General features: G+C 32.4%; 169 protein-coding genes, 1 other RNA gene, 68 pseudogenes and 3 riboswitches (2 of these 241 cut by a window edge). Of the genes and pseudogenes, 188 read left to right on the top strand and 50 right to left on the bottom strand.

Annotation, left to right across the window (positions count from 1 at the left end):
- The 12 genes and pseudogenes from yqeH to holA all read left to right on the top strand — a co-directional run.
- Window positions 1–1,018 carry the 3' portion of a ribosome biogenesis GTPase YqeH gene (yqeH, locus tag ABLV95_RS05830; protein ID WP_427704329.1) on the top strand. It extends 83 nt beyond the left edge of the window, so 1,018 of the gene's 1,101 nt are visible here — the last part of the coding sequence; the start codon falls outside the window, past its left edge; it ends in the stop codon at window positions 1,016–1,018.
- Between the two features lie 12 nt (window positions 1,019–1,030).
- Window positions 1,031–1,828, top strand: a complete 798-nt coding sequence (aroE, locus tag ABLV95_RS05825; RefSeq protein WP_427704331.1) for a shikimate dehydrogenase — start codon at window positions 1,031–1,033, stop codon at window positions 1,826–1,828.
- A gap of 12 nt (window positions 1,829–1,840) precedes the next feature.
- Window positions 1,841–2,131 (top strand): ribosome assembly RNA-binding protein YhbY, encoded by a 291-nt coding sequence (gene yhbY / locus ABLV95_RS05820; protein ID WP_002507455.1) that lies wholly within the window; start codon window positions 1,841–1,843, stop codon window positions 2,129–2,131.
- Window positions 2,131–2,703: a nicotinate (nicotinamide) nucleotide adenylyltransferase gene (gene nadD / locus ABLV95_RS05815; RefSeq protein WP_460872689.1), complete on the top strand. Its 573-nt coding sequence runs from the start codon at window positions 2,131–2,133 to the stop codon at window positions 2,701–2,703. Before yhbY ends, nadD begins: the two co-directional genes overlap by 1 nt.
- The gene (yqeK, locus tag ABLV95_RS05810; RefSeq protein WP_460872688.1) at window positions 2,693–3,277 is read left to right on the top strand and encodes a bis(5'-nucleosyl)-tetraphosphatase (symmetrical) YqeK; all 585 of its coding nucleotides are present in this window, start codon (window positions 2,693–2,695) and stop codon (window positions 3,275–3,277) included. The genes nadD and yqeK overlap by 11 nt, the downstream gene beginning before the upstream one ends.
- Window positions 3,278–3,631, top strand: coding sequence for a ribosome silencing factor (rsfS, locus tag ABLV95_RS05805; protein WP_046465467.1), 354 nt, complete (start codon window positions 3,278–3,280; stop codon window positions 3,629–3,631).
- A 2-nt stretch (window positions 3,632–3,633) separates the two neighbouring features.
- Entirely contained in the window at window positions 3,634–4,350 is a 717-nt protein-coding gene (locus ABLV95_RS05800; RefSeq protein WP_285323275.1) for a class I SAM-dependent DNA methyltransferase, read from the top strand.
- Between the two features lie 50 nt (window positions 4,351–4,400).
- A complete protein-coding gene (locus ABLV95_RS05795) occupies window positions 4,401–4,529 on the top strand; it encodes a hypothetical protein (RefSeq protein ID WP_460876607.1) in 129 nt (42 codons plus the stop codon).
- A 73-nt stretch (window positions 4,530–4,602) separates the two neighbouring features.
- Window positions 4,603–5,121, top strand: a complete 519-nt coding sequence (locus ABLV95_RS05790; RefSeq protein ID WP_460876605.1) for a helix-hairpin-helix domain-containing protein — start codon at window positions 4,603–4,605, stop codon at window positions 5,119–5,121.
- Window positions 5,122–5,206: 85 nt separating this feature from the next.
- The gene (locus tag ABLV95_RS05785; RefSeq protein ID WP_285323272.1) at window positions 5,207–5,668 is read left to right on the top strand and encodes a ComE operon protein 2; all 462 of its coding nucleotides are present in this window, start codon (window positions 5,207–5,209) and stop codon (window positions 5,666–5,668) included.
- Between the two features lie 246 nt (window positions 5,669–5,914).
- Window positions 5,915–7,882: a DNA internalization-related competence protein ComEC/Rec2 gene (locus ABLV95_RS05780; protein WP_460876603.1), complete on the top strand. Its 1,968-nt coding sequence runs from the start codon at window positions 5,915–5,917 to the stop codon at window positions 7,880–7,882.
- 72 nt (window positions 7,883–7,954) lie between these two features.
- Window positions 7,955–8,928 (top strand): annotated as a pseudogene (gene holA, locus ABLV95_RS05775) (DNA polymerase III subunit delta).
- 165 nt (window positions 8,929–9,093) lie between these two features.
- On the opposite strand, the gene rpsT reads toward holA, so the two are convergent.
- Window positions 9,094–9,345, bottom strand: a complete 252-nt coding sequence (gene rpsT, locus ABLV95_RS05770) for a 30S ribosomal protein S20 (protein WP_002507464.1) — start codon at window positions 9,343–9,345, stop codon at window positions 9,094–9,096.
- Window positions 9,346–9,666: 321 nt separating this feature from the next.
- Here rpsT and lepA point away from each other — a divergent pair.
- The 18 genes and pseudogenes from lepA to recO all read left to right on the top strand — a co-directional run bounded on the left by lepA (window position 9,667) and on the right by recO (window position 26,626).
- Window positions 9,667–11,491, top strand: a pseudogene (gene lepA, locus ABLV95_RS05765) (translation elongation factor 4).
- A 98-nt stretch (window positions 11,492–11,589) separates the two neighbouring features.
- Window positions 11,590–12,715 (top strand): annotated as a pseudogene (gene hemW / locus ABLV95_RS05760) (radical SAM family heme chaperone HemW).
- 99 nt (window positions 12,716–12,814) lie between these two features.
- The gene (hrcA, locus tag ABLV95_RS05755; RefSeq protein ID WP_046465460.1) at window positions 12,815–13,795 is read left to right on the top strand and encodes a heat-inducible transcriptional repressor HrcA; all 981 of its coding nucleotides are present in this window, start codon (window positions 12,815–12,817) and stop codon (window positions 13,793–13,795) included.
- 26 nt (window positions 13,796–13,821) lie between these two features.
- Window positions 13,822–14,436 (top strand): nucleotide exchange factor GrpE, encoded by a 615-nt coding sequence (gene grpE / locus ABLV95_RS05750; RefSeq protein WP_046465459.1) that lies wholly within the window; start codon window positions 13,822–13,824, stop codon window positions 14,434–14,436.
- Between the two features lie 55 nt (window positions 14,437–14,491).
- Window positions 14,492–16,337, top strand: a pseudogene (gene dnaK, locus ABLV95_RS05745) (molecular chaperone DnaK).
- 146 nt (window positions 16,338–16,483) lie between these two features.
- A pseudogene (gene dnaJ, locus ABLV95_RS05740) lies at window positions 16,484–17,621 on the top strand (molecular chaperone DnaJ).
- A 3-nt stretch (window positions 17,622–17,624) separates the two neighbouring features.
- A complete protein-coding gene (prmA, locus tag ABLV95_RS05735) occupies window positions 17,625–18,563 on the top strand; it encodes a 50S ribosomal protein L11 methyltransferase (RefSeq protein WP_460876601.1) in 939 nt (312 codons plus the stop codon).
- 2 nt (window positions 18,564–18,565) lie between these two features.
- Window positions 18,566–19,319: pseudogene (locus ABLV95_RS05730) on the top strand (16S rRNA (uracil(1498)-N(3))-methyltransferase).
- Window positions 19,320–19,506: 187 nt separating this feature from the next.
- The gene (gene rpsU / locus ABLV95_RS05725; protein ID WP_460876599.1) at window positions 19,507–19,677 is read left to right on the top strand and encodes a 30S ribosomal protein S21; all 171 of its coding nucleotides are present in this window, start codon (window positions 19,507–19,509) and stop codon (window positions 19,675–19,677) included.
- 243 nt (window positions 19,678–19,920) lie between these two features.
- Window positions 19,921–20,631 carry an NfeD family protein gene (locus tag ABLV95_RS05720; protein ID WP_285323259.1) on the top strand — a complete coding sequence of 237 codons (711 nt, stop codon included), beginning with the start codon at window positions 19,921–19,923 and terminating at the stop codon, window positions 20,629–20,631.
- A gap of 12 nt (window positions 20,632–20,643) precedes the next feature.
- Window positions 20,644–21,629, top strand: a pseudogene (gene floA, locus ABLV95_RS05715) (flotillin-like protein FloA).
- A 14-nt stretch (window positions 21,630–21,643) separates the two neighbouring features.
- Window positions 21,644–22,315 carry a hypothetical protein gene (locus ABLV95_RS05710; protein WP_427704345.1) on the top strand — a complete coding sequence of 224 codons (672 nt, stop codon included), beginning with the start codon at window positions 21,644–21,646 and terminating at the stop codon, window positions 22,313–22,315.
- A gap of 353 nt (window positions 22,316–22,668) precedes the next feature.
- Entirely contained in the window at window positions 22,669–23,616 is a 948-nt protein-coding gene (locus tag ABLV95_RS05705) for a PhoH family protein (protein ID WP_460876597.1), read from the top strand.
- Window positions 23,617–24,078: an rRNA maturation RNase YbeY gene (gene ybeY / locus ABLV95_RS05700; RefSeq protein ID WP_046465450.1), complete on the top strand. Its 462-nt coding sequence runs from the start codon at window positions 23,617–23,619 to the stop codon at window positions 24,076–24,078.
- Between the two features lie 8 nt (window positions 24,079–24,086).
- Window positions 24,087–24,422 (top strand): diacylglycerol kinase family protein, encoded by a 336-nt coding sequence (locus tag ABLV95_RS05695; protein WP_069815488.1) that lies wholly within the window; start codon window positions 24,087–24,089, stop codon window positions 24,420–24,422.
- A gap of 119 nt (window positions 24,423–24,541) precedes the next feature.
- Window positions 24,542–24,947: pseudogene (gene cdd / locus ABLV95_RS05690) on the top strand (cytidine deaminase).
- Window positions 24,947–25,846, top strand: a complete 900-nt coding sequence (gene era / locus ABLV95_RS05685; protein WP_002507481.1) for a GTPase Era — start codon at window positions 24,947–24,949, stop codon at window positions 25,844–25,846. The pseudogene cdd and the gene era overlap by 1 nt, the downstream one beginning before the upstream one ends.
- 21 nt (window positions 25,847–25,867) lie before the next feature.
- A complete protein-coding gene (gene recO, locus ABLV95_RS05680; protein WP_427704346.1) occupies window positions 25,868–26,626 on the top strand; it encodes a DNA repair protein RecO in 759 nt (252 codons plus the stop codon).
- Between the two features lie 402 nt (window positions 26,627–27,028).
- On the opposite strand, the gene ABLV95_RS05675 is transcribed toward recO, so the two are convergent.
- Window positions 27,029–28,420: a glycine--tRNA ligase gene (locus tag ABLV95_RS05675; RefSeq protein WP_046465446.1), complete on the bottom strand. Its 1,392-nt coding sequence runs from the start codon at window positions 28,418–28,420 to the stop codon at window positions 27,029–27,031.
- Between the two features lie 346 nt (window positions 28,421–28,766).
- Here ABLV95_RS05675 and ABLV95_RS05670 point away from each other — a divergent pair, with 346 nt between their 5' ends.
- The 32 genes and pseudogenes from ABLV95_RS05670 (at window position 28,767) to gcvPB (ending at window position 57,285) form a co-directional block, all read left to right on the top strand.
- Window positions 28,767–29,390: a helix-turn-helix transcriptional regulator gene (locus ABLV95_RS05670; protein WP_460872882.1), complete on the top strand. Its 624-nt coding sequence runs from the start codon at window positions 28,767–28,769 to the stop codon at window positions 29,388–29,390.
- Between the two features lie 14 nt (window positions 29,391–29,404).
- Window positions 29,405–30,230: pseudogene (locus tag ABLV95_RS05665) on the top strand (pyruvate, water dikinase regulatory protein).
- A 43-nt stretch (window positions 30,231–30,273) separates the two neighbouring features.
- A pseudogene (gene dnaG / locus ABLV95_RS05660) lies at window positions 30,274–32,058 on the top strand (DNA primase).
- A 137-nt stretch (window positions 32,059–32,195) separates the two neighbouring features.
- Window positions 32,196–33,303, top strand: a pseudogene (gene rpoD / locus ABLV95_RS05655) (RNA polymerase sigma factor RpoD).
- A 67-nt stretch (window positions 33,304–33,370) separates the two neighbouring features.
- A pseudogene (locus ABLV95_RS05650) lies at window positions 33,371–34,049 on the top strand (tRNA (adenine(22)-N(1))-methyltransferase).
- Window positions 34,050–35,154, top strand: a pseudogene (locus ABLV95_RS05645) (Nif3-like dinuclear metal center hexameric protein).
- Between the two features lie 156 nt (window positions 35,155–35,310).
- On the top strand, window positions 35,311–36,651 hold the full coding sequence (locus ABLV95_RS05640; RefSeq protein ID WP_460872682.1) for a DEAD/DEAH box helicase: 1,341 nt from the start codon (window positions 35,311–35,313) through the stop codon (window positions 36,649–36,651).
- 9 nt (window positions 36,652–36,660) lie between these two features.
- A complete protein-coding gene (locus tag ABLV95_RS05635) occupies window positions 36,661–37,551 on the top strand; it encodes a deoxyribonuclease IV (RefSeq protein WP_046465439.1) in 891 nt (296 codons plus the stop codon).
- A 120-nt stretch (window positions 37,552–37,671) separates the two neighbouring features.
- A pseudogene (locus tag ABLV95_RS05630) lies at window positions 37,672–38,448 on the top strand (metal ABC transporter ATP-binding protein).
- Window positions 38,445–39,305 (top strand): metal ABC transporter permease, encoded by an 861-nt coding sequence (locus tag ABLV95_RS05625; protein ID WP_460872681.1) that lies wholly within the window; start codon window positions 38,445–38,447, stop codon window positions 39,303–39,305. Before ABLV95_RS05630 ends, ABLV95_RS05625 begins: the two are co-directional and overlap by 4 nt.
- A complete protein-coding gene (locus ABLV95_RS05620) occupies window positions 39,295–39,708 on the top strand; it encodes a Fur family transcriptional regulator (protein WP_427704353.1) in 414 nt (137 codons plus the stop codon). The genes ABLV95_RS05625 and ABLV95_RS05620 overlap by 11 nt, the downstream gene beginning before the upstream one ends.
- A 456-nt stretch (window positions 39,709–40,164) precedes the next feature.
- Window positions 40,165–40,762 (top strand): annotated as a pseudogene (locus tag ABLV95_RS05615) (superoxide dismutase).
- Window positions 40,763–40,888: 126 nt separating this feature from the next.
- Window positions 40,889–42,940: a peptidoglycan D,D-transpeptidase FtsI family protein gene (locus tag ABLV95_RS05610; protein ID WP_460876593.1), complete on the top strand. Its 2,052-nt coding sequence runs from the start codon at window positions 40,889–40,891 to the stop codon at window positions 42,938–42,940.
- A 130-nt stretch (window positions 42,941–43,070) separates the two neighbouring features.
- Window positions 43,071–43,220: a 50S ribosomal protein L33 gene (gene rpmG / locus ABLV95_RS05605; protein ID WP_002483181.1), complete on the top strand. Its 150-nt coding sequence runs from the start codon at window positions 43,071–43,073 to the stop codon at window positions 43,218–43,220.
- 148 nt (window positions 43,221–43,368) lie between these two features.
- The gene (locus ABLV95_RS05600; RefSeq protein ID WP_069815510.1) at window positions 43,369–43,908 is read left to right on the top strand and encodes a 5-formyltetrahydrofolate cyclo-ligase; all 540 of its coding nucleotides are present in this window, start codon (window positions 43,369–43,371) and stop codon (window positions 43,906–43,908) included.
- Between the two features lie 14 nt (window positions 43,909–43,922).
- Window positions 43,923–45,382: pseudogene (locus ABLV95_RS05595) on the top strand (rhomboid family intramembrane serine protease).
- Window positions 45,366–45,566: a YqgQ family protein gene (locus ABLV95_RS05590; protein ID WP_069815514.1), complete on the top strand. Its 201-nt coding sequence runs from the start codon at window positions 45,366–45,368 to the stop codon at window positions 45,564–45,566. Before ABLV95_RS05595 ends, ABLV95_RS05590 begins: the two are co-directional and overlap by 17 nt.
- 721 nt (window positions 45,567–46,287) lie before the next feature.
- Window positions 46,288–46,470, top strand: a complete 183-nt coding sequence (locus ABLV95_RS05585; protein WP_460876591.1) for a CsbD family protein — start codon at window positions 46,288–46,290, stop codon at window positions 46,468–46,470.
- Between the two features lie 510 nt (window positions 46,471–46,980).
- Window positions 46,981–47,969: pseudogene (locus ABLV95_RS05580) on the top strand (glucokinase).
- Window positions 47,969–48,292: an MTH1187 family thiamine-binding protein gene (locus tag ABLV95_RS05575; RefSeq protein WP_046465429.1), complete on the top strand. Its 324-nt coding sequence runs from the start codon at window positions 47,969–47,971 to the stop codon at window positions 48,290–48,292. The pseudogene ABLV95_RS05580 and the gene ABLV95_RS05575 overlap by 1 nt, the downstream one beginning before the upstream one ends.
- A gap of 1 nt (window position 48,293) precedes the next feature.
- Complete coding sequence (locus ABLV95_RS05570; RefSeq protein WP_046465428.1) at window positions 48,294–48,917, top strand: MBL fold metallo-hydrolase; 624 nt, start codon at window positions 48,294–48,296, stop codon at window positions 48,915–48,917.
- Between the two features lie 100 nt (window positions 48,918–49,017).
- Window positions 49,018–49,992, top strand: coding sequence for a competence type IV pilus ATPase ComGA (gene comGA / locus ABLV95_RS05565; RefSeq protein WP_460876589.1), 975 nt, complete (start codon window positions 49,018–49,020; stop codon window positions 49,990–49,992).
- Window positions 49,964–50,569 carry a hypothetical protein gene (locus ABLV95_RS05560; RefSeq protein WP_460876587.1) on the top strand — a complete coding sequence of 202 codons (606 nt, stop codon included), beginning with the start codon at window positions 49,964–49,966 and terminating at the stop codon, window positions 50,567–50,569. The genes comGA and ABLV95_RS05560 overlap by 29 nt, the downstream gene beginning before the upstream one ends.
- A 100-nt stretch (window positions 50,570–50,669) precedes the next feature.
- Window positions 50,670–51,032, top strand: coding sequence for a type II secretion system F family protein (locus ABLV95_RS05555; RefSeq protein WP_460872679.1), 363 nt, complete (start codon window positions 50,670–50,672; stop codon window positions 51,030–51,032).
- Between the two features lie 24 nt (window positions 51,033–51,056).
- Window positions 51,057–51,374 carry a competence type IV pilus major pilin ComGC gene (gene comGC, locus ABLV95_RS05550; RefSeq protein WP_427704361.1) on the top strand — a complete coding sequence of 106 codons (318 nt, stop codon included), beginning with the start codon at window positions 51,057–51,059 and terminating at the stop codon, window positions 51,372–51,374.
- A complete protein-coding gene (gene comGD / locus ABLV95_RS05545; RefSeq protein WP_427704362.1) occupies window positions 51,352–51,798 on the top strand; it encodes a competence type IV pilus minor pilin ComGD in 447 nt (148 codons plus the stop codon). The genes comGC and comGD overlap by 23 nt, the downstream gene beginning before the upstream one ends.
- Window positions 51,785–52,084: a hypothetical protein gene (locus ABLV95_RS05540; protein ID WP_427704363.1), complete on the top strand. Its 300-nt coding sequence runs from the start codon at window positions 51,785–51,787 to the stop codon at window positions 52,082–52,084. The genes comGD and ABLV95_RS05540 overlap by 14 nt, the downstream gene beginning before the upstream one ends.
- Entirely contained in the window at window positions 52,056–52,499 is a 444-nt protein-coding gene (gene comGF / locus ABLV95_RS05535) for a competence type IV pilus minor pilin ComGF (RefSeq protein WP_427704365.1), read from the top strand. Before ABLV95_RS05540 ends, comGF begins: the two co-directional genes overlap by 29 nt.
- A 164-nt stretch (window positions 52,500–52,663) precedes the next feature.
- A complete protein-coding gene (locus ABLV95_RS05530) occupies window positions 52,664–53,179 on the top strand; it encodes a shikimate kinase (protein WP_427704366.1) in 516 nt (171 codons plus the stop codon).
- A riboswitch (glycine riboswitch) is annotated at window positions 53,176–53,282 on the top strand. Its footprint overlaps the gene before it by 4 nt.
- 74 nt (window positions 53,283–53,356) lie before the next feature.
- Window positions 53,357–54,448, top strand: a complete 1,092-nt coding sequence (gcvT, locus tag ABLV95_RS05525; protein WP_460876585.1) for a glycine cleavage system aminomethyltransferase GcvT — start codon at window positions 53,357–53,359, stop codon at window positions 54,446–54,448.
- A gap of 17 nt (window positions 54,449–54,465) precedes the next feature.
- A pseudogene (gene gcvPA / locus ABLV95_RS05520) lies at window positions 54,466–55,819 on the top strand (aminomethyl-transferring glycine dehydrogenase subunit GcvPA).
- Window positions 55,806–57,285, top strand: a pseudogene (gene gcvPB / locus ABLV95_RS05515) (aminomethyl-transferring glycine dehydrogenase subunit GcvPB). Before gcvPA ends, gcvPB begins: the two co-directional pseudogenes overlap by 14 nt.
- A 326-nt stretch (window positions 57,286–57,611) precedes the next feature.
- Here gcvPB and ABLV95_RS05510 read toward each other — a convergent pair.
- Window positions 57,612–58,000 (bottom strand): annotated as a pseudogene (locus tag ABLV95_RS05510) (rhodanese-like domain-containing protein).
- 171 nt (window positions 58,001–58,171) lie between these two features.
- Between ABLV95_RS05510 and ABLV95_RS05505 the strand changes: the two are divergent.
- Entirely contained in the window at window positions 58,172–59,002 is an 831-nt protein-coding gene (locus ABLV95_RS05505; protein ID WP_427704374.1) for a lipoate--protein ligase family protein, read from the top strand.
- Window positions 59,003–59,124: 122 nt separating this feature from the next.
- On the opposite strand, the gene ABLV95_RS05500 is transcribed toward ABLV95_RS05505, so the two are convergent.
- Both ABLV95_RS05500 and ABLV95_RS05495 read right to left on the bottom strand, forming a co-directional pair.
- Window positions 59,125–59,343 carry an SA1362 family protein gene (locus ABLV95_RS05500; RefSeq protein ID WP_460876583.1) on the bottom strand — a complete coding sequence of 73 codons (219 nt, stop codon included), beginning with the start codon at window positions 59,341–59,343 and terminating at the stop codon, window positions 59,125–59,127.
- Between the two features lie 23 nt (window positions 59,344–59,366).
- Window positions 59,367–59,954, bottom strand: a complete 588-nt coding sequence (locus ABLV95_RS05495) for a hypothetical protein (protein WP_427704375.1) — start codon at window positions 59,952–59,954, stop codon at window positions 59,367–59,369.
- 103 nt (window positions 59,955–60,057) lie between these two features.
- On the opposite strand from ABLV95_RS05495, the pseudogene ABLV95_RS05490 reads away from it, so the two are divergent.
- From ABLV95_RS05490 to ABLV95_RS05400, 19 genes and pseudogenes are all read left to right on the top strand, one after another.
- A pseudogene (locus ABLV95_RS05490) lies at window positions 60,058–61,115 on the top strand (M24 family metallopeptidase).
- A gap of 28 nt (window positions 61,116–61,143) precedes the next feature.
- Window positions 61,144–61,701, top strand: coding sequence for an elongation factor P (gene efp, locus ABLV95_RS05485; protein WP_002507518.1), 558 nt, complete (start codon window positions 61,144–61,146; stop codon window positions 61,699–61,701).
- A 357-nt stretch (window positions 61,702–62,058) separates the two neighbouring features.
- Window positions 62,059–62,532, top strand: a complete 474-nt coding sequence (gene accB / locus ABLV95_RS05480) for an acetyl-CoA carboxylase biotin carboxyl carrier protein (protein WP_046465413.1) — start codon at window positions 62,059–62,061, stop codon at window positions 62,530–62,532.
- Window positions 62,532–63,891, top strand: a pseudogene (accC, locus tag ABLV95_RS05475) (acetyl-CoA carboxylase biotin carboxylase subunit). The gene accB and the pseudogene accC overlap by 1 nt, the downstream one beginning before the upstream one ends.
- Window positions 63,892–63,903: 12 nt before the next feature.
- A complete protein-coding gene (locus ABLV95_RS05470) occupies window positions 63,904–64,266 on the top strand; it encodes an Asp23/Gls24 family envelope stress response protein (RefSeq protein WP_046465411.1) in 363 nt (120 codons plus the stop codon).
- A gap of 123 nt (window positions 64,267–64,389) precedes the next feature.
- Complete coding sequence (gene nusB / locus ABLV95_RS05465; protein WP_427704378.1) at window positions 64,390–64,776, top strand: transcription antitermination factor NusB; 387 nt, start codon at window positions 64,390–64,392, stop codon at window positions 64,774–64,776.
- A gap of 14 nt (window positions 64,777–64,790) precedes the next feature.
- A complete protein-coding gene (xseA, locus tag ABLV95_RS05460) occupies window positions 64,791–66,128 on the top strand; it encodes an exodeoxyribonuclease VII large subunit (protein WP_460876581.1) in 1,338 nt (445 codons plus the stop codon).
- A complete protein-coding gene (locus ABLV95_RS05455; protein ID WP_046465408.1) occupies window positions 66,121–66,357 on the top strand; it encodes an exodeoxyribonuclease VII small subunit in 237 nt (78 codons plus the stop codon). The genes xseA and ABLV95_RS05455 overlap by 8 nt, the downstream gene beginning before the upstream one ends.
- Complete coding sequence (locus tag ABLV95_RS05450; RefSeq protein WP_427704382.1) at window positions 66,347–67,228, top strand: polyprenyl synthetase family protein; 882 nt, start codon at window positions 66,347–66,349, stop codon at window positions 67,226–67,228. The genes ABLV95_RS05455 and ABLV95_RS05450 overlap by 11 nt, the downstream gene beginning before the upstream one ends.
- Before the next feature lie 341 nt (window positions 67,229–67,569).
- Window positions 67,570–68,022, top strand: a complete 453-nt coding sequence (gene ahrC, locus ABLV95_RS05445; protein WP_002507526.1) for a transcriptional regulator AhrC/ArgR — start codon at window positions 67,570–67,572, stop codon at window positions 68,020–68,022.
- Window positions 68,023–68,043: 21 nt separating this feature from the next.
- Window positions 68,044–69,725: pseudogene (recN, locus tag ABLV95_RS05440) on the top strand (DNA repair protein RecN).
- 52 nt (window positions 69,726–69,777) lie between these two features.
- Window positions 69,778–70,674: a phosphate acyltransferase gene (locus ABLV95_RS05435; protein WP_460872674.1), complete on the top strand. Its 897-nt coding sequence runs from the start codon at window positions 69,778–69,780 to the stop codon at window positions 70,672–70,674.
- 263 nt (window positions 70,675–70,937) lie between these two features.
- Entirely contained in the window at window positions 70,938–71,999 is a 1,062-nt protein-coding gene (buk, locus tag ABLV95_RS05430; protein ID WP_460876578.1) for a butyrate kinase, read from the top strand.
- A 10-nt stretch (window positions 72,000–72,009) separates the two neighbouring features.
- Window positions 72,010–73,431 (top strand): dihydrolipoyl dehydrogenase, encoded by a 1,422-nt coding sequence (lpdA, locus tag ABLV95_RS05425; protein ID WP_460876576.1) that lies wholly within the window; start codon window positions 72,010–72,012, stop codon window positions 73,429–73,431.
- A 15-nt stretch (window positions 73,432–73,446) separates the two neighbouring features.
- Window positions 73,447–74,446 (top strand): annotated as a pseudogene (locus ABLV95_RS05420) (thiamine pyrophosphate-dependent dehydrogenase E1 component subunit alpha).
- A pseudogene (locus ABLV95_RS05415) lies at window positions 74,439–75,423 on the top strand (alpha-ketoacid dehydrogenase subunit beta). The pseudogenes ABLV95_RS05420 and ABLV95_RS05415 overlap by 8 nt, the downstream one beginning before the upstream one ends.
- 12 nt (window positions 75,424–75,435) lie before the next feature.
- Entirely contained in the window at window positions 75,436–76,704 is a 1,269-nt protein-coding gene (locus ABLV95_RS05410; RefSeq protein WP_460876574.1) for a dihydrolipoamide acetyltransferase family protein, read from the top strand.
- A gap of 238 nt (window positions 76,705–76,942) precedes the next feature.
- Window positions 76,943–77,380 (top strand): BrxA/BrxB family bacilliredoxin, encoded by a 438-nt coding sequence (locus ABLV95_RS05405; RefSeq protein WP_460876572.1) that lies wholly within the window; start codon window positions 76,943–76,945, stop codon window positions 77,378–77,380.
- Window positions 77,381–77,392: 12 nt separating this feature from the next.
- The gene (locus ABLV95_RS05400; RefSeq protein ID WP_427704389.1) at window positions 77,393–78,385 is read left to right on the top strand and encodes an aromatic acid exporter family protein; all 993 of its coding nucleotides are present in this window, start codon (window positions 77,393–77,395) and stop codon (window positions 78,383–78,385) included.
- A gap of 157 nt (window positions 78,386–78,542) precedes the next feature.
- On the opposite strand, the gene prli42 is transcribed toward ABLV95_RS05400, so the two are convergent.
- Window positions 78,543–78,641 (bottom strand): stressosome-associated protein Prli42, encoded by a 99-nt coding sequence (prli42, locus tag ABLV95_RS05395; protein WP_155398016.1) that lies wholly within the window; start codon window positions 78,639–78,641, stop codon window positions 78,543–78,545.
- Window positions 78,642–78,860: 219 nt separating this feature from the next.
- Between prli42 and ABLV95_RS05390 the strand changes: the two genes are divergently transcribed.
- The 4 genes and pseudogenes from ABLV95_RS05390 (at window position 78,861) to ABLV95_RS05375 (ending at window position 84,447) form a co-directional block, all read left to right on the top strand.
- On the top strand, window positions 78,861–79,997 hold the full coding sequence (locus tag ABLV95_RS05390) for a M20/M25/M40 family metallo-hydrolase (protein ID WP_460872672.1): 1,137 nt from the start codon (window positions 78,861–78,863) through the stop codon (window positions 79,995–79,997).
- A 68-nt stretch (window positions 79,998–80,065) separates the two neighbouring features.
- Window positions 80,066–81,476: pseudogene (gene gndA / locus ABLV95_RS05385) on the top strand (NADP-dependent phosphogluconate dehydrogenase).
- 303 nt (window positions 81,477–81,779) lie between these two features.
- The gene (locus ABLV95_RS05380) at window positions 81,780–82,796 is read left to right on the top strand and encodes a LacI family DNA-binding transcriptional regulator (RefSeq protein ID WP_460876570.1); all 1,017 of its coding nucleotides are present in this window, start codon (window positions 81,780–81,782) and stop codon (window positions 82,794–82,796) included.
- A gap of 1 nt (window position 82,797) precedes the next feature.
- Complete coding sequence (locus ABLV95_RS05375) at window positions 82,798–84,447, top strand: glycoside hydrolase family 13 protein (protein WP_460872669.1); 1,650 nt, start codon at window positions 82,798–82,800, stop codon at window positions 84,445–84,447.
- Window positions 84,448–84,526: 79 nt separating this feature from the next.
- Here the strand turns inward: ABLV95_RS05375 and ABLV95_RS05370 are convergent.
- Both ABLV95_RS05370 and zwf read right to left on the bottom strand, forming a co-directional pair.
- Window positions 84,527–85,400, bottom strand: a pseudogene (locus tag ABLV95_RS05370) (effector binding domain-containing protein).
- Window positions 85,401–85,690: 290 nt separating this feature from the next.
- Window positions 85,691–87,175 carry a glucose-6-phosphate dehydrogenase gene (gene zwf, locus ABLV95_RS05365; RefSeq protein ID WP_460876568.1) on the bottom strand — a complete coding sequence of 495 codons (1,485 nt, stop codon included), beginning with the start codon at window positions 87,173–87,175 and terminating at the stop codon, window positions 85,691–85,693.
- A gap of 150 nt (window positions 87,176–87,325) precedes the next feature.
- On the opposite strand from zwf, the gene rnz reads away from it, so the two are divergent.
- The gene (gene rnz, locus ABLV95_RS05360) at window positions 87,326–88,246 is read left to right on the top strand and encodes a ribonuclease Z (RefSeq protein ID WP_427704397.1); all 921 of its coding nucleotides are present in this window, start codon (window positions 87,326–87,328) and stop codon (window positions 88,244–88,246) included.
- 283 nt (window positions 88,247–88,529) lie between these two features.
- Here the strand turns inward: rnz and proC are convergent.
- Window positions 88,530–89,346, bottom strand: a pseudogene (proC, locus tag ABLV95_RS05355) (pyrroline-5-carboxylate reductase).
- A gap of 142 nt (window positions 89,347–89,488) precedes the next feature.
- On the opposite strand from proC, the gene ABLV95_RS05350 reads away from it, so the two are divergent.
- Entirely contained in the window at window positions 89,489–90,247 is a 759-nt protein-coding gene (locus ABLV95_RS05350; protein WP_427704398.1) for an SDR family NAD(P)-dependent oxidoreductase, read from the top strand.
- A 140-nt stretch (window positions 90,248–90,387) separates the two neighbouring features.
- On the opposite strand, the gene ABLV95_RS05345 is transcribed toward ABLV95_RS05350, so the two are convergent.
- Complete coding sequence (locus tag ABLV95_RS05345; protein ID WP_460872668.1) at window positions 90,388–91,302, bottom strand: aldo/keto reductase; 915 nt, start codon at window positions 91,300–91,302, stop codon at window positions 90,388–90,390.
- Between the two features lie 218 nt (window positions 91,303–91,520).
- Between ABLV95_RS05345 and ABLV95_RS05340 the strand changes: the two genes are divergently transcribed.
- The 3 genes and pseudogenes from ABLV95_RS05340 (at window position 91,521) to xerD (ending at window position 93,547) form a co-directional block, all read left to right on the top strand.
- Window positions 91,521–92,063: an NUDIX hydrolase gene (locus tag ABLV95_RS05340; RefSeq protein ID WP_427704401.1), complete on the top strand. Its 543-nt coding sequence runs from the start codon at window positions 91,521–91,523 to the stop codon at window positions 92,061–92,063.
- 105 nt (window positions 92,064–92,168) lie between these two features.
- Window positions 92,169–92,617: pseudogene (locus ABLV95_RS05335) on the top strand (Fur family transcriptional regulator).
- Window positions 92,618–92,658: 41 nt separating this feature from the next.
- Window positions 92,659–93,547, top strand: a pseudogene (xerD, locus tag ABLV95_RS05330) (site-specific tyrosine recombinase XerD).
- A 93-nt stretch (window positions 93,548–93,640) separates the two neighbouring features.
- Here the strand turns inward: xerD and ABLV95_RS05325 are convergent.
- Window positions 93,641–94,147, bottom strand: a complete 507-nt coding sequence (locus ABLV95_RS05325) for a DUF309 domain-containing protein (RefSeq protein WP_460872667.1) — start codon at window positions 94,145–94,147, stop codon at window positions 93,641–93,643.
- A gap of 93 nt (window positions 94,148–94,240) precedes the next feature.
- Here ABLV95_RS05325 and ABLV95_RS05320 point away from each other — a divergent pair, with 93 nt between their 5' ends.
- From ABLV95_RS05320 to ABLV95_RS05295, 6 genes and pseudogenes are all read left to right on the top strand, one after another.
- Window positions 94,241–94,975 (top strand): segregation and condensation protein A, encoded by a 735-nt coding sequence (locus tag ABLV95_RS05320; protein WP_046465384.1) that lies wholly within the window; start codon window positions 94,241–94,243, stop codon window positions 94,973–94,975.
- The gene (gene scpB, locus ABLV95_RS05315; RefSeq protein ID WP_460872881.1) at window positions 94,965–95,507 is read left to right on the top strand and encodes an SMC-Scp complex subunit ScpB; all 543 of its coding nucleotides are present in this window, start codon (window positions 94,965–94,967) and stop codon (window positions 95,505–95,507) included. Before ABLV95_RS05320 ends, scpB begins: the two co-directional genes overlap by 11 nt.
- A pseudogene (locus tag ABLV95_RS05310) lies at window positions 95,500–96,238 on the top strand (pseudouridine synthase). Before scpB ends, ABLV95_RS05310 begins: the two are co-directional and overlap by 8 nt.
- 133 nt (window positions 96,239–96,371) lie before the next feature.
- Complete coding sequence (locus tag ABLV95_RS05305) at window positions 96,372–97,097, top strand: response regulator transcription factor (RefSeq protein WP_002507553.1); 726 nt, start codon at window positions 96,372–96,374, stop codon at window positions 97,095–97,097.
- Window positions 97,081–98,857, top strand: a pseudogene (locus ABLV95_RS05300) (ATP-binding protein). Before ABLV95_RS05305 ends, ABLV95_RS05300 begins: the two are co-directional and overlap by 17 nt.
- A 234-nt stretch (window positions 98,858–99,091) precedes the next feature.
- A riboswitch (FMN riboswitch) is annotated at window positions 99,092–99,227 on the top strand.
- A gap of 65 nt (window positions 99,228–99,292) precedes the next feature.
- Window positions 99,293–99,839 (top strand): annotated as a pseudogene (locus tag ABLV95_RS05295) (ECF transporter S component).
- Between the two features lie 248 nt (window positions 99,840–100,087).
- On the opposite strand, the gene ABLV95_RS05290 reads toward ABLV95_RS05295, so the two are convergent.
- Window positions 100,088–100,336 carry a ferredoxin gene (locus ABLV95_RS05290; protein ID WP_002507556.1) on the bottom strand — a complete coding sequence of 83 codons (249 nt, stop codon included), beginning with the start codon at window positions 100,334–100,336 and terminating at the stop codon, window positions 100,088–100,090.
- Window positions 100,337–100,445: 109 nt separating this feature from the next.
- Here ABLV95_RS05290 and ABLV95_RS05285 point away from each other — a divergent pair, with 109 nt between their 5' ends.
- From ABLV95_RS05285 to ypdA, 4 genes and pseudogenes are all read left to right on the top strand, one after another.
- Window positions 100,446–101,411, top strand: a complete 966-nt coding sequence (locus ABLV95_RS05285; RefSeq protein ID WP_046465381.1) for a helix-turn-helix domain-containing protein — start codon at window positions 100,446–100,448, stop codon at window positions 101,409–101,411.
- Window positions 101,398–102,779 (top strand): annotated as a pseudogene (locus tag ABLV95_RS05280) (RecQ family ATP-dependent DNA helicase). Before ABLV95_RS05285 ends, ABLV95_RS05280 begins: the two are co-directional and overlap by 14 nt.
- A gap of 148 nt (window positions 102,780–102,927) precedes the next feature.
- Window positions 102,928–104,746, top strand: a pseudogene (ebpS, locus tag ABLV95_RS05275) (elastin-binding protein EbpS).
- A gap of 194 nt (window positions 104,747–104,940) precedes the next feature.
- Window positions 104,941–105,927, top strand: a complete 987-nt coding sequence (ypdA, locus tag ABLV95_RS05270; protein WP_460876566.1) for a bacillithiol disulfide reductase YpdA — start codon at window positions 104,941–104,943, stop codon at window positions 105,925–105,927.
- Window positions 105,928–106,117: 190 nt separating this feature from the next.
- Here the strand turns inward: ypdA and ABLV95_RS05265 are convergent, their stop codons facing one another.
- Entirely contained in the window at window positions 106,118–107,092 is a 975-nt protein-coding gene (locus tag ABLV95_RS05265) for an asparaginase (protein WP_427704405.1), read from the bottom strand.
- A 78-nt stretch (window positions 107,093–107,170) separates the two neighbouring features.
- Between ABLV95_RS05265 and cmk the strand changes: the two are divergent.
- The 25 genes and pseudogenes from cmk to ABLV95_RS05140 all read left to right on the top strand — a co-directional run bounded on the left by cmk (window position 107,171) and on the right by ABLV95_RS05140 (window position 132,542).
- Window positions 107,171–107,831, top strand: a pseudogene (gene cmk / locus ABLV95_RS05260) ((d)CMP kinase).
- A gap of 308 nt (window positions 107,832–108,139) precedes the next feature.
- Window positions 108,140–109,322, top strand: a pseudogene (gene rpsA, locus ABLV95_RS05255) (30S ribosomal protein S1).
- Window positions 109,323–109,512: 190 nt separating this feature from the next.
- Window positions 109,513–110,824 (top strand): annotated as a pseudogene (gene der / locus ABLV95_RS05250) (ribosome biogenesis GTPase Der).
- Between the two features lie 18 nt (window positions 110,825–110,842).
- A complete protein-coding gene (locus ABLV95_RS05245; RefSeq protein WP_460876564.1) occupies window positions 110,843–111,874 on the top strand; it encodes an NAD(P)H-dependent glycerol-3-phosphate dehydrogenase in 1,032 nt (343 codons plus the stop codon).
- A 134-nt stretch (window positions 111,875–112,008) separates the two neighbouring features.
- Window positions 112,009–112,282 (top strand): annotated as a pseudogene (locus ABLV95_RS05240) (HU family DNA-binding protein).
- A 331-nt stretch (window positions 112,283–112,613) separates the two neighbouring features.
- Entirely contained in the window at window positions 112,614–113,183 is a 570-nt protein-coding gene (locus ABLV95_RS05235) for a heptaprenyl pyrophosphate synthase subunit A (RefSeq protein ID WP_285323195.1), read from the top strand.
- Window positions 113,184–113,189: 6 nt separating this feature from the next.
- Complete coding sequence (locus ABLV95_RS05230) at window positions 113,190–113,891, top strand: demethylmenaquinone methyltransferase (RefSeq protein ID WP_460876562.1); 702 nt, start codon at window positions 113,190–113,192, stop codon at window positions 113,889–113,891.
- 26 nt (window positions 113,892–113,917) lie between these two features.
- Window positions 113,918–114,869 (top strand): annotated as a pseudogene (locus ABLV95_RS05225) (polyprenyl synthetase family protein).
- Window positions 114,870–115,009: 140 nt separating this feature from the next.
- A complete protein-coding gene (ndk, locus tag ABLV95_RS05220; protein ID WP_069815587.1) occupies window positions 115,010–115,459 on the top strand; it encodes a nucleoside-diphosphate kinase in 450 nt (149 codons plus the stop codon).
- Window positions 115,460–115,889: 430 nt separating this feature from the next.
- Window positions 115,890–117,056 carry a chorismate synthase gene (aroC, locus tag ABLV95_RS05215; RefSeq protein ID WP_460872661.1) on the top strand — a complete coding sequence of 389 codons (1,167 nt, stop codon included), beginning with the start codon at window positions 115,890–115,892 and terminating at the stop codon, window positions 117,054–117,056.
- Window positions 117,057–117,094: 38 nt separating this feature from the next.
- On the top strand, window positions 117,095–118,162 hold the full coding sequence (gene aroB / locus ABLV95_RS05210) for a 3-dehydroquinate synthase (protein ID WP_460876561.1): 1,068 nt from the start codon (window positions 117,095–117,097) through the stop codon (window positions 118,160–118,162).
- Window positions 118,163–118,171: 9 nt separating this feature from the next.
- Complete coding sequence (gene aroA / locus ABLV95_RS05205; RefSeq protein ID WP_427704414.1) at window positions 118,172–119,470, top strand: 3-phosphoshikimate 1-carboxyvinyltransferase; 1,299 nt, start codon at window positions 118,172–118,174, stop codon at window positions 119,468–119,470.
- Window positions 119,471–119,474: 4 nt separating this feature from the next.
- On the top strand, window positions 119,475–120,722 hold the full coding sequence (locus ABLV95_RS05200; protein ID WP_046465367.1) for a tetratricopeptide repeat protein: 1,248 nt from the start codon (window positions 119,475–119,477) through the stop codon (window positions 120,720–120,722).
- 18 nt (window positions 120,723–120,740) lie between these two features.
- On the top strand, window positions 120,741–121,301 hold the full coding sequence (locus ABLV95_RS05195) for a YpiB family protein (RefSeq protein ID WP_427704415.1): 561 nt from the start codon (window positions 120,741–120,743) through the stop codon (window positions 121,299–121,301).
- A gap of 4 nt (window positions 121,302–121,305) precedes the next feature.
- A pseudogene (locus ABLV95_RS05190) lies at window positions 121,306–121,907 on the top strand (DUF1405 domain-containing protein).
- 37 nt (window positions 121,908–121,944) lie between these two features.
- Window positions 121,945–122,641: pseudogene (locus ABLV95_RS05185) on the top strand (zinc metallopeptidase).
- A 374-nt stretch (window positions 122,642–123,015) separates the two neighbouring features.
- Complete coding sequence (locus tag ABLV95_RS05180; RefSeq protein ID WP_285323470.1) at window positions 123,016–123,333, top strand: nucleotide pyrophosphohydrolase; 318 nt, start codon at window positions 123,016–123,018, stop codon at window positions 123,331–123,333.
- A gap of 32 nt (window positions 123,334–123,365) precedes the next feature.
- Window positions 123,366–124,514 (top strand): N-acetyl-alpha-D-glucosaminyl L-malate synthase BshA, encoded by a 1,149-nt coding sequence (gene bshA, locus ABLV95_RS05175; protein ID WP_460872660.1) that lies wholly within the window; start codon window positions 123,366–123,368, stop codon window positions 124,512–124,514.
- Entirely contained in the window at window positions 124,507–125,712 is a 1,206-nt protein-coding gene (locus ABLV95_RS05170; RefSeq protein ID WP_460876560.1) for a CCA tRNA nucleotidyltransferase, read from the top strand. The genes bshA and ABLV95_RS05170 overlap by 8 nt, the downstream gene beginning before the upstream one ends.
- Window positions 125,699–126,670 (top strand): biotin--[acetyl-CoA-carboxylase] ligase, encoded by a 972-nt coding sequence (locus tag ABLV95_RS05165; protein WP_460872659.1) that lies wholly within the window; start codon window positions 125,699–125,701, stop codon window positions 126,668–126,670. The genes ABLV95_RS05170 and ABLV95_RS05165 overlap by 14 nt, the downstream gene beginning before the upstream one ends.
- A gap of 23 nt (window positions 126,671–126,693) precedes the next feature.
- Window positions 126,694–129,398 (top strand): annotated as a pseudogene (locus tag ABLV95_RS05160) (helicase C-terminal domain-containing protein).
- A gap of 93 nt (window positions 129,399–129,491) precedes the next feature.
- Entirely contained in the window at window positions 129,492–130,784 is a 1,293-nt protein-coding gene (asnS, locus tag ABLV95_RS05155) for an asparagine--tRNA ligase (protein ID WP_427704419.1), read from the top strand.
- A gap of 88 nt (window positions 130,785–130,872) precedes the next feature.
- Window positions 130,873–131,558 (top strand): annotated as a pseudogene (locus tag ABLV95_RS05150) (DnaD domain-containing protein).
- Window positions 131,548–132,207: an endonuclease III gene (gene nth, locus ABLV95_RS05145; RefSeq protein ID WP_427704420.1), complete on the top strand. Its 660-nt coding sequence runs from the start codon at window positions 131,548–131,550 to the stop codon at window positions 132,205–132,207. Before ABLV95_RS05150 ends, nth begins: the two are co-directional and overlap by 11 nt.
- 5 nt (window positions 132,208–132,212) lie before the next feature.
- A complete protein-coding gene (locus tag ABLV95_RS05140; RefSeq protein ID WP_427704421.1) occupies window positions 132,213–132,542 on the top strand; it encodes a YpoC family protein in 330 nt (109 codons plus the stop codon).
- Window positions 132,543–132,705: 163 nt separating this feature from the next.
- Here ABLV95_RS05140 and ABLV95_RS05135 read toward each other — a convergent pair.
- Both ABLV95_RS05135 and recU read right to left on the bottom strand, forming a co-directional pair.
- A pseudogene (locus ABLV95_RS05135) lies at window positions 132,706–134,952 on the bottom strand (transglycosylase domain-containing protein).
- Window positions 134,949–135,575 (bottom strand): Holliday junction resolvase RecU, encoded by a 627-nt coding sequence (gene recU, locus ABLV95_RS05130; protein WP_285323178.1) that lies wholly within the window; start codon window positions 135,573–135,575, stop codon window positions 134,949–134,951. The pseudogene ABLV95_RS05135 and the gene recU overlap by 4 nt, the downstream one beginning before the upstream one ends.
- 249 nt (window positions 135,576–135,824) lie before the next feature.
- On the opposite strand from recU, the gene ABLV95_RS05125 reads away from it, so the two are divergent.
- The 9 genes and pseudogenes from ABLV95_RS05125 (at window position 135,825) to ABLV95_RS05085 (ending at window position 145,498) form a co-directional block, all read left to right on the top strand.
- On the top strand, window positions 135,825–136,163 hold the full coding sequence (locus ABLV95_RS05125) for a DUF1798 family protein (RefSeq protein ID WP_046465352.1): 339 nt from the start codon (window positions 135,825–135,827) through the stop codon (window positions 136,161–136,163).
- On the top strand, window positions 136,160–136,726 hold the full coding sequence (locus tag ABLV95_RS05120) for an SLOG family protein (RefSeq protein WP_021339200.1): 567 nt from the start codon (window positions 136,160–136,162) through the stop codon (window positions 136,724–136,726). Before ABLV95_RS05125 ends, ABLV95_RS05120 begins: the two co-directional genes overlap by 4 nt.
- A gap of 11 nt (window positions 136,727–136,737) precedes the next feature.
- Window positions 136,738–137,100 carry a DivIVA domain-containing protein gene (locus tag ABLV95_RS05115; protein ID WP_427704424.1) on the top strand — a complete coding sequence of 121 codons (363 nt, stop codon included), beginning with the start codon at window positions 136,738–136,740 and terminating at the stop codon, window positions 137,098–137,100.
- Between the two features lie 137 nt (window positions 137,101–137,237).
- Window positions 137,238–137,613: RNase P RNA component class B (rnpB, locus tag ABLV95_RS05110), an RNA gene on the top strand.
- 171 nt (window positions 137,614–137,784) lie between these two features.
- Window positions 137,785–138,919, top strand: a pseudogene (locus tag ABLV95_RS05105) (THUMP domain-containing class I SAM-dependent RNA methyltransferase).
- 38 nt (window positions 138,920–138,957) lie between these two features.
- Window positions 138,958–139,866: pseudogene (rarD, locus tag ABLV95_RS05100) on the top strand (EamA family transporter RarD).
- A 311-nt stretch (window positions 139,867–140,177) separates the two neighbouring features.
- Window positions 140,178–140,815: pseudogene (locus ABLV95_RS05095) on the top strand (SDR family oxidoreductase).
- 340 nt (window positions 140,816–141,155) lie between these two features.
- Complete coding sequence (locus tag ABLV95_RS05090; protein WP_460876559.1) at window positions 141,156–144,596, top strand: dynamin family protein; 3,441 nt, start codon at window positions 141,156–141,158, stop codon at window positions 144,594–144,596.
- A 20-nt stretch (window positions 144,597–144,616) separates the two neighbouring features.
- Window positions 144,617–145,498, top strand: a complete 882-nt coding sequence (locus tag ABLV95_RS05085) for a 5'-3' exonuclease (protein ID WP_046465346.1) — start codon at window positions 144,617–144,619, stop codon at window positions 145,496–145,498.
- 61 nt (window positions 145,499–145,559) lie between these two features.
- On the opposite strand, the gene ABLV95_RS05080 is transcribed toward ABLV95_RS05085, so the two are convergent.
- A complete protein-coding gene (locus ABLV95_RS05080) occupies window positions 145,560–145,967 on the bottom strand; it encodes a ribonuclease HI family protein (RefSeq protein ID WP_427704429.1) in 408 nt (135 codons plus the stop codon).
- A gap of 176 nt (window positions 145,968–146,143) precedes the next feature.
- Between ABLV95_RS05080 and ABLV95_RS05075 the strand changes: the two genes are divergently transcribed.
- Window positions 146,144–146,716, top strand: coding sequence for an RBBP9/YdeN family alpha/beta hydrolase (locus ABLV95_RS05075; RefSeq protein ID WP_460872880.1), 573 nt, complete (start codon window positions 146,144–146,146; stop codon window positions 146,714–146,716).
- Between the two features lie 17 nt (window positions 146,717–146,733).
- Here the strand turns inward: ABLV95_RS05075 and ABLV95_RS05070 are convergent, their stop codons facing one another.
- Window positions 146,734–147,438 (bottom strand): queuosine precursor transporter, encoded by a 705-nt coding sequence (locus tag ABLV95_RS05070; RefSeq protein WP_427704431.1) that lies wholly within the window; start codon window positions 147,436–147,438, stop codon window positions 146,734–146,736.
- 240 nt (window positions 147,439–147,678) lie between these two features.
- On the opposite strand from ABLV95_RS05070, the gene ABLV95_RS05065 reads away from it, so the two are divergent.
- The 24 genes and pseudogenes from ABLV95_RS05065 (at window position 147,679) to sucB (ending at window position 166,733) form a co-directional block, all read left to right on the top strand.
- Window positions 147,679–147,873 (top strand): zinc-finger domain-containing protein, encoded by a 195-nt coding sequence (locus tag ABLV95_RS05065; RefSeq protein ID WP_046465342.1) that lies wholly within the window; start codon window positions 147,679–147,681, stop codon window positions 147,871–147,873.
- Between the two features lie 12 nt (window positions 147,874–147,885).
- On the top strand, window positions 147,886–148,143 hold the full coding sequence (locus ABLV95_RS05060; protein ID WP_002507599.1) for a NifU N-terminal domain-containing protein: 258 nt from the start codon (window positions 147,886–147,888) through the stop codon (window positions 148,141–148,143).
- A gap of 21 nt (window positions 148,144–148,164) precedes the next feature.
- Window positions 148,165–149,282, top strand: a pseudogene (locus ABLV95_RS05055) (conserved virulence factor C family protein).
- A gap of 46 nt (window positions 149,283–149,328) precedes the next feature.
- Window positions 149,329–149,764, top strand: a pseudogene (brxA, locus tag ABLV95_RS05050) (bacilliredoxin BrxA).
- 284 nt (window positions 149,765–150,048) lie between these two features.
- Window positions 150,049–151,006 (top strand): annotated as a pseudogene (locus tag ABLV95_RS05045) (thymidylate synthase).
- Between the two features lie 89 nt (window positions 151,007–151,095).
- Complete coding sequence (locus tag ABLV95_RS05040; RefSeq protein ID WP_069815623.1) at window positions 151,096–151,581, top strand: dihydrofolate reductase; 486 nt, start codon at window positions 151,096–151,098, stop codon at window positions 151,579–151,581.
- 9 nt (window positions 151,582–151,590) lie between these two features.
- A complete protein-coding gene (locus ABLV95_RS05035) occupies window positions 151,591–152,430 on the top strand; it encodes a DegV family protein (protein ID WP_460872652.1) in 840 nt (279 codons plus the stop codon).
- A gap of 134 nt (window positions 152,431–152,564) precedes the next feature.
- Window positions 152,565–153,092, top strand: coding sequence for a peptide-methionine (S)-S-oxide reductase MsrA (msrA, locus tag ABLV95_RS05030; RefSeq protein WP_460872651.1), 528 nt, complete (start codon window positions 152,565–152,567; stop codon window positions 153,090–153,092).
- A pseudogene (gene msrB / locus ABLV95_RS05025) lies at window positions 153,085–153,514 on the top strand (peptide-methionine (R)-S-oxide reductase MsrB). Before msrA ends, msrB begins: the two are co-directional and overlap by 8 nt.
- Before the next feature lie 14 nt (window positions 153,515–153,528).
- The gene (locus ABLV95_RS05020; RefSeq protein WP_046465335.1) at window positions 153,529–154,029 is read left to right on the top strand and encodes a PTS sugar transporter subunit IIA; all 501 of its coding nucleotides are present in this window, start codon (window positions 153,529–153,531) and stop codon (window positions 154,027–154,029) included.
- The gene (locus ABLV95_RS05015; RefSeq protein ID WP_046465334.1) at window positions 154,029–154,250 is read left to right on the top strand and encodes a YozE family protein; all 222 of its coding nucleotides are present in this window, start codon (window positions 154,029–154,031) and stop codon (window positions 154,248–154,250) included. The genes ABLV95_RS05020 and ABLV95_RS05015 overlap by 1 nt, the downstream gene beginning before the upstream one ends.
- A 154-nt stretch (window positions 154,251–154,404) precedes the next feature.
- Window positions 154,405–155,884 (top strand): annotated as a pseudogene (locus ABLV95_RS05010) (S41 family peptidase).
- A gap of 21 nt (window positions 155,885–155,905) precedes the next feature.
- Window positions 155,906–156,415: a GNAT family N-acetyltransferase gene (locus ABLV95_RS05005; protein WP_460876558.1), complete on the top strand. Its 510-nt coding sequence runs from the start codon at window positions 155,906–155,908 to the stop codon at window positions 156,413–156,415.
- A gap of 10 nt (window positions 156,416–156,425) precedes the next feature.
- Window positions 156,426–157,499 carry an undecaprenyldiphospho-muramoylpentapeptide beta-N-acetylglucosaminyltransferase gene (locus tag ABLV95_RS05000; RefSeq protein WP_460876557.1) on the top strand — a complete coding sequence of 358 codons (1,074 nt, stop codon included), beginning with the start codon at window positions 156,426–156,428 and terminating at the stop codon, window positions 157,497–157,499.
- A gap of 16 nt (window positions 157,500–157,515) precedes the next feature.
- Window positions 157,516–158,131, top strand: a pseudogene (locus ABLV95_RS04995) (phosphatase PAP2 family protein).
- 110 nt (window positions 158,132–158,241) lie between these two features.
- Window positions 158,242–159,830 (top strand): IS3 family transposase gene (locus ABLV95_RS04990; protein ID WP_460876556.1). Its coding sequence is split into 2 segments (ribosomal slippage): window positions 158,242–158,943 and window positions 158,946–159,830, totalling 1,587 coding nucleotides; the frame shifts between segments, so codons are not numbered across the junction.
- A 606-nt stretch (window positions 159,831–160,436) separates the two neighbouring features.
- Complete coding sequence (locus tag ABLV95_RS04985) at window positions 160,437–161,099, top strand: response regulator transcription factor (RefSeq protein ID WP_069815636.1); 663 nt, start codon at window positions 160,437–160,439, stop codon at window positions 161,097–161,099.
- A pseudogene (locus ABLV95_RS04980) lies at window positions 161,096–162,450 on the top strand (ATP-binding protein). The gene ABLV95_RS04985 and the pseudogene ABLV95_RS04980 overlap by 4 nt, the downstream one beginning before the upstream one ends.
- Before the next feature lie 198 nt (window positions 162,451–162,648).
- On the top strand, window positions 162,649–163,047 hold the full coding sequence (locus ABLV95_RS04975) for a 2-oxoglutarate dehydrogenase E1 subunit family protein (RefSeq protein WP_460876555.1): 399 nt from the start codon (window positions 162,649–162,651) through the stop codon (window positions 163,045–163,047).
- A 25-nt stretch (window positions 163,048–163,072) separates the two neighbouring features.
- Window positions 163,073–164,200, top strand: a complete 1,128-nt coding sequence (locus tag ABLV95_RS04970) for a thiamine pyrophosphate-dependent enzyme (RefSeq protein ID WP_460876554.1) — start codon at window positions 163,073–163,075, stop codon at window positions 164,198–164,200.
- Window positions 164,166–164,651, top strand: coding sequence for a hypothetical protein (locus ABLV95_RS04965; RefSeq protein ID WP_460876553.1), 486 nt, complete (start codon window positions 164,166–164,168; stop codon window positions 164,649–164,651). The genes ABLV95_RS04970 and ABLV95_RS04965 overlap by 35 nt, the downstream gene beginning before the upstream one ends.
- Window positions 164,539–164,947 (top strand): annotated as a pseudogene (locus tag ABLV95_RS04960) (hypothetical protein); the annotation flags it as partial. The gene ABLV95_RS04965 and the pseudogene ABLV95_RS04960, both read left to right, overlap by 113 nt.
- Before the next feature lie 18 nt (window positions 164,948–164,965).
- Entirely contained in the window at window positions 164,966–165,454 is a 489-nt protein-coding gene (locus tag ABLV95_RS04955) for a hypothetical protein (protein WP_460876740.1), read from the top strand.
- A 13-nt stretch (window positions 165,455–165,467) separates the two neighbouring features.
- Window positions 165,468–166,733 (top strand): dihydrolipoyllysine-residue succinyltransferase, encoded by a 1,266-nt coding sequence (gene sucB, locus ABLV95_RS04950; protein WP_460876552.1) that lies wholly within the window; start codon window positions 165,468–165,470, stop codon window positions 166,731–166,733.
- 549 nt (window positions 166,734–167,282) lie between these two features.
- Here the strand turns inward: sucB and ABLV95_RS04945 are convergent.
- Window positions 167,283–167,831, bottom strand: a complete 549-nt coding sequence (locus tag ABLV95_RS04945) for a helix-turn-helix domain-containing protein (protein WP_427704446.1) — start codon at window positions 167,829–167,831, stop codon at window positions 167,283–167,285.
- A 515-nt stretch (window positions 167,832–168,346) separates the two neighbouring features.
- Window positions 168,347–169,222 carry an AraC family transcriptional regulator gene (locus ABLV95_RS04940; protein ID WP_046465324.1) on the bottom strand — a complete coding sequence of 292 codons (876 nt, stop codon included), beginning with the start codon at window positions 169,220–169,222 and terminating at the stop codon, window positions 168,347–168,349.
- A gap of 120 nt (window positions 169,223–169,342) precedes the next feature.
- Here ABLV95_RS04940 and ABLV95_RS04935 point away from each other — a divergent pair, with 120 nt between their 5' ends.
- The 8 genes and pseudogenes from ABLV95_RS04935 (at window position 169,343) to ABLV95_RS04900 (ending at window position 175,290) form a co-directional block, all read left to right on the top strand.
- The gene (locus tag ABLV95_RS04935) at window positions 169,343–169,900 is read left to right on the top strand and encodes a sugar phosphate isomerase/epimerase family protein (protein WP_460872646.1); all 558 of its coding nucleotides are present in this window, start codon (window positions 169,343–169,345) and stop codon (window positions 169,898–169,900) included.
- Window positions 169,860–170,210 carry a hypothetical protein gene (locus tag ABLV95_RS04930; RefSeq protein WP_460876551.1) on the top strand — a complete coding sequence of 117 codons (351 nt, stop codon included), beginning with the start codon at window positions 169,860–169,862 and terminating at the stop codon, window positions 170,208–170,210. The genes ABLV95_RS04935 and ABLV95_RS04930 overlap by 41 nt, the downstream gene beginning before the upstream one ends.
- 123 nt (window positions 170,211–170,333) lie before the next feature.
- The gene (locus tag ABLV95_RS04925; protein WP_427704449.1) at window positions 170,334–171,221 is read left to right on the top strand and encodes a sugar phosphate isomerase/epimerase family protein; all 888 of its coding nucleotides are present in this window, start codon (window positions 170,334–170,336) and stop codon (window positions 171,219–171,221) included.
- A pseudogene (locus ABLV95_RS04920) lies at window positions 171,221–172,364 on the top strand (Gfo/Idh/MocA family protein). The gene ABLV95_RS04925 and the pseudogene ABLV95_RS04920 overlap by 1 nt, the downstream one beginning before the upstream one ends.
- A 38-nt stretch (window positions 172,365–172,402) precedes the next feature.
- Window positions 172,403–173,410, top strand: a complete 1,008-nt coding sequence (locus ABLV95_RS04915) for a Gfo/Idh/MocA family protein (RefSeq protein WP_460876548.1) — start codon at window positions 172,403–172,405, stop codon at window positions 173,408–173,410.
- Window positions 173,411–173,874: 464 nt separating this feature from the next.
- Window positions 173,875–174,436, top strand: a pseudogene (locus ABLV95_RS04910) (dihydrofolate reductase family protein).
- Window positions 174,437–174,467: 31 nt separating this feature from the next.
- Window positions 174,468–174,938 (top strand): ATP-binding cassette domain-containing protein, encoded by a 471-nt coding sequence (locus tag ABLV95_RS04905; RefSeq protein ID WP_460876546.1) that lies wholly within the window; start codon window positions 174,468–174,470, stop codon window positions 174,936–174,938.
- Window positions 174,892–175,290, top strand: coding sequence for a hypothetical protein (locus tag ABLV95_RS04900; RefSeq protein ID WP_460876544.1), 399 nt, complete (start codon window positions 174,892–174,894; stop codon window positions 175,288–175,290). The genes ABLV95_RS04905 and ABLV95_RS04900 overlap by 47 nt, the downstream gene beginning before the upstream one ends.
- 971 nt (window positions 175,291–176,261) lie before the next feature.
- On the opposite strand, the gene ABLV95_RS04895 is transcribed toward ABLV95_RS04900, so the two are convergent.
- Entirely contained in the window at window positions 176,262–176,462 is a 201-nt protein-coding gene (locus ABLV95_RS04895) for a hypothetical protein (RefSeq protein ID WP_002507627.1), read from the bottom strand.
- 206 nt (window positions 176,463–176,668) lie between these two features.
- Here ABLV95_RS04895 and ABLV95_RS04890 point away from each other — a divergent pair, with 206 nt between their 5' ends.
- The 6 genes and pseudogenes from ABLV95_RS04890 (at window position 176,669) to ABLV95_RS04865 (ending at window position 184,231) form a co-directional block, all read left to right on the top strand.
- Window positions 176,669–177,481 (top strand): VOC family protein, encoded by an 813-nt coding sequence (locus ABLV95_RS04890; protein WP_427704457.1) that lies wholly within the window; start codon window positions 176,669–176,671, stop codon window positions 177,479–177,481.
- A gap of 18 nt (window positions 177,482–177,499) precedes the next feature.
- Window positions 177,500–177,703 carry a DUF6501 family protein gene (locus ABLV95_RS04885; protein WP_002507630.1) on the top strand — a complete coding sequence of 68 codons (204 nt, stop codon included), beginning with the start codon at window positions 177,500–177,502 and terminating at the stop codon, window positions 177,701–177,703.
- Window positions 177,704–177,893: 190 nt separating this feature from the next.
- Window positions 177,894–178,686 (top strand): annotated as a pseudogene (locus tag ABLV95_RS04880) (ATP-binding protein).
- 12 nt (window positions 178,687–178,698) lie between these two features.
- Complete coding sequence (locus tag ABLV95_RS04875; RefSeq protein ID WP_427704460.1) at window positions 178,699–180,588, top strand: vWA domain-containing protein; 1,890 nt, start codon at window positions 178,699–178,701, stop codon at window positions 180,586–180,588.
- Between the two features lie 124 nt (window positions 180,589–180,712).
- A pseudogene (brnQ3, locus tag ABLV95_RS04870) lies at window positions 180,713–182,057 on the top strand (branched-chain amino acid-like transporter carrier protein BrnQ3).
- Window positions 182,058–182,699: 642 nt separating this feature from the next.
- Window positions 182,700–184,231 (top strand): annotated as a pseudogene (locus tag ABLV95_RS04865) (BCCT family transporter).
- 510 nt (window positions 184,232–184,741) lie between these two features.
- Here the strand turns inward: ABLV95_RS04865 and ABLV95_RS04860 are convergent.
- Genes ABLV95_RS04860 through ABLV95_RS04850 form a run of 3 tightly spaced genes read right to left on the bottom strand, consistent with a single transcriptional unit; the run spans window position 184,742 to window position 186,807 of the window.
- The gene (locus tag ABLV95_RS04860) at window positions 184,742–185,875 is read right to left on the bottom strand and encodes a toxic anion resistance protein (RefSeq protein WP_460872640.1); all 1,134 of its coding nucleotides are present in this window, start codon (window positions 185,873–185,875) and stop codon (window positions 184,742–184,744) included.
- A 28-nt stretch (window positions 185,876–185,903) separates the two neighbouring features.
- A complete protein-coding gene (locus tag ABLV95_RS04855) occupies window positions 185,904–186,524 on the bottom strand; it encodes a 5-bromo-4-chloroindolyl phosphate hydrolysis family protein (RefSeq protein WP_046465313.1) in 621 nt (206 codons plus the stop codon).
- Between the two features lie 13 nt (window positions 186,525–186,537).
- A complete protein-coding gene (locus ABLV95_RS04850) occupies window positions 186,538–186,807 on the bottom strand; it encodes an acylphosphatase (RefSeq protein WP_046465312.1) in 270 nt (89 codons plus the stop codon).
- 349 nt (window positions 186,808–187,156) lie between these two features.
- Here ABLV95_RS04850 and msaA point away from each other — a divergent pair, with 349 nt between their 5' ends.
- Window positions 187,157–187,465 carry a regulatory protein MsaA gene (gene msaA, locus ABLV95_RS04845; protein WP_002507638.1) on the top strand — a complete coding sequence of 103 codons (309 nt, stop codon included), beginning with the start codon at window positions 187,157–187,159 and terminating at the stop codon, window positions 187,463–187,465.
- A 182-nt stretch (window positions 187,466–187,647) separates the two neighbouring features.
- Window positions 187,648–187,848 (top strand): cold shock protein CspA, encoded by a 201-nt coding sequence (gene cspA, locus ABLV95_RS04840; protein ID WP_002507639.1) that lies wholly within the window; start codon window positions 187,648–187,650, stop codon window positions 187,846–187,848.
- A gap of 421 nt (window positions 187,849–188,269) precedes the next feature.
- On the opposite strand, the gene lysA is transcribed toward cspA, so the two are convergent.
- From lysA to ABLV95_RS04790, 10 genes and pseudogenes are all read right to left on the bottom strand, one after another.
- Window positions 188,270–189,535 carry a diaminopimelate decarboxylase gene (gene lysA / locus ABLV95_RS04835; RefSeq protein WP_460876540.1) on the bottom strand — a complete coding sequence of 422 codons (1,266 nt, stop codon included), beginning with the start codon at window positions 189,533–189,535 and terminating at the stop codon, window positions 188,270–188,272.
- Between the two features lie 3 nt (window positions 189,536–189,538).
- On the bottom strand, window positions 189,539–190,612 hold the full coding sequence (locus ABLV95_RS04830) for an alanine racemase (RefSeq protein WP_427704465.1): 1,074 nt from the start codon (window positions 190,610–190,612) through the stop codon (window positions 189,539–189,541).
- Complete coding sequence (locus tag ABLV95_RS04825; protein WP_460876538.1) at window positions 190,609–191,766, bottom strand: M20 metallopeptidase family protein; 1,158 nt, start codon at window positions 191,764–191,766, stop codon at window positions 190,609–190,611. Before ABLV95_RS04825 ends, ABLV95_RS04830 begins: the two co-directional genes overlap by 4 nt.
- A gap of 299 nt (window positions 191,767–192,065) precedes the next feature.
- The gene (dapD, locus tag ABLV95_RS04820; RefSeq protein ID WP_460876536.1) at window positions 192,066–192,785 is read right to left on the bottom strand and encodes a 2,3,4,5-tetrahydropyridine-2,6-dicarboxylate N-acetyltransferase; all 720 of its coding nucleotides are present in this window, start codon (window positions 192,783–192,785) and stop codon (window positions 192,066–192,068) included.
- Between the two features lie 22 nt (window positions 192,786–192,807).
- Window positions 192,808–193,530, bottom strand: a complete 723-nt coding sequence (gene dapB, locus ABLV95_RS04815; protein ID WP_460876533.1) for a 4-hydroxy-tetrahydrodipicolinate reductase — start codon at window positions 193,528–193,530, stop codon at window positions 192,808–192,810.
- A complete protein-coding gene (gene dapA, locus ABLV95_RS04810; protein WP_460876531.1) occupies window positions 193,527–194,414 on the bottom strand; it encodes a 4-hydroxy-tetrahydrodipicolinate synthase in 888 nt (295 codons plus the stop codon). Before dapA ends, dapB begins: the two co-directional genes overlap by 4 nt.
- A 1-nt stretch (window position 194,415) precedes the next feature.
- A pseudogene (locus tag ABLV95_RS04805) lies at window positions 194,416–195,406 on the bottom strand (aspartate-semialdehyde dehydrogenase).
- Window positions 195,407–195,461: 55 nt separating this feature from the next.
- A complete protein-coding gene (locus tag ABLV95_RS04800; RefSeq protein ID WP_460876528.1) occupies window positions 195,462–196,661 on the bottom strand; it encodes an aspartate kinase in 1,200 nt (399 codons plus the stop codon).
- An 86-nt stretch (window positions 196,662–196,747) separates the two neighbouring features.
- Window positions 196,748–196,926, bottom strand: a riboswitch (Lysine riboswitch).
- Between the two features lie 181 nt (window positions 196,927–197,107).
- Window positions 197,108–197,938: an aldo/keto reductase gene (locus tag ABLV95_RS04795; RefSeq protein WP_460876526.1), complete on the bottom strand. Its 831-nt coding sequence runs from the start codon at window positions 197,936–197,938 to the stop codon at window positions 197,108–197,110.
- A gap of 245 nt (window positions 197,939–198,183) precedes the next feature.
- Entirely contained in the window at window positions 198,184–199,785 is a 1,602-nt protein-coding gene (locus ABLV95_RS04790; protein WP_069815671.1) for an ABC-F family ATP-binding cassette domain-containing protein, read from the bottom strand.
- Between the two features lie 157 nt (window positions 199,786–199,942).
- On the opposite strand from ABLV95_RS04790, the gene ABLV95_RS04785 reads away from it, so the two are divergent.
- The 6 genes and pseudogenes from ABLV95_RS04785 to phoU all read left to right on the top strand — a co-directional run bounded on the left by ABLV95_RS04785 (window position 199,943) and on the right by phoU (window position 205,818).
- A complete protein-coding gene (locus ABLV95_RS04785; RefSeq protein WP_046465301.1) occupies window positions 199,943–200,842 on the top strand; it encodes a CvfB family protein in 900 nt (299 codons plus the stop codon).
- Window positions 200,843–201,238: 396 nt separating this feature from the next.
- Entirely contained in the window at window positions 201,239–202,189 is a 951-nt protein-coding gene (locus ABLV95_RS04780; RefSeq protein ID WP_046465300.1) for a PstS family phosphate ABC transporter substrate-binding protein, read from the top strand.
- 145 nt (window positions 202,190–202,334) lie between these two features.
- On the top strand, window positions 202,335–203,264 hold the full coding sequence (pstC, locus tag ABLV95_RS04775; protein ID WP_046465299.1) for a phosphate ABC transporter permease subunit PstC: 930 nt from the start codon (window positions 202,335–202,337) through the stop codon (window positions 203,262–203,264).
- Between the two features lies 1 nt (window position 203,265).
- Window positions 203,266–204,178: pseudogene (pstA, locus tag ABLV95_RS04770) on the top strand (phosphate ABC transporter permease PstA).
- 103 nt (window positions 204,179–204,281) lie between these two features.
- Window positions 204,282–205,164 (top strand): annotated as a pseudogene (pstB, locus tag ABLV95_RS04765) (phosphate ABC transporter ATP-binding protein PstB).
- 3 nt (window positions 205,165–205,167) lie between these two features.
- Window positions 205,168–205,818 carry a phosphate signaling complex protein PhoU gene (gene phoU / locus ABLV95_RS04760; RefSeq protein WP_460876521.1) on the top strand — a complete coding sequence of 217 codons (651 nt, stop codon included), beginning with the start codon at window positions 205,168–205,170 and terminating at the stop codon, window positions 205,816–205,818.
- 113 nt (window positions 205,819–205,931) lie between these two features.
- Here the strand turns inward: phoU and pepF are convergent, their stop codons facing one another.
- Window positions 205,932–207,740, bottom strand: coding sequence for an oligoendopeptidase F (pepF, locus tag ABLV95_RS04755; protein ID WP_460876519.1), 1,809 nt, complete (start codon window positions 207,738–207,740; stop codon window positions 205,932–205,934).
- A 251-nt stretch (window positions 207,741–207,991) separates the two neighbouring features.
- On the opposite strand from pepF, the pseudogene ABLV95_RS04750 reads away from it, so the two are divergent.
- Window positions 207,992–208,340: pseudogene (locus tag ABLV95_RS04750) on the top strand (hypothetical protein).
- 320 nt (window positions 208,341–208,660) lie between these two features.
- Here the strand turns inward: ABLV95_RS04750 and ABLV95_RS04745 are convergent.
- Entirely contained in the window at window positions 208,661–208,990 is a 330-nt protein-coding gene (locus ABLV95_RS04745) for a hypothetical protein (protein WP_427704478.1), read from the bottom strand.
- A 15-nt stretch (window positions 208,991–209,005) separates the two neighbouring features.
- Window positions 209,006–210,124, bottom strand: a complete 1,119-nt coding sequence (locus ABLV95_RS04740; RefSeq protein WP_460876515.1) for a hypothetical protein — start codon at window positions 210,122–210,124, stop codon at window positions 209,006–209,008.
- Window positions 210,125–211,557: 1,433 nt separating this feature from the next.
- Here ABLV95_RS04740 and ABLV95_RS04735 point away from each other — a divergent pair.
- Entirely contained in the window at window positions 211,558–212,079 is a 522-nt protein-coding gene (locus ABLV95_RS04735; RefSeq protein ID WP_460872633.1) for a DUF308 domain-containing protein, read from the top strand.
- Window positions 212,080–212,437: 358 nt separating this feature from the next.
- Here ABLV95_RS04735 and ABLV95_RS04730 read toward each other — a convergent pair.
- The 11 genes and pseudogenes from ABLV95_RS04730 to ABLV95_RS04680 all read right to left on the bottom strand — a co-directional run bounded on the left by ABLV95_RS04730 (window position 212,438) and on the right by ABLV95_RS04680 (window position 223,135).
- Window positions 212,438–213,689, bottom strand: a pseudogene (locus ABLV95_RS04730) (aminoacyltransferase).
- Between the two features lie 30 nt (window positions 213,690–213,719).
- Window positions 213,720–214,983, bottom strand: a pseudogene (locus ABLV95_RS04725) (aminoacyltransferase).
- 295 nt (window positions 214,984–215,278) lie between these two features.
- Window positions 215,279–215,938, bottom strand: coding sequence for a type 1 glutamine amidotransferase domain-containing protein (locus ABLV95_RS04720; protein ID WP_069832130.1), 660 nt, complete (start codon window positions 215,936–215,938; stop codon window positions 215,279–215,281).
- A gap of 132 nt (window positions 215,939–216,070) precedes the next feature.
- On the bottom strand, window positions 216,071–216,808 hold the full coding sequence (trpA, locus tag ABLV95_RS04715; protein ID WP_427704485.1) for a tryptophan synthase subunit alpha: 738 nt from the start codon (window positions 216,806–216,808) through the stop codon (window positions 216,071–216,073).
- Window positions 216,801–218,015, bottom strand: a complete 1,215-nt coding sequence (gene trpB, locus ABLV95_RS04710) for a tryptophan synthase subunit beta (protein ID WP_427704486.1) — start codon at window positions 218,013–218,015, stop codon at window positions 216,801–216,803. Before trpB ends, trpA begins: the two co-directional genes overlap by 8 nt.
- The gene (locus ABLV95_RS04705) at window positions 218,012–218,647 is read right to left on the bottom strand and encodes a phosphoribosylanthranilate isomerase (protein WP_427704488.1); all 636 of its coding nucleotides are present in this window, start codon (window positions 218,645–218,647) and stop codon (window positions 218,012–218,014) included. Before ABLV95_RS04705 ends, trpB begins: the two co-directional genes overlap by 4 nt.
- Window positions 218,644–219,427: pseudogene (trpC, locus tag ABLV95_RS04700) on the bottom strand (indole-3-glycerol phosphate synthase TrpC). The gene ABLV95_RS04705 and the pseudogene trpC overlap by 4 nt, the downstream one beginning before the upstream one ends.
- Complete coding sequence (gene trpD, locus ABLV95_RS04695; protein WP_460876513.1) at window positions 219,411–220,427, bottom strand: anthranilate phosphoribosyltransferase; 1,017 nt, start codon at window positions 220,425–220,427, stop codon at window positions 219,411–219,413. Before trpD ends, trpC begins: the two are co-directional and overlap by 17 nt.
- On the bottom strand, window positions 220,396–220,992 hold the full coding sequence (locus ABLV95_RS04690) for an anthranilate synthase component II (RefSeq protein ID WP_427704492.1): 597 nt from the start codon (window positions 220,990–220,992) through the stop codon (window positions 220,396–220,398). Before ABLV95_RS04690 ends, trpD begins: the two co-directional genes overlap by 32 nt.
- The gene (locus ABLV95_RS04685) at window positions 220,989–222,395 is read right to left on the bottom strand and encodes an anthranilate synthase component I (protein ID WP_427704493.1); all 1,407 of its coding nucleotides are present in this window, start codon (window positions 222,393–222,395) and stop codon (window positions 220,989–220,991) included. The genes ABLV95_RS04690 and ABLV95_RS04685 overlap by 4 nt, the downstream gene beginning before the upstream one ends.
- 530 nt (window positions 222,396–222,925) lie before the next feature.
- Window positions 222,926–223,135, bottom strand: a complete 210-nt coding sequence (locus ABLV95_RS04680) for a hypothetical protein (RefSeq protein ID WP_427704495.1) — start codon at window positions 223,133–223,135, stop codon at window positions 222,926–222,928.
- A gap of 239 nt (window positions 223,136–223,374) precedes the next feature.
- Between ABLV95_RS04680 and ABLV95_RS04675 the strand changes: the two genes are divergently transcribed.
- Window positions 223,375–223,470: a type I toxin-antitoxin system Fst family toxin gene (locus tag ABLV95_RS04675; protein WP_002512389.1), complete on the top strand. Its 96-nt coding sequence runs from the start codon at window positions 223,375–223,377 to the stop codon at window positions 223,468–223,470.
- Window positions 223,471–224,194: 724 nt separating this feature from the next.
- Window positions 224,195–225,382 (top strand): MFS transporter, encoded by a 1,188-nt coding sequence (locus ABLV95_RS04670; RefSeq protein ID WP_460876511.1) that lies wholly within the window; start codon window positions 224,195–224,197, stop codon window positions 225,380–225,382.
- 81 nt (window positions 225,383–225,463) lie between these two features.
- On the opposite strand, the gene ABLV95_RS04665 is transcribed toward ABLV95_RS04670, so the two are convergent.
- Together ABLV95_RS04665 and ABLV95_RS04660 are read right to left on the bottom strand one after the other, a co-directional pair.
- Window positions 225,464–226,501, bottom strand: coding sequence for a M42 family metallopeptidase (locus tag ABLV95_RS04665; RefSeq protein WP_460876508.1), 1,038 nt, complete (start codon window positions 226,499–226,501; stop codon window positions 225,464–225,466).
- 129 nt (window positions 226,502–226,630) lie between these two features.
- Window positions 226,631–227,569, bottom strand: a complete 939-nt coding sequence (locus ABLV95_RS04660; RefSeq protein WP_427707805.1) for a D-2-hydroxyacid dehydrogenase — start codon at window positions 227,567–227,569, stop codon at window positions 226,631–226,633.
- A gap of 231 nt (window positions 227,570–227,800) precedes the next feature.
- Between ABLV95_RS04660 and ABLV95_RS04655 the strand changes: the two genes are divergently transcribed.
- A complete protein-coding gene (locus ABLV95_RS04655; RefSeq protein WP_460876505.1) occupies window positions 227,801–228,892 on the top strand; it encodes a prephenate dehydrogenase in 1,092 nt (363 codons plus the stop codon).
- 234 nt (window positions 228,893–229,126) lie between these two features.
- Here the strand turns inward: ABLV95_RS04655 and ABLV95_RS04650 are convergent, their stop codons facing one another.
- Window positions 229,127–230,389: a Y-family DNA polymerase gene (locus ABLV95_RS04650; protein WP_427704501.1), complete on the bottom strand. Its 1,263-nt coding sequence runs from the start codon at window positions 230,387–230,389 to the stop codon at window positions 229,127–229,129.
- Between the two features lie 150 nt (window positions 230,390–230,539).
- On the opposite strand from ABLV95_RS04650, the gene ABLV95_RS04645 reads away from it, so the two are divergent.
- Window positions 230,540–230,686 carry the 5' portion of a 2-hydroxymuconate tautomerase gene (locus ABLV95_RS04645; RefSeq protein ID WP_002507674.1) on the top strand. 39 nt of this gene lie beyond the right edge of the window, so the window shows 147 of its 186 coding nt (coding positions 1–147); the start codon lies at window positions 230,540–230,542; its stop codon lies off the right edge, out of view.

Below are 230,686 nucleotides of genomic sequence, written 5' to 3'. Positions count from 1 at the left end.
TAATTTACATCGTGAAGATGTCATATGTAAAAGATGCTTTAGACTAAAAAATTACAATGAAGTTCAAGATGTTGGTTTAGATAGTGAAGACTTTTTAAATTTGTTGAATGGTTTAGCAGATGAAAAAGGGATTGTAGTAAATGTTGTAGATGTCTTTGATTTTGAAGGGTCTTTCATTAATGCAATCAAACGTATCGTGGGTAATAAAAAAATCATTTTAGTAGCCAATAAGTTAGATTTATTGCCTAAACAGATTAATAAACGCCGTGTTAAAGAATGGCTGAAGAAAACAGCTAGAAAATATGGTTTGGAAACTGAAGATGTTGTATTGATATCTGCAGAAAAAAATGAAGGTATAGATGATTTGTTAGCATCTATTAACACATTACGTAATAACGATAATGTTTATATTGTAGGAACTACAAATGTTGGTAAATCTACGCTTATAAATAAATTGATCGAACGCAGTGTTGGTGAAAAAGATGTCGTTACTACTTCTAGATTCCCAGGCACAACGCTAGACATGATTGACATACCGTTAGATGATACATCATTTATGTTTGATACTCCAGGCGTGATTCAAGCACATCAAATGACACATGTGGTAACGGAGGATGAGCTTAAAACGATTATGCCTAAAAAAGAAGTTAAACAGCGCGTATATCAATTGAATGAAGGTCAAACTTTATTCTTTGGTGGAATAGCGCGTATTGACTATGTTAGTGGTGGCAGACGTTCGTTAGTGTGTCATTTTTCAAACGAACTCAATATCCATAGAACTAAAACTGAAAATGCCAATGAATTGTGGAAAAATCAGTTAGGTGCACTATTGTCACCACCTCATAACCCTGATAATTTTGATTTACAAAATGTTAAAGCAGTACGATTAGAAACAGGTAAAGAGAAGCGAGATGTGATGATTTCAGGATTAGGTTTTATCACGATTGATGAAGGTGCCAAAGTTATAGTTCGAGTACCGAAAAATGTAGATGTTGTATTAAGAAATTCAATAATGTAAGGTGTGTTTAATATGAAATACGCAGTAATAGGCAATCCTATAGATCATTCTTTGTCACCCGTTATGCATAACGCTAACTTTGAGACTTTAAATGATGATTCAACATATGAAGCGATTAATATTCCTGAAGCACATTTTCATCTTATTAAAGAAATCATAGAAGACAAAGCGCTTTCTGGATTTAATGTTACAATACCTCATAAAGAACGTATTCTACCTTATTTAGATGAAATTGATGACCAATCTAAAACGGTTGGTGCTGTTAATACAGTGAAAATTGAAGGCGGAAAATGGATAGGCTACAATACAGATGGCATAGGCTATGTTACAGGTCTTAAACAGGCTTATCCGGATTTACAAAATGCTTATATACTCATTTTAGGTGCAGGCGGTGCCAGTAAAGGTATTGCAAATGAACTGAATAAACACGTTCGACCTAAATTAACCGTTGCTAACAGAACTATGAGTCGCTTTGATAACTGGGATTTGGATATAAATAAGATTAATTTATCAGACGCAGAAAAGTCATTATCTGAATTCGACATTATTATTAATACTACACCTGCAGGTATGAATAAAAACAAAGATGTAGCTATAAGTCTCGATCAATTAGATTCACATACATTAGTAAGTGATATTGTTTATATTCCTTTTAAAACACCGATTTTAGAAATAGCAGAAGAAAAAGGCAATCCTATACACAATGGATTGGACATGTTTGTTTACCAAGGCGCAGAAAGTTTTGAGATTTGGACCGAACAAACACCAGACATTCAAGTAATGAAAGAAGCAGTACTAAAACATTTATAAAAGGAGCATATTATGCTAACAGGTAAACAAAAAAGATTTTTAAGAAGTAAAGCAAATAACGTAGATCCAACTTTCCAAATTGGGAAATCAGGTATTAATGATAATATGGTTAGTCAAATTAACGATATTTTAGAAAACAGAGAATTAATTAAAGTACATGTTTTACAAAATAACTATGAAGATAAAAATGATTTAGCACAAAGTTTAAGTGATGCGACAAGAAGTGATGTAGTACAAGTAATCGGGTCTATGATTGTATTGTACAAAGAATCTCAAGACAACAAACAAATTCAATTACCATAATGACTGAATCAATTGTATTATATGGTGGGCAGTTTAACCCGATTCATACAGCTCACATGGTTGTTGCAAGTGAAGTGAATAACGTAATAAAACCTGAGAAGTTCTATTTTATACCGAGCTATATGTCTCCATTAAAAGAGCATAATGATTTTTTAGACGCACAGTATAGAATAGATATGATTCAGTGTGCGATTAATGAACTTGGATTTGGAACAATTTTTCTTGATGAAATTGAACGTAAAGGGCAAAGCTACACTTATGATACAGTAGAGCATATTTTAAAGCAAGATCCTCGATCTAAGCTATACTTTGTTATAGGTACTGACCAATACAATCAACTTGAAAAGTGGTATAAAATTGATGAGTTAAAGTCATTAATTACTTTTGTAATTGTTAACAGAGATAAATCAGCTCAAGAAGTAGAGCCTGGTATGTTAGCAATCAATATACCGCGTATTGATATTAGTTCAACATTAATCAGAGATAGAATTAAAAACGATGAAAATATTCAAGTTTTAGTTCCTCCTAGTGTAGAACAATATATCCGAGAGGAAGGATTATATGAAAATTGATCAAGCAGTTACTTTAGTTAAAGATAAATTACCTGAGAAAAGGTTTAACCATTCATTGAGAGTTGCTGAAACAGCTGTGAAATTAGCAGAAATCTATGATGGCGACAAAGATAAGGCTGAACTTGCGGGTATACTACATGATTACTGTAAATATGATGATTTAGGATCAATGTATCAAATTGTTACACAGAATGAATTAGATAGTAATTTACTGAGTTATGGCTCTGAAATTTTACATGGCCCAGTAGCAACTATAATAATGAATCAACAGTTTAATGTCACTGATGAAGAAGTCTTGCTAGCGATTAAAAACCATACAACTGGACGCGCTCAAATGACGAAAACTGAGAAATTAATATTCATAGCTGATTATATAGAACCAGGTCGTCAGACCCCAGGCGTTGAAGAAATTAGAGATTTAGCATACAATCAAGGTAGCTTAGATAAAACCATTTATGAAATTTCTAAGCGAACAGTTTTATACTTAATTAATAAAGATATTAATGTTTATGATGCCACGATTGCATGCTTGAATTATTACAATTACAGTGACGAAAGAGTAAAGGATGATTAAATGAATTCAGATCAATTATTAAACATTGCTGTCGAAGCAACAGAGAATAAAAAAGCAGAAGATATTATTTCTTTAAAAATGAAAGGCATTAGTGACATGACTGATTATTTTGTAGTTTGTCATGGTAATAACGAAAAACAAGTCCAAGCTATAGCACGTTCGGTAAAAGATGCAGCAGGTGAAGCTGATATCGAAGTAAAACGAATGGAAGGTTTTAATGATGCCAGATGGGTCCTTATTGATCTATCTAATGTAGTGGTACACGTATTCCATAAAGATGAACGTGATTACTATAATATTGAGAAATTATATCGTGATGCACCTCTTGAGAGTTATAGACAGGTTGTTTATTAATTATGGTGCAATATGAAGAAATGAGCTTGTTCTATGATCAATTAACATTAGATCAACCCTATGAATCATGGTTAGAAATTGTAAACCAATTTGCAGAAAATAGGACGTCTATATTAGATATTGGTTGTGGTACAGGAAGTTTAACATCATTGCTAACAGACTTTGACCAAATCACAGGTATGGATTTGAGTGTTGATATGCTTTCGATAGCAACTCAGAAATCTAACAAAGTGAATTGGATAGAAGGTGATATGACTGAATTTGAGTTGAATCAGAAATTTGATGTAATTACGATTTTCTGTGATTCATTAAATTATTTACCTGAAAAAGATCATGTTTTCACCACATTTAGTCATGTTTTTAACCATTTAGAAACAGATGGTGTATTTATGTTTGATGTTCATACACCTTTTAAAATGAATACATTATTTAATAACCAAAGTTATATCGATGAATCTGAAAAAGTTTTTCTTGGTTGGGAAGCTGTGCAAGGCGAGGAACCACTGAGTGTTTGGCATGATATGTCATTCTTTATTAAACAAGATGATAATCAATATGCAAGGTTCGATGAATCACACTATCAACGGACTTATACAGAAGCAGATTATATGGAAATGCTTAATAATGTAGGGTTTAGCCAAATCACTACGTTTGTCGATTTTGATATTAAGAATAATAGCAATGAAGGGCATCGACTGTTTTTCATTGTCAAAAAATAAAAGTAAAATCACTCCTTTATACGTGTATAGTATAAAGGAGTGATTTTTTCTTGTTAGATCAGTGGAACAATATAAAAGAAATCATTTGTAAGTACAAAGCAGTTGCTATAGCAATTTTAATTTTCGTGGTCATTTTAATCACTTGGTTGCTCGCAAAGTACTTTTACAAACGAAGATAATCATAATATAGTAAATTCGAATGATGAAATTACCACAGCTACACAAACACAACTAGAGTCCAATGCAAAGCATATGAAAAATAGTAATGAACAACCAAAGCAAATTAAAACAGAAGACATTTTTGTGGACGTCAAAGGTGCAGTGAAGCATCCTGATATTTATAAAATGAAATCTTCTGATAGAATTAAACAACTTTTAGATCGAGCAATCGTGACTGATGATGCTGATTTGTCAAAAATAAATTTAGCTGAAAAGTTAGTAGATCAAAAGTTGATTTATATACCAAAGAAAGAGGAAACGATAAATTCAAATCAACAAATGACTGAAAATATTAATAATAGTATTAATAGAAGCACAAACTCAAACTCAACAAAAGTCATTGACAATAGCACTAATAAAGAAAAAATAAATATTAACAGTGCTACAGAAGAGGAACTGTTAACAGTTCCAGGCATAGGTCCTTCAAAAGCTAAATCTATTATAGAATATAGAGAACAAAATGGTGCTTTTGAATCTATCGAACAATTAACAGAAGTTAAAGGCATTGGAGCAAAAACGCTTGAAAAATTAGGCTCATATTTTACAATATAGATTTTTTATTGCAATATAACTCAATACAAATTAACCTATAGTTACTTATAAAATAAATATTTACTATTAATGGAGGTATAACATCATGGATCGCATTAAATGGGAAGAATACTTTATGGCTCAAAGTCATTTATTGGCGTTACGTTCCACTTGTCAACGATTATCTGTTGGCGCAACAATTGTTAAAGATAATAGAATCATCGCAGGTGGGTACAATGGCTCAGTTTCAGGAGAAGTTCATTGTATAGATGAGGATTGTTTATTAGAGGATGGCCATTGTATACGTACAATTCATGCTGAAATGAATGCATTACTACAATGTGCCAAACAAGGGGTGTCAACAGAGGGAGCAACGATATATGTCACACATTTTCCTTGCTTAAATTGTACGAAATCCATTATCCAAGCTGGTATTCAAACAATTTATTACGCTGAAGACTATCACAACCATTCATATGCGTTAAAGCTTTTACACCAATCAGGTATCGATTATAAAAAAATACCATTTAATCAAGAACATGTAGCACAATACCTTACCAATAAATAATCACTGATTTACTATGCAATTGCTTATTTAGTCGGTCTACTATGGCTACATGTTAAATTATTATCGATATTTTTATGTGGTATCTTAATTTTTTTAGTGATACGCAAAAGGTTAAAGTGGTTTCAAATTTTATTTGTTTTAATCATACCATTCATTAGTTATATGATGTTTCAGAGTAATTTCGTAAGTGAGAATAAAGCACGTGCAGTGTACTTAAATCAAAATATTGAAGTAGATGCACAATTTGTGACAAAACCTATTCTGAAACATCAAAAGCTACATGGTAAAGCTAAAATAAATAATAAAAAATATAACTATTACTTTTTTGTTAATAAAAACATTAACAGTTATAAATACATACAGCTCTATCAAAAGACATGTCATATGAAAGCAATATTTAAACCATTAAATCAGTCCCCATATAGCCCCGTTTCACTTTTTATTAATACAATTGACTTCGAAAGTTGTAAACTAAATAATTCGAGATATCACGCTATCTTAGATAAGCATAAACAATATATTTTCGAACGTTTAAGTCACACCAATATCAAGTATCCGGAGAAAGTTATTGCATTAATTAGTGGAGATACCTCGAAAATTGATAATAATGAATTAGATAAATTCAAAGAAATTGGTATCTATCATTTATTAGCAGTAAGTGGCACACATATTGCGACAATTATAGGTATTTTAATATACGTATTAAATATTTTTAAGTGTCCGTTAGCCTACATCAAAATGGTATTGTTTATCTTTTTACCGATATATGCTCTTTATACTGATTTAGCTCCTAGTGCTGTGAGATCAATTTTAGCAGCCTTAATAATCATTTTAATTCCTAAAACTATTATAAAGAATTCAATGAACATTCTCGCACTTTTATTTATAATATTAACAATTATATATCCTGCTTATGCCTATAATATAGGCTTCCAATTTTCTTTTTTAATTACATTCTTCATACTTTTTTCATTACCCTTAATAGCTCAATCCTCACCGATAAAATCGCTTCTAATTATTACTATAATAGCTCAGTTAGGTTCATTTATGATTAGTGCTATTAATTTTAACCAGATTCAATGGCTTGGTTTTTTAGCGAATCTTATTTTTGTTCCTTTTTACACCATTATACTATTTCCGTTAGTAATTTTATTTTTTATTATAAGCCATTTTCCATTTGAAATAACGCCTTTAACTTATTTACTTAATTTAATTTTAAAGCTACATGATTTTATTTTGGAAATGTTTATTTATTTAAGTTCATACAGATGGTATGTACCAGAGTTAAATGGCTTACATATCACTTTAGGATTTGCGCTCTTATTTGCGTGTTTAATATTATTTGCACATAAATTTTATAGTTTATTTATTTGTTCATTTGTTTTATTGTATATAGTCGTTACCGTATTGCCATTATCTAATGATTATAAATTGACAATGCTTGATGTTGGTCAGGGAGATGCCATTTTATTTGAGACAAATAGGCAAGAGAGTTTATTGATTGATACGGGGGGCAAGTTATTACAAGAAGGAGAGTCAAGCCAACATAATATATCAAAATTTCATATACTACCGACTTTGAAAAAACAGGGTATTAAGAAAATAGATTATTTAATTGTTACTCATCCACATATAGATCATATGGGAGAACTTAATTTTTTGATTGAAAAATATCCTATAAAAAATATAATAATTAATAAAAGTAGTTACCAATTGAAAGAACTGAAATCATTAGTTAATATATGCAAAAGTTTTAACATAAAGCTATTAGACTTTAAATCAATACAAAGTTTTTCACTTAACAAAGCGAAAATTAAATTATTAGATGCCACAATTACAACATCAAATGATTTAAATGAACAATCAATTATTACATTAATTGAATATGATAAATTCAAGATTTTACTTATGGGAGATGCTTCAAAAAATAACGAGCAGTTATTGTTAAATAAGTATCACATTGAAAATATTGATATCTTAAAAGTAGGACACCATGGTAGTAAAACGAGTTCTAGTGCATCTTTTATAAATACACTTCACCCGAAAATAAGTTTAATTTCTGTTGGTCAAAATAATAGATATAAATTACCCAATGAAGAAATAGTGGAACGCTTAAAAAATACTAATTCTCAAGTTTTACAAACAAATGAAAACGGAGAAATTTCTATTACATTAAATTCGAATTTTGGGCTTAGTACTAATCTAAATCAATGATTTTATGTAGAGAGATAAAGCACTGCATGATATAATGATTAAATGTGTAATAGTGATGAAAGGGTGCTACATATGAGCAATAATATAATTACAATATACGGAGAAGTGCCTGAATTAATTGAAAAAAAATCTACAGAAGTAATAGAGAAATATTTAGATACTCCAAAAGATGATTTCAATTTTGTTAAATACAACCTATATGAAAGCGATTTAGCTCCAATTATAGAAGAAGCTTTAACGATGCCATTTTTCTCAGATAAAAAAGCAGTATTAGTACAAAATGCATATGTATTCACTGGTGAAAAAGCGCCTAAAGATGTAAATCATAATATAGAGCAACTCATGGAATTTATAGAAAAATATGATGGCGAGAGTATGATTGTATTCGAAGTTTATCATTCTAAACTTGATGAGCGAAAAAAATTAGTAAAGACTCTGAAGAAGCATGCTCAATTGAAAAAATTGAACAAATGTCTGAAGATGAAATTAAAAATTGGGTTAAAAATGAATTACATGGAAATTATAAAGATATAAAACAAGATGCTTTAGATTTATTTATAGAATTAACAGGTATTAATTTCAATATAGTAAAGCAAGAAATTGAAAAATTGATTCTTTTTCTAGGAGATAGACCAACGATAAACAAACAAGATGTCCAACAAATTGTAAACAGGAGTCTTGAACAGAATGTGTTTTTACTGACAGAATACATCCAAAAAAATAATAAGGCTAAAGCAATACGATTAGTAAAAGATTTGATTGCAATGAAGGAAGAACCTATTAAATTATTAGCACTTATTACGAGTAATTATCGTTTATTTTATCAAAGTAAAATATTGAGTCAAAAGGGTTATAGTGGACAACAAATTGCAAAAACAATAAGTGTACATCCTTATAGAGTGAAACTAGCATTGAATCAGGCAAGACATTATCAATTGGAAAGTTTATTGAATATTATTGATAATTGTGCGGAGACAGACTATAAATTAAAATCTTCTTATATGGATAAACATTTAATATTGGAATTATTTATTCTATCACTTTAATTATAAATGTTTGCGCTAATATTATTTAAAAGTTAATACAAGTTTGAAAACCCATAATAATACAAAAAAAGCCTGAAACCACAGTGGCTCAGACTTCTTTGTTATTCGTATATTCATTTGTTTACGCAAATAAAAAAAGTTCAAGCCTTGGCTTGAACTTTTTTATTATTTAGCAGCTGTCATAAGTGAAGATTTGATACGATCAGCTTTGTTTGAGTGGATTAAGTTGCGTTGAGCAGCTTTATCTACTTTTTTCAAAGCGAAGTTTACTAAGTCAGCTTTGTTGTCAGCATTTGATTCAATTGCTGTGTGTGCTCTTTTAACTGCTGTACGCATTTCATTTTTTTGTGAAATGTTACGCTCTTCAGCAGTACGGTTTGTATTAACACGTTTAATTGCAGATTTGATGTTTGGCATGTGTGTCACCTCCTAATAATGATTTCGCTATCAAAATGAATTTGATTACAACAAGAAATATTTTATCAAAACGAGCGCCTTTCTGCAATCATTTATTTATCGCGGGCGCATAGAATCGATGAAAATGGTACAATACTATTTGGAAAAGAAGAACATTCACTCTATAATGCAAAGTAGAATACAATATCAAGTATATCAATTATTTACGGAAAATAGTAAAAAATCGTAGTAAGTTTGCAATTACCTACTAAAAACGTTATTATATCAAAGAATGTCATACATATTTACGGGCTAGAATTATGAAAGTGAGAAGGATAATACATGGATAAACAAGACCGTTTCAATAAACGCGAAAATATTAGGAACTTTTCAATTATCGCACATATAGACCATGGTAAATCTACGTTAGCTGATAGGATTTTAGAAAACACGAAATCAGTTGAATCGAGAGATATGCACGCACAATTGCTAGATTCCATGGATTTAGAACAAGAACGTGGTATAACAATTAAATTAAATGCTGTTCGCTTAAAGTATGAAGCTAAAGATGGTGAAATATACACATTCCACCTTATTGACACACCTGGACACGTAGATTTTACATACGAAGTGTCTAGATCATTAGCCGCTTGTGAAGGAGCAATCTTAGTAGTTGATGCGGCGCAAGGGATTGAGGCACAAACTTTAGCTAACGTTTACTTAGCTCTAGATAACGAATTGGAGCTACTGCCTGTAATTAACAAGATAGATTTACCTGCAGCAGAGCCAGAACGTGTGAAGCAGGAATTAGAAGATGTCATCGGTATCGATAAAGAGGATGTTGTGCTAGCAAGTGCAAAATCTAATATTGGTATAGAAGATATACTCGAAAAAATTGTTGAAGTTGTTCCTCCGCCGCAAGGCGACCCTGAAGCACCGTTGAAAGCACTTATCTTTGATTCTGAGTATGATCCTTATAGAGGCGTTATTTCATCTATAAGAGTTGTGGAAGGTACGGTTAAACCTGGAGACCGCATTAAAATGATGGCTACAGGTAAGGATTTCGAAGTTACTGAAGTTGGTATTAATACGCCAAAACAATTAGCTGTAGAAGAACTTACTGTCGGTGATGTAGGATACATTATAGCTAGTATAAAAAATGTTGACGACTCACGTGTTGGTGATACAATCACGCATGTAAGACGTCCTGCTGAACAAGCACTACAAGGTTATAAAAAAATGAACCCGATGGTATTCTGTGGTTTATTCCCTATAGATAACAAAGACTACAACGACTTGCGTGATGCATTAGAAAAATTACAATTAAATGATGCCTCATTAGAATTCGAACCTGAATCATCACAAGCATTAGGCTTTGGTTATCGTACCGGTTTCTTAGGTATGCTTCATATGGAAATTATTCAAGAACGTATCGAACGTGAATTCGGTATTGCACTTATTGCAACAGCACCGTCAGTAATCTATCAATGTATTATGAAAACAGGTGAAGAAGTTACTGTTGATAATCCAGCCAATATGCCTGAAAGAGATAAAATTGATACGATCTACGAACCATTTGTTAGAGCTACTATGATGGTACCTAATGATTATGTTGGTGCTGTAATGGAATTATGTCAGCGTAAACGTGGACAATTTGTAAATATGGAGTACATGGATGATATTCGTGTAAATATTATTTATGAAATTCCATTATCAGAAGTGGTTTTTGATTTCTTCGATCAACTTAAATCGAATACAAAAGGTTATGCTTCTTTTGATTATGAATTTATTGATAATAAAGAAAGTGACTTAGTAAAAATGGACATATTGCTAAATGGCGAAAAAGTAGATGCTTTAAGCTTTATAGTACATAAAGAATTCGCATATGATCGTGGTAAAATGTTAGTTGAAAAATTAAAAACACTTATTCCAAGACAACAATTTGAGGTTCCTGTTCAAGCGAGCAGTTGGCCAAAAGATTGTTGCGCGTACAAATATTAAATCGATGGGTAAAAATGTATTGTCTAAATGTTACGGCGGAGATATTAGCCGTAAGAAAAAATTATTAGAAAAACAAAAAGCCGGAAAAGCTAAAATGAAATCTGTAGGTAACGTTGAGATTCCTCAAGATGCATTCCTAGCAGTTCTTAAGATGGATGAAGATTAATATAAATTAAACATTGGGGCCTTAAATCCATTCGATTTATGCCCCAGTTTTTTGTTGTGTGCTCACATCTTCAAAAAATGAAAGTAGGTGAACGCAATATGGAAGTGAAAAGTGCTTATATCCATATTCCTTTTTGCGTGAGGATTTGTACGTATTGTGATTTCAACAAGTACTTTATACAAAACCAACCAGTTGATACGTATTTAGATTGTTTAATCACTGAAATGCAACAAAGTGAAATAAGAAAATTAGAAACAGTTTTTGTTGGCGGCGGTACGCCCACAGCACTTGATTATCAACAACTCGAAAAATTATTAGTAGCTATTACAGATACTTTTGAAATAAAAGGCGAATTTAGCTTTGAAGCAAATCCCGATGAATTAACAATTGAAAAAGTTCAATTACTTAAAAATTACGGTGTCAATAGGTTGTCTATGGGTGTTCAAACATTTAAACCAGAATTATTAGACATACTTGGTAGAACACACAAAACAGAAGATATTTATCAATCTGTTGCTAATGCTCGTCAAGTTGGCATTCCATCTATTAGTTTAGATTTAATGTATCATTTGCCAAACCAGACTCTAGAAGATTTTCAAGATAGTCTAGAAAAGGCTTTGTCGATGGATATTGATCATATATCCAGTTATGGTTTGATATTAGAACCCAAAACAAAATTTTATAATATGTATAGAAAAGGACAATTGAAAGTTCCTAATGAAGATATTGGTGAAGAAATGTACGAATATCTATTAGAAAGAATGGAACAATCAGAGATGCATCAATATGAAATATCCAATTTCGGTAAAGTTGGACATGAATCCGAACACAATAAAGTGTATTGGAAAAATGAAGGCTATTATGGCTTTGGTGCTTGGTGCAAGTGGTTATGTAAATGGAGAGCGTTATAATAATGTAAATCCAGTAAACCATTACATTAAAAAAGTACAAAACAATGAACGACCCGTATTAGATTCAACATTTCCTACTGAAACAGAACAAATGGAAGAAGAAATGTTTTTAGGATTACGGATGAATATAGGTGTGGATAAAGACAAATTTTCACAGAAATTTGGAAAAACCTTAGAAGAAGTCTATGGTCAAACTATAGAAGACTTAATTCAACGTGAACTTTTAATTGATCAAAATGGACATATCACGATGACTGAACGTGGAAAAGTGATTGGGAATATTGTCTTTGAAGCATTTTTATTAAATGTATAAATAAATTTAAAATTGAATGCTTTAACATTGACTTACTTTGACCAATTTGATAAATTATAATTAGCACTTGGAACAAAAGAGTGCTAATGAGGTGAAAACATGATTAGCGATAGACAATTGAGCATACTTAATGCAATTGTTGAAGATTATGTTGATTTAGGTCATCCAATTGGTTCAAAAACACTGATTGAACGACACAAATTGAATTTTAGTCCTGCAACTATTCGAAACGAGATGAAGCATCTCGAAGATCTTGAATTGATTGAGAAGACACATACTTCATCAGGGCGATCACCATCACAGTCAGGCATCAGATATTATGTGAATCAATTATTGCAACAAACATCTCATCAACAGCAAACAAAAATTCAACGTTTGAGTGATTTACTAGTTGATAATCATTATGACATTTCCTCAGCATTGAGCGAATTTGCAAATGAACTTTCAATTGCATCTCAATATACAACGTTGGTAATGCGTCCAAATCACAAAAAAGATATAATTAATAACATTCATTTGATTCGAGCAAATGCCTATTTGGTTATAATGGTAGTCGTGTTCACATCCGGTCATGTAGAACATCTGCATTTAGCATCCGAAGTTCCGTTATCTAATGACGAACTGACAAAAATTTCGAATTTTGTTACTGCTAAATATGATGAATGGAATCATCATCGTTTTGAAAATGAGTTAGATGCTTTTGTTAATTCTGAATTAGAGAAGCATTTTATCAAAGATATGCTAAGTACAATCGAGATTCATTTTGATAATCAAAGTAATGGCATTTTTATGGGCGGAAAGGTTAAACTAATTGATGCGTTGAATGAAACGAACGTGTCATCGATTCAACCTATTTTGCAATATATAGAATCGAATAAAATCACGCAATTACTTGATGATATGTCCAATTCGACAATTAACGTCAAAATTGGACATGAAATAGAATCAAGTTTGAGTGGTATTTCTATCGTCACAAGTCAGTATCACATTGACGATAGATTAAAAGGCCAAATTGCGGTTATCGGACCAACAGCAATGAATTATCAGAACGTAATACGATTACTAAATACGATTTGGTAATTAAGTATTGTATTGGAGGGCGGAAAATGACAGAAAAAAATGAATCAGTATTTGATCAAGAAGCAAATGAAGATGTAACTGATAACGAGCAAAATACATCTTCTGTTAATACTGATGAAACTACAGAAGCATCACAAGATAATCTGCAGGAGGATGATTCACAAGAAACTACAGAAAATGTAGATCCTAAAGATGAAGAAATTCAACAATTAAAACAAGATGTTCAAGAAAATGAAGAAAAGTATTTAAGATTATACGCAGAGTTTGAAAATTATAAGCGTAGAATCCAAAAAGAAAATCAAACAATGAAAGCATATAAAGCGCAAGATGTACTTAATGATATTCTACCAACAATAGATAACATTGAGCGTGCGTTACAAATTGAAGGCGAAAATGAACAATTCCAATCACTTAAAAAAGGTGTGGAAATGATTCATGAAAGTTTAATTAATGCATTAAAAGAAAATGGTTTAGAATTAATTGAAACAGAAGGTCATCAATTTGACCCGAACATTCATCAAGCTGTAGTTCAAGATGACAATCCTGATTTTGAATCAGGCGAAATCACTCAAGAGCTACAAAAAGGTTATAAACTAAAAGAACGTGTATTAAGACCTTCAATGGTTAAAGTAAATCAATAGGTTTTAGTATTGATGAAAACACCAATTTATATAAACAAACAGGAGGAAATTATTTATGAGTAAAGTAATAGGTATTGACTTAGGTACAACAAATTCATGTGTTTCAATTTTAGAAGGCGATGAGCCAAAAGTAATCCAAAACCCTGAAGGTGCAAGAACTACACCATCAGTAGTTGCATTTAAAAATGATGAAACTCAAGTAGGTGAAGTTGCTAAACGTCAAGCAATCACAAACCCTAATACAATTCAATCAATTAAACGTCATATGGGTACGAATTACAAAGTTGATGTTGAAGGTAAATCATACACACCTCAAGAAATCTCAGCAATGGTATTACAAAACCTTAAAGGTACAGCTGAAGATTACCTTGGTGAAAAAGTAGAAAAAGCAGTTATTACTGTTCCTGCATATTTCAACGACAGTGAACGTCAAGCAACTAAAGATGCTGGTAAAATCGCTGGTTTAGAAGTAGAACGTATTATTAACGAACCAACTGCAACAGCTTTAGCATATGGTTTAGACAAAACAGAAAAAGAAGAAAAAGTATTAGTTTTTGACTTAGGTGGCGGTACTTTTGACGTTTCAATCCTTGAATTAGGTGACGGCGTATTCGAAGTACTTTCTACTGCAGGTGACAACAAACTAGGCGGAGATGACTTTGATGAAGTAATCATTAACTATTTAGTTTCTGAATTCAAAAAAGAAAACGGCGTAGATTTATCAAAAGATAAAATGGCTTTACAACGTCTTAAAGACGCTGCTGAAAAAGCTAAAAAAGATTTATCTGGCGTTTCTCAAACTCAAATTTCACTACCATTTATTTCAGCTGGAGAAAATGGCCCATTACACTTAGAAATTAATTTAACTCGTGCTAAATTTGAAGAATTAGCTGACGATTTAATCAGAAGAACAATGGTACCAACTCGCCAAGCAATGAGCGATGCAGGCTTATCAAGTTCAGAAATTGATGAAGTTATCTTAGTTGGTGGTTCAACAAGAATCCCAGCAGTTCAAGAAGCTGTTAAAAAAGAAGTAGGTAAAGAACCTAATAAAGGCGTTAACCCTGATGAAGTTGTTGCTATGGGTGCGGCGATTCAAGGTGGCGTAATCACTGGTGATGTTAAAGACGTAGTATTATTAGACGTTACACCATTATCATTAGGTATTGAAATCATGGGCGGACGTATGAATACACTTATCGAAAGAAATACGACAATCCCAACATCTAAATCACAAGTCTACTCAACAGCAGCAGACAACCAACCAGCAGTTGATATTCACGTGTTACAAGGTGAACGTCCAATGGCATCAGACAATAAAACACTTGGTAGATTCCAATTAACTGACATTCCAGCAGCTCCACGTGGCGTACCTCAAATCGAAGTTACTTTCGACATCGATAAAAATGGTATTGTAAACGTTACTGCTAAGGACTTGGGAACAAATAAAGAGCAAAATATCACAATCCAATCTAGCTCTTCACTATCAGATGATGAAATCGATCGTATGGTTAAAGACGCTGAAGAAAATGCTGACGCTGACCAAAAACGTCGCGAAGAAAGTGATACAAGAAACGAAGCAGACAGCTTAGTATTCCAAGTTGAAAAAACGATCACTGATTTAGGTGAAAACATCAGCGAAGAAGATAAACAAAATGCTGAAGATAAGAAAGAAGCATTAAAATCAGCACTTGAAGGCGAAGATATTGAAGATATCAAAGCTAAAAAAGAAGAGTTAGAAAAAGTAGTTCAAGACTTATCAACAAAAGTATATGAACAAGTCTGCTCAAGCTCAACAACAAGCACAAGGTGAAGAAGCAAATGCTTCTCAAGATAGTGATGTTGAAGATGCTGATTTCAAAGAAGTAAAAGATGAGGACAACCAAGACAACCAAAAATAAGTATAGTCATTGACTAATTAATTGTTATTAATAGAAAAATATGACACAATTGCTTAGCCAAATTAAGTCAAAGTCAATTGAACATTGGCTTTGACTTTTTCCTTTTTTAAAAATGATTTAATAAAACAGTAAAAGGAGAGATATTAGTGGCCAAAAAAGATTATTATGAAGTCTTAGGTGTCAGCAAAGGCGCTTCTAAAGATGAAATTAAAAAGGCTTATCGTAAATTATCAAAGAAGTATCACCCGGATATTAATCAAGAAGAAGGTTCTGATGAGAAGTTTAAAGAAATCTCTGAAGCCTATGAAACATTAAGCGATGAAAATAAACGCGCAAATTATGACCAATTTGGACATGATGGTCCTCAAGGTGGCTTTGGCGGCCAAGGATTCGGTGGCCAAGACTTTAGTGGATTTGGTGGCGGTGGTTTCGAAGATATATTCAGTTCATTCTTTGGTGGCGGCCGTCAACAACGTGATCCTAACGCCCCAAGAAAAGGCGATGACTTACAATATACAATGACAGTTACGTTTGATGAAGCTGTTTTCGGTAGTGAAAAAGAAATTTCAATCCGTAAAGATGTGTCTTGTCACACTTGTGATGGTGCGGGCGCTAAGCCAGGTACTAAAAAGAAAACTTGCGAATACTGTAGTGGTGCTTGGACATGTGTCTGTAGAACAAAATACAATACTTGGCAGAGTTAGAACTGAAAAAGTTTGTCCAGTATGTAGTGGTTCTGGACAAGAGTTTGAAGAACCATGTCCAACATGTAAGGGCAAAGGTACTGAGAACAAAAATGTTAAAATCAGTGTCACAATACCTGAAGGTGTAGATAATGAACAACAAATTAGATTAGCAGGTGAAGGTGCTCCTGGAGAAAATGGCGGACCTCAAGGTGATTTGTATATTGTATTTAGAGTTAAACCTTCAGAAAAATTTGAAAGAGATGGCGATGATATTTATTATTCACTTGATATCAGTATCGCTCAAGCATCACTAGGTGACGAGGTTAAAGTGCCGACGCTTAACAGCAGCGTGATGTTAACAATTCCAGCAGGTACGCAAACTGGAAAACAATTCCGTCTAAAAGAAAAAGGAATTAAGAATGTTCATGGCTACGGCTATGGCGACTTATTTATCAATATAAATGTCGTAACACCAAGTAAAATGAGTGATCGACAAAAAGAATTATTAAGAGAATTTGCCGAAATTGATGGCGAAGAAATTTCTGAACAAGCATCAAATTTTAGAGACAAAGCTAAAAGATTCTTTAAAGGAGATTAGAATATGAATTGGACCGAGATATCAATCATTGCTAATCATGAAGTAACGCCTATAATTACTAATATATTGGAAAATTTTGGTTCAAATGGTGTTGTTATAGAGGACTCTCATGACTTAAATCACGACTTTGAGGATAAATATGGCGAGCTATATGCGCTTAATGCTAATGATTACCCTAAACAAGGGGTCAGGCTAAAAGCGTATTTCAATGAACTGAAATATACTGAAACGTTTAGAAAAGCGCTTTTAAATGAAATTTCGCAAGTTGAATCTCTAGATAACTCTATTTTTAACTACGAAGAACAAATGCTTCAAGAACAAGATTGGGAAAATGAATGGAAAAATTATTTTCATCCATTTCGTGCATCAAAACAATTTACGATAGTCCCTAGTTGGGAAACATATCAAAAAGAAGATGATAGTGAGTTGTGCATAGAATTGGATCCAGGTATGGCATTCGGTACAGGCGATCATCCTACAACGAGCATGTGTTTAAAAGCAATTGAAACTTATGTGAAGCCGAATGATTCAGTTATAGATGTTGGTACAGGTTCAGGAATATTAAGTATTGTCGCACATCTTTTAGGTGTTAAACGTATTAAAGCATTAGACGTTGATGAAATGGCAGTGAAAGTTGCTAAAGAAAATTTCATGAAAAATAATTGTGCTAAGGCAATTGAAGCTGTTCCTGGTAATTTACTAACAGAAGAAACTGAAAAATTTGATGTTGTTGTCGCCAATATTTTAGCTCATATTATTGAAGAAATGATCGAAGATGCTTATAACGTTTTAAATAAAGATGGTTATTTTATAACTTCTGGTATTATAGAAGAAAAACATGAATCTATTATAAATCATATGAAGCGTAGTGGTTTTGAAATTGTTTCTATTAATCACGATAACAGTTGGGTTTGTATCGTTGGACAGAAAGTGAGCGAATAACGATGCAAAGATACTTTATTGACCAAAACGCTGATGTAAATCAGCGTTTTTTCATTACTGATAAAGGTGACATACACCATATATCCAATGTGATGCGTCATCAGACTGGCGATAAAATAATTATTACATTTGTGGATCAGAACGTATATAAGTGTCAGATTATCGATATAGCTACTGAAGGTATTGAACTTTCGTTAGTAGAAAAAATTGATATTGATACTGAATTACCTCAACATATTACGATTTGTAGTGGTTTAATTAAAGCTGATAAATATGAATGGATGCTCCAAAAATCGACAGAATTAGGTGCTAATCATTTCATAGCTGCTGGTATGAAACGTTCAGTGGTTAAATTAAATGATAGTAAGATTGTTAAAAAATTAGAGCGCCGGCAAAAGATTATTAAAGAAGCAACTGAGCAAAGCTACCGTTTAGCTATACCGTCCATAACTTATGAACCAAGTTTAAAAGTAGTTTATAATCATATCGATGAATACGATTATGTACTCATCGCTTATGAAGATGCTTGCTAAAACAGGTGAAACGCACAATTTTAAGTCTGTAGTTCGTGAAATGAAATCTGGTGCTCGTGTGTTAGTTATATTTGGGCCAGAAGGTGGCTTATCAGAAGAAGAAGTAGCATTATTCGATGGTAAGGCGTATCAAATTGGTCTAGGTCCTAGAATTTTAAGAGCAGAAACTGCACCACTTTACGTATTAAGTGCTGTAAGTTTTGAAAAAGATTTATTAGATTAATGTTAAAATAATCATGTGTTAAGTAATACAATGTATACATTTTAGTACAAATTTTTGCTTTAAATTAAAAAATTGTAAATTTTACTAATTGACCGCTTTAATCAGATATATTATACTGATTAATACATGGTCATAACCATGAAATGATAATAAAGTTTCGTTGATATTTGGAGGGAGGGAAATACACATGTCTAAAACAACAGTTAAGAGTAATGAATCACTTGAAGATGCGTTACGTCGTTTCAAACGTACAGTTTCTAAAAGCGGTACAATTCAAGAAGTTCGTAAGCGTGAATATTACGAAAAACCTAGTGTTAAACGTAAGAAAAAATCAGAAGTCGCGCGTAAACGTAAATAGTATTTACTAACGGTAGCTTGCACGTAAACGAATATTCTAATAATTAATTGTGTCGTTGACTCCCTCAACACCAACATTAATTATAAATAGTAATAGTCTTAGTTGTTCAACAACTAAGACTATTATTTTTTTATATATTCAGGTTCATGATTTGAAAAAATTAATATAATTAACATTTATGCTATAAACGCTATAATCATACATTCATTTCATGTATAATCAAGTTGAGAGCGAGGTGATAGAGTGATTCCTTCGAGTAGTATACATACAATATTTTCAGTCAACTTTGTTGAACAAGGAAATTGGATTGATAATGTTGCAAGCGTTATCGTCAGTCCGTTTGGAGCTTTAATTTTAACTTGTATTATCTTCCTAGGATTTTTATATCAATTATACTCTAATAAGATAAATATTGTGGGTATCGTTGCCACATTAGCCTTATTGATACTCTTTTTAGGGTTTTTTGTAAAAGGCGATGTCAACTTGTATTCAATCATCTTATTTGGAATCGGTGTCATATTGGTAATAATAGAACTTTTTGTTGTTGGTGCGATTATCGGAATTATCGGTATGGGGCTAATAATTTTTAGTATTATTACTTTAGGTGACAATTTAATTTATATGATTGCTAGTGTAGTTGTAGCATTGATATTATCAATCATAGAGTGGGTGGTACTAGTGAAAATTTTCAAACGTAAGATACCGTTTTTAGATAAAGTAGTTTTGAAGGATTCTACAAATGCAGAGGCAGGCTACACTTCACATGAAGATCGCTCTCATTTAGTTGGGCTTACTGCTACTACATTAACAGATTTAAGACCAGCAGGAATCATTACACTCAACAATGAACGTATCGACGCAGTTTCTGATGGATCATTTATTTTGCGAAATAAAGCAGTAACCATTTTAGAAGTAGAAGGTACGAGAGTTGTTGTTAGAGAAAACGAATCATAAAGGAGAGAAAGTATGATCGGATTAGTTGTTATCGTCGTCATAGTAGTAATAGCTTTATTATTACTATTTTCATTTGTTCCAGTCGGATTATGGATTTCAGCAATAGCCGCAGGCGTTAAAGTAGGTATTGGAACATTAGTTGGTATGAGACTTCGTAGAGTTTCACCACGAAAAGTTATTTCACCATTAATTAAGGCACACAAAGCTGGTTTGAATTTAACAACAAACCAACTTGAATCACATTACTTAGCAGGAGGAAACGTTGACCGTGTTGTTGATGCTAACATTGCGAGCACAAAGAGCCGACATCAACTTACCATTTGAACGTGGAGCGGCTATTGATTTAGCTGGCCGTGATGTATTAGAGGCTGTTCAAATGTCAGTTAACCCAAAAGTAATAGAAACACCATTTATCGCAGGTGTAGCGATGAACGGTATCGAAGTAAAAGCTAAAGCGCGTATTACTGTTCGTGCTAACATCGCTCGTTTAGTAGGTGGTGCTCGGTGAAGAAACAATTATTGCACGTGTCGGTGAAGGTATCGTATCAACAATTGGTTCTAGTGAGCACCATACACAAGTTTTAGAAAACCCAGACAATATTTCTAAAACAGTACTTAGTAAAGGTTTAGATTCTGGTACAGCATTTGAAATCTTATCAATCGATATTGCTGACGTTGATATCAGCAAAAACATTGGTGCAGACTTACAAACTGAACAAGCACTTGCTGACAAAAACATTGCACAAGCTAAAGCAGAAGAACGTAGAGCAATGGCTGTAGCTCAAGAGCAAGAAATGAAAGCTAAAGTTCAAGAAATGCGTTCTAAAGTTGTTGAAGCAGAAGCAGAAGTACCACTTGCTATGGCAGAAGCGTTACGTTCTGGCAACTTAGGCGTTAAGGATTATTATAACCTTAAAAATGTTGAAGCTGATACTGGCATGAGAAACTCAATCAACGAACGTACGAACCCAAAAGATGATGAATCACCGGAAAATTAATTAGGGGTGATTAAATGAATATAGCTATTATTATCTTTGTAATATCTGTGATTGTTACAATAGTCAGCGCTATTAGCGATAATAGCCATAAAGATAGAAAAAACCAAAAACCACCAATAAATAATCAACCTAATCGAAATGATCAGCCACCTAAAAGAGGCGGTTTCCTTGATGAAATTGGTAAAGCATTCAAAGAAATCGAACAACAAATGAATGAAGGACCAACGAGGAAAGATATTGAACAACAACCGCAAAAGCGTGCAGAACCCGCAAGACCAGTTGAAACTAGAGCTGAAAAAATGGAAACGCCAAATCCTCAACAAACGACTCGAACAATGCGTACAGACAACGAGACTGAAGCAGAAAAGTTAAAACGTTCGCAAGAGCAAAAAGAGGATAAACTGCAAAAAGAACTTGAAGCAGATTTAATGGGCGAATTACAAGATGTGCGTACAGAAATTGATCGTGAAAACGAGAAAAAACTGAAGAGAACTGAAAGAAGAGCACGTGCTATTATTTCAGATAAATATTTATCTGAGAGAACAAAACGTTTCCGTTTAAAACAGTTAATGGATGCACAGGCAATTCAGAGTCCAGTTACTAATGAAAAATATAGGTTTGCAGAAGATGAAGTTGTAAATGGTATTATTTGGTCGGAAATATTAGAAAAACCCAAAAGATTATAGCGCAGTATAGTCTATAAATTAAACGCCTTATGGAGTCGATATATAATGACTTTGTAAGGCGTTTTTGTGTATTTGCAATAATTTCAATGAAAAAATAACCATAATAAATTAAACTAATAGCTCACGACTAATAAGAATGTAAACATCATGTAAAATTTGATAAATGAGCCTCTATTTAATACTCTTTGAAATAATATATAGTTAATTCGTGATATAATGATGGTGTAATCATCATTATATGATTGAATTGTTAAATGCTTAAAATAATTTAATGAACGATAATAATTTTTGTAAGTTAAAATCTAATAGGATAAAATAAGATGAAACGAATATATTTGTAAAGGAGCACCTATATGCCTGGAATTATTCAAATAGATGACATCAATGAAGCTCAAGCGCTCATTGGTAATAACGATGAACACCTTAAATTAATTGAGGAAGGGTTTGATGTCATTGTACATGCTCGAGGTCAAGAAATCTCTGTAAAAGGAGAGCAAGTAGAGCATGTTAAAAAAGCAGAATCAGTACTCATTAACCTTTTGAAAGTCATTCAACAAGGTATTTCAATCTCTTCAAAAGATGTTGAAGCGGCAGTGAAAATGGCAAATAATGGTACGATTCAATACTTATTAGATTTATATGAAGAAGAAATAACTAAAGATGCATACGGAAAGACCATCCGTGCAAAAACCATGGGTCAACGTATGTATGTAAATGCTATGTATCATAATGATTTAGTGTTTGGTGTAGGACCAGTTGGTACAGGAAAAACCTTCTTAGCGGTTGTGTACGCTGCGAAACAGTTAAGAAAAGGAAATGTTAAACGAATTGTGCTAACAAGACCTGCAGTGGAAGCAGGAGAGTCACTAGGCTTCTTGCCAGGAGATCTAAAGGAAAAGGTTGATCCATACTTAAGACCTCTGTATGACGGTTTAAATACTGTTTTAGGAAGAGAACAAACGGCGCGCTTTATAGAAAGAGGCATCATAGAAATTGCGCCCCTAGCTTATATGCGCGGTAGAACATTAGATGATGCTTTTGTTATTTTAGATGAGGCACAAAATACAACACAAGCACAAATGAAAATGTTCTTAACTCGACTAGGTTTTGATTCGAAAATGGTAGTTACTGGAGACCAAACTCAAGTAGACTTACCTAAAGGAGTTAAAAGTGGTCTAAAAGAAGCAGTTAAAAAATTAAAAGAAGTTAAAGGCTTAAGCGTACATTATCTTGATCAAAGTGATGTTGTACGTCACCCATTAGTAAGTAAAATTATTGACCGTTACGAAGGAGAAGAGTAAATGTTTACAATAGACTTTAGTGATCACACTGAAATAGTTAAAAGTGAATGGTTAACTCAGATTGATAAACTCCTCACTTTTGCAAAAGAGCAAGAACAAATTGATAGCGATGCCGAGTTATCTGTAACTTTTGTAGATAAAACCGAAATTCAAGAAATTAATAAAATGTATCGTGATAAAGATAAAGTAACAGATGTTATCTCATTTGCTTTAGAAGAAGATGAACCAGAAATTATTGGACTTGATATGCCAAGAGTATTAGGCGACATTATTATTTGTACTGACGTAGCTCAGGAACAAGCCGATTCTTACGGTCATTCTTTTGAAAGAGAATTAGGCTTTCTTGCACTCCATGGTTTCTTACATCTATTAGGTTATGATCATATAGATGAAGAGGACGAAAAAGAAATGTTTGGGCGACAAGATCAAATTCTAAATGCTTATGGTTTAACAAGAGATTAGAGGTAGACATGAAACGTTTTAAATACGCTTTTCAAGGTATGTTAGTACTATTAAATAAAGACAGCAAATTTTTAATGCATCTTTTATTAGGGCTTGCCACTGTTATTTGTGGTATTGCTTTTGGTATTAGTCAATTAGAATGGCTTTTTATTATTATAGCGATAGGTGTTGTACTTGCTTTCGAAGCTATCAATACAGCAGTAGAATATGTGGTTGATTTAGTTACAGGTGATTATCATATATTAGCAAAAAAGGCTAAAGATATCGCCGCTTTTAGTGTTGTGTTAGCTTCTATTACTGCACTTGCTATTGGTCTCGTTGTTTTTTTACCATATGTGTTCTAAATTGTAGTGCAATTTTATAGAATTTGTTTATACTTAAAGAACAGAGTAATTAAACATTAAATCGATAATTAAGTGGATTTTTTTAATAACCCTTAATATTGAATAGGAGCGTGTTAGCTATGGCTTATCAATCACACTATTTTACAGAAGTAAGAAATGCTCAAGCCAATTCATATTCACCATATAGTAATTTTAAAGTTGGTGCATATTTAAGAACGAAAGACGGTAAAGTTTATCATGGAGCAAATGTTGAAAACGCAAGCATACTCAATGGCAATTTGTGCAGAGAGATCAAGTTTGGTTGCTGCAATATCAGATGGTTATAGACCAGGTGATTTTGAATCAATTACAGTTACTGTTGATGCAGATGCGCCATCTTCACCATGTGGTGAATGTCGTCAGGTGTTAAAAGAATTATGCGATGACGATATGCCAGTATATATGACTAATCATAAAGGCGATATGATAGAATCAACCGTAAATGACTTATTACCATTAGGATTTTCTGGAAAGGATTTAAATTAATGACAGGACATAAATCAGGATTTATATCAATTATAGGTAGACCCAATGTTGGGAAATCTACGTTTGTTAACCGTGTGATCGGACATAAGATAGCTATTATGTCTGATAAAGCACAAACTACAAGAAACAAAATTCAAGGCGTTATGACACAAGAAGATGCTCAAATCATTTTCTTAGATACACCTGGTATTCATAAACCGAAACATAAATTAGGCGACTACATGATGCGCGTCGCTACAAACACGTTATCTGAAATAGATGCTATTATGTTCATGGTAAATGTAAATGAAGATATAGGTCGTGGTGATGAGTATATTATGGATATGCTTAAAACGATTAAAACACCTGTCTTTTTAGTATTAAATAAAATTGATTTAGTACACCCAGATGAACTTATGCCAAGAATTGAAAAATACAAAAAATATATGGATTTCACTGAAATTGTACCAATTTCAGCACTGGAAGGCTTAAATGTAGATCATTTTATAAATGTAATAAAATCTTATCTACCAGAAGGACCTAAGTACTATCCAGATGATCAAATCTCTGATCATCCAGAACAATTTGTTGTAGGCGAGTTAATTCGTGAAAAGATTTTACATTTAACAAGTGAAGAAATCCCTCATGCCATTGGTGTAAACGTAGATCGCATGGTTAAAGAAGATGAAGACAGAGTTCGAATTGAAGCAACAATATTTGTTGAACGAGATTCACAAAAAGGTATTGTTATTGGTAAAGGCGGTAAAAAACTTAAAGAAGTTGGTAAACGTGCACGCCAAGATATCGAAATGTTACTAGGATCTAAAGTTTATTTAGAACTTTGGGTAAAAGTCCAAAAAGATTGGCGAAATAAAGTTAACTTCATCCGTCAAATGGGTTATTTAGAAGATCGAGATTAATTTGGGAGTCGGTGAGCTAATGTGTTAATCAAACAAAAAGGTATTATTATTAAAACGGTTGATTATGGCGAATCCGATAAAATTATCACAATTTTAAATGAGCATGGTGCAAAAGTACCACTAATGGTGCGAAGAGCTAAAAAAAGCAAAAGTGGTTTACAAGCTAATACACAGTTATTTGTGTATGGCTTATTTATTTATTCTAAATGGAAGGGTATGGGAACACTGAGTTCTGTCGATGTAATAGACCAAAATTACAACCTTCGTTTAGATATTTATGAAAGTAGCTTTGCCAGTTTAAGTGCAGAAACAATTGACCGCTCGATTGAAAGTGATGAAATTTCTCAATATAGCTATGATTTATTACATTTTGTATTGTCGAAAATTAAAGATGGTGTATCTGCCCAACTCATGTCAGTCATTGTTTTATTAAAATGTATGACAAAATTTGGCTTCAATGCAATTTTTGACAAGTGTGTAGTTACTGATAGTAATGATCAATCTCGTTTAATTGGTTATAGTTTTAAATTTGATGGTGCTATTTCTGCGAATGTGCGACATCAAGATCCACATGCACTCATTTTAATGAATAAAACACTTTATCTATTGGATATATTGCAAAAATTGCCGATTAGTCAAATGAGTTCTTTGAGTATTCATGATGATGTAGTAGATGAAATGTCAGAGTTAATGATTATGCTCTATAGCGAATATGCAGGTATGTTTTTTAAAAGTCAAAAGTTAATTAACCAACTACATAGATTAGATAGTAATCTGTAATTATCTATGTACGAGAAGAACGTAAATTTAAAAAAGAGTACACCTTGAAAATAAATTTCAAGGTGTACTCTTTTTATATTAATAATATATGTTTTCAGCTGTTTGAATAGATGAAAAATGATGGAGTCAGCCGACAAAATTAAATTGTTGTAGCAAGATTTCGTCATGAGCCCGACTTGGCAAAGTAGCTTGGAAATTTGAATACAAGTGCTGAAGCTTTTCCATAGGAACCAATTCTCTTCATAAATGAAGTTGTAGTTCTTTAAGATCTAGATATAAGCACATCTTCAATTCATTCAACCACTGCCAATATAAAAATTGAGGCTGAGACATGTATTATGTCTCAGCCTCATCACGTTATTAGCAATCTGCTAAATCACAGCTGTGTATTTTATTTAAAAATTAGAATTTTACTTTTTCAGTTAAGAAAGCTTCTAATTCTGAAATTGGCATACGTACTTGTTCCATTGAATCACGGTCACGTACTGTAACTTGTTGATCTTCTAATGAATCAAAGTCAAAAGTAATACAGTAAGGTGTGCCGATTTCATCTTGACGACGGTAGCGTTTACCAATAGATTGTGATTCATCGAAATCTATTGCAAAGTTAGCGCTTAGCTCTTCAAATATTTTGATAGCGTCGCCAGATAATTTTTTGCTTAATGGTAAGATAGCGGCTTTATATGGTGCTAGAGCAGGGTGGAAGTGTAATACAGTTCTAGAATCTTTACTTCCTTCAACGCCTTCCTCACTATATGCATCACATAAGAAAGCTAATGTAACACGATCAGCACCTAATGAAGGTTCGATACAATATGGAATATATTTTTCGCCTGATTCTTGATCGTGATATTGGAAATCTTCACCTGAATGTTCACTGTGTTGTTTCAAGTCGAAGTCTGTACGACTTGCGATTCCCCATAATTCACCCCAACCGAATGGGAAACGATATTCAATATCTGTTGTAGCATTAGAATAGTGAGATAATTCATCAGCGTCATGATCACGTAAACGTGTAGCTTCTTCGCTTAAATTTAAGTCTTTTAACCATTGACTTGCAAATGTTTTCCAGTAGTTATACCATTCAATTTCTTCACCAGGCTTACAGAAGAATTCTAATTCCATTTGTTCGAATTCACGTGTTCTGAATATGAAGTTACCAGGTGTAATTTCGTTACGGAATGATTTACCAACTTGACCAATACCAAATGGTAATTTTTTACGCATTGTACGTTGTACATTTTTATAGTTTACGAAAATACCTTGTGCAGTTTCTGGACGTAAGAAAATTTCATTTGTTGAACTTTCAGTTACGCCTTGGAACGTTTTAAACATTAAGTTGAATTGACGAATATCAGTCCAATTGGCTGTACCACTTACAGAACAAACAATACCTTCTTCATCGATAATACGTTTCATTTCGTCGAAACTTAAGCCATCAGCTACAAAGTTTTCATCACCTTTAACATTTGCCATATGATCTTCGATAATTTTGTCAGCACGATAACGAATCTTGCTGTCTTTGTTATCGATCATAGGATCGTTAAAGTTACCTAAGTGACCTGAAGCTTCCCAAGTTTTTGGGTTCATTAAAATAGCCGCATCAATACCAACGTTATATGGTGATTGAGTGATGAATTTTTGCCACCAAGCTTTTTTAATATTATTTTTTAATTCTACTCCTAGTGGACCGTAATCCCATGTATTTGATAAACCACCATAAATATCACTACCAGGGAATACAAAACCTCTATGTTTTGCTAATGAGACAATTGTTTCCATATCTTTTGTCATAAAAAACACTCCTTTTTAACATAAAAACGCCCCAAGACAAAGAAAAAGCCAAAAAAACTTAATCATTGTCTTGGGACGAGTTAATCATTTTTAATCACATATAAAATATACATGTTTATTTAAATTATTCTTGATAACCCGCGGTTCCACCCAACTTAGTGTGTACACTCGCTTTTATCTATCATTTAATTGTGGCCAATGAGTCTTGTTAGGCTTTCACTGTCCCCAACTCGCTTTAATTTTAATATTAATGTATTGTGCGTTTATTAGCAAGTAATTATATGTATTTGTAGCAATTAAAAATTCCATGTATAATTAAGAAGAATGAGTGAAGGGGTGAAGTACAATAGAACTAAGTAAAAGACAACAGCAAATAGTTGAAATTGTCAAAAACAACGGTCCTATAACTGGTGAGCATATAGCAGAAAGACTTAGTTTGACACGTGCAACATTAAGACCTGACTTAGCCATTTTAACAATGTCCGGTATTTTAGAAGCTAGACCACGTGTAGGTTATTATTATTCTGGTAAGCCAAAGAATAAATTACTAGCTGATCAATTAAAACAATATATAGTGAAAGATTATGCATCGCATCCTGTTGTGGTTAAAAATGAGATGTCAGTTTATGATGCAATATGTACAATATTTTTAGAAGATGTCAGTACGTTATTCGTAATCAATAGTAATGGAGATTTTATTGGTGTTTGTTCGCGTAAGGATTTACTACGAGCATCTATGATTGGTGAAGATATACACACAATGCCTGTAAATATTATTATGACACGCATGCCGAACTTAAGCTTTATTCTTGAAGATGAAAGAGTCGTTTTTGCGACCAATTTAATGATTGAAAAAGAAATTGATTCACTACCCATCGTAATCAAAAAAGAAAATGGCAAATATGAAGTCAAAGGACGTATATCAAAAACTACAATTACAAAAATCTTTGTATCATTATTAAACGAATAGGTGGTATTTAACTTATGGAAAATATAAAAATTATAGTCGCATCGGACTCGGTAGGAGAAACAGCTGAGCTTGTGGCAAGAGCATGTATTTCACAATTTAATCCAAATCAATGCGATAGTGAAATTAATAGATATCCGTATATTGAAACTTTAGAAAATGTAGATGAAGTTATCCAAGTAGCTAAAGATACAGAAGCTATTGTTGTCTATACACTAGTTAAACCTGAAATAAGAAAATATATGGAATCAAAAATCAAAGAGGATGCAATCAAATCCGTAGATATTATGGGTCCGCTCATGAATATCCTCTTAGACAAAATTGATGAACAGCCTTATTTTGAACCAGGGCTAGTACATCAATTAGATGAGGCATATTTCAAAAAAATTGATGCAATTGAATTTGCTGTAAAATACGATGATGGCAAAGATCCTAAGGGACTAACAAAAGCAGATATCGTGCTATTAGGAATCTCTAGAACTTCAAAAACCCCACTATCACAATATCTTGCACACAAAAGTTACAAGGTGATGAATATACCTATTGTCCCAGAAGTAACACCACCGGATGATTTGTTTAACGTTGATCCATCAAAATGCATTGCTTTAAAAATAAGTGAAGAAAAACTAAACCGTATTCGTAAAGAACGTTTAAAACAACTCGGTTTAGGTGACAGTGCAAGATATGCGACTGAGCAAGCGTATTGAAGAAGAATTAAATTACTTTCATGAACTCGTGGATAAGATAGGTTGTCCAGTTATTGATGTTTCTGATAAAGCGATAGAAGAAACTGCAAATGATATTATTAGCATTATTGAGCAAAATAGTTTCAAAAACCAATGAAAAAAGCTATAATATTGTAATTAATGTCTAATAGGTGATTAAGTTGCGAATAGAACAATCAACAATAAATGAAATAAAAGATAAGACTGACATACTCGACTTAGTAAGCGAGTATGTCAAATTAGAAAAAAAGGGACGCAATTATATTGGTTTGTGTCCTTTTCATGATGAAAAAACACCGTCATTTACAGTGTCAGAAGACAAACAAATTTGTCATTGCTTTGGTTGTAAAAAAGGTGGCAATGTTTTTCAATTTACTCAAGAAATAAAAGATATTTCTTTTACAGAAGCAGTAAAAGAATTAGGTGAACGTGTGAATATTGAAGTTGAAACTGACCAAAGTGCTTCAGGGCAAGATGATAAACATCAGGTTGCATCAGAAGATTTACAAATGATTGAAATGCATGAACTGATGCAAGAATATTATCACTATGCATTGAAGAAAACAGTAGAAGGTGAAGCAGACTTTAACTTATTTAAAAGAACGTGGATTTACAGATGCATTAATTGATGCAAGAAAAATTGGCTATGCACCAAAGAATTCTCACTTTTGTCATGATTTTTTACAAAAAAAGGTTACGACATTCAATTAGCCTATGAAGCGGGTTTATTGTCTAGAAATGAAGAGAATTTTAGTTATTATGATCGCTTTCGAGATCGAGTTATGTTTCCACTGATGAACGCTCAAGGTAGAACAGTGGGTTATTCCGGTAGAACATATACGAATCAAGAGCCAAAGTATCTTAATAGTCCTGAAACGCCCATCTTCCAGAAACGAAGGTTGTTATACAATGTTGATAAGGCGCGAAAATCGATACGCAAAAATGATGAAATTATCTTATTAGAAGGATTTATGGATGTCATTAAAGTTGACCAAGCCGGAATCAAACAAGTCGTTGCTAGCATGGGTACACAAATTTCACAAGAACATATTGCTTTCATTAAGAAACTCACATCTAATGTAACGTTAATGTTTGATGGTGACTTTGCAGGTAGTGAAGCAACATTGAAATCAGGTCAAGCGTTATTGGAACAAGGATTTAATGTATTTGTGGTACAACTTCCAAAAGATATGGATCCAGATGAATATATTGGAAAACACGGCGCCGATGCATTTAACTATTATGTAGAACATGAAAAGAAATCATATATTTTATATAAAGTGCATATACATCAAGATGAAATAGACAATAATGATTTATCATATGAAAGATATTTAAAAGAGATAACAAATGATATATCACTCATGAAGTCATCAATACTTCGTAAAAAGATATTGCAAGAAGTATCGGAATTGTTTAAAGTTAGCTTGGATAGTCTAAATAATGAAGTAGGACACCAACAAGATTATTATCAACCTCAAGCTTACCAATTACCAACAGTCCCACAATTTAATAACTTAAACAAAAACGAAAAAGCAGAACGTGCTTTATTGAAACATTTTATGAATGATAAAGACACTTTCTTGAATTATCACAAATTACTTCAAGTAGAAGACTTTACAAATGAGTATTTTAAGCGTATATTTAATGTTTTACACCAGTTTTACTCTGAGCATGATACATTTAATATTAGTGACGTTTTACAGTACATTGATTCCAATGAAATCAAGGAAGCATTTATATCATTAGATAACTATATGATAAATGAAGAACCATTTGAATATGAAATTGATGACTATGTAAATACACTAACATCTAATAGAAATGAAGAAACGATAGAATCGCTTAATCATAAGCTACGGGAGGCTTCGAGGTTAGGTGATTTAGAATTGCAAAAATATTATTTAGAAAAAATTGTAAATCATAATAAAAATAGGATGAATTAATTCAATAATGAATGTATGTGTATATTAATAGGATTAACAGCCTGTATACTAGAATGTTATTTTAATTCAGTTTTATAAATTTTGACTATAAAATATTTTGGTATCAAGTTGATATTATATATTCGGGAGGCCTTTTCATGTCTGGAAATAAAGTTAAAGTTAAAAAACAAACCATCGACCCATCTCTAACTTTAGAAGATGTAAAAAAACAATTGATTGAAAAAGGTAAAAAGCAAGGACACTTGAGTCATGAAGAAATTGCTGAAAAAATGCAAAACTTCGAAATGGATTCTGATCAAATGGACGAACTTTTTGACCAATTAACAGATAACGACATAAGTTTAGTTAATGAAAAAGATAGTTCAGACAAAGATTCAAAATTAAATCCAAATGATTTAAGTGCACCTCCAGGTGTGAAAATAAATGATCCAGTCCGTATGTATTTAAAAGAAATCGGACGCGTAAATTTATTAAACGCACAAGAAGAAGTTGAATTGGCTAAAAGAATTGAAAAAGGCGATGAAATTGCTAAATCACGTTTAGCTGAAGCGAATTTACGTCTTGTAGTCAGTATAGCCAAAAGATACGTAGGACGCGGTATGCTGTTCCTTGACCTGATACAAGAAGGTAATATGGGACTTATTAAAGCCGTGGAAAAATTCGATTTCAATAAAGGTTTCAAATTCTCCACATATGCAACGTGGTGGATACGTCAAGCTATCACGCGTGCGATTGCTGACCAAGCACGTACGATTCGTATACCTGTTCACATGGTTGAAACAATTAATAAATTAATCCGTGTACAAAGACAATTATTACAAGATTTAGGCCGTGATCCAAGCACCAGAAGAAATTGGTGAAGAAATGGATTTACCACCTGAAAAAGTAAGAGAAATACTGAAAATAGCTCAAGAGCCAGTTTCTTTAGAAACACCAATTGGTGAAGAAGATGATAGTCATTTAGGCGACTTCATAGAAGACCAAGAAGCCCAAAGCCCTTCAGATCATGCGGCTTATGAGTTGTTAAAAGAACAGTTAGAAGATGTATTAGATACACTAACTGACCGTGAAGAAAATGTATTACGCTTACGTTTTGGATTAGATGACGGTAGAACTCGTACATTAGAAGAAGTTGGTAAAGTGTTTGGTGTAACTAGAGAACGAATTCGTCAAATCGAAGCTAAGGCACTTAGAAAATTAAGACACCCAAGCAGAAGTAAACGTCTAAAAGACTTTATGGACTAACTTTTTAGCTCTTTTGTACAATGATGTACAAAAGAGCTTTTTACATATACATAGAGGAGAACTTTTTATGATTCCATTAAATCAAAGATTAAAAAAAGTAAGTACTTATATACAAGGCGATTGTCTAGCGGACATCGGTTCGGACCATGCATATTTACCAATTTTTGCAATTGAAAACAACTTAACGCAAAAGGCAATTGCCGGTGAAGTGATCAAAGGACCGTTTGAAGCATCGAAGCGCAATGTCATTGAACAACAACTACATTCTTTTATTGACGTTAGACTCGGTGACGGTTTATCTGTCATACAAAAGAGTGACGATATTTCATCGATTACGATTTGTGGTATGGGCGGGCCTTTAATTGCTAAAATACTAGATGAAGGTTCTGAAAAATTAACAAATCAACCGAGATTGATTTTGCAAAGCAACATCCAATCTAGTGCCATACGAAAACAACTTGTGAAGATGAATTACAGTATTATAGCTGAGGATATATTAGAAGAAAAAGGTCATATATATGAAATTATTGTTGCAGATTATTTAGAAAGTGTTGAACCTTTATCATCACAAGCATTAAAATTTGGCCCTGAATTATTGAAAAATAAAAACAATTTGTTTTTCAAAAAATGGGAACGCGAACGAGATGCATTATATAAAATACAACAGAATTTAAATCCACAACAAGCACGCCGAACGCTTAAATGAAATCAATAATGAAATTAATTTAATCAATGAGGTGATATAAATGAACGTTGAACAATTTCTTCACATTATTAATCAGCATGTACCATTGAATACGGCAGAATCATGGGATAACGTAGGCTTACTTATTGGTGATACATCTTCTACAGTTACAGGGGTTCTGACTGCGCTTGACTGTACTGATGATGTAGTTGAGGAAGCAATGACGAATCAATGTAATACAATAGTTTGTCATCACCCGCTAATATTTAAAGGGGTTAAAAACATTACACAGCAAGATGGCTATGGAGCTATCATAAGGAAGTTAATTCAAAATAATATTAACCTTATCGCCTTGCATACAAATTTAGACGTTTATCCAAAAGGTGTTAATGCGATGCTCGGCTAATAAAATCGAATTACACAATCAACATATTCTAAATCCAGAAACAATTCCATATTTTAAAGTCCAAGTGTTTATTCCAAAAGTAAATTTAGAAACTTTCAAAAAACGTCTGAGTGAAGCAGGTTTAGCACAAGAAGGCGAATATGAATATTGCTTCTTTGAAAGCCCTGGTAACGGACAATTTAAACCTGTAGGTCATGCAAATCCACATATTGGTGAATTAGGATCTGTGGAACATGTTGAAGAGTATAAATTAGAATTTATGATTGAAGCCAATCAACGCGTTTTAGCACAACAATTAATCACACAACATCATCCATATGAAACACCCGTTTATGATTTTATAAAAATGGAAAAAGAAGCAAATTATGGTTTAGGTATGATCGGTGAACTTAAAGCATCTATGTCAGCAGAATCATTTGTGAAGCACGTTAAAACACAATTGCAAATGCCTAGTGTCCGATTTACTGGTGACAAAAACGCACAGATCAAAACAGTTGCTGTTATTGGTGGTTCTGGTATTGGTTTTGAGTATACTGCAGCTAAAAAAGGTGCAGATATATTTGTGACTGGAGATATTAAACATCATGATGCTTTAGACGCTAAAATTGCAGGTGTTAATTTATTAGATATTAACCATTATAGTGAATATGTGATGAAAGATGGATTGCGTCAACTTTTAATAACATGGTTAAACGACGAAGAATTTAATTTTAATATAAACGCATCCCAATTAAATACAGATCCATTTGAATATATATAATACGTGAATGACTCGAATTTACTTATGACAGGTAGGTTCGAGTTATTATTATGTACAATGAATGAATAACATATGCAATATGATTAAATAATTTAGTTCAAAATTATAAGCTAATGCTTTATAATAGATAAGATGAAGATTTAAGGAGGCCAAGACATGGCGAATCACCCATTTGAGAAATTTAATTTAGAACCAAGTCTATTAGACGCTGTGAAGGATTTGAATTTTACTCAACCAACTGAAATACAAAGTAGAGTAATACCAAAAATAATGAAACAGGTAAATTTAATAGGTCAATCACAGACTGGTACAGGAAAATCACATGCATTTTTATTACCATTAATGAATTCAATCAATACAGAATATAAAGAACCACAAGCAATTATCGTAGCCCCTACAAGAGAGCTAGCACAACAATTATTTGATGTAGCTAGTCACTTAGCCAAATTTAAAAATGAAGTCTCTGTAAAGCTATTTATTGGTGGTACAGATATAGAAAAAGACCGTAATCGAGCAAAAAACCAACCACAACTTATTATTGGTACACCAACACGTATAAATGATTTAGCTAAAAATGGGGATTTACATGTTCATTTAGCTTCTTATTTGGTTATTGATGAAGCAGATTTAATGATTGATTTAGGTTTAATTGAAGAAGTAGATTATGTGGCTACAAGATTAGATGAAAATGCGCATATTGCAGTTTTCAGTGCCACTATACCAAAATCACTGCACCCATTTTTAAACAAATACCTAGAAAATCCCGAGTATGTCGAAATCGAAAATACTCAGAAAAATAAAAAGAATATAGAATTCTATTTAATTCCAACAAAAGGTGAAGCGAAAGTTGAAAAAACTTTAAAGCTAATTGATATTTTAAATCCTTATCTATGTATTATTTTTTGTAATAGTCGTGATAGTGCGGACGAATTAGCAAAACAATTAGTCGCGTCTGGTTTGAAATTAGGTATGATTCACGGTGGATTAACACCGAGAGAACGTAAACAACAAATGAAACGTGTTAGAAACTTAGAATTCCAATTTGTTATTGCGAGTGACTTAGCTTCACGTGGTATAGACATTGACGGCGTGAGCCATGTAATTAACTTTGATGTACCAAGAGATATTGATTTCTTTACTCACCGTGTTGGACGTACTGGACGTGGCCAATATAAAGGTGTCGCAATTACATTATACAGCCCAGATGAAGAAGAAAATGTTACTTTGATTGAACAACGTGGCTATGAATTTGAAAATGTTGACATCAAAGATGGTGAATTAAAAGCAGTAAAAGCCCATAATACCCGTCGAAAACGCAGAAATAAAGATGATCACTTAACAAACGAATTAAAACATAAAGTAAAAAGTAATAAGAAAAAAGTTAAACCTGGTTATAAAAAGAAATTCAAACGTGATTTAGATGATTTAAAACTTAAAGAACGTAAACAATTTAGTAAACAACAAAGTCGACAACAGAGGAAAAATAAAAAAGGATAGGTGACTACTATGTTATTGGGATCTCATGTATCTATGAATGGTAAAAAAATGTTAGAAGGTTCAGCAGAAGAAGCACATAAATTGGGCGAATCAACTTTTATGATTTACACAGGTGCGCCTCAAAATACTAGAAGAAAACCCATCGAAGAATTAAATATTGAAAAAGGGCATGAAATTATGGAGCAACATGGTCTTTCAAATATTGTTGTTCATGCACCATATATTATTAATATAGCTAATACTATAAAACCACATGTTTTTGACTTAGGTGTGGAATTCTTACAAAGTGAAATTGAACGTACACAAGCGCTAGGTGCAAAAGATATCGTACTTCACCCTGGATCACATGTAGGTGAAGGCGCTGATGTAGGTATTAAAAAAATCATTGAAGGCCTTAACGAAGTGCTAACTAATGACAATAATGTAAGAATTGCTTTGGAAACAATGGCTGGTAAGGGTTCAGAAGTTGGAAGAAATTTTGAAGAAATAGCTCGAATTATCGATGGTGTTAATCATAATGAAAGATTATCAGTGTGTTTTGACACGTGCCATACGCACGATGCAGGTTACAATGTTAAAGAAGATTTTGATGGCGTATTAAACGAATTTGATAAAATCGTTGGTGTGGATAGAATTAAAGTTGTACATGTGAATGATAGTAAAAACGATATTGGTGCTCATAAAGATAGACACGAAAACATTGGCTTTGGTTATATCGGCTTTGACGCTTTAAATTATATCGTTCATCATGATGCCTTTAAAGATGTACCTAAGATTTTAGAAACGCCTTTCGTAGGTGAAGACAAAAAAAGTAAAAAGCCACCCTACAAACTAGAAATTGAAATGTTGAAACAACAACAATTTGATCCTGAATTACAAAACAAACTTTTAAATCAATAAAATAAATATAAAACACGAACACTTTCATTTAACAAAAGTGTTCGTGTTTTTTGATAAGTCGTAAAGATTACTATTTACATAATGACATCTACGTTGTATAGTATAAAACGAGGTGAAAACATGTCTACGCCAGTATTCGAATTAAAAAATATTGATTATTATTTTGACAATAAACAAGTACTAGAAAATATAAATATTAAAATTAATCGCGGAGAGTTTCTAGCAATTGTCGGCCCAAATGGAGCAGGGAAATCAACTTTGCTAAAAATTATACTCGGATTATTACCTATACAAAAGGGACAAATTTATGTTGATGGTAAAGATTACAATGGTAAACAGTCTATGCTTAAAATCAGTTATGTTTCCCAGAAAGCACAAGCTTTTAAAGCCGGATTCCCAGCCGAGCGTTAAAGAAGTCGTAATTAGTGGTCTGACTAAACGTAAAAAATTACTGCAATGGTTTAATAAAACTGATGAAAGCAAAGTGAAAGAAGTATTGAAAAGGCTGAATATAGAACACTTGATAGATAAAAACATAGCTGAACTCTCAGGAGGACAACAGCAACGTGTATTAATAGCTAGAGCCTTAATTAGCGAGCCATCGGTATTGATTTTAGATGAACCTACAAGTGGTATCGATGCCAAACATGTAAGTGAGTTTTATGAAACACTAGAGACCCTTAAACATGAAGGTGTAACAATCATTTTAGTAACTCATGATATTGGTGTTGTTGCTCGATACAGCTACCGAAGTAGCGTGTCTGAATAAACATTTACATTTTCACGGTTCTACTGAAGATTTCAAATCGTTGGATGAAGTTGAAATATCGAAAATATATGGACACCCTATTCAATTTGTAGATCACCAACGATAGTAGGGAGTGTTGTTCATCATGATAGAAGCATTACTTAATTTTGATTTCATGCGGTACTCCTTAATTAGCGGTGTGCTTATTGGTCTTATTGCACCATTAATCGGTGCTTTTATTGTTGTACGCAGGTTATCACTTATTGCTGATGCATTAAGTCACGTCACTTTAGGTGGTATTTCATTTGGCATGTTTGTCGTTACAATTATGCCAACTTTAGCATTTATAAATTCTATGTGGTTTGGTATTCTTTTTGCTATTATAGGAGCACTATTAATTGAAAATCTTAGAACTTCTTACAGTAATTATCAAGAGATTGCGATTCCTATTATTATGAGTGCGTGTATAGCACTGAGTGCTATTTTTATTTCTCTTGCGGATGGTTTTAATCAAGAGATTGTTGGTTTACTCTTTGGTTCAATTAGTGCAGTAACTGAAAGTGATTTAATTACTATTATTGCTATTGTAATTATTGTAATTGTCTTTATATTATCCTTTTATAAAGAATTATTTATATTGTCATTTGATGAGGAATACAGTAAAGTCATCGGCATTCCTAATTGGATACAATACCTATTTATTATTATTGTAGCTATGGTCATATCAGCTTCTATGCGTGTTGTAGGCATCTTATTGGTAAGTGCATTAATCACACTACCTGTAGCTATTGCTATGCGCACGACGAAAGGTTTCAAGCAGTTAATCATCCTAAGTGTTGTTATTGGAGAACTGTCAGTTATCGGTGGATTAGTTTTAGCGTTTTATATGAACATTTCTCCTGGTGGTGTGATTGTAGTATTACTTGTACTTATCCTTGCAATAACGATGATGTACCAAAAATTTAAAATAAGAATGGTAAAAGGGGCTGTTAAAAATGAAAACTGAGGAAGCCATTGATATAATCAAAGCAAACGGTCATAAATATACAAATAAAAGACGAGAAATGGTAGATATCTTCGTTGCAGAAGATAAATATATTAATGCAAAGCATATTCAACAAAAAATGGATGAAAATTATCCTGGCATTTCTTTTGATACCATATATCGAAACTTACATCTTTTTAAAGATTTAGGCATTGTAGAAGGTACAGAACTTGATGGAGAGATGAAATTTAGAATTGCTTGTACAGATCACCACCACCACCATTTTATTTGCGAATCATGTGGTGACACTAAAGTGATAGATTTTTGCCCAATTGAACAAATTAAAGCTTTTCTACCACAAGTAAATATTCGTACACATAAATTAGAAGTTTACGGTGTTTGTGAACTTTGTCAAAAAGCTTAAGTTGTTTAAACTAAGCGCAGAATATAAAAATTGAGCCGACGTTAATAAAGACGTTTGGCTTATTTTTTAAGTTTTAAATAAATATGATAAGTTGATTTATAATGGCCGTAACGGTCTCTATATTGAATTAACATCATTTATGTACTAGGTAAACGAGCATAATAGCACAGCGTACAAAAAAACATTATTCTATAACTTGTAAAACATCACAAAATAATTCTTTCTACTAAAAATGAGTTGATTAAACATAGGCCGTTAGTATGAATTAAATTGAATTTTTAAAATAGTTCGTCAAAGATGTTTAAATAGGTCTGATTTGAGATATACTAATAAAGGAACTAAAGATGACAAATAGTATTTTATGACTATATGTATTGCTTTCACAAGCATATTAATTGTTGTCATTAATATAACTTGTTATGCTTTATTTAAGATTAATTAGGAGGATGATTATTTATGGCTTTTGAATTACCAAACTTACCTTATGGTTTTGATGCATTGGAACCACACATTGATCAACAAACAATGGAGATTCACCATGACAAACACCATAACACTTATGTAACTAAATTAAACGCCGCAGTTGAAGGAACTGATTTAGAATCTAAATCAATCGAAGAAATTGTTGCAAACTTAGACAGTGTACCAGAAAACATTCAAACAGCTGTTCGTAATAATGGTGGAGGACACTTAAACCATTCATTATTCTGGGAATTATTAACTCCAAACTCTGAAGAAAAAGGTACTGTTGTTGATAAAATTAAAGAACAATGGGGTTCTTTAGATGCATTCAAAGAAGAGTTTGCTAACCAAGTCTGCAGCACGTTTCGGTTCAGGTTGGGCATGGCTAGTTGTAAACGATGGCAAATTAGAAATCGTTACTACGCCTAACCAAGACAACCCATTAACTGAAGGTAAAACACCTATCCTAGGCTTAGATGTTTGGGAACATGCTTATTACCTTAAATACCAAAACAAACGTCCAGACTATATTAGTGCATTCTGGAACGTTGTAAATTGGGAAAAAGTTGACGAATTATATAACGCTCGCTAAATAATTAAGCAGGCGATTATGACGGCCTTTTCAAAGGTCGTCATTTTTTTTAACTAAAATAATAGAAATATTGTCTGATTTCATATATCATTTGTAGTGAGAACTTTTGAATAGAGGTATGTTGTTTTGCTAAAAAGACTAAAAGAAAAATCAAATGATGAAAAGATTAGAAATACAATGAATAAAAGAATTAGTTTTATTTTTGGTGTTATTGTATTCATTTTCGCAGTAATTGTTTTAAGATTGGGTTATTTACAAATTGCTGAAGGATCTCATTATGAACAGCTTATTAAAAACAGTGAAAATTTAACTGTTAATGAAGCTGTGCCAAGAGGCCGAATTTTAGATAGAAACGGTAAAGTTCTCGTTGATAATGCATCTAAAAAGGCGATTACATATGCAAGAGGCAGAAAAACATCCCAATCAGAAGTTTTAAAAATTGCTAAAGACTTGTCTCGCTTAATAGAAATGGATACAGATAAAATTACAGACAGAGATAAGCAAGATTATTGGATTCAAATTCACCCTAATAAAGCTGAAGATTTGATGAAAGAAGAACAAGCATTATTAGAAGATGGCAGTATTTCTCAAGATGATTATGATGAATCATTGTATAAAAAGATTGGTGCTAAACAAACCGATACATTAACTGATGAAGATTTGCAGATACTATCTATTTATCGAGAAATGATGTCTGGATCGGCTTTAGATCCACAAATGATTAAAAACGAAGACGTTAGTGACGAAGAATATGCAACAGTATCTCAAAAATTATCAGAATTACCAGGAGTCAATACTACAATGGATTGGGATAGAAAATACCCATATGATGATACGTTGAGAGGTATATTTGGTGACGTTTCTACAAGTGAAGAAGGAATACCAAAAGAATTAACAGAAAAGTATTTATCTAAAGGGTATTCACGTAATGATCGAGTAGGTAAATCTTATTTAGAATATCAATATGATGACATTCTAAAAGGTAAGAAGAAAGAAATGAAATATACTACGGATAAATCTGGAGACGTTATTGACTCGAAAGTTATAAATCCAGGCTCACGTGGTGATGATTTAGTTCTTAGTATCGATATAGAACTCCAGAAAAAAACTGAAGAGTATCTAGAAAAACAAATTGACAAATTGCGTAGTGAAGGCGCTAAAGATATGGATAATGCTATGATTGTAGTCCAAAATCCAAACAATGGCGATGTCTTAGCAATGGCAGGTAAACAAATTGATAAGAATGGCGATTTAACAGATTATGATATCGGAACATTCACTTCACAATATGCAGTAGGTTCTTCTATAAAAGGTGGTACACTGTTAGCCGGATACCAAAACAATGCAATTGAGGTAGGCGATGAGATGGTCGACCAACCATTAGAATTTGTCGGCGGACTTAAGAAAAGTTCTTACTTTAACCAAGATGGTAAAGTGACTATTAATGATAAAGAAGCATTGATGCATTCTTCCAACGTTTATATGTTTAAAACAGCATTGAAAATCGCTGGATCTGCATATACACCAAACATGACATTGCCTTCAGATATTTCAGAAGCGGGTCAAAAATTGCGTAAAGGTTTAAACCAAGTTGGTTTAGGAGTTAAAACAGGTATTGATTTACCTAATGAGACAAGTGGACAAATTGAACCTTTAACTGATAATCCAGGTAACTTCTTAGATTTAGCAATTGGTCAGTACGACACATATACACCGTTACAATTATCACAATACGTTTCTACCATTGCTAACGATGGTTATAGAGTACAACCACATATCGGATTAGAAGTAAGAGATGCTACTAATAAAGACACACTTGGTCCAGTAAAAGAGAAATTCAAAGGCGATGTACTTAACAAGGTTAATAACACTGAAGAGGAAGTTAACCAAGTGCAAGAAGGATTTGAAATGGCCTTTAATGAAGAAGAAGGAACAGGATATGAAAGCTTTAATGATACTGAAGTGCCTTCTGCAGGTAAAACAGGAACAGCCGAAGTATTCCAAGATGGCGATCCTAAAGTAAACGCAACATATGTTGGCTATGCACCAATTGAAAATCCACAATTAGCATTTTCAATCGTATATACCAATCAACCCGTACCTGAACCTTGGTTAAACGGCGGAGATTTAGGTAGAGATGTTATAAACTATTATTTTAAAGAAAAAGACAAAAATTAAATCATTTTAAGACACAATTTATTAAAAATACCGACATAGTGGTGTTTATTGAAAAATTAATACTTTTCAATTTTATAACTAAATGGTATGATTAGTAGGTCGTATTTTGAAAAGGTAAGGAGGAATTAGCATGCGCGTAAACGTAACTCTAGCTTGTACTGAATGTGGAGAAAGAAACTACATTACTACAAAAAATAAACGTACTAATCCTGAACGTATAGAAATGAAAAAACATTGTGCTCGTGATAACAAACACACTATGCACCGTGAAACAAAATAATTTATATTTTGAACCAGATTCTTTTAATAGAATCTGGTTATTTTTTTGGAAGACTACATTAATTATTTTTTAAAAATTGCAGTTTAATGACATTGTAATTCATTAACGTTATAATAACAGAAGTATAATTAACGGGAAGGTGTATGTTATGAGTAAAAAAGTATTACGCCAAGATAAAATTGAATTAATGAAATCTTTTATGTCTAATGACCATAAACAAGTTTCAGATGAATATCTTGCTCACCATTTATTTGATACGAGTGAATATAAATCAGCTAAGCGTGTAGGCGTTGTATTATCTATGCCACATGAAGTAAATACATATGCTATTATTGAGCAAATGCTTACTGAAGGTAAGACTGTTTTTGTACCTGAAACAAATTATCAAAGTAAAGAAATGACATTTAAACATGTAGATAAACTTGACCATATTGGACCAGATGATAAAGGTATTAATCATGTGGAAGCTGATACGGAAATTTCAAATCAATTAGATTTATTAATTGTACCTGGCGTGGTATTTAATCATAGTGGATATCGCATTGGATACGGTGGTGGATATTTTGATAAGTTTTTAAGTCAAAATACACAACCAACGATAAGTTTGCTTTATGACTTCCAACTTGGTGACTTTGAGGTTGAATCACATGATCAGCCCGTTGAAAAATTAATAATAGCAACAACTTAATTATGGAGGCAGAAATGATTACAGAAAAACATTATTGGAAGTGTATCTACACTTGGATTAAATATTTTAATTATCATGTTGTTCATCGTAATCAAGATGATAGTGAAATTTGGTTAGCAAACAAGAAAAAACAGTCTGTTGCTATCTTTGAATTTGGTGCTAATTCCACTCAAGAAGTTAGGTTTGCTAAAAGTAGGATTCAAGAAAACGAAGAGAATATCGTTTCATTTTTAGATTTTTCACCTAAAAATTATGAATTATACATATTCACGGATAAAGCTTTTACTGATGAAAATTTAAATGAATTACAACCACTTAAATTTAAAGTGAAAATTATTAGAGAAGCAAGTCACGTTGAAAGAATTATGCCGAATTTCATAATGAAGAAAATTTATAATAGAGATACTAAACTTACAAAATATCAATATAAACAACGAGCGTTAAATAATAATCCCATTGAAAAACATATGTTGAAGTTTTCTCCTGTGACCTACACATTAATTGCAATCAATATTATTATCTGGCTTGCAATGGTACTGTTTTTAAATCGTTTTTCAGATTTGAAAATGTTAGATGTAGGTGGACTTGTGCACTTTAATGTTGTGCATGGTGAATGGTATAGATTGATTTCATCTATATTTTTACATTACGATTTTGAACATATTTTAATGAATATGCTAAGTTTGTTCATTTTTGGTAAAATTGTAGAATCAATCGTAGGTCATTGGCGAATGTTTGTCATCTACATTGTTGCTCGGACTATTTGGTAACTTTGCATCATTGTCATTCAATATTGACACTGTTTCTGCGGGTGCAAGTGGTGCAATATTCGGATTGATTGGTGCCATTTTTGGATTTATGTATGTAGGTAAACAGTTTAATCGTAAGCTTATCGGTCAGTTGCTTATTGTTCTTGTAATAATGATAGGATTATCTTTATTTATGCAAAATATTAACATTGTCGCACACATAGGTGGCTTTGCAGGTGGTCTATTAATTACATTAATTGGCTACTATTATAAAGCAAATCAAAATCGTTTTTGGTTTTTATTAATTCTTATGCTTGTATTATTTATTGCAAGCACAAATTCGTATTTTTACGATTAATGAAGATAATATATATAACACAATTATTTCGAATGAAATGAAGCAAGGACAATATAATGAAGCCAAAGATATGGTTGAAGATACGATAGATAAGAACTATGCAGATGATGAAACGTATTATCTGCATGGACTCATCAACGCCACTCTAAACTCAAAATCTGAAGGTGTCGCAAGTTGGAAAAGAGGCTTAAGGTATTTTCCTGACTCCGGTCTATTAAATTATCAACTAGCGATTGCAAGTAGGTCACTTGAAGATGATGATAAAGCTAAAGAATATATAAAAGCTGCACTAAAGGCAGATCCAAGCAATAATGATTATATTAATTTAAATAAAGAATTGAGCGATAATAGTGAATCAAAAGATTAATAATTTTTATGATGTACTTCAGCTTTTAAAAAAGTTTGGCTTTATTATATATTTTAAAGACAAAAATGATATGTATGAAATGATGGAACAAGAAATAAAATCATTGTACGATTATAAATTATTAACAAATGATGAATATTTGAAATGCATATTAATTATTAATCAAAGAAGAATAAATAAATAAAACAAAATATCCCCCTGTAACTATTGTGTTTACAGGGGGATATTTTGTTTTAAGTATTAAAAAGGATAGAAAAGTGCGGATTTTCTAATGAGATATGTTTGTTAATCAAAGGTTTGTCTATTTTTCATGAAATAGAAGTATATATTTATGACGTTGTATTTCGTCCGCAAACCCAACACGTTCCATAATGTTTAAAGTGAAATGTGCGTTTCTACAAGTGAATTAATATAAGTGGGTTGAATGTAGATAATGTAACTTCTTACGTATTCCTAATTTCAACACATCCTCTTTTTGAGAGGCTTTAGTATTTTTATTTAAAACAATACTCATGTGTTGCCATTTGTCTACGTATGGGGCTTTAAGTTTCACGTAATAGCGATATTTTATATCGTCTTGTTTATACTTGAATTTTTTCTGTCGACATTCCGATTCTCTCCTTAAAAAATCAGATGATTCAATATAAGGTCTTCGCGGCTCAACCGTTAATGAGCTATTTTATTAATAGTAAGTGGTAGGCGTACCATGGATTGTAACTTATAATATGACAAATACTTCAGACATATTGGTGTTGCACCTATGTATGTTGCCCTTGTTACAATTTATAAGGTAGTACAGTACATTGTGCCTACTATTTTCATTTAAATTAGTTGCAGGAAATAAGATAAAATAATATTATAATAGTAGTGATGTTTGGTTAAATTATTTAATGGAGGTGCGTCTCATGGCAGACGAAAGTAAATTTGATCAATTTAAAGGTAATGTGAAAGAAACGGTCGGAAACGCAATTGGAAATGATGAGTTAGAAAAAGAAGGTAAAGAAGATAAAGCTTCTGGTAAGGTCAAAGAAGTCGCAGAAAATGCAAAAGATAAAGTTAATGATATCGTTGATAAATTCAAAAAATAATTTTTGATTAATATGAATTGTACTTGTCATACATTTAACAAAGAGGTAGTCACTTTAAGTGTCTACCTCTTTGTTATGTTAAAGTTCTTGCATAGATTTACTACAACGCTAAATCAACGTATGAGATTTAACAAATATAGTATTAGAATATGAAAGAAAGACTCATATTGAGCAATAGAAGATAGTTATTTTGTAAAAGGTTATATACGAATGGAAATGCACATTAGCAACTACTTTGTTTATATGAAATATATATTAGGAAGTCTTATTTAGAGAGATAAGTTTTGTTCGTTATAATTGCAATTGAGAATTGATTAAGATTAAAATGTATATAAGGAAATATCTTGTAATATTTTAAGGGCAAAAAGGGCGGGTTATTTTAAAAACGGTAAAAAAACATAAATTATATATTGGTGTAAAATCTCCAAAACCCTTGATATATAAGCATTTTTGAACTACAGTGAAAGATAGCAAACCCTTTCAAAAAAATAGAGAAGGATGAATAAATTAATGAATAAAATCATATTAGCAGCAGATATTGGTGGAACAACATGTAAATTAGGTGCTTTTGACGAAAATCTTGATCGCTTAGCAAAATGGTCAATTGATACTGATACGTCTGATGCTACTGGCTATTTACTACTAAAAAAAGTTTATGATTCTTTCGTAAATTACATAGATGAATCTGAATATGCTTTTTCAAACGTCATTGGTGTCGGCATAGGTGTCCCTGGTCCAGTGAATTTCGAAACAGGCGAAGTAAATGGAGCAGTTAATTTATATTGGACTGAAAGTGTTAATGTACGACATATATTCCAACAATTTGTAGATTGTCCAGTTTACGTTGATAATGATGCGAACGTTGCGGCCTTAGGTGAAAAACATAAAGGCGCTGGAAATGGCTCAGATGATGTTGTGGCTATAACACTGGGAACCGGATTAGGTGGCGGTATTATTTCTAATGGAGAGATTGTACACGGTCATAACGGTTCTGGCGCAGAGATTGGACACTTTAGAGTAGATCATGATCAGCGTTTCCGTTGTAATTGCGGCAAGTCAGGTTGTATTGAAACCGTAGCCTCTGCAACCGGTGTAGTTAATTTAGTCAATTTTTATTATCCTAAATTAACGTTTAAATCATCAATCTTGCAGTTAATTAAAGATAATGAAGTAAGTGCAAAAGCAGTATTCGATGCGGCTAAGGCTGGAGATCAATTCTGTATTTTCATTACTGAACGTGTAGCAAATTATATTGCCTACCTATGTAGTATTATTAGCGTTACAAGTAATCCTAAATATATTGTTTTAGGTGGTGGCATGTCCACAGCTGGTTTGATATTAATTGAAAATATTAAAACAGAGTATCATAATTTAACATTTACACCCGCACAACAAGGTACAGAAATCGTTCAAGCACAACTTGGAAATGATGCTCGGTATTACCGGAGCAAACCGGGTTAATTTATACTTATATAATTGAAAAGGATGGTGTTAAATAATGGCTATTGTTGATGTAGTTGTTATACCAGTTGGTACAGATGGTCCGAGTGTTAGTAAATATATTGCAGAAATACAAACAAAATTAAAAGAATTTAAAGCGCAAGGCAAAATAGATTATCAATTGACTCCTATGAACACTTTAATCGAAGGTGACTTAAAAGATTTATTTGAGGTTGTTCAAGCAATTCATGAATTACCTTTTGATAAAGGCTTAGACCGTGTCTGTACGAATATAAGGATTGATGATCGTCGTGATAAGTCTCGCAAAATGAATGATAAAGTGAAAGCTGTCCAAAATCATTTGGAAAATGGAGGCAACTAGGGTGAGGATTTCGAGTTTAAGTTTAGGTTTAGTTGATACAAATGCATATTTTATTGAAAATGATAAGCAAGTCATTTTAGTAGATCCTGCTAGTGATAGCGAGTTAATTATTAAAAAACTAAATCAAATTAATAAATCACTAAAAGCGGTATTGTTAACACATGCACATTTTGATCATATTGGTGCTTTAGATGATATTGTAAAAAAATATGATGTGCCAGTTTATATGCATAAATCAGAATTTGATTTTTTAACAAATACAGAAAAAAATGGTTCTGAAAAGTTCAAACAATATGGCATGCCAATTATAAAAAGCAAAGCAACACCAATAGAACTTAAAGAAGGTAAAATGCAAATCGCTGACTTTAATTTCGAAGTCCTTCACACACCAGGACATTCTCCAGGTAGTTTGTCATTCGTCTTTAATGAATTTGCAGTTGTTGGTGATACATTATTCAATCAAGGTATAGGCAGAACTGATTTATATAAAGGTGATTATGAAACTTTAGTTAATTCAATATTAGATAAATTGTTCAAACTAGACGATGATTTACCATTATTCCCAGGTCATGGGCCGCACACTACAGTAGAGGATGAGCAATTAAACCCATATCTACACGGTTAATATATCGTCATATCAATTAAGATTATAAAAAAGATTGAAAAATAAAATAAGTAAAGTAATTCTATCACCTCCTACGTGTTTATAAGTAGGAGGTGATTTTTTGAAGTTATTATTTAATAACATACTTGAGAAAGCAATTCAGAGCAATGCTACTGATATACACTTTATACCTTCTGAAAAGGAAGTGCATATCAAATTTAGAATTCAGGATGATCTAACCTTTATTGAGTCGATTCAGATACATGTTTATAGAAAACTGCTTACTTATATGAAATATCAAGTCGGATTAGATGTATCAAAACATAATTCGGCACAAAGTGGAAGATACATATATAAACTAAAACAAATATTTTATTTAAGAATCTCAACGTTACCATTGTCTCTCGGTAATGAAAGTTGTGTCGTTAGAATCATTCCTCAATACTTTCAAAAGCAAAGTATCTCCCATAATATTGAAAAATTGTATACATTAATGAATAAAAAGCAAGGTTTAATATTGTTTAGTGGTCCAACTGGATCTGGTAAAAGCACGTTAATGTATCATATGGTTATGTATGCAAAAGAAAAGTTAGGCTTAAATATCATAACAGTGGAAGATCCGGTGGAACAGTTAGTTGAGGGTATTACTCAAGTTTCTATCAATGAAAAAGCAGGTATTAATTATGAGAGTTCTTTTAAAGCGATACTAAGGTGTGATCCAGACATTATACTTATTGGTGAAGTTAGAGATTCTACAATAGCAAAATATGTAATACAAGCAAGTTTAAGTGGTCACTTGGTACTTACTACAATACATGCTAACAATTGTAAGGGAGCGTTATTAAGATTATTAGAAATGGGCATAACCAAACAAGAAATTAATCAATCTATTTTGAGTGTATTAAACCAAAGACTGATTACAACTTATAACAGTGAAAGAAAATTGATTTATGAACAGTTACTGCAACATGATATAAGTTATTTTTTTAATAATGATTACACATTACCGAAGCATTTTCATAATTTATCCTTTCATTTAAACCAAATGTCTAAAGAAGGTGTGATATGTGAAGAAACAGTTGATCGCTATATTTAAAACACCTAAATATAAGATAATAACCGAGAAAAATCAAATAGAACTTTTAATAAGATTAAAAGATTTACTAGAACATGGATTCACACTTTCTGAAGCCTTTAGCTTTTTATTAAAACATATTAAAGTTAAATCACCTAAAGTAACCGCATTAATTGAAGAAGAATTAAAAAATGGTGCAAACTGTCATCAAATACTTCACATATTAAAATACCCGCAACCTGTTGTGATGCTTATTTATTTCTCAGAGCTATTTAGTGATTTACCTATGAGTTTAGCGCATGCACATGATTATTTATCGAGAAATTATAATGCTAAAAAAGCGTTATTTAAAACACTTCAATATCCTTTACTATTATTAACAATCTTTATAACAATGTTAATCGTTCTAAATCACACTATTATTCCAGAATTTCAAAATTTATATAACAATATGGATGTCCAAATATCGACTTTACAACTATTTTTATCGACATTTATTGTTTATTTTCCTACCTTCATTACTTACCTCATTATATTTCTATTCATTACTTCAATAGCCTTTATCCTTTATTACAATACTTTATCAATACAACGATAAACATAAGTTTGTTTTAGTAGTACCTATCATACGTAAATTTTTCAAACTTTATAAAACGTATCGAATTGCCTCTGAATTCTCATTGTTTTATAAAAATGGTGTGAACTTACAAAAAATAGTGGGGATTTATGCTCAACAACAGAATGATAAATATTTAAAATTTTTAGCTGATCAAATAACACGCGGAACACAAAATGGATTAACACTCAGTGAAATTTTAACTAGCATCGCTTGTTTTGAAAAAGGATTAACAGAATTTATAGAAGAAGGTGAGAAAAAAGGTAGAGTTGAAATAGAATTAAAATTATATAGCGAGATAGTCATTGCACAAATAGAACGTTATTTGCAACAACTCATAAAATTCATTCAACCTTGTATATTCACATTATTAGCTTTTCTCATCGTATCTTTATATCTCGTTATTATGTTACCAATGTTTGATTTAATGCAAACAATAAAATGAAAAGGAAAGGGGTATATACACTTTTTGAAAAACCTTAAAAAACAGTTTAATAAAGAAGCGTTTACACTTATTGAAATGTTGCTTGTTTTATTAATCATAAGTTTATTGCTTATCTTAATCCTGCCTAACATTGCAAAACAGTCATCACATATACAATCTACTGGTTGTGAAGCTCAACTAAAAATGGTAGACAGCCAAATTGAAGCTTATTCATTAAAATACAATAAAAAGCCAACATCAATTGATGATCTTGTATCAGAAGGATATATTAATGAAAGTCAAAAGCATTGTAAAACTGGTTCCACGATTTCAATAAATAATGGTGAAGCAGTTGCTAACTAGTAAGGCATTTACTTATATAGAAATGCTATTGGTTTTAGGTATAGTAAGTTTGTTATTATTTTTGCAAGTAAGACACATCTCTTTAAATGATTCCTCATTCCAATCAAATAATCATTCTATGACGAATCTTATTATGCAATTTAACTATTTAAAATCTAAAGCAATTAAAGATAATAAACCAATTACTTTAATATTCAACACTTTTTCATCAAAAATTATTGTTAGAGAACCCCAACATGAAAATCCTCCTATAAAGTTAACTCATAATACTTATATTCATCCTAGAACAAATGTGAATTATTTAACCTTTGATAAAAATGGTGATACTAATAAATTTGGAACACTTTACCTATCAAGAAATAACCGTTTATATAAAATTGTTTTCCATATTGAAAAAGGAAGGATGAGATTTGAAAAAATATAATGTCACTGCTTCTTTATTTTTAGATGCTATTATTTCTTTCTCAATTATCACTACGATCTGTGTATTATTTTTACCAATGTTATTACAATTAAATCAATCTACAAAAGAAAAATTATCAGAAATAGAAATGAAAAGAATCCTACTTCTTTCAATGCATAACTACAGCAAATCTGAATTGAAAAAAGGTTTGATTTTGGATGGCTATAGTTTAACTCTCAAAGCGAATAAAATTTGTATAATAAAAAAGGAAACAAAAAATGAAATTTGCTATTATAAAAAAGATTAGTGCTTTCACTTATATCGAGATGCTTTTTGCATTAATGATAACTGTATTGTTACTAACTATAATTCCTGGAATATTTAAATCGACTACAGCCTTGGGTTTTCTAGCAAATGATCATCTAAATGTAGAAAGTGAATTATTTGCGAGAGATTTAACTCAAGACTTAATGAATAAAAAGGCAAATATAATCATAGATAAATCAAAAGAGACTCAACTTTTGATTAAAGAGGAAAATAAACTTATATCTTATAACTTTAAAAATAATAAAATTATTAAGTCTATTAATGGAAAGGGAAATATCACAATACTTAATAACGTAAAGGCGATAAAATTTCGAATACTAAAAAATAAATCTTTACTTGTTAACTTGAAAATATTTGATAAGGATAAGACATTTGAAAAACAAATACTTTTTTAATATATCGGGCTATATATATCCTTTTGTGATGGTCATATTTATGCTATATTTATCTTTAATAACAAACTACACGTTCCAATTTAGCGTTCAGCTAAAAACGTTAGATAATATTGAAGCTTATTATGAAAAGCAAATTAACTTATTTATAAAAAAGGAAGATATTTTTGAAAAATAACAATTTAGAGCCAATAATCCTTATAGGATTTATGGGTACTGGCAAAACAACTTTAGGTAAATATCTTGCTAAAGCTGAACACCTCACTTATGTCGATTTAGATGCCTATATCGTTCAACAAGAGAACAAAACAATTCCTAATATTTTTAAACAACTAGGTGAAAGTGGTTTTCGAGCACTAGAATATAAGTATTTAAAACAGTGTATGGATCGTTTTGATATCATTTCTACTGGTGGTGGCATTATAGAAAGTGATAAGTCATTTGACTTTTTAAAACAACAAACCAAAATTATTTGGTTAGATTGTGATTTGACAATTGTTTACAATAGAATCAAGAATGATAACAATAGACCAAATGCTAATAATAAATCACTTTTTGATTTAAAAAGCTTGTATTCATCTAGGGTTTCAAGATATAATGAAATCGCATTCATAAAAGTGAATAGTAGTAATTCTCTTTCAGATTTACACAAAGAAATCAAGAAAGAGTTAACATGCGAATGACCAGTATTAGAGAGAATGGCAGGTTATATTATATATAACATTAGACCATCGCCGAAGGTGCAAGTTTAACGAAACTCTCAGGCAAAAGGATAATACTGTGACGCATTCCTGGAGTGTCATAAACAGGGTAGATTAGTCTACTCTGTTTTTTTTATAAAATTTTTAGGAGGTTTCTTCATGTCTAACGAACTTAAACATACACCGCTTTACCAAAATTTTGTTGATAGCGGGGCTAAAATTGTGGAATTTGGTGGTCGGGCAATGCCAGTTCAGTTTTCAAGTATAAAAGAAGAACATAATGCAGTAAGAACTGAAATTGGCTTGTTTGATGTAAGTCATATGGGAGAAATTATTATTAAAGGTTCTGAAGCAGATAAATTAGTACAATATCTTCTTTCAAATGATATTGAAAACTTAACTACTACTAAAGCTCAATATACCGCGCTATGTAATGAAAATGGTGGGATTATTGATGATTTAATTACTTATAAATTAGATGAAAAAGTTTATCTATTAGTAGTAAATGCTGGAAATACAGATAAAGATTTTGAATGGATGAAAGAAAATGCTATAAATTTTGATGCAGAAGTAATTAATGCATCAAATGACTATGGTCAATTAGCAATTCAAGGCCCGAAAGCACGTGATTTGGTTAAACAACATGTTAACGTTGACGTAGCAGAAATGAAACCTTTTGATTTTAAACAAAACGTTGAATTCTTTGGAAAGAATGTAATCCTTTCACAGTCAGGTTATACAGGTGAAGATGGCTTCGAAATTTATTGTAATGCAGAAGATACACCTGACTTGTGGGAAAAAATTCTTGAATTCGATGTACAACCTTGTGGACTAGGTGCAAGAGACACATTAAGACTTGAAGCTGGACTGCCGCTACATGGTCAAGACTTAACAGAGTCTATAACACCATATGAAGCTGGTATCGCATTTGCCGCAAAACCATTGATAGAAGCTGACTTTATTGGCAAAAGTGTACTAAAAGATCAAAAAGAAAATGGTTCTAAACGCAGAACTGTAGGTATAGAAATGATAGACAAAGGCATTCCAAGAACTGGTTACACAGTCTATGATTTAGATGGCCATGAAATTGGTGAAATCACTTCTGGTACACAGTCACCATTAAGTGGTAAATCAATTGGGTTAGCTTTAATCAATCGCGATGCTTTTGAAATGGGTAAAGAAGTGATTGTACAAGTTAGAAAAAGGCAACTTAAGGCTAAAATTGTTAAGAAAAACCAAATTACTAAATAATCCAAAGGGGTGTTACTATGAGTCATCGTTATATTCCATTAACAGAGCAAGATAAAAAGGAAATGTTAGATACTATTGGAGCTAATTCTATTAAAGAACTTTTTGGAGACGTTCCAAAAGATATTTTACTGGGAAGAGAATTAGCTATACCTGATGCTGAATCAGAAACAACATTAAGTAAGCGATTGAGCAGAATCGCAAACAAAAATATCACCAAAGAAACGCATTCATCATTTTTAGGTGCAGGGGTATATGATCACTATGCTCCAGCTGTTGTTGATTCAATGATTTCACGTTCAGAATTTTATACTGCTTATACACCTTATCAACCAGAAATTTCTCAAGGTGAATTACAAGCGATTTTCGAATTTCAAACGTTAATTTGTGAATTAACTGATATGGATATAGCAAACTCGTCAATGTATGATGGTATTACAAGTTTTGCAGAAGCATGTATTTTAGCTTTCAACCAAACACGTAAAAACAAAGTTGTTGTATCAAAAGGACTACATTATCAAGCTTTACAGGTATTAAGAACTTATGTTAAAACACGTGAAGAATTTGAAATCGTTGAAGTTGATTTAGATGGCACGATTACAGATTTAGATAAGCTTGAAGCAACGGTTGATGATGATACAGCAACTGTTGCTGTACAATATCCAAACTTCTATGGTTCTGTTGAAGATTTAGAAAAAATCAATTCATTTATTGAAGACAAAAAGGCTTTAATGATTGTATACGCAAACCCGCTTGCATTAGGTTTATTAACACCTCCAGGTAGTTTCGGAGCAGACATAGTTGTCGGAGATACACAACCATTTGGTATACCCGCACAATTTGGTGGGCCTCATTGTGGGTTCTTCGCAACAACTAAAAAATTAATGAGAAAAATACCTGGCCGTTTGGTAGGACAAACCGAAGATGGAGATGGCAATCGTGGTTTTGTATTGACTTTACAAGCACGTGAACAACATATTCGTCGTGATAAAGCGACATCAAATATATGTTCAAACCAAGCATTAAATGCTTTGGCTTCCTCAATTTGTATGTCAGCTTTAGGTAAACAAGGTATTTATGATATCGCGGTACGAAACTTTGAAAATGCTAACTATGCAAAAGATCAATTCAAACAAGTCTGGTTTTGAAGTTGCTAATGGCACATCTTTTAATGAGTTTGTAGTTAAATTCGACAAACCAGTTAAAGAAGTTAATGATGCTTTAATTGAAGAAGGAATTATCGGAGGATTTGACTTAAGTGAAGCTTCTGAAGACTTTAATAATCATATGTTAGTTGCGGTAACAGAATTAAGAATGAAAGATGAAATAGACACATTTGTTAAGAAAGCGGGTGAATTAAATGGTAGTAAGTAAATCTAGTCCACTAATTTTTGAACGTTCTAAAAAGGATCGTTATGCATACTCGTTACCTCAGAAAGAAATTGATAATGGTGCTGTAGATAAATTATTAGATGATAAATTCATCAGAAAAAATAAAGCAGAATTACCAGAAGTTGCAGAATTAAATTTGGTTCGCCATTATACCGAACTCTCAAACAAAAACTTTGGCGTTGATTCAGGATTTTATCCATTAGGCTCATGTACGATGAAATATAATCCTAAAATTAATGAAAAAATTGCAAGAATACCAGGATTTGCAGAATCACATCCATTACAAGATGAATCACAAGTACAAGGCTCATTAGAAATTATTCATAGCCTACAAGAAGAGTTAAAAGAAATTACAGGTATGGATGAAGTTACATTACAACCAGCTGCGGGTGCACATGGTGAATGGACAGCATTAATGATTTTCAAAGCCTATCATCAAAAAAATGGCGAAGGTCACCGTGACGAAGTTATTGTTCCTGATTCGGCTCATGGTACCAATCCAGCTTCAGCTGCATTTGCAGGATTCAAAGCAGTTACTGTTAAATCAAATGAGCGCGGTGAAGTTGATATTGATGATTTGAAACGTTTAGTTAATGAAAAAACGGCAGCAATTATGCTAACTAATCCTAATACTTTAGGGATTTTTGAAAAGAATATTATGGACATCAGAAATATCGTTCATGAAGCAGGCGGCCTATTATACTACGATGGTGCAAATTTAAATGCAATTATGGATAAAGTAAGACCAGGTGATATGGGATTTGACGCTGTACACTTAAACTTACACAAAACATTCACAGGTCCTCACGGTGGCGGTGGACCAGGTTCAGGTCCAGTAGGTGTTAAGAAAGAACTAGCTAGTTTCTTACCAAAACCTATGGTTATTAAAGAAGATAACGAATATAAATATGATAATGATATTGAAAATTCAATCGGTCGCGTTAAACCGTTCTACGGTAACTTTGGAATTTATTTAAGAGCATATACTTACATTCGTACGATGGGTAATAAAGGTCTTGAAGAAGTTTCAGAAGTCTGCTGTGTTAAATGCTAACTATATTAAGGCTCGATTAAAAGACCACTTTGAAATACCATATGAACAATATTGTAAACACGAATTTGTGCTAAGTGGTTCTAAACAAAAAGAACACGGTGTGCGTACATTAGATATGGCTAAACGTTTGCTAGACTTCGGTGTTCATCCACCTACAATTTATTTCCCACTTAACGTGGATGAAGGTATGATGATTGAACCGACAGAAACTGAGTCAAAAGAAACTTTAGATTATTTCTGTGATAAAATGATTGAAATAGCTAATGAAGCTAAAGAAGATCCAGACAAAGTATTGGAAGCACCTCATACTACAATTATAGATAGATTGGATGAAACGAAAGCCGCACGTCATCCAGTATTGAAATTTGAAAATCTACGTTCAGAAAAAGAATAAAATTTTTGAGTAATGAATACTCATGCTCATAATAAAAGTACTACTCCGTTGAAATTATAATCGGAGTAGTACTTTTTTATATTAAATTCTTATGATTAATCAAAATCGTTTCATTATGTCAAAGTATCTTATATCAAATAACCATAGTTATTTTAAAAAGCAATAAATCCAGTAAGGAAACCGCGACTAAATTTTTGGATACATTTGTAGATATTAAAAATAGCGAATTATTCACCCATTAAGGTCAATAATCCGCTATAAAAATGAGTATGTAGAGTTAAGCTAATGTAAATCAAGTTTTATAAACACAATACTTATTTATACATTTATTTTTTCGACTTAATCTTACCAGTCCACTTTTTATATCCACCTTTTAACATGTAGATATCTTTATAACCATTCTTTCTCAATATTTTAGCAAGCACGATAACCCGCAATGCCATTTGCATCACATAGATAAATAGGTTGATCAGTTCTCAATCCCTGATATCTTTGCTTAAACGTTGTAATTGGAATGTTGCGTGCACCGTTAATGTGTCCGTAATCATAATCCACTTTTTCTCTTACATCAATAACTTGAGCTTTACGCAAACCATTATGGAATTCATTTTGGTTTAATTCAGTGACTGCTCTCTTGTTAAGAAGATAATTGATTAGCATGTAAGCGATGATTATTATTAATGCTCGCTAAAGGTATAAACCAAAAATTACTCATCTTGCATCCTCCCTAATTAACCGATATTATATATTATAAGACTGTTAGCACAATTTATCAAAATTTTTTATTTAATTTATTGGATAATGCTGACAAACTTAGACAATTAGTGCAAACGATAACATAAAATGAATATTAAAACAATTTAATTTATTGATTGGGGTTTTTAGTGTGACTGAATCTTGGAATTTTATAAATACAGGAAGTAACGATCCATATTTCAATATGGCAATGGACGAAGCGCTGCTTAATTTTGTTTCTAGGGGAGAAATTGATCCAGTTATTAGATTTTACACGTGGAATCCAGCAACATTATCTGTTGGTTATTTCCAAAGACTGACTAAAGAAATAGATATAGAAAAAGTACAAGAAAAGGGATATGGTTTAGTCAGACGTCAAACAGGTGGCAGAGGCGTGCTACATGACAAAGAACTTACATATAGTGTTATTGTACCAGAATCTCATCCGGAGATGCCCTCGACCGTAACAGAGGCATACAGAGTGATATCTGAAGGTTTGTTAGAAGGGTTTCAGGCTTTAGGCTTCGAAGCATCCTTTTCAATCCCTCGTTCAAAAGAAGAACGTGAGAAATTAAAACAACCAAGAAGCGCTGTATGTTTTGATGCTCCTAGTTGGTATGAGTTAGTTGTAGAAGGGCGTAAAATAGCGGGTAGTGCGCAGATACGTCAAAAAGGCGTCATTTTACAACATGGTTCATTGTTACAAGACGTCGACATTGATGATTTATTCGATATGTTCATTTTTAAAAACGAGCGTTTAAAAGATAAAATGAAACAATCTTTCGTAGAAAAAGCAGTGGCGATTAATGATATTTCAGACCGACATATTACAATACCCGAAATGGAAGAGGCTTTTGAAATAGGTTTCAAGAAAGGGTTGAATATTGATTTTAAACCACTAAACTTAACGCATAAACAACAAGAAGAAGTGAATAAACTTATTGAAAAATATAAAGCTGACGAATGGAATTATCGTAAATAAAATTATCGAAATCAAAAAATGTGAGGATACAGTCTTTAATGACTGTATCCTCACATTTTTTGTTACATATAAAGTTAGATAGATTTAAATAAAAGTTTTAAGAGTAAGATAGCGCAATAAAATTATTTTTTTCTATTGCGTCTTTTATATTTTCTTTGTGCGCGTTTATACTTTCGTTGATCTTCTGTTAAAAAGAAGAAGTAATATATCGCATATATAATCCCCGCAAATACAGCAAAACTAATTGCCATACTAACAAAACTGAATATAAACGAATCTAAATTGAGGATTAACCCAATTGTCGCGATTGCGATTATTATATAAAATATTGCTCGTTTCAATTTATAACACTCCTATTTAGTTGTTAACTCTGTTTATTATCGATACTAATGGTTGATAGGGCTTTTTGTCCTTTTTTAAGTTTCTTCTTATCTTTCTCGCTATAACCATCTCTAATGTCATTTATTGCTGAACTAAGGTCTTTATTTAATTTAGTGATGTTTTTCTTTTTACTCTTATCTTCATCACTCATTTTATCTTTATCAATATCATTTTCATATGTAGTGTGCGCAGAATCGATTTTATTCGTTATGTCAGTCAACTTACCAAGAATCTTTTTATCATTTTTATTTTTTGTTACATCACTTTCAATATCATTATATTGATCAACTGCTTTTGCTATATTTTGATAATATTTAGATGATGCTTTTAAATTTGTTACTTTCTTTTTATTGTTTTTAGCCTGTTTAATGTTTTCTTTGTCTTTCTTAAGTGAAGCAACGTTTGTTTTTTCTTTGTCGATAGTTTGTTCTAATTCTTGAATATTACTTTTTAATTTATGATTTTCATCACGAAGTTGTGTGGTCTTTTCTTCTAAAGGACCTAAATTTTGACTACCACAACCTACTAGTAAACATGAAGCACTTAATATAGCTATAATTTTTTTCTTCATAACTCTCTCCTAATTCAAAAACTATATATTCACATAATAATTATGCTATCATTTTAATGTATAAAAAGAAAATGTACAAATTTATTGAATAGGAGGAAGACAGATGACTAGAATAGAAAAACTGAATTCTGCCTTAGAAACAAAACATTTGGAAGCGATTGTTGTATTAACCGATTTTAATAGAAGGTATTTATCAGGATTCACAGGTACAAGTGGCGCGCTTGTTATTACAAAAGATAAAAACTTATTGATTACAGACTTTAGGTACATAGAGCAAGCAACTTCCCAAGCTACTCAATTTGAGATCATTAAACAAAAAGGTGGTCTCATAGAAGAAGTGAAAGCACAATTGGAAAAGTTAAACGTCCAGAATGTAGGCTTTGAAGGTGATTTAGTCAGCTATGATACATACTTACAATTAAGCAAATCCTACATTAGCTTAATCAGTGTTTCTGGTTTAATTGAAAAAATCAGAGAAGTAAAAGATGATAGCGAAATTAAACTTATTCAAAAAGCTGCTGAAATTGTTGATGAGACGTATGAGTATATCTTAACTGTTGCAAAAGCGGTATGACTGAACAGCAATTAAAAGCTAAATTAGAAAGTAAAATGTTAGAACTAGGCTCAGAAGGTACTTCATTTGATACAATTGTTGCCTCAGGTGTCAGAGGTGCGTTGCCACACGGTGTCGCAAGTGAAAAAGTTATTAATCAAGGTGAACTGATTACTTTAGATTTCGGTGCATATTATAAAGGTTATTCTTCTGATATCACACGTACGTTTGCTATAGGTGAACCAGATCCTAAACTCAAAGAAATATACAATATTGTCTTAGAAGCTAATATTAAAGGCATTGAAGCCGCTAAACAAGGTGTTACAGGCAAAGCTTTAGATGCTATCGCTAGAGATTATATTACTGGACAAGGATATGGTGATGCGTTTGGTCATTCCCTTGGACATGGGATAGGGTTAGATGTACACGAAGGACCCAATCTATCTAGAAAATCAGAAGCTAAATTAGAGATAAATAACTGTGTTACAATTGAACCTGGTATTTATTTAGACGGATTAGGTGGCGTTCGCATTGAAGATGACGTTTTAATTACAGAAAATGGTTGTGAATGCTTTACTAAATGCGCTAAAAACCTTATTATTTTATAGAAGACCTTATAATTGAGGAGGAAACTGAATGATTTCGGTTAATGATTTTAAGACAGGCTTAACAATTGCAGTAGATAATGGTATATGGAAAGTATTAGATTTCCAACACGTAAAACCAGGTAAAGGATCTGCATTTGTGCGTTCAAAATTACGTAATTTAAGAACTGGTGCTATTCAGGAGAAAACATTCAGAGGCGGCGAAAAAGTCGAAACTGCTATGATTGAAAATCACCGCATGCAGTATTTATATGCAGATGGTGATACACATGTTTTCATGGATAATCAAACTTTTGAGCAAACAGAATTAGCAGCCGATTATTTAGAAAATGAATTGAATTTCTTAAAAGCTAATATGGAAGTTCAAATTCAAACTTACGAAAGTGAAACACTTGGCGTTGAATTGCCAAAAACTGTTGAACTTACAGTAACAGAAACAGAACCTGGTATAAAAGGTGATACTGCTAACGGAGCAACAAAATCAGCTACAGTAGAAACTGGTTATACACTAAATGTGCCGTTATTTGTAAATGAAGGCGACACACTTATAATTAACACAGGCGATGGTAGTTATATTTCAAGAGGTTAACACTTATAAAAATAATCATATTTATTATTTTTAGTTTAGCCATATTTATTAATAACCTTTCCAATTCACGAAACGTTGGAAAGGTTATTTTATTTTTTCATTTTATAATAAACAAACGACTGTTATAGTAGTATTATTCAAAAGAATTTAAACTTTATATCAATTAATTACAATAACATGGCCCCATTCCATTAAAAAAACGTTATAATAAATAGAATTATCATTAAATTATATCTATATAGAACTTTATAAAGAATAAACACTTTATTATTGAAAGCATGTATATGCTTGAATTGAACATTTCACTAAAGTAAAATAAACTAGGTAAATGAAAACAATCTGAAGGAGTCAGTACTTATGAATTTTAAAGAAATTAAAGAATTAATAGAAATTCTTGATCAATCTAGCTTGACTGAAATCAATATAGAAGATAAAGGCAACGTTGTTAATTTAAAAAAAGAAAAAGAAACTGAAATCATTACACCTCAAATTTCACAACAACCAATGCAACAAGTTTCACCGCAACAAGGTGTAATGTCAGCTCCTGTAAACACGCAAAGTTCAGAGGAAGTAAATACAAACGCAGTGGAAGACAACTTACAAACAATTAATGCGCCAATGGTAGGGACATTTTATAAATCACCATCACCTGAAGAAAGTGCATATGTACAAGTTGGAGATTCAGTTACAAACGAATCAACAGTGTGTATCTTAGAAGCAATGAAATTGTTTAATGAAATACAAGCTGAAGTAACTGGAGAAATTGCTGAAATTCTAGTAGAAGACGGTCAAATGGTAGAGTATGGCCAACCGTTATTCAAGGTGAAATAATGAATAAAATATTAATTGCAAATAGAGGAGAGATTGCGGTAAGAATCATTCGTGCATGTCACGATTTAGGATTACAAACTGTGGCTATATACTCTGAAGGAGATAAAGACGCTTTACATACTCAAATTGCTGATGAAGCATATTGCGTTGGCCCAACACAATCTAAAGATTCTTATTTAAATATCCCAAACATTTTATCTATCGCAACATCAACAGGTTGTGACGGTATACATCCTGGCTACGGATTTTTAGCGGAAAATGGTGATTTCGCTGAACTATGCGAGGCCTGCCAACTGAAATTCATTGGACCAAGTTACGAATCTATCCAAAAGATGGGTATTAAAGACGTTGCTAAAGAAGAAATGAAACGCGCGGAAGTGCCTGTTGTCCCAGGCAGCGAAGGTCTTGTAAAGGATATCGACGATGCAAAAGGCATTGCCGATAAAATTGGTTATCCAGTTATTATTAAAGCAACTGCTGGCGGTGGCGGTAAAGGTATCCGTGTGGCTCGTGATGAAAAAGAATTGGAAACTGGCTTTAAAATGACACAACAAGAAGCGGAAACTGCGTTCGGTAATGGTGGTCTATATCTCGAAAAATTCATTGAGAATTTCAGACATATAGAGATTCAAATCATGGGTGATAGTTTTGGTAACGTTGTCCATTTAGGTGAACGCGATTGTACTATACAACGTAGAATGCAAAAACTTGTTGAAGAAGCGCCATCTCCAATTTTATCTGAAGAGAAACGTCAAGAAATGGGTAACGTCGCAGTCAGAGCGAGCAAAAGCTGTTAATTATGAAAACGCAGGTACAATTGAATTTATATATGATTTAGATTCTAATGATTTTTACTTCATGGAAATGAATACAAGAATCCAAGTTGAGCACCCAGTAACAGAAATGGTTACAGGTGTAGATTTAGTTAAATTACAATTAAAAGTTGCAATGGGCGAAAAATTGCCATTCAAACAAAAAGATATCAAAATAGAAGGTCATGCGATGGAATTCCGTATCAATGCTGAAAATCCATATAAAAACTTCATGCCTTCACCTGGTCAAATCACCCAGTATTTAGCACCAGGTGGCTTCGGCGTAAGAATTGAATCAGCATGTTATACTAATTATACGATTCCACCATATTATGATTCTATGGTTGCTAAGCTCATTGTGCATGAGCCAACTAGAGAAGAAACGATTATGACAGGTATACGCGCGTTAAGTGAGTATCTCGTTTTAGGTATAGATACTACGATTCCATTCCATATTCGTTTGTTAAATAATGAAATTTTCAGAAGCGGAGAGTTTAATACTAAGTTTCTTGAAAAATATAATATCATGGATGATCAAACTAAATAGGAGGTATGTGAAATGGTCAAAGTATCAGAAACCTCACATTCCAATTTAGGAAAAATAGAAATTGCACCTGAGGTATTAACAGTTATAGCAAGTATTGCAACAGCTGAAATAAAAGGGATACAAGGTCATTTTAAAGAATTAAAGGATAGTAGTATTGAAAGATTTACTAGAAAGCAACTGAGCAAAGGTGTTAAAGTTGATACAAGAGAAGATGGTATCTATATTGATGTCTATTGTTCATTGTCTTACGGTATCAATATTTCAGAAACAGCGAAAACAATCCAAAGTACCATTTTTAATTCTGTAACAACGATGACTACAATTGAACCTAGCCAAATCAATGTTCATATTACACATATTGAACCAACCAATTAAAATTATATAAGCAAATTTTACTTTAAATACATTTTGTAGATATGTAATAACGAATATTTCAATCTATTTGTTATTACGTTTCTCAAATGATTTACAAAAATACAATGCTTGAAGGAGTTTATAATGAGTCGAAAAGAATCCAGAACACAAGCCTTTCAAACTCTTTTTCAACTTGAAATGAAAAATAGCGAATTAACAATTGAAGAAGCAATTAGTTTTATTACAGATGAAAACCCAGACTTAGAATTCGATTTTATCAACTGGTTAGTAACTGGAGTAAAAGATCATGAAACGATTTTAGATGAAAAAATCCAACCATATTTAAAAGATTGGACACTAGACCGTTTATTGAAAACAGATCGCATTATTTTAAGAATGTCTACTTTTGAATTGTTACATAGTTCAACGCCACAAAAAGTAATTATAAATGAAGCTGTTGAATTAGCGAAACAATTCAGCGATGATGATCATTATAAATTCATCAATGGTGTATTGAGCAATATTGAATAAAAGAGTGATATAAAATGGCAGACTATTTAAGTGTTTCCGCATTAACTAAATATATTAAATACAAATTTGACCAAGATCCCCATTTACAATCTGTATTGATTAAAGGGGAACTGTCTAACTTTAAAAAGCATAGCAGTGGTCATCTTTATTTTAATGTGAAAGATAAAAACAGTGTCATTAGTGCAATGATGTTTAAAGGCAATGCTTCTAAAATTGATTTTGATCCTAAAGAAGGTGACGAAGTATTACTAGAAGCACGCGTTTCTGTTTATGAGCGTAGAGGAAATTATCAAATCTATGTTAATAAAATGCATATTGATGGGGTAGGTAATTTATACCAAAAATTAGAACAGTTGAAAAAGAAATTAACTAAAGATGGTTTTTTTGATCAAAATCATAAAAAGTTAATTCCTAAATTCCCCCAAAAAATAGCGGTGTTAACTGCGGGTACTGGAGCGGCAATTAGAGATATTCATACGACGATAAATAGTCGATATCCACTAGCTGAGCAAGTTCAAATTAATACTTTAGTACAGGGTGAACAAGCTAAAAATGATATAGTCGAAAAGATACAACAGGCTGATCAATTAAATGTTGATACAATTATCATAGGTCGTGGTGGTGGTTCTATAGAAGATTTATGGAACTTTAACGAAGAAGATGTAGTAAAGGCAATATATTTTTGTGAAACACCAATCATATCCGCTGTTGGACATGAAACTGATTTTACATTAAGTGACTTCGTAGCTGATGTACGTGTCGCTACACCAACACAAGCAACAGTAATGGCAACACCAGATCAATATGAATTACGTCAATATTTAAAGCAAACGAACCTTTCACTCACTCGTTTTATTAAACAACATATGCAACAACAAAGAAAACACTTGGAACATGTATCTTCATATTACAAGTTCCAAACACCAACTTTGTTATATGACCAACAAATTCAAAAACGTGATGATTTAGAAAAGCAGTTAAGCCTATCAATGAATTTAAGAATTAAAAATGAACAGCAACAATTGCAACTATTAACTAATAAGTTTAACTTGAAAAATTTCAAACAAAATATTAATAGAGAACAATTAACAAATAATCAAAAGCGTACAGATTTAAATAAAGTCATGAATAATTTTATTACCAATCAACAAAATAAACTTGCTAGTAAACTAGAAAGCTTAAATAATCTAAGTCCAACAAACACAATGTTACGTGGCTATACAATTGTGAATAAAGATGATGATGTAATAACAAGTACGAATGACTTAGCTGAAAATGATAACATTGTATTAACAATGAAAGATGGCGTTGTTGATGCACAAGTTAAGAAAGTAAGGTGTAAAGATGAGTAATAGTAATACACAAAGTTTTGAAGAAATGATGAAAGAACTCGAAGGCATCGTTCAAAAACTTGATAATGAAAATGTATCATTAGAAGAATCTTTAAATTTATATCAACGTGGTATGAAATTATCTGCAACTTGTGATGAAACATTGAAAGATGCTGAAAAGAAAGTTAATGAGCTCATGACTGATGAAAATGTTGAAAATGAGGAGACGATTGATAACGATGGAGAATAACAAGATGAATAATTTAATAGAAGAAATTAATCAAAAGTTATCTACAACAGTTCCAGAGTCTTCACTCAACACTAATATAGAAGAGAGTATGCGTTATTCTTTAGAAGCAGGCGGTAAACGAATAAGACCTGTCTTATTATTATTAACTTTAGATATGTTATCAAATGAATATAAATCCGGATTATCATCTGCCTTAGGATTAGAAATAGTCCACACATATTCATTAATTCACGATGATTTGCCACCGTTAGACAATGATGATTATCGTAGAGGCAAACTTACAAATCATAAAGTTTTTGGTGAATGGAAAGCGATACTTGCTGGAGATGCACTACTTACCAAAGCTTTTGAAATCATTACCAATGACTCAAATCTAACTGATACTGTTAAAATTAAGCTTGTTAAGCGTTTGTCATATGCGAGCGGACACTTAGGTATGGTAGGTGGTCAAGCTTTAGATATGCAAAGTGAAGGCTCATCAATAGATTTAAATACACTTGAAAAAATTCATAACGCTAAAACGGGTGCGCTACTTAAATTTGCAGTTATGGCCGCAGTTGATATTGCTGAACCAGAACAATCTGTGGCAGATTTGTTAGAAACATACAGTGAACATTTAGGTTTAATGTTTCAAATTAAAGATGATTTGCTAGATATCTATGGCGATGAAGCAAAATTAGGAAAAGCAGTAGGTAGTGATATCGAAAATGATAAAAGCACTTACGTATCTTTATTAGGACAAACTGGTGCAGAAGATAAGTTGAAGTTTCACGCTGATGCCGCTTATCAGTGCTTAAATGAATTACCGGAATCATATAATACTCAAGATCTTGAAGGTATTATTGAATTATTTAATAATCGTGAATCATAAATAGGATGCTTTAGATAATTATTTATAACGGTTCCCATCTTTAAATAATGTTCAGTTAATAAAATACTTAATAGCTCAAAGAATCATGCTACGTATATGTAGTGTGATTTTTTATTGAGTGAAAATATATTATTCAATAATTATTCATCAATTTAATGATTCTTTACATAATTTGCTGAAATTTTACAACTCATATTTGTATACCTTATAGTGACATTTTACTGATATATAGCATAATTAACGTGATATATTTAGCGATATTTCAAATTAACTTTAGTAGTAGAATTCTTATGCTTGTGGTAAAATAAATGTATAAATATTCGTTTACAGAGGTGCTATACATGGCTAAAAAATCAGTGAGACATATAAAAATACGAGAAATCATTTCAAATGAAAAGATAGAAACACAAGATGAATTAGTAAAGCGTTTAAATGAGTACGAATTGAACGTCACTCAAGCAACTGTTTCAAGAGACATTAAAGAGTTGCAACTTATAAAGGTACCGACTCCTGCAGGACAATATGTCTATAGTTTGCCAAATGATCGAAAATATCATCCTTTAGAAAAATTAGGTCGCTATTTAATGGATTCTTTTGTAAACATTGATGGAACAGGCAATTTATTAGTTCTAAAAACATTACCTGGTAATGCTCAATCAATCGGTGCAATTTTAGACCAAATTGATTGGGAAGAAGTTTTAGGAACTATTTGCGGTGATGATACTTGTTTAATTATCTGTAGAGATGATTCTGCGAGCGAAAAAATTAAGACACGCATCTTTAATTTATTATAAGTATAAGGAAGTGATATAAGGATGCTACAAACTTTATCTATTAAGCAATTTGCAATCATTGATGAATTAGAAGTGCATTTTGGTGAGGGCTTAACAGTATTAAGTGGTGAAACAGGTGCGGGTAAATCAATTATCATTGATGCAATTGGTCAACTCATTGGCATGCGTGCTTCTTCAAATTATGTAAGACATGGGGAAAAGAAATCAATTATTGAAGGTATCTTCGACATTGATGAGAGTAAAGAAGCTATTTCCATATTACGTGATTTATCAATTGATATAGACGAAGATTTTTTATTAGTTAAAAGAGAAATCTTTAGTTCTGGAAAAAGTATGTGTAGAGTGAATAATCAAATTGTTACACTACAAGACTTGCGAAAAATAATGCAAGAATTGTTAGATATACATGGCCGAGCATGAAACGCAATCATTATTAAAGCAAAAATATCATTTACAATTATTAGATAATTATGCAGAGGATACATATAAATCTTTGCTTGATGATTATGTGTCTACTTTTGATCAATATAAAGCTAAAAAGAAAGAACTTGAAGATTTGGAAACTGCGGATCAAGCACTGCTTCAGCGATTAGATTTACTTAAATTTCAATATGAGGAATTACAGGAAGCTCAATTAACTGATGGAGAAGTTTCACAACTTGAGACAGATATTAAACGCATTCAAAACTCTGAAAATTTAAGCCTAGCACTAAGCAATGCACATCTAACATTAACTGATGAACATGCAATTACCGATCGTTTGTATGAATTAAGTAACCGACTTCAATCAATTAGTGATATTTTGCCTGATAAATATGATCGTCTTAAAGAAGATGTAGATCAATTTTACTACACATTAGACGATGCGAAACATCAGCTATATGATGAACTCACAAACACTGAATTTGACGAACAGTATCTTAATGAACTAGAAGCTAGAATGAACGTCTTAAACAGCTTGAAACGCAAATATGGCAAAGATATTAGTGAGCTTATTGTTTACCAAGATAAATTGGATAATGAAATCAACAAAATTGAGAACTATGAAGAGAGTACGTCACAATTGCGTGAAGAAATAGAATCACTTTATGATAAAGTTTTCAAGTTAGGTAAAAAATTATCTCAAGAACGTCGTGTTGTAGCTCAATCACTGCGAGACAATATTGTGGATGAAATTCAAAACTTACAAATGAAAGACGCGAACTTAGAAATTTCCTTTAAACCATTAGATACACCTAACCGTGAAGGCATTGAATTTGTAGAATTTCTAATAAGCCCTAATAAAGGTGAACCGCTTAAAAGCTTAAATAAAATCGCTTCTGGAGGAGAATTATCTAGAATTATGTTGGCGCTCAAAACAATCTTTGTAAAAACAAGAGGGCAAACAGCGATTTTATTTGATGAAGTAGATTCTGGTGTTTCAGGTCAAGCAGACACAGAAGATGGCTCAGAAAATGAAAGACTTAGCACAACATATACAAGTAATCTGCATTTCTCATTTACCACAAGTAGCGACAATGAGTGATCAACATTTATTTATTAGTAAAGCTTCTAAAGATAACAGAACAACTACTCATGTTAAAGAATTAACCGGTGAAGAACGTATTGATGAAGTAGCAAGAATGATTTCTGGAGCAAGTGTTACTGAGCTTACACGTCAGAATGCTAAAGAAATGATAGAACAAAATCACCTTAATGATTAATAATGCGAACGTATAAATACTACTTTACTTATAGGGAAAGGTGTTGGTTTTCATGCAATATCAACATTTAATTGAACCGACTACAACTTTAAAAGGTAATATAGCCATTTTATATGCAAATGATGAAAAGATGCTTTCAGTCGTGATAGAAGCACTTACTTTAACAGATATAGAAGTGTTTTTATATGATACACATGATCTTACTGAAATTATTAGATCTTTTAATATAGACGCACGATTATTAAACAGAATTCACATTTATACATTTGATGATGAAAATGAATTATTTAAACAATGTGCACAAGATTTATCACGTGGTAAAGTTTCGATGTTAATGAAAGGTAATTTAACGTCTTCATCATTACTATCTTTTATTTTAAGCAATAAAAATTTTATAGAAAATCATGGTTTTCTAAGTCATGTCGCATGTTTCGATATACCAAATTATCATAAAACATTAATGATGAGTGATGTTGCTTTAAATATTTCACCTTCAGTAGAGGAAAAAAGACAAATTATTAAAAATTTGTCAGTATTTAGTAAGGCATTAGGTTATGAACAGTTTAAAGTAGGTTTATTATCATCTGTCGAAAAAGTTACAAGGAAAATCCCATCTTCTACGGATTCTGAAAAAATCAAAAATATTTTTAATAGAGATGCGGATGATTATTTAATTGTTGACGGTCCTCTAGCTTTTGATAATGCAATCAGCATGGAAAGCGTTATTAAAAAGAATATAAAGTCTACTGTAGTTGGTGACGTCGATGCTTTGCTTGTATCACATATTGATGTTGGCAACGCGTTATACAAGTCATTCACATACTTTGGTGGTGCACGTGTAGCAAGCCTAGTTTTAGGCGCAAAATTTCCAATTGTACTTACTTCTAGAGCTGATAATAAACAAAACAAACTTGATTCATTATTGTTAGCCCTAAAAGTTTTAAATTGACCTTGCTATGAAAGGCTCATTTTACTTGTTGCGATATAAAATAGGTTATTAATTTTATATTTTGTCTATTTGATGTAAAATATAAGTGGATATTATAAATAGTTTAATATAATCCTTTTATGTGCGATGACTTTTTCAAAGTTGACTATTTATTTCAATTTTGAAGCCGGTAATCTAGCCGTTGCATAATAATAAAATCTATGTTCCTTGAGCAGTTAAAGTTAATAACTTTCTATTTTATTTTCAATAAAGAAGGTGGGGCAATGTCTCAAATTTTAGTGCTTAATTTAGGAAGCACATCTTCTAAGGTTGCTATTTATACAGATGCGTATTGCAATTATAATGAAACAATACGGCATGACCTCGAAATTACTTCCTTAAATTTGATAGAACAAATCAAACATCGACGATTTGAAATTGAACGTTTTGTAAAAAATGTAGTCGGTGTGAATTTTAGTGACTTTGATGGCATTGCGTGTAGAGGGGGATTATTGAAACCCATACGTGGTGGCGTTTATACAATCAACGAAACGATGTATAATGAACTTCGAACATTTAAATATGGTGACTATGCATCTAACTTAAGTGGGGTTATCGGTTACGAATTAAGTCAAGATCTTCAAATACCTGTTTTTACAATTGACCCTGTAGTTGTAGATGAATTAATGGATATTGCTAGAGTTACAGGTATCAAAGATATTAAGCGAAGGTGTATTTTTCATGCATTAAACCAAAAAGCTGTTGCAAGCTTATATGCAAATTCATCCAGTAAAACTTATAAACAAGTTAACGTTATTGTTGCTCATATGGGTGGTGGTATAACTGTTGGCGCACATAAACAGGGTCTTGTCGTTGATGTGAACGAAGGCTTGCTAGGCGAGGGTCCTTTTAGTCCTGAACGGGCAGGTTCTATACCAAATGATTTGTTATATGAATATGGTTATAAACGCAATTTTACACCACAAGAAATGAATCACTTTTTGAGCAAAGAAGGTGGTTTTGTTAATATGTTTAAAACAAATGATTTAAAAGTGTTATCACATAAATATGAATCAGATAGTGATGTAAAACTAGCGTTTGATGCATTAGCATATCAAGTCGCGAAAGCGATTGGTGAACGCGCAATCGTTTTTAAAGGAAACGTTGATCAAGTTATCCTTACTGGCGGACTGAGTTATAATAAAATATTAACATCCTTAATCCAATCTTATGTCGATTGGATAGCACCGGTGACAATCTACCCCGGTGAAAAAGAAATGGACGCTTTAGCGACTCGCACATCGCTTGTTTTAGAAGGTATAGAAAGTGCTAAAGTTTATAGTTAGGAGTGCAAGCATGTCAGAAGAAAAATATGATTTAGTAATATTAGGCGGAGGTACAGCGGGTTATGTCTCGGCAATTCGAGCATCTCAACTAGGAAAAAAAGTTGCACTTGTAGAAAAGTCTTTACTTGGAGGCACTTGTTTACATAAAGGATGTATCCCAACAAAAGCACTTTTAAAATCAGCTGAGGTTTTGCATACAGTTAAAAACTCAAGTGAATATGGTGTTGATATAAATGATTTTAAATTGAACTTTTCGCGCGTTCAAGAACGTAAACATGAAGTCGTTAATCAAATGTTTAACGGTGTGAAACATTTGATGGACCATAATAAAATCGATGTATTTAATGGTACTGGTCGTTTATTAGGGCCTTCCATTTTTTCACCGCAAAGTGGTACAGTTTCAGTAGAATTTGAAGATGGTGAGTCAGAATTAATTCCGAATAATAACGTGCTAATTTGTACTGGTTCTCAACCAATGGAACTACCATTTTTGCCATTTGATCATAATATCGTTCTTTCTAGTGATGACATTTTAAATCTTGAGCAACTACCAAATTCTATCGCAATTGTTGGAGGCGGTGTAATTGGTTTAGAATTTGCATCATTACTAGTAGATTTTGGTGTCGAGGTATCAGTGATTGAAGTCGGAGATCGTATTCTACCAACTGAAAGTAAATCAGTAGCAAAAGTATTAAAACAAGAATTATCTAAGCGTGGTGTAACGTTTTATGAAAACACTCAACTAGGTGAAGAAAATATTGTAATTGATGAAAATAAGATAACAATAATATTAAATGAAAAGTCGGTTACATTTGACAAAGCACTCGTTTCGATAGGTCGTAAACCGAACACTGATGATATCGGCCTAAATAATACTAAAATCAAGTTGACTGATAAAAAGCACATCATCGTCAATGAATATCAACAAACTGAAGATAAGCATATTTACGTCGCGGGTGATTGTATCGGTAAATTGCAACTTGCACACGTAGGTTCAAAAGAAGGAATGATTGCGATTGATCATATGTTTGATGCATCGCCATTACCGATAGATTATCAAAAAATGCCAAGATGCGTTTATAGTCAACCCGAAGTAGCGAGTATTGGCAAAAATATAGAAGAAGCCAAAGCAGAAAATATTAAAGCACGCACAGTAAAAGTGCCGTTTAAAGCAATTGGTAAAGCTGTAATTGAAGACACACAAAATCAAAGTGGTTTTTGTGAAGTCGTAATCGATCAAGAAAATGATACTGTATTAGGGCTGAATATGATTGGACCTCATGTCACAGAACTGATTAATGAAGTGTCGTTATTCCAATTTATGAATGGCTCAACATTAGAACTTGGTTTAACAACCCATGCACATCCTTCTCTTTCTGAAGTGTTAATGGAATTAGGATTAAAAGTTGAGAATAGATCGATTCACGTTTAATAAGGAGGCAATAAAATGTTTGATTATAAATCTGTAGGCTTAGAAAAAGAAGACCTACAAGCAATGTACAAATGGATGGACTTAGGTCGTAAAATAGATGAACGTATGTGGCTATTAAACCGTGCGAGCAAAATCCCCTTTGTCATTAGCTGCCAAGGACAAGAAGCAACACAAATAGGTATGGCTTATGCTATGCAAAAAGGTGATATTTCTTCACCTTATTATAGAGATTTAGCGCTTGTAACTTATTTAGGTATGACACCTCTGAATTCTATGTTAGCCGCTTTTGGTAAACGTGATGATATCAATTCAGGTGGAAAACAAATGCCTTCTCATTTTGGTCAAAGTGACATAGGGATGCTTTCTCAAGGTTCTCCGGTAGGAACTCAAATTTTACACGCTGTTGGTGCCGCTTTAGCTTTGAAAATGGATAACAAAGCAAACATAGCAATGACAACTGTCGGTGAAGGTAGTTCCAACCAAGGTGATTTTCACGAAGGATTAAACTTTGCAGGAGTACATAAATTACCGTTTATTTGTGTAATTGAAAACAATAAATATGCAATTTCAGTTCCTGATTCACTTCAATATGGTGCTGAAAAACTTTCTGACCGTGCTATTGGCTATGGAATACATGGCGAGCATGTGGATGGAAATGATCCAATAGCTATGTATAAAGTAATGAAAGAAGCTAGAGAACGTGCTTTAAATGGCGGTGGATCAACACTAATAGAAGCTATGTGTACGAGAATGACTGCTCATTCATCTGATGATGATGATAAATACCGTTCAAAAGAAGAACGCGATGAACTTAAATCTTTAGATTGTAACCTTAAATTCAAAGCATTTTTACTTGAAGAAGGTTTTATTGATGAAGGTCTGGTTAGATGATTTAGAAAAAGAACATAAAGAAATAGTCAACCAAGCAACTAAGGAAGCTGAGCAAGCACCTTATCCATCAGCAGAAGAAACTTATACACACGTTTACGAAGAAGGAGGCTCAAACAATGGCTAAATTATCCTATTTAGAAGCTATCCATCAAGGGCTAGACCAATCAATGGAAAAAGATAATGACGTTTTCGTATTAGGAGAAGATGTCGGTATAAAAGGCGGCGTATTTGGAGTCACTTTAGGATTACAAGAAAAATATGGTGAGGCACGTGTATTAGACACGCCATTAGCAGAATCTAATATAGTTGGTACAAGTATAGGCGCCGCAATGTTAGGTAAACGTCCTGTTGCTGAAATTCAGTTCGCTGATTATATTTTACCTGCTACAAACCAAATCATTAGTGAAGTCTGCTAAGATGAGGTACCGTTCCAATAATGATTGGCAATGTCCCATTACAATTCGTGCGCCGTTTGGTGGCGGAATTCATGGTGCACTTTATCATTCACAAAGCGTTGAAGCGATATTTGCATCGACACCTGGATTGACTATTGTTATACCGTCTACACCTTATGATGCAAAAGGTTTATTATTGTCATCAATTGAGACGAATGACCCAGTGCTCTTCTTTGAACATAAAAAAGCATATCGATTATTAAAAGAAGAAGTACCAGAAGACTATTATACTGTGCCTATCGGTAAAGCTGATGTAAAACGTGAAGGTGATGATATAACTGTTTTCACTTATGGTTTATGTGTGAATTACTGTATCCAAGCAACAGATATGTTATCTGAAGATGGTATTAATGTAGAAGTTGTTGATTTACGTACAGTTTATCCTTTAGATAAAGAAACAATTATTGAACGTGCTAAATTGACTGGTAAAGTATTATTAGTTACAGAAGATAACTTAGAAGGTAGTATTATTTCTGAAGTATCTGCGATTATATCTGAAAACTGTTTATTTGATTTAGATGCACCTATAATGAGACTTGCGGGACCTGATGTTCCATCAATGCCATTTGCACCAACTCTCGAAGACGAGTTTATGATCAATCCAGATAAGATAAAAATTAAAATGCGAGAACTCGCAGAATTTTAAGGAGGCACAATCATGGAAATCAAAATGCCTAAACTCGGTGAAAGTGTGCATGAAGGTACAATAGAACAATGGCTTGTATCTGTAGGAGATACTGTTGAAGAATATGATCCATTATGCGAAGTTATCACTGATAAAGTGACAGCAGAAGTGCCATCTTCATTTTCAGGAACAATTAAAGAAATTATAGTAGAAGAAGGCACAACAGTAGCGGTAAATGAAGTCATATGCCTTGTTGATATTGGTGATGAATCGCAAGAAACAAACAATTCAAATACACAACAAACAACAGAATCTAATGAACCTCAAGAGGTTGCTTCAAATGATATAGATGATAATGTTAATAGCGCTTCACATGAAGATAAACCCAAAAACAATGGTCGCTTTTCACCAGTGGTATTTAAACTTGCTTCAGAAAATCAAATCGAGTTATCTGAAGTGATTGGTACTGGTTTTGAAGGTCGAGTTACGAAAAAAGATATTGAAAAAGTAATTAAAGAAGGTACGAACAAAACACCTTCAACAGTTGTAGCACCTAAAGATTCACCTAAAGTTACAAAACAAGCGTATTACAATGAACCTTCTCCAGGGTCAGCAATTCCAGTTAATGGTGTTCGTAAGCAAATCGCTCAAAACATGGTAAATAGTGTCAATGAAATACCGCATGCATGGATGATGGTAGAATCGGACGCTTCAAATCTAGTAAAAACACGTAACTATCATAAGCAAAGCTTCAAAGAAAGTGAAGGATATAATTTAACTTTCTTTGCATTTTTCGTAAAAGCTGTTGCAGAAGGGCTAAAAGCGTATCCACTGTTAAATAGTAGCTGGTCAGATTCAGAAATTGTTATGCATAAGGATATTAATATTTCTATCGCTGTCGCAGATGAAGACAAATTATATGTCCCTGTAATTAAAAATGCAGACGAAAAATCAATTAAAGGTATTGCCCGTGAAATTAACGAGCTTGCAAATAAAGCGCGTAACAAAAAATTACGTTCTGAGGATATGCAAGGTGGTACGTTTACTGTGAATAATACTGGAACATTTGGTTCTGTTTCATCTATGGGTATCATCAACCATCCTCAAGCGACAATATTACAGATTGAATCTATTATTAAAAAACCTGTCGTTATTGATGATATGATTGCAATTCGCAATATGGTTAATTTATGTCTATCGATTGATCATCGTATATTAGATGGTCTTCAAGCAGGTAGATTTATGAATTTTGTAAAAACACGTATTGAACAATATTCAATTAAACATACAAGTATATATTAATATATTTAACTTTGTAGACTAATTAATTTTCAAGTTTAAAAAATGAGTGTGAGACAAAAGTTTCACACTCATTTTTCATTTAATTTTTCTGGTTTAACATGTGTTTTATCAACCGTCCGCGATATAATTTTTATGAATTTAAGCAATATTATTATATATTATAATCACACATGTTGAAGTATTGCGCATATATTAGTAGAATAAAAGTAATAATTCAGAAATGAAAGGTGACGTTATTATGGATTTAAATTTTGATTTATATATGACTGATGTTGTTAATCAAGCAAGAAATGAAATAGAACAGGCTGGATATGAGCAATTAACATCTCCAGAAGAAGTAGATAAAGTATTACAACAAGATGGAACGACACTTGTGATGGTTAACTCAGTATGTGGTTGTCTTGGTGGTATTGCTAGACCAGCGACAACGCATGCTTTACATTACGATAAAACACCAGACCGCCTTGTAACTGTATTTGCGGGTCAAGATAAAGAAGCAACACAACAAGCAAGAGATTATTTTGAAGGTTATGCACCATCAAGTCCATCGTTTGCATTAATCAAAGATGGTAAAGTTGCCCAAATGGTAGAACGTCACCAAATTGAAGGTCATGACGTAATGGATGTCATTACTCAATTACAAAACACATTCGACACTTATTGTGACGAAAAATAGAGGGATTAATACATGACACGTTTGAATCCATACCGCATCGGATTTAGAACGATAAAGACTGCAATTGGAATGGCACTAGGTATTATTATTGCAAAATTAATTGGTTTAGATAATTTTGCATCTAGTGCCATTTTAGTGGTTCTTTGTATTAAACATACAAAGGTGCATTCACTACAAGCAATTGTATCTCGTTTTGTATCTTGTCTTATGATACTCGCACTTGGTTCTATTATTTTTAATTTATTAGGACAAAACGCAATTGTTTTAGGTATCATTGTGCTACTTTTTATTCCTTTAACTGTTGTATTTAAAGTTCAAGAAGGTGTTGTTACAAGTTGTGTTATCTTACTTCATGTTTTCAATGCTAAAACGATTGATATGGATTTATTTTTCAATGAAATTATCTTATTAATTGTTGGTCTCGGTATTGCATTCTTAATGAATGTTATTATGCCAAGCTTAGATAGTAATTTAAAACAGTATAAACAACAAATTGAAAATCAATTTACTGAAATTTTTCAAATGTTCAGTAAGGCTTGTACAAGTCCAAACCCAAGCTTAGATATATCCTTTGAGAAGTTAAAAGTTACGATTCGCAAAGCTAAATCAATCGCATTTAGAGATGTTAAGAATCACTATGTTAGAAATGAAAATTCTTATTATCATTATTTTGATATGCGGGAAGAACAGTTAGAGCTGTTACGAAGAATGGCTCTAATCCTTCAAAATATTGAAACAAAAGATTGCTTATTATCCAAAATATCTAATTTATTTGCTGAAGTAGGGACAAATGTAAATAGTAATGATTATACTGCATTACGATTGCATTCGTTATATGAAATTCGAATAGAATTAAATGAATTAGAGTTGCCTACGTCACATGAAGCTTTTCGAACACGTGCAAACTTATTACAACTTTTAAATGAACTTGAATCATATTTATTACTAAAATCACAATTTGGATCATTAAGATTACATAATGATTCTAAAATCGCAACATCCTAAATAATAAAGCCATACAAAATTCTTTTGATTTAAGAATTTTGTATGGCTTTATTCATTTTCTACTGTACTTATTAACTATACATATATTAGTGATTCATCGCTTTTAATAATAAAATAACGTTTAATTAAAAATTGATACTTTCAAAAACCATTATAATTAATTCACTAATGGTACGACACTTGTCAATACCAATGCAAGAATAATAGCTACTAACATGACTATAATAATGACTCTTAGAACTTTGTTGTTACCCAAAGATGATTCCTCCAAATCTAGAATATGGAATTGAAATATAGATAAAACACACTGTATATATCAATATAATTCAATTACAACACATTCAATTTCAAACTACTTTATAAGTTTATTATATCATACGCACCCTCTAGAATTGAAACATATTAGTTTTGCTTATGTACACATTTCGTTACACTTAAACGTATGGCATATAAATAATGGAATGGGGATTTTTAAATGATAAATAAACAACGACTCCTAGATACTTTTTTGGAATTAGTGCAAATTGATTCTGAGAGTGGCAATGAGATTGAAATTCAACGGTTACTTAAATCTAAGTTTGAAAAATTGGGATTAAAGGTAGTTGAAGACCATGTTGGTCAACATGAAAATTTAGGAGCAAATAATTTAATTTGCACATTAGAGGCGACGACAAATGATGAAAATATAGATAATATCTATTTCACGAGTCATATGGATACAGTTGTGCCTGGTGTTAATGTAAAGCCGATAGTTAAAGATGATGGTTACATCTATTCAGATGGAACTACAATTTTAGGTGCTGATGATAAAGCTGGATTAGCTACTATTTTAGAATTAATTTACATATTAAATGAACAAGACATAGCACATGGTAAGATTCAATTTGTACTTACTGTTTCGGAAGAATCTGGTTTAGAAGGTGCGAAAGCATTAGATACATCTTTACTCGATGCCAAATATGGCTATGCTATCGATGCAAGTGTAGACGTAGGGACAACTGTTATTAATGCACCCACACAAATGAAAATTAATACTACAATTCATGGTAAAAAAGCTCACGCGAGTGTACCTAACAAAGGTGTAAGTGCGATTAATATTGCCGCTAAAGCTATAAGTGCGATGAAATTAGGTCAGATAGACGAATATACCACAGCAAATATAGGCCGTTTTGAAGGCGGATCTGCAACTAACATTGTAGCTGACAAAGTAACACTTATGGCTGAAGCCCGATCACACTCAGATGAAAGTATAAATGCTCAAGTAACTCATATGAAATCTGTTTTTGAAGAAACAGCAGAAAAATATGGTTGCTCAGCTACAGTTGAAATAATTAATAGTTATCCTGGCTTTAAAATTGCACAAGATGCCACAGTTACTAACGTAGCTAAAGCCAGCGCAATTGCATTAGGGTTAACACCGAACACAGTTATGGTCGGCGGGGGTTCTGATGGTAATATAATTAATCAATTAGGCATACCAACTGTCATCTTAGGCGTGGGTTACGAGCACATCCATACAACTGAAGAACGTATGTCAATTGATGCTTTAAATCTTCTAGCAGAACAGCTTATAAAAATAGTTGAAATAATTACTCAAAAATCTGAAAACTGATTAAGTGAATATGAGTGATGCTTTGTGATACAATATATGAGAAAACTTTAATAAGAGAGGTTAGTTAAATGACACAACAAATTGGTGTAGTAGGTTTAGCCGTAATGGGTAAAAACCTTGCTTGGAATATTGAATCACGAGGATATAGCGTTTCAGTTTTTAACCGTTCATCTTCTAAAACAGATGAAATGGTAACAGAATCTGAAGGTAAAAATATACATCCGACGTACTCTATAGAGGAGTTTGTGAATTCTCTAGAAAAACCCCGTAAGATTTTATTAATGGTGAAGGCAGGACCGAGCAACAGATGCAACAATCGATAGCTTATTACCATTACTAGATAATGATGATATTTTAATCGATGGTGGTAACACTAATTATCAAGATACAATCAGACGTAATAAAGCACTAGCTGAAAGTGGTGTTAACTTCATCGGAATGGGCGTTTCTGGTGGTGAAGTTGGCGCGCTTACTGGTCCTTCATTAATGCCTGGTGGACAACAAGAAGCATTTGATAAAGTTAAAGACATTGTAGAAGCAATCTCTGCTAAAGCTGAAGATGGCGCCGCATGTGTAGCTTATATTGGACCTAATGGTGCCGGTCACTACGTTAAAATGGTGCACAATGGTATTGAATATGCAGATATGCAGTTAATTGCTGAAAGTTACGCAATGATGAAAGACTTACTTGGTATGTCTCATGAAGAAATTTCACAAACATTCAAAGACTGGAACGTCGGCGAACTTTCAAGTTACTTGATTGAAATCACTGGTGACATCTTCACTAAATTAGATGATGATGGTAATGGTCCATTAGTTGAAAAAATCATGGATACAGCTGGCCAAAAAGGTACAGGTAAATGGACTTCTATTAACGCTTTAGAATTAGGTATTCCATTAACAATTATTACTGAATCAGTATTTGCACGCTTTATATCTTCAATCAAAGAAGAACGCGTGAATGCTTCTAAACAATTAAATGGACCAAGTACTAAATTTGAAGGTAACAAAGAAGAATTCCTTGAAAAAATCCGTAAAGCGCTGTATATGAGTAAGATTTGTTCATACGCACAAGGCTTTGCTCAAATGAGAAAAGCTAGTGACGACAATGAATGGAATTTAAAACTTGGAGAGCTTGCTATGATTTGGCGTGAAGGTTGTATTATCCGTGCGCAATTCTTACAAAAAATTAAAGAAGCATATGATAATGATACAGAATTACAAAATCTATTATTAGACCCATACTTCAAAGATATCGTAACAAACTATCAAGATGCATTACGTGATGTTGTAGCTACTGGTGTACAAAATGGTGTTCCAACGCCAGGTTTCTCTGCAAGTATTAACTATTATGATAGTTATCGTTCAGAAAACTTACCAACTAACTTAATTCAAGCGCAACGTGATTATTTTGGTGCACACACTTACGAACGTAAAGATCGTGAAGGCGTATTCCATACACAATGGATTGAAGACTAATAAACATCTTTATATTAACATTATAAAAGACGTGAAACTACTTCGCGTTTGAAACTACTAGCAAAGTCTACGGACTTTACTAGTAGTTTTTTTATGTAAATTTTTAATAACAGCTTTAGTATTACATTAAATTTCCAAGTAATGGCATTTAAATAAGAAAAAGCTAACCCATGATTACAAAAAATGCAAACTTTGTGCAATCGTTTGCACAAATCCTTTGACTTTCCCTTTATACTTAATTATCATTATAATTATAGTTTTGAAAACGCTTTAATTATATACATTAGCAAAGGATGACTCAACTTGGTAACTATAAAGGATGTTGCAAAAGCAGCAAATGTAGCACCATCGACAGTTTCACGTGTCATTAGCGGTAACAATCGTATAAGCGATGCTACTAGATTAAAAGTATTAGCGGTGATGGAAGCATTAGGCTACCAACCAAATCATGCGGCCCGAACATTAGTTACAAAAAAATCTAAAACAATAGGTATTATTCAAAAAAGCGGGCGTAATGAAACAAGGCAAAATCCATTTATTATAGATGTCCTTTCAGGTATATATAAATCATGCAAAGCACATGGTTATGCAACAATATCTACCACAAATGAGCAATATGAAAATATAGAATTAGAAGTAAGTCACATGATTTCTTATCATGCAGTAGATGGCTTTATTTTATTATACTCAAAAGAAAACGATAAGATAGAACAAATACTTGCTCAACATAATATGCCGTACGTCGTCGTGGGGAAACCCTTATCTAATCAACAAGTCATTCATATAGATAATAATAATGTTGAAGCGACGGAGCAATTAACACGCTATCTCATAAGTCTTGGTCATAGTAAGTTTTTATTTTTAGCTGAACGTGGAAATTATGAAGTTGTTAAAGATCGAATCAAAGGATTTACTAATGTCCTTAAACAACATGCACAAGTAGGTCTTATCGAATATTTTGATATGAACTACCAAAGCATAAAATCTTATTTTCATTATTTACTCACACATAATGAACTATCTTCAGTCATTATTACATCAGATACGATGCTCAATCATATTGTGCTTAGCGTATTGTATGAACTACAACTTCGTGTGCCAACAGATTTACAAACAGCAACCTTCAATGATTCTTACTTAACTGAATTTGCGGCGCCACCACAAACCGCGGTCAATATTCATCCTGACTTATTAGGTGAAGCAGCAGGCGACGCTATCATTCAATTAATTAGTGGAGAACATATTGTCGATTTTAATAAAGTTATTCCAACAGATATTATTAAAAGAGTCTCAACTCAATATTTAACAAAGGAGCAATAATATGAATAAACAGTGGTGGAAAGAGGCAGTAGCATATCAAGTTTATCCTCGAAGCTTTAACGATTCAAATAACGATGGCATTGGAGATTTACAAGGAGTTATTGAAAAACTAGATTATATACAAGATTTAGGTATCGATATCATTTGGTTAAGCCCGATGTATAAATCACCAAATGATGATAATGGTTATGATATTAGTGATTATCAAGATATCATGGATGAATTTGGAACGATGGATGATTTTGATCAATTATTAGATGGTGTACACCAACGTGGTATGAAACTCATTTTAGATTTAGTAGTCAATCATACATCAGATGAACATCCATGGTTTATAGAATCTAAATCGAGTAAAGATAATCCAAAACGAGATTGGTATATCTGGAAAGATCCAAAAGCTGATGGATCTGAACCTAATAATTGGGAAAGTATATTTAATGGTTCTACATGGGAATATGATAAAACAACAGGTCAATATTATTTCCATTTATTTAGTAAAAAACAACCTGATTTAAATTGGGAAAATAAAGACGTTAAAGCGACTGTCTTTAACATGATGAACTGGTGGTTTGAAAAAGGAATTGATGGCTTCAGAGTGGATGCAATTACCCATATTAAGAAAACATTTGAAGCCGGAGATTTACCAGTTCCTGAAGGCAAAACATACGCGCCTGCATTCGACGTAGATATGAACCAACCAGGCATACATGATTGGTTACAAGAAATGAAGGATGAATCCTTAAGTCATTACGATATTATGACAGTAGGAGAAGCAAATGGTGTGAATCCTGATAATGCTGATGAATGGGTCGGTGAAGACAAAGGTAAGTTTAATATGATTTTCCAATTTGAGCACTTAGGTTTATGGAATACTGGCGATATTAAATTTGATGTTAAAGCATATAAAGATGTGTTAAATAGATGGCAAAAGAAACTTGAAGATGTAGGCTGGAATGCATTGTTTATAGAAAATCATGATCAACCTAGACGTGTATCTACATGGGGTGATGATGAAAGATTTTGGTATGAGTCAGCTACAAGTCATGCGGTTGTATATTTCTTACAACAAGGCACACCATTCATATATCAAGGACAAGAAATCGGTATGACCAATTATCCATTTGAAAGTGTGGAAACATTTAATGATGTTGCTGTAGTGAACGAATATAATATCGTTAAGGCTCAGGGTGGTGATTTAACAGAACTGTTAAACAAACACAAAATGGAAAATAGAGATAATTCTCGTACACCAATGCAATGGACTAATGCTATAAACGGTGGATTTTCTGAACATGAGCCTTGGTTCCCAGTTAATCCTAATTACACTGAGATTAATGTATCATCACAGCTACAAGATTCTGATTCAATTTTAAATTTTTACAAATCTCTGATTCAAGTAAAAAAATCACATGATATTTTTACATATGGCACTTTTAATCTGATAGATGCTGAAAATGACCGTGTATTTGCTTATATTAGAGAATTAGAAGGAAAACGTGTCCTTGTAGTAGGAAATTTAACTGATAAGTCTGCCTCGTTGGCATTCAATGAAACGATAAATGAAAATAATATTAAACTGCACAATTACAAAGATAACAAATTGAATTTAACTGCATTACGTCCATTTGAAGCTTTTGTAATAGCTTTATAAAAAATTAATTTATTTAAGTCTACAAAAAACCTCTAACGATATTTGAATTATTTTGAATTCAAATTATGTCAGAGGTTTTTTATAGTTCATTGTCATGATATTGTTCTTGATCTACAGGCATCCATAGCTGAACTTTAGTGACAAGCATCATCAAAAGATAATTCTAAGGGATAAACTTCCACATACAGGCTGTTATGCTCATATGGCGGGGTCATTTGAAGGCTTGTTTCGATGTAATACCAAGCTTCGTTAATGACATAGTCTAAATCACCTTGTAAGTTAAATTTAGCATATTGTCTTTCAGGTAGGAAACGGCTTTCTAAGTGTGCGGGGTATCTTTCACTTGGTACACCCACAAATATTTCCATACCTTGATCTAATGGACAATTGACTACAAATAACTCATGTGGACTTACATCATTATAACGTTGAAGCTCTTTAATTTTTCCATCGACTAATAAATCTTCTAAAAAGTCAGGTACTTTATATGGATTTTCTAATTCATCTGCATCTAAAAATCGATTGTAACCTACTAATGATAGGCCCTGTGTATCTTCTAATCTGTAATTATAAGGTGCAGTTTCAGTTGTTGTCAGTTTTATATAAAGTCTTGGTTGCATTTTAAGTTCATCGCGTTTGGTATTCACTTGGATGGGTGACACCCCGTGAAAATCACTGAAATCATTTGCGAACGCGTTTGTATCACTATAATTGTATTTTTTAGCTACGTCCATTAAACGACTTGAACCACTAATAATCTCTTTTGTCGCTAAAGTCATTCTACGTGACCTCGCATATTCACTTGGAGACTGACCAACAATCATTTTAAATGATTGATCAAGATGATAAGGTGAAAGACCAACGTAATCACTGAGTTCTTGCAAATGAAAAGGCTCTAGCAAATGATCTTCTATATAAACAATTGCCTGTTGTATTTGCTTGATAACGTCCAAAACTTTCACTCCTAATTTTCAAATGACTCATGCGCCATCATTGCTTTTAAATTTATTGTTGGAAAACGTTAGCATCGTTTACCTAATTAATTATATTCTACATCATTTTACTTATACTTACATCTCAAAAATATTAAATAGAGTAAAATGTAAATAAGTAAACGCATAAACTTTATGTAATTTGCTCAATAGATTAAATCATAACACAAAAAAAGGTTAAGAAAAAAGCAACAACACAAGTGATTTTTTACACTTGCGTTGTTGCCTTATGTTATAGAAAGATAAACATATTAATGAATATCGTCCCACCAATGGAAACCATCTCTACTTAAGAGTAATTCACTTTCTAATGGACCATTTGATCCTGATTCATAGTTAGGGAATTCAGGTTCATTTTGGTCCCATTCTTCTTGTATTGCATCGACAAATTTCCAAGTAGATTTTAACTCTTCCCAATGGGTAAAGTTAGTAGCATCACCATTTAGACAATCAAATAATAAATTTTCATAAGCATCGACAGTATTCATTTTATCTTGTGCGCTCATCGCATAAGATAATTGAACAGGTTCTGTTTCAATACCTTGAACATTTTTCTTCGCATTTAAATGTAATGATACACCTTCATTAGGTTGGATGTTGATGACAAGTAAATTTGAATCTAATTTCTTATCTGTTTCATAATATAAATTCATAGGCACTTCTTTAAATTCAACAACGACTTGAATCGTTTTACTCTTCATTCGTTTACCTGTTCTAATATAAAATGGCACGCCGACCCATCTAAAGTTATCGACAGTCAATTTACCTGAAACGAAAGTAGGGGTTGTTGAGTCTTCAGCAACACGGTCTTCATCTCTGTAACGTCTTACTTTTTGATCATCAATTGTACCTTCATCATATTGTCCGCGAACAAAGTTTTGACGAACTTCTTCTGATTCTAATTTACGCAATGATTTAAGTGCTTTAACTTTCTCAGCTCGTATATCTTCACTGTGTAAACTAATTGGTGCTTCCATTGCTAATAATGCAACCATTTGTAACATATGGTTTTGAACCATATCTTTTAAAGCACCACTTGATTCATAGTAACCACCTCTATCTTCAACACCTAATACTTCTGAAGATGTTACTTGAATGTTAGAAATGTATTTATTATTCCATAATGGTTCGAACATCGCATTAGCGAAACGAAGTACTTCTATATTTTGTACCATGTCTTTACCTAAGTAATGGTCAATACGATAAATTTCTTCTTCTTTAAATGAACGACGTAATTGTTCATTAAGTTGCTCTGCTGACTCTAAATCAGTACCAAATGGTTTTTCAATAACTAAACGTTTGAAACCAGTAGTCTCGGTTAATCCAGATGATTTCAAATAATCAGAAATCACACCGAAGAAATTAGGAGCCATAGCTAGGTAGAATAATCTATTACCCTGAAGTTGGAACTCAGTATCTAATTTATTACTCACTTCTAGTAGTGATTGATAACTTGCTTCATCACTGACATCATGTTTATGATAAAACACGTGTTCCATAAATTTATCAAGATGTTTTGTATCTTTAACATGTTCTTGAATTGATGATTTCACTTGACTACGGAAATCATCGTTTGTTAAGTCTCTTCTACCTATCCCAATGATTGCAACTTGTTCATTTAAGTTTTCTTGTTGATACAAATGGAATAATGATGGAAATAATTTTCTGTGACTAAGATCACCAGTTGCTCCAAAAATTGTTATTAAGCATGGAATATCTTTGTTTCTAGTATTCAAGATCAAAACCTCAATTCTTTTTATAAATCTCTATTTATTATAGACCAATATTCAGTATTATTCCTACAATTTTGCTTGGAAGTATTTAATTTTAATATATTTTTTATTCTTTTGTGTGATAAAATGTGAACAAGAAGAGGAGGCATATGCATGGAAATCACATTTTTTGGCACGAGTGCGGGTCTACCAACCAAAGAAAGAAACACCCAAGCAATTGCATTAAATTTAGAACCATACTCAAATAATGTTTGGTTATTTGATGTGGGTGAAGGGACTCAACATCAAATACTGCATCATTCAATCAAATTGGGTAAAGTTGATCATATTTTTATTACGCATATGCACGGGGATCATATATTTGGTTTGCCCGGACTATTAACGAGTCGTTCATTTCAGGGTGGAGAAAGTAAGCCACTCACAGTAGTTGGACCAAAGGGTATTCAACAATTTATAGAGACGGCCTTACAACTATCTGAATCCAGATTAAATTATCCAATCACATACATAGAAATTGAAGATCAATTAAACTATCATCATAACGGTTTTAATGTGAACGCACATCTATTAAACCATGGTATTACATCTTATGGCTACAGAATTGAAGCGCCCTATACCCCAGGGAAAATTGATGTTCAAGCTTTAAAGGATATTGGTTTGGAACCGGGACCTAAGTATCAAGATATTAAAATTAATGAAACTTTTGAACATAATGGATTAATTTATGATTCTAATCAATTTAAAGGCGATGCTATTAAAGGTCCTGTTATCGCTATATTTGGCGACACGATGCCTTGTAAAAATGAGTTGTTAATTGCTCAAGATGCAACAGTAATGGTACATGAAAGTACTTATATAGAAGGGGATAAAATGTTAGCAAACAGTTATCACCACAGTCATATTGACGATGTGTTTGAGTTAATTGATGAAGCTCAAGTTGAATATAGTTTAATTACACACATAAGTAATCGCTATACAAAAGAAGAAGTGGAAACGATTAGTCAATCATTAAAGTCTCGAGACAAGACACCACCATTCATGTTTGTTAATGATTTTGATTCGTGGTCATTCTAGCTACAGCTAATTCAAAATAGTAATATAGATATCTAACGAAAGCGTAAGTTCTTAATTTAGGAACTTGCGCTTTTAAACTACCAATATTATCTTTAGTGTAGGTTGATCATATGTTTCTACGTGTTTTGTGCACGCTTTCCGCGAGTTTAGTTGTAATATAAAGTGATGAAATATTTCGAAATTAAAATAACACTAATTCAAATGCAACATGCAATGAATTAGTGTTATTATTTTATATTTATAAGTTAGTTAAAGTAGCATTTGTATCTTAAATTTAAATTAACTAATCGTCATCTCGACTTGATAATTCAATACTTCTATTAACCGCGGCACGTAAACAATCTTCAAATATGCCTTCTATATCATGTTCTGATAAAGCATTTAAGCCTGCTTGGGTAGTGCCACCTTTAGAAGTTATATTTTTTCTCAATTGCTCCATACTCAATTCAGATCGTTCAATCATTTTACTTGTGCCAATAATTAAATTACGGATAGATTCTTCAACTTGAGATTTCTCTAAACCTAGTTGCGTGCCCGCTGTCACATATTGTTCGAATACGTGATATAAAAAGGCTGGACCGCTTCCTGTAATTGCAGTAACTTGATGCAAGTTATCTTCAGAAACTTCTATTGCTGAACCAAATGCATTGATCAAATCATCAACTTCTTCTTTAGATTTTGGTCCAAAATTATTAGAAAAACTGATACCTGTTACAGAATGACCTACATGCGCATTTGTATTTGGCATAATACGAGCAATTGGATTATCAGCACCAATTTTTTCACGAATATAGCTTATAGGTAAACCAGCCATAATAGAAATGAATTTATTGTTTTCTGTTACATTAGGTCTAATACGCTCAGATAATACATCAAAATCATAAGGTTTTGTACCTAAAAATACATAATCAGCATCTTTTAATAATGCTTCATCATCGTAACTATAATTCACACCTAATTTTTCTGCATAATCTTTAAGTGCAACTTCGTTAGAACGATTTGTTAAATAAATATTGTTAGAATCAATCACTTTTGAATTAACGATACCTGTAAAAATGGCATGAGCCATGTTACCAAGCACCATAAAATACTAGTTTCATGTGAATATTTCACTTCCTCTTAGTTTTTATGTTTCTATACTAACATAGATTTATAATATAACTAATATTTATATTATATACATGACATATCATAGCCATTTCAATTATACTAACTGTACATTGACAAAGGGTAGGGATAATTATGATTGGCAAACATTATATTTTAACTGGAGGAACGAGTGGTTTAGGTAAAGCAATATTAAAGATACTATTAAAGAAAAGGGTGTTTGTGACAGTAATCGTACGTAATCCACAAAAATTAGATGATATTATTGCGCAGTATGGTACAGAGCATTTATCTATCATACAATGCGACTTACAATCACAGGCTCAAATTCTAAAGCTTAAGCATCATTTTCAAGACCAATCAATCGATGGTTTAATTTATTCATCTGGGTTAGGTTATTTTAAAGCAATAGAGCAACATAGTATTGATGAAATGTTAGAAACTTATAATTTAAATGTAGTGAACTTCAATATACTTTTGACTACTATTCAACCATTTTTAAGTACTAATCCATCCATCGTTGGTATTGGTAGCCAGTCTGCTTTTTTAACACAAGCTTATGCCGCACATTACGGGGCAAGTAAAGCTGCTTTTAACCAAGTCTTGAATGCACTACGCATTGAAAAACCTAACTATCATGTCCTAACTATAAATACTGGTCCCATTGCTACACCATTTCATGAAAAAGCAGATCCATCGCTAGCATTTGCACAAAAATATAAAAGTATTATGCTAGATTCAGATAAATTAGCACAGCAAGTCGTAAAAGGGATACTTACGAACAAAACAGAAATCAATGAACCTAAATGGATGCATTTTATATTAAAGATTTATCAACTTGCACCACGTTTTATTGAAAAACATTTCACGATATTTTTTAAAAATAAAGCTTAATTGCTACTATTCTGTTTATGTATTATTGAACTTAAATGGCAATATAAAAAGAGTTAGTTGAACTTAAAGGATAATAGATGAGGAACAGGACATCTACTTTCACAAGTATCAAACTAACTCTTTTTTAGTGTTGTGATTTATTATTTTAAATGCTGTGTATATTCCAGATTCTTAACACGATTACGTGCAACTTTCAGTTTTTCTAAACTAATTTCTTTTGATAATTCGTAATTCTTCACATTTTCATCTAATTGCTCAACGCCGCTAGCCCCCATAATAATAGAACCTAGAGCATCATGCGACGTAAGATAGTTAAATGTTAAACCAGTTAAATTATTTTCAATCTCTTTAATAGAAGCTATCGTTTCTCCTAATTCTTGGTAAGTATAATCAAATATACCTTCTGCAAATTTAGAATCTAATGCTTGATTACTATTAGTAGTTAACAATCCTTTAAAAACAGGCCCACGTGCAAGTATTTTAACCTTCTTAGCATGCACATCATCTAATAATACTTCTGGTCTATTATCAATTAAGTTAAATTGAGACATTAAAGTTTCGATATCGCTGTGTTTTAAATAATAATCAATGACATTAGGTCGAATTGAAGATATGCCATACGCACGCACAACACCTTCTTTTTTCAATTCCTCAAATGCACTAATTGTTTCATCTAGTGGATCATCAATCGTACCACCATGTAATTGATATAAATCTAAGTGATCTAATCCTAGTCTTTGTAAAGAGTCCTTCACAGCAGCTTTGATATATTTTTTAGAAGGATCCCAAAATGTAGTACCATCATCAGCTAAATGATTACCTACTTTTGTGCCAATCACAATATCATCTCGATTTTGATATTTTTTCAAGGCTTTACCTACAATATCTTCGTTTACACCTTTATCATAAATATCAGCCGTATCAAAATATGTGATGCCTTGTTCAATCGCACGTTCTATAATTGGTTCTGCTTGTTCATAATCAGTGCCTAGACTCATACATCCTAAACCTAATTCTGAGATTTCAATACCACTTTTTAAAATATTTTTTTGCATGTCGTTTCTCCTTTCGATACACTTGATGATAGGGCATAGACGTAACAAAATAAGTCGTTATGAATTACTTTTATGCATTGCGCAAAATTTTTGATATAAATGAAATATAAATACTTACATTTCTACAAATATCGCTTTTATCGCTTTTGCTATTCCCTGAAACACTAACGTGTTAATCTTAACAATAACTTAATTCAAATAAAAGGAACGTGATTATAATGAATCTATTCGAGAAAACATTACATAAAGAGTCCATCTACAAAGGTGCAATTATTGATTTAGAAGTCCATGATATAGAACTACCCGATGGACAAACGTCAAAACGTGAATTAGTTTACCATAACGGGGCAGTTGCAGTATGTGCAATCAATCCAGATAACCAAGTTATTCTCGTCAGACAGTATCGTAAACCCGCTGAAAAAACATTATTAGAAATACCAGCTGGAAAATTAGAATTAAATGAAGAAAGAGAATCAGCTGCCAAAAGAGAATTAGAAGAAGAAACGGGCTATATTGCTGAAAATTTAGAATTGATTACTGAAATGTACGGTTCTCCAGGCTTCTCTAATGAAAAGATTTCAATTTATCTTGCCAAAGATTTGAAAATAGGTGAAATGAATTTAGATGACGATGAATTTATTGAAATCGAAACATATAATATTGAAGAAATAACATCCATGCTCCAAAACCAAGAAATCGAGGATGCTAAAACAATTATTGCTTTACAATATCTATTACTTAATTATAATCATTCCAAATAACTTGCCTACACACTTGCGTATTTTATCAATTATTGGTATTTTATATATATAAATCATTATGTAAATTGAAATGATTATAATTATTAGTAGGGGAGTGAGGCTTCCGTGGAAGAACGATTAAATCGCGTGAAGCAACAATTACAACAATCATCTTATAAATTAACTCCGCATGACGCGAAGCAACGTTAAGAGTTTTAATTGAAAATGAGAAAGATCATTTAAGCGCTGAAGACGTTTATTTAAAAGTTAAAGATAAAGCACCTGAAATAGGACTTGCGACTGTCTATCGTACGTTAGAATTATTAGCAGAATTAAAAGTTGTGGATAAAATTAATTTTGGTGATGGTGTTGCCCGTTTTGATTTACGTAAAGAAGGTGCGAAGCATTTCCACCATCACCTTGTTTGTATGGAATGCGGTAAAGTAGAAGAAATCGAAGAAGATTTATTGCCTCAAGTGGAAGAAAAAGTAGAGCAAGATTTTAACTTTAGAATTTCAGACCATCGCTTAACATTCCATGGTGTATGCTCAGATTGCCAAGCTCAAGGTAAGTAAGCTCAACATCATACACTATTTTATAAATAGAGGTGGTACCATTGGATACGATAATTGAAGAATATTTGAGATTTATCCAACTAGAAAAAGGGTTGAGTTCGAATACAATTGGCGCATATAGAAGAGATTTAAAAAAATATGCCACTTTTTTAGAAGAACAAAAAATAGGGCATATAGATTTTGTAGATAGACAATTAATCAATCAATGCCTTGGCTATTTACACGACGAGGGTGCTTCCGCAAAATCATTGGCGCGTTTCATATCTACAGTACGCAGTTTTCATCAGTTCGCATTACGAGAAAAATATGCTCGCAAAAGATCCAACTGTATTAATCGAAACACCGAAATATGATAGGAAATTACCTGATGTCTTAGAAGTAGATGAAGTACTTGCTTTGCTTGAGACTCCGAACTTATCAAAAATTAACGGCTATAGAGATCGTACAATGTTAGAATTGTTATATGCTACAGGCATGCGCGTTTCTGAACTTATACACATTGAACTTGAGGATATCAATTTAATCATGGGCTTCGTCAAAGTATTTGGTAAAGGAAACAAAGAACGCATTATCCCATTGGGTGATGCAGTAATAGAATATTTAAATACATATTTAGATACAACACGCCCTCAATTACTGAAGCGTACTGTGACAAATGTATTGTTTTTAAATATGCATGGTAAACCTTTATCAAGACAAGCTATTTGGAAAATGATTAAACAAAATGGTGTAAAAGCGAATATCAATAAGACGTTGACACCACATACATTGAGACATTCATTTGCTACACATTTACTTGAAAATGGTGCTGATTTACGTGCTGTACAAGAAATGTTAGGACATTCTGATATTTCGACAACACAACTTTACACACATGTCTCAAAATCACAAATTCGCAAAATGTATAATGAATTTCATCCACGTGCATAAACACAAACCAGTTTATTCGTTGAATAGCTAGCTTGTGTTTTTTTGTTTGCGTCGCCATTTTAATATGACTTGTTTTATTCATTTGATTTAAGTTTATTCTTTTTTTGCACGGCGTATATCAAGTGCCTGTTGTCGCGCTTTGTCAACTTCTGAACGATCTCTTTCTAAATGATGATTTACAATATAACTATCTTCTATCATATGTGGTGTTCTAACAAAATTAGGGTATTTTTTTAAAATATCCTGTTCCATTTCTTTTGTTATTGGTAATTGAATTGGCACAAATTGCTTAGCACTAGCCACAGACTGAATTAATTCTATAATGATTTTTTTATATTCATCTGTATAGATGCCTAAATCAATGGATTGTTCACTTTGTTCTATAACACTTAATGCTTTTTTAAATGATCGTAACGCACCAACATTGTTATGTCCGCGATAATGATAGCAACCTGTTGCTAACAAAATCAAACTTACAATTGCATCATCTTTACTAAATTGCGGATTTTCTTTCCAAGTTTCTTCTAAAATGTCATGACACAAAAAGTAATGTTGTTCCGTATGAAATTGATAATAAAAATCTTGTAATGCATTTTCCATAATTAAAACCGCTCCAAATTTAAATGTTTTCATTAAACATGCTATAATATTTTAGTGAAATACGCACATAACTTGCTATATGAGGTAGATACTATGTATGAAGTAAAACTAGATGCTTTTAATGGTCCTTTAGATTTATTATTGCATCTCATTCAAAAAATTGAAATTGATATTTATGATATTCCCATGAAATCATTAACAGAACAATATATGCAATATATACATGCAATGAATCAATTAGAGATTAATGTTGCTAGTGAATATTTAGTTATGGCTTCTGAACTGCTTATGATTAAAAGTAAAATGCTGTTACCACAATCAGAAGAAGTCGACGAATTAGAAGAGGATCCACGTGAAGATTTAGTAGGACGATTAATTGAATATCAAAATTATAAAGAATATACTGAGATATTAAATGAAAAGAAATCTGAACGTGCTTTTTACTTTTCAAAGCATCCAACTGATTTAACACACCTAGAATCTAATGAAACATGGGATTCAAGTAATACAATTGATTTAACAGAATTAATCATCGCTTATCAAAAAGTTAAAAATCGCGTTGAATTCAACACGCCAAAAACTGTAGATATACGTAAAGAAACATTTACGATTCAACAAGCAACTTCTCAAGTTAATGCGCGTTTACAACAACATGATTCGTTTAATTTTTTTAGTTTGTTTAATTTTACAGAACCTGTTGAAATGGTGGTCACACATTTTCTAGCAATACTTGAAATGTCTAAATCGGGCATTGTAAATATAGAACAACTCAAAAATTTCGACGATATCAACATTATAAGAGGGGTAAACTATGGCATTGAACGATAAGGGTATACTAGAAGCATTACTTTATACAGCAGGTGACGAAGGTTTAGATGAAAAACAATTACTTGAAATTTTAGACATTGACCAAACACAATTGTCACTACTCGTTTCTGAATACATATCAGATGGCTTAGAAATTCAACATTTTGGTCAAACTTATGTACTTACTACAAAAAAAGATGCAGCAAATTATATTGAAAAATTAATAGAACAAAAATCAAAAATGAAATTATCGCAAGCGACAATGGAATCATTGTCTATTATTGCCTACAATCAACCTTTATCACGAAGCGACATTGAGATGATAAGAGGTATAAATTCTGACGGCGCTGTTAAAACTTTAATTGCTCGAGGGCTAATAGAAGCTAAAGACGAAGCGGATTCCAGAAGCCAACAACTCTATACCACAGAACTATTTTTAAACGTATTTGGCATTGAACATTTAGATGATTTACCAACAACTGATGAGGAAGATGAAGAAATAGAAGCTTTCTTCAGTAACTTAGTAAATCAAAAAGGAGAAAATAATGAATAAAGAGACAGAAAGATTACAAAAACGTATTGCAAACAGTGGTCACACGTCACGTAGAAAAGCAGAAACATTAATCACAGAAGGCAAAGTCTTAGTTAATGGCTCAGTAGTAACAGAGTTAGGTACGAAAGTTAAACCGTCGGATACAATTGAAGTTGAGGGCATTAAATTAGAACAACAAGATAAACTATATATTTTATTTTATAAACCAAGCACAAGTTATCACTAGTGTATCGGACGATAGAGGTAGAAAAGTGGTTACAGATTACTTTAAACAAATTAAAACAAGAATTTATCCAGTGGGTCGTTTAGATTATGATACTTCAGGTTTACTTTTATTAACTAACGACGGCGAATTCACTAATTTAATGACACATCCGAGTTATAAAATTAAGAAAAAATATGTTGTTAAATTAAAAGGCTATTTAATGCGTGAAGAAGTTAAAGCTTTAGAACATGGTGTTGAACTAGAAGATGGCCATACACAACCAGCTACTGTAAAAGTAAAGAATCAAGATAAAGATAAAAATTCAACACTTGTTGAAATTACAATTACAGAAGGACGCAATAGACAAGTCCGTCGCATGTTTGAACATTTTGGTCACGAAGTTACAAAATTACAACGCATTGAAGTTGGTCCACTTAACCTAAAAGGGCTTAATGCAGGTGAAGGCAGAGTCTTAACACCTCATGAAGTAAAAGTGATGCGTCAACTTGCAGAACATGGTAAATAATTGTTATTACGTTTAGTTTAATTTAAATCATGAGAAAAGTTTCACAATCTTTTTCTTCGTAATCACTTTTCCTATTAAACGTATGATATAATGTGATTAAATTGAAAGTTAGCAGTGTGGGAGGTACATATGTATGTCAAATGAAATACTTATCGTAGATGATGAAGATCGAATCAGAAGATTATTAAAATTATACCTTGAAAGAGAATCTTTTGAGATACATGAAGCAAGTGATGGTAATGAAGCGTATAAAATGGCGATGGAACATGATTATTCATGTATTTTATTAGACCTTATGCTTCCAGAAATGGATGGTATCACTGTTGCTTCACGTCTCAGAGAACACAAAGAAACACCAATTATTATGTTGACTGCTAAAGGTGAAGAAACAAATAGGGTAGAAGGATTCGAATCTGGTGCAGACGATTATATCGTGAAACCATTTTCTCCTCGTGAAGTGGTATTGCGCGTCAAAGCGTTGTTAAGACGTACACAAGTAGCGCATACAGAACAAAGTGAACCTCATGCGCGTGATTTAATTGAATTTGACCACCTTGTCATTGACAACGATGCACACAGAGTATTAGCAGATAATAACCAAGTTAATTTAACACCAAAAGAATATGAGTTGTTAATATTTCTAGCTAAAACACCTAACAAAGTCTTTGATCGAGAACAGCTTCTAAAAGAAGTATGGCATTATGAATTCTACGGCGACTTGCGTACTGTAGATACTCACGTTAAACGTTTAAGAGAAAAGTTAAATCGAGTATCTGATGCAGCAGCTCAAATGATTCAAACTGTTTGGGGTGTTGGTTATAAATTCGAGGTTAAGTCCAATGATGAATCGGCTAAATAATGTAGTAATAAAACTGTGGTTAACTATTATTTTAATAGTAACGACAGTTTTAATTTTACTAAGTGCCGCACTCATAACATTTATTCAGTCCTATTTTACGCAAGAAACCGAAGATTCATTACTCAAAGATGCACAGCGTATCAGTCAATTGGTGGAAAGTGCAGATGATAAAACTACAGCTATTGAATACAGTCGTAAATTGATAGAAAACCCAGATGGGCTTATTATTATGAATGATAAGCATATGGTGAGCCAACATAAAGATAAAATTAAAGACAAGATGTTTAAAGAAATTAAAAACAATAAAGATTATAACCAAGTGTTTGATAAAGGAAAACAAATTTCAGAACACGTTACTGTCAAAATCAATGGGCAACAGCGGACTTATGTGTTAATTGGTTATCCTGCTAAAAACTTGACTGAGCAAGATAATAATCGAAATAATAACTACAGTGGCGTATTTATCTATCAAGATTTAAAAACGATTGAAGAAACCAATAACGTAATTACAGTTATTATTTTAATTATCGCTATTATCTTCTTAGCAATTACAACCGTTTTTGCCTTTTTCTTATCATCTCGTATAACAAAACCGTTACGAAATTTACGGACACAGGCCTTGAAAGTTTCTAAAGGAGATTATGCTCAAGTCGTACCTGTAAATACGCGCGATGAAATTGGTGAATTATCTCGTACGTTTAATACGATGAGTTCTGAAATTCAACAACATATAGATGCCTTGTCATCTTCAAAAAATATTCGTGATAGTTTAATCAATTCTATGATTGAAGGTGTATTGGGATACAATGATAAAAAAGAAATTATAATTTCTAATAAAATGGCTCAAAACACACTTCAAATACTTGGTGATCATGAACTCAAAAAGCTTGATAAACAAAATGAACGTACTTTCAAAAACAAGCAAACACAATTTGAAGAATATGAAATAAATACGCGTTATTTAGTAATAATAACGAGTTATATTGATCAAATTCAACCAGATGGTCGTAGTGGTATCGTAGCTATTATTCGTGATATGACAAACGAACATAACATAGACCAAATGAAAAAAGATTTTATTGCTAATGTTTCACATGAATTACGTACGCCTATTTCATTACTACAAGGCTATACTGAGTCTATAGTGGACGGCATCGTCACAGAGCCCGATGAAATACATGAATCACTATCTATTGTACTAGATGAAACTAAACGCTTAAATCGACTTGTAAATGAGCTTCTCAGTGTTGCACGTATGGATGCTTGAGGGGCTAACGGTAGAAAAATCTGTTCAGCCAATTGATACATTGCTAAATAAAATGCAACAAAAATATCAAAGTCATGCAGAGAGTTTAGGTTTAAGCATCAATTTAAATCCAAATACGCACGAACAGCTGTGGTATTATGATTTAGATCGAATTGAACAAGTCTTAACTAATTTGATAGACAATGCAACAAGGTATACCGAAGCAGGAGATGCCATCACTATCAGTTATGGGGAAACAGAGACAGAAAACATATTATATATTACAGACACGGGCTCTGGTATTGCGCCAGAGCATCTACAACAAGTGTTTGAACGTTTTTATAAAGTTGATTCCTCGCGTAAACGTGGTAAACAAGGTACAGGTCTAGGTTTATTTATATGTCGAATGATTATAGATGAACATGGTGGCAGTATTGACGTTAAAAGTAAACTAGGTAAAGGAACAACATTTATTGTCAAATTACCAAAGTTAACTAATAATGAGATGTTATAGAAAATAGTTGAGTGGTTACTGCTTCAATTAAACTAATCAAACATTAATATAAAGACCGGCGAAATCATTATTGTTATTTCGCCGGTCTTTATTATCAATTATGCTTGCAGACTCACTAAAAAGTGTAGGTTTTCTTTAATTTAGTCGCTTTTACTCCCTTTTTAGCATATTTAGAGCAATAGTATTGTTTTTACCTGAGTAATAAGCTATGATATATTTATAAAAATTTAAGATATTCATCTTCGGGGTAGGGTGTAATTCCCAACCGGCAGTAATTAAAGCCTGCGACCCATTTATTTTCATTTAAATAAATGGCTGATCTAGTGAAAATCTAGAGCCGACAGTAAAGTCTGGATGGGAGAAGATGGAGGGTTATTTGTTGTGCTGTTAAATCCTCCTATTCGATGAAAGATGAATGGAAGGAGATAATTTAATATGCAACAACAAACAAAACGACTTATTACGATAAGTATGTTAAGTGCGGTTTCTTTTATATTGATGTTTATAAAATTTCCAATACCATTTTTACCGCCTTATTTAACTTTAGACTTTAGTGATGTGCCCGCATTATTAGCTACATTCACACTCGGACCGCTCGCTGGTATCATTGTAGAATTTATAAAAAATTTATTAAACTTTTTATTTAATCTTGGAGATCCAGTAGGTCCAGTTGCTAACTTTTTAGCGAGCATCCAGTTTTTTACTAACAGCTTATTATGTTACTAAAAACAAATATAACCTTAAATCACAGATTATAGGTTTTACTGTAGCAACTATTGTAATGACAATTATTCTAAGTATCTTGAACTACTTTGTGTTGTTACCTTTATATGGCATGATTATGAATTTATCTAATGTTGTAGAAAACGTTAAGATTGTCATTGTATCTGGTGTTATTCCATTCAACATTATTAAAGGCGCTATTATTTCTATAGTGTTCATTCTTTTATTTAAACGTTTAAAAAATGTATTACCAAAATAAATATAAAAACAGGGCGATTTCTATTAAAGTAATACAGAAATCGCCCTGTTTTTATATATTAAATCAACTATTCATAATTTAAAATCATTTTAGACATAAAAATTAGCATGCTCCATGCAATGTGAACACGCTAACCTTAAACGTAGCCATTAGTAAATATAGTTAGTAATCACTATATTTAGACAAACGCTTATTATATATTATTAAGTATAAATCGCATACTTACTTTTATGGTACTAAACTTGCTTTTATTCAAACTTTAACGCATCTCCATCAAATGATTCTTCTTCAATTTTAATTGAATCAGTAGGACAACCATCTAACGCATCTTCCATATCCTCATATAATTCTTCCGGCACCTCTGCTGTACCTTTGTTGTCATCTAGTATCACATAAGCAATACCTTCATCATCATAGTCATATATATCAGGGGCGGCGGCACCACAAGCACCACATGCAATGCATGTATCCATATCAACAATTGTATATTTAGCCAATTTCTTCGCCTCCTTTGACAAAAATGCTACACTAATAGCACAATTATTATTGTAGTCACTGTTTTAAGATTTTTCAAATGTTTTCGTTTTATAGAATGAGGGAGTAAACATGTATAATATAATCCAATTTGCACAAACACATGCACACAATTACAAAACTGAAAAAAGTATATTTAATATTATCACAGGGAAAAAGTCACATCAAACCTTTTTTGATGCCTGTAGTCAACAACTCTTGTCATTATATCACAGCATGCCTAACTTGAAATATCAGTCGTTCGAGCGATATTTCAATCAATTTAATGCTCAAGATAATAGCTATCAAAATATCGCTAATCATCCGAGACATACGTTTGATAGTTTAACTAACACATTTAAAGCCATACAATTATTAACTCAGACCCTATCTAATACTAAACATAAGGTCTATCAATTCGTACCTATTACTCAACATAGTACTGTACACCAACAAGTTAAATTTGTATATAAAGAAATTATAAGCAATCAATTACAGGACCAATTCATTGCAGAACTTACGACATTATTCCAATCTATGTTGAATAAAAACAACACAATATATATTCACTATTACCTACAAGGTTTTGAAGAAAGTATGTATACACGACAACAAATTAGTTTAATAGAAGACATACCACAAGAACACTTATTTGAATTAGAATTTACAGATTTAGTCACATTAATGTACGAGATTGAGCACGAATCTAACTATCCACTGTTAAATAAACTGATTGTGCTACCATCATTATTAAATAAAACAGAGCAAACTTACGTAGGTTTACAAAATGGATTAAACTTCGAACAATTGGCCGCACAACAAAATGTTAAACCTAATACGATAGATGATCATATTTTAGAGCTATTTATAAAAGGCTACATATCGAATTATGAAGATTATTTAACACATTCAACTTATACTGATTTCATGACTTATTACATTTCACATCGTAGCGAGAGGCTACGCAATTATAAAGAAATATTTTCTGACCTCAGCTATTTTGAATTGAAATTGATTATCGTTGGAATTGAGAGAGGTGAAATCAATGTTACAACATGAGCTAAAAAAGTGGTTCGGGTTTGAGACTTTTAAACCTGGTCAACAAGAGATTATAGAAAGTGTATTGAACAATGAAGATACATTAGGTATTTTACCTACAGGAAGTGGTAAAAGTCTTTGTTATCAATTACCAACATACATACGTCAACAACCGACTCTCATCATTTCACCACTCATTTCTTTGATGGATGATCAAGTCATGCAACTCAAATTACATGGTGAACATCATGTCTGTTGTATTCATTCAGGCATGGATGAAAATGAGAGAAAAAGAAACATTGAATCACTAACAAAAAGTCGATTTATCTATTTAAGTCCAGAATTTATACTCCAACCGCAAAATTTCAAACTCATTAAAAATTTGAATATCGGCATGGTCGTATTAGATGAAGCACATTGCTTATCTGAATGGGGATATGATTTCAGACCACACTATGCACTTATAGGTAAAATTATCGCACGTTTTCCGACAGCAACCGTGCTTGCTCTGACTGCAACAGCACCGAATTATTTAACTTATGATTTAAATGATATGTTTAAAAAATCTTTTCATGTCATTAAAACGAGTATGAATAGAGACAATATTTCTTTAACACATAAAAATTTCGCAGACGATGAAGCTAAATTAAAATGGTTACTTCCAAGCATTAGAAAATTCAGGACCTACAATTATATATGTTTCTTCCAAAAAAGTGTGCCTAACCTTAGCAAAAGAAATATATAACTATGGATTTTTAACAGGTATTTATCATGGAGATTTATCTTATCAAGAACGGCACACAGTTCAGCATCAATTTTTAAATAATGAAATACCTATCATCGTGGCAACTAGTGCATTTGGTATGGGCATTAATAAAAAAGATATACGTTCTATTTTTCATTACCATTTATCAACAAGTCCATCAAACTACATGCAAGAAATTGGTCGTGCTTGGTCGTGATGGGGCTGACAGTCAAGCAATTAGTTTATTTCAACCTGACGATAGTTTTTTACTAGAAACACTATTATTTACGGATATGATGACCACTGAGGATGTAGATGCCTTTGAAGTAGGTGCCTTTGTAACTCCGGATAAATTTGAAATATTAGAAATATTAAATAGCTATTACTCATTTACTGAGTTGCGTACGATATTTGACAGGACCTATCAACGAAAACGCCAAGGTTATATACGTATGCTAGGATACAAAAACCTAGACCAATGTCGACGCACTTATATGATGGAATTCTTTGGTGAAACGTTAAGTAAAAGACCTGATCAATGCTGTGATAATGATTCTGATTTAAATGTAATTAATTTAATTAATAGAAAAAAAGTAAAAAGAAAAATGGATTTTAATGAAAAAATACAAAATTTGTTTAAATAATAGACAAATACTTTACTTCACTTTTTCAAACAAGCTATAATACTACATATATACTAGTTTAATAGTGATTTTTTGCATAAAAAGTTATACATATTTACTTATTTTTAGGGTATAACAGTATATACTTAAATTAAAACGAGGAAGGATGATGAATTTGTCTAACAACAATTTTAAAGATGATTTTGAAAAAAATCGTCAATCCATTGATCCAAAAGAACATCAAGACAATGCAAAGGATTCCGTTAACGGTTCAGTTGACAACGTAAAAGAGGAAGTTTCTGATAAGACAGACGAACAATTCCCTCCTAGAAACGCTCAAAGAAGACAGCGCAGACGTGACACAGCTACAAATCAAAATTCAGATAATCAGCCTGAACATGACAATGATGAAGTTCAAGGCGAAAATCAATCACCACAAGATAATAATAACTCAACAAAAGATCCTTCGAAGAATAATGATTTAAACCCTGGATCTACAAACAATCAAAATACAAAAGAAAACCAAAATGATTCCAATGAAAATATTGAATCACAAAAAGATAATGAATCTAATAAGAAAGGTGCTTGCTGTAGTCGGTGGCACTGCTCGCAACTGGTGCAGGTGCTTATGCTTGCTGGAAAGCACAATGATAATAAAGATTCAGAAAATGACTTAAATGATAATGAACAAAATATCAACAACTCTGATAACGAACAAGCAGACAAATCAGATGATGCTTCGCATTCAGAAAATGATAATAATAGTTCTAAGAAAAAAGGTGCTTGCTGTAGTTGGAGGCGCCGCTGCCGCAACTGGTGCAGGTGCTTATGCTGCTGGCAAGCATAGTGATAACAAAGATGAACATAAGCAAGATAACAACCAAGATAATAACAATAAAGCAACCGAGCAGAATAAAAATGAAAAAGATATAGAAGATCAAGATAAAAAAGAGCAAGATAAAGATAACTCTAAGAAAAAAGGCGCTGCTGTAGCTGGAGGTGCCGCCGCAACTGGTGCAGGTGCTTATGCTCGCTGGCAAGCACAAAGGCAACAAAGACAATAAAGATAATCACAGCGAAAACGAAGCACAAGATAAAGATGAAAAGAACAAAGAAAAAAATGGTTCTAAGAAAAAAGGTGCTCGCTGTAGTCGGTGGCAGCTGCTGCTGCCGGAACAGGTGCTGCCGCGACGGCACATTCTAAAGCCGGCGGCAATGGCAACGGCGGTAATGGTAATGGCGGCAATGGTAATAATGGTGATAACAATGATGACGATAATAAGAAAAAGAAAAAAGGCGGTTTATTAGGTAAATTATTACCAATATTAGCCGCGATATTAATATTAGCCGCAATTGCTATTTTCGGTGGCATGGCTTTAACTGGCGATGACGATGGTGACAAAAATAGCGATGACAAAAAAGTAGCTGATAATAAAGATAGTAAGTCTGATTCTGAAAAAGAAAAAGATGAAGATAAAAAATCAGAAGATGATAAAGCCAATAAAGATGAAGACAAAGATAACTCATCTGCAAACTCAGAAGACAGCAATAGCGGTTCAGATTCTGCCAATTCTGATAGCGAAAACACTGACCAAGCAAACAGTGATGCAAATTCTGATCAATCAAGTAACGATGCAAATTCTGATTCAGCTAGCAATGGTTCACAAGATGCAACAAATAATACGCAAGACAGTCAAGGTCAAAGCGACCAAAACAGTCAGAGCGGTCAAGATCAACAAAGTGATCAATCTAACGCTCAAAGCAATTCATCTTCAGATCAATCACAAGCAACTAACAACCAAGATAGCGAACAAGCAAATAGTAACTCTGGCCAACAATCACATGTAGTCAATGGTCAAAACCTATATAGAATTGCTATTCAATATTATGGTAGTGGTTCTCCTGAAAACGTTGAAAAAATCAGACAAGCAAATAATCTACAAGGAAATGAAATCCATAATGGACAACGCCTTGTTATTCCACAATAGTTCATCACCTTATAAGTAAAAACCAATTAAACGACCAAACTCCTTAAATTAGTGAGTTTTGTCGTTTTTTCATTAATTTTTTAAGTTTAATAAAGCGTCAATATCATTTGTGCAAAAATATTCGATTTCTATCATTTGGTTTTTTCTAAACTACTGGTATAATATATTGGTGGTATAAGGAGGACAAATAAACTATGCAAACAGTTGAAAGTATAATTATTGGTGGCGGTCCTTGCGGATTAAGTGTCGCTATTGAACAAAAGAAAAAAGGTATTGATACTTTAGTTATTGAAAAAGGAAATGTTGTAGATGCAATCTATAATTATCCTACACATCAAACTTTCTTTTCATCAAGTGATAAATTAAGTATTGGGGATATTCCATTTATTGTTGAAGAAAGCAAACCACATAGAAATCAAGCTCTAGTATATTACAGAGCAGTGGTTAAGCATCATCAATTGCGAGTTAATGCTTTCGAAGAAGTCCTCACAGTGAAAAAAATTAATAACCGTTTTACGATTACAACAACTAAAGATGTCTACCAATGTAGATTCCTTACTGTAGCAACTGGCTATTATGGTCATCATAATCATCTTGAAGTAGATGGAGCTGAGCTTCCGAAAGTAATGCATTATTTTAAAGAAGCACATCCTTACTTTGACCAAAATGTTGTAATTGTCGGAGGTAAAAACTCAGCTGTAGATGCAGCTTTAGAGTTAGAAAAAGCTGGGGCTAACGTAACAGTTATTTATCGTGGAGAAGATTATCCAAAGGCAATTAAACCATGGATTCTACCGAATTTCGAATCTCTAGTACGCCATGAAAAAATTAACATGGCATTTAACTCAAATGTTACTAAAATAACAGAAGATAGTGTATTTTATGAGCAAGGAAATCAAACAATTGAAATTCCTAATGATTATGTCTTCGCTATGATTGGTTATCATCCAGACTATGATTTCCTACAATCAATTGGTATAGATATCAATAGTAATGAGTTTGGTACTGCGCCAGTTTATAACAGAGAAACTTATGAAACAAATGTCGAAAACTGCTATATCGCCGGTGTCATTGCGGCAGGCAATGATGCAAATACAATTTTTATTGAAAACGGCAAATACCACGGCGGTATTATCACTCAAAGTATATTATCTAAAAAACAAACACCACTTGAATCATAATAATATAATAAACTAGGGTATGAGACAGAAATTTTTCTAATGAGATTTCGTCGTTCCATCCCGGCAAGGCTGACTATAAAATGGAATGCAAGCTTGATATAAGCATATTTTCAATTACGTCAGCCACTGCCAATATAAAAAACTGAGGCTGAGACATGTGATATGTCCCAGCCTCAGTTTTTTTAAATCATTATAACTGTGATTCGAAATATTTTTTTAACTGATTAGCATTTAATTGATTACTCAAACCTACTAAAAGTTTAAGTCTTGCTTTAGGTCCATTTAATCCGTTTGAAAAAACAACGCCTTTTTCAGCTAAGGTAGCACCGCCACCTTCATAGCCATAAATTGGGCCAACAATACCATTGAACGATCGTGAGACAAGTACAACAGGTATTGCTTTATCCAAACACTTATCTAGACCCTCTAAACATGTAGGTGGCAAATTGCCTTGGCCTAGGCCTTCGATAATGATGCCATCAACTTGATGCTTACTATAAAAGTTTAATACATCACTATTCATTCCCATATAAGCTTTTACTAAAGGAATATTTAAATCATGGTTAATATCATTTAAAACTAAATGTTCGTATGGTTTATGGTGAAATTGAACACTATTTTTTGTCACTACACCCAATGGGCCATGATTAGGACTCTGAAATGTATTTGTATTGGAGGTATGCGTTTTAGTCACATTTCGTGCAGTATGAATTTCATCATTAAATACGACCATAACACCCATATCTGCCGCATTATCACTTGAAGCCACTCTAATAGCCGAGATGAAATTATATAACCCATCTGAACCAATTTCGTTTGAAGAACGCATAGCACCCGTAATTGTTATCGGTTTTGAAACATTTATAGTAAGATCTAGTAAGTATGCTGTTTCTTCTAACGTATCTGTACCATGTGTAATAACAAACCCATCATAATTTTCATTCCTACTAGCATCCTCAATAATATGCTTTAATATTTCTACATATTTTATATTCATATGTGGGGATGGAACGTTAAATGGCGTAATTTCTGTTACATCAGCATATTGTTCAATAATGTCTTGATGGTTGGATATTGGATTGTCTGAATTTGTTACTACTTTATTAGTTTCATCTTGTGACATGCTAATCGTCCCACCAGTATGTATGAGAAGAAGTTTTTTCATATGGGCATTCCTCCTATTTATAACTTACATATTTATGATAAAATATTATACATAAAACAACAAGGAAGGTTTACTAAAATGAAATTAATTAATATCGCACTTGATGGACCTGCTGTCTGCAGGGAAAAGTACAATAGCTAAACGCGTTGCTGCACAATTATCAATGATTTATGTAGATACTGGCGCAATGTATCGCGCTATAACTTATAAATATTTACAACAAAATAAGACTGAAGACTTCTCGCAATTGATAGATTCATCCGAATTATCATTGACGTATGATGAAGAAAAAGGTCAGAGAGTCATTTTAGATAACCATGATGTTACTGATTTTTTAAGAGAAAATGATGTGACAAACAATGTTTCCTTTGTAGCATCTAAAGAAGCTGTGCGCACTTTTGCAGTTAAAAAGCAACAAGAATTAGCAGCTCAAAAGGGTATTGTTATGGATGGTAGAGACATTGGAACAGTTGTATTGCCAGATGCAGATTTAAAAGTTTATATGATTGCCTCTGTTGAAGAACGCGCAATGCGTAGACAAAAAGATAATGAACAAAGAGGCATCGACTCTAATGTTGAACTATTAAAACAAGAAATTGCCGATCGAGATAATTATGACATGACACGTGAAATTTCACCTTTGAAAAAAGCGGATGATGCAATTACAGTAGATACTACAGGTAAAAGTATTGAAAAAGTAACTGAAGAAATTTTATCCTTAGTTACTCAAATCAAATAAAATATTAGTCTTTTTCTTAAATACAGCGTATTATAATGCCGTTTCTTTTTAAATTGTGTAAAAAGGTTATATAATAACAATTATAGGGTATATAAATAAGGTACATTTTTATATCAATTAGATCTGCATATATATAAATAAATGTAAATTTTAGGTAAACATTTCAAAGCTTTTGTTAGCTCGAAACCCTGATTTTACAACTTTTTAACAAATAGAATTTGAATTCCTATAATAAAGGGGAATTTCTTGACAATTCTGTCAGTTTATAAGATGTTATAATTATGTAGTGTAATAAGGAGGCAGACAAGATGACTGAAGAATTCAACGAATCAATGATCAAAGAGATTAAAGAAGGGGATACAGTTACTGGTGAGATTCAAGAAATTGATGAAAAACAAGTAATTGTAAACATTAATGGTGCTAAATTTAATGGTATCATCCCTATTAGTCAACTTTCTACGCATCATATAGACAATCCAAGTGATGCTTGTCAAAGTTGGTGATGAAATTGGTGCATATGTTACAAAAGTAGAGTATGACGAAGAAAATGAGACAGGTGCTTATATACTTTCTAAACGTCAACTTGAAACAGAAAAATCATATGAATTTTTACAAGAACAATTAGACAACAATAAAACGATTGAAGCTAAAGTCACTGAAGTAGTAAAAGGTGGTTTAGTAGTCGATGTTGGCCAAAGAGGGTTTGTTCCGGCTTCATTAATTTCAACAGACTTCATTGAAGATTTCTCTGATTTCGAAGGACAAGTTCTTAAACTAAAAGTGGAAGAACTGGATCCTGCTAATAATCGTGTCATTCTTAGTCGTAAAGCTGTAGAGGCATTAGAAAATGCAGAGAAAAAAGATGATTTATTAAATTCACTTAATGAAGGCGATGTGATTGAAGGTAAAGTTGCACGCTTAACTAACTTTGGCGCTTTTGTAGATATTGGTGGCGTAGACGGACTTGTTCACGTTTCTGAATTATCTCATGAACACGTTAAATCTCCAGAAGACGTAGTATCTATTGGAGATACAGTTAATGTAAAAGTAAAATCAGTTGATAGAGATTCAGAACGTATCTCATTATCAATTAAAGATACTTTACCAAGTCCATTTGAATCAATAAAAGGTGAGTTTAACGAAGGTGATGTCATCGAAGGAACAGTTGTTAGACTAACTAACTTCGGTGCCTTTGTTGAAATTAAACCAGGCGTTCAAGGCTTAGTACACATTTCTGAAATAAGACATACTCACATCGGTTCACCAAGCGAAGTATTAGAGCCTGGGGAAGTCGTAAGTGTTAAAGTACTAGGTGTTGACGTAGAAAAAGAACGCATTTCATTATCTATTAAAGCAACATTAGAATCGGAAAATGTCGTTGAAAGTGATAGTGCCACTACGAAATCTTACTTAGAAAGTGGTTCTGACGATGATGATAATCCTACTTTAGGTGATGTTTTCGGAGATAAATTAAAAGACTTCAAGTTTTAACGTATAAATTTAACACCAATTTTAAATCTTGTCCTAACATCTATTTAGGACAAGATTTATTTTTATGTAATCTCTAAAAACAAATTTTTTAAAACTAACCTAATAATATTAGTACAGATTAAATATTTCTTTTGATTTGGTTACCCCTTATGATAGAATTATAGAGATTAAAAAAGAGAGGAAGTTAGTTATGACTAAACCTATAGTAGCAATTGTAGGCAGGCCCAATGTAGGCAAATCTACAATTTTCAATAGAGTCGTAGGTGAACGTGTATCTATAGTAGAAGATACACCCGGTGTGACTCGAGACAGAATTTATTCATCAGGCGAATGGTTAACACATGATTTTAACGTCATCGATACAGGTGGTATTGAAATTGGTGACGCACCATTCCAAACACAAATAAGAGCACAAGCAGAAATTGCAATTGATGAATCTGATGTCATTATTTTTATGGTCAACGTACGAGAGGGTTTAACACAAAGTGATCAAGTTGTTGCTCAAATGTTGTACAAATCAAAAAAACCTGTTGTTTTAGCAGTAAATAAAGTAGATAATCCAGAAATGAGAAATGAAATCTATGATTTCTATGCGCTTGGTTTTGGCGATCCTTATCCAATTTCTGGTTCGCATGGCTTAGGTCTAGGTGATCTTTTAGATGAGGTTGTCAAACACTTTAAAGAAGAAGAACCTGATCCATATGATGACGATACAATTCGCTTATCAATTATCGGACGTCCAAATGTTGGTAAATCTAGCTTAGTTAACGCAATACTAGGTGAAGAACGTGTTATCGTTTCTAACTTAGCAGGAACGACACGTGACGCCGTCGATACTCAATATACTTATGACGACCAAGACTATGTCTTAATTGATACAGCCGGTATGCGTAAAAAAGGGAAAGTATATGAAAATACAGAAAAATATTCTGTATTACGTGCCCTAAAAGCTATCGAACGTTCAAACGTTATTTTAGTTGTTATTGATGCTGACCAAGGCATCATCGAACAAGATAAACGCGTGGCAGGATATGCTCATGAAGAAGGCAAAGCTATTGTAATCGTAGTAAACAAATGGGATACAGTTGATAAAGAAACGAATACAATGAAAAAATTCAAAGATGAAGTTCGCAAAGAATTCCAATTCTTAGATTACGCTGAAGTTGCATTTGTTTCTGCAAAAGAAAGTCAAAGACTTAGAACGTTATTCCCATATATTACACAAGCTAGTGAAAACCATAAAAAACGCGTGAAGAGTTCAACTTTAAATGAAGTAATCACTGACGCTATTTCTATGAACCCAACTCCGACTGATAAAGGTCGTAGATTGAACGTATTCTATACTACGCAAGTAGCGATTGAACCACCAACCTTTATCGTATTTGTAAATGATGTAGAATTAATGCACTTTTCTTATAAACGTTATTTGGAAAATCAAATCAGAGCAAGCATTCGGTTTTGAAGGTACACCTGTGCATATTATACCTAGAAAGAGAAATTAATTATCGGAGGAGATATTCATGTCTAAAGTAACAGTCTTTGGTACAGGAAGTTTCGGTACAGCTTTAGCAAATGTTTTAGCTGAAAATGGACACCAAGTATTGATGTGGGGTAAAAACGAACAAACAATCAATGAAATTAATGAACAACACATCAATAGTAAATATTTAAAAACAGCTAAGATCAATGATTCAATCAAAGCAACATTAGATATAAAAGCTGCTGTAAATTTTTCTAAAGTCTTTTTAATGGCATTGCCTACAAAAGCTATGAGATCAGTAGCAAGCGAAATTGATTCACTTTTATCAACTCCAAAAACATTTATACATGTAGCAAAAGGAATAGAAAACGATACTTATAAACGTGTTTCTGAAATGTTAGAGGATTCTATTTCAGCAGAATATAATGCAGGTATCGGTGTATTATCAGGTCCAAGTCATGCAGAAGAAGTTGTCATCAAACAACCAACGACAGTTGTCGCATCTTCTAAGTCACCTGAAGTAAGTAAATTAACACAAGACTTATTCATGAATGATTACTTACGCGTTTATACAAATGAGGATCTTGTAGGCGTTGAATTAGGTGGCGCGTTAAAAAATATCATCGCTGTAGCAAGTGGTGTAATCTCAGGCATGGGCTTCGGAGACAACGCTAAAGCCGCACTCATGACTAGAGGTTTAGCAGAAATTAGCCGATTAGGTGAAAAACTAGGTGCTGACCCTATTACTTTCTTAGGTTTAGGTGGCATTGGTGACTTAATCGTTACATGTACATCTACGCATTCTAGAAACTACACATTAGGCTTTAAATTGGGTGAAGGAAAATCATTAGACACAGCGTTAGATGAGATGGATATGGTTGTCGAAGGTGTATATACCACAAAATCAGTTTATCATTTAGCAAAATCGCAAAATGTTGACATGCCAATAACTAACGCACTTTATAGTGTTTTATTTGAAAACAGACCTGTAGATGAGAGTGTTAAAGACCTTATGGGACGTGGAAAAAATCTGAATAAAGAAGCATTATTACACTTTTTAACAAATATATAGCAATTTGTTGTTAAAATCCTATTATTTCAACGTTTTCTGCGCATAAATCATTGCAGTTGCAGTATTCGTTGTGTTAAAGTCATACCATAATGATATTAAGTATCATTATAAACCCTAGGGGAGGTGAATTCATAATGAACAAGACAGATTTAATCAATGCTGTTGCAGAACAAGCTGATTTAACTAAAAAAGAGGCTGGTTTAGCTGTAGATGCAGTATTCGAATCAATTCAATCATCACTTTCTAAAGGTGAAAAAGTACAATTAATTGGATTCGGTAACTTCGAAGTACGCGAACGTGTTGCTCGTAAAGGCCGTAACCCACAAACAGGTAAAGAAATTGATATCCCTGCAAGCAAAGTTCCAAGCATTCAAAGCCGGTAAAGCATTAAAAGACGCAGTTAAATAATTCTTTACTAAAACTAAAGCCCTTTTATAAGGGGCTTTTTCTTTTTTTATACACTTTTAATCTAAGAACGTTAAACAATTTGCATTTATTTATACTTAATATGATATCATTCGATATAATGATGATATAAATTAAATATTGTAATTGTCATAGCGCTTAATATAAATTAAATTATACATACATAAATCAGAAAAATTAAACGTTTCATTACACTGAAAATGTATTTGTACAAATACATCATACATAAATATTTACCGCTTTAACTATCGTTGATTTTATTTTTCTCTATATAATGTTAATATGTATATGGATAATAACGTGAGGTGTGAACATGGAAACGACATTAAGCATATTAGAAAAACAAATTGTACATCGACTTAAAGGTATACATTATTATGAATCTATAGCTATTGATGAAAACTTAGCGCAAATTCTCGATTCATATGATATTCCTGAAGAAGCTAGATTAGCTTGCCTCACAATAGATACTGCGATGCGTCATTTAGACGAAGTTTCTACAACGTTATCGTCTAAAAAGTCTATTTTAATTGGTGACTTATTGAGCGCACATTTTTATACATTATTAGCAAAGTTAAACGCTCCAACTTATCAAAAAGAAATAAGTGCGGCAATCGTTGAAGTGAATGAAATGAAGTCATCCATACATCACGATGCACTTACTAAAGAGCACATCAGTCAATATATATTAAAAGTTGAAAACCTATTTCCACGTATTACAATTCAACATTTTGCTCCTGATGCCAATCTTGAATCAATCAATGATAAATTATTAGCGAACTTAGCTGAAAAGCATCCTTCTTATTTAAGTAAATTTTCTAAAGATGAATTAATAACATTTTTAGGTGAAATAAAGTCTGAAATACATTCAAAAAAGAGGTAATTAAATATGGCAGATAATAAAGCAAAAAAAGAACAAGTACATGACGTTTTTCAAAATATTTCTGGCAAGTACGATCGCCTAAATAATATTATTAGCTTTGAGCAACATAAGACTTGGAGAAAACGTGTTATGAAAGAAATGAACGTTAAACCTGGTAGTAAAGCTTTAGACGTATGTTGTGGTACTGCTGATTGGTCTATTTCACTCAGTAAGGCTGTAGGACCTACAGGTGAAGTCATTGGTGTAGATTTCAGTGAAAACATGCTCGAAGTCGGCAAAGGTAAAACACAAGATATGCATAATATACAACTTGTACATGGTGATGCAATGAATCTACCATTTGAAGACAATGAATTTGATTATGTAACTATTGGGTTTGGTTTACGTAATGTACCTGATTATCTAGCTACACTTAAAGAATTATACAGAGTGCTTAAACCAGGTGGTATGGTCGTCTGTTTAGAAACTAGCCAACCTACAACACCAATATTCAAACAAGGTTATAAACTTTATTTTAAATTTATAATGCCTATTTTCGGTAAAGTTTTTGCAAAATCTAAAGATGAGTATGAATGGTTGCAACAATCTACTTTTGATTTTCCAGATAAAGAAAAATTAAAACGTCTGTTTGGTCAAGCGGGTTTCAGTAACATAAAAATACGTAGCTTTACAGGTGGCGTTGCGACGATGCACCTTGGCTATAAATAAAAATGAATCAACCAAAGGTGATTAACGTGTCAAAGTTAAACATGAATAGTGAAATAAAGAAAATCGAAAAGCGATTAGAACAATCTCTTATAAGCAATGATAAAGTACTAGAAGATGCTTCTTATCATTTGTTTTCTTCAGGTGGTAAACGCGTTAGACCTGCCTTTGTAATTTTAAGTAGCCAATTTGGTAAAGAAATGAATGAGGATGTTTATCGTGTAGCTGTTGCGCTTGAATTAATCCATATGGCAACTTTAGTTCACGATGACGTCGTAGATAAGAGTGATAAACGTCGAGGAAGCTTAACTATAGCTAAAAAATGGGATCAAAATACTGCTATTCTTGCCGGTAATTTTTTACTTGCATCAGCACTTGAACATATTTCAAACATTGAAGATAACCGTATTCATTCGGTGATTTCAAATGCAATCGTTGAAGTATGTATGGGGGAGCTATTTCAATTCCAAGACCAATTTAATGGTTATCAAACAATCACGAGTTATTTGCGTAGAATTAATCGCAAAACAGCATTACTAATACAATTATCTACTGAAGTAGGTGCGATTGCTTCTGGTGCCGATCTGAAAACAGTTCACAACTTAAAAATGATTGGCCATTATATTGGCATGAGTTTTCAAATTGTGGATGACATCCTGGATTTTACAAGTACAGAAAAAATTAGGAAAACCAGTTGGTAGTGATTTGATGAATGGTCATATCACTTTACCCGTATTATTAGAAATGAGAAAGCACCCAGAATTCAAAGCGCAGATACAACAACTTACTCCAGACTCAGATCAAGAAACGTTTGACTACTGTATTCAACGTATTCAATCATCTGATGTTATACAACAATCACAAGTAATTAGTGATAAATATTTAGATAAAGCCTTAAACCTACTTGATCAATTGGAAAGCGAAGTCGCTAAGCCCTTGTTTAAGAAATTAATTAAAAAAGTTGGAAAAAGAAATTTATAAGTTACATGAAAAGCATTGAAAGCGCTTTAATTACCTGTTAATATATTAATGTATCTCAAAACATAATATTTTATTGATACATAGTCATGTACATTATTACTGTACAATTGATACATAACAAACAGGGGGATTCACACATTATGGAAAGAACATTTCTAATGATTAAACCAGACGCGGTACAACGCAATTTGGTAGGAGAAATCATTTCTCGTATTGAACGAAAAGGACTAAAACTTGTAGGCGGTAAATTTATGACTGTACCACAGTCACTTGCAGAAGAACATTATGCAGAACACACAGATAAACCGTTCTATAACAAATTGATTGACTTCATCACTTCTGCACCAGTATTCGCTATGGTAGTTGAAGGTGAAGATGCCGTAAATATTTCGCGTCATATTATAGGTAAAACTAATCCGTCTGAAGCTACACCAGGCACAATTAGAGGAGACTTAGGTTTAACTGTAGGTAGAAACATTATTCATGGTTCAGACTCAGTAGACTCAGCTAAAAAAGAAATTAACCTTTGGTTTAAAGCTGAAGAATTAAGTGATTATACTGGATCACGTGAAGCATGGTTATACGAATAATATTAACTTCAATAAATAATAGGCTTCATAATGATGAATTTTTAAAATATAAAAAGCTAACTGAAATTTAATTAATTCAGTTAGCTTTTTATATTTTACGTCTACCATTTAGTGAAACACTAAAGTGAGTATAGAGTATAAAATAGCCTTCTGATATCTAAATAACCTTATAGATGGAGAGAACGAAATCAAATTTTAACCTTTACTTTCTTTTCCACCCTAAGTAATAAATAATATTGGAAAATGATAATGTTTCTATATAAAATCTAAAGTTCTTACTATAAAAAATATTCAAATGTTACACTTAAAACATGGAAGTTTTCATAAGATTCAATATTTGTAAATTTTTCTGTTAATTTGAACAATTGAATGTGATAAGATATAGAGAATATTATAATTTAAAGTACTAAAGGAACGGAGTGGGAAAAGTATGAGATATTTAACTTCTGGTGAATCACATGGACCACAGTTAACTGTAATTATTGAAGGTGTACCAACAAATCTAGAAATCAACGTAGCAGATATTAATGAAGAAATGTTTAAACGACAAGGTGGCTACGGAAGAGGTCGTCGCATGCAAATTGAAAAGGATGCAGTTGAAATTGTTTCAGGAGTGCGTAATGGATATACTTTAGGTAGTCCAATTACATTGATTGTTACAAATGATGACTTCACACATTGGAAGAAAATTATGGGCGCTGATCCAATTAGTGAAGAAGATCAAGACAATATGAAACGTGTAATTACCAAACCACGTCCTGGCCACGCTGATTTAATTGGTGGTATGAAATACAATCATAGAGACTTAAGAAACGTGTTAGAACGTTCTTCAGCAAGAGAAACTGCCGCACGTGTTGCAGTTGGTGCAGTTTCTAAAATTTTGTTAAAACAATTAGATATTAATTTTTATAGTAGAGTGGTTGAAATTGGTGGCATCAAAGATGATATTGAATATGATCTTGAAACAATTAAAGCTAATATCGATAAAAATGATGTTCGCGTTGTAAATGATGAGATAGCTCAAGAAATTCGCGATAAAATTGACTCAGCTAAAAAAGCAGGTGATACAATCGGCGGTGTAGTCCAAACAATTGTTGAAGGCTTACCAGTAGGTATTGGTAGCTATGTACATTACGATCGTAAACTTGACGGTAGAATTGCTCAAGGCGTTGTAAGTATTAATGCATTTAAAGGTGTAAGCTTTGGTGAAGGTTTTAAAGCAGCTGAGAAACCAGGCAGTGAAATTCAAGATGAAATCTTGTATGATACTTCGAATGGTTACTACAGAGGTTCCAATCACTTAGGTGGCTTTGAAGGTGGTATGTCTAATGGTATGCCTATTGTGGTTAATGGTGTAATGAAACCCATCCCAACACTTTACAAGCCACTAAACTCCGTTGATATTAATACAAAAGAATCATTTAAAGCTTCTATTGAGCGTTCCGACAGTTGTGCTGTACCTGCAGCAAGTGTTGTAGTTGAGAATGTCGTAGCATTTGAAATTGCAAAAGCATTACTTGAAGAATTCCAAAGTAATCATATAGAGCAATTAAAATCACAAATAGACGAACGTCGTTTATTAAATATAGAATACTAAGTAGCAATTTAAAATTTATGAAGTAACTAGGTGAGCATATGAAATTAGAAACTACTTATACATCCAATAACTATCCAATTATTGTAGAACACCATGCATTAGATCAATTACATCAATATATTAATGATTATAAAGATGTTGTGTTGGTAGTTGATGAAACGGTAAATAATAATTGGAATGAAACGATAGATTTTATCACTTCTGAATATGGCGCACATAAACTTATCATCCCTTCTGGTGAAGCGACCAAATCGTTAGCCTTTTATGAAGAAACGATTGAAGTATTACTCAGTAAACAATTGACGCGTGACACTTGTTTAATCGCAGTTGGCGGTGGCGCTACCGGCGATTTCACAGGATTCCTTGCCGCAACCTTATTAAGAGGCGTAGATTTTATTCAAGTACCAACGACAATTCTTGCACATGATTCAAGTGTAGGAGGCAAGGTAGGTATTAATTCTAAACATGGTAAGAATTTAATAGGTGCCTTTTATAGACCTAATGCTGTCATTTATGATTTGAACTTTCTAACAACTTTACCTTATGGAGAAATTTTAAGTGGGTATGCAGAAGTTTATAAACACGCCTTATTGAGTGACATGGAAGCTGTGCAAAATATTGAAACACAATACCCTGATCAGCCGACACTCGCTTCGTTAAATGAAATTGAATATTATTTATTTAAAGGTATCCAAACGAAATTAAATATTATCGTCAAAGATGAAAAAGAATCCAATGTCCGTAAATTTTTAAATTTAGGTCACACATTTGGACATGCAGTTGAATACAATTTTAAAATTCCTCATGGCCATGCAGTGATGATAGGCATTATTTATCAATTTATTGTTGCTAATAAAGTCTTAAATAGAGATTTTGATATATCTCATTATATTAATTATTTAGTTTCATTAAATTATCCATTAGATATCATTAATGAATTTGAGTTTGAAGCCTTATATCAGCTCATGTTAAAAGATAAGAAAAATGATCAACAAGGCGTCCAAATGGTATTATTGGATGGCATTGGCAATCCTGTGGTAAAACACATAGATAAGCCAACACTTCTACATGCATTCACAGATTTCCTAACATATTTTAAAAAGTAGGTGGATTTTTTGACAAACAGTAAAACAATTGACATTAACGGACCATTGATTGGTGAAATAGAAGTGCCAGGAGATAAATCAATGACACATAGAGCCATTATGTTAGGTTCTCTTGCATCTGGCTCCTCTACAATATATAAACCGCTTCTTGGTGAAGATTGTCTGAATACAGTGGAAATTTTCCAGCAATTAGGTGTTGAAATTACTGTTGGCGAAGATAAAATAGAAATTAATTCGCCTGGTTATAAACACTTCAAAACGCCTCATCAAGTACTGTATACAGGTAATTCTGGTACAACGACACGTTTGGTCGCCGGTCTGTTAAGTGGTTTAGGTATTGAAACTGTTATATCAGGTGATGAATCTATTGGTAAAAGACCGATGGACAGAATTATGAAACCTTTAAGCTTAATGAACGCTAATATAACAGGCGTGGATAATAATTACACACCGCTAATCATTAAACCAGCACAAATTAATGGCATGTCTTATCAGATGGAAGTTGCGAGTGCACAAGTAAAAAGTGCAATTTTATTCGCAAGTTTGTTTGCAGAAGAGGCGACAACTGTTAAAGAACTAGGCACAACACGTAATCATACAGAAACGATGTTCCAACATTTCCATATTCCTGTTACTACTGATAGGAAAACGATAGAAATGCCAAAACGAGGGATCGAACACATTCACCCCGTAGATTTCCATGTGCCAGGCGATATTTCTTCAGCAGCATATTTTATAGTGGCGGGCTTGATAACAAAAGACAGTGATATTACAATTCACAATGTTGGCGTAAACCCAACACGTTCAGGTATTATAGATATCGTGAAACAAATGGAAGGGAACATTACGCTATTCAACCAAACAGATGGTCCAGAACCAACTGCTTCAATTCGCATACAATATTCTCCTGATATGAAGCCAATCCAAATTAATGGCGATTTAGTACCAAGAGCAATTGACGAAATCCCAATTGTAGCATTACTATGTTCACAAGCTGAAGGTACAAGTATTGTAAAAGATGCAGAAGAATTGAAAGTTAAAGAAACAAATCGTATTGATACAACTGCGAATATGCTAAATTTATTAGGATTTATGTTACAACCAACAAGTGATGGTATGGTTATTCATCCTTCTACTTTAAAGCAAACAGCAACAGTCGATAGTTTTACTGATCATCGTATAGGTATGATGCTTGCAATTGCATCATTATTAACAGATGAATCGTTAACTATTAATCAATTCGATGCTGTAAATGTTTCTTTCCCAGGTTTCTTAACGAAGTTAAAACAATTAGAAAAAGAGGGATAAAAGTATGGAAGATATCTATAAACTCATAGACGATATCAACTTACAAAAATTAGATAACTTAGACACTCGTGTGAATGAAGCATTAAGTTCTCCAAAGGACGATGCACTTTTTATACTTGGTGAAACGTTATATAATTACGGTTTAATGCCTCAAGGGCTTGAAGTATTCCGTACGTTATACCATAAATATCCTGATGAAAGTGAATTGCTTATTTACTTCATCGAAGGTTTAATGGCTGAGAATCAAACTGATGAAGCTTTAGAATATTTAAACCAAGTTGAGTTATCAACTGAACGTTTAATGTTAGAAGCTGATTTATATCAACAATTAAATATGTTAGAAGTTGCGATAGATAAATTGGTTGACGCCATAGATATAGAACCAAATGATCCAATCATACACTATGCACTTGCTGAATTATTGTATTTTGACGGACAATACCTACGTGCAGTTTCTGAATACGAAACTGTGCTTGAAACAGGCGAATATCAAGTGAATGGCACAAATTTATTTTCTCGCTTAGCAGACTGTAGTTTGCAAAGTGGAAACTACAGTGATGCGATTAAAATGTTCGATGAAATTAATGAAGAAGAAATGGTATCTGAAGATTACTTTAAAAAAGCGATTGCTTATGAAAAAAATGAGCTCTCTCAAGAAGCGATTAATTTAGTTCAAACACTATTATCTAAAGATCCAGACTTCTTACAAGGCTATTTTTATCTGCAACAACTTTATGAAAATGAACATAACCATGCAGAAGCCATTGAAATTGGTAAAGAAGGCTTGAGATTAAGTCAATTTTATAAAGAGTTGATGGTATCAACAGGCAGTATAGCAATTGAACATGGCGATGCTAATGAAGGTGTACAATTATTACTGCAAGCCTTAGAAGTTGATAATGCTTATCAAGAACCACTTTTAATCCTAAGTGATTTATATAGACAGGAAGAAGACTACGAGGCACTTATAGCATTATTGAAATATGTTGACGAAGAAGATTTAGATCCCGTCTTTATGTGGCATTTAGCATTTGCATTAGGACAAGAGGAACGTGACAAAGAAGCACAACATTTCTTTGAATTAGCATATCCAACATTGCACACGCAATCTGCGTTTCTAAGTGATTATTATTTCTATCTAGTTGAAATCGGACAAATTGAACAAGCAAAAGCAATGCTAAATCAATTACTTGAATTAGATCCAAGCAATGAAACATGGCATGATGAAGCAGAAAGATTATTATCTTTCTAGTCAAGGAAGGTGATTAAGATGAGCAATACCCTACAACAAGTGAAAGCTAATTTCATTGAATATCTGCTTTTTCAATATCAGTTTAAATCTAGGATTAGTGTGTGGGTATTAAACTTAATTAAGTCTTCACCTGAGTTATTGCAACAAATCCATTTTGTGGATGAACTCATTTCCGAACATCATATATTGGAAATTGCTATGGAAGATACTGATCAACAAGGTATTAGGTTTACACTTAAAAATCAACAGTTGATTAATAGTGACGAAATCTTCAATTATGTAGCAAACGATGCTGTGTCTTTTGATATCAAACTGCATTTTAGTAAAACACTATCAAGAGAATCTCGTTTAGATGAATTATTATTAATGCAATTGTTACATTCACCATACTATGCTATGTATATGCAAGACATCTATAGTATCCCACTATCAAAACAAAGCGAGTCCTCTATAATCACACATTTACAAGATAATATTGATTTAAGTTTACAATTGCATGATAAAGCACTGTTTTATCAATTAACTCAAATCCTTAATACTTTTGAGTTAAGAAATGTAAATAAAACAATGAAGGATTGACCTTATGAATATAAAATATTTATGGCATTTACTCATTTATAATAAAGGTGTACTTTACTTTCTGCTTATTTGTAATTTATTAGGCACGATATATGGTTATATATGGTATGGCAGTCAACTGAGCGTGTCCAGTTGGCAGTTCGTACCGTTTGTGCCAGATAGTCCAACAGCTTCATTATTTTTATGTATTGCACTCATTGGACTCATCGCAGGTAAGAACTTACCAATTATAGAAGCTTTGGCTTTTGTATCGTTGATAAAATACGGTGTATGGGCTGTTATTATGAACATTATTATGTTTATCCAATATGACTCGGTTACAATCATTGGCTGTATGCTTATCCTTTCTCACGGTATAATGGCTATAGAGGCATTTTTCTTTTATCCAAGGTTTAAAATCACTATACCGCTTTTACTATTGCTGTGATATGGGTATTCCATAATGACATTATTGATTATGTATTTATGCAATATCCTTACTATGATTTTATTGCTAGCCATATTGAAGGTGTTGCTTATCTCGCGTTTTGGTTAAGTGTCATACCTTTAGTGCTATATTTAAATTTAACTCGATTTAAAAAGGATAAAATATTTGACCATCATTAACGTTCACAGTAAAATGTTTATAAAGGAGTGAGGATTTTTGTCTTTTATCTATATGATTATATACTTTGTTATTCTAATGGTATTGCCTTTATGGGCGCAACACAAAGTTAAGTCTAATTATGAAAAGTATTCACAAGTAAGATCGACAAGTGGTAAGACTGGTCAAGAAGTTGCTATAGAAATACTTCATGCAAATGGCATTTATGATGTAGATGTCGTCGAAGGAAAAGGGTTCTTAACAGATCATTATGATCCTAAAAAGAAAGTCCTTGTGTTATCACCAGCTAACTTCAGTAGACCTTCAGTTGCTCGGTACAGCAATCGCAGCTCACGAAGTTGGACATGCGATACAACACGCAGAAGGTTATTTCTTCTTAAGATTCAGAACATCTTTAGTACCACTGGCTAACGTAGGTAGTTCAATTGGTTACTTAGCAGTATTTGCGGGTATTATTTTAACTACTATGCAAAGCACTTTAGGTTCTACAGCATTATGGATTGGTATTGCGTTCATGTCTCTTGCAGTATTATTCTCAATCGTTACACTACCAGTTGAATTTAACGCAAGTAGTAGAGCGATGAAACAAATAAAAAGCTTAGACATTGTTAATGAAAAAGAACACCGCCATGCTAAAAAAGTACTTACAGCAGCAGCAATGACTTACGTTGCATCAACTGCAGTTGCATTAGCAGAACTTGCAAGATTTATTCTTATTGCTAGATCAAGTGAATAATAATATAAATGAGGTTGAGACATAATTACATGTCTCAACCTCATTTTTTATAGTCACCTTTGCCGAAGTGAGACGGTGAAATCTTATTACAAAAATTAGATTTATGTCTCGCTCCCATTTTTTATTTAAAAGACATTCCGCTCATTACAAAGTTAAATCTCACATTAAAAACACATCAAAGCAAAAACATTAATTTACCTATTTTAAAAAAGAAGCATGCACTACTTAATTACGTGTAATAATGAAATAAACAAATTAAAAAGATCATAGTCAAATAGTAAATAATATAACGGTTAACTATTGCGGGAATAATGCATGAAGCCTAAAATTAGTCTATACTATATAAGAAACCGTTAGAATGTGAGGCGTATATGATGAAGACTATGAAAAATATGCAAACTGAAGTGGACGACTATATTGGTCAATTTAAAACAGGGTATTTCTCTCCCTTAGCTAATCTTGCGCGATTAACTGAAGAGGTTGGTGAACTGGCAAGAGAGATTAATCACTACCACGGTGAGAAAAAGAAAAAAGAGACAGAAGCCGAAAATACAATTAAAGCAGAACTAGGCGATAATTTATTCGTTTTATTATGTATTGCCAATTCTTTAGATATTGATATGACAGAAAGCTTTGATGAAACAATGAATAAATTTAATACTCGTGATAAAGATCGTTTTGAACGCAAATAAATTAATTTGAAATAGAAAGGGTGTCCCACCTTATGAAAATAGGCATTACTTGTTACCCATCTATGGGTGGTTCTGGAATCATCGCCACTGAATTAGGCATAAAGCTTGTTGAACGAGGGCATGACATCCATTTTATTACATCTAATATACCTTTTAGAATACGAAAACCATTACCAAATATCACATTTCACCAAGTTGAAGTCAATCAGTATGCTGTTTTCCAGTATGCTCCTTATGACATAACTTTAAGTACTAAAATTGCTGAGGTTATCAATGAGTATGATTTAGATTTGTTACATATGCACTATGCAGTGCCTCATGCAGTTTGTGGTATCTTAGCAAAACATATGTCCAAAAAGGACATTAAAATTATGACTACATTGCACGGGACTGATATAACTGTTCTAGGTTATGATCATTCTTTAAAAAATGCAATTAAGTTTGGTATAGAAGAAAGTGATATTGTGACGAGTGTAAGCCAGTCACTTGCGAAACAAACTAATGATATTATTGAGACAGATAAAGAAATTGTTCCAATATATAATTTTGTTCGAGAAAATGAATTCCCAACAAAACCTGATGTACAAACTGAAGAAAATGAACAATTAAAAGCTTGTTATGGTATTAAACCAGAAGAGAAGGTTTTAATTCATGTTTCAAACTTCAGAAGCGTAAAACGTATCGATACTATTATCGATACATTTGCAAAAGTACATAAATCTATGCCATCAAAATTATTATTATTAGGCGATGGTCCAGAATTAATGGATATGAAACAAAAAGCACGTGATCTAAATATTGAAGATGAAGTTCTTTTTTTAGGAAAACAAAATTGGGTTAGTGAATTTTATCAAATTTCAGACTTAGTCTTACTACTAAGTGAAAAAGAAAGTTTTGGCCTAACACTACTTGAAGCAATGAAATCCGGAGTAGTGCCAATTGGTTCTACGGTCGGTGGAATTAAAGAAGTCATTAAACATGAAGATACCGGTTTTTTAGTTGATGTAGGTGATAGTACAAGCGCAAGCCAGTATGCCTTAAAATTACTCACAGATGCAAAGCTTTATAAAACAATGCAAACACGCATGCTAGCAGATGTCTCAGAACGCTTTTCGTCTGACTTAATTGCAGATCAATATGAGTATTACTACAAAAAAATGTTAGAGGGTAACAATGACTAAAACATTATTCGAAGCGGCAAAGCCGATTTTAGAAACTTTACAAAAACATCATTACCAAGCATTTTATGTTGGTGGCGCAGTTAGAGATTACTTAATGCAAAAACCAATTCATGATATCGATATTACGACTAGTGCCACACCAGATGAAATTGAAGCAGTATTTGATAAGACCATTCCTATTGGTAGGGAGCATGGTACGATTAATGTCGTCTATAATGGCGATCAATATGAAGTGACAACCTTTCGTGCAGAAGGGGAATATGATGATCATCGCAGACCTAATGAAGTCTTTTTCGTAAGAGACTTATACGAAGACGTAAAACGAAGAGATTTTACAATGAATGCCATTGCTATGGATGTGAATTATCAAATCCATGATTACTTTGATGGTCTAAAAGATATAGAACAGCGATTAATCAAGACAGTTGGCAATCCAACAGAACGATTTAACGAAGATACGTTACGAATTATTAGAGGATTGCGCTTTCAATCACAACTTGGCTTTACGTTAGAGAAAGCCACATTTAATGGTATGCATGCCCATATAGCAGATATTGCGCATTTATCTATTGAACGTATCGTAATTGAACTTAAAAAATTAACATTAGGTCAATATGTGGCTCAAAGTTTCAATAATTTAAAGTATTTTAATGCATTTAATTATATACCATTTTTTAACCGTTTTGACTTATCAAAATTCATATTAGAAGAACCAATATCATTATCAATGTTAATTGCATTCTTAAAAGCACAACAACCTGATGTTGACACACAGCTCTCGGATTTGAAAATTAGCAACAATGAAAAGAAATATATCACCAGACTCGAACGTATGTTACAACAAATGCCAGAAATCCAAAGCAAACAAAATTTGAAGTTATTTGTTTATGATTATGGCAAAGAAGATATACTACAAGTATTAAGTTATGAACGCATGCTCAATGACAACAATATTATGAAGGTATCTCCATTTATTTTTAACGTCGCTTCCATCAATGAAGTTAGCCAAAAATTACCGATTTCCTCAAGAAAAGAAATGGATATAGATGGCAAAGATATATTACAAGCATTAGATAAACCGAGTGGCGCATGGCTTAAATCCATATTACGTCAGGTTGAATGTGCCATCATATCAGATGAGGTCAAAAACTTTAAACCAGAACTGCTAAAGTGGGTGAAAACACATGTCCAAATATAGTAAAGATGTTGTTCAAATATTGTATCAACACCAACCTGATTATATATCGGGTCAGTTTATAGCAGAACAATTAAGTATTTCACGTACAGCCGTAAAGAAAGTAATAGATCAACTTAAGTCGGAAGGATGTCAGATTGATTCAGTGAATCATAAAGGGCATCGCTTAATCCAATTACCTGATAAATGGTATAGTGGCATTGTCCTACCAATGCTAAAAGCACAAAATGTATTTGATCAAGTTGAAATATTGGAAAGTATTAATTCAACTCAATTATTGGCTAAGCAAAAATTAGTAGGTAATACAAATACGTTTCTTATTTTAAGTGATGAACAAACACAAGGTAAAGGTCGATTCAATAGACCTTGGTCATCCTCCAAAGGAAAAGGCTTGTGGATGTCGATTGTGCTACGCCCTGATGTACCTTTTGAAATGATAACAAAATTCAATTTATTTATGGCTCTAGGAATAAGAGATGCGATACAACAGTTCAGTATCGATCCGGTTACCATTAAATGGCCAAATGATATTTATATAAATAAACAAAAAGTTTGTGGCTTTTTGACAGAAATGGTTGCGAATAGTGATGGTATTGAAGCGGTAATTTGTGGCATTGGTATTAATATGAATCACTTACAAGAAGATTTTAGTGAAGAACTGCAACAAAAAGCCACAAGTGTCCGCATTCATGCTGACGAAAAAATTAATCGTTACTATTTTTTACAATCACTTGTAAGTAATATTGAATACCGATATAAACAATTTCTTACAGAACCATTTTCAACTATTCGAGAAGAATACATAGTAGCCTCGAATATTTGGAACAAAACATTAAGATTTACAGAAAATGGTAGACAATTCCACGGAGAAGCAGTTGATATTGATGAAGATGGGTTTTTACTTGTTTTGGATGAAGCAAACAATCAACATCGTTTAATCAGTGCGGATATAGAATTTTAACCTCGTTGAAAGGAGGAATGAGAATGACAAAACCGTGTTATGCCGTTATGGATTTAGAAACAACAGGAAATCAATTAGACTATGATGAAATTATTCAAATAGGTATTACTTTTGTTCGAGAAAATAAAATAATCGGCACGTACCATTCAATGATTAAAACAGATTTAGAAATTCCTCCTTTTATACAAGCATTAACGTCAATAGAAGAAGCAATGTTAAATCAAGCACCATATTTCCATGAAATAGCTGAAGATATTTATAAACAAATAGATGGGTGTATCTTTGTGGCACACAACGTTGCTTTCGATTTGAATTTCATAAAAAAATCTTTTAAAAATTGTGATATCAAATATCGTCCAAAAAAAGTAATGGATACGTTAGAATTATTTAAAGTCGCTTTTCCAACAGATAAAAGTTATCAGTTAAGTGAGTTAGCAGAAGCACATGGTATTGTTCTAAACAACGCACACCGCGCTGACGAAGATGCCGCAACAACAGCGCAACTTATGATACTCGCATTTGAGAAATTCGAAACGTTACCTTTAGATACTTTGAAACAACTATATTATTTAAGTAAGAATTTAAAATATGACTTACATGATATTTTATTTGAAATGGTGCGTAATCATGAAGATAAACCACTAGAAGATGTTTATGACCAATTCGAACAAATTATTTATAAAAAACAAAAAGATTTCAAGGCACCTACAGTAGATTTTGATGGTACTTTGAAAGATTTATATACCTTGATTACTAAGGAACTTAGTTTGACCTATCGACCACAACAATTGTATCTATCTGAGATTATTTTAGAACAATTAATGAATAGTGAAAAAGCAATGATTGAAGCACCACTTGGTAGTGGCAAGTCATTTGCATATTTACTCGCATCATTAATGTATAATATTGAAACTGGTAAACACGTAATGATTTCAACTAATACTAAATTATTACAAAACCAATTGTTGGAAAAAGATATACACGCGCTTAAACAAGCTTTAGATTTCAAAATAAATGCTACTTTAATAAAAAGTAAACGTGATTATATCTCATTAGGTTTAATCAGCCAAATTTTGAAAGAAGAAGCCAGTAATTACGAAGTCGGCATATTAAAAATGCAATTATTAATTTGGATTACCGAAACAGATACAGGTGATATTCAAGAACTAGATTTAAAAGGCGGGCAAAAAATGTATTTCGAACAAAAGCTAGAGACTTATGTGCCTGTTCGCAACGATATACATTACTTCAATTTCATTAAACGAAATGCTCAAAATATTCAAATTGGTATTACAAATCATGCTCATTTAATACATGTCTGCTCATGATAATTCTATATATCAATTATTTGATGATTGTATTATCGACGAAGCACATCGTTTGCCTGACTATGCTTTAAGCCAAGTGACTAATGAATTGAGTTATTCTGATATTAAATATCAACTTGGCTTAATTGGTAAGACAGAAAATGAAAAGCTACTTAAATCTATCGATCATTTAGAACAACAAAGAATTCTTGAAAAATTAGATATACCGCCTATAGATGTTTTCGGATTAAAAACAACAGTCAATGAGATACATGATTTAAATGAGCAATTATTCACTACTATTTTTGACATCATTCAAAGTTCTGAAGTGCATGATGATGAAGTTCACAAGCTCCATTTTGTCTATCATTTTGACGTTGCACCAATTTTGAACGATTTACATTCAATTATTCATAAACTCAATATGACATTAGAATTCTTCAATGGTATGAGTCATAAAACAATCAAGTCGGTGCGCAAACAAATCCTTTATATTAATGATCGTTTTAAAGAAATTGAACACAGTTTAAAAAATAATCACACAAGTTATTTATCAATTAAAAATATAAATCAAAAATCAACAATTAGACTTAATGTTAAAGACTATGATGTTAAAGAAATATTGACCACACAAGTATTAGATAAATTTAAATCACTTACATTTATTTCAGGTACATTAACGTTTAACCATTCATTTGAAAACTTCAAACATTGGTTTAATAAAGATATCGTCTTTAACACGTATGAGATTGATTCGAAGGTGATGTCACCAAACCAAACTACTGTATTCATACCTAATGATGTAGCTTCATATAATTATAAAAGCATTGATGATTATGTGAGTTCTATTGTTAATTATGTAATTGAGTATATTAACATTGTAGAGTCTAAATGTTTAATACTATTTACAAGTTATAAAATGATGCATATGGTTCAAGAGTTATTAAATGAATTGCCAGAATTTGAAGACTATGTGGTTTTGACACAACAGCAAAATCAAAACTATAAGATTGTTCAACAATTTAATAGTTTTAATAAAGCAATTTTATTAGGTACAGGTACATTCTTTGAAGGTTTTGACTTTCAATCTAATGGTATCAAATGTGTAATGATTGCTAAGTTGCCTTTTATGAATCAAAACAATACAAAATATTGGCTAATGGAGTCTGAGTTTACTTCTACATTCAAAGATTATGTATTACCTGATGCTCGTAACGCGTTTTAGACAGGGTCTTGGTAGATTGATACGTAGCGAAAATGATAAAGGGATTATCGTATCCTTTGATGATCGCTTAATTCGCAGTAATTACAAGCAATTTTTTGAACAATCATTAGAAAGTTATCGTCAAAATAAAGGCGATATCAAACAATTTTCAAGCATACTCAAAAAATTAAAAAAAGAAGACAAACGCAATCAATAAACTTAGCACGCGCAACTAGAACTTATACATCGATTTTGTTAAAATATATAAGGATAAAGAAAAGAAGACTACAATATTATTAGGAGACTGGCTATGAAGACAACGATTAAAGAAGCTAAAAAATATCTAAACCAAGAAGTGACTATTGGCGCTTGGTTAACTAATAAACGTTCAAGTGGGAAAATAGCATTCCTACAATTAAGAGATGGTACGGGCTTTATGCAAGGTGTCGTAGCAAAAGCAGAAGTAACTGAGGAAATATTTAAATTAGCTAAAGAATTAACACAAGAATCATCTATTTATATTACTGGCATTATATCTGAAGATAATCGCTCAGATATTGGTTACGAAATGCAAGTGAAATCTATAGAAGTAATCTCAGAAGCTCATGATTACCCAATTACACCTAAAGACCATGGTACAGAATTTTTAATGGATCATCGTCATTTATGGTTACGTTCTAAAAAACAACATGCTGTAATGAAAATTAGAAATGAGATTATTCGTGCAACTTATGCCTTCTTTAATGACAATGGTTTCACAAAAATTGATCCACCTATTTTAACAGCAAGTGCACCTGAAGGCACAAGCGAGCTATTCCATACAAAATACTTTGATGAAGACGCATTCTTATCTCAAAGTGGACAGCTTTATATGGAAGCTGCTGCAATGGCTCACGGTAGAGTGTTCTCATTTGGTCCGACATTCCGTGCTGAAAAATCTAAAACACGTCGTCATTTAATTGAATTCTGGATGATTGAACCTGAAATGGCTTTTTGTGAACATGCACAAAGTTTAGAAGTCCAAGAACAATATGTAACACATGTTATTCAATCTGTATTAAATAATTGTAAACTTGAACTTAATGTATTAGAGCGTGATACATCTAAACTTGAAAAAGTAACTACACCATTCCCACGTATCACATACGATGATGCTGTAGTATTCTTAAAAGAACAAGGTTTTGACGATATAGAATGGGGCGAAGATTTCGGTTCTCCACATGAAACGGCTATCGCTAATCATTATGATTTACCAGTATTTATCACTAACTATCCAACAAAAATCAAACCTTTCTATATGCAACCAAATCCAGAAAATGAAGATACTGTACTGTGTGCAGATCTCATTGCACCTGAAGGTTATGGCGAAATTATAGGTGGGTCTGAACGTATAAATGACCTTGACTTGCTAGAGCAACGTATTAACGCATATGGCTTAGACGCTGAGAGTTATAGTTATTATTTAGATTTACGTCGTTATGGCAGCGTACCTCATAGTGGTTTCGGTTTAGGATTAGAAAGAACTGTAGCTTGGTTATCAGGTGTAGACCATGTCCGTGAAACTGCACCATTCCCACGCTTACTTAATCGATTATATCCATAATATTTAAAATAAGATTCACAATAAGCGTCCAGTCCACAAATAATGGCTGGACGTTTTTATAGCAATATCAAAGATGGGAGGGGCTACTTTGGATAGAGAACAATTAAAAACGAGACCAGTCGTAATTCGAAAAGAACTACTTGATCATTACAATGAATTAGGTTTAAATGAAACAGAGTTAGTTATTTTAATCAAATTATTACATGCATCAGAAACTTCTAATAAACAACCTTCAATTGAATCTTTACAGCAAGGCTCTGCGTTAGATTCAAGAGAAATCACTTCAATCATTCAAACTCTAATACAACATGATTTACTAGAGCTTAATGTCAATAAAGACGAAGAAGGCAAGTTTACTGAATATATGAACCTTAATCAGTTCTATGATCGATTAAGTGAAATTATGCAACAAATGAATGTAAAACAAGATGAGCACGAATCTGAACTAGAGTTCAATACACTATTTCAAAAAATTGAACAAGCGTTTGGCAGGCCTTTATCTCCATACGAGATAGAAACATTAAATCAATGGTTAGATATAGATAAACATGATTTAAGTGTCATTCAAGTCGCTTTAAATGAAGCAGAGAGCCAAAATAAAATGAGTTTTAAATATATCGATCGTATTTTACTGAATTGGAAAAAGAATAATGTAAAAACGATTGAAGACTCAAAAAAATTAGCCGCCAATTTAACCAACCTAAAATGAAACATACAGTTAGTAAGGTCCCTAAATTTGATTGGCTGAATGGGGAGAATCCAAATGGTAAGTAATAAAAAAGCACTTGAAATGGTTGATGTCATAGCTGATATGTTTCCAAATGCTGAATGCGAACTTGTCCATGACAATGCGTTTGAACTTACAATTGCTGTACTCTTATCTGCACAAACAACTGATATTTCTGTAAATAAACTCACGAAACCTTTATTTGAAAAATATAAAACACCTGAAGATTATTTAAGTGTGGATATTTCAGAATTAGAAAATGATATACGTACTATTGGTTTATATAGAAATAAAGCCAAAAACATTCAAAAATTAAGCCAATCGCTTTTAGATAAATTTGATGGTAAGATTCCTCAAACACACGATGAGTTAGAAAGCTTAGCAGGTGTGGGTAGGAAAACGGCCAACGTCGTTATGAGCGTAGCTTTTGGAGAACCTTCATTAGCTGTAGATACACATGTAGAACGTATCTCAAAACGTTTAGGTATATGCCGATGGAAAGATAATGTACGTCAAGTAGAGGATAAATTGTGTAAAGTAGTTCCTAGAGAAAGATGGAACAAAACACATCATCAACTCATATTTTTCGGTCGCTATCATTGTTTAGCTCGTAAACCAAAATGCGATGTTTGTCCATTATTTGAAGAATGTAGAGAAGGGCAAAAGCGCTATAAAGCAAGTTTGAAAGAGGCATGAATAAAATGATTACAAAAGAAGACTTTACAAAGTTAGAACTGGAATTGGATTCATACGCGAAAGTAAAAAAATTAAAATTACCAGAAGCAAAAAGATTGTTAGATCAATACTTTAATCTGATTCAACTTTACTTTCAACAAATTAATGATATTGAAATGATTGATTTTAATTGCTTAGATGAATATGCTGTCGTTCCAATGAACTTTGAAGAAAGATATCATTATATGATAGCACGTAAATATCATTTTATGGGTTACAGCCAAATGAAAACATTAAAATCAGAACTTATTAAAATGAACGCATCTTATCAAATTCGTCTAAAAAACAAACATTAAACAATTAAAAACAGCGTAAGCTCTCAAAGTTAGGAGACTTACGCTGTTTTTTTATTCATGATTGTATCTGTTTGATGAATTGATATATAAATATACTTTAACTAAAAACAAAGACCCGATTCCAATTAATATGGAAAGCGGGTCTTTTAAAACTAAAATCTTGTTATTGTGTACTATTTGAAGTAGCTGTTCCACTTCTATTTGCATTGGTAGTGTTTGTACCACTTGTATTATTGGTATTCGTGCTACCAGTATTGTTACTACTTGAACTATTACTGTCTGAATCACTATCAGAATCACTGTCTGAATCACTGTCTGAATCACTGTTACTGCCTTGACCTTTAGGATCATTATCAGTTGTATTGTCATCAGGTTCACCTTTAACTGATAAATTATCTTTACTGTCTCCGCTAACAGAATCTGGTTTCGTGAAGTCTTCACCATCGCGTGGCGAAATATTAGACATTACATCTTCTAATAGGAATTGAGGATATTCTTGTTCATCACTTCCTACAAATGAGTTTGTTCCGCCTTGTTTAACTTCATTGAATCCCATCCATACAGACATACTGTATTTAGGAGTGAAACCATTAATCCAAACATCTTTAGCAAGCATCATCAGGTAGATTATACTGTTGCTGAGTTTGTTGACCATAAGTACCTGTACCTGTCTTAGCACCTATGTTTAATCCAGAAATGCCATGTCCATATGCAGAGCCATAAGCCTCAAATGTACCTTTAAGTGTTTCGGCTAGCATATAAGCAGTAGAATCTTTCATAGCTTTTTTACTTGTATGGTCATATTCAATGACTTCGCCATCTTGTTTTTCAACTTTTTCAATAGAATGTGCATTGTTGTACTCGCCACCATTTGCAATTGCGGCAAATGCTGATGCTAATTGTGTAGGAGAGAACTCAGATGCAGAACCACCTAATACTTCAGAAGGTCCAATATCTCCTTCGTATTCTAATCCTACTTTTTCAGCGAATTTCTTCGGTGCATCGTTTCCAGCATTTTCTTTTGTTGATTGCCAAGCTTTTAAGGCAGGGATGTTGAAACTTTGACGTAATGCATCATAAAGTTTAACTGTTCCGTGACTTTCCAAGTCATAGTTTCTAAATGTAACACCATCAACTTGATATTCTTCTTCATCTTTCATGGCATGATCTGTTGCCCAAGACATGTTTTCAATTGCTTGGACCATAAGATAAGAATGGTTTTAATGACGATCCGGTAGGGTGTGCATCTGTTGCTAAGTTTCTATCAACGACGTCTTTATAATTTCTACCACCAGATATTGCAACAAGTTCACCAGTTTCACTATCTACGATAGATGAACCAACTTGTTGATCATCATTTTTATAGTAGCTACCATTATCTATACGTTCTTGCAATGTATCTTGAACATCTTTGTCCATATTCGTATGAATCTTAATGCCACTATTTAATACAGATCCTAAATCTTCACCTTTGAACGCTTTATTATTCATAAGCTCTGATTTCACAAAATTAATATATGAATCATATTCTTTTTTAGAATCATCATTGCTTACTTGTCGTTCTTCATTAGTTCGTTGAACAAGTGTATCTTGTATTTTAGTATCTTGTGCTTTTTCTTTCTCTTCTTTAGAAATCCTATTATGATATTCCATGAGATATAGCACAGTATTTTTACGTGATTCCGCTTCTTCAGGATTATCATAAACATTATACGTATTTGGTACTTGTGGTAATCCGAGCAAGATATGCTTCCTCAGTTAAAGTTAAATCTTTCAATTCTTTATCAAAGTAATATTTAGCTGCCGCTTTCACACCATAAACACCATCAGAATAATAAATCTTATTCAAGTACATTTCGAATATTTCATCTTTACTGTACTCTTGTTCTAATCTGTATGATAAGTATGCTTCCTGTGCCTTACGTGCGATAGATTTTTTATCTGTCAAGAATGATCGTTTAACAACTTGTTGTGTTAAAGTCGATGCACCTTGCGAACCAAATCCACCAGTGATATTTTTGGCAACAGCGCCGAACAGACGTTTATAGTCAAGTGCACCATGACTGTAGAAGCGATTATCTTCTGTAGCCAAAACAGCATCCTTCATTGCTTTAGGTACTTCATCTAATTCAACATGTTCACGTCGTTGTCCGTTATCAATTGTTTTCACCAATTCTCCATCTTTATCATAAATCTTAGCTGGGATTGGATCTTGTAATTTTGACTCAGTAAATGTCTGGAGCTTTCCAAGCATAATAAGCAAATAACAAGATACCTATTAACGCTAAGACAATGAAGGCAATGATAAGAAAGCCAATTATCTTGATTATCGTTCGTTTAATATTCCTATTCTTTTTTTGCTCGGACTTACCTTTCTTTTTAGATTGGGAAGTCCTTTTTTCTCCGTCATACGCGGTCCTCACTTTCATCTAATATCAACTTATCAACAGCTTTGAGGTAATTCAATCGTGGTTGATACTGATAAGGAATATAGTAACCATTTTTTCTTACTTCTTCAACCGTTACCGACTTTTTAATGTTATTTGTATGTCTTTCCCAAAAGTATTCAAACTTAGAATAGGGAAGTAGATATACTTCATCAAGCGTTTTAAATCGAATTAATAAAAATACTATTCCATTTTGTTTGAAACAAGACGCCATATGTGAAACTTGGTGTTCATGCATATTACTCAATGGGAAAGAAGTTTTATTTTTCGTTTCTTTCGCTTCAAAGTCAAGGTAATGTCCATTATAAATACCATTATAATCAGTTGTAGACGGCGTTCGGAAATAAGCCTCATTAATTACAGCCTTACTTCTCATAGGATAATGAACATTTACGATTTGAACAGGCGTTGGTTTTTTATGTATAACCGCCATTCCATGGTTCAAATAGTAAGTGTTCGACAGTTCGATATCATTTTCAAGCGACATACCTCTGCCACCATAGTCTATTTTACCCGTTTGACCCTTATGAGTTCGTCCGACTTGAGACTTATTTCTATTAAATGGTTTCCCATTAGGGTAATTCATTGTTTTTCACCACTTTAGTTTGGAAATCAAAAACTTTTTCCATTATACCCGACTTTGGCAAATTTTTCCAAACCTTGAAATATGAATCAATGTATTTACAAATACATCAAGTACATTTTAACGTGCTTTGCATAATTAAACAATATTTGGAACTAAATAAGGCGCTATTATAACATAATTGTAAGACGACGCTTTAGAAATGACGCACATTGTCTTTTATGGTAAATTTATTGTGTAGGAGGAAACTTCATGCAACAGTTAATTACGCAATTATTAGATGATGTACAGCTTATGCAAGATAAATATGAATCCGTAAAAGCATCTGGCGAAGATTATGATTTTTATTCTGTTGTCGTCCCATTCACGAATAATATTGATGAATTGCTCACATCCTTTATTCAATATGAAACTCAAATACTTCAATTGCAATATATGAACAAACAAAAATTTGATTTATTAGTTTCTAATATCGAAGAATTATCTGTGGAGTGCCACTTTAAGCGCTCAAGCAGAAAGTTATTCACAGAAAAAATAAAGGCTGTTCAATATGATTTAAGCTATATTCAAAGAAGTGAGTTGTATCTATGATAAAAACAGTTTATGTCACAGGCTATAAATCTTATGAACTTAATATTTTCAAAGATGATGCTCCAGAAGTTTCCTATTTAAAAAAATTTATAGCACATAAATTAAATCAATTGATTGAAGAAGGCTTAGAATGGGTATTAATACAAGGACAGATGGGTATAGAGTTATGGACAGCAGAAGTAGTACTTGATTTGAAAGCAACATATCCAGAACTTAAATTGGGTATTATAACGCCGTTTTATGGTCACAGCGATAGATGGAACGAACAAAATCAAGCTAAATATCAAAATATCACACAAAAGGCTGATTTTGTAGATAGTGTGTTTCATTCACCATACGAAGGACCTCATCAATTTAAACAGACAGATCAGTTCATGTTAGATCACACAGATCAAACATTATTAATATATGATGAGGAGCAAGAAGCAAGTCCAAAATTCTTCAAGCAAATGTTAGTTGATTTTATGGAAAAAACAAATTATACTTGTGACATTGTGACGTTCGATGAATTAACTGAGTTCATCAATGATTTACAGTGGTCTCAAGAACAAAGTTTCGAATGAGGTGGGAAAAAATGGCAGATATTTCATTGAAATTATCAGCAAAGGATATTTATGAAAAAGATTTTGAAAAAACTATGACACGTGGTTATAGAAGGGAAGAAGTCGATGCCTTCTTAGACGACATCATAGCCGATTATCAAAAAATGTCAGACTTAGATAGTGAAGTTGTTAAGCTTTCCGAAGAAAACAATAAACTAAAAAAAGAACTTGAAGAACTTAGATTACGTGTAGCAACGTCAAGACCACAAGAAAATAAGAATTTCTCTTCCAATAGTAATGCTGCAACTAAGAGTAATAACAACAATAACAATAATAATAATGTTGATATTCTAAAAAGAATTTCTAACTTAGAAAAAGCGGTATTTGGAAAATAACACGCTAATGAATGATTATAGTGTGTGCAAATCGTAGATATAGCTTCATCTACATAAAACCAAGTTTTGATTTCATTCAAAACTTGGTTTATTTTGTTTGTTTAGCCGTCTAAAGCATGGTATACTTTCAAAGATGGTGTTTTGGGTGATCGCTATAGCAATATAGAGGAAAGTCCATGCTCACACAATCTGAGATGATTGTAGTGTTCGTGCTTGATGAAAAAATAAGTCAAGGCATTAAATTGACGGCAATGAAATAACCTAAGTCTTATAGATACGGTTAAAATAGTTTGAAAGTGCCACAGTGACGTAGCTTTTATAGAAATATAAAAGGTGGAACGCGGTAAACCCCTCGAGTGAGCAATCCAAATTAGGTAGGAGCACTTATTTAACGGAATTCAACGTATAAATAGGACATGCTTTTAAAAGCATGTAGACAGATGGTTACCACCAGCGTACGAGTGTATCTAGTACACGATAGCAGTACAACGGTACAAAACATGGCTTACAGAAATATCATCACTAGACCCAAGCTCTCCCACATAGGAGAGCTTTTTTAATTTCTAAAGTTATAGAAGATATTCATTAACCTGAGTTGCATTAGAACTTAGTACAATGTCATATCTATTTAAAAATTTTTTTGATAAAATATAAGTAAATCTTTATTTAAGAAGGAGCAAACTAATGTATCAATTATTAGCCGTATGTCCTATGGGATTAGAAGCAGTTGTGGCAAAAGAAGTTCAAGAATTAGGTTATGAAACAACTGTCGAAAATGGCAGAATATTTTTTGAAGGTGACGAATCTGCAATTGTTAAGTGTAATTTATGGTTACGTACAGCCGACAGAATTAAAATTGTAGTAGGTCAATTTAAAGCCACTACATTTGATGAGTTATTTGAAAAAACAAAGGCTTTACCATGGGAGACAATTGTTGAACAAGATGGTAACTTCCCAGTACAAGGTCGTAGTGTGAAATCGACGTTGTTTAGTGTTCCTGATTGCCAAGCAATTGTAAAAAAAGCAATTGTTGAACGTTTAAGACGTGCGTATCAAGAACGCGGTTGGTTAAATGAAACAGGTGCAAAATACCCAGTGGAAGTTTCAATATTAAAAGATAATGCACTTCTTACAATAGACACTTCTGGTTCAGGATTGAATAAACGTGGTTATCGTTTAGCTCAGGGTGAAGCACCAATTAAAGAAACACTTGCAAGCAAGTTTAATTCGTTTAGCGAATTGGACAGGTGATACGCCGTTAATAGATCCATTTTGTGGTTCAGGCACAATAGCAATAGAGGCTTGCTTAATCGCGCAAAACATTGCACCTGGGTTTAATCGTGATTTTGTTTCTGAAAAATGGGACATGATGCCTGACAATTTATATGACGAAATGAGAGACGAGGCAGATCAACAAGCTGATTACGATAGAAAACTTGAAATCTATGCTTCGGATATCGATCCAGAAATGATAGATATTGCACGCAGAAACGCTGAAGAAGTTGGATTAGCTGATATTATTCAATTTAGCGTGAAAGATGTTAATACACTTACAATAGATACAGAGGAGCCACTCGCACTTATAGGTAACCCGCCATATGGTGAACGTATCGGTGACCGTGATGAAGTAGAAGTTATGTATCGCTATATTGGTGAACTAATGCAACAACATCCTCATCTATCTACTTATATTTTGACAAGTAGTACAGAATTTGAACATTTAGTTAACCAAAAGGCGACTAAGCGTAGAAAGTTATTTAATGGATATATTGAATGTACGTATTATCAGTATTGGGGTAAAAGAAAACCTCAAAATTAAAATTTGATAAATTGAAAAAGTAGAAAGAGGTGCATCTTTTGAACACTGAATTTAAAAAGGGTATCGTATTCGCTTTTGCTCGCTTATATATTATGGGGCGTCCTACCCATATATTGGGATTTAATTAGAGATTTAGGCGCATTTGAAATCTTAGCATATAGAATTGTGCTTTCGATGATATTTATGCTATTTGTTGTAGTGTTCACTAAAAATACTGGGCCCTTTAAACGAGATGTTCATCAACTCTTTACAAATCCAATTCAACTCATTGCTATTATTGCAAGCAGGTTATGTAATTACAATTAACTGGGGCACATTCATATGGGCTGTAGCAAATGGTCATGTGCTGCAAACGAGTTTAGGATATTATATTAATCCACTCGTAAGTATAATACTTGCGCTTATTTTCTTGAAAGAACGTTTTAATAAATTAGAGTGGATCGCAATTGCATTAGCAGTTATAGGTGTACTCTATATGACATTGAAAATGGGTGTATTCCCAGGTATTTCCTTATTATTAGCAAGTTCATTTGGCTTGTACGGATTAATTAAAAAACTAGTGCCGATAGATGCCATTAGCAGTATCACTATAGAATGTATTGCTACTGCTCCAAGCAGGCTTTATATATCTATGGTATATATGGCAACAAGGGAGTTCTTCTCTAGGAGTTAATAGTTCATCATTTTGGCTATTATTCTCAGGGGCGATTACAGCGATTCCGCTAATACTGTTTTCAGCAGGCGCACGTAGAATTCCCTTGTCTTTAACTGGCTTCATACAATACATTGCTCCAACGTTGATGTTTATATTAGGGATATTCTTATTTAAAGAACCATTTAATATTGACCAGTTAGTAACGTTCATTTTTATATGGATTGGTATTATTGTCTATAGCATTTCACAGTACTTTAAAATTAAGAAAGATAAAACCCCTGTAATTCGTTAACAATTTAAGTTTATCATTACAATTAGATCTCTAGATGTTGAAAACTGTATTAAGTTGATACTTAAGAACTGTTTAACATATCTAGGGATTTTTCAATTCAATATATTATAGTAATCAATTAAGCACTCAGATTGTAATCAAGTATGTTTTAAGTTTAATATGAGGGTAAAGAGGTTAACTATAGTACTGTGAGTATAAACAGATTATATGTAACAAACGTATTTCAGATTTTGGAGATAAAAAGAGACTTAAAACATTTTTGATTATATAGTAAAATTACTGTAACAATAAAATGATATTGGAGTGATTGGATGACAAGAGTATTAATTCTAGGGGCAAATGGTGCAGTTTCTAAAGCAGACTATTAATTCTTTTTTAGAAAACACATCCTATACCTTAAGATTATTTTTAAGAGATGCGAATCGATTACCGGACTTTGCATCAGATAGAATTCGTGTGCGTGAAGGTGACGCTACTAACTTTGATGATGTTAATAGTGCAATGGACGATGTAGATATCGTTATAGCTAGTCTATCAGGTGATCTTGATAAAGAAGCAACGACTATTGTAAAAGCAATGCAAACAAATGATGTGAAACGTTTAATCTTCGTAACTTCTCTAGGTATATATAATGAAGTACCAGGAGAATTTGGGGAATGGGTCCAAGCAACAAATAGGTGATAGACTACCTGTATATAAAGAAGCAGCTGACATTATTGAAAATTCAGGGCTAGATTATACTATTTTTAGACCAGCGTGGTTAACTCATACAAACGAGATTGATTATGAAATCACTCAAAAAAATGAATCCTTCAAAGGCACAGAAGTATCTAGAAAAAGTGTAGCGACTGTCGCTGTTAAAATTGCTAAAGATCCAAGCCTTTATTTAAAAGAAAACATTGGTATCAATAAGCCTAATACTGATTACAGTAAACCTAAAGGGAGTTAATAATTAAGTAAGTGTATATAAAAGCTGTAAGTTAAACAATAGACAGACTAACAATACTGAAGCGGATATATAAGATAGCTCATCATAAACTATCTTATGCTATTGTCATTCCAAATATGTTTGGAGTGACTTTTTTATTACAGCCGTTTATATCATAACGACATATTTTAATAATTAGCCTAGTGATTAGAATACACTACGTACGCAACGTAACATTAAGACAAATTATCATTAATACGTAATTAAAAGAAATTTAATTTCACTTACTACCTTTAGACAAACAATAATTTGTTATACAATAAGATTAATTACATACAAGTAATCAAAGGGGATACATATCATGTCTAATACTGAGCAACTCGATATTTTATATAAACTAAAAAAAGAAGTTGAAAAATCAAATAATGGACGTCTTGTCCACATTATCAATCAAGTTATTAAAAAGGTATACTTAGAACAATACACTGCAACTTTTGTGGGCCACTTCTCAGCAGGGAAATCTACTTTAATTAACTTACTCTTAGAAGAAAGTATTTTGCCAAGTTCACCTGTACCAACAACAAGCAATACGGCTATTGTTTCTGTGTCAGACGAACCAGGAATTATTGCAAACTTGAGCAATCAACAATATACATTATTAAATAATTACGATGAAGTTAAACAAATGAATCGTGAAAACATAGATGTAGAATCTGTAGAAATAAAATTTCCATCAGACAAATTCAAAAAAGGTTTCACGTTACAAGATACACCTGGTGTAGATTCTAATGTTGCAACACATCAATCAAGCACTGAGGAATTTATGTATACGAGTAATGTACTTTTTTATACAGTAGATTATAACCACGTTCAATCAGCTTTAAATTTCCAATTTATGAAACAGTTAAATGCAGCAAATGTGCCTGTGGTATTTGTAATTAATCAAATAGATAAACATAGCGAAGAAGAAATTACTTTTGAGACATTTAAAGATCGCGTAGAGAAATCAATCGCTGAGTGGGAAATCGAATTAGATCAAATATTTTATGTGTCAAAATATGAGCATGAATATAATGAAATTGACACGCTTTCTAATTATTTGATTGAAAAGGACACCCATAGAGAATCTATCGAGGATTATGTGGAACGAATTGTTAAATTTATTACTGATGAGCAATTATCTTATGTTCAATATGAAATTCAAGATATTTTAGAACAACTTGATATTTTCGAAGCGGATTTTGATCAAGCTTATCTCAATTTCCAACAAAATCAAGAGGTCAGTGAAGAAGCCAAGTTATTAAATAACCCTGATGAATTATATGACTTTTTAAAGCAAAAACGTAAAGATATTTTAGATAATGCATACATCATGACGCATGACACGAGAGAAAAAATCAAAATTTATTTAGAAAGTCGTACGAAAGACTTTAAAGTTGGTGGTTTATTTAATAAAAAACAAAAAACATTAGAAGAACAGCAAAAGAGATTAACAGCAGTTGTTGAACAACTCCAAGACAAAGTGAATCAAGAAGTCAGACAACCACTAAGAGAAGATATGTCATTTTTAACACGATTTATAAATTCTTCAGAGGTCAATGATGACATTCTTAATCAGCATTATACAATACACCCAGAGCTCATAACAGATTTATATCAAATGCAAATAACGATTAGTAATCAATACGTTTTAACATTTGCAGATGATTTGATGGCTTCACTCAAAAAATTCATTGCAAAAGAATCTGATCCATTATTTAAAAAAGCCATTAACCATTCACAAGCAAATGATATCGGCACAGAACAAGAAGACGATTATAATGATTATGTGAAATTTATGGAAATGCGTAATTTAAGAGAGTCTTTGGAAACACAAAATTATATGCATTATTACATTCATATGGATGACTCCTTGGATAAATTAATAGACAGAACAGAAATCAAATACACAGCGAAAGACAATACTGATACTGTGAAGGCAAGTAAGAGGAACACTGTTGCAACACATTACGATAACCAAGATAATACCCAAAACATCAAAAATGCACTTGAATTAATTCAAGATATCCCATTATTCGAACAAACAAAACAAGACATTGATGATACATTAACCCGGTTAGAGAATAAAGTTGTTAAAATAGGGGTCTTTGGTACATTTAGCGCAGGTAAGAGTAGTTTAATTAATGCGCTATTAGGTGGTTCGCACTTAGTCAGTTCTCCTAATCCAACCACTGCGACAATGACTGAATTAACTTATGGTCATGAAAGTCAGATAACCCTTAAATCATCTGAGCAACTTTTAGATGAGTTGAATCAAGTTTTCGAAATTGAAAATAAAACATTTGAAAGTATTGATACGTTTTTAAGTAAAAATACAGATAAAATCAAAGCAACTTTGGAAAAAAATCAATTGGCTTTTGTGAACGCAGTTGAAAAACATTACAGTATGTATAAACGCAGGTTAGAAGAAGGACAAACACATACTATTCCGCAAGACGACATTAAAAAGTGGAGTGCAGAAGATGAGTATGCAACGTTTGTAAATACAGTACACCTTAAACTACCAATAGAATGGTTAAAAGATAAAATCATCGTTGATTCTCTAGGTTTACATTCAAATAATCAACGTCATACGAACGAAACTGAGAAAATACTGACATCTTCAGATTTAATCTTATATGTTAGTTATTTTAATCATTCATTTACAAATAATGACAAGCGCTTTATTGAACACATGAAAGAAATGAACCAGTTAAATGAAAATCAAGCCTTCAAAATGATTATAAATGCGACCGACTTAGCAGAAACTGACGAAGATTTAAATGCTGTGATAGAATATGTTGGTGATGCTTTAACTCAAGTCAACATGGATTCAGATATTTTTGCTGTTTCTAGTAGAGAGGCGCTTAAGTCTGGCGATAAAGGTATCGATAAATTACAGGAGAGTATTCAATACTTTACTCAAGTTGAATCTAAATATATACTCCAACAACAAATGTTAAAACAACTCACACATATTTCCGAAGCGTTTGAGCAAATGATTGAAGAAACAACGAATAACAAAGCTCAAATTGAACAACGTAAACAAAAATTAAAAAATTATAAACAATCAACAGTGTTGAGTTATAACATATTACAAACTGCAGAACAACGTGCTTCAAATGAAGTAGAAGACCAGATCTATCATTTAAACGAACGTTTGAAATTACAATTACAAGATGAAGTCAAATCTATTTATAATGGACAAATGACAAAAAACAGTAATTTCAACGAAGAAAAACGACTATCTACGAAAATTTATTTAGATCAAATTCATCAACGCTTGTACTTGGAGCAATCCTTACTTGTTGAACGCGTCAAAAAATACTTCCACGAACAATTGCATAATGAAATTGCGCCATTGAAACAAAAACTTGAACAATTGCATGTATTTATTGAACCAGAATTTGATAAAAACAATATTGAATTAGATGAACCTTATTTAAAAGTGGAGTTAAGTCATATGATTGATGCATTACCTAAGTCACTTTCTAAAAAGAATATACTGCAACCTAAGACACAGGGTGAATTACAAGAACAAATTACACAAGAAACAATCAAGTTGCTCGCCCCTTGTATTGCTGATCTTAGAAAAGCACTCAATGAAATCGTCTTAGTTATGGACGAAAATGCTGAAACAAAATTCAAGCAATTTGAAAATGACATTCATCGTCAAATTAAAGAATTATTATCATTTGAAATCGATGATGCATTGATTCAACAATTGCAAGAAACGAACGCACAATTAAAAGTGTTATTGTAAATAAGAAAGAGGTACACAAAATGTCTAATAAAATATTACTAATAGATGGCATGGCTTTATTATTCCGCCATTTTTATGCTACAAGTCTTCACAAACAATTTATGCGCAATTCTTCAGGCACACCTACAAATGGGATACAAGGATTTGTGCGTCACGTATTTAGCGCAATCAATGACATACAGCCAACACATGTAGCTGTATGTTGGGATATGGGTAAATCCACTTTCAGAAATGATATGTTTGATGGGTATAAACAAAATAGACCGGCACCACCTGAAGAACTTATTCCTCAATTTGATTATGTGAAAGAGGTGTCCAATCAATTTGGTTTTGTAAACATTGGCGTTCAGAACTATGAAGCTGATGATGTTATTGGAACCTTAGCACATCAATATTCTGATGAAAATCAAATTTATGTAGTAACTGGTGATAAAGACATACTACAATGTATCAATCCCAATGTAGAAATTTGGTTAACTAAAAAGGGGTTCAGCATTTATAATCGCTACACGCTTGATAGATTCCAAAGTGAATATGGATTGAATCCGTTACAACTTATTGATGTAAAAGCGTTTATGGGAGATAGCGCAGATGGTTATCCTGGTGTAAAAGGTATAGGAGAAAAAACAGCAATTAAACTTATTCAAAATTATGGTTCTGTAGAATCTGTCGTTGACGCAATAGACGAATTAACACCTGGTCAACAGAATAAAATAAGTAATGATATGCAAAATTTAAAGGTTTCCAAGTCTTTAGCTAAAATTCACACTGAAGTACCTTTAGATACAACAACGTTATTACAAGATATGAAATTTGGTACAGATATCACTAAGATATTAAATATCTGTAACGAACATGAGTTATACGTATCAGGAAAATACTTGTCTACTCATTTCAGTTAAACATACAAATAAAAAGTGGCTGTTAGCAATCCTTCTGGAAAGTTAGCGACCACTTTTTATATTATTTGCCTTTTTTATTTTTAGAAATTTTGTATAGTGCATTTTTAGCATGATGATTTGCTTCTTTATTTTGATTTCTAGGAATCCATCTTACAAAAAGTAAATCAAACTGTTGTTCTAATTTTAACATTTCACTGTAATAAGGTTTGAATTTATTATTTTTTACGCGTCCCTTATTCAAACTATCTTCAATTAATTTTGAATCTGTATAAACTATCGCCGTCGTCACTTCGTGTTTCACAGCACTTTCTAAGGCAAACACTAACGCGGCCCATTCAGCACTATGGTTATCCATTATACCTAAACTAGCGTCATACTGAATCCGTTCATTGTCTGTTACTATGACAACGGCACAAGCACTTTCACCTGGATTACCGGCAGTAGCTGCATCAAAATATATTTTCGCCATAAATTCACCCACATTATTTAAGTTAATCTAATCTTATCAAAACTATTACATTTATACTATATAATCGCTAATCATATCAGTTGGAAATTCAATATATTTTTCGTATCATAGATATACATTGAATTTATACTTAATTAGTCGGAGTTGAGCAAGAGAGGTCTGATACTTTGAAAAATATGTTTATTATACATGGTTATCAAGCACATACTGATAGCCATTGGTTTCAATGGTTAGTTGCTAAAATGAAAGCTTCTGATTATGATGTCGAAGTCATATATTTACCAGACTCAAATCATCCAGATATAGATCAGTGGTACAAAGCATTACACAATAGTATGGCATATAAATTAAATTCCGAAACGCTTATTGTCGCTCATAGTCTTGGGGTAGTATCCGTGCTTAATTATTTATCTCAACTTCCTCAATGCCCACATATTAAAGGATTATTTTTAGTTTCAGGCTTTAATGAAACATTAAAGAATTTACCAGAATTAGATTATTATATCAAACAAACTAACATTCAGCTTGATCGCATTAATGCTCAACATATTATTACTATTGGTAGCGATTATGATCCTGTTGTTGATATACGTGCAACAGATCGTTTGTCTAAAGCTTTAGGAACTCAAACAATTCATATACCACACCAAGGACACTTTCTAGCTAGCGATGGTTATGTAACATTTGAATATCTAAGAGAACAAATTACTACTGTTTTAAATCAAAAAAACTCTGAAATCGGTATATAACCAATTTCAGAGTTTTTTTAGTAACCTTCATCTAATTTCTGTATTTTACCTTTTCGATACATAGATTTTGCCCAGTAACCGAACGGCACGTTAAATATTGTAGAAATAATTTTCAACAAGTAAGTTGTTATAAAAATTTCAAATACTGCTTCATTTGGCATTGTTCCTAAAAACGCAATAGCTACGAATAATGCTGTATCTATAATATTACTAATTATCGTACTTCCATACGCCCTAATAATAAATGTTCTATCTGAACTGAACACCTTTTTAATCAATGAAAATAGCAGTACATCTAAATGCTGTCCAATGATATATGCAATAACAGAACCTAATGCAATTCTAGGCACAAGATTAAATATTGTATCTAATGCACCTTGCGTCGTGTCCACGGGAGATGGGGTGAAGTGTAACGATAATTGCATGACAATAATCATGACTAACGTTGAACTAAAACCCAACCAAACCGCACGCTTTGCAATTTTCCTACCATATATCTCATTCAAAATGTCAGTAGCTAAATATATCGATGCAAACATTACATTACCTAATGTTGCAGAAATAGTAAAAATATCTACTGTTTTTATTACTTGTATATTAGCGATAATTGTACCAATTGCAATCCAAGCAATTAACCCTTGTTTTCCAAAAAAGCGATACATTGCGACTAATAATAAAAATGTGATTAAAAACGTTAACACACCAAAAACTTCGTTAAACAATTTAAATTCCTCCTAAATTTTGATGATGCGGGTGTTTAGAAACCGCATATTTAACAACTGCATTATCTTATCAGATAAATTAAAAATTGCAAGTATACTTTAAAAATTAATACACATTATTTCTACATTAATCTTAATTGCAAATTTAATATTAAACAATCGTAGTTACAAATGATATAATACTTTCATGCGTCAAATCTTAATATAATTAAATACTTTTATTTACAGAAACACAGGAGAGTGAAGATTATTCTAACTTATTCTGAAAAAGAAGCAATTGATGCGATAGATCATTTAATGAACACCTACTGCAAAGAATGCTTGCTTAAAAATCATATCAGAAAGACTGAAGGAAAAACACAGGCACATCACTTTTGTATAAATGAGTGTTCAATTGGAAAACAAATTAAACAAATAGGAAATGAATTACAATAAGGAGGATTTATCATGGAAATTTTAAATGTAGAAGCAACCCCAAATCCAAATACAATGAAATTTGTATATAGCGTAGAAGGTGGAGACACAAAACCCAACACGTATACTAAAGTAAAAGAAGGACAACCTGAATTTATTAATGCAGTATTAGAAGTAGAGGGTGTTAAATCTATATTCCAAGCTATGGATTTTATTTCAGTTGATAAACAAGCTAATGTTGAGTGGGATGATGTATTACCGAATATATTAGCTACGTTAGAAAGAATATAAATATAACAAGGAGGTTCCTTGATGGAAATTGTTCGTGTTGAACCTACACCAAGTCCAAATACAATGAAAATTGTCTTGAGTGAGAAAAGAGAAGATAATAAATCAAATACGTATACTGCAGTTGCAGAGGGACAGCCTCATTTTATTAATGATGTATTAGCAATAGAAGGCGTTAAGTCTATATTCTATGTCATGGACTTTTTAGCAGTGGACAAAAAGCCGAAATTTGATTGGGAAGATGTTTTACCTAACGTAACTGCAACGTTAAATGAAGACCAAGAAGAAATAAGTGAACCTTTGCCTGATGAACACTATGGAGAGGTTAAGGCTGAAGTATTAAAATTTAAGGGGATTCCTTATCAAATTAAACTTACTACAAGCTCTGAAGAAAAACGCAAACAATTACCAGAAATTTATATAGATAGCATGCTAGGCTGCACAAAAAGATAATGATAATATTGTCTTTCTTCGCAAATGGGATGATTTAGGTGTGCGCTACGGTGAATTAGACGATATTATGTCTGAAGTATTTGAAGAAATTACTGCGATTTATCCTGAAGAACGCTTAAAAACACTTGTCCAAGAAGCATTAGCTACAGATATTGTTGTACCAGAAAAACAATATCAACACGTTACGCTTGAAGCTTATCAAGTCTGCGGATGACTGGAAAGAAAGATTAAGAATGTTAAAATCCTTCCCAACACCAACTGTACAAGATTTCCCATTATTAGGTGAAGCAGTGAGCGATGAGCAAAAAATACCTTTGAGACGTGAAGCTATCGTACTACTTGGAATGGTGGAAGATAAGGCTGTATTACCTTATCTGTTTAAAGGTTTAAATGATAAAAGTCCTGCAGTAAGACGTACGGCAGGAGATTGTTTAAGCGATTTAGGTTTCAAACAAGCGCTACCCGAAATGGAAAAAGCATTGAATGACCCACAAAAAATTGTAAGATGGAGAGCGGCAATGTTTATCTTTGACGAAGGTGGCCCTGAACAACTTGAATCATTAAGAGCACATGCAGATGACCCTGCATACGAAGTAAAACTACAAATAGAGATGGCAATTTCTAGAATTGAAAATGGTGACGAAGCTTTAGGATCCGTTTGGAAACAAATTGCTAACAGAAACAAGTAATTACTGATAAAAATGAATTAAAAGATAAATTTTAGGAGTGTTATCAATGAATGCATATGATGCTTATATGAACGAATTATCTACACAAATGCGTAGTGAATTAACAGAACATGATTTTGAAAGTTTAGAATCTGCTGAAGCAGTTTCTAATTATATGAATAATGTCGCAGCAGATGACACAACTTTTGTAGTTATTAACTCTACATGTGGTTGCGCAGACTGGGTTAGCAAGACCTGCAGCAGTGACTGTAGTTGAACAAAACGATAAAAAACCTAGTAATAAAGTCACAGTGTTTGCAGGACAAGACAAGGAAGCTACTGAAGAAATGAGATCATTTATTCAGCAAGTACCGTCAAGTCCATCATTCGCTTTATTTGAAGGTCAAGAATTAAAACATTTTATTCCACGCGAACATATTGAAGGTAGAGATATTCAAGATATTTGTATGGATATCAAAGATGCTTTCGATGAATATTGCTAATTACTTAATTTAATATAATCTGTTATTTTATATTAAATGATAATAGTAATTGGACTTGGATAAATGTTTCTCTAAACCAACTTATCATATCTAACTTATTATTTAAGATATGGTAAGTTGGTTTTTTAAATTTAAAAATAATGCTACATTTTAAACGTTTTCAAAAAAATAATGTATACTTTATATAATGTGAATTGTTTTTTACACAATTAATAGTAAACTCTTTTAATTGTCAGTAATTTCCAATAAGATAAATATAAATAATAGAAAGGAGTGTGATTGTTATGCTTAATAGTTTTGACCAATCATATCACAATCTATGCGAAGAAATTTTAGACATCGGTAAACAAAAAAATGATCGCACAAATACAGGCACAATTTCAAAATTCGGACATCAATTAAGATTTGACCTCTCGAAAGGATTTCCTTTATTAACAACCAAAAAAGTATCCTTTAAATTAATTGCAACGGAATTATTGTGGTTTATCAAAGGTGATACGAACATTAAATATTTACTCCAATATAATAACAATATTTGGAATGAATGGGCGTTTGAGAATTATGTGAAATCATCAGATTATAAAGGGCCAGATATGACCGATTTTGGACATAGAGCACAAGCAGATGAATCTTTTAATAAACTATATAAGGAAAAAATGCAAAAGTTCAAACAACAGATTTTAAACGATGATGCATTTGCCCAAAAATTTGGTGACTTAGGCAATGTGTATGGTAAACAATGGCGCGACTGGGAAGATAAAAATGGTAACCATTTCGATCAACTTAAGACTGTTATAGAACAAATCAAAAACAATCCGAATTCTCGACGTCATATTGTCTCAGCTTGGAATCCAACTGAAATAGATACCATGGCATTGCCACCATGTCATACGATGTTTCAATTCTATGTACAAGAGGGTAAATTAAGTTGTCAACTTTATCAAAGAAGTGCAGATATATTTTTAGGTGTGCCATTTAATATTGCTAGTTATAGTTTATTAACGCATTTAATTGCGAAAGAATGTGGACTAGAGGTTGGAGAATTTGTGCATACATTTGGCGATGCCCACATTTACGCTAATCATATTGATGCTATAGAAACACAATTATCACGTGATGGTTTTGAACCACCTCAATTAAAAATCAACAGTGATGCTTCTATTTTTGATATCAATTACGAGGATTTGGAAATTATAGATTATAACTCTCATCCGAGCAATAAAAGCACCGATAGCAGTGTAATCTACAAAACGATCAAAATTGATTAATATATGATAATTATTAAAAATTCAAAATAATATTTTACTATATTAGCAGTAGGGAGGAAAAATATGACACTATCAATACTTGTAGCGCATGACCAACAACGTGTTATCGGCGTAGATAACACATTGCCTTGGCATTTACCGAATGACCTTAAACACGTTAAAAAATTAAGTACTAACAATACCCTCGTTATGGGACGCGCAACATTCGACTCTATAGGAAAACCACTTCCTAACAGGCGAAACGTTGTATTAACTAGAAATAAAGCGTTTCAACATGAGGGCGTTGATGTAATTCATTCTATGGATGATATATTTGATTTACCTGGCCATGTTTTCGTATTTGGTGGTCAATCATTATTTGAAGCAATGATTGATAAAGTTGACGATATGTATATCACAGTAATTGAAGATAAATTTGATGGGGATACATTTTTCCCACCTTATACATTCGAAGATTGGGAAGTCGAATCATCAGTAAAAGGGGAATTAGATGACAAAAATACAATTCCTCATACTTTTTTACATTTAATTCGTAAGAAAAATTCATAGGAGGACATTATGATTAAAAAGAAAATTGTAACCGATTCAACTTCAGACTTATCAAATGACTATTTAGTTGAAAATGATATCCATGTTGTACCACTTAACTTAACAATAGATGGAAAATCATATGTAGACCAAGTCGATATCACTTCTGAAGCATATATACAAAGAATTCAGGATGATGCAGATGTTAAAACAAGTCAACCGACGATTGGCAAATTCATTGAGATGTATGATGAATTAGGTGCTGATGGTTCTGAAATCATTAGTATTCATATCACTTCGGGATTAAGTGGTACTTATCAAACTGCACTGCAAGCCAGTCAAATTTCTGATAGCAATGTAACGGTTATAGACTCTAAATCAATTTCTTTTGGTTTAGGTTATCAAATTCAGCACGTTGTAGAATGGAATAATGAGGGTATTGCAACTGAAAAAATTATTGAAAAATTGAATGAATTACAAAAAAACATTAAACTTTATGTTGTTATTGGCCAACTTAATCAACTGATTAAAGGTGGGCGTATTAGTAAAACAAAAGGTTTAATTGGGAATATGATGAAAATTAAGCCGATTGGTACACTTGTTGATGGTAAACTTGAAATGTTACACAATTCACGTACGCAAAATGCAAGTGTTCAATTCTTAAAGAAAGAAATAAGTCACTTTATAGGTGATAGGAATATAAAATCTATTGGTATTGCTCATGCCAATGTCATTGAATTTGTAGATAAGGTTAAAAAGCAATTTTCTGAAGAATTTAATTTCCATCATTTCGATACAAATATAACAACACCTGTTATCTCAACACATGCTGGTCAAGGCGCCATCGGATTAATTGTTTTAAGATCTTAATATGATTTTGCTCCATATATGCTGTTACTATTAATAAGAAAATTTACAGTCCTTATATTATTTATAAACAATTTGATAGCATATCTCTTAAAATAATGGTAACTTTATGACAAAATAGATATAGGAGGTATATTATGGCTTATGCGACATTAGTCGGCGGTTGTTTCTGGTGTTTAGTTAAACCTTTTACTTCTTATCCAGGTATCGAAAATGTTGTTTCTGGTTATAGTGGTGGCCACTTGGATAATCCTACTTATGAAAGTGTAAGTACGAATCAAACTGGTCATGTAGAAGCAGTACAAATCACATATAACTCTGAAATCACTTCCTTCGAAAATATTTTAGATGTTTATTTCAAAACATTTGACCCAACTGATAATGGTGGCCAATTTTTTGATCGTGGTGAACACTACGAACCAGCCATTTTTTATCACAATGAAGAACAAAAGAAAGTCGCAGAAGCAAAAATACAGCAATTAAATGAACAGGCTATTTTTAATAATCCTGTAATTACACCCATCAAACCATATAAAAACTTTTATCCTGCTGAATCACAACATCAAGATTATTATAAAAAAAATCCATTGCATTATGAGCAATATCAACGTGGATCAGGACGTAAAGCATTTATAGAAAAACATTGGGGGGAACAAAATGATTAAAAAAAGCAAAGATAGTTTAAATGAAATGGAATACCTAGTTACACAAGAAAATGGAACAGAACCTCCATTCCAAAATGAGTACTGGAACCATTATGAAAAAGGTATTTATGTCGATAAAATTTCAGGAAAACCTTTATTCACCTCAGAAGAAAAATTTGAATCAGATTGTGGTTGGCCTAGTTTTTCTAAAGCTCTAGATGATGAAGAAGTTGTTGAACTTGTAGATAAAACTTTCGGCATGGTACGTACAGAAGTACGTTCAGATGATGCAAACAGTCATCTCGGTCATGTATTTAATGATGGACCGAAAGAAAGTGGCGGTTTAAGATATTGTATTAATTCCGCAAGCAGTTCAATTTATTCCTTTCGAAAAGCTTGAAGAATTAGGCTATGAAGATTTAATATCACATTTTGAAAAATAAGGAGCGAACAAGATATGTTTAAAAAATTATTCGGCAAAGGTAAAGAAGTCAATAAGGATAGTGTTATTTATGCGCCAATTACAGGGGAATATGTAAAAATTGAAGATATTCCAGACCCAGTTTTCGCACAAAAAATGATGGGCGAAGGTTTTGGAGTAAACCCAACAGAAGGCGAAGTCGTATCACCAATCGACGGAAAAGTAGATAATGTATTTCCAACTAAACATGCTATAGGCTTAAAAGCTGATAATGGTTTAGAATTGCTCGTTCATATCGGTTTAGACACAGTTCAATTGGATGGCAAGGGATTTGAAGTTTTAGTTGAAAGTGGAGATACAGTAAGTGTTGGCGATCCATTATTACGTTTTGACTTAGATTATATTAAAGAAAATGCAAAATCTGTAATTTCACCAATCATTATCACAAATTCTGATAATACCTCATCTCTTAATGTTGCAGATGTAAATTCTATTACTAAAGGCGAGACAAAAATCGTTGATGTGACAATGAACTAATGAAAGATCATTCATTTTATCAATTTGTGCTAACGGCAAGAGGTCGTAAAAACGAAAAAGGTGAATTAGCAGAAGAAATTTTTGATGATTTATCTTTTCCAAGACAAGAGAAAGATTTTCATATTATATCTGATTATATAGAGACACAAGGCAATTATCCCATTTCAATGGCTGTGTTCGATGATTTATATGAAGAATATACAGAATGGCTAAAATTTTAAATCACTTAATGTTTGTGTATATAGATTCAAATATATTAAAATATTATAGTGTCATATAAGTAGCTGGGATTAATCGAATATGGTTCAATCCTAGCTTTTTTATTTTAGTTAAACTTTAATAGGAATTTTTACATATGTAGTAGGAAGTGATTAAATGTCAGATCATAAAGACATACATGAGGAAAACAGTAACGACAGTAATAACGATAATAATCACCAAAATAAATCTAAATTCTTAAATTTCAAACGCAGACCATTTCATTTTATTGATAATAGCTACTGTGATCATCACAGCACTCATTGCAGTATTTGCAACAATTGGCGTTAGTAATTGGAAAAGCGGACTAAATAGTGATCAACGAACAGAAATGCAAAAGGTGCAAAAAGTTTATAAAACTTTAAATAATGAATATTATAAAGAGACAGATTCAGAAAAATTATCTGAAGTCGCTATTGATGGAATGGTAAAAGAGTTAGATGATCCATATTCTGACTATATGACTAAAAAAGAAACGAAATCTTTTAATGAAGATGTTTCTGGAGATTTTGTAGGTATCGGCGCAGAAATGCAAAAGAAAGGCAATAAAATTGAAATCACAAGTCCAATGAAAGGTTCGCCAGCTGAAAAAGCAGGTATACAACCTAAAGATGTTGTGACTAAAGTTGATGGTAAATCTATCAAAGGACAACCATTGGAAGCGATTGTAAATAAAGTGCGCGGTAAAAAAGGAACGAATGTAACTCTAACAATTGAAAGAGCTAACCAGGCACACGATATCACGATTGAGCGTGATAAAATACACGTGAAAAGCGTTGAATATGAAAAACAAAATGACATAGGTGTCTTTACTATCAATAAATTCCAAGATAGCACTGCAGGTGAATTAAAATCTTCAATTATCAAAGCACATAAAGATGGCGTCCGTAAAATTGTTTTAGACTTACGTAATAACCCAGGTGGTTTATTAGATGAAGCGATTAAAATGGCTAATATATTTATAGATAAAGGTGAAACCGTTGTACAACTTCAAAAAGGCGATCATAAAGAAGAAATTACAGCTTCTAATGATGCTTTAAAAGAAGCTAAAGACATGGAAGTATCAATTCTTGTCAATAAAGGCTCTGCAAGTGCTTCTGAGGTATTTACAAGTGCTATGAAAGACTATGATAAGGCCAAGGTTTATGGTTCTAAAACATTTGGTAAGGGAATTGTTCAAACAACAAATGAGTTTGACGATGGATCATTATTAAAATTCACCAACATGAAATGGCTAACACCACATTCACATTACATTCATGGTAAGGGAATTAAACCGGATGTAAAAATTAATGAACCAGAATACCAAACATTAAATGTTATACCTAATGATAAAACATTTGAGTTGGGTGATAGCGATAAAAATGTTAAAACAATGAAGGTTGGATTATCTGCATTGGGTCATAAAGTAAATAATAATTCTAATGAATTTGATAATGCTTTGCAATCTGCTATTGAATCATTCCAAAAAGAAAATAATTTGGAAGTAAATGGCACATTCGACAAAAAAACAAATGAAAAATTCACCCAAGCGCTTGTCAACAAAGCAAATAAAGAGGATACTGTTTTACAAAATCTTCTTAAAAAATTAAATTAACTATAGAGAGGTACTATTTCTATGATTAGAATTGCTAACAAAAACGATTTATCAAGTGTTCTAAAAATTGTAAAAGAAGCTAAAGCAATCATGAAACAAGATAATAATAACCAATGGGATGAACAATATCCTTTGGAGCAGCATTTCAAAGAAGACATACAAAAAGAAACACTTTATGTACTTGAAGAAACTTCTATAATTTATGCTTTTATAGTTGTCGACCAACAACAATCAGAGTGGTATGATGAACTAGAATGGCCAATCGACAGAAGTGGTGCATATGTAATCCACAGACTTGCTGTTTCATCAGCATATAAAGGTGTCGCTACTCAATTATTTAACTTTGCTGTTAACCTTGCACTTGATGATAATATTCACGTTATAGTGACAGATACATTTGCATTAAACAAACGTGCACAAGGTCTGTTTAATAAATTGGGCTTTAATAAAGTAGGCGAGGCAGAAATTGATTACCCTCCTTTTGATAAAGGAGAACCCTTTTATGCCTATTATAAAAAATTAGAAGAATAGAGGTTACAATATGACGAAAATCGCATTTACTGGGGGAGGCACTGTTGGACATGTCTCAGTCAATTTAAGTTTAATACCCACTGCCTTGGAAGAAGGTTATGAAACCTTTTACATCGGTTCAAAAAAAGGAATTGAACGCGAGATGATAGAATCTCAATTACCTAAAATCAAATATCATTCAATTTCTAGTGGTAAATTAAGACGTTATATTTCTTGGGACAATATAAAAGACGTATTTAAAGTATTAAAAGGTGTATTAGATGCGAGAAAAGTATTAAAGAAAGAGAAACCTGATTTATTATTTTCAAAAGGTGGTTTTGTATCTGTGCCAGTAGTTATGGTCGCAAAATCTTTGAAGATTCCAACAATAATTCATGAATCAGATTTAACGCCTGGCTTAGCTAACAAGATTTCACTCAAATTTGCTAAGAAAATCTACACTACTTTTGAAGATACATTGCAGTATCTCCCTAAGGATAAAGCAGATTTCGTCGGCGCAACAGTACGTGAAGATTTGAAAACTGGAGATAAAAACCGAGGATATCAACTCACTAAATTTACTAATGATAAAAAAGTATTGCTCGTTATGGGTGGTAGTCTAGGTAGTAAAAAATTAAATGAAATCATACGACAAAATTTAGACGCACTGAATGAAAACTATCAAGTTGTACATTTAACTGGTAAGGGCTTGTTAGAAAAGCAATATTCAAATAAAGATGGTTATATTCAATTTGAATTCGTGAAAGATGATTTAACAGACCTTTTAGCAATTACTGATACGGTTATTAGTCGTGTTGGCTCAAATGCGATTTATGAATTTTTAGCACTTAGAATTCCTATGTTATTAATTCCACTTGGTTTAGATCAATCCCGTGGTGATCAAATTGATAACGCTAAGAATTTTGAATCTAAAGGTTTTGGTAAAACATTACCAGAGGATACGTTAACTGAAACACAATTAATCACACAGCTTAATGAAATTGAAGCTAAGCGTGAATCAATAGTTAAACAAATGCAAACATATAAAGAAAGCTATACGCGTCAAGATTTATTCAATAAAATTATTAATGACGCACTAAACTAATGGGAGGTCATATGCAATGAGTCGATGGAAACGAATTTCATTATTAATCATTTTCACTTTAATATTTGGCATCATTGCATTCTTTCATGAATCTAGATTAGGAAAATGGATTGATAATGAAGTATACGAATTTATATATTCTTCTGAAAGTTTTATTACGACTACTTTCTTCTTAGGCGTAACTAAGATTGGTGAAGTATGGGCAATGGTTTGTTTGTCACTACTACTAATTGCTTATTTAATGCTAAAACGATTAAATATTGAGGCTTTGTTTTTTGCTATCGCAATGAGTTTATCAGGGACTTTAAATCCTTTGCTAAAGAACCTCTTTGATAGAGAACGTCCAACATTATTAAGGCTCATTGATATTTCTGGGTTTAGCTTCCCAAGTGGTCATGCTATGGGCTCCGCCACATTCTTTGGCAGTACGATGTATATCGCTAATCGAGTGCTACAAGGTAAATCTAAAGCATTTATGATAGGATTATCTGCATTATTTATCATTTTAATATCATCATCTCGCGTATACCTAGGTGTTCACTATCCAACTGATATCATTGCTCGGAATCATTGGTGGCGCCTTCTGTGTGGTACTACCAACGCTTATTTTAAGACATAAACTACAAGTTTAGTATTTATTGATAGTTTATCAACACTAAATCAACTAGATATATGTTACATCTAGTTGATTAGTCTGCCGAAAAGTCACTGATATGCTCCCTCCAAAGTAGACATTTAAAAAATGAAAACTTTGGAGGGAATTTTTATGTCTAAAACTTATAAAGTAAATACAGAAACTTTTCTTTTAGCTTTTAGAATGATGGAAAATGGTGTAAGTGCTTCAAGCGTTATAAAAGAACTGAATATAAATTTAAGTAAATCAATGTTAAATGAAAAATATAGCAATTTTAAAATCAATGGTATTAAATCTATAATGCCATCTTTAAAAAATAATACCTATTCTAAACATTTCAAAAGAAACGTTGTGGAGGAATATTTCAATACTGAATTATCAAGTTATGACTTAGCTTATAAGTATAATATTCCTAGTTCGGGTACTGTTAGATCTTGGATAAAACGTTATACTGAGGGTACAGAAAACAAAACATATTCCCCTAAATCCGAGGTGTATACAATGAAGGCTAGAAAAACAACTTTAAATGAACGTATTGAAATTGTTGAATATTATATCGCGAATGAAATGAACTATAAGGCGACCGCCGAGAAATTCAATGTGACCTATGGTCAACTATATAACTGGGTAAAAAAATACAAAGAACATGGTAGTGATGGTCTAATTGATAGTCGTGGTAAGCATAAACCTAAATCAATTATGACGGATGAAGAAGTGTTGAAAGCTGAAATCAAAGCTTTGAAAGAGCGTAATAAATATTTACAAATGGAAAATGAAGTATTAAAAAAGGAGGAAATTATAGAAAGAGAGTTGATGAATTAAAAATCAGACAACAGGCATCGTACAAAACGATAGAAGCATTAAAATACAAATATCCAATCTTAAAATCATGTGAAATATTAGGAGTTTCCAGATCGGGTTATTATAAATGGCTTCATCGAACAGTAAGCAAATTAGAACAGGAAAACTTAGATTTAATGGATACTATTCAAACAATATACGATAAATATAAAGGGATTTATGGTTATCGTCGAATCTACATATACATTCGCCTCAAATTAGGAAAAACAGTTAATCATAAGCGTATTTATAGATTGATGAATAAAATGAATTTAAAAGCTACTATTCGTAAGAAGAAAAAGAGGTACATTAAAAGCAAACCTACGGTTACTGCAGAAAACATTTTAAATCGTCAGTTTAATGAATCACGTCCTAATACCAAGTGGCTGACAGATACTACTGAATTCAAAACCAAAACAGGACAAAAAGTTTATTTAAGTGCTATATACGATTTAGGTTCAAAGAAGATTATCAGTTATGAAATGAATACAACTAATAATAATGAGTATGTTTTCAACACGCTTAGAAAGGCAATTAACCAAGTTGATAATACCCAAGGTATTGTATTTCACAGTGATAGAGGCTTCCAATACACAAATAGCAGATTCAAGAAAATATTGGATGAAAACAAAATGATACAGAGTATGTCTCGTGTTAGTCGCTGTATAGATAACGGGCCGATGGAAGGTGTTTGGGGCATTATTAAAAGTGAGATTTATAAAGGAAATAAAAATTACACATTTGAAACTGTTAAATTAGCTAAAAAAGTTATAAGTGAATATATAAACTTTTTTAATAACGATCGAATTACATTAAAAATGGCTGACCGCATACCTAAAGGTATGAAGTCAGCCTAAAACAAATTTCAATTATTTAGTTGTCTACTTGACTGGGTGCAGTTCACACTGACTTTTCGGCAGTTTTTTATTTATGATTTTGAAAATATCTTGTTTGAATTTTGAATTGCAAAAAAAACAAGCCAAACGTCGATATTAACGTTTGGCTTGCCTCAATTTTGAGCAACTTGATATATAACGAATCTTGTTGCTTTTTGTGTCAAAATTTATTATAAAAACCGATTTTACAATGTAAAACCGGTTTTTATATTCACGTTGTCTCGCAACGTTAGTCTTTTACGGGCATATAAAAGGGGATATTTCTGAAAATGATCAATCCAATAAGATCGAAATTCGTGTGGGGGGAATGTCTTATATTTGGAATTGATAATCATTTTCAATTACATTATACAATACTGAGAATTATTGTCAATTAGAATTAAAGAATTTTTATAGATTCTTATATTTATCAAGACTTAATAACCTTTAAAATGCAATACGAGGGAATATAATACGATTTACTTGTTTAAGTATACCTCGTATACAAACAACAAATATTATACAATTATTAGTAATAACTTCCTACATTGTGTATTATCATTTAAAATATAATTTGAGGTGCAACTTATGACAAAAATATTAATAGTAGAAGATGAACAAAATCTTGCTCGCTTTATAGAACTTGAACTTGAACACGAAAATTACACTGTAGATATAGAATACGATGGACGTCCTGGTTTAGAAAAAGCATTATCAAATAACTATGATCTTATACTTTTGGATTTGATGCTACCAAATATCAATGGCTTAGAAATCTGCCGTCAAATTCGTCAAAAGCAAACAACGCCAATTATTATTATTACTGCTAAAAGCGATACCTATGATAAAGTCGCAGGTTTAGATTATGGCGCTGATGATTATATTGTTAAACCATTTGATATAGAAGAATTACTAGCTAGAATACGTGCTATGCTACGTAGACAGCCACAAAAGAACGTCATTGATATCAAGGGTATCATTATAGACAAAGACGCTTTTAAGGTCACTGTAGAGGGCGAATCCTTAGATTTAACAAAAACAGAATATGACTTATTATATTTACTTGCTGTTAATAAAAATCATGTTTTGCAGAGAGAACAAATTATCACGGATGTTTGGGGATATGATACCGAGGTTGAAACAAATGTTGTTGATGTTTATATTCGTTATTTAAGAAACAAACTCAAACCATATGGTAAAGATAAATACATCGAAACCGTTCGTGGCGTTGGCTATGTGGTTAGACAATGAAGCAAAGAAAATTAAAAACAAAATGGATGATGATAACAACAACAATAACGTTTTCAACAATATTTATTTTTAGTTTGATTATTATATTCTTCTTAAGCAATAGTTTACGTCACAATGAATTTACTGAGGCAGAACGAAGTTCGTCAGATATTGTAAACCTTTTTGAAACTAAGCATATGAAAGATATCACACCTTTAGATTTAAATGCTTCTTTAGGCAACTTTCAAAAGGTAATACTTTATAGTGACAATGGTAACAAATTAATGGAGACTTCAAATGATAATACGATCAATTACACACCAAATTTTGCGGCTAAAGATGCGAATCAAGCTTCAATTAAAAATCATCATAATACGGAATACCTGACTATAACGCAACACATCGATTCTCAAAGTTTCAAAGGGTATAGTGTAATCGTCCATTCATTAGAAAGCTATAACACACTCGTAAATTCTTTATATTTTATTGCGCTTATTTTCGGCATCATTGCAACGTTTATCACTGCGATTATAAGTTACTTTTTCTCATCACAAATTACAAAGCCATTAATTTTGATGTCTAACAAAATGCAACAAATACGTAGAGACGGTTTCCAAGAAAAAGTAGAGTTAACTACAAACTATGAAGAAACAGATAATTTAATCGTTACTTTTAACGAAATGATGTTCCAATTAGAAGAATCTTTTAATCAACAAAGACAATTCGTGGAAGACGCTTCTCACGAATTACGTACGCCATTACAAATTATCCAAGGTCACTTAAATTTAATTCAACGTTGGGGAAAAAAGATGCGACAATACTTGAAGAATCTTTAGACATTTCCTTAGAAGAAATGATGAGAATTACAAAATTAGTAGAAGAGCTTCTCTTACTCACTAAAGATAATAATAATAGTCGAGATGGAGATATCGAAAATGTAGACATTAATCAGGAAATTACTTCTCGTATAAAATCTTTAAAACAATTACATCAGGACTATAAATTTGAATTTGAAGCTTATCCTAAACCACTTAATATTAAAATAAATCGTTACCAATTAGAACAAATATTAATTATCTTCATTGATAACGCTATGAAATATGATCAGCATAACAAACATATTCATATCCAAACCAATCTTAGAAACAAACAAATTTCTATTGAGATAACAGACCACGGTGTTGGTATTCCTAAAGAAGATATTGAATTTATTTTTGACCGTTTCTATAGAGTCGATAAATCACGTTCACGTAAATTAGGTGGCAATGGCCTCGGTCTATCTATTGCTAAAAAAATAATTGAATTGAATCATGGCACTATACAAGTTGAAAGTGAAATAGGTAAATATACTACTTTTAAAATTACTTTTTAACACGTGAAATCTAGCATTAAAAAAGTTTAAATTTAGCAAAACATACGTTACATTATTATATATATTACAAAAGTAACAGAATCTATTTAATTTAGATTCTGTTTTTTCATATAACTAGGCTATTGGTACTTTAATTTGCGCCTGTTTAATGCTATTATTGATTTGTAAGCGTTTCAACTATTTTGTGGAGGGTGTAATATGAGCAACGAAAGACAGGTTTCCGAGGCACCTGTAAATTTCGGGGCAAATCTTGGATATGTTTTAGATTTATATGACGTATATCTAAATGATCCGACTTCAGTCCCTGAAGATTTGCAAGTCCTATTTAGTACAATCAAAAACGGTGAAGCTAACATCGTAACAAATACTGAAGGTCAAAGTAATGTGACTAAAGGTGATAGCACAATCAAACGTGTTATGCGCTTAATAGATAATATCCGCCAATATGGGCATTTATTAGCAGATATTTATCCAGTCAATAGACCTGTAAGAGAAAATGTTCCAAAGTTAAACTTTGAAGATTTCAATTTAGACAAAGAAACACTTGAATCTATTTCTGCAGTGTATCGTATCAGAGCATTTCAAAGATATTTATGACAATGCTTATGAAGCTATTGTACGTATGGAAAAACGTTACAAAGGACCAATCGCCTTTGAGTACACGCATATCAACAACAATAGAGAACGTGTATGGTTAAAACGCAGAATTGAAACACCGTACAAAGCAACTTTAAATGACAATCAAAAAATCGAACTTTTTAAAAATTTAGCCCACGTTGAAGGTTTTGAAAAATATCTACACAAAAACTTTGTAGGCGCAAAACGCTTTTCAATTGAAGGTGTAGATACATTAGTCCCAATGTTACAGCAAACTTTAAAACTTGCGAGTGACGAAGGTATTCAAAACATTCAAATTGGTATGGCTCACCGTGGGAGATTAAACGTACTCACACATGTTTTAGAAAAGCCATATGAAATGATGATTTCTGAATTTATGCACACAGATCCAATGAAGTTTTTACCAGAAGACGGAAGCTTAAAATTAACTTCTGGTTGGTCTGGCGATGTTAAATATCACCTTGGTGGCGTGAAAACGACGCGTTCATATGGTAGTGAACAACGTATTTCATTAGCTAATAACCCAAGTCATTTAGAAATCGTAGCACCTGTTGTTTTAGGGAAAACACGCGCAACACAAGACAACACAGATAAACCTGGTGCAGTAACAACGGAATTCGAAAAATCTATGCCAATATTAATTCATGGTGACGCAACTTATCCTGGCCAAGGCATTAATTTTGAAGCAATGAACTTAGGTAGCCTTGATGGTTATTCTACTGGTGGTACTCTGCACGTTATTACAAATAACCGTATCGGCTTTACAACAGAACCTGAAGAAGGTCGTTCTACAACATATTCTTCAGATGTAGCTAAAGGATATGATGTGCCAATTATGCATGTTAATGCAGACAACGTTGAAGCAACAATTGAAGCAATTGAAATTGCTATGGCTTTCAGAAAAGAATTCCATAAAGATGTTGTTATTGACTTAGTTGGTTACCGTCGATATGGTCATAACGAAATGGATGAACCATCAATCACAAATCCACTACAATATCATGAAATACGTAAACATGACTCCGTTGAACTTTTATACGGAAGACAGCTCGTAGATGAGCATATTATTACAGAAGATCAAATGAATAATATTATGGATGAAGTACAAAAATCATTACGAGCAGACTCATGACAAAATTGATAAAAATGATAAAATGGATAATCCAAATATGCAAAAACCAGATGACTTGGCAGAACCAATTCAAAGCCAAGATACTGAATTGAGTTTTGAACAACTTAAAGAAATTAATGATGCGATGCTTACGTATCCTTCAAATTTCAATGTATTGAAGAAACTTAATAAAGTATTAGACAAACGTAGAGAGCCATTTGAAAAAGAAGATGGATTAGTTGACTGGGCTCAAGCAGAACAATTAGCTTTTGCGACAATTACTCAAAATGGCAATCCAATACGCTTAACAGGGCAAGATAGCGAACGTGGTACTTTCAGTCACCGCCATGCAGTCTTACATGACCCAGAGACTGGCGAGAAGTACACACCGTTACATCATGTACCTGATCAAAAAGCGACGTTTGAAGTACGTAACTCACCATTATCAGAAGTCTGCAGTAGTTGGCTTTGAATATGGTTATAACGTTCAAAATAAATCATGTATGACAATTTGGGAAGCACAATATGGTGATTTTTCAAATATGTCTCAAATGATTTTTGATAACTTCTTATTTAGTTCAAGAGCTAAATGGGGTGAACGTGCTCGCTTTAACATTATTGTTACCTCATTCATTTGAAGGACAAGGACCAGAACATTCATCTGCACGTTTAGAAAGATTCTTGCAACTTGCAGGAGAAAATAATGCGACAATCGTTAATTTATCTAGTTCAAGTAACTATTTCCATTTATTACGCGCACAAGTCGCTACATTAGGTACAGAATCTATGAGACCTTTAGTAGTAATGTCACCGAAAAGCTTATTACGTAATAAAACAGTAGCAGATCCTATTAGTAAATTTACTACGGGCAAATTTGAAGCGATTTTACCAGAAGAACATCAAAAAGACACTGTAAGAAAAGTTATTTTAGCTTCAGGAAAAATGTTTATTGATTTAAAAGAATATTTGGCTCAAAATCCGAATGATTCTATATTAATTGTTGCAGTAGAGAGACTTTACCCATTCCCTGTAACAGAAATCGAAGCATTGTTAAATGAATTGCCGAATTTAGAAAACGTAGCTTGGGTACAAGAAGAACCTAAGAACCAAGGTGCATGGTCATTTGTTTATCCTTATCTAAAAGAATTAACTACAGATAAATACGATTTAAGTTATCATGGTCGTATACAACGTTCGGCACCGGCTGAAGGTGATGGTGAAATCCACAAACTCGTTCAAAATATGATACTCGAACAAAGTACAAAAATTAACTAGGGGGAAGTCAAGCATGCCAGAGGTAAAAGTTCCAGAATTAGCAGAATCCATAACAGAAGGTACCATTGCAGAATGGTTAAAACAAGTAGGCGATAACGTAGATAAAGGTGAAGCTATCGTTGAACTAGAAACAGATAAAGTAAACGTTGAAGTTGTTTCAGAAGAAGCAGGCGTTCTTCAAGAATTACTTGCAAACGAAGGCGATACAGTTGAAGTAGGTCAATCTATCGCTGTTGTTGGAGAAGGTAGCGGAAACAACGCTTCTGAAACACCAGCTAAACAAGATGACGCTAAAGACGATTCATCATCAGAAAAAGCTCAACCACAACAATCTGAAACGCAAAATGATAAATCAGAAGAAAAAGATCAAGACAACGGACAACGTGTTAATGCAACACCTTCAGCACGTAAATATGCTCGTGAAAAAGGTATCGACTTATCTGAAGTAGCAACACAGTCAAATGATGTTGTAAGAAAAGAACATGTTGATCAAAGTCAAAATCAAGCAAGCTCAAAACAATCAGCTCCAACCGCTAAAGAAGAAGCGAAAAAACCGGCACAACAAAATCCATCAAAACCAGTAGTGAGAGAAAAAATGTCTCGTCGTAAGAAAACAGCTGCTAAAAAATTATTAGAAGTTTCTAATAACACAGCTATGTTAACTACATTTAACGAAATCGATATGACGAACGTAATGAATTTACGTAAACGTAAAAAAGAACAATTCATTAAAGATCATGATGGTACTAAACTCGGCTTCATGTCATTCTTTACAAAAGCGACTGTTGCGGCGCTGAAAAAATTCCCAGGTGTGAATGCTGAGATTGACGGCGACGATATGATTACTAAACAATTCTATGATATCGGTGTTGCAGTATCTACTGACGACGGTTTACTTGTTCCATTCGTAAGAGATTGTGACAAGAAAAACTTTGCTGAAATCGAAGAAGAAATTGGCAATTTAGCTAAAAAAGCACGCGATAAAAAACTCGGCCTAGACGATATGGTAAATGGTTCATTCACAATTACTAATGGTGGTATCTTTGGTTCAATGATGTCTACACCAATCATTAATGGTAGCCAAGTCGCTATTCTAGGTATGCACTCAATTATTACACGTCCAATTGCTGTCGATGCAGATACAATCGAAAACCGTCCAATGATGTACATTGCATTAAGCTATGATCACAGAATCATTGATGGTAAAGAAGCAGTAGGATTCTTAAAAATGATTAAAGATTTAATTGAAAATCCAGAAGATTTACTATTAGAATCTTAATCCACAACACAAAATAGTTTATTAATCCCAATACAACGGCGCTAAGCGTCGTTGTATTTTTTGTTTTTAAAATTTTAATTACTCTAAAATCCAAATAAGAGGCGTGAACATGAAATCAAAATTCGACTTCGTATTCACGCCCCCAAAACTAATCCAAAAACAAATACGATGATTAATAATATCAAGCCACACGTTAAACAAATATAACCGGAAACCTTTGAGCGTTGTCTTAGAAGAAAAATACTTAAACTAATTATGGCAACGCTTAAAATCAACAATGCTATTAAGTTTAACCATGAATTTAATAAAAATAGATAGTATTAGAAAATCGAGTTATGTCTTTGACTATGCTTAACAGATACATGGAATTTTAAAAAATATGCTCATTTAAAAGGACATATACAACAACAATAACTAAAAAGGCATATTTGATCACAAAATAAGACATTAACTCAAAATCGTACTTAAATTACAATGTGAGCGATCAAGCATAAAGTAATTTATATTTTTATTACAACTCTGAAAAAGTTAAATATTTCTGCAAAGAAATTAATAATGCACAATCATATTAAATCGAACTGATGAAATATTTTCATTTGAGTAAAAATGGAAGATATTGGCGTTAAATTGGATAGATTCATCTTTATGAACCGTATAGTTATCTCCATCCAATTTAAGCGTTAGTGTACCTTCATAAACCGTTATGTACTCTATAGATCCAGAACCATGTGGCGATTCTTTCATAAGACCTTCAGGCTCTATAATAACCATATGACTCTCAAACTTTTTCTCAATATCAAACTTAAAAAATGGATATACTTTATATTTATTGTCATCTGAAGTTAATGGATTCAATTCATTCGCAGATATCTTTCTAATATTTTCAATATTTTCTTGTGTAAGTTCAGAGAATGAAACTCTTAAACCGTTAGCTATTTTCCATAATGTTGTAATCGATGGAATAGATTCTTTACGTTCAATTTGCCCAAGCATCGTTTTACTTACTTCAGTCAAAGTGGATAAATGTTCTAGTGAATATCCATTTTGTTTTCTATATAACTTAAGATTTTCAGCAATAATATCATTAATTTCTTTCATAGATCTTTCCGCCTTTATTTTATAATCTAACGCATGGAAAATTCATTCCAAGTCTTAAAACGTTATAACGTCATTATACACGTTATAACGTTTTATGCGAGAGGGAGGTGGTAATGATACTGTTGTAAAAGCTATAAACCTTGTAGCATCAGTGTCCTTACCACTATTTACTAATTTAAACATTCTGGATTTTAAACACGTAAAACAGCAGATTTCATGTTTAAAATCTATACTAGTTACGATATTTCTATTTATTCTAATGACTACAGTTCATTATTCTATTTCAATAACAAGCTTATTATATTAAATTTTCGACCATTCAAATAATGATTACTAACCGTTGAATATTGCTTGAGCATAAACATAATTTTTGTATCTTTAAAAGCATAGATGCATTATTTATTATGTTAAGTACCTTTTTCATGATCAGTCTTTCCATTAAAAATTGCCATTACTTTAGACTCACTAGCTGAGACAATTCTAAAGTAATGGCATTTCTCTACTCTATAAACAGTTTAATTTTTGGCGTGTTTTTGATAATAATCACGTGGACTGCACCCATAAGACGTTTTAAATTTTCGATAAAAGTTAGAATAATCGCTAAAACCGCATTGATTGGCAACTTGTTGTGGACTTTCTCCATTTTTCAACATACGTTGCGCATTTTGCAATCGTTTCTGTAATAAATAACGATATGGTGGATAGCCTACAAGGCGAGTGAAGTGCTGAGTAATTTTATAGCGACTAACATAGAATTTCTTTTCGAGATCTTCTAATGAAATAGGATCTGCGTAGTGTAACTCCATATAATCTAATACTTGTCTTACTAACTCAGATTCCGGGTCATCTATCACTGATACTTGTTCATTAGCAATTGACACTCTATTTAAAAGTATAAAAAATTGAGTGAGCAATGCTTCTTCTGCTAATTTCTTTCCAAATTTCTGACTATTTTGTTCATTAATTAAACCCTGAAGTAAATAATATAGTTCTCTTTTTTGTGATTCTGACAATTGCAGTAAATTTTTAAAGTTTGGTGATTTTGTGTCGAAGCATGCACTTAAATCATATGTATCTGTAGACAAAGATTCTAATAAATGTTCATCAAATCTTAATCCGATACGTTCGGCATGCCCATCCATTTGTTCATTTAACTGATGAAATTCATATGGTGTAATGAGTAATAAAGAACCTACGTCTAGCTGATATTTTCTACCTTCAATGGTATATAGCATATTGCCTGACAGTGAGAAGAATATTTCATAATGGTCGTGATAATGTAATTCATTGCCAAAGTGACCATCACTTATCCTGTGCCATGCCGCATACTCTCCATCAAAAGGTAACGAAATAGAATCAAATTTAAACTTAATATCCCCGTTGTCTTTCATTCAAATACCTCCCGCTCAAAAAACAATCTTTTTCCCTTTATTTACAATGTTGTTAATTTTCACTCAATATATAATTAAATTATAACACTAAAGCAATATTATATTGAAAGGATGATTTATATGACTGAACCACAAATTGGAGTTCAAATGATGATGCTTAAAGATAAGGTAGCTGAAGATGGGATATACAATGTTTTAAATAAAGTAAACGAGCTTGGCTACCATGCTGTTGAGGTATCTCAAATAGAAATGACAGAACAGAATATTACTGAAATGCAACGTGCAATTAAAGATTTTGGCATGAATATCGCGGCAATGTCTTGTGGTGTCGAAGATATTTCTGAAGATCAAAAATATCCAGGTGATACATTACAAAATGATTTTGATAAAATTGTAGCAGATTGTAAAGCTGTAGATTGTACAATTTTACGTATTGGCATGCTTCCTATGAACTATATGGGTTCTAAAGAAAGTACGCTTAAATTTGCCGAAATATGTGAGGAATATGCGAAACGCTTAAAAGAACATGGCATCGATCTTTACTATCATGCGCATAACGTAGAATTCGTTCGTTATAATGGAGAGCTCATGTTAGATTTAATGCGTGATAACACTGAACATTTAGGCTTTGAGTTAGATGTACATTGGATTTGGCGTGCTTGGTATAGACCCAGCTAAATTCATACCAACATATGCAAATCGCATTCGTGCCATCCACTTAAAAGATTATCGTATTGGTGAAATTGATTGGGACCAATACCCTGGAGAAGGCGTTGAGAAGGTATATTATATGCTACATATGATTACACAATTTGCTGAACTTGGTGAAGGTACTTTACCTTTAAGAGATATCATAGAAGCTGGCCTTGAAAGTGGCAGTGAATATTTCTTTGTTGAGCAAGATGAATTATACGGTGCCGATCCATATGATTGCTTAATCACAAGTCGTGATCACTTAATTGATTTAGGTTATAAAACATGGTTCTAATTTAAATTAATAGTCTATCTACACCTTAATAGGTGCTTTTTAAAGAAGTTAAATGTAAGCGATTGCAATTTACTTCTTTATAAAATTCAAGTTATATTTAATGAAAATGGAGGTATTTTTATAATGAAAAATATCGCAATATCAGGATTTTCGGATGAAATATCATCCGAATTAGATACCCAGTTAAAAACTGTCAGTGAATTAGGTATGCGCTATATCTCATTGCGTGGTGTTGATGGTGAAAATATTAGCAAATACTCTGTTGATAGCATACAAAAAGATGTCTTACCAAGGTTGAAAAAGTGGAACATTGGCATTTCATCCATTGGTTCGCCAATAGGCAAAATTTATATTAATGATGAAGATGCTTTTAAAGCGCAATTAGAGACATTAAAAACATTATGTCAAATATCAAATACTTTAGATTGTAAATACATTAGAATATTTAGTTTTTATATACCAAAAGAAGATAATTTTGATGATTATGAAAAAGAAGTCATTGCTAAATTAAAGCAATTTGCCAAAATTGCTGAACAATATAATGTGATATTACTTCATGAAAATGAAAAAGATATCTTTGGAGATATTGCTCGACGTTGTAATGTTATTTTAAATGAAGTCGGTTCAGAACATTTTAAAGCAATATTTGATTTCGCAAATTTTGTTCAGTGTGGCGAGGATCCACAAGCATGTTATGAATTATTGGCTCCACATATTGAATATATTCACATTAAGGATGCTATTTATGAAGATAGCGTCAATGTCTTATGTGGTACGGGTGATGGTAAAATTGAATCGATACTTAAACAAGCAATCGACCGCGGCTACAAAGGATTTTTAACACTAGAACCTCATCTCGTTGTATTTGATTCACTTAAAGATTTAGAACTTGAACATTCCACAGAGACGATTCAAAACACAGTAGCTAAAGACGGCGCTGAAGGATATAAAATGCAATATGAAGCTTTACTAAAAATACTATCTAATATTGAACAAAAGGAGAATGCATAATGGAAAAAGTTCGTTTAGGAATTATTGGTTTAGGTGCACAAGGTGGCACGTATGCAGGTTTTATTCATAGCGGAGAAGTAGATAAACTAGAAATTGGCGCAATATGTGACATTGATCCTGAGAAAAAAGCATTAAGTGCTGAAAAATATCCAGATGTACCTTTCTACGATAACTATATTGATATGTTAGAAAGTGGCGATGTAGATGCAGTCGTTACTACAGTGCCTCATTACCTTCATACAGAAATAGGTAAAGAAGCATTGTCTAGGGATATTCATGCACTTTTAGAAAAGCCTGCAGATATCTATGCTGAAAAAGTTAAAGAAATCAGTGATTTAGCAGCTTCTAAACCAGAATTAACGTTTGGTATTTTCTTTAATCAAAGAACCAATCCTTTATACCAAAAAGTTAAAGCATTAATTGATGCTCGGTGAAATTGGTCATATTCGTCGCACAAATTGGATTATCACTACATGGTGGCGTCCACAAGCATATTATGATCAAAGTTCTTGGAGAGCAACTTGGGATGGAGAAGGCGGTGGCGTTTTAGTAAACCAAGCACCACACCAAATCGATTTACTCCAGTGGTTATGTGGCTTACCTGAAAAAATATTTTCAAATGTTAAATATGGTTACCAAAGAGAATTAAACGTCGATGATGATGTAACAACTGTATTAGATTATGGCAACGGGGCAACAGGTGTATTCATTACATGTACTCATGACATTATCGGAACAGACCGCTTAGAAATCACTGGCGATAAAGGTAAAATATTAGTCGAAGATAGTAACAAAATTACACTGACTCGCTTAAAAGAATCTGAAACAGACATGAACCGTAATATGTCGTGGGAAGATGCTGCCAAAATATTCACTGGCAATGGTTTTGACGATATCTATGATCAAGAAACGTTTGAATTCGAAAGTGTATGGGGTCAACAACACATCAGCGTATTAGAAAACTTTGCAGCTAACATTATTGATGATACACCATTGATTGCTCCAGGCAGTGACGGTATTAATGGTGTTAACTTTGTAAATGCCATTTATCTTTCAAGTTGGTTAGGCAAAGAGGTATCACTACCAGTAGATCCAACAGAATTTAAAAATGCATTACAAGAAAAAATTCAATCAGAGCAATAAATTAACTCATAAAAGCATAAATAAACGGAGATGGTCATATGCTTAAAATTGGAATTGTTGGACTAGGTGATATCGCTCAAGTACATATTCAAGCGATTGATGATAATCCAGAGGCTCAATTAGTAGCAGTTTGTGATGAAAACGAATTATTAAAAAACAAAGTACCTCATACGCATTTTTATAAAGATTTAAATGAAATGTTAGATTCAGAAGCGTTAGATTGTGTTCATATTTGTTTACCACACTATTTACACTTATCAGCAACAGCGACTTGTGTTGAAAAAGGCGTTCATGTGTTGCAAGAAAAACCACTTGCAATTAACGCTAAAGAAGGTCTTGAATTAGTGAAATTAGAGCGTAAGTACCCAGAAATTAAAATTGGTATTTGCTTTCAAAATCGCTATAATGATACCTTTCAAACACTTCAGAAAATCGTCGGAAGTGGTGAATATGGTAATGTCATTGGCGTAAAAGGGCTAGTAACTTGGTTTAGACCTGAAGCTTATTATACAGAGAAACCTTGGCGCGGTAAGATGGACACTGTCGGTGGTGGCGTACTAATCAATCAAGCTATTCACACACTAGATTTAATGCAATTACTTTGTGGCAAAATCACATCTATTAAAGGCAATGTCTCACAACTATTAGATTATGATATTGAAGTAGAGGATACCGCAGTCGCACACATAGCGTTTGAAAACAAAGCAAATGGTATGTTTTTCGCTACAAATGCCAGTATTGGGAATTCTAGTGTTGAGCTTCAAGTCATCTTTGAAAATGAAAAATTCACAATTAAAGATAATATTCTGACACGTGTAAATGAAGACGGTTATAAAAAGCAAGTTATAGAAGATGCTAAAGCACCTAAAACAAAATCTTATTATGGACCAAGCCATGGTAAACTGATTAATCAATTTTATGATTGTCTGCATAACGATACACAAAATTATGTACATGCTCAAGATGCACTCGCATCCATCGCTATGATAGATGCAATTCAAATGTCTTCTGAATCAAAACAAACCGTAACATTTACCAGTGATTAAATTTATCATTATTAAAAATCTATTCAGCGCACGGAACATAAATACAACATGTTATTTTGTAAATGTAAATTATATATTTCACTGTAGTTGTCTGTATTTACTCAGCTATGTGGGAGCAGTGGTAAGTAATCAAACATTGATTGCTTATCTTGCTCCTTTTTATTCGAACATTTTTGATTTTTGAAAGTACATGTTTGCTTGGAATATGAATCGAATCTATTATCTCTCACTCATACTATTTCACTGGACGTCAGCCTTATACAAAATGGGACAAGTACATATAAATATTTAAATCATCTATATCGTTTCAACTTCATTAGGGATACTTATGACTTGTACTCTTTTTCATACAATTTTTAAGTAAATAAAATAATTTTATCATTCAACACAATGATTGTTTTTTCATTTAAGCTTCACTACAATAAATATATAATAATATATTTTAATGAATGAAGGTGCATTTTATGAGCGATAATAGCAAAATTATATTAGATTTAGCTGTATCTTTAGATGGTTTTATAGAAGGATCGAATGGTGAAATTGATTGGTGTATCATGGATCCAGAAATGAATTTCACTGCATTTTTAAACCAAATAGACGCTATTATTTATGGTAGAAAAAGCTATGATTTATGGGGAACTTTCCAACCGCAAGCAGACGATAGCAATGGAGAGCAGTTCATGTGGGACAATATTCATAGCAAAAGTAAATATGTATTTACACGCCAAGATATTTCAAATCAAACAACTACTGAATTTATTTATAATCCTGACATTACCAAAGCAGTCGAACAAATCAAATTAGCTCATACAAATGACATATGGTTATATGGTGGGTCTAGTATTATCACCTCATTTATAGATAAAAATTTAATTGATGAATATCGTTTATCTATTCACCCAGTAGTATTAGGTGCTCGGAAAACCATTATTTGAAAATATTAATCAAAGATTGAATTTGTCATTGTTAAAAATGCATACTTATCAAAGCGGTGTCGTACAGCTCATTTATGGCAAAGATAAATAATGATCTTTTATAGAAAAAGGAATGATATTCAATGAACATAGCGATTGAAGCTAAAAACGTGTCAAAAGAGCTTAACCAGAATCTTATCATTAATGATTTGTCTTTTAAAATCCCCAAAAATTCCATAACTTTAGTAAAAGGAATAAATGGAGTAGGTAAAAGCTTAACATTAAAACTTATTTCTAAATTACAGTTACCAAGTAGCGGCAATATTTATACTGATTCTAAAATTAGCTATGCCCCGGATGCATTTCCTAAAAACATTAAAGTAACAGTAAAACAATTTTTATTATTTATAATTAACTCAAATAATCAAATTAATAAAAAACAAGTACATACTATACTGCAAAATTATTTGGATTTATTTTATTTAACTGAATTTCAAGATTTGAAATTGCATCGTTTATCTAAAGGTACATTACAAAAAGTTAATATTATACAATGTCTATTAGCGGATGCTCGACATTTTAATTTTCGACGAACCATTTTCAGGTCTAGATAATAAATCAGAAAAACGGTTTGTAAATCATTTACGACAATTAGTTAAAACGAAAACAATTATTATAACAGCGCATGATTACAATTTTGAAAATACTGTAGTCACTCATATACTCAATTTAGACGATTACACATTTAAATCCATCTCTAAGCAAGATACGCAGAAATTAATTACTGTGCAAAGCTATAAACAAAACCACAACTTAATTATGGTAAATAATGAAGGTTCTATACTTTCTATACTAGAAATTAGCGACAATAAGTTAGCGATACAAGTATATAAATCAAAATCTAACTTAGTTATACTAAATTTAATAAATAATAATTATGAAATTATAGAAGTAAAGGACTTATAATATGCTACTTACTTTTTTAAAATATGAAAATTTAAAGTTTTTAAAATCTTTTATTTTTATACCACCTATTTTTATTTACTTATTATGTCTAATAAGCATCTATATTTATAAAGATGTCCCTGTATTATCTAGTTATGGATCCACATCAATTGTGCTATTTCTTATAATGACTTGGCTTACAATTATTAACTTTAAGCACGATACTATTAACGAACGCTATATTTTATATATCCAATTAAGATCTAAAAGCAATTATTTAAAGCTTAAAGTTTTATATCTTTTTCTAGTTAGTTGTTTATTAATTCTAGTTTCACTATTCTATCCATTATTAATCCAAGTTTTTAATAAAGAGATTACATTAAATTTAATTTTCATAGGTTTAATCACGCATATATTAATGAGTTCTTTTGGGATATTATTAGGTTCTTTTGTAACAAATACACAAATTGCCAGTAAAAACTTTAATTGGCTTCTTACAATACTTATCTTAATTGTTACACTGACCAAGGATTTATTAATAGAACAATTTTCATTTTTGCAATGGATATTATGGATTCTTCCTCCTATAAGCAATATCTTGTATCTTTTAAATAAGGATTCTATTCATATATTTAACTTAGACTTTATAACGTTGTGCATTCATTCTGTAATTTATATAGTTATAGTTTTTCTCATGACCAAATATTTTTTCAATAAACAATAAGATAAAAAATTGTTGTTAATACAAAAAGCTTCTAGCCATACGGAGACAAGTAGACACTTTAGTATCTTTGAATATTAAATAGAAAGCCCCAATCTATTAGTTTTTTCTAATAGATTGGGGCTTTCTAATAGAGCATGAGATAATTCTGTCCCACGCCCTTTTAAATTTTACTACGACTTTATTATTCAAGTATAACAACTAACTATTCATTTAAATTATAACTCCAATAATCTCGATTCAATTTACATGTCTTAAACATGTAAAATTATTAAGCTATATACACGAAAAGCTCAATAATAGCTAGAATTAAAAATACTAAGAAAACTACGCCATAGATATTATTTTTCTTAACACTTTTAGCATTAGCATTTTTTTGCTTTGCTTTATTATTTATATTCGAAAAGAAAGTAATTCCAGAATACACTGCTATAAGCACAGTAATACCAAATACAACCCATACAGTTAACATTTTAAAACCTCCTTCTAATTCAATAAATCTATTTTCAAATTTGTCATGAAAAATAATAAATCACGATATATATACATTTTAATACATTTTCTTAATTCGTCCAATGTATATTCGTTATAATTTTGTAAAACCATTATTCATCATACAAATAATACTTAAAGTAAGTTATAATTAGTTGAAAAGATATGAATAGAGGGGTTAATATAATGAATGGTCTTAGAAGTGTTACTACAGGGACAAATGATTTAGAAAAAACTAAAACTTTATTTAAAGATATACTCGGACTCAATGTGACAAACAAAGGACAAGCGCTACGTTTTGGAGATGCTGAACTTAATTCTGGGACACGTATACATTTTGTAGAAATACCTAACTATATTAACAATAATAATCATATAGATAATATTGGCTTGCGTGTGCCAAGTGATGAAGGTCTGGATGAGTATAAATCAGTATTAGATAATCATCACATTAATCATGGTGGTATTACCGATTTAAATGGTCATCAATATTTTGATTTTAAAGACCAAAATGATCAAACATTTAATATTTACTCAAATGAACATAATACTGGGACACCATTAGGTATGCCATCATTTGAAAGTACTGTAAATCCGTTACACCAGATCCAAGGATTAGGGCCTGTCCTCTTGAAAGTTAATGAACTTATATTAACGCAATCTATTTTAACTAAAGTTTTTGGACTCATACATTTTGCTGAATACGCACCAACAGACAATGCCGATTATAAAGTACAAGTGTTTCGTATAGGAGACGGCGGGCTAGGTGGCGAGCTACATATTTATGCCGCAAAGGATGAAGTGAAAATGCCTGAACATGGTATAGTTGAACAAATTGAATTTGCTACTGAATCCAAAGCACATTTTCAAAATGCATTGCAACAACTTGAAGTCATTGGTATTCCTTATCAAACATTAGATCAAGATGGCGAACGTTCTTTAAGAATTAGTGAAAAAAGCGGCATCACATTTATATTAACTTTAGAAACAAAACAATAAAGAGAGGTTTTTACAATTATGTTACATGAAACTTGGAAAACAAATACACCTATTAAAAAAGTCGAAGTTGAACATGCAGAAGCGAAAAAATTCACAGTATCTGATATGCTAACAGTAGGTAAACAATATGACGTTATCAATGAAACTGAAGAATATTATCAAATCATCGATAACTCTGGTCTAGTTGGTGGATATTATAAAGAATATTTTAAAGAAGTATAAGATTTTAAATATATCGTATTGCACCATAAACGCAACAAACAATTCCTCACAAACTATTGTGAGTTTATAAATTTTCTTATTAAAATAGGGCTAGGGCAAAATATGATGATGTATTCTTGCCCCAGTCTATTTTTAATGATTTTTAACAATCATCAGACAAACATGTAAATGCAAAAGGAGATAAAAAAACATGACAAATACACAATATATTAATAGAGACGAGACTGTCTTTAATGATGCTAAATCATTAATGCAATTAAATAAAAATATACTGTTAAAAGGACCAACTGGTTCTGGTAAGACGAAACTTGCAGAAACGCTAAGTGAAACTTTAAATAGACCGATGCACCAAATTAACTGTTCAGTCGATTTAGATGCTGAAAGTTTATTAGGATTTAAAACAATACAAACAAATGACAATGGGTCACAAGAAATTGTCTTTATAGATGGACCTGTCATACAAGCCATGAAAGAAGGAAATATTCTTTATATTGATGAAATCAATATGGCGAAACCAGAAACACTGCCTATACTGAATGGTGTATTAGACTATCGTAGAAAACTAACAAATCCATTTACAGGAGAAGTTGTAAGTGCGAGCACCAGGTTTTAATGTTATTGCGGCAATAAACGTAGGATACATTGGCACATTACCTATGAATGAAGCATTAAAAAACCGTTTCGTTGTTATTGAAGTAGATTATATTGATGGTGATATTTTAAGTGATGTTATTAAAAACCAAAGCCAGTTAAAAGACGACGCTGTTATCCAAAATATTATAAAGTTCAATGAAGATTTGAGAACAATGACAAAACAAGGTCAAATTTCTGAAGAAGCGACCAGTATTCGAGCGCTGATTGACTTGAGCGATTTAGCAACAATCATGCCAATAGAACGTGCGATACAGCGTACGATTATAGATAAATTAGAAGACGAACGTGAACAACAAGCAATTAAAAACGCAGTAGAATTAAACTTTTAGTGAGGGATAATCATGAGTGATCGTTTTATAAAATTTAATGACGAACAACTTGATGCAAAGCAAGTCATGATGCTACAAGATTTAGCTCGTCTTTTACTGAAAAATGAACAAGCACACGTTAAAATACAAAAATTTCCATACTATGATCCAATCAATCATACCTTAATTACAAGCTCATTTTGGTCACATAGGAGTAAAGAAATAGAATCCACAGGATTAAAATCAGATGTATTACTTGCTACTTATGGTTATCAAATGATGGATGAAAAAATTGTAAATAAAGTCATTCATAATCGAGAGTTTCAACACCCAAAATTCTTCCAACAACTTTTCAAATTATTAGAAGACAAACGTGTATTAAATACCATAGTTCAATTACGTCCTTCGACAAAGCCTATAATTCAAATGCGTAATGAGGTTAGATTGAATTATACTCAGACACAAATCAAAGTTTATAAAACCAAAACAACTTTTACAGACTTACTATTTTTATATTTAGAAGCATCTTTTTTAACAGAAAACTTTTATGATGTACCGCAAATCCATCCTCAAATTGATGATGTTTTAAATCATATGTATCAATACTTACCTAATTTCTTTTATAATGAAACGTCTGAAGATAACATGTATTTAGCAGAACGTATCATGTATCAAATCGATGATATTTTAAAAGAAGATATGTTGAACGAATATTATCATTTACCGAAAAAAGTTTATGAAGCAATAGAAGAACTTAATTTTGAGGATATAACGAGAACTGACGCAAGTAACTCAGATGGTCAGTCTGATGAACAAAACGATGAAGACGTTGTAAGCGAAGATATGGAATCTAATAATCAAGATAGTGCGTCAGAAGGTGGCGCTTATTTAGAAATGGAATTACATGAAGGTGAGAATAGTGATGTCATGGGTGATAATGACACCGCACGTGAGGGTGATGCGAGCGATGATATGACTGATATGCAAACTAAAAAGGGCAAAGGCTCTACTGATAATGTTGAAGATGACGAAGGTGGTACTGTCGGTCATAACCAAGCGTTTGCACTTAAAGGTATCAATCAGAACGTAGAGATTAAATGGAATATTCCAGACATAGAACCACAATATATCAATGATTATCGTGACGTTGAATCTGAAGTCCAGTTTGAGACAAAAGATTTAATCCAAATCATAAAGAAAACAATTGATAGAGAATACCAGGATGAACGTCATAATTTAACTAAAGGAAGACTACAGAAGAATCTACTTAATTGGTTTATTGATGATCAATATAAGCTGTTTTATAAGAAACAAGATTTAAGTCAATCCTTTGATGCTACTTTTACATTGCTAGTTGATGCATCTGCAAGTATGCAAGATAAGATGGAAGAAACGATCAAAGGCGTTGTCCTATTCCATGAAACTTTAAAATCATTAAATGTTAAACATGAGATACTTGCATTTAACGAAGATGCGTTTGATGCAGATGAAGCAAATCAACCCAATATTATTGACGAAATCATTTCATACGACCGTTCAATTTTTGAAAAAGATGGACCACGAATTATGGCTCTAGAGCCTCAAGATGATAATAGAGATGGCGTAGCAATTAGAATAGGAAGTGAACGATTAATGCGTCGTTCACATAATCAACGTTTTCTAATTGTATTTTCAGATGGTGAACCTTCAGCATATAATTATAGTCAAGATGGTATTTTAGACACTTATGAAGCCGTTGAAACTGCTAGAAAAATGGGGATCGAAGTATTCAATGTGTTTTTAAGTCAAGATCCTATTACAGAAGACATAGAACAAACGATTCATAACATTTATGGTCAGTATGCCATCTTTGTAGAAGGCGTAGAAAATTTGCCAAGCCATCTGTCACCATTATTGAAAAAACTTTTATTAAAATCATTTTAGCTAGACTAATTTTTATAAATTAATCGCTATATATTTAAATATTCTGAAATTTATATAGACGGCATCTAATTAAACGTGATAGAATAGATAATATTATTTTATTGGATTAAAAGGAGAACGTCATATGAATAAAAATACATGGATTATAGGCTTCACATTGTTTGCAATGTTCTTTGGCGCCGGCAACCTTATTTTCCCACCTAATTTAGGTTTAGATAGCGGAGAATATTTCTGGCCATCCATTTTAGCATTTGCATTAACTGGAATCGGATTACCGTTATTAGGCGTTGTTGTAGGTGCATTAGATAAACAAGGCTACATCGGGTCATTAAATAAAATATCACCTAAGTTTTCAGTAGTATTCTTAGTAATTATATACTTAACAATAGGTCCATTATTTGCGATTCCACGTACAGCATCAACATCATTTGAGATGACTGTTACACCGATTGCACAAACAAATAGTAGTTTAGCATTATTTATATTTACAGTTATTTATTTCTTAATTGTATTATATTTATGTATCAATCCTAGTAAAATGGTTGATCGTATCGGGTCATTGCTAACACCATTACTACTTATCACGATATTAGCGATGATTATTAAAGGATTTGTAGATTTTGGTGGTAATGCACCAAGTCAATCTGCAGAATCGTTTACTTCTGGTTTTGCTGGATTTTCACAAGGGTTTACCAATGGTTACTTAACGATGGATGCTATTGCGGCAATTGCCTTCTCAATGATTGTAGTTAATGCTGTAAAAGCAACAGGCGTTACAAATGCTAATAAGATCTTTAAGCAGACATTATTAGCTGGTTTAATCGCCGCAGTTGCCTTAATGTTCATCTATATTTCTCTAGGTTTTATAGGAAATCACATGGATGTATCGCAAGAAAAAATTGCTAGTTTAACAGCAAAAGATCAAAACATAGGTACATACCTATTAACTACAATGGCAGATGTAGGCTTTGGAACTTTTGGTAAATATCTATTAGGTATTATTGTTGCACTTGCGTGTTTAACTACTGCATGTGGTTTAATCGTTTCAGTGTCAGAATATTTCCATAGAATTTTACCGAAAATTTCTTATAAAGCTTATGTAATTGGATTTACGCTAATTAGTTTTATATTAGCAAATCAAGGTTTAAACTCAGTAATTACAATGTCTGAACCAGTACTTAGTATTGTATATCCAGTAGCAATTACTTCAGTATTACTGATATTGATTGCACGTTTTGTACCAACTAAGCCAATTGCACAACAAATTCCAGTTACGATTGTTTCTATTGTTTCAATATTAAGTGTAGTACATACACAAGGTCTGGATAAAAATGAGCTTTATTGATAGTTTACCTTTAAAAGACTATTCATTAGAATGGTTCCCAATTGCTATAGTCACTACAATCATAGGTTATATTGTAGCTACTATGGTTAAAAGTCAAAAACCTATCGTTTACGAAAAAGATTAAAAGTTCATTTAAGTAGATTCTGCTCAATATTTAAATGCATCGTTTTTGTAAAGATACAATCCCTTCAAAGTAGTCACTGAAACAGTGATTGCTTTGAAGGGATTTTTTTATGTGTAAAAATAACATTTTGCTGTTAAAATCTTCATTTAAATAAAAATATCATTTTTTAAGGTGCAGAATTTTCCAATTGCATGATTAATATATAATAATTTAATCTTAAAAATTATAACTATTTTACAAAGTCCAATTGATTACTAAGAAGAAGTGGGCTATAATCTTAACTTCAAGTGTTTCGTCAGTGACAATAGTAAGTCTCTTGTCACAATCATAAATAGACTTACATATTTTTATTAAAGATGGAAAGTACACGTGTTCATATTCACAAAAACACCATTTGCTATAGCGTAAGACTTCGTTTTCATACTTATAATTTTGAACTCTAAAACAATATTCAATGATATTCGTAAGCAATTTGATAAGTACTGAAAAAGCTAAACTATTTATTATAAAAGACTTAATATAGAGAAAATAGAGAGAACCTAAAAAGAGGAGTAGAATAACATTAAATTTTCTTATTGGAAAGACAAACTAGATTGGCCGGTGTTTCTTATTAGCGGTGGCGTACTCGTATTATTTGTAATTATGTCATCACTATTTACAACAGCAACTTCGGATTTCGTGCAAAAAGGCTTTGAACTATCCATTACATATTTCGGTGCATTTTGGCAAATTTTATTACTAGCAACATTTGCGGTAGGTGCTGTTTTAGCCTTTTCAAAGTATGGTCGTGTAAGGCTCGGAAATGCTTCTAAACCTGAAATGAGTTACTTCAGATGGGCAGCAATTGTGATTACGTCAGGATTAGGCGCAGGTGCTATATTTTGGGCTGTCGCTGAACCTATGTATTATTTTATTGATGTGCCACCAACTATGGATCCAAGTATCAAAGATAGTAGTTCAGTCGCTATACCAGCGAGCAATGGCTCAAAGTTTCACATCATGGGGCTTCACAGCCTGGGCAGTTTATGGTGCTGTCAGTGGTATCATTATTATGTATGCACATTATAATAAAGGCATGAAAATGCGTCCAAGAACAATTTTATATCCAATATTTGGTAAAAAGATTGAGCATACTAAGACAGGCTCTATGATAGATGTCTTTTGTATTTTAGGTGCTGTAGTCGGAACAATTGGAACAATTGGGTTTTTCGGTTTTCAATTTAGTTACTGGTTACATAGTATTTTTGGTATTCCAGATAATATCATTACTCAAGTCTTATCTGTTGCAGGACTTATGGTCATTGTATCTATTTCTGCAACTACAGGGATAGATAAAGGTATACAGTTTCTTAGCAAACTAAATATATGGTTAGCAATAGCACTTGCTGTCTTTATATTGTTAATAGGCCCTGGTGGTTTTATTATTGATACTTTTATTTCTTCTTATGGAACATATATCACTAATTTCTTAGAAATCAGTACCTTTAGAGGAGATAATCAATGGGCTGGCGCATGGATGCTTTTCTTCTTTGGTTGGTTTATAGGTTATGGTCCTTTAATGGCTATGTTAGTTGCCCGTGTCTCAAAGGGACGTACAATCAGAGAAATCTTCATACTCGTTTCAGTCGTAGCGACTGTAGTTTCTCATTTTTGGTTTTCTATTTTAGGTGGAAGTGGATTGTTTTATGAATCTAAAAATAATGGTTCAATTAGTGATCCTTTATCTGAAAATGGTTTACCTGCAGACAGTTATCTCAATTGCTACACAATTACCTTTAGGCAATGTGTTAGTTATAGCTTTACTCATTTTGACACTTATATTTGTAATAACAACTGCCGATACAATGTCATATTCAATTTCTATGTCCGTTACTGGCGAAGGAGATCCGCCTAAAATCATCAGATTATTCTGGGTTGCTATTATGGGTGTAATCTCAATTATTCTTATTAATATTGGCGAGGGTAGTATTAGTGCAATACAGTCCTTTATAATCGTAACAGCAGTACCTATATCGATTATCATGCTTCCTGTCGTTTGGACAGCGCCGAAAATTGCGCACAAACTTGCTGTGGAACAAAATATAGTAACTACTAAATCCTCAGACACAGTTGACAATACAGAGAATTTAATTAAAAATTCAGCAAATCAACATACAGAAGATTCTAAGCATTAAATAGAGCGATTAGAATTAAATCTCAAAATGAGTCTGAGACATAAGCTTCTCAGATAACTAAAAAATGATGGTTTCTACGTGAAATAAAGTAGAAGCCATCATTTTTATGTTTTTTATCTATTTTTGTAGCTCGATGAGCTACTATTTTCCTTATATTTATTGCCATTCATGCTAATCCTACTTCTCGTTTTAAAGTTATGTTAGAGTAACTTTATTATACAAAAGCGTCTTATTTTTTGTATTAATTTATATAATTGTACCGATTTTGTAAAGCGCTGACGCCTAGGGGAATAGTATGAGTCTGTAAAACAAATAATATCTCAACTCTATTTCCAGGGTGGGACGACGAAATCTTATTAGAAAAATTAGATTTCTGTCCCACTCCCATACCCCAAGCAAGCACGCGCTTTCAAAACCGAAAGATTTTAAATAGAAAAAGTAGATGGGGCGGGGAGAAATCAAAATTTGATTTTCTGTCCCGACTCCATCTACTTTATTTGTTCATAAACCTTATTTATTATCTTTCATATCTAACAATTGATTTTGTAATTCTGATTCAAGTTGATTTAATTCTGTTTCTGCTTGTTTACGTTTAGTACGGCCTTGTTCTTGGATTTGAAGTGTCTGTTCAATTGTTTCAATAATATCATTTTGTGTTGTTTTGAGTGTCTCGATATCAACGACACCACGTTCATTCTCAGTAGCTGTTTCTAACGCGTTTTGTTTTAATAATTCAGAGTTTTTTAATAGTAAATCATTTGTAGTATCTGTAACTGCCTTTTGAGCTGATACGGCATTACGTTGTCTCATCAATGTTAATGCAATAGACATTTGGTTTTTCCATAATGGAATACTCGTTAAAATTGAACTTTGAATTTTCTCAGCAAGGGCTTGGTTTACGTTTTGAATCATTCGTATTTGAGGTGCAGTCTGAATTGCAATCTGTCTTGATAACTGCAAATCATAAATTCGTTTATCTAAACGATCTATAAATTGTTCCATATCAGATGTCGCTTGCACATCCATTTGGTTACCTGTCGTTTTTGCTTGTGTTCTTAGTTTAGGTACTTCAGTCTGTTGAAGCGTATGCTGTTTCTTTTTAGTTGCTTCAATATATAAAGACAATTCTTCAAAATAATCTTTATTCATATTGTATAATTCATCTAACATGTCTATATCTTTTTTTAAGTTATTTTTATGCTTATCTAACTCAATAGAGATACGATCAATCTGTGAACCTACAGATTGCATTTTAGAAAATATTTCATTAACAGATGCTTTCGTACGTTTAAATATACGTTTCAACTTAGATTGGTTTTCTGGATTAAGTTCTTCAGGGTTAACTGACTTTAATTTACTCATTAAACCATTCAGAGACTCACCCACAGGGCCAACATCTGTTGTGTTAACTTCATTTAAAATACGGTGTGAGAACTGTGACATATTTGATTGTGCTTGTGTACCATAATTCAGTAAACCATCATTATCCATTGGCTTTATTTGTTCGCTCAACTTATCGATTTTTTGTTGTTCCTCTTGAGTATATTGCGTTTTATTATTGATTATTTCATTTTGATTAGCTGACTGTTCATCAATATATTTGTCCAATGGATGTGAACTTAAAAAGTCTTGTTCTTTAGCCATTCAATTTCTCTCCATTCTTAATTCTATGTTATTTATTTCTTTTCTGTTCCATTTTGTTTAATTCCATCTCTATATCTAACTGGCTATAGTCTTCGTTATTAATTCTCTTCAAGTCAGCAACTAAAGTTCTTTTCACTTCGTCTAAAGTAATTCTTGTTTGTTCTAATTTTTGTTTTTCTTCTTTAGATTTTTTAGGTGACTTAGATAATCTTGTATATGCTTCAATTAAATTTAATGCATTATCAATATGTGAATAGAAGAAACCTTCTACTTTGAAAAATGAACCTGGTTGTTGTTTCACTGCAAAATAAATTGCACGAGAAATTCGGTATATTTCATTCACTTGTCTAAAATCTTTAATCGATCTCACATTTACAAATGTTTTCAAAATTCTTCTAATCTTATCTTGTGCATTGTTTAACTGACTATTTACAAAATGATAATCACGACGTGATAGACCAATTTCATTTAAATATTTTCTAGAAGTTAAACGTTGAGTAGGGAAGTAAATTGCCAAGAACGTTACCGCAGAAATAAGAAAATCAAATATAACATAAATATCAAGAGCAAAAACACTAGTAAACCATGCGATAACTGCTACTGGAAAAGCTATGATTGTCCCAAAAATACGTGAAATAGTATATCTCAAACTTCATCTTCCTTTATATAGTTTTAAAATCCTTTAATGATTCATCAATATTCAATTCTTCTATAGTATAATCTTCAACATGCGAGGCAGGTGACGCACCGTCTATAACTGCATTTAAAAATGGAGTTAATGCTTTTTCATTTCCTTGCGCATAAATATCAACATAATTATCAATATTTTCAACTGTGCCTACAATATTATACTTTCTAGCTATCTTCTGTGTATAGTATCGGAAACCTACACCTTGCACCATTCCAAATACTTTAACGTGTTTGCACTGCATATTATCACCTCTTAGTAGTATTATACGAAATTTTAGGCCACAAAACTAATATTTACGTTTGAGCTACGTATGTATATAGGCCAAAAGTATGAGTCAGATAACTTGATTTTGTATATTATCTAGTTAAAATATTACACATAGACAAATTGTGCGACTCTAATTAAATTATATAAAGTATATAACTAGTTCTATTCATATCTATTTATAAACGTGGGGATTTTATTTAGAGTGAATGTATGAAGACCATACATAAGTATAATCAACTTGTTCTATTAAGCTTAAAATTTAGAACACGCTATTTAAATGTTTTGAAAATGTTTTTGAGCTGACTATGAAAGGGTGAAATGAAATGTGGACAGTTGCAAAAATTCGGGCTGACTATGAAGGTTGGTGGTTATTTAGTGACTGGACTGATCATATCGTAGAACAACATAATTTTGAGACTTATAACGAGATGTTAAGCCAATATCAATCAATCATTTTAAAATGTAAAAAAGATTATGATAACTATTTAGTTGGAAAATATAATATTCATGCGTTTTATAATAATTGTGATTTAGGATTTTGTGAAGATTGCGATGAAGATTTACAAATATTCTATAGTTTTATTGTTTTAAATAATAATGAAGTATATTATAAATTACCTATTGTTGAATAAACAGTTTATTCAGATTTGTATTGCAATTTTATTTAAATTGCTTTATACTGTTAGTCAAGCAATAGTTTTATTCCATATTGCAAAGAATATTGTACTAACAGACTTGAACTGTGAAATTGTATTTTTTGTAATATGCGAATAACGCATATTGAATGAATATTAGTCTTGGAGGTTTCACAGTTATGAAACAAGGTACAGTAAAATGGTTTAACGCCGAAAAAGGTTTTGGTTTTATCGAAGTTGAAGGAGAAAACGACGTGTTCGTACACTTCTCAGCAATTAACCAAGAAGGATACAAATCATTAGAAGAAGGTCAATCAGTTGAATTTGAAGTAGTTGAAGGCGACCGCGGTCCTCAAGCCGCAAACGTTGCTAAACTATAATATAGATTTCTATATTGACTTTATTTAAAAAGAACCTTGTCAAAGGTTCTTTTTTTATATATATAGGCGCCTTTACATTTTAAATATGTTAGGGCGCCTTAATGCATGGGACAAGCATGTAATCCGCTAATGCTTCTTAGATTACATTTTAAATATGTTAGGGCGCCTTAATGCATGCGACAAGCATGTAATCCTCTATTTCCGTCGATGAAATCGAGTTAGGCTTTCTTAATGTGTGCAATATACATATATTCATTCAATATAGGCATTTAAAGAGCTTTCAGTTATAATCATGACCAAATAATCCAGAACTTTATATTGTTTGTTTAACACGCTTAAAACACCATTTTAAGAACATTAAAAAAAGGTTGTTAGCATGCCCAGTAGGGAGTAGCTAGCAACCTTTTTCTTATATAGTCATTTATTTTGTATCATTAATGATTAATTGGCGTAATGATTGACGCTTAATAACTTCTCTTGCTTTTCCATCTTTCAAGAAAAACACGGACGGTTTCTGCATTTGGTTATAATTTGATGCCATTGAATAATGATAAGCACCAGTTGATAGAATAGCTAAATAGTCGCCACGTTTAACTGTACTTGGTAATTGTGCATCTTTGATAATAATATCTCCAGATTCACATAATTTACCTGCCAGCGTTACAGTTTCATCCTTTGGATCATTTCTATTAACCAGTAGAGCTTCATACTTCGCATCATAGAGAGAGGTACGAATATGATCACTCATGCCACCATCGATTGACACATATTTATTCACATTAGGAATATCTTTAATTGTACCTACTTCATATAAAGTAATACCTGCTTCTCCTACAATTGAACGTCCAGGTTCAATACCAATTTCTGGAATAGGGTAATCAGCTTCTTGTGCTATCGTTTTAATTGCTTCAGTTATTTCTGCAATACCATCTTCGATAGGGAAGCTCACATCACCTTCGACATACTTAATACTAAAGCCGCCACCTAAATTGATCAATTCTATCTGAATGTCATTTTCTTTCAGCCATTGGATAACTAATTTAGTAGTTTCAATCATAGCTTCAGTACCTTCAATTTGCGAACCTACATGGAAGTGAACACCTTTAAGATTTAAGCGCTTAGCATCTTTAACTTTTTTGACACCTTCAATCGCCAAACCATGTTTGATAGACAAGCCAAATTTACTATCTTCTTGTCCAGTTTGAATAAATTCATGTGTATGTGCTTCAACTCCAGGATTTAACCTTAACACTACATTCACTTCTTCACTTGCATAACGGTTAATAATATCAATTTCTTCTAAAGAGTCAATCACAATATAACCCACTTTACTTTCTAAGGCATATTGTATTTCACGTTTTGTCTTATTATTACCATGAAAATGTATGTGTTGTGCATCAAAACCAGCGACTAATGCTGTGTATAATTCACCTTCAGATACTACATCTAATTCGAGTCCTTCTTCTTCTACTAATTTAACCATTTGTAAACAAGTAAATGCTTTAGAAGCATATGAAATATTATAGTTTAATCCGCTCTTTTGAAAAGCTTCATGAAAACGTCTCATTTGTGTTCTGATTTGCGTTTCATCATAAACAATCGTAGGCGTCCCAAAACTTTGTGCTATCGTTTTAAGACTTGTACCTCCAATTGTAAGCTCTCCTTTATCATTGTATTCTACTACCATAATTTATCTATACTCCTTTATTAGTGAGTCATGATTCATCGCGCTTAATTGTTCAGAATTCGCGCCCACACCTTTAAATGTGAACTCATCTACGCGTATATCGTTATTATATAGTATCACTTCATCTTGTGCACGAACATTGCTATCTACTTCCACAAACATATGACTCATCATTAACGCACGTATAGGATAACGTTTACCGTTAATCAATGCTTCGTGTTGTGCTCTTGATTTAAGTATACCATCGCCGTAACCAACATCTACGACTGCTAACCTTGTTTCATCTTGTGTAGCTTCATAAGCAAAACTATACCCACAATAATCTCCTTGATTAACTTCACGCACTTGGATGACATTACCTTTAACAGTCAATGATTGTTTAATTGCTGTTTCCTCTACATGACTGTATGGTCTTGAACCATACAATGCAATGCCAACACGTGCGTGTGTATGATGGAGGAAAACACCATTTTCTCGATAATAACTCGCACTATTTTGAGCATGAATTAGATCAAACTGATAGCCCTCAGTCAATAAAGTATCTACAACGTCTAACCATGCTTTTCGCTCAATTTCATAATCTGGAACATCAAATTCGTCTGCATATCCAAAGTGTGTCCATAAGCCAGTTATTATCATGCGCTGTTCATTTTTATTTTGCGCATGATGTATAAGGACTTCTCTCATTTCTGCAATTGATTTCAATCCTGAACGATGTAATAAATTTTCATATTCTAAATGAACTTGAATATCATATAAATCTTCTACATGTTCATAATAGAAGTCTAGAGAAGGTAAAGTCATCTGAATATGATAAGCACGTAGTTTATCGAATTCATAAACTGCATTCATTAAAAATATCGTAGCGTCGGGTGCAAGTTTACGAATTCGGATTGCTTCTCTCAAAGAAGTTGTACTAAAAGTTTGGATACCAGCTTTTTTAAATTGTTGAACAGCAAATTCCAAACCGTAATGGTAAGCATTATTTTTAACTACAGCCATGAGTTGGTTATCTTGCGCTACATTTACTGCATTTTCATAAAATTTCTCTGTATCTACTGACCAAATGGCTGTCATTGTACACGCACCTCGCTATAGGATTTTAGAAGTTGTTCATAATAATCTGCAATACGTATGAGCATATATTCATTAAAATTTAAATGAGAAGTGTGTAAGCCAGTTACATAACCCTTCGCTTCATCTCGTACACCGACAAATACAAAATAACTCGGCGCAAGTCGACTATAAAAGCTGAAATCTTCCCCAAATAAATAAGGTGTAGGTTTATCAATAATTTCAAAATCTGCATTTTCCAATCCAAGTTCAACATGTTTACGTAGTAATGGATCATTATAAGTAGGTGGGTAACCTTCTTCAAACTTCACTTCACATTCTACATTAAATAATAAGCTGACACTTTCAGCAATTTTGGCCATTTGTTGTTTCACGATTTCTAAGTCATGAACATCATATGTTCTGATTGTACCTTCTAGATAACCATGACTAGGGACAGTATTAATCGCTTCTCCGGCTTCAAAATGACCCATATGGACAATATTTCGTTTTAAACCGTTCAAATGATATTGTTGAATTTGTCCTACTTGGCTTAATACATGTTGTAATGCTTCTCCACAAGAATGTCCTTGTTCTTTATCCGCTACATGACTAGAAAGGCCATTTAAATAAAATCTATATTCAGTAGCACTTGCTGTTATTTCTTCATCTCGTATAACAACTTTACCTTCATTTTCAAACGGCATAACATGAATACCAAATACTGCTTCAATTTCATAATTTTTAAAAGCACCAACACGAATTAATCGATTTGCACCGCCACCAGTTTCTTCAGCAGGTTGAAATATAAAAACGATACTTTGCGGTAACGTTCCTTGATCAGCCATCGCTTTACATCGTTTAACAAAGAGCATTAACGCAGTAGTGTGCCCATCATGTCCACAAGCATGCATTACATTATCTGTTAAACTTTTGTAAGCTACATCGTTTTCTTCAAAAATAGGCAATGCATCAATATCTGCACGATAAGCTATCGTATGCTCACCGTTCCCAGGTAAATAAGCAACCAACCCTGTATCAAGAGGGCGTTCATAACTGATACCTAATTCATCTAAGAAAGAAGCAATATAGGTAGTAGTTTCATATTCATGTAGACTTAGCTCTGGGTTTTGATGCAAATGACGTCTATGTGTTGTTACGAATTCTAATTCATTCATTTTAAATCAAATCCTTTTAGTTTTATTAATTAACTTCAGATTTTAATCTAAAGCACTTTGTTTATATGTATAAAAAAGCGAAAACATAATATTAAAAAAATGAGGAGGTAAGACCGATTCATCAATGTATAATGGATAGCAACTTTTTAAAAGTTATAAACGCCATCATTTATTACATCTTGTCTCGTCTTAAACCTCCTACATTAATATTTATGGATGTTCGTATTAAGTAGCATAGTTCTGATTATTCTAGAACCATAACTAACTTAGTAAAAGTGGAAATTGCATGAAATTAAGCTTTAGTCATTCAATTTTCTTAAAGCTGAAACGATTTCACGTTTCGAATCTTCAACTTCACTTGTCTGTTTAATTACTTTAGCAGGTGTACCCGCAACAACTGATCCAGCTGGCACATCTTGCGTTACGATTGCACCTGCAGCCACAATAGAGCCTTTACCAACACGAACACCTTCAAGAATAACTGCATTCGCACCAATAAGTACATCATCTTCGATTACTACTGGTGAAGCACTAGGTGGTTCAATGACACCGACTAATACTGAGCCTGCACCAACATGTACATTTTTACCAGTAGTTGCACGGCCGCCAAGTGTTGCATTCATATCTACCATTGTACCTTCACCAACTACAGCACCAATATTAATTGTTGCGCCCATCATAATCACTGCGCCATCTTCAATAATAGCTTGTTCACGGATGAAAGCGCCTGGTTCAATACGTGCATTTGTGTTAGTTAAATCTTTTAATGGAATAGCCGAATTACGACGATCCATTTCAATTTCTATAGTTTCAATACTAGATTGATTCGCTTCATAAAATGTTTTCCATTCATCAGCTTCACAGAAAACAACTTTTGAATCAGGTGAACCAAACACTTTGAAACTATCAGGGAAGGTTACATTTTCAAAATTCCCATTAATATAAACCTTTAGGGGTGTAGATTTCTTTGCATCACTTATATATTTAATAATTTCTTCTGCCGTTAAATGTTGTACCATAATTTAATACGCTCCTTAGTTTTTATAGGTTATCAAATGTGTAATAATCATTTGCCTTATTGATTAATTTTTCTGCTGCACCGATTGCACCATTTGCAAAAATATCTTTTGACTGTGCTCGATGCGTAATCTCTATTGTCTCATCAGTACCAACAAATAGCACGTCATGTTCTCCTACAATCGTGCCACCACGAATGGAATGGATACCAATTTCATCTTGTGTGCGTTTTTCAGTATGCTCATGTCTGTCATATACCGGTGTAGATTTTTCTCGCAAGTCATCAATCACATCATATAATTTTACTAATGTACCACTTGGCGCATCCACTTTTTTATTATGATGTGCTTCCGTAAGTTCAATGTCGAAATCTTGTAATAGGGGCACTGTCGCTTCTAAAATTTTTGTTAAAGCATGTACACCATAACTCATATTCGCACTGAAAAAGACTGGCATTTGATCACTTAATGCTTTAAGTTTATTGATTATTTCTTCTTTTTCACCAGTCGTTGCTATTACTAATGGTAAATTAAAGTCTTCATCCAATAATGGTAATAACAGTTCAGGGTTGGAGAAATCAATTGCAACATCTGCTTCTTTAGCATCTGCTATACGTTCAAAAGTAGGGTACGGGTAATCCTTGGTAGCATCTCGTACAATAACACCAATTATTTCATGTCCTTTTGCTTCAGCTAATCTTGCGACACGTTGGTTCATTGCACCATAGCCTATTAATACGATCTTCATACTTTGTCACCTACTTTAAATTGTTCATACGCTTTTTCTAATGTTCGACGGTCTTCATCTTCTAAAGTTACAAGTGGTAAACGCACCTCATAATTTCCGAAGCCTTCTACAGCTGTGAGTGCCTTCACTGGAATAGGATTCACATCAACCGCTAATGCATCTAACAATGTTTGAATCGGTTGGAATTGTTTTTCAATATCTTCTCCATTTTGTTTAGCATCATATAACGCTTGAAAAGATTTAGGAATCACGTTAGCTACTACTGAGATAACGCCATGTCCACCTTTATTAAAATACTCAACTACATTGTCGTCATTACCACTATAAAGTGTAAAGTCATTTAAGTTGATACGTGCTTTTACTTCTTCTAAATAATCAAAATCGTTGGTCGCATCTTTTAATGCAATAATATATTCATTCTTACTTAAAGTTTCAACAGTATCTGGTTCTATAGTCATATTTGTACGAGAAGGCACATTATATAATATGACTGGTAATTTAATCGCATCTGCTATTTTCGTAAAATGAGCAATTAAACCACGTTGATTCGTCTTATTATAGTAGGGTGTGATTAGCATAATTGCATCTGCACCAATTTCTTTAGCACGAACTGAAGCTTGAATTGATTTTTGTGTGTTATTCGTACCTGTACCGACAATTACAGGAATGCGTCCATCTACATAATTTACGACTACTTCTAATATTTGATCTTTTTCGTCATCAGTTAATGCCGGATTCTCAGCTGTAGTACCATTTACAACAATCGATTTCACATCATTTTCAATTAAGTATTTCAAATGTCTTCTAAGTGCATCATAATCTACTTCATTGTGTGTAAAAGGTGTTGTTAGAGCGACACCTACGCCTTCAAAAATATGTCCCATATTATTTTACTCCTTTCAAGCTCATAACTTGTTCAAGTATTTGCACTGCATTCAATGCCGCACCTTTCAATAAGTTGTCAGAAGTACACCATACATGGAATGTATTATCTAATGTTTCATCACGGCGAATACGTCCTACAAATATTTCATCTCTGTCTGTAGAATTAATAGCTAACGGATATACATTATTTTGTGGATCATCTTCAAGTACCACACGGTCATCATTTTCAAATAATTCTTGAATTGCACATACTGTAGCTTCTTTTTCTAACGTTACACTCATGTGAACACTATGACTGTCTTGAACTGGCACACGTACACAAGTAGCTGTAACTTTCAATTCATCATCTTTTAAGATTTTACGTGTTTCGTCTATCATTTTTTGTTCTTCTTTTGTATACCCATCTTCAAGGAAAGTATCAATATGAGGTAATACATTATTATAAATAGGGTGTGGGTATGCTTCAGGTGCTTTACCATTTGCTCCCTCTGCTAAATCTTGTTTCCCTTTTACCCCAGAACCCGAAACTGCTTGGTATGTCGTATATGCAACACGTTTCAAACCAAATTCTTCTTGTAATGGTTTAAGTGGTACAACTGATTGTATTGTTGAGCAATTTGGATTTGCAATAATTTTTCTGTCTAATACAGGTTCGTTAACTTCTGGAACGATTAAGTCTACACCTTCAGTCATTCTCCATTGGCTTGAATTATCAATGACAATTGCACCCGCTTGTTCAAAAATAGGGGAGAAGTGTTCACTTGTACTTCCACCAAGCACTCATTAATACATAATCAAATGATTCCTTAGTCGCTTCTTCTGTTAATTCTCTAACAGTATAGTTTTTACCTTGAAATTCAATGTTTTCACCTGCTGAGCGAGCTGAAGAGAACAACACTAACTCATCAAAGGCCACACCTTTGCGATCTATTGTTTCTAACATTTTTCTTCCTACTAAACCTGTTGCGCCTGCCAATGCTAATTTTGTCATATACCATACACTCCATTTTTATTATTTTAATAAATCTTAATTATATTCCGAAAATTCAGATATCAAAAGCTTGATAAAGGGTTCGAACAGCTCGTTCGCCATTCTCAGCATCTATCACACATGAAATACTTATTTCTGATGTTGTAGTTTGATAAAATGAAATATCGTTTTCAATTAAAGTAATGAATGCTTTTGATGCTACACCAGAAATATCACGCATACCAGAGCCAATTAAAGAGATTTTAACGTATGCTTCATTAATTTTGAAGTCTAATGCATTAAACTGTTCTTTTAAAGTTTCTAATATGGTTGAAATCTGAAAAGCATCTGTATCTTTAATAGTAAAGGACATTTGTAATCCTTCCAAGTTAATAATCTGAGAAATCATATCAACATTAACTGAACCTTCTTCCAATTGAGTAAAGAGCTCAGTAAGTAATCTATTATCTGGTAGGGGATAACTAATTGTAACGTGCATCATATGTGTATCTAACGCCACACCTGTGACTGCTTTTTCTAATAATTCTGCTTGTGACATAATCCATGTTCCTTTCACATTTGATAAAGTTCTTCCTAAATAAAGCGGGATATGATAGTTGTTTGCTAATTCGACGCTTCTTGTTTCTAATACGCACGCACCTAATGCACTCATTTCCATCATTTCTTCATAAGAAACGTATTCAAGTCGTTTTGCATCTTTATATAATCTTGGGTCTGTAGCATAGACACCATCGACATCGGTGTATATCTCACATGCCGTGTCATTACTTGCGGCTAAGGCAACAGCAGTAGTATCTGAACCACCTCGACCTAATGTCGTTACTTCAAGTGATTCATTAATGCCTTGAAAACCAGCAACTACTAAAACATCATTTTCTGTAAATGCGATTTCGAATGTATCAGGGTTAATTTCTGCTATTCGACTTTTTAAATGATGTCCAATTGTCTTAATACCCGCTTGATATCCGGTCATCGCTTTGGCGTTTACCCCGATATCATTTAAAACCATAGATAAGTAAGAAACTGTCTGTTGTTCACCGGTTGTTAATAATAGTGCAAGTTCTTGATCTTTAGGGCTTGTAGTTAATGCAGAGACATTAGCCATAAGCTCATCTGTGGTCTTGCCCATGGCGCTAACAACAACAATAAGTTGTTCACCTTGATTAACTCTCATTTTCAACATTTCCGCTATATTTTTTATTTTTGTAAAATCACTTACTGAAGAACCTCCAAATTTCAAAACACTTCTGTTCAATTCTATATCCTCCTCAATCAATAGGGGAGAATCACAGTATTAAAAAAAGAACAAGTTCGGGATGCGAACTTGTTCTATAATTTATATACAAGTGATGCACTCCATTATCTTACAATAATGACAGACTCTTAGCTCTTAACCATAAAGTCCAACGTGTTATAAGCTGCTATTATAACTATTTCGGCATCTCACCCTTTCAAAATTAGCTGCTAGCGGGCAGGTTCTTCTAATATTTACTAATGATTGATGCGCCTCATCAAAACCATATTTAATTTTTGTTTGTTTATGATTCATATTATACATATGCTTATATGTACTGTAAACCGCTTTTATCAAGTTTTTTAAATTTACTGAAAAATACAACATTATATTTATACATTTTACGTTATAAGTGTAAATATAATTAAATCTGTTTAATGACAATCACTTTTCTATATTTCCAATTTTTAAAACTCTTCATATGTTGCAGGGTCTTGACCTTTTAATCTACCATCTTTTTGAGATAAGTTGTTTATTTTTTCTACGTCTTCAACTTCTAAGTTAAAATCAAAAACATTTAGATTCTGAATTTGTCTCGTGATAGATGTAGATTTTGGAATTGGCACTACACCTAATTGAACGTGCCATCTTAATATAATTTGAGGTATTGTTTTATTATATTTTTCGGCAATTACAGCGATGTCTTTATCTTTTATTACTTCAGATGCACGACCCAATGGACTCCATGCTTCTGTAATAATTCCTTTTGTATTATTATACTCAACCATATCTTGTTGATTAAAGTACGGATGTAATTCAATCTGATTCACAGTAGGTAAGACACCAGTTTCTTTTTCTAATTTTTCTATATGTTCTGGTAAGAAATTACAAACACCAATAGATTTAATAAGTCCCGCTTTTTGAGCATCAATCATCGCTTGCCAAGCTTCAACATATTTATTATGTCTTGGGTTTGGCCAATGAATTAAATATAGATCAATATAATCAACATTTAATCGATAAATAGATTCTTGTATAGCTGTTAATGTCGCATCATAGTCTTGATAACGACCTGGTAATTTCGAAGTTACAATGATTTGATCTCTTGAAACATGACTTCTTTCAATTGCTTTACCCACTGTACCTTCATTTTCATAGTTATAAGCTGTATCTAATATTCTGTATCCTTGATTTAACGCATTAACGATTGCATGTACACCTTGCGCACCATTTAATTTATATGTACCGAAGCCGATTTGTGGTAAAAGTTGTCCATCAATCATATTTAAATTTTCCATTAAAATAACTCCTCCGTTCATTTGAATTAATTATGATTATATAATTCAAAAATTTATTTTGAAAGTAATTAGCCCAAACAGTGGGGCGCTTCACTCTAAATCAGATGAATAAAGCAAATGAAAAAGACATCTCTAATGCTGTAAAAGCATTAGAGATGTCCACATTTTAAGAGGAGTACACTACATATTAAATAGAATACGCTTCTTATTTATTGCGTTATATTTAAATCAATAACACATGGTTATTATTTTAATACACCAGTTTCTTCTAAATAAGCTCTATAAGTCGTTTCTTTAGAAAGACCACCAGTTGGATTTAAATCAATAACACGGTTTGCAATCGTATTGATGAATTCAAAGTCATAAGATGTAAAGATAATAGAACCTTTGAATGATTTCAAGCCATCATTGACTGCAGTAATACTTTCTAAGTCTAAATGGTTTGTAGGTTCATCCAGTAGTAACACGTTAGAACTTGATAACATCATTTTACTTAGCATACAACGTACTTTCTCTCCACCAGATAAGACACTCGCTTTTTTCTTAACTTCTTCACCGCTAAATAGCATACGTCCTAAGAAGCCACGTAAAAATGTCTCAGTTTGTTCGTCCTCAGGTGCGTATTGACGTAACCAGTCAACTAAGTTTGTATCTACACCTTCGAAGTAGAATGAGTTATCTTTAGGTAAGAAACTTTGAGAAGTTGTTACGCCCCATCTTACTGTACCTTCATCTGGTTCCATTTCACCAGCTAAGATTTTAAGTAATGTTGATTTAGCAAATTCACTATCACCAACTAATACAGCTTTATCGTTAGGATCCATAGAGAATGAAATATTATCTAATATTTTCACACCGTCGATTGTTTTAGAAACATTGTCGACATGTAATAAATCATTACCAATTTCACGTTCAGGTGTGAATTTCACAAAAGGATAACGACGAGAAGAAGGTTGAATATCATCAATCTCGATTTTTTCTAATTGCTTCTTACGACTTGTTGCTTGTTTTGATTTAGAGGCGTTTGCAGAGAAACGTGCCACGAAATCTTGTAATTCTTTAACTTTCTCTTCTTTTTTCTTGTTTTGATCTTGAGCCATTTTCATAGCAAGTTGACTTGATTGGTACCAGAAATCATAGTTACCAACAAACAATTTAATTTTCCCATAATCTAAGTCAGCAATATGCGTACAAACATTATTTAAAAAGTGTCTATCATGAGACACAACAATAACTGTATTTTCAAAATTAATTAAGAAATCTTCTAGCCAGCTTATTGCGGGGATATCTAAACCATTGGTAGGCTCATCTAGTAATAATACGTCAGGTTTACCAAAAAGACTTTGTGCTAATAACACTTTAACTTTTTGATTGTTTTCTAATTCAGACATTGTTTTATCTTGTAGGTCTGCTTTGATACCTAGACCAGAAAGTAGGGTACCCGCATCTGCTTCAGCATTCCAGCCGTCCATTTCAGCAAATTCGCCTTCTAGCTCTGCAGCTCTAATACCATCTTCATCGCTGAAGTCTGGTTTCATATAGATTTCATCTTTTTCTTTCATTACTTCATATAAACGTTCGTGTCCTTTAACAACAACATCAATCACACGTTCATCTTCAAATGCAAAGTGATCCTGTTTTAATACTGCTAAACGTTCGTCTTTACCCATAGAAACATGACCAGTTTGAGCATCTAATTCACCTGATAAAATCTTTAAGAACGTTGATTTACCTGCGCCATTAGCTCCTATTAATCCATAACAATTGCCATCTGTAAATTTAATATTTACATCTTCAAATAGTTTACGATCACCAAATCGTAAACTTACATCAGTAACTTGTAACATGCATTTACTCCTTTTCGTTATCCTTTTCGTTAATCTACCGGACAAATTATAACACACTTATCAACTTGTTTCGACCATTCTCGATGTAGTGATGCTAGTTTCTTCATAGCATGTTATAATAAATAAGAATAAATCTGTATGTACGAAGGAGAAAAGTATGGCCCAAGATGAAAAAGATATTGTAGGTTCTATAGAATTTCTTAAAGTTGTTGGATTAGAAGGCTCAACATATAAGTTAAAAGGACCAAACGGAGAAGAAGTTAAACTCAATCAATCCGAAATTAAAGATGAAGACGAATTAAATATAGGGGAAGAATATAGTTTCTTTATTTACCCAAATAGATCAGGTGCATTATTTGCTACGCAAAATATGCCTGACGTAACAACTGATAAATACGATTTTGTAAAAGTATTAAAAGTAGATCGTGATGGTGCGCATGTCGACGTAGGTTTACCAAGAGAAGTTTTAATACCTTGGGAAGATTTACCAAAAGTTAAATCAGTATGGCCAGTACAAGGTGATGAGTTATTCGTTACGTTACGTATTGATAGAGATAACAATATGTTCGCACGTTTAGCAACAGAAACAATAGTAGAACAAACATATAAATCTGTTTTCGACAATGAATTGAAAAATAAAATCATCGAAGCAAGACCATATCGTTTATTACGAATTGGCAGCTTCTTACTATCAAAAGAGGGTTATAAAATTTTTGTTCACGAAACAGAACGTAAAGAGGAACCACGTCTCGGTGAAAATGTAAAAGTGCGTATCATTGGTCAAAACGATAAAGGTGAATTGAATGGTTCATTTTTACCGCTAGCACACGAAAGACTTGATGATGATGGTCAAAACATCTTTGACTTGCTCGTAGAGTATGATGGGGAACTTCCTTTCTCAGACAAATCGAGTCCAGAAGCTATTAAAGAAATTTTCAATATGAGTAAAGGTTCATTCAAAAGAGCAATTGGACACTTATATAAGAACAAAATTATCACAATAGATTCTGGTAAAATTGCTTTAACTAAAAAAGGTTGGGAAAGAATAGAAAAGTAATTCCTTCTATTATAAAGTGATATTTTCATCTAACTTGTTTCATAATAATAATGTCCACAATTTTTAGAATGAATTGGACTTCAAAATACAGTTCTCAACAAATCAATCCTGAAACTACTATTTTTTATATAGTAGTTTCAGGATTTTTCTTTTTTATATTACAATTCCATAGTTGTTTGTAATATAAAATTCGACCAAAACGTTGTATTATCAATCTTTTCAAGTCACTCCTTTATTAATTCATAGTGTTTATAAACTTTGTAAATAGAAGCAACCTTAAATTAACAAAACATTTACAGTATCTATATTTGTATTTAATAAATTGTGTGTAATATAGGAACTGTAAGAAATACATATAACTTTTAAGGGTTATTTATTTATTAGGAGGATGTTTCAATGAAAAAATGGCAAGTATTTGGAACTACAGTAATTGGCTCTTCACTTTTATTAGGCGCTTGTGGCGGCGGAAATGCTGGTTCTGGTGGCGGCGAAGGCGAAGTTAAAGGCGACGGTTCATCAACAGTAGGTCCAATCATTGAAAAATTAAACGAAAAATTTGCTAAAGAAAATTCCGATGTTACAGTTTCATCTGGTACATCTGGTACTGGTGGCGGATTCGAAAAATTCATTTCAGGGAATACTGATTTTTCAAACGCATCTAGACCAATAAAAGATGAAGAGAAGAAAAAATTAGAAGATAAAGGTATCAAATATAATGAATTTGAAGTTGCAAAAGATGGCGTAACAATTGCAGTTAATAAAGAAAACGATTTTGTAAACGAATTAACTAAAGATCAATTGAAAGATATTTATTCTGGCGAAGCAAAATCATGGAAAGATGTTAATCCTGAATGGCCAGATAAAGAAATCAAATCATTTTCTCCAGACCAATCACATGGTACGTATGATTTCTTCACTGAAGAAGTTATGGATGACGGAGATATCAAAGCAGAGAAAAACGCTGATACAAACGTAATCGTTCAATCAGTTCAAAAAAATGAACAAGGTATTGGTTACTTCGGTTATAATTTCTTTGAAGAAAATAAAGATAAATTAAAAGCCGTTGAAATCAAAGATGATAGTGGTAAAGTTACTAAACCAACTAAAGAATCAATTCAAGATGGTTCATATGCTTTAAGTAGACCATTGTTCATTTATACAAACGAGAAAAAACTAAAAGAAAATGAAGGATTCCAAGATTTCATGAAATTTATCTTTGAAGACAAAGGTAAATCAGCTGAAGAAGCAGGATTTGTAGCTCTACCAGAAAAAGATTACACAAAACAACTAGATGAATTAAAAGAGATTACTGGTAAAGAAAGCAAAGACAAAGAAGAAGACAAATAACACATAGCTGTAAATCTTAAAGGTCGGGATTCTGTATTAGAAAACAAAGTGGCGATGGGAATAACGTCCACTTTGTTTCTCTATTTCTAAATATCCCAACCTTTTTTTAACAATTTCGGAGTCTATATGAAGGAAGGATATTAACATGGCGAATAAAAACCGCTCCGTAAGCGAAATGATTGAAAAAAACAACGCCAATAAAAATGGTGCAAGCGATAAAATTGTTCCTATTATTTTAGGTACAATAGCAATTTTTTCTATATTAGCGACAATCGGCATTGTAGTCACATTATTAACTGAAACAATTACGTTTTTCACACGTATTCCTATTACAGAATTTCTCTTTTCGATGGAATGGACACCATTCTCATCTGATCCTAAATTTGGAATTTGGCCATTAATATTAGGTACGTTGAAAATAACTGTAATAGCGACAATCGTAGCAGTGCCATTAGGTCTGGGTGCGGCACTTTACTTAAGTGAATATGCTTCGCCACGTGCTAAAAGTATTATCAAACCAATATTAGAAATATTATCTGGTATTCCAACAATCGTATTCGGTTTCTTTGCTCTAACATTTGTTACACCGTTAATACGTGGAATCTTTCCAGACATAGGTAGTTTCAACTCTATTAGTCCAGGTCTTGTAGTTGGTGTAATGATTATTCCATTAATATCAAGTATGAGTGAAGATGCAATGTCATCTGTACCAAACAAAATGCGAGAAGGTGCACTAGGTTTAGGTGCTACAAAATTTGAAGTAGCAACTAAAGTTATTTTACCAGCTGCAACTTCAGGTATTATGGCCTCAATTGTATTAGCAATTTCACGTGCAATTGGCGAAACTATGATCGTATCTCTTGCTGCAGGTAGTACACCGAGTGCATCACTTGATATAACAGGGTCTATCCAAACAATGACAGGTTATATCGTTCAAGTAGCAACAGGTGATGCAACATTTGGTACTGATACTTACTATAGTATTTATGCAGTAGGATTCACTTTATTCTTATTCACGTTAGTAATGAACTTGATTTCTCAATGGATTACGAAACGTTTCAGAGAGGAGTATTAATATGACTGAAACAAACAAAAACGTGCTCGTAGATCAACAAACAGTTGAAAAGAAACTCTCTGGAAGGTTAACGACAAATAATGTTAATAAATGGGCTTTCTTTGCCTGTACAATGGTTGGTCTGCTCGTATTAGCGGCATTACTCATTGATACACTTATAAAAGGTGCTTGGACACTTAACTCCATCATTTTTCACTAATTTCTCATCATCAACGCCTTCTATGGCAGGGATTAAAGGTGCCTTTATCGGTACAATATGGTTAATGGTTACTATTATCCCGATAACAATTACTTTAGGTGTTGGTACTGCAATTTATTTAGAAGAATATGCTAAAGAAAATGCACTTACAAACTTTATTAAAGTGAGTATCTCAAACTTAGCTGGTGTACCTTCAGTCGTATTCGGTTTACTCGGTCTTACAATTTTCGTAAGAGGTATGGGTATCGATTCAATTGCACTTGGAAACTCCGTTTTAGCGGTCGCATTAACAATGTCATTACTTATCTTACCGGTAATCATTGTAGCTAGCCAAGAAGCTATAAGATCTGTACCTAGTTCTGTAAAAGAAGCTTCATACGGACTAGGTGCTAACAAATGGCAAACAATACGCCGTGTTGTGTTACCGGCGGCGATTCCTGGTATTTTGACAGGTTTCATCTTAGCACTATCTCGTGCATTAGGTGAGACAGCACCATTAATTTTAATTGGTATACCAACGATTTTATTACAGCTACCATCAACAATATTCGATCAATTCCAAGCGTTACCAATGTCAATTTATAGCTGGACAAAATTACCACAGGAAGAATTCCAAAACGTTGCATCGGCAGGAATTATCGTATTACTCGTTATATTACTATTAATGAATGCAATAGCGATATTCTTAAGAAATAAATATAGTAAAAAATACTAAATTTAAGACACGATAAATATTATTTAAAAAAGGCTAGTAAATGGGAATGTGCTAGGGTTTCAGTAAAACCTTAGCATCTAGCCTATAAAAAGGAGTTTTAATTATGAATAAACAAATTATAGATAATAACGATACGAACGATACAATAAAATCACATACCGACCGTAATGACTCACCAATAGCTACTATTGAACCAAACCATTCAGACAATAAAATTCCAGATAGCCAAAAGAAAATTGTCTATTCAACTAAAAATCTTGATTTATGGTATGGCGAAAATCATGCATTAAAAAACATTAACTTAGATATCTTAGAAAATAATGTAACAGCGATTATTGGGCCATCAGGGTGTGGTAAATCAACATACATTAAAGCATTAAATCGTATGGTTGAACTTGTACCATCTGTTAAAACTGCTGGTAAAATCATGTACCGTGATAAAAATATTTTCGATAATAAATATTCAGTTGAAAAATTGAGAACAAATGTAGGGATGGTATTCCAACAACCAAACCCATTTCCTAAATCAATTTATGATAATATCACTTATGGTCCTAAAATCCATGGTATTAAAAACAAAAAAGTCTTAGATGAAATTGTTGAAAAATCTTTACGTGGCGCCGCAATTTGGGATGAATTAAAAGATGACTTAGACAAAAACGCTTATAGTTTATCAGGTGGACAACAACAACGTGTTTGTATTGCGCGTACATTAGCTATCGAACCAGATGTTATATTAATGGATGAGCCAACGTCAGCTTTAGATCCAATATCAACATTAAAAATAGAAGAACTTGTTCAAGAACTTAAAGAACAATATTCAATCGTCATTGTTACGCATAATATGCAACAAGTCTGCTCGTGTTTCTGATAAAACTGCTTTCTTCCTTAACGGCTATGTTAATGAATACGACGACACTGATAAGATCTTCTCTAATCCTGCAGATAAGCAAACTGAAGATTATATCTCAGGTCGCTTCGGTTAATCTATGGCGACAATTAGACATAAATATGAAGGCCAACTAGACGGACTTATTAAAGATCTACGTCGACTTGGTCTTTATGTATATCGTAATATAGAATTTGGACTAACGTCGTTAAGTGAAGAAGATCGTAATTATGCCAGACAAACAATAGCTAAGGATAAAGAAATCAATGAGCAAGAAACTGAAATTAATGAAAAAGTAATCATGCTTATCACTAAGCAACAACCGATTGCTACAGATTTACGTTTAATGATGGCCGCTTTAAAAATCGCTACTGATTTTGAACGTATAGGCGATAATGCGGCAAGTATAGCGAAAATTAGATTACGTGCAAAAATTATTGATGAATATGTACTGACGAGACTCAACACCATGGGAAAACTTGCGCTATTAATGTTAAAAGACTTAGATGATGCAGTAAAAGACAATGATATTACCTTAATAAAAGAAATCATTGATCGTGATAAAGATATTGATGATATCTATAAAAACATTGTAAACACAACGTATTTAATAGATAATGATCCTTTCGTTGCAGGGCAAGCACATTTAGTCGCAAGACATTTGGAACGTATTGGAGATCATATCTGTAATATAGCAGAGAATATTTATTTCTTTATTACAGGCGAACGTTATGAATCCTATAATAAATAAGAATGTTACACATAATAAAAGCACAATGGCTTTATAAAGATGACTCGCTTTCAGATAAATGAAAGTGGATGATCTTCTAAATTGCCATTGTGCTTTTTAAATTTTATAAAACGTTATTTCTTTTCAATTTCATCAGTTAATGTTTCTAGTTCATCAACAAGTTTGCCAATATAGCCAATTGTTGATTTTAATGGTTGTTCCGTACGGATATCTATACCTGCAATTTCGGCTAAATCTACTGGTGATTTACTACCTCCTGCTTTCAATGTATCTAGCCAAGCATCAACAGTCGGTTGTCCTTCATTTTGAATACGTTGAGACATCACTGTACCAATTGTTAAGCCCGCTGAATACGTGTATGAATATAATCCCATATAATAGTGTGGTTGTCTCATCCAAGTTAACTCTGCGCCTTCTGTCAGTTTCACACTGTCTCCAAAGAATTGACTATAGACATCAAGCATAATGTCATTAAGTACTGGGGCAGTTAATGATTCGCCTTGATCGACTTTATTATAAACTTCACGTTGGAAAGCAGCTTCAAGTAAATGCGTAACCATATTATGATAATACGTTCTTGAAATAATAGAACCTGTTACCCAACGTTTAAATTTAGCATCATTACTATTTTCAAATAAGTAGTTTGCCATAAGCATTTCATTCATAGTAGAAGGTGCTTCTACAAAATACATCGAAGCTTCTGATTCTAAATAATTTTGATGTTCCTGTGCTAAAGTAAAGTGACCCGCATGACCTAATTCATGCGCTAACACAAAGGTTTCAGTCATTTTACCAGTCCATGATATAAAGACATATGAATGTGAAGCATATGGACTCGCACAATAGGCACCTGTTTCTTTACCTTTGTTTTGTGCAAAATCTATCCATCTATCTTTATAAGCGGCTTCAACCATTTTCAAATAATCTTCACCAAGTACATTTAAAGCACCATAAATATATTGTTTAGAATCTTCTATTGAAATTTCGGGCTCATAATTTGGATCAATAGAAACTTTTAAATCTTCAAAATGCATCACATCTAAGCCATGAACACGTTTAACTAATTTCGCATATTTTTGCATAATGGGCGCTAAATCACTCATAATTACATCAATTTGTCTGTTAAACATGTCTCGTGTCACTTCTTGCTCTTGTAGTAAATAATCAATAACAGAATCATATCCTCTTAAATCTGCTTCGATTTTCTCTTGTTGCACTTGCATATTATATGTCGCGACTGTCGTATGTTGATACTTACTTAATGCATTACTGAAATGTTTGAAACTTATTCTTCTAAACGCCTCATTTGGATTATCTTCATATTCATTCTCAAAAGTAGCATAATCTAAAGGATATGTTTGATGATCATATTCAAATGATTCAAAATCAATATCCAACATTTTTGTAGTTCCATAAAGTTCAAAAGCGCTCTCAAAAGTAGGGGACAAACTTGCTAATACTTTTTCAACTTCTGGAGATAATTGATGCGCCTTATTCGCTTTTAATTTTGTTAAAAAGTGTGGATACTTCGATGTTTTAACAAGTTGTTCAAGTGTTTGATCAGAAAGTTCTAATATTTCTGAAACTACAAATGAAAGTTCACTAGCGATTTTTCCATAAGATGTAGACAATTTTGCGCTTAATGTCTGTGCATGTTCATTAGCCGTATCAACGCTCAATCTTAACTCAGCGTAATTTGCCATTCGATCTAATTGAATTAATAGTTCAGAATATGCATCCAGTGCATCTTCAACAATATCTACTTCATGTAAGTGACCTGTATATTGTTGATTAAACGCCTTAGCTTGTTCTAAAGTCTCATTCAATGTATTATAAAATGCATCGTCAGAACTAAATAAGTCAGTTACGTCCCACGTTTCTTCAATTGGAACATTATTTCTAAATGGTAGTGTTTCAGCCATATAATCTACTCCTCTACATTTATATTGTATTCACAGTTAATTATACATGAATGACCCGGATAAATGATAATCGAAAGTTTATCTATATTAAAAGTGGGGAACAGTAAACCGAATTGGATTGACACGTATTTTTTATTAATTTAATATAAAATTATACTGCTCAAGACTGAATGTATTTATATAGAAAATATAGTATGATATATATATAATGTAAGTAAAGTATAAATATTAAATAAAAAGGAGAGGAATTAATGACTATTTTTGATATGCCTAATTTTTTATGGATTACTGTAGTAGCTGTCATATTAGTAACAGTATTTTGCAATCTTGTCTTAAATAAATGGTTTACTGCACCAATCTTAATATTAGTAGTATTAGCAATATCAGCATTTTTAATACCAAATTTTCAAGATATTACATATGAACCTTTATTAGGTTTCTGTTGCGTTTATGACTATATTAAGTTTAATCCTAAGCTTTGTAATATGGTACATGACACGTAACTGGAGACGTAAACGCCGCGAAAAGAAAGCTAGAAAAGAAATACGTAAACGTGGTGGCATCCCAAAAGATGAATTAGAAGATTATAAACAAAAATAAAAAATGAACTGTAGCTATAATCTAAGTTACAGTTCATTTTTTTAATTATATCTTTAAATTCGCGTTAAAAAATTGAAAGTCTATGTATTGTTGTAAAGAAGAAGATAACGAGTAGCGAAATATAAAACTCTTTATAATTGGACAATCAGTTTCAGAAAAGTTTTAACCAAACTTACTGGAGAAGAAATAAATTTCAATCCTCACTCCTATCGTCATATGAAACTACCATGTCGTATTTGAAAGATAAAGATCAAGAGTTATTAAACAAAGAGTTAAATCTATAAAAAATGAGATCGGGAATTTCCCGGTCTCAATTATCTTTATAAGTCTTTTAAAAATATTAGTCTTTCTAAATTCGTATCAGTATAACCAGTTATATTTCCTATAGAATGTCTTCCTCTTGGAATTCCATATATTCCACCATTACTAGTTTCACCATATATACCAAATTTTTTATTTTTAAATGGTGATGATTTATTATACATTAGTCTGTCTTCATATATGATTTCACCAATATACTTTCCATATATATCAATAAAGATATTTAGATCAGTAACACAATGGCCAATATTTATTCCTTTAACAGAAAACAAATTATCATTAATAACATTTGCTATATGATTACCTTTACTATCGAACAAGTATTTCATAAGTTAGCCTCCTTACTATTGTAAAGCTGTAACTCTATCATCTAGCTGTTCATATTCAATATCTAATACGTCTTCATCCACATGATTCATTTTTTCACCATCAGTAAGACTATTATATTCATCAACTAAATCATTGTAAGCTTCTGCCGAATAGCCACTATCATCTTCTGTGCTTTCATCAGATTTTTCTGAAGTAGTAGATTCTTCTGAAGATGTATCTTCTTCTGTATCACCAAATTCTCCAAGTTCTTCTTCCATATCTTTAGCTTCACCTTCAACGTCTTCATAACTATCTATACCAGCGTCTGTGTTAGCACCGACAACACCATTTCTTATATCCATCATATTCATATTTTCTGTAGATGAAACCATCTTATCAACTTCTTTATAATGAAGGAACTCTGGAGCGAATTTATTAAACATATTTACTGATTCGTTGTACTCGTTTTTAGAAACATCAGCTTCTTCAGTAATCATTAACTTATTTAATTTTTCTCTATAATCTGTGTTAGATAAAGATTTTGTTTGATCATCATTTAGATCTTCATCATAATCGACTACTAGAGTGCCATATCCTTCAACAAATTCATTTAACTCATAGCCTGAAGTTATTGCTAATATATCAGTAATTTCTTCATTAGCTTTTTTGCCTAAGTATTCATTTTTAGAAGAAACATCATAATCTTCATACTCTGAACTCATACTTTCTATAGAGAATGCGACATTTACAACTGTATCCATAAGAGCAAGATCATAAGTTTTTTCCTTATCTGGATTGTTTTCTTTAAATTCATCTAAATCGAACATTCTATTTCCAAGAATTTCTGTAATCTTAGCAACTTCTAAAGCATGATCACCGATTCCTGTATCGATTCCATCTAAATTTTTTGTTTTACTTTCGTATCTATCAATAGCTTTTTCTAGATTTTTTACAGCTTCTTTGCTTTCAGAATCAGATTCAGCTTCAGATTCTTTAACAATTGCTGATCCTAATTTTTTAGTTTCTTTCTTGTATACTTCTTCTTGTTTTTCTGGTTCTAAATTTGAACTTTTATCTTCTGATGAATTAGAATTACCACAAGCTCCCAATAACAATGCACCCGATAAAGTTGTAACCACTAGTAGTTTTTTCATATCTCTATCTCCCTTTATTTTATATTTTAATTATACAATTAATTAGTTAAGTAAACCAGTACTAATCTAAGTACTGGAATAAATAACAATCTAACTATTCATCACAGAACTTAGGTTCGATTATTAAAAAAATTGGACCAGATGATTCCTATTATTCCTAAATTTATTATATAATATGTAAATTTAATAGTTTAATTACTTCATACATCGTTCTTTGAAAAAGTGGGGGAAGCGAATGAAATAGAAGTTTGCTAATATTCGTATTTGCAGTACAAACACCGACTATTCTAAAACAGTTGCATTTACATCACTTGGTTATTTAAATTACTTAGACCAAAAGTCAAAGAACAAATAAGGAGGTTTCATTTATTATGACAATAATGGTTGTACTTTTAATTATCGCGGTTTTTTTACCAGATATAATTAAAATAATTAGAATTACGCATCTTAATCAATTGAAGAAGAAAGCAGGGAAAATGGACAATAAATAAATGTTTCACAATACGTAAATGGAAATACACTATTTTATTTTTGTGCAACATTTATTAGAAAATAAGAAAACATTAGTATTGATCAAGATTCAAATAATAATTTGCTTATGAAAATCTTAAACATAAATGAAAGTGTTCTTGAAAGGTATACTAAAATACTACTTAATTTAAAACAATCAAAATGAATTGCAACTTAATCAAAGAAAAATCATACAGTCTCAATTAGATAATAGTTAGAGGCTTATTTTATTAATTATACATATCCAGTTAAGAAGGGATAGTACAACCATTTAACTGTAACGAATTATTAACAAGTATAACTTCCTATAATATATATTATGTAAACTAAAAAGTAAATTTTAAAAGTTACATATCTATATAGCTATTTTTATCATATATATTATGTATTTAGCATTTACTACTTATTAATCCTATTTTAGCTTTTTCATGCATATACATAACGTCATATCATTTAACATTTACTAGATACTTATACGCATCTCACTTAATGTCTAATTATAATTGTACTTTATTAACTTTCAAGCTACGTAAATATCTATACAAGTTTTGTTTTGACTGTATGCGACTAAGATATTGTTTATCTTGTTTTCGGTTATTTTATACAATGATCTAAACTCACAATTTTACGTGTGTTTACATGGATATATACTCATGAACTTATATTTAAACGCTGAGAAATCGACTTCTCAGCGTCTTATTTTTATGAATTAGTGATTTTAAGCTCAAACAATACTTTGTTCTTTAATCTTGCTATTAGATTGATATCTCCTTCAATTTTATAGCAATCCTTAAAAAATGGTCTTTTATTTAAAGCATATACTTATAGGGTTACATAACATAAATATAGGCACCTATAAAAAACGTGTTCTTTTCTGTCATTTGGGTATATACTATTTAGATAATCATTTAGGAGTGAAATTTATGCGGGAACGTTCCCGAATCAAATGGTCTAGTTTAGTGATTGGCGTCATTTTTCTAATTATTGGCGTGTTTATTTTAAGTTTTCCTGAAGAAAACTTATTTGCTATTACATGGCTCATAGGACTACTATTTATTATTAACGGTTTTTTAGAAATTTTCGTTCGTCGTGTAATGAAAAAAACAGATAAAAATGCTTCAACCATAGTGCTTGTACTTGGTGTAATTAACATTATTTTAGGGTTATTGATTTTATTTAATATCGTTACAAGTACGACATTTATTGTTTATTTATTTGCTATTTGGTTTATTATTAATGCGTTATTTAATATGTTTACGGTAACGCCACTTGAAAAATCAAATAAAGGTTTCCATATTATATCGGTTATTTTGAACATTATTACAATTATTTTCGGTATTATTTTACTGTTTAATCCACTTATGGTGGCAATTTTAGTTGCTATCTTCATGAGTGCGGTGTTCTTTATTATTGGTATAACTTATATCATTAGAGCATTATCTTAATGATCCTTAACTTGTAAATAAATAGGGCGCATTTTTGAAAAATCATGCTAGAAAGCGCACTACAAGTCGTCTTGTAGTGCGCTTTTCATATTTTCATAACTATTACATATATTATTTTAATAATTTTATAAAAATAAATTTTACTATAAAATTATTATAGTGTAAGGTTATTGCATTGCTAAAATCCTATGCTATACTAAAAAATGTGGGAACAACAAGAATTAACATCTCAGACTATTCCACATTTTAGTTCATTGTTATATTGGAATTGCCATCCTAATATAACTAACTTCAGAACGAAAGAAAGCATACTGATTAGGGCTTACATACCAGTATGCTTTCTTTTTTTGCTATTTTTTTACTTTTTTCTAACATTATTCAACGTATTAAATAACCAATATTTTGTTTTCTTAATTGGTTTATAAAAGTCGCCGATTAATTCTTCAATTTGCACATTAAATCCACGTTTAAAGCGATATACGCCGTAATCTTCACTATTTTCAGTGAAGTCGCCTGATAAACCATAGAAATTATAGCGACCATAACCATTGTCAAAACAATAGTTCAACATGTACCAGTGCATCATATAAGGTCCCATATATTGATTATATTTTTCTGATGAGCCACCAGAGAAGTAGTTTACTTCATATGCATTTGCAAAATATACACCAGCAGCTAAATTTAATATAGCACCATCTGTTAATCTTAATTCACTTGCATGCATTAACTCTTTTTTATCATGCTCTATTTGTTTATCCAGTTCTGTAATTTTCTTCAACTGTTTATCTGATTTATTTTCATTCTGCATGATTTGATCTCTACGTGATTCTTTATCATTAATACTCTCTTGTGTATTTTCAATATATTCATTTAAGTCTATATATGCTAAAGGTATTAAAGCTTTATCACCATAATTATCAATGAAATTATAGAAATATTCATCTGTTTTAGATACAAAGCCAGCACGTTTTTCAGTTTCTCGATAAAGATCTAAGAAAAGACCGAATTCATCCCTATTTAACAATCTAACTTTAATACCAAAATTAATTGCTTTATTGATATTACGTTTTCTTTGGCTATCAAATTGTTTTTTTAAAGATGCTTGGTGTTTGGCCATCTAAGTTCAATACACCCATCCATCTTACTTGGCTAGATGTATCATATTCAGTCGTAAAGCCGTGATGTGTATACCCATGAGATTTAAATAAGTTGACTAATGCGTCATTCTTATCTGGTTCTGGCAATGGATTGATATCTTTATCATATATTTTATAAATCCAGTACGGGTCCATTTTGACATATAAACAATTATGGTGTTGAAGATAATGATCTAATTCACGTAAATAGAAATCTACTAAACCTAAATCATTGTAATCCATAACTGGACCACGATTAGAATAATAAACATAGCTCCCCATTGTAGGAATTTTAGAGAAAAGACTAGCGACAATAACCTGATTGTCGTCATCTTTTAAGCCTAATAGTACAACTTGAAATCCATCTTCTTCTCTTGTCGCAATATTTTCTTTTACTTGAAAGTAATGACTCTCTAATGCTGGGTTTTGTACAAAATTGTCATACTCTTTGACGGTTAACTCTGTAAATTTCATTCTAGCTTAGTTCCCTTCTATAATTTATATCTACTTCTTAATATCTTTTATTTTTTTTAATGTCGTATAAATTTTGTACATTGGTTTATTAATAGGTTTTACAAAATCCCCAACGTATTCAACTACTTCGGCATTAAATCCTTTTTTAAATTTCACTACGCCCGCATCTTCCGCATCTTCTGTGAAATTACCACTGATACCGTAGAAGTTATATCTATCTATATTATGGTCAATAGCGTAATTAATCATCTTCCACTGAATCGCATAACTACCAGCAAAGTGTCTAAATTCATTTGAAGTGCCACCTGCATAGTAAACTACTTCAAAGGGGTTAATAATAAAGTATGCTGCAGAAATTGGTAATTCATTACCGTGTTCAGCCTGTAACGATTGCGCTTCTTCAATTTTTTGTTGATTTGCAATAAGCTGTTGTTCTAAATTATCTCGCTTATTATACGCTTTTTTATTTTCTGGTCGTTTTTCTATATCTTTAATCGCCTTGTTAATATCTTTACTTAAGACATCACGCTCTGCTTTTAATTCTTCGATATATTCATCAAAGTCCATATAAGCTAACGGGACCAAGATACGATTCTTATAATATCTCAATCTATTATAATAAAAGCTATCTTCCCTATCATCAAATTCTTTTGATTCAGATGTATCTTCCATAAACGAACGGAAGATTGGTAACTCATCTTCTTCTAAGAATCTTACTTTAACACCATTCTTTTGAACTTTTTTTGTATTACGTTTACGTAGGCTATCCATGCCGTTAAGTACATCTTTAGCTGTTTTACCTGCTAAATCTAATACTGAGTGATATCTAATTTGAAGAATTGGATCAAAACCAGTTAAAAATCCTTGGTGTTTGTATCCTAATTGTTTCATTTTGTCGAAAAACCAGTCATGACCAGCATTTCCTAACACTTCTCCATCATGATTACGATATTGATAAGCTAAATAAGGGTCAACTCTTAAATGTAAACCTTTATGTTTTTTAACATATTTAGTTAATTCATTAAAGAAGTAATGAACAAGTTCTTTATTTTCAAAATCTATAACAGGTCCTCTGTTTGTATAAAAATATTTATAAAACTTCATTACTGGTACTGCAGTCAGTAAACATGCTCGCAATGACTTCATTTTCATTGTTTTTAATACCAACTAAGTGTGTTTCTGTACTTTCTGCAATTTTCAATTCGTAGTTTCCTACCATTTGTGTAAAATGACTATTTGGCATATTATCTGTAAATGTACTGAACTCTTTAGCAGTTAAATTCGTAAATTTCATTTTGTATACTCCTATTTGTTTATAGTTCTTTTTTTATTTGAGTTTAAACTTCAATCTTGATTATTATACAATAACCATTTATAAAACTAAATCAATAGCATATATAAATTCATTATACATGAACTTTATGTATGTCTTATTATATCATTACTTATATTTTAACAAAGAATAAGCAATTAAACACATTTGCCATTGTTATAACAATAAAAACTGGAAAACTTATTAAGTTTTCCAGTTTTCTTTATAGTTGGGAGTAGAACATTTATATCTGTTCCACGCCTTATGATACTATGTTCTAATTTAAAGCGTCTCGTAATGTTTCACCTATTGCTACGCTTGATTGTGGGTTTTGACCAGTAATAAATTGATTATCTGTTTCCACATGTTCAGTGAAGTTGTCCTGAGTTACAAATTTGACGCCTTGATTTTCTAATTCTGTCTGAGTTAAGAAAGGTACTTTTTCCTCAAAGCCCATTGCACGTTCTTCTTCATCTGTAAATGCAGTTAACGTCACGCCCTTCACTAGGAAGTTGCCTTTCTTATCTTTAGCACCGACAAAAGCACTTGGACCGTGACATACAGATGCAATGATTTTATCATCTGCTTTAAAGTCAGCAAGTACAGAAGCTAACTTCTGATTATGTGCAAAATCAAATACTGTGCCATGACCGCCTGGTAAATATACAGCGTCGTATTGACTCACGTCTATATCTTCTATACTTGACGCTGATTTCGTTTGCTCAACAAATGCTTTATATTTATTAAGTTCACCATTCTGTGTAGAATTGGGATCTAATGGGACTTCCCCACCATTTATTGTAGCGATATCTACATTAATATTTGCTTCCGTTAATATATCATAAGGTTCACTTGCTTCTTCTAACCATAATCCTGTTGGTGTACCATCTTCAAATTGATTAACACTTGTTATAATAAACAAGACTTTTTTACTCAAATTATGTCACCTCTTTTTAAAAATAAGAGAATAGCTATATTTAATTCATTGAAATTGCATGCTATGCACCTCAAAAATATATTCTCTCTTAATAGCGTACCCATAATTCTAACCTCTTACACACACAATGCTTTATTCACTTTTTCTATCGAGTGCATTTCTAATTGAATTAAAATAACTCACTGTGTCTGCTTTTGGATCTTTCTCTAATCGTTTAACAATTTCACTACCTATAACGACACCATCTGAAGCTTCTATGATATCTGACACATGTTCTGGTGTACGAATACCAAAACCTGCAACGACAGGCACATTAGAAATTGATTTTATATGCTTAATTCTATCTTTAAGTTCAGGATGGAACTTACCATTTTCCCCTGTTGTCGCATTCATTGTTACTGTATAAATAAATCCTTCCGCATCTTGAGCGATTTGATTACTACGTTCTTCAGACGTCGTCATAGCGATGAGTGAAATAATATTCACTTTTCTGTCAGGATGGCGTTCTTTTAATTGTTGCACTAGTTCATGTGGCAAATCAGGAATGATTAAACCGTAGACACCTGCTTTTTCACAAGCTTTAAAAAATGCATCTTCTCCGTAAAAATTAATAATATTATAATAAGTCATTAATACATATTTACTTGATATTGAATCACGATGTTCAGTTAGTTGATCTAAAATATACTGAATATTGACGCCCTCTTTTATGGCTTTGCTACCAGCGTCCATAATGACTGGTCCATCAGCCACTGGGTCTGAAAATGGTACACCTACTTCAACAATATCAGCACCTGCATCACTGACGGTCTTAAGATTTTCAATAAAAGATTTATTACCCATAATATATGGAATGAATAGTTTACGCATTAGAATCACCGTCTTCTTTCATATAATTTCTAATTGTTTCCATATCTTTATCGCCACGTCCTGAAACTGTAACAACAAGAATTTCATCTTTGCCCATCGTTGGTGCTAACGTTTCTACATAGCTTAATGCGTGTGCACTTTCAATAGCTGGAATAATACCTTCAGCTTTTGTAAATCTAACTAAAGCATCCATCGCTTGTTTATCACTTGCAGTGGCGAACTTCACTCTACCTATATCGTGATAATACGAATGTTCTGGTCCAACACCAGGATAATCTAAACCTGCAGATATAGAATGTGCTTGTTGAATTTGACCATTTTCATCTTGAATAAGATACATTTTAGTACCGTGCAATACGCCTTCTTTACCTTTGTTAATAGCTAGTGCATGTCTATCCGTATCATAACCTTCACCTGCAGCTTCTACGCCATATAATTTCACGTCATCTTGAACGAATGGGTAGAATGTACCAATGGCATTAGACCCACCACCAACACAAGCTACAACTGCATCTGGTAAACGCCCTTCTTTTTCTTGAATTTGCGCTTTAATTTCTGTACCGATGATTTTTTGTAAATCTCTTACAATAGTTGGAAATGGATCTGGTCCTAAAGCTGAACCTAATAAATAATGCGTATCATCTACATGACTTACCCAGTATTGTAATGCTTTATTAACCGCGTCTGATAACGTTCCTTGGCCTTCAGTTACAGATTCAACTTTCGCACCTAACAATTCCATTCTAAATACGTTTAAAGATTGTCTTTTAATGTCTTCTTCACCCATAAATACTACGAGTTCCATATCAAATAATGCGGCAACCGTCGCACTCGCAACACCATGTTGACCCGCGCCTGTTTCAGCAACAAGTTTATTTTTACCCATTCTTTTGGCTAATAGTGCTTGGCCTAATGCATTGTTTATTTTATGCGCACCAGTGTGATTTAAATCTTCACGTTTTAAATAAATTTTGGCGCCACCAAGGGCTTCTGTATATGAATCAGCATATGTCAATGGTGTTTCACGACCAACATAGTCTTTAAGGTAACCATCTAATTCTTCTTGAAATTTAGGGTCTGCTTTGGCTTCTTGATAAGCTTGTTTCAATTCTTGAATTGCTGGCATTAACGTTTCTGGTACGTATTGACCACCATAAGCACCGAAGAAACCAAATTCATCTGCTTCTGTTTGTATGTTTTTATTCATAATTCATTTGCTCCTTTTACGAGTTTAATAATTGCTGCCATTTTTTCCGTATCTTTTTCATTATTTGTTTCTATACCACTAGCGATATCATAGCCTTGATGTGCTAAATCTAAAGATGCTACAGCTCGTATATTGTCGTAGTTCATACCGCCTGCGATTAAATAGTTAACATCGTTGATTGTTTTTAACATTTCCCAATCATATACTTTACCTGTACCACCATAAGACTTCGATGGTGTATCAATAATAAACATATCTACATTATCTTTATAATAATCAATAGCTGTCGTTAATGTTTGTTGGTCTGTTGCGGGTAAGGCTTTGATAACTTTAATGTTCGGATTACTTTTCTTAATAAAATGTACAGTTTCTAACGGTTCATTTCCATGGAGTTGAATTGTTGAAATCTGCGTTTGCGTTATCAAATTGGTAATCGTGTCATAACCTGGATTAACAACGATGACTACTTTTTCTTTATCATCAGGTATAACTTCAGTCAATTGTTTAATGGTTGGAATATCTACATATCTTTTACTCTTTGGAAAATGAATAAACCCCATCGCATCAATATTTAAGTCTTTTGCTTTGTTTACATCGGCTAATGTGCGAAAGCCACAAAACTTTAACTTCATCGTTGCACCTTGTCTAATTTTAGACCTGGTAAGAATTGACTTAAGTCATCACATTTCATTAATGATTCACCAATTAATAAACCATCTATACCCGAATCAACGATATTTTGAACATCTTGCTCATCTTTGATACCACTTTCTGAAATATAGTAATAATCCGGTTTTTTATCTTCTAAAATCTCATTTGTATGCAAGACATTTGTAATGAAACGCTTCAAGTCTCTATTATTCACACCAATAATTTTTGGGTCTAGTTTATAGGCACGTGCTAATTCTTCTTTATCATGAACTTCTACGAGCACTTCTAAATTTTGCGATGTAGCGTATTTATATAATTCTCTTAATTCTGGATCGGTCAAAACGTTAACGATAAGTAATATTATCGAAGCGCCTGCTTTTTTAGCAACATCAATTTGAATCGGATCTACTACAAAATCTTTACACAATACTGGTAATGATGTTTCTGTTGTTAATGCTTGTAAACGTTCGTAGCTACCACCAAAATAGTGCTCATCCGTTAATATAGAAACTGCATTCGCACCATGAGCTTCGTAATCTTTCACTTGTTGCGCTAAGTCTCTTGCTTGGTAATCCATCAAGCGTTGGACTTTTAGATTTAATTTCAGCAATCACTCCAAGTTGATTTGAATCATCTAAATGTGATTGGAATGTTTTTTTATGTGAAATATCCACTGCTTCTAGTGTTGATAATTTATCTTCATAATAGCCCTGCTCTAGTAAACCTCTTTTATATGTTACAATCTCATCCAATATAGTCATACGTTTTGCCTCCCATTTTATTATATTGCGTTAAAGCTTTGCCACTTTCTATTAATGCTTGTCTTGCTTTCACACCAGCTTCTATTGTTTCAGCTTTTTCTGCTACATAGAGTGCGATGCACGCGTTCAAGATAACAACATCTCTCTTAGCACTACGATCTGTTCCATTTAATATATGTTTCGTGATTTCTAAGTTGTCTTGTGGTGTACCTCCAACAAGTGCTTCGTTTGGCGCATAATCTAAGCCTACATCTGTTGCATTCAGCGTATAGTGTTTAATTTCTTCATTTGCTGTTACTTCATAAATAATATTGTCGCCAGATAATGTAGCTTCATCCATACCATTTGCACCGTATACAACGATTGCTTTTTTACGTCCTAAATCTGCTAAGGTTTGTGCAATTTTTTCTAATTTTGATGTTTCGTAAACACCCATGACTTGATAATCCAATTTAAAAGGGTTAATGATTGGACCAGTAATATTAAATATTGTTGGATTGCTGATACCTTTTCTGATAGGTTGAATATTTTTCATTATCGGATATGTTTCAGTAGCATTTAAAAAGACCAATCCATTATCGTCTAATTGTTTTGGTGTATCTTCAACAGTGCTTGATTTGATAGCCATTGCATTTAACAAATCCGTGCTTCCAGATGATGAAGTGACACTCTTATTACCATGCTTAATTACGGGTACACTTGCACTAGCGATAACAAAAGATACGGTTGTAGAGATATTAAAACTATTTGATTTATCTCCACCCGTGCCACAAACACACATAGCATTAGGATAGTACGGTTGTTCACGATACATAGAATGAATTAAACTATTTGATATATAAGTTAACTCCTCTTGCGTAGTTTCTTTTTCAGAAAACGTTTCGAGTAACTCAATTTTTACGCTGTCTTCTAAATTTTTAGAAATAAGTAATTCTATAAATTCATTCATTTGTGCTTGATTAAGTGGTTTATATTGTTTTAACTGTGTTTGTAGCTCCATCTTCTGTTACCTCCTTCATTATGTTTAAAAAGTTATTAATGATTTGTTTACCATGTGCCGTAGCAAATGACTCGGGATGATATTGAATCCCATAATGTAACAATTGTGTGTGTTCAAATGACTGTATGCAATCTTCTGTTTGTGCCGTTATTGTTAATGTTTCAGGTAATGTTTGAGGATTACTCATCAATGAATGGTATCGCATAATTTCTGAATATTCTGGAATATCAGTGTATAACAAAGTTTCTTTTGTGATACGCATTTGGTCTTTTTTACCATGTTTTATATAATCACATTGGATGACATCGCCGCCATGATAACAAGTCAATGCTTGCGACCCTAAGCAAACGCCTAAAATCGGTTTATTTTTATAATGATCAATGATTTGCATCAAATCATCTGTATCTAATGGATGACCTGGACCAGGTGAAATAATAACACCGTCAATATCCATATTATATATAGATGGGTCATCCGGATATTTAACTATCACTGCTTCTTTCTGTGCAATCATATCTACTAAGTTATAAGTAAATGAATCATAATTATCAACTATAAGTATCATGGTGACACCTCCAATAAGCTTTTAGCTTTTAATTTTGTCTCTTCAAGTTCTTTTTCTGGAATTGAATCATACACAACACCACAACCTGCTTCTACGTTAATGTGCGTGTCATCAATCATCATTGTACGAATCGCTAATGCGAAATCTAAGTCGTGGTTACAATTGATATAACCAATACCGCCACTGTATACGCCACGTTTTTGTGGTTGCACTTCATAGATACGTTGAATCGCTCTTAGCTTAGGTGCGCCTGATACAGTACCTGTAGGTAATAAACTCGCAATCACTGTCATTGGTGAATAATTGTCTTTAAGCTTTCCAGTAACTTCACTGACAATATGCATCACATGTTCGTAACGTTCAATTGTCATTAATTTACCAATTACCGAAGTCCCTGTTTCACTTACACGATGGATATCATTTCTACCCAAATCAACAAGCATACTGTGTTCGCTTAATTCTTTTTCATCGTTTTTTAAACTGGCTTCGTTTACTTGGTCTTCTTCTTCAGTAGCGCCTCTTTTTATCGTTCCGGCAATTGGATTAGTCACTACGGTTTGCCCTTTTACTTTTACAAAACTTTCCGGTGAACTCCCTACGACAATCGGCTGATCCATATTCAAGTAATACATATATGGACTTGGATTTTGACGTTTTAAATTTTGGTAAAGTTGATAAGACATAGCTTGTAATTGTTGACCAAAGTGATGTTCGTAACTATAAACGATAGATGGTACAACTTGAAACATATCACCTTGTTGAATGAGTGACTTCATTTTACTAATTGTATTAATAAATTGTTCTGGTGCAATATTTGATTTAATCTCTTTTTCTGTAGCTGTATGTTCAAGCTCAGATGGATAAATCGTAATTTGTTTTAATTCTTCTACACGTTTAGCTACGCGCGCTTTTAATTGTTCATCATTTTCTTTTGAAAACAAGTTCGTTGCAATAACGTATAAATGCTCTTTGTAATGATCAAATATATATGCATCTTCAACCATATGAAACTTAGCATCATGTTGCGGATGATCTTCAAGATTGATTTGTTTTAGTACTGGGAATTCATGTCTTACTAAATCAAAACTACATGATCCTACAAAACCAGAAATAAAAGGTAATAACGCTAATGCTTCGTCTTCAATTTCTGCTTTATATTGATCAATTAAATCTTTCATTTTTTTATAAGGTTGCTCATGTTCTACTCTGTTTTCTTCTGGTGTACATACTGTCATTGTTTCATTATCCAACGTGATTGAACCGTAAGTATCGAAAATCACTATAGAATAACGCCCTTTTAGTTTCGATTGTTCTGAACTCTCTAATACGATTTTATTTTCTTTCAATCTTGCTAACGCTTCTGGTGTTACCTCTGCATTTAATCTTTGATATTGCACTTTCATTTTATTTTCCTCCTCATAAAAAAAATCAGCATCCTTAAACATTGTTAAGGACGCTGACGCGCGGTACCACCTAAATTAGTAGATATACTTGCTTTAATCTACTCTCTCATTGATTTATTCATTTGTTATCCAACAAAACCCAATTTCAGTATATGTAGGTGTTAGTTTCCATCAACCACTAACTTTCTGCTTGCTACCTTTACATCACTTACTTCATTTTGCTTTCTTATTTTTTGGTATATAAAAAACACCACACTAACGCATATCTGTAAGGACGCGTTACCGTGGTGCCACCTTAGTTAACAAATTATTTGTTCACTTTAAATATTATAATTTTTAATTACATCTAAAAGCCCAATTCACATTATATGCAGTGCTAATTTCCATCACCCATTAGCTTTCTTCTTACTACATGTCATATATGCTACGTCATCTTTCAAATGGCAACCTAAGTTGCGAAAAGTAATTACCTAGTATGCTACAAGGATATTTTCAATTTGTCAACATTTGAATTTATATTAATTACTATTTTACTTTAAACGATGATTATTGTTGAAATCATTTTGGTTATACTTGTTGAAGTTGGTTTTGAATACATAGCCGCCAATGACTAGCATTAAAACAGGGACGATAATAATGACATATATCGTCAGACTACCAAAAAAGTTAGTGAAAAATGCTAAAGCAAAAATGATGAATAATATTAAAAACAAAAGGTTTAAGCCTAGTGTTTTTTTCATTAGATATCCCCCTTACTTAGAAAATAAAGATAATATTCACGCTTATTTTTATCATAACTTATCATCTTTGTACATGTAATCTGCTAAATTTCCATTACTATTTTGTGATATTTTATATGAAAATCAATGGTTTATTATCTATGAATCCGATGCTTAATCAACAAAAATAGAATAGAATATAATTATAGTGTCGTCTATCTCTCAGGCGTCAATATGACGTAGAGAGCAGGTGCATATTAATGATCGAGGCTCTTGTTCATACCACTGTCACAGTAATTAGTGGTTGCATCGTTACCTTATTTGCGTATTGGTTACGTAATCGTAATGACAAGTAAAAGGCGACATTAACCACACCAAAAAACCCCCTCGCTATTAGTGGTAGCGAGGGGGTTTTTTGGTTCATTCAATGCACGAAACTCTTGTTAAATATATTATAACATCGTATATAGTAAAATTGCAAAATTAAATTGAAGTTGCTAAACAAGCGAAATTATTTATTTTAGTAGTTATGCACATATCATCTAATTTTCAATGCATTATAATATATTGACATAAATTTTACGTTTTAAATATAATATAATTATAGTGTTCGATACATCACTTTATAATTTCGAAGTATTAGATACATATACAAAAACTAGAAAGTAATAGTTACGAAGTCACTAACGAAGCACCTAAATCTTTGTCCTTAGAATAAGTATAGAAGACAGAGAAGTCATAAATTATTAAATGTACTAAGAAAGAATATCAAGGACGCTTTGAAGAAGCCTAGCTTTCTAATATTAAATCTAAATTCTCTTTTAATCTTAATAATGATGATATTTACAGGTAGACGTACGATAGCGTTATAGTTTTACACCATAATTAGGTTTCATTGTTCAATAAAACATTGATATTTGATTAATATTTAGTACGTCCTAGTGGTATAAGAAAAGCTTATGTAATAAAAAAGTCGTCAATATAATGAAAAATAACGATTAATAATGCTGAATTATTATAAAAAATGTTTAGTAATAAAAAGAAAAATGCTACATACATAAAGGAGTTGTATAATTTCTAATGAGCTCATTTTATATAATCTCACTTTTACGGGGAATTATTATAGGATTTTATGCTCCTATTTGGATACTATTCCTATTTAACTGTGGTTATAATTTGTTTTTTATTGGGATTATAGGAACAATTTTTGAAATCATGAAATTTCTTTTTGAAATACCTTCAGGTGCAATTGCAGATAAATTTGGTGTGAGATTCAATTTAATTATTTCATGCACTTGTCTTTCATTAACTTGGTTATTTTTTCCGTTTTCGTCAAATATATTAATTCTAATAATTATACTATTGACTTGGACTCTATCTGAAACTATGTTTTCTGGAACTTTCGAATCATGGCTCAGCTATTCTGTGGGAGAAATTAACTTTTCTAAATATATGTTTAATAGCACAAAAATTTTTATCTTGTCTATAATAGTGATATCTCCATTATCAGGCTTTTTCTATAAAATTAATAATTACTTACCTTTTATCTTAGGCGGAACTATCTCTATAATATTGGTACTTTATTTAATTATCTGTATTAAAAATGACAAACTTCCTACTAAAAAGCATAAACAACAGCAATACCCTATACTATCAATTATAAAAGATGCAACAATCGTTATGATTAACAATAGAAGAGCCTTTAATATCATTATAGCCAGTTTTTTCTTTGCCTTTGTGATAGATACAATTGATAGATATTGGCAACCGTATTTTCAATATATAGGGATAAATGAAATGCTTTTTGGTTTAATAACTACTTTTGGTGGAATAATTTTATTATTAGTTTTACAGTTATTTTCAAAATTTGATTCTCATTTTAATAAATCACCTGAAACTTACAATGCTTTAATCATATTTGTAACTATGATATTTATAGCATTACTCATATTAGGAAGAAAGTTAGTTTCTATAATAAGTATTTCATTAGTTACTATCGTTGATGATCTTATGAATACCTTAATCAGCAATATCTTGAATCAAGAAATGGCAAACAAAACAACAAGTATGGCTACGATATTTTCATTGAATGGTGCCTCTGGTGCAATTGGAGAAATTTTATCAGGTATTATATTTGGTTATATAATAGCCAAAACAGGATATAATATTACTTTTATCATTTGTGTTTTAGTTCTCCTCATACCATTCACTCTATATTTGATAAATCTAGTTGCAAACATTAAACGAAGACCTAATATAAACCCATAGTCTATTTTTAGCGTAATTGAATGCACCATCTCTTATTTATAGCATTACAAAATTAAATAGATAATCTAGGTTTCAATATATTTATGATTGAATCGGTGCTAAACAATAAGCATGTAACAATGCTTGTGTCGCTTTTAATGAATCAATATGCGTACGTTCTAATGCATGTGATGATTCGATACCCGCACCGAATAAGCCATGTTTTATATCTGCGCCTGCTTTTAATGTTGCTGAAGCATCAGAACTATAATATGGATAAATATCAACTTTGTATGAGATTTTATTTGTTTTACATAAATTGACAAGTTGTTCACGTAATGCCTTATGATATGGACCTGAGGCGTCTTTAGCACAGATAGAAACTGTATACTCATCTGAAGCTTGACCATCCCCTAAAGCACCCATATCGAATGCAATAAACTCAACAATATTTGATGAAATTGAAGCATTGGCACCATAGCCTATTTCTTCATTATTAGAAATGTAAAATTGGATCGTATGCGGTAATTTGAGATTTTCTTTTTTAACTGTTTTTAAAAACTCTATAATCATGGCAACACTTGCTTTGTCATCTAAATGACGTGATTTTATAAAACCCGAAGATGTGATTTGTGTTCTAGGATCAAAACTTATAAAATCTCCTACCTCGATACCTAATTGTTCTGTATCTGCTTTTGTATTCACCTTTTCATCTAATCTTACTTCCATATGGTCTATGTTTCTAGGCTCATTATCATTATTACGATATACATGTACGCTTGTTTCATGTAGACATATTGTGCCTGTGTAAGTTTGTCCTGCAGATGTTTCAATTTCGCAATATTCCCCTTCTATTGCGTTATAACTAAAGCCACCAATTAAATCTAATGCTAAACGGCCATCTTCTTTAATTTCTTTTACCATTGCACCTAATGTATCCACATGGGCTGTAATACATTTATGGTCTTGATCATTCTCACCTTCTACAGTAATAATCAACGCACCTTTGTTAGTAATATGAGTCGTATAACCTAACTTTCCAACTTCATCTTTAACGTATTTAACTGCCATTTCTGCATGCCCTGAAGGACTATTAATATTCGTTAATGCTTGAATTGTCGTAAAAATGGATTCTGTCATACTATCCCCTCCTTATATGTATATCTTTAGTTTAACTGTTATTTTCTAAAATTGGTAAGATTCCGAATAGAAATTCCTATTTGATAACAGTGATGCTAAACGCAAAAACCCTTATATTTTTATTACAGTTTAATAACCTCTACTGAAGTCTACTTGATTTGATAATGTTTTATCTCTCTCTAAATACTCTAATGTATTACAGAAGCATGAAATAGCATCATCTAAATCTGTTAAAGCTGAAATATGTGGTGTTATCGTAACATCTTCCCTGTGCCATAACTCTGATGATTTTGGTAATGGTTCTGACTCAAAGACATCTAATACTGCATGTCTCACTTTTCCAGTATCTAGTGCCTTTATAAGTTGATTTGTATCAACACCCTGTCCTCTACCAACATTTATAAAATAAGTATTATTTAAATAACTAAAGATTTGTTCATTAAATAGTTTTTCAGTTTGTTGTGTTAACGGTAAGGTACTAATAATATAATCCGATTGTTCAATCAATGGTTTGGATGTTTCTAACGTATTTACTTGTTTAAAGTACCTTTTGTTTTCGCCACTACTTGAAACACCGTATACAGTTGTGCCAAATGACGATAAAACTTTTGCTATTACTTTTCCAGTTTCACCAGTGCCGAATATCGTTATCGTTTGATCTTTCAAGGCGGCGGGTGTTTCGCATGACCAGAGCTTATCTTTTTGTTGTGATTGAAATAATTTATGATGTTGCAAGTCTTTTAATATATAACTCAAACAATATTCACTCATTTTTTCTCCAAAGTCACTCACAGTTCGAGTTAATACCGTATTTGATTTCTTCCAACCATCTATTGCTAAAAAATTATTTACGCCCGCATTAAATGCATGGACCCAATTTACCTTAGAAGGATGAAATGCTTTACTAGGAGCAAAACCTACATAAGCATCCGCCCATTCCATATCACCTTCTGAAATCATATCAATCGATTGAAAACGCAAATGATACTTTTCTAAATACAACAAATATTGCTGAAAAGCAGATTCATATTGACCAGCAATCAAAATATTTTGTATATTCAATTTCACCACTCCTGTATAATTTAAATGATTTTTATTTCGGTTTTATTCTTTCATATATAAATCTTTATTGAATTATCTCATACCATTTCATCATACAAAGTATATCTCAATTCATAAAATTATAACTTGCTTAGTAAGTTAAATCTTCATTTTCAGAGTTTAGGCATATTGCGAAATAACATTTGTCTGCTTTACAATGTTACTATTCTGAAAATTTTGATAGAGGTGATTCGCACAATGAAACAAATACTTTTCGTTGGCTTAGGTCTTATTGGCGGAAGTCTAGCGAGTAATTTAAGATATTATCATGATGATATAGAAATCACAGCTTATGATGCAGATACCTCTCAATTAGATAAGGCTTTATCTATAGGTATTATTGATTTTCAATCGACAGATTATAAATCGAGCGTTGAAAGTGCAGATATCATCATTTACGCAACACCGGTACAACAAACGATAAAATACTTACAAGAGTTACCAAACTATCATATGAAAAAGAATGTGATTATTACAGATACTGGCAGTACAAAGTCAACCATCCAACAATATGAACAACTTCTTTTATCTCACGATATCCATCTGGTTGGTGGTCACCCTATGGTTGGTAGTCATAAGTCAGGTGTATTAAATGCTAAAAAACATTTATTTGAAAATGCATTTTATATACTCGTTCATGATGAATCAGCTAATGACGCGGCTTTTGAAGAAATTCAAAGTTTGCTCAAAACTACAGATGCGAAGTTTATTTCTATAACTCCAAAAGAACATGATTTCGTGACGGGTGTTGTAAGTCATGTCCCCCACATCATTGCTTCGAGCTTGGTACACTTAAACGCCAAACATGCTGATGAATCTACGCTTATAAAAACACTTGCAGTCGGTGGCTTTAGAGATATCACAAGAATTGCGAGTGGTAGCCCTGTTATGTGGCGAGACATTACGATTGAAAATAAAAACACAATCTTAACTATTTTAAATGACTGGAAAACTCAAATGGAAGACGTTATTGCTCTCATTGAGCGTGATAGCTCTGATGACTTATATGATTTTTATAACGATGCTAAAATATATCGTGATGAACTACCCGTTAAATCACAAGGCGCGCTATCTATTGAGTATGATCTATATGTGGATATTCCGGATAAACCGGGTATGATAAGCAAAGTTACAAATATCTTGAGTTTACATAATATTTCTATAAGCAACCTAAGAATTTTAGAAGTACGCGAAGATATTTATGGTGCATTACGTATTAGTTTTAAAAACCCAGAAGATCGCAAGAAAGGTGCTGAAGCACTAAGCGATTTCGATACTTATATAGCCTAATTTTATTAACAAGCCAAACACTAATAAAGACGTTTGGCTTGTTTTTATATTTAACATTATTAATTCCTAACTCATGTTAAATAATGACAGTGATTTGAGCCGACTCTTGCGTAAAAGCACGAGCCGAAGATTACAGGCTGTGACTGAGAAAAGCGTGTACAAATCAATCGTCTACGTCGACTAATTTTATCAACAGTTTTAAACACTTCATTATCTAATATGCTAAGCACTTTTTTACATCTTATGACCTGCCATGAGTCCTAAGCGGCCGTGTTTTGTACCCGCATCAGTATAAGATGCGGCTTTAGATACGATGCCTCGACCAAATTTTTGATGTAAGGCATCAATGGTTTTTGCTAATTTTTCATTTCTTTTTCTTTCATATTCATCTATAAACAAGTTTAACTGTCTGTCTTTTTCATCTATAAATTTCGTTAATGAAACACTTACAGTTCTAAATAACATAGTATGATCACATAATTTATCTGCGAAATGTTCAACGATTTTATAAATTTGCTCTTCCAAATTCGTCGGATCCTGTAAGGTGTATTGTTTATTAATGCTACCTTCATCACTATAACCAAATGAAAAATGAATCGTTTTTGCTAATTGGTTTCTTGCCCTAACACGACTAGCAACATCTTCAATCAACTCACGCATGACAACCTTAGCTTCTTCATAATGATAATCGCGCATCAGTATTTGACTCTTACAAATCGATGGATTCATTACTTCATATTTATCTCTTACTCTACTTTGATCTATGCCATTCGCATGTAAATGCAAATCTACCCCCACTATACCTAAATCTCTCTTTAAATATTGATACGGATAATTGGCTAAATCACCTATAGTAAAAATACCTCGTTTATTCAATTTTGCTTCTGTTTTCCTACTAATTCCCCAAAATTCACTTAACGGCTGAATAGGCCAAAGTTTATTCGGCACATCTTGGTAACGCCACTCTGCAATTAAACTAGAAGAATGTTTCGCTTCTACGTCCATTGCAATTTTACTTAAAAGCATATTTGAGCCAACACCAATAGAACAGTTAATTCCTGTTTCTTCTTCAATCTCACATTGCAGCTTTTCACAAAATGAATGAATCGTAGTGCTAAAACGGTGATAGCTATCCGTAACATCCATAAAAAACTCATCGATACTATATTGATGTAGATCTTCCGGCGCTACATAACGTAAAGCAATTTTTGATATTGCTACAGACACTTCCAAATATTTTCTCATACTCGGATTAATAATATATATGTCGCTTCTATGTGGTATTTCGAATAGTCTCGACCCGGTTTTAATACCTAGCGCTTTTAAAGGCCCTGTGGCAGCTAAAACAACTGATCCTTGTCTCTTCGTATCGGCAACAACGGCTAATTTCTCCTTCAATGGGTCTAATCCTTTTTGAATACAAGACACACTTGCAAAAAAGCTCTTTTGGTCTATACACAATACATCTCTTTCTTCCACCAGATTATAATCATACATATCAAATACCTCCCTCAATTAATTCTATTATATACGAACATGTGTTCTCATTCAATACTTATAAGAACAAACGTTCTATTTTGATTGTTTTTAGAATTTTGAGAATTTTCATGATATAATAAGCTCAAATTGTTATAGGAGGAAATACATATGCCAATCGTTAATGTGAAATTATTAGAAGGTCGTTCAGATGATCAACTTAAAGATTTAGTCTCTGAGGTAACACAAGCTGTAGAAAAAACTACAGGTGCTAATAAAGAAGCAATACAAGTTGTTATTGAAGAAATGAAAGCATCA

The sequence above is a fragment of the Staphylococcus sp. Mo2-1 genome, assembly GCF_046721385.1.
Classification (GTDB): Bacteria; Bacillota; Bacilli; order Staphylococcales; family Staphylococcaceae; genus Staphylococcus; species Staphylococcus equorum_A.
This window is presented reverse-complemented; position numbering and strand designations above follow the sequence as displayed.

Coding starts and splice junctions, on each gene's coding strand:
- aroE (WP_427704331.1), top strand. CDS start 1,031: ATGAAATACGCAGTAATAGGCAATCCTATAGATCATTCTTTGTCACCC.
- yhbY (WP_002507455.1), top strand. CDS start 1,841: ATGCTAACAGGTAAACAAAAAAGATTTTTAAGAAGTAAAGCAAATAAC.
- nadD (WP_460872689.1), top strand. CDS start 2,131: ATGACTGAATCAATTGTATTATATGGTGGGCAGTTTAACCCGATTCAT.
- yqeK (WP_460872688.1), top strand. CDS start 2,693: ATGAAAATTGATCAAGCAGTTACTTTAGTTAAAGATAAATTACCTGAG.
- rsfS (WP_046465467.1), top strand. CDS start 3,278: ATGAATTCAGATCAATTATTAAACATTGCTGTCGAAGCAACAGAGAAT.
- ABLV95_RS05800 (WP_285323275.1), top strand. CDS start 3,634: ATGGTGCAATATGAAGAAATGAGCTTGTTCTATGATCAATTAACATTA.
- ABLV95_RS05790 (WP_460876605.1), top strand. CDS start 4,603: ATGAAAAATAGTAATGAACAACCAAAGCAAATTAAAACAGAAGACATT.
- ABLV95_RS05785 (WP_285323272.1), top strand. CDS start 5,207: ATGGATCGCATTAAATGGGAAGAATACTTTATGGCTCAAAGTCATTTA.
- rpsT (WP_002507464.1), bottom strand. CDS start 9,345: ATGCCAAACATCAAATCTGCAATTAAACGTGTTAATACAAACCGTACT.
- hrcA (WP_046465460.1), top strand. CDS start 12,815: ATGATTAGCGATAGACAATTGAGCATACTTAATGCAATTGTTGAAGAT.
- grpE (WP_046465459.1), top strand. CDS start 13,822: ATGACAGAAAAAAATGAATCAGTATTTGATCAAGAAGCAAATGAAGAT.
- prmA (WP_460876601.1), top strand. CDS start 17,625: ATGAATTGGACCGAGATATCAATCATTGCTAATCATGAAGTAACGCCT.
- rpsU (WP_460876599.1), top strand. CDS start 19,507: ATGTCTAAAACAACAGTTAAGAGTAATGAATCACTTGAAGATGCGTTA.
- ABLV95_RS05710 (WP_427704345.1), top strand. CDS start 21,644: ATGAATATAGCTATTATTATCTTTGTAATATCTGTGATTGTTACAATA.
- ABLV95_RS05705 (WP_460876597.1), top strand. CDS start 22,669: ATGCCTGGAATTATTCAAATAGATGACATCAATGAAGCTCAAGCGCTC.
- ybeY (WP_046465450.1), top strand. CDS start 23,617: ATGTTTACAATAGACTTTAGTGATCACACTGAAATAGTTAAAAGTGAA.
- ABLV95_RS05695 (WP_069815488.1), top strand. CDS start 24,087: ATGAAACGTTTTAAATACGCTTTTCAAGGTATGTTAGTACTATTAAAT.
- era (WP_002507481.1), top strand. CDS start 24,947: ATGACAGGACATAAATCAGGATTTATATCAATTATAGGTAGACCCAAT.
- ABLV95_RS05675 (WP_046465446.1), bottom strand. CDS start 28,420: ATGACAAAAGATATGGAAACAATTGTCTCATTAGCAAAACATAGAGGT.
- ABLV95_RS05640 (WP_460872682.1), top strand. CDS start 35,311: ATGGCGAATCACCCATTTGAGAAATTTAATTTAGAACCAAGTCTATTA.
- ABLV95_RS05635 (WP_046465439.1), top strand. CDS start 36,661: ATGTTATTGGGATCTCATGTATCTATGAATGGTAAAAAAATGTTAGAA.
- ABLV95_RS05625 (WP_460872681.1), top strand. CDS start 38,445: ATGATAGAAGCATTACTTAATTTTGATTTCATGCGGTACTCCTTAATT.
- ABLV95_RS05620 (WP_427704353.1), top strand. CDS start 39,295: ATGAAAACTGAGGAAGCCATTGATATAATCAAAGCAAACGGTCATAAA.
- rpmG (WP_002483181.1), top strand. CDS start 43,071: ATGCGCGTAAACGTAACTCTAGCTTGTACTGAATGTGGAGAAAGAAAC.
- ABLV95_RS05600 (WP_069815510.1), top strand. CDS start 43,369: ATGAGTAAAAAAGTATTACGCCAAGATAAAATTGAATTAATGAAATCT.
- ABLV95_RS05585 (WP_460876591.1), top strand. CDS start 46,288: ATGGCAGACGAAAGTAAATTTGATCAATTTAAAGGTAATGTGAAAGAA.
- ABLV95_RS05575 (WP_046465429.1), top strand. CDS start 47,969: ATGGCTATTGTTGATGTAGTTGTTATACCAGTTGGTACAGATGGTCCG.
- comGD (WP_427704362.1), top strand. CDS start 51,352: ATGGTGAAGCAGTTGCTAACTAGTAAGGCATTTACTTATATAGAAATG.
- comGF (WP_427704365.1), top strand. CDS start 52,056: ATGAAATTTGCTATTATAAAAAAGATTAGTGCTTTCACTTATATCGAG.
- gcvT (WP_460876585.1), top strand. CDS start 53,357: ATGTCTAACGAACTTAAACATACACCGCTTTACCAAAATTTTGTTGAT.
- ABLV95_RS05495 (WP_427704375.1), bottom strand. CDS start 59,954: ATGAAGAAAAAAATTATAGCTATATTAAGTGCTTCATGTTTACTAGTA.
- efp (WP_002507518.1), top strand. CDS start 61,144: ATGATTTCGGTTAATGATTTTAAGACAGGCTTAACAATTGCAGTAGAT.
- accB (WP_046465413.1), top strand. CDS start 62,059: ATGAATTTTAAAGAAATTAAAGAATTAATAGAAATTCTTGATCAATCT.
- ABLV95_RS05470 (WP_046465411.1), top strand. CDS start 63,904: ATGGTCAAAGTATCAGAAACCTCACATTCCAATTTAGGAAAAATAGAA.
- nusB (WP_427704378.1), top strand. CDS start 64,390: ATGAGTCGAAAAGAATCCAGAACACAAGCCTTTCAAACTCTTTTTCAA.
- xseA (WP_460876581.1), top strand. CDS start 64,791: ATGGCAGACTATTTAAGTGTTTCCGCATTAACTAAATATATTAAATAC.
- ABLV95_RS05455 (WP_046465408.1), top strand. CDS start 66,121: ATGAGTAATAGTAATACACAAAGTTTTGAAGAAATGATGAAAGAACTC.
- ABLV95_RS05450 (WP_427704382.1), top strand. CDS start 66,347: ATGGAGAATAACAAGATGAATAATTTAATAGAAGAAATTAATCAAAAG.
- ahrC (WP_002507526.1), top strand. CDS start 67,570: ATGGCTAAAAAATCAGTGAGACATATAAAAATACGAGAAATCATTTCA.
- ABLV95_RS05435 (WP_460872674.1), top strand. CDS start 69,778: ATGCAATATCAACATTTAATTGAACCGACTACAACTTTAAAAGGTAAT.
- buk (WP_460876578.1), top strand. CDS start 70,938: ATGTCTCAAATTTTAGTGCTTAATTTAGGAAGCACATCTTCTAAGGTT.
- lpdA (WP_460876576.1), top strand. CDS start 72,010: ATGTCAGAAGAAAAATATGATTTAGTAATATTAGGCGGAGGTACAGCG.
- ABLV95_RS05410 (WP_460876574.1), top strand. CDS start 75,436: ATGGAAATCAAAATGCCTAAACTCGGTGAAAGTGTGCATGAAGGTACA.
- ABLV95_RS05405 (WP_460876572.1), top strand. CDS start 76,943: ATGGATTTAAATTTTGATTTATATATGACTGATGTTGTTAATCAAGCA.
- ABLV95_RS05400 (WP_427704389.1), top strand. CDS start 77,393: ATGACACGTTTGAATCCATACCGCATCGGATTTAGAACGATAAAGACT.
- ABLV95_RS05390 (WP_460872672.1), top strand. CDS start 78,861: ATGATAAATAAACAACGACTCCTAGATACTTTTTTGGAATTAGTGCAA.
- ABLV95_RS05375 (WP_460872669.1), top strand. CDS start 82,798: ATGAATAAACAGTGGTGGAAAGAGGCAGTAGCATATCAAGTTTATCCT.
- rnz (WP_427704397.1), top strand. CDS start 87,326: ATGGAAATCACATTTTTTGGCACGAGTGCGGGTCTACCAACCAAAGAA.
- ABLV95_RS05350 (WP_427704398.1), top strand. CDS start 89,489: ATGATTGGCAAACATTATATTTTAACTGGAGGAACGAGTGGTTTAGGT.
- ABLV95_RS05345 (WP_460872668.1), bottom strand. CDS start 91,302: ATGCAAAAAAATATTTTAAAAAGTGGTATTGAAATCTCAGAATTAGGT.
- ABLV95_RS05340 (WP_427704401.1), top strand. CDS start 91,521: ATGAATCTATTCGAGAAAACATTACATAAAGAGTCCATCTACAAAGGT.
- ABLV95_RS05325 (WP_460872667.1), bottom strand. CDS start 94,147: ATGGAAAATGCATTACAAGATTTTTATTATCAATTTCATACGGAACAA.
- ABLV95_RS05320 (WP_046465384.1), top strand. CDS start 94,241: ATGTATGAAGTAAAACTAGATGCTTTTAATGGTCCTTTAGATTTATTA.
- ABLV95_RS05305 (WP_002507553.1), top strand. CDS start 96,372: ATGTCAAATGAAATACTTATCGTAGATGATGAAGATCGAATCAGAAGA.
- ABLV95_RS05285 (WP_046465381.1), top strand. CDS start 100,446: ATGTATAATATAATCCAATTTGCACAAACACATGCACACAATTACAAA.
- ypdA (WP_460876566.1), top strand. CDS start 104,941: ATGCAAACAGTTGAAAGTATAATTATTGGTGGCGGTCCTTGCGGATTA.
- ABLV95_RS05265 (WP_427704405.1), bottom strand. CDS start 107,092: ATGAAAAAACTTCTTCTCATACATACTGGTGGGACGATTAGCATGTCA.
- ABLV95_RS05245 (WP_460876564.1), top strand. CDS start 110,843: ATGTCTAAAGTAACAGTCTTTGGTACAGGAAGTTTCGGTACAGCTTTA.
- ABLV95_RS05235 (WP_285323195.1), top strand. CDS start 112,614: ATGGAAACGACATTAAGCATATTAGAAAAACAAATTGTACATCGACTT.
- ABLV95_RS05230 (WP_460876562.1), top strand. CDS start 113,190: ATGGCAGATAATAAAGCAAAAAAAGAACAAGTACATGACGTTTTTCAA.
- ndk (WP_069815587.1), top strand. CDS start 115,010: ATGGAAAGAACATTTCTAATGATTAAACCAGACGCGGTACAACGCAAT.
- aroC (WP_460872661.1), top strand. CDS start 115,890: ATGAGATATTTAACTTCTGGTGAATCACATGGACCACAGTTAACTGTA.
- aroB (WP_460876561.1), top strand. CDS start 117,095: ATGAAATTAGAAACTACTTATACATCCAATAACTATCCAATTATTGTA.
- ABLV95_RS05200 (WP_046465367.1), top strand. CDS start 119,475: ATGGAAGATATCTATAAACTCATAGACGATATCAACTTACAAAAATTA.
- ABLV95_RS05195 (WP_427704415.1), top strand. CDS start 120,741: ATGAGCAATACCCTACAACAAGTGAAAGCTAATTTCATTGAATATCTG.
- ABLV95_RS05180 (WP_285323470.1), top strand. CDS start 123,016: ATGAAGACTATGAAAAATATGCAAACTGAAGTGGACGACTATATTGGT.
- bshA (WP_460872660.1), top strand. CDS start 123,366: ATGAAAATAGGCATTACTTGTTACCCATCTATGGGTGGTTCTGGAATC.
- ABLV95_RS05170 (WP_460876560.1), top strand. CDS start 124,507: ATGACTAAAACATTATTCGAAGCGGCAAAGCCGATTTTAGAAACTTTA.
- ABLV95_RS05165 (WP_460872659.1), top strand. CDS start 125,699: ATGTCCAAATATAGTAAAGATGTTGTTCAAATATTGTATCAACACCAA.
- asnS (WP_427704419.1), top strand. CDS start 129,492: ATGAAGACAACGATTAAAGAAGCTAAAAAATATCTAAACCAAGAAGTG.
- nth (WP_427704420.1), top strand. CDS start 131,548: ATGGTAAGTAATAAAAAAGCACTTGAAATGGTTGATGTCATAGCTGAT.
- ABLV95_RS05140 (WP_427704421.1), top strand. CDS start 132,213: ATGATTACAAAAGAAGACTTTACAAAGTTAGAACTGGAATTGGATTCA.
- recU (WP_285323178.1), bottom strand. CDS start 135,575: ATGAATTACCCTAATGGGAAACCATTTAATAGAAATAAGTCTCAAGTC.
- ABLV95_RS05125 (WP_046465352.1), top strand. CDS start 135,825: ATGCAACAGTTAATTACGCAATTATTAGATGATGTACAGCTTATGCAA.
- ABLV95_RS05120 (WP_021339200.1), top strand. CDS start 136,160: ATGATAAAAACAGTTTATGTCACAGGCTATAAATCTTATGAACTTAAT.
- ABLV95_RS05115 (WP_427704424.1), top strand. CDS start 136,738: ATGGCAGATATTTCATTGAAATTATCAGCAAAGGATATTTATGAAAAA.
- ABLV95_RS05090 (WP_460876559.1), top strand. CDS start 141,156: ATGTCTAATACTGAGCAACTCGATATTTTATATAAACTAAAAAAAGAA.
- ABLV95_RS05085 (WP_046465346.1), top strand. CDS start 144,617: ATGTCTAATAAAATATTACTAATAGATGGCATGGCTTTATTATTCCGC.
- ABLV95_RS05080 (WP_427704429.1), bottom strand. CDS start 145,967: ATGGCGAAAATATATTTTGATGCAGCTACTGCCGGTAATCCAGGTGAA.
- ABLV95_RS05075 (WP_460872880.1), top strand. CDS start 146,144: ATGTTTATTATACATGGTTATCAAGCACATACTGATAGCCATTGGTTT.
- ABLV95_RS05060 (WP_002507599.1), top strand. CDS start 147,886: ATGGAAATTTTAAATGTAGAAGCAACCCCAAATCCAAATACAATGAAA.
- ABLV95_RS05040 (WP_069815623.1), top strand. CDS start 151,096: ATGACACTATCAATACTTGTAGCGCATGACCAACAACGTGTTATCGGC.
- ABLV95_RS05035 (WP_460872652.1), top strand. CDS start 151,591: ATGATTAAAAAGAAAATTGTAACCGATTCAACTTCAGACTTATCAAAT.
- msrA (WP_460872651.1), top strand. CDS start 152,565: ATGGCTTATGCGACATTAGTCGGCGGTTGTTTCTGGTGTTTAGTTAAA.
- ABLV95_RS05020 (WP_046465335.1), top strand. CDS start 153,529: ATGTTTAAAAAATTATTCGGCAAAGGTAAAGAAGTCAATAAGGATAGT.
- ABLV95_RS05015 (WP_046465334.1), top strand. CDS start 154,029: ATGAAAGATCATTCATTTTATCAATTTGTGCTAACGGCAAGAGGTCGT.
- ABLV95_RS05005 (WP_460876558.1), top strand. CDS start 155,906: ATGATTAGAATTGCTAACAAAAACGATTTATCAAGTGTTCTAAAAATT.
- ABLV95_RS05000 (WP_460876557.1), top strand. CDS start 156,426: ATGACGAAAATCGCATTTACTGGGGGAGGCACTGTTGGACATGTCTCA.
- ABLV95_RS04985 (WP_069815636.1), top strand. CDS start 160,437: ATGACAAAAATATTAATAGTAGAAGATGAACAAAATCTTGCTCGCTTT.
- ABLV95_RS04975 (WP_460876555.1), top strand. CDS start 162,649: ATGAGCAACGAAAGACAGGTTTCCGAGGCACCTGTAAATTTCGGGGCA.
- ABLV95_RS04970 (WP_460876554.1), top strand. CDS start 163,073: ATGGAAAAACGTTACAAAGGACCAATCGCCTTTGAGTACACGCATATC.
- ABLV95_RS04965 (WP_460876553.1), top strand. CDS start 164,166: ATGAAGTACAAAAATCATTACGAGCAGACTCATGACAAAATTGATAAA.
- ABLV95_RS04955 (WP_460876740.1), top strand. CDS start 164,966: ATGAGACCTTTAGTAGTAATGTCACCGAAAAGCTTATTACGTAATAAA.
- sucB (WP_460876552.1), top strand. CDS start 165,468: ATGCCAGAGGTAAAAGTTCCAGAATTAGCAGAATCCATAACAGAAGGT.
- ABLV95_RS04945 (WP_427704446.1), bottom strand. CDS start 167,831: ATGAAAGAAATTAATGATATTATTGCTGAAAATCTTAAGTTATATAGA.
- ABLV95_RS04940 (WP_046465324.1), bottom strand. CDS start 169,222: ATGAAAGACAACGGGGATATTAAGTTTAAATTTGATTCTATTTCGTTA.
- ABLV95_RS04935 (WP_460872646.1), top strand. CDS start 169,343: ATGACTGAACCACAAATTGGAGTTCAAATGATGATGCTTAAAGATAAG.
- ABLV95_RS04930 (WP_460876551.1), top strand. CDS start 169,860: ATGTACATTGGATTTGGCGTGCTTGGTATAGACCCAGCTAAATTCATA.
- ABLV95_RS04925 (WP_427704449.1), top strand. CDS start 170,334: ATGAAAAATATCGCAATATCAGGATTTTCGGATGAAATATCATCCGAA.
- ABLV95_RS04915 (WP_460876548.1), top strand. CDS start 172,403: ATGCTTAAAATTGGAATTGTTGGACTAGGTGATATCGCTCAAGTACAT.
- ABLV95_RS04905 (WP_460876546.1), top strand. CDS start 174,468: ATGAACATAGCGATTGAAGCTAAAAACGTGTCAAAAGAGCTTAACCAG.
- ABLV95_RS04900 (WP_460876544.1), top strand. CDS start 174,892: ATGCTCGACATTTTAATTTTCGACGAACCATTTTCAGGTCTAGATAAT.
- ABLV95_RS04895 (WP_002507627.1), bottom strand. CDS start 176,462: ATGTTAACTGTATGGGTTGTATTTGGTATTACTGTGCTTATAGCAGTG.
- ABLV95_RS04890 (WP_427704457.1), top strand. CDS start 176,669: ATGAATGGTCTTAGAAGTGTTACTACAGGGACAAATGATTTAGAAAAA.
- ABLV95_RS04885 (WP_002507630.1), top strand. CDS start 177,500: ATGTTACATGAAACTTGGAAAACAAATACACCTATTAAAAAAGTCGAA.
- ABLV95_RS04875 (WP_427704460.1), top strand. CDS start 178,699: ATGAGTGATCGTTTTATAAAATTTAATGACGAACAACTTGATGCAAAG.
- ABLV95_RS04860 (WP_460872640.1), bottom strand. CDS start 185,875: ATGGCTAAAGAACAAGACTTTTTAAGTTCACATCCATTGGACAAATAT.
- ABLV95_RS04850 (WP_046465312.1), bottom strand. CDS start 186,807: ATGCAGTGCAAACACGTTAAAGTATTTGGAATGGTGCAAGGTGTAGGT.
- msaA (WP_002507638.1), top strand. CDS start 187,157: ATGTGGACAGTTGCAAAAATTCGGGCTGACTATGAAGGTTGGTGGTTA.
- cspA (WP_002507639.1), top strand. CDS start 187,648: ATGAAACAAGGTACAGTAAAATGGTTTAACGCCGAAAAAGGTTTTGGT.
- lysA (WP_460876540.1), bottom strand. CDS start 189,535: ATGGTAGTAGAATACAATGATAAAGGAGAGCTTACAATTGGAGGTACA.
- ABLV95_RS04830 (WP_427704465.1), bottom strand. CDS start 190,612: ATGACAGCCATTTGGTCAGTAGATACAGAGAAATTTTATGAAAATGCA.
- ABLV95_RS04825 (WP_460876538.1), bottom strand. CDS start 191,766: ATGAATGAATTAGAATTCGTAACAACACATAGACGTCATTTGCATCAA.
- dapD (WP_460876536.1), bottom strand. CDS start 192,785: ATGGTACAACATTTAACGGCAGAAGAAATTATTAAATATATAAGTGAT.
- dapB (WP_460876533.1), bottom strand. CDS start 193,530: ATGAAGATCGTATTAATAGGCTATGGTGCAATGAACCAACGTGTCGCA.
- dapA (WP_460876531.1), bottom strand. CDS start 194,414: ATGGGACATATTTTTGAAGGCGTAGGTGTCGCTCTAACAACACCTTTT.
- ABLV95_RS04795 (WP_460876526.1), bottom strand. CDS start 197,938: ATGGAAAATTTAAATATGATTGATGGACAACTTTTACCACAAATCGGC.
- ABLV95_RS04790 (WP_069815671.1), bottom strand. CDS start 199,785: ATGTTACAAGTTACTGATGTAAGTTTACGATTTGGTGATCGTAAACTA.
- ABLV95_RS04785 (WP_046465301.1), top strand. CDS start 199,943: ATGGCCCAAGATGAAAAAGATATTGTAGGTTCTATAGAATTTCTTAAA.
- ABLV95_RS04780 (WP_046465300.1), top strand. CDS start 201,239: ATGAAAAAATGGCAAGTATTTGGAACTACAGTAATTGGCTCTTCACTT.
- pstC (WP_046465299.1), top strand. CDS start 202,335: ATGGCGAATAAAAACCGCTCCGTAAGCGAAATGATTGAAAAAAACAAC.
- phoU (WP_460876521.1), top strand. CDS start 205,168: ATGGCGACAATTAGACATAAATATGAAGGCCAACTAGACGGACTTATT.
- pepF (WP_460876519.1), bottom strand. CDS start 207,740: ATGGCTGAAACACTACCATTTAGAAATAATGTTCCAATTGAAGAAACG.
- ABLV95_RS04745 (WP_427704478.1), bottom strand. CDS start 208,990: ATGAAATACTTGTTCGATAGTAAAGGTAATCATATAGCAAATGTTATT.
- ABLV95_RS04740 (WP_460876515.1), bottom strand. CDS start 210,124: ATGAAAAAACTACTAGTGGTTACAACTTTATCGGGTGCATTGTTATTG.
- ABLV95_RS04735 (WP_460872633.1), top strand. CDS start 211,558: ATGCGGGAACGTTCCCGAATCAAATGGTCTAGTTTAGTGATTGGCGTC.
- trpA (WP_427704485.1), bottom strand. CDS start 216,808: ATGCGTAAACTATTCATTCCATATATTATGGGTAATAAATCTTTTATT.
- trpB (WP_427704486.1), bottom strand. CDS start 218,015: ATGAATAAAAACATACAAACAGAAGCAGATGAATTTGGTTTCTTCGGT.
- ABLV95_RS04705 (WP_427704488.1), bottom strand. CDS start 218,647: ATGAAGTTAAAGTTTTGTGGCTTTCGCACATTAGCCGATGTAAACAAA.
- trpD (WP_460876513.1), bottom strand. CDS start 220,427: ATGGAGCTACAAACACAGTTAAAACAATATAAACCACTTAATCAAGCA.
- ABLV95_RS04690 (WP_427704492.1), bottom strand. CDS start 220,992: ATGATACTTATAGTTGATAATTATGATTCATTTACTTATAACTTAGTA.
- ABLV95_RS04685 (WP_427704493.1), bottom strand. CDS start 222,395: ATGAAAGTGCAATATCAAAGATTAAATGCAGAGGTAACACCAGAAGCG.
- ABLV95_RS04680 (WP_427704495.1), bottom strand. CDS start 223,135: ATGAAAAAAACACTAGGCTTAAACCTTTTGTTTTTAATATTATTCATC.
- ABLV95_RS04675 (WP_002512389.1), top strand. CDS start 223,375: ATGATCGAGGCTCTTGTTCATACCACTGTCACAGTAATTAGTGGTTGC.
- ABLV95_RS04670 (WP_460876511.1), top strand. CDS start 224,195: ATGAGCTCATTTTATATAATCTCACTTTTACGGGGAATTATTATAGGA.
- ABLV95_RS04665 (WP_460876508.1), bottom strand. CDS start 226,501: ATGACAGAATCCATTTTTACGACAATTCAAGCATTAACGAATATTAAT.
- ABLV95_RS04655 (WP_460876505.1), top strand. CDS start 227,801: ATGAAACAAATACTTTTCGTTGGCTTAGGTCTTATTGGCGGAAGTCTA.
- ABLV95_RS04650 (WP_427704501.1), bottom strand. CDS start 230,389: ATGTATGATTATAATCTGGTGGAAGAAAGAGATGTATTGTGTATAGAC.